This window comes from Acinetobacter sp. CAU_H_S170_2 (assembly GCF_058890445.1).
Genome location: NZ_JBZYAE010000001.1, coordinates 1,093,576 through 1,324,261 on the forward strand (window position 1 = coordinate 1,093,576; position 230,686 = coordinate 1,324,261).

The 230,686-nt window shown below is 41.1% G+C and carries 221 protein-coding genes, 1 other RNA gene and 2 pseudogenes (2 of these 224 running past the window's edge); 132 read left to right on the top strand and 92 right to left on the bottom strand.

The features are described from left to right. The 5 genes in view from AC5EUN_RS05345 to AC5EUN_RS05365 are tightly spaced (at most 47 nt apart) and all read left to right on the top strand, a layout consistent with a single transcriptional unit that may run on beyond the window. On the top strand, positions 1-1,103 hold the 3' portion of the coding sequence (locus AC5EUN_RS05345; RefSeq protein ID WP_010327043.1) for a circularly permuted type 2 ATP-grasp protein. The gene continues 448 nt to the left of window position 1, outside the view; 1,103 of the gene's 1,551 nt are visible here — the last part of the coding sequence; the start codon falls outside the window, past its left edge; its stop codon occupies positions 1,101-1,103. Positions 1,104-1,128: 25 nt separating this feature from the next. After that, positions 1,129-1,731, top strand: coding sequence for an alpha-E domain-containing protein (locus AC5EUN_RS05350; RefSeq protein ID WP_010327042.1), 603 nt, complete (start codon positions 1,129-1,131; stop codon positions 1,729-1,731). Next, a complete protein-coding gene (locus AC5EUN_RS05355) occupies positions 1,728-2,507 on the top strand; it encodes a transglutaminase family protein (protein ID WP_010327041.1) in 780 nt (259 codons plus the stop codon). The genes AC5EUN_RS05350 and AC5EUN_RS05355 overlap by 4 nt, the downstream gene beginning before the upstream one ends. Positions 2,508-2,531: 24 nt before the next feature. Continuing rightward, entirely contained in the window at positions 2,532-3,266 is a 735-nt protein-coding gene (locus AC5EUN_RS05360) for a proteasome-type protease (protein ID WP_004696423.1), read from the top strand. 47 nt (positions 3,267-3,313) lie between these two features. Then, positions 3,314-3,739 carry a BLUF domain-containing protein gene (locus AC5EUN_RS05365; protein WP_010327040.1) on the top strand — a complete coding sequence of 142 codons (426 nt, stop codon included), beginning with the start codon at positions 3,314-3,316 and terminating at the stop codon, positions 3,737-3,739. Positions 3,740-3,771: 32 nt separating this feature from the next. Here AC5EUN_RS05365 and alr read toward each other — a convergent pair whose 3' ends face one another. From alr to ppsA, 14 genes and pseudogenes are all read right to left on the bottom strand, one after another. Next, complete coding sequence (alr, locus tag AC5EUN_RS05370; protein ID WP_010327039.1) at positions 3,772-4,842, bottom strand: alanine racemase; 1,071 nt, start codon at positions 4,840-4,842, stop codon at positions 3,772-3,774. Between the two features lie 47 nt (positions 4,843-4,889). After that, on the bottom strand, positions 4,890-6,335 hold the full coding sequence (dnaB, locus tag AC5EUN_RS05375) for a replicative DNA helicase (RefSeq protein WP_004696432.1): 1,446 nt from the start codon (positions 6,333-6,335) through the stop codon (positions 4,890-4,892). Positions 6,336-6,608: 273 nt separating this feature from the next. Next, positions 6,609-7,055 (bottom strand): 50S ribosomal protein L9, encoded by a 447-nt coding sequence (gene rplI, locus AC5EUN_RS05380; protein WP_004696433.1) that lies wholly within the window; start codon positions 7,053-7,055, stop codon positions 6,609-6,611. A 9-nt stretch (positions 7,056-7,064) separates the two neighbouring features. Continuing rightward, positions 7,065-7,292 carry a 30S ribosomal protein S18 gene (gene rpsR, locus AC5EUN_RS05385; protein WP_004278792.1) on the bottom strand — a complete coding sequence of 76 codons (228 nt, stop codon included), beginning with the start codon at positions 7,290-7,292 and terminating at the stop codon, positions 7,065-7,067. An 11-nt stretch (positions 7,293-7,303) separates the two neighbouring features. Next, positions 7,304-7,690 carry a 30S ribosomal protein S6 gene (gene rpsF / locus AC5EUN_RS05390; RefSeq protein ID WP_004696436.1) on the bottom strand — a complete coding sequence of 129 codons (387 nt, stop codon included), beginning with the start codon at positions 7,688-7,690 and terminating at the stop codon, positions 7,304-7,306. 143 nt (positions 7,691-7,833) lie between these two features. Beyond that, entirely contained in the window at positions 7,834-8,589 is a 756-nt protein-coding gene (locus AC5EUN_RS05395; RefSeq protein WP_029575054.1) for a DUF3142 domain-containing protein, read from the bottom strand. Positions 8,590-8,595: 6 nt separating this feature from the next. Further along, a pseudogene (locus tag AC5EUN_RS05400) lies at positions 8,596-10,710 on the bottom strand (PA5441 family protein). Positions 10,711-10,815: 105 nt separating this feature from the next. Next, positions 10,816-11,694 (bottom strand): heme o synthase, encoded by an 879-nt coding sequence (gene cyoE / locus AC5EUN_RS05405; RefSeq protein ID WP_004982036.1) that lies wholly within the window; start codon positions 11,692-11,694, stop codon positions 10,816-10,818. A gap of 10 nt (positions 11,695-11,704) precedes the next feature. Continuing rightward, complete coding sequence (locus tag AC5EUN_RS05410) at positions 11,705-12,034, bottom strand: cytochrome o ubiquinol oxidase subunit IV (protein WP_026056475.1); 330 nt, start codon at positions 12,032-12,034, stop codon at positions 11,705-11,707. Continuing rightward, entirely contained in the window at positions 12,031-12,651 is a 621-nt protein-coding gene (gene cyoC, locus AC5EUN_RS05415; protein ID WP_004696446.1) for a cytochrome o ubiquinol oxidase subunit III, read from the bottom strand. Before cyoC ends, AC5EUN_RS05410 begins: the two co-directional genes overlap by 4 nt. Before the next feature lie 4 nt (positions 12,652-12,655). Continuing rightward, on the bottom strand, positions 12,656-14,644 hold the full coding sequence (gene cyoB, locus AC5EUN_RS05420; protein ID WP_004982033.1) for a cytochrome o ubiquinol oxidase subunit I: 1,989 nt from the start codon (positions 14,642-14,644) through the stop codon (positions 12,656-12,658). 3 nt (positions 14,645-14,647) lie between these two features. Next, on the bottom strand, positions 14,648-15,721 hold the full coding sequence (gene cyoA / locus AC5EUN_RS05425; protein ID WP_004696450.1) for a ubiquinol oxidase subunit II: 1,074 nt from the start codon (positions 15,719-15,721) through the stop codon (positions 14,648-14,650). A gap of 300 nt (positions 15,722-16,021) precedes the next feature. Continuing rightward, a complete protein-coding gene (locus AC5EUN_RS05430) occupies positions 16,022-16,789 on the bottom strand; it encodes an RDD family protein (protein ID WP_010327034.1) in 768 nt (255 codons plus the stop codon). A gap of 343 nt (positions 16,790-17,132) precedes the next feature. Next, entirely contained in the window at positions 17,133-19,511 is a 2,379-nt protein-coding gene (gene ppsA / locus AC5EUN_RS05435; RefSeq protein WP_004982030.1) for a phosphoenolpyruvate synthase, read from the bottom strand. A 156-nt stretch (positions 19,512-19,667) separates the two neighbouring features. On the opposite strand from ppsA, the gene ppsR reads away from it, so the two are divergent. Further along, positions 19,668-20,504 carry a posphoenolpyruvate synthetase regulatory kinase/phosphorylase PpsR gene (gene ppsR, locus AC5EUN_RS05440; RefSeq protein ID WP_005400687.1) on the top strand — a complete coding sequence of 279 codons (837 nt, stop codon included), beginning with the start codon at positions 19,668-19,670 and terminating at the stop codon, positions 20,502-20,504. 132 nt (positions 20,505-20,636) lie between these two features. Beyond that, positions 20,637-21,311 carry a hypothetical protein gene (locus AC5EUN_RS05445; protein WP_493352186.1) on the top strand — a complete coding sequence of 225 codons (675 nt, stop codon included), beginning with the start codon at positions 20,637-20,639 and terminating at the stop codon, positions 21,309-21,311. 34 nt (positions 21,312-21,345) lie between these two features. Here AC5EUN_RS05445 and AC5EUN_RS05450 read toward each other — a convergent pair whose 3' ends face one another. The 4 genes from AC5EUN_RS05450 to AC5EUN_RS05465 form a co-directional block, all read right to left on the bottom strand. Next, positions 21,346-21,909, bottom strand: coding sequence for an NAD(P)/FAD-dependent oxidoreductase (locus AC5EUN_RS05450; protein WP_010327032.1), 564 nt, complete (start codon positions 21,907-21,909; stop codon positions 21,346-21,348). Between the two features lie 241 nt (positions 21,910-22,150). Next, positions 22,151-23,152: an LLM class flavin-dependent oxidoreductase gene (locus AC5EUN_RS05455; protein ID WP_010327031.1), complete on the bottom strand. Its 1,002-nt coding sequence runs from the start codon at positions 23,150-23,152 to the stop codon at positions 22,151-22,153. A 287-nt stretch (positions 23,153-23,439) separates the two neighbouring features. Then, positions 23,440-23,967 carry a YMGG-like glycine zipper-containing protein gene (locus tag AC5EUN_RS05460; protein ID WP_010327030.1) on the bottom strand — a complete coding sequence of 176 codons (528 nt, stop codon included), beginning with the start codon at positions 23,965-23,967 and terminating at the stop codon, positions 23,440-23,442. A 224-nt stretch (positions 23,968-24,191) separates the two neighbouring features. Beyond that, positions 24,192-24,617, bottom strand: a complete 426-nt coding sequence (locus tag AC5EUN_RS05465; RefSeq protein ID WP_010327029.1) for a glycine zipper domain-containing protein — start codon at positions 24,615-24,617, stop codon at positions 24,192-24,194. Between the two features lie 461 nt (positions 24,618-25,078). On the opposite strand from AC5EUN_RS05465, the gene prfA reads away from it, so the two are divergent. Further along, positions 25,079-26,167, top strand: coding sequence for a peptide chain release factor 1 (gene prfA, locus AC5EUN_RS05470; RefSeq protein ID WP_010327028.1), 1,089 nt, complete (start codon positions 25,079-25,081; stop codon positions 26,165-26,167). After that, complete coding sequence (gene prmC, locus AC5EUN_RS05475; RefSeq protein WP_010327027.1) at positions 26,167-26,985, top strand: peptide chain release factor N(5)-glutamine methyltransferase; 819 nt, start codon at positions 26,167-26,169, stop codon at positions 26,983-26,985. Before prfA ends, prmC begins: the two co-directional genes overlap by 1 nt. 56 nt (positions 26,986-27,041) lie before the next feature. On the opposite strand, the gene AC5EUN_RS05480 is transcribed toward prmC, so the two are convergent. The 6 genes from AC5EUN_RS05480 to AC5EUN_RS05505 form a co-directional block, all read right to left on the bottom strand. Continuing rightward, complete coding sequence (locus AC5EUN_RS05480) at positions 27,042-27,863, bottom strand: ABC transporter permease (protein ID WP_010327026.1); 822 nt, start codon at positions 27,861-27,863, stop codon at positions 27,042-27,044. Continuing rightward, the gene (locus AC5EUN_RS05485; protein WP_094148157.1) at positions 27,863-28,822 is read right to left on the bottom strand and encodes an aliphatic sulfonate ABC transporter substrate-binding protein; all 960 of its coding nucleotides are present in this window, start codon (positions 28,820-28,822) and stop codon (positions 27,863-27,865) included. The genes AC5EUN_RS05480 and AC5EUN_RS05485 overlap by 1 nt, the downstream gene beginning before the upstream one ends. A 288-nt stretch (positions 28,823-29,110) precedes the next feature. Beyond that, complete coding sequence (locus AC5EUN_RS05490; protein ID WP_029575052.1) at positions 29,111-29,464, bottom strand: hypothetical protein; 354 nt, start codon at positions 29,462-29,464, stop codon at positions 29,111-29,113. Positions 29,465-29,941: 477 nt separating this feature from the next. Then, positions 29,942-30,901 carry a hypothetical protein gene (locus AC5EUN_RS05495; protein WP_010327023.1) on the bottom strand — a complete coding sequence of 320 codons (960 nt, stop codon included), beginning with the start codon at positions 30,899-30,901 and terminating at the stop codon, positions 29,942-29,944. Between the two features lie 9 nt (positions 30,902-30,910). Continuing rightward, the gene (locus AC5EUN_RS05500; RefSeq protein ID WP_228127606.1) at positions 30,911-32,233 is read right to left on the bottom strand and encodes a sphingomyelin phosphodiesterase; all 1,323 of its coding nucleotides are present in this window, start codon (positions 32,231-32,233) and stop codon (positions 30,911-30,913) included. A 328-nt stretch (positions 32,234-32,561) separates the two neighbouring features. Next, a complete protein-coding gene (locus tag AC5EUN_RS05505; RefSeq protein ID WP_029575051.1) occupies positions 32,562-33,587 on the bottom strand; it encodes an AraC family transcriptional regulator in 1,026 nt (341 codons plus the stop codon). Between the two features lie 143 nt (positions 33,588-33,730). On the opposite strand from AC5EUN_RS05505, the gene AC5EUN_RS05510 reads away from it, so the two are divergent. The 8 genes from AC5EUN_RS05510 to AC5EUN_RS05545 all read left to right on the top strand — a co-directional run bounded on the left by AC5EUN_RS05510 (position 33,731) and on the right by AC5EUN_RS05545 (position 41,753). Then, complete coding sequence (locus tag AC5EUN_RS05510; protein ID WP_010327020.1) at positions 33,731-34,501, top strand: 3-hydroxyacyl-CoA dehydrogenase; 771 nt, start codon at positions 33,731-33,733, stop codon at positions 34,499-34,501. A 262-nt stretch (positions 34,502-34,763) separates the two neighbouring features. Next, positions 34,764-35,900: an acyl-CoA dehydrogenase family protein gene (locus tag AC5EUN_RS05515; protein ID WP_010327019.1), complete on the top strand. Its 1,137-nt coding sequence runs from the start codon at positions 34,764-34,766 to the stop codon at positions 35,898-35,900. 259 nt (positions 35,901-36,159) lie between these two features. Continuing rightward, complete coding sequence (locus AC5EUN_RS05520) at positions 36,160-37,806, top strand: AMP-binding protein (protein WP_010327018.1); 1,647 nt, start codon at positions 36,160-36,162, stop codon at positions 37,804-37,806. A 295-nt stretch (positions 37,807-38,101) separates the two neighbouring features. After that, entirely contained in the window at positions 38,102-38,872 is a 771-nt protein-coding gene (locus tag AC5EUN_RS05525) for a HesA/MoeB/ThiF family protein (RefSeq protein ID WP_010327017.1), read from the top strand. Between the two features lie 57 nt (positions 38,873-38,929). Then, positions 38,930-40,228 carry an ABC1 kinase family protein gene (locus AC5EUN_RS05530; protein WP_005400705.1) on the top strand — a complete coding sequence of 433 codons (1,299 nt, stop codon included), beginning with the start codon at positions 38,930-38,932 and terminating at the stop codon, positions 40,226-40,228. Between the two features lie 143 nt (positions 40,229-40,371). Further along, complete coding sequence (gene folB, locus AC5EUN_RS05535; protein ID WP_005400706.1) at positions 40,372-40,752, top strand: dihydroneopterin aldolase; 381 nt, start codon at positions 40,372-40,374, stop codon at positions 40,750-40,752. Continuing rightward, positions 40,709-41,152 carry a 2-amino-4-hydroxy-6-hydroxymethyldihydropteridine diphosphokinase gene (locus AC5EUN_RS05540; protein WP_062033036.1) on the top strand — a complete coding sequence of 148 codons (444 nt, stop codon included), beginning with the start codon at positions 40,709-40,711 and terminating at the stop codon, positions 41,150-41,152. Before folB ends, AC5EUN_RS05540 begins: the two co-directional genes overlap by 44 nt. A gap of 73 nt (positions 41,153-41,225) precedes the next feature. Beyond that, the gene (locus tag AC5EUN_RS05545; protein WP_224217060.1) at positions 41,226-41,753 is read left to right on the top strand and encodes a COG3650 family protein; all 528 of its coding nucleotides are present in this window, start codon (positions 41,226-41,228) and stop codon (positions 41,751-41,753) included. Positions 41,754-41,821: 68 nt separating this feature from the next. Here the strand turns inward: AC5EUN_RS05545 and coq7 are convergent, their stop codons facing one another. Together coq7 and AC5EUN_RS05555 are read right to left on the bottom strand one after the other, a co-directional pair. Continuing rightward, positions 41,822-42,457 (bottom strand): 2-polyprenyl-3-methyl-6-methoxy-1,4-benzoquinone monooxygenase, encoded by a 636-nt coding sequence (gene coq7, locus AC5EUN_RS05550; RefSeq protein WP_094148159.1) that lies wholly within the window; start codon positions 42,455-42,457, stop codon positions 41,822-41,824. A 4-nt stretch (positions 42,458-42,461) separates the two neighbouring features. Next, positions 42,462-43,781 carry an MFS transporter gene (locus tag AC5EUN_RS05555; protein WP_493352187.1) on the bottom strand — a complete coding sequence of 440 codons (1,320 nt, stop codon included), beginning with the start codon at positions 43,779-43,781 and terminating at the stop codon, positions 42,462-42,464. Positions 43,782-43,957: 176 nt separating this feature from the next. Here AC5EUN_RS05555 and AC5EUN_RS05560 point away from each other — a divergent pair, with 176 nt between their 5' ends. The 11 genes from AC5EUN_RS05560 (at position 43,958) to gltS (ending at position 61,573) form a co-directional block, all read left to right on the top strand. Further along, positions 43,958-46,711, top strand: coding sequence for an autotransporter assembly complex protein TamA (locus tag AC5EUN_RS05560; protein WP_094148161.1), 2,754 nt, complete (start codon positions 43,958-43,960; stop codon positions 46,709-46,711). 24 nt (positions 46,712-46,735) lie between these two features. Continuing rightward, complete coding sequence (locus tag AC5EUN_RS05565; RefSeq protein ID WP_493352188.1) at positions 46,736-51,253, top strand: translocation/assembly module TamB domain-containing protein; 4,518 nt, start codon at positions 46,736-46,738, stop codon at positions 51,251-51,253. A gap of 208 nt (positions 51,254-51,461) precedes the next feature. Continuing rightward, positions 51,462-51,665, top strand: a complete 204-nt coding sequence (locus AC5EUN_RS05570) for a hypothetical protein (RefSeq protein WP_094148163.1) — start codon at positions 51,462-51,464, stop codon at positions 51,663-51,665. Between the two features lie 145 nt (positions 51,666-51,810). Continuing rightward, positions 51,811-52,245 carry an I78 family peptidase inhibitor gene (locus tag AC5EUN_RS05575; protein WP_094148164.1) on the top strand — a complete coding sequence of 145 codons (435 nt, stop codon included), beginning with the start codon at positions 51,811-51,813 and terminating at the stop codon, positions 52,243-52,245. Between the two features lie 108 nt (positions 52,246-52,353). Next, on the top strand, positions 52,354-52,713 hold the full coding sequence (locus AC5EUN_RS05580; RefSeq protein WP_094148165.1) for a hypothetical protein: 360 nt from the start codon (positions 52,354-52,356) through the stop codon (positions 52,711-52,713). Positions 52,714-52,834: 121 nt separating this feature from the next. Beyond that, on the top strand, positions 52,835-53,104 hold the full coding sequence (locus AC5EUN_RS05585; protein ID WP_004696516.1) for a hypothetical protein: 270 nt from the start codon (positions 52,835-52,837) through the stop codon (positions 53,102-53,104). 294 nt (positions 53,105-53,398) lie between these two features. Then, positions 53,399-56,038 carry a bifunctional aconitate hydratase 2/2-methylisocitrate dehydratase gene (locus AC5EUN_RS05590; protein ID WP_094148166.1) on the top strand — a complete coding sequence of 880 codons (2,640 nt, stop codon included), beginning with the start codon at positions 53,399-53,401 and terminating at the stop codon, positions 56,036-56,038. Between the two features lie 73 nt (positions 56,039-56,111). After that, complete coding sequence (locus AC5EUN_RS05595; RefSeq protein ID WP_094148167.1) at positions 56,112-57,098, top strand: PD-(D/E)XK nuclease family protein; 987 nt, start codon at positions 56,112-56,114, stop codon at positions 57,096-57,098. A gap of 195 nt (positions 57,099-57,293) precedes the next feature. Continuing rightward, positions 57,294-57,509, top strand: a complete 216-nt coding sequence (locus AC5EUN_RS05600) for a hypothetical protein (protein ID WP_094148168.1) — start codon at positions 57,294-57,296, stop codon at positions 57,507-57,509. 416 nt (positions 57,510-57,925) lie between these two features. Then, entirely contained in the window at positions 57,926-60,148 is a 2,223-nt protein-coding gene (locus tag AC5EUN_RS05605; RefSeq protein ID WP_094148169.1) for a TonB-dependent siderophore receptor, read from the top strand. Between the two features lie 201 nt (positions 60,149-60,349). Continuing rightward, on the top strand, positions 60,350-61,573 hold the full coding sequence (gltS, locus tag AC5EUN_RS05610) for a sodium/glutamate symporter (RefSeq protein WP_094148170.1): 1,224 nt from the start codon (positions 60,350-60,352) through the stop codon (positions 61,571-61,573). 232 nt (positions 61,574-61,805) lie between these two features. Here gltS and AC5EUN_RS05615 read toward each other — a convergent pair whose 3' ends face one another. The 3 genes from AC5EUN_RS05615 to AC5EUN_RS05625 all read right to left on the bottom strand — a co-directional run bounded on the left by AC5EUN_RS05615 (position 61,806) and on the right by AC5EUN_RS05625 (position 64,947). Then, positions 61,806-62,291 (bottom strand): Lrp/AsnC family transcriptional regulator, encoded by a 486-nt coding sequence (locus AC5EUN_RS05615; protein WP_004696532.1) that lies wholly within the window; start codon positions 62,289-62,291, stop codon positions 61,806-61,808. Positions 62,292-62,507: 216 nt separating this feature from the next. Further along, a complete protein-coding gene (locus AC5EUN_RS05620; protein WP_010327000.1) occupies positions 62,508-63,872 on the bottom strand; it encodes an amino acid permease in 1,365 nt (454 codons plus the stop codon). 217 nt (positions 63,873-64,089) lie between these two features. Beyond that, positions 64,090-64,947, bottom strand: a complete 858-nt coding sequence (locus AC5EUN_RS05625) for an alpha/beta hydrolase family protein (RefSeq protein WP_010326999.1) — start codon at positions 64,945-64,947, stop codon at positions 64,090-64,092. A gap of 123 nt (positions 64,948-65,070) precedes the next feature. On the opposite strand from AC5EUN_RS05625, the gene AC5EUN_RS05630 reads away from it, so the two are divergent. Further along, positions 65,071-65,529 (top strand): hypothetical protein, encoded by a 459-nt coding sequence (locus tag AC5EUN_RS05630; RefSeq protein WP_010326998.1) that lies wholly within the window; start codon positions 65,071-65,073, stop codon positions 65,527-65,529. A 68-nt stretch (positions 65,530-65,597) separates the two neighbouring features. Here the strand turns inward: AC5EUN_RS05630 and AC5EUN_RS05635 are convergent, their stop codons facing one another. Both AC5EUN_RS05635 and brnQ read right to left on the bottom strand, forming a co-directional pair. After that, on the bottom strand, positions 65,598-65,834 hold the full coding sequence (locus AC5EUN_RS05635) for a hypothetical protein (protein WP_004696541.1): 237 nt from the start codon (positions 65,832-65,834) through the stop codon (positions 65,598-65,600). 491 nt (positions 65,835-66,325) lie between these two features. Further along, on the bottom strand, positions 66,326-67,612 hold the full coding sequence (gene brnQ, locus AC5EUN_RS05640; protein ID WP_058951725.1) for a branched-chain amino acid transport system II carrier protein: 1,287 nt from the start codon (positions 67,610-67,612) through the stop codon (positions 66,326-66,328). A 350-nt stretch (positions 67,613-67,962) separates the two neighbouring features. On the opposite strand from brnQ, the gene map reads away from it, so the two are divergent. Continuing rightward, complete coding sequence (gene map, locus AC5EUN_RS05645; protein WP_094148171.1) at positions 67,963-68,757, top strand: type I methionyl aminopeptidase; 795 nt, start codon at positions 67,963-67,965, stop codon at positions 68,755-68,757. 303 nt (positions 68,758-69,060) lie between these two features. On the opposite strand, the gene AC5EUN_RS05650 is transcribed toward map, so the two are convergent. Together AC5EUN_RS05650 and AC5EUN_RS05655 are read right to left on the bottom strand one after the other, a co-directional pair. Further along, positions 69,061-69,969 (bottom strand): LysR family transcriptional regulator, encoded by a 909-nt coding sequence (locus tag AC5EUN_RS05650; protein ID WP_094148172.1) that lies wholly within the window; start codon positions 69,967-69,969, stop codon positions 69,061-69,063. Positions 69,970-70,080: 111 nt separating this feature from the next. After that, positions 70,081-70,512 (bottom strand): HD domain-containing protein, encoded by a 432-nt coding sequence (locus AC5EUN_RS05655; RefSeq protein WP_094148173.1) that lies wholly within the window; start codon positions 70,510-70,512, stop codon positions 70,081-70,083. 62 nt (positions 70,513-70,574) lie between these two features. On the opposite strand from AC5EUN_RS05655, the gene AC5EUN_RS05660 reads away from it, so the two are divergent. Then, positions 70,575-70,901 (top strand): hypothetical protein, encoded by a 327-nt coding sequence (locus tag AC5EUN_RS05660; RefSeq protein WP_004696551.1) that lies wholly within the window; start codon positions 70,575-70,577, stop codon positions 70,899-70,901. A 60-nt stretch (positions 70,902-70,961) separates the two neighbouring features. Here AC5EUN_RS05660 and glnG read toward each other — a convergent pair whose 3' ends face one another. Further along, positions 70,962-72,443, bottom strand: coding sequence for a nitrogen regulation protein NR(I) (glnG, locus tag AC5EUN_RS05665; RefSeq protein WP_062033089.1), 1,482 nt, complete (start codon positions 72,441-72,443; stop codon positions 70,962-70,964). Next, positions 72,430-73,539, bottom strand: a complete 1,110-nt coding sequence (glnL, locus tag AC5EUN_RS05670; RefSeq protein WP_004696555.1) for a nitrogen regulation protein NR(II) — start codon at positions 73,537-73,539, stop codon at positions 72,430-72,432. Before glnL ends, glnG begins: the two co-directional genes overlap by 14 nt. 351 nt (positions 73,540-73,890) lie before the next feature. On the opposite strand from glnL, the gene rimO reads away from it, so the two are divergent. The 12 genes from rimO to lpxA all read left to right on the top strand — a co-directional run bounded on the left by rimO (position 73,891) and on the right by lpxA (position 86,196). After that, complete coding sequence (gene rimO, locus AC5EUN_RS05675) at positions 73,891-75,234, top strand: 30S ribosomal protein S12 methylthiotransferase RimO (protein ID WP_004696556.1); 1,344 nt, start codon at positions 73,891-73,893, stop codon at positions 75,232-75,234. Between the two features lie 43 nt (positions 75,235-75,277). Beyond that, positions 75,278-76,006, top strand: coding sequence for a UMP kinase (gene pyrH / locus AC5EUN_RS05680; RefSeq protein WP_004696558.1), 729 nt, complete (start codon positions 75,278-75,280; stop codon positions 76,004-76,006). Positions 76,007-76,085: 79 nt separating this feature from the next. After that, positions 76,086-76,640, top strand: a complete 555-nt coding sequence (gene frr, locus AC5EUN_RS05685) for a ribosome recycling factor (protein ID WP_004981941.1) — start codon at positions 76,086-76,088, stop codon at positions 76,638-76,640. A gap of 8 nt (positions 76,641-76,648) precedes the next feature. Beyond that, entirely contained in the window at positions 76,649-77,401 is a 753-nt protein-coding gene (uppS, locus tag AC5EUN_RS05690; protein ID WP_094148174.1) for a polyprenyl diphosphate synthase, read from the top strand. A gap of 3 nt (positions 77,402-77,404) precedes the next feature. Further along, positions 77,405-78,229 (top strand): phosphatidate cytidylyltransferase, encoded by an 825-nt coding sequence (locus AC5EUN_RS05695; RefSeq protein WP_004981939.1) that lies wholly within the window; start codon positions 77,405-77,407, stop codon positions 78,227-78,229. Then, positions 78,230-79,426, top strand: coding sequence for a 1-deoxy-D-xylulose-5-phosphate reductoisomerase (ispC, locus tag AC5EUN_RS05700; protein ID WP_094148175.1), 1,197 nt, complete (start codon positions 78,230-78,232; stop codon positions 79,424-79,426). Positions 79,427-79,428: 2 nt separating this feature from the next. Then, a complete protein-coding gene (rseP, locus tag AC5EUN_RS05705) occupies positions 79,429-80,784 on the top strand; it encodes an RIP metalloprotease RseP (protein ID WP_094148176.1) in 1,356 nt (451 codons plus the stop codon). Between the two features lie 45 nt (positions 80,785-80,829). Beyond that, positions 80,830-83,319, top strand: a complete 2,490-nt coding sequence (gene bamA / locus AC5EUN_RS05710) for an outer membrane protein assembly factor BamA (RefSeq protein WP_094148177.1) — start codon at positions 80,830-80,832, stop codon at positions 83,317-83,319. Positions 83,320-83,352: 33 nt separating this feature from the next. Then, positions 83,353-83,847 carry an OmpH/Skp family outer membrane protein gene (locus tag AC5EUN_RS05715; RefSeq protein ID WP_094148178.1) on the top strand — a complete coding sequence of 165 codons (495 nt, stop codon included), beginning with the start codon at positions 83,353-83,355 and terminating at the stop codon, positions 83,845-83,847. 3 nt (positions 83,848-83,850) lie between these two features. Continuing rightward, entirely contained in the window at positions 83,851-84,918 is a 1,068-nt protein-coding gene (gene lpxD, locus AC5EUN_RS05720) for a UDP-3-O-(3-hydroxymyristoyl)glucosamine N-acyltransferase (protein WP_094148179.1), read from the top strand. Between the two features lie 7 nt (positions 84,919-84,925). Further along, positions 84,926-85,411, top strand: coding sequence for a 3-hydroxyacyl-ACP dehydratase FabZ (fabZ, locus tag AC5EUN_RS05725; RefSeq protein WP_010326983.1), 486 nt, complete (start codon positions 84,926-84,928; stop codon positions 85,409-85,411). Continuing rightward, entirely contained in the window at positions 85,408-86,196 is a 789-nt protein-coding gene (lpxA, locus tag AC5EUN_RS05730) for an acyl-ACP--UDP-N-acetylglucosamine O-acyltransferase (RefSeq protein ID WP_010326982.1), read from the top strand. The genes fabZ and lpxA overlap by 4 nt, the downstream gene beginning before the upstream one ends. 59 nt (positions 86,197-86,255) lie before the next feature. Here lpxA and AC5EUN_RS05735 read toward each other — a convergent pair whose 3' ends face one another. Beyond that, on the bottom strand, positions 86,256-87,101 hold the full coding sequence (locus tag AC5EUN_RS05735) for a YbgF trimerization domain-containing protein (protein ID WP_094148180.1): 846 nt from the start codon (positions 87,099-87,101) through the stop codon (positions 86,256-86,258). A 274-nt stretch (positions 87,102-87,375) separates the two neighbouring features. Here AC5EUN_RS05735 and ffs point away from each other — a divergent pair. Then, an RNA gene (ffs, locus tag AC5EUN_RS05740) (signal recognition particle sRNA small type) lies at positions 87,376-87,472 on the top strand. A 450-nt stretch (positions 87,473-87,922) separates the two neighbouring features. Next, complete coding sequence (locus tag AC5EUN_RS05745) at positions 87,923-88,495, top strand: hypothetical protein (protein WP_228149533.1); 573 nt, start codon at positions 87,923-87,925, stop codon at positions 88,493-88,495. A gap of 325 nt (positions 88,496-88,820) precedes the next feature. Here AC5EUN_RS05745 and AC5EUN_RS05750 read toward each other — a convergent pair whose 3' ends face one another. From AC5EUN_RS05750 to AC5EUN_RS05765, 4 genes are all read right to left on the bottom strand, one after another. Next, positions 88,821-89,426, bottom strand: coding sequence for a regulatory protein RecX (locus AC5EUN_RS05750; protein ID WP_094148181.1), 606 nt, complete (start codon positions 89,424-89,426; stop codon positions 88,821-88,823). 106 nt (positions 89,427-89,532) lie between these two features. Next, positions 89,533-90,576, bottom strand: a complete 1,044-nt coding sequence (gene recA, locus AC5EUN_RS05755) for a recombinase RecA (protein WP_005401034.1) — start codon at positions 90,574-90,576, stop codon at positions 89,533-89,535. Positions 90,577-90,690: 114 nt separating this feature from the next. Next, complete coding sequence (locus tag AC5EUN_RS05760) at positions 90,691-91,134, bottom strand: RNA-binding S4 domain-containing protein (protein WP_094148182.1); 444 nt, start codon at positions 91,132-91,134, stop codon at positions 90,691-90,693. Then, positions 91,127-91,801, bottom strand: a complete 675-nt coding sequence (locus AC5EUN_RS05765; protein ID WP_493352189.1) for an HAD-IA family hydrolase — start codon at positions 91,799-91,801, stop codon at positions 91,127-91,129. The genes AC5EUN_RS05760 and AC5EUN_RS05765 overlap by 8 nt, the downstream gene beginning before the upstream one ends. Before the next feature lie 222 nt (positions 91,802-92,023). Between AC5EUN_RS05765 and AC5EUN_RS05770 the strand changes: the two genes are divergently transcribed. Then, positions 92,024-93,325: a tyrosine-type recombinase/integrase gene (locus tag AC5EUN_RS05770; protein WP_493352190.1), complete on the top strand. Its 1,302-nt coding sequence runs from the start codon at positions 92,024-92,026 to the stop codon at positions 93,323-93,325. Here AC5EUN_RS05770 and AC5EUN_RS05775 read toward each other — a convergent pair. The 9 genes from AC5EUN_RS05775 to AC5EUN_RS05815 all read right to left on the bottom strand — a co-directional run bounded on the left by AC5EUN_RS05775 (position 93,235) and on the right by AC5EUN_RS05815 (position 98,787). Further along, the gene (locus tag AC5EUN_RS05775; protein WP_493352191.1) at positions 93,235-93,456 is read right to left on the bottom strand and encodes a hypothetical protein; all 222 of its coding nucleotides are present in this window, start codon (positions 93,454-93,456) and stop codon (positions 93,235-93,237) included. The genes AC5EUN_RS05770 and AC5EUN_RS05775 overlap by 91 nt on opposite strands. After that, on the bottom strand, positions 93,457-93,666 hold the full coding sequence (locus tag AC5EUN_RS05780; RefSeq protein WP_493352192.1) for a hypothetical protein: 210 nt from the start codon (positions 93,664-93,666) through the stop codon (positions 93,457-93,459). Continuing rightward, positions 93,659-94,024 (bottom strand): DUF551 domain-containing protein, encoded by a 366-nt coding sequence (locus tag AC5EUN_RS05785; RefSeq protein ID WP_493352193.1) that lies wholly within the window; start codon positions 94,022-94,024, stop codon positions 93,659-93,661. The genes AC5EUN_RS05780 and AC5EUN_RS05785 overlap by 8 nt, the downstream gene beginning before the upstream one ends. Before the next feature lie 101 nt (positions 94,025-94,125). Beyond that, positions 94,126-95,793 (bottom strand): hypothetical protein, encoded by a 1,668-nt coding sequence (locus tag AC5EUN_RS05790; RefSeq protein WP_493352194.1) that lies wholly within the window; start codon positions 95,791-95,793, stop codon positions 94,126-94,128. A gap of 15 nt (positions 95,794-95,808) precedes the next feature. Next, positions 95,809-96,687: a PD-(D/E)XK nuclease-like domain-containing protein gene (locus AC5EUN_RS05795; RefSeq protein ID WP_493352195.1), complete on the bottom strand. Its 879-nt coding sequence runs from the start codon at positions 96,685-96,687 to the stop codon at positions 95,809-95,811. Positions 96,688-96,699: 12 nt separating this feature from the next. After that, entirely contained in the window at positions 96,700-96,960 is a 261-nt protein-coding gene (locus AC5EUN_RS05800) for a hypothetical protein (protein ID WP_493352196.1), read from the bottom strand. Positions 96,961-96,963: 3 nt separating this feature from the next. Next, entirely contained in the window at positions 96,964-97,182 is a 219-nt protein-coding gene (locus AC5EUN_RS05805; protein WP_078389725.1) for a hypothetical protein, read from the bottom strand. Positions 97,183-97,375: 193 nt separating this feature from the next. After that, entirely contained in the window at positions 97,376-98,074 is a 699-nt protein-coding gene (locus tag AC5EUN_RS05810; protein WP_493352197.1) for a hypothetical protein, read from the bottom strand. Positions 98,075-98,088: 14 nt separating this feature from the next. After that, positions 98,089-98,787, bottom strand: a complete 699-nt coding sequence (locus AC5EUN_RS05815) for a S24 family peptidase (RefSeq protein WP_493352198.1) — start codon at positions 98,785-98,787, stop codon at positions 98,089-98,091. Between the two features lie 111 nt (positions 98,788-98,898). Here AC5EUN_RS05815 and AC5EUN_RS05820 point away from each other — a divergent pair, with 111 nt between their 5' ends. The 32 genes from AC5EUN_RS05820 (at position 98,899) to AC5EUN_RS05975 (ending at position 126,047) form a co-directional block, all read left to right on the top strand. Then, positions 98,899-99,090, top strand: a complete 192-nt coding sequence (locus tag AC5EUN_RS05820; protein ID WP_493352199.1) for a Cro/CI family transcriptional regulator — start codon at positions 98,899-98,901, stop codon at positions 99,088-99,090. Positions 99,091-99,100: 10 nt separating this feature from the next. Further along, positions 99,101-99,418, top strand: a complete 318-nt coding sequence (locus AC5EUN_RS05825; RefSeq protein WP_120365319.1) for a hypothetical protein — start codon at positions 99,101-99,103, stop codon at positions 99,416-99,418. A 57-nt stretch (positions 99,419-99,475) separates the two neighbouring features. Further along, positions 99,476-100,513 carry a hypothetical protein gene (locus tag AC5EUN_RS05830; protein WP_493352200.1) on the top strand — a complete coding sequence of 346 codons (1,038 nt, stop codon included), beginning with the start codon at positions 99,476-99,478 and terminating at the stop codon, positions 100,511-100,513. Continuing rightward, entirely contained in the window at positions 100,510-100,680 is a 171-nt protein-coding gene (locus AC5EUN_RS05835) for a hypothetical protein (protein WP_493352201.1), read from the top strand. The genes AC5EUN_RS05830 and AC5EUN_RS05835 overlap by 4 nt, the downstream gene beginning before the upstream one ends. A gap of 2 nt (positions 100,681-100,682) precedes the next feature. Continuing rightward, a complete protein-coding gene (locus tag AC5EUN_RS05840) occupies positions 100,683-101,195 on the top strand; it encodes a RusA family crossover junction endodeoxyribonuclease (RefSeq protein WP_493352202.1) in 513 nt (170 codons plus the stop codon). Continuing rightward, on the top strand, positions 101,192-101,605 hold the full coding sequence (locus AC5EUN_RS05845) for a hypothetical protein (RefSeq protein ID WP_493352203.1): 414 nt from the start codon (positions 101,192-101,194) through the stop codon (positions 101,603-101,605). Before AC5EUN_RS05840 ends, AC5EUN_RS05845 begins: the two co-directional genes overlap by 4 nt. Positions 101,606-101,681: 76 nt before the next feature. Then, positions 101,682-102,386, top strand: coding sequence for a hypothetical protein (locus AC5EUN_RS05850; RefSeq protein ID WP_493352204.1), 705 nt, complete (start codon positions 101,682-101,684; stop codon positions 102,384-102,386). Between the two features lie 17 nt (positions 102,387-102,403). Beyond that, on the top strand, positions 102,404-102,958 hold the full coding sequence (locus AC5EUN_RS05855) for a hypothetical protein (protein ID WP_493352205.1): 555 nt from the start codon (positions 102,404-102,406) through the stop codon (positions 102,956-102,958). Positions 102,959-103,036: 78 nt separating this feature from the next. Continuing rightward, positions 103,037-103,483 carry a hypothetical protein gene (locus tag AC5EUN_RS05860; protein ID WP_493352206.1) on the top strand — a complete coding sequence of 149 codons (447 nt, stop codon included), beginning with the start codon at positions 103,037-103,039 and terminating at the stop codon, positions 103,481-103,483. Between the two features lie 2 nt (positions 103,484-103,485). After that, the gene (locus tag AC5EUN_RS05865) at positions 103,486-103,665 is read left to right on the top strand and encodes a hypothetical protein (protein WP_004979902.1); all 180 of its coding nucleotides are present in this window, start codon (positions 103,486-103,488) and stop codon (positions 103,663-103,665) included. Continuing rightward, a complete protein-coding gene (locus AC5EUN_RS05870) occupies positions 103,665-105,308 on the top strand; it encodes a portal protein (RefSeq protein ID WP_493352207.1) in 1,644 nt (547 codons plus the stop codon). The genes AC5EUN_RS05865 and AC5EUN_RS05870 overlap by 1 nt, the downstream gene beginning before the upstream one ends. After that, entirely contained in the window at positions 105,305-105,778 is a 474-nt protein-coding gene (locus tag AC5EUN_RS05875) for a Bbp19 family protein (protein WP_493352208.1), read from the top strand. Before AC5EUN_RS05870 ends, AC5EUN_RS05875 begins: the two co-directional genes overlap by 4 nt. 15 nt (positions 105,779-105,793) lie before the next feature. Beyond that, positions 105,794-106,456 carry a hypothetical protein gene (locus AC5EUN_RS05880; protein WP_493352209.1) on the top strand — a complete coding sequence of 221 codons (663 nt, stop codon included), beginning with the start codon at positions 105,794-105,796 and terminating at the stop codon, positions 106,454-106,456. A 16-nt stretch (positions 106,457-106,472) separates the two neighbouring features. Then, positions 106,473-107,372 carry a phage capsid protein gene (locus tag AC5EUN_RS05885; protein ID WP_493352488.1) on the top strand — a complete coding sequence of 300 codons (900 nt, stop codon included), beginning with the start codon at positions 106,473-106,475 and terminating at the stop codon, positions 107,370-107,372. A gap of 74 nt (positions 107,373-107,446) precedes the next feature. After that, complete coding sequence (locus AC5EUN_RS05890) at positions 107,447-107,815, top strand: Gp49 family protein (RefSeq protein ID WP_493352210.1); 369 nt, start codon at positions 107,447-107,449, stop codon at positions 107,813-107,815. Between the two features lie 71 nt (positions 107,816-107,886). Further along, entirely contained in the window at positions 107,887-108,450 is a 564-nt protein-coding gene (locus AC5EUN_RS05895) for a phage connector family protein (protein ID WP_078390207.1), read from the top strand. After that, complete coding sequence (locus tag AC5EUN_RS05900; RefSeq protein ID WP_493352211.1) at positions 108,450-110,519, top strand: phage tail protein; 2,070 nt, start codon at positions 108,450-108,452, stop codon at positions 110,517-110,519. Before AC5EUN_RS05895 ends, AC5EUN_RS05900 begins: the two co-directional genes overlap by 1 nt. A 2-nt stretch (positions 110,520-110,521) precedes the next feature. Continuing rightward, the gene (locus AC5EUN_RS05905) at positions 110,522-110,971 is read left to right on the top strand and encodes a GNAT family N-acetyltransferase (protein WP_493352212.1); all 450 of its coding nucleotides are present in this window, start codon (positions 110,522-110,524) and stop codon (positions 110,969-110,971) included. Between the two features lie 2 nt (positions 110,972-110,973). Beyond that, positions 110,974-111,459: a hypothetical protein gene (locus tag AC5EUN_RS05910; RefSeq protein WP_493352213.1), complete on the top strand. Its 486-nt coding sequence runs from the start codon at positions 110,974-110,976 to the stop codon at positions 111,457-111,459. Then, positions 111,459-111,929, top strand: coding sequence for a hypothetical protein (locus tag AC5EUN_RS05915; protein ID WP_493352214.1), 471 nt, complete (start codon positions 111,459-111,461; stop codon positions 111,927-111,929). The genes AC5EUN_RS05910 and AC5EUN_RS05915 overlap by 1 nt, the downstream gene beginning before the upstream one ends. Next, positions 111,929-113,998 carry a methyl-coenzyme M reductase gene (locus tag AC5EUN_RS05920; RefSeq protein ID WP_493352215.1) on the top strand — a complete coding sequence of 690 codons (2,070 nt, stop codon included), beginning with the start codon at positions 111,929-111,931 and terminating at the stop codon, positions 113,996-113,998. The genes AC5EUN_RS05915 and AC5EUN_RS05920 overlap by 1 nt, the downstream gene beginning before the upstream one ends. Further along, positions 113,998-116,853 carry a lytic transglycosylase domain-containing protein gene (locus AC5EUN_RS05925; protein WP_493352216.1) on the top strand — a complete coding sequence of 952 codons (2,856 nt, stop codon included), beginning with the start codon at positions 113,998-114,000 and terminating at the stop codon, positions 116,851-116,853. The genes AC5EUN_RS05920 and AC5EUN_RS05925 overlap by 1 nt, the downstream gene beginning before the upstream one ends. 43 nt (positions 116,854-116,896) lie before the next feature. Then, the gene (locus tag AC5EUN_RS05930) at positions 116,897-117,121 is read left to right on the top strand and encodes a hypothetical protein (protein WP_131230427.1); all 225 of its coding nucleotides are present in this window, start codon (positions 116,897-116,899) and stop codon (positions 117,119-117,121) included. Positions 117,122-117,187: 66 nt separating this feature from the next. Next, positions 117,188-119,713, top strand: a complete 2,526-nt coding sequence (locus tag AC5EUN_RS05935) for a hypothetical protein (RefSeq protein WP_493352217.1) — start codon at positions 117,188-117,190, stop codon at positions 119,711-119,713. Continuing rightward, positions 119,710-120,006, top strand: a complete 297-nt coding sequence (locus tag AC5EUN_RS05940) for a hypothetical protein (protein WP_493352218.1) — start codon at positions 119,710-119,712, stop codon at positions 120,004-120,006. The genes AC5EUN_RS05935 and AC5EUN_RS05940 overlap by 4 nt, the downstream gene beginning before the upstream one ends. A gap of 70 nt (positions 120,007-120,076) precedes the next feature. Further along, positions 120,077-120,385, top strand: coding sequence for a hypothetical protein (locus tag AC5EUN_RS05945; RefSeq protein WP_078390216.1), 309 nt, complete (start codon positions 120,077-120,079; stop codon positions 120,383-120,385). Continuing rightward, positions 120,385-122,073: a phage terminase large subunit gene (gene terL, locus AC5EUN_RS05950; protein WP_493352219.1), complete on the top strand. Its 1,689-nt coding sequence runs from the start codon at positions 120,385-120,387 to the stop codon at positions 122,071-122,073. Before AC5EUN_RS05945 ends, terL begins: the two co-directional genes overlap by 1 nt. 9 nt (positions 122,074-122,082) lie before the next feature. Then, positions 122,083-124,374, top strand: a complete 2,292-nt coding sequence (locus tag AC5EUN_RS05955) for a hypothetical protein (RefSeq protein WP_493352220.1) — start codon at positions 122,083-122,085, stop codon at positions 124,372-124,374. Between the two features lie 9 nt (positions 124,375-124,383). Then, the gene (locus tag AC5EUN_RS05960) at positions 124,384-124,731 is read left to right on the top strand and encodes a hypothetical protein (RefSeq protein WP_493352221.1); all 348 of its coding nucleotides are present in this window, start codon (positions 124,384-124,386) and stop codon (positions 124,729-124,731) included. Between the two features lie 139 nt (positions 124,732-124,870). Continuing rightward, positions 124,871-125,152, top strand: a complete 282-nt coding sequence (locus AC5EUN_RS05965) for a phage holin family protein (RefSeq protein WP_493352222.1) — start codon at positions 124,871-124,873, stop codon at positions 125,150-125,152. After that, entirely contained in the window at positions 125,142-125,651 is a 510-nt protein-coding gene (locus AC5EUN_RS05970; RefSeq protein WP_493352223.1) for a lysozyme, read from the top strand. Before AC5EUN_RS05965 ends, AC5EUN_RS05970 begins: the two co-directional genes overlap by 11 nt. Next, positions 125,652-126,047: a hypothetical protein gene (locus AC5EUN_RS05975; RefSeq protein WP_493352224.1), complete on the top strand. Its 396-nt coding sequence runs from the start codon at positions 125,652-125,654 to the stop codon at positions 126,045-126,047. 177 nt (positions 126,048-126,224) lie between these two features. Here AC5EUN_RS05975 and AC5EUN_RS05980 read toward each other — a convergent pair whose 3' ends face one another. Further along, entirely contained in the window at positions 126,225-127,028 is an 804-nt protein-coding gene (locus AC5EUN_RS05980) for a hypothetical protein (RefSeq protein ID WP_493352225.1), read from the bottom strand. Between the two features lie 941 nt (positions 127,029-127,969). On the opposite strand from AC5EUN_RS05980, the gene AC5EUN_RS05985 reads away from it, so the two are divergent. The 4 genes from AC5EUN_RS05985 to AC5EUN_RS06000 all read left to right on the top strand — a co-directional run bounded on the left by AC5EUN_RS05985 (position 127,970) and on the right by AC5EUN_RS06000 (position 130,922). Further along, positions 127,970-128,215: a hypothetical protein gene (locus AC5EUN_RS05985; RefSeq protein ID WP_004696593.1), complete on the top strand. Its 246-nt coding sequence runs from the start codon at positions 127,970-127,972 to the stop codon at positions 128,213-128,215. Positions 128,216-128,534: 319 nt separating this feature from the next. Then, the gene (locus tag AC5EUN_RS05990) at positions 128,535-128,780 is read left to right on the top strand and encodes a hypothetical protein (RefSeq protein WP_094148184.1); all 246 of its coding nucleotides are present in this window, start codon (positions 128,535-128,537) and stop codon (positions 128,778-128,780) included. Between the two features lie 501 nt (positions 128,781-129,281). After that, positions 129,282-130,136 (top strand): 3'(2'),5'-bisphosphate nucleotidase CysQ family protein, encoded by an 855-nt coding sequence (locus AC5EUN_RS05995; protein WP_094148185.1) that lies wholly within the window; start codon positions 129,282-129,284, stop codon positions 130,134-130,136. A 54-nt stretch (positions 130,137-130,190) separates the two neighbouring features. Next, positions 130,191-130,922: a histidine phosphatase family protein gene (locus tag AC5EUN_RS06000; RefSeq protein WP_004696597.1), complete on the top strand. Its 732-nt coding sequence runs from the start codon at positions 130,191-130,193 to the stop codon at positions 130,920-130,922. Between the two features lie 134 nt (positions 130,923-131,056). Here AC5EUN_RS06000 and AC5EUN_RS06005 read toward each other — a convergent pair whose 3' ends face one another. After that, positions 131,057-131,497, bottom strand: a complete 441-nt coding sequence (locus AC5EUN_RS06005; RefSeq protein ID WP_130235144.1) for a hypothetical protein — start codon at positions 131,495-131,497, stop codon at positions 131,057-131,059. A 466-nt stretch (positions 131,498-131,963) separates the two neighbouring features. On the opposite strand from AC5EUN_RS06005, the gene AC5EUN_RS06010 reads away from it, so the two are divergent. Then, positions 131,964-134,588 carry a M66 family metalloprotease gene (locus AC5EUN_RS06010; RefSeq protein WP_130235145.1) on the top strand — a complete coding sequence of 875 codons (2,625 nt, stop codon included), beginning with the start codon at positions 131,964-131,966 and terminating at the stop codon, positions 134,586-134,588. Between the two features lie 234 nt (positions 134,589-134,822). On the opposite strand, the gene rpsT is transcribed toward AC5EUN_RS06010, so the two are convergent. Then, positions 134,823-135,089 (bottom strand): 30S ribosomal protein S20, encoded by a 267-nt coding sequence (rpsT, locus tag AC5EUN_RS06015; RefSeq protein WP_004696602.1) that lies wholly within the window; start codon positions 135,087-135,089, stop codon positions 134,823-134,825. A 213-nt stretch (positions 135,090-135,302) separates the two neighbouring features. Between rpsT and AC5EUN_RS06020 the strand changes: the two genes are divergently transcribed. Genes AC5EUN_RS06020 through AC5EUN_RS06030 form a run of 3 tightly spaced genes read left to right on the top strand, consistent with a single transcriptional unit; the run spans position 135,303 to position 137,318 of the window. Then, positions 135,303-135,968 carry a Rossmann-fold NAD(P)-binding domain-containing protein gene (locus tag AC5EUN_RS06020; RefSeq protein ID WP_130235143.1) on the top strand — a complete coding sequence of 222 codons (666 nt, stop codon included), beginning with the start codon at positions 135,303-135,305 and terminating at the stop codon, positions 135,966-135,968. Further along, positions 135,965-136,489 (top strand): ribonuclease E activity regulator RraA, encoded by a 525-nt coding sequence (gene rraA / locus AC5EUN_RS06025; protein WP_130235142.1) that lies wholly within the window; start codon positions 135,965-135,967, stop codon positions 136,487-136,489. The genes AC5EUN_RS06020 and rraA overlap by 4 nt, the downstream gene beginning before the upstream one ends. 49 nt (positions 136,490-136,538) lie before the next feature. Next, the gene (locus tag AC5EUN_RS06030) at positions 136,539-137,318 is read left to right on the top strand and encodes a glutathione S-transferase N-terminal domain-containing protein (RefSeq protein ID WP_004696607.1); all 780 of its coding nucleotides are present in this window, start codon (positions 136,539-136,541) and stop codon (positions 137,316-137,318) included. A 157-nt stretch (positions 137,319-137,475) separates the two neighbouring features. Here the strand turns inward: AC5EUN_RS06030 and AC5EUN_RS06035 are convergent, their stop codons facing one another. Both AC5EUN_RS06035 and AC5EUN_RS06040 read right to left on the bottom strand, forming a co-directional pair. Beyond that, positions 137,476-138,387, bottom strand: coding sequence for an alpha/beta fold hydrolase (locus AC5EUN_RS06035; protein ID WP_130235141.1), 912 nt, complete (start codon positions 138,385-138,387; stop codon positions 137,476-137,478). 22 nt (positions 138,388-138,409) lie between these two features. Then, a complete protein-coding gene (locus AC5EUN_RS06040) occupies positions 138,410-138,949 on the bottom strand; it encodes a PadR family transcriptional regulator (protein ID WP_130235140.1) in 540 nt (179 codons plus the stop codon). Between the two features lie 169 nt (positions 138,950-139,118). Between AC5EUN_RS06040 and AC5EUN_RS06045 the strand changes: the two genes are divergently transcribed. The 3 genes and pseudogenes from AC5EUN_RS06045 to AC5EUN_RS06055 all read left to right on the top strand — a co-directional run bounded on the left by AC5EUN_RS06045 (position 139,119) and on the right by AC5EUN_RS06055 (position 142,977). Next, positions 139,119-141,143 (top strand): NADPH-dependent 2,4-dienoyl-CoA reductase, encoded by a 2,025-nt coding sequence (locus AC5EUN_RS06045; protein WP_130235139.1) that lies wholly within the window; start codon positions 139,119-139,121, stop codon positions 141,141-141,143. Positions 141,144-141,334: 191 nt separating this feature from the next. Further along, positions 141,335-141,747: pseudogene (locus AC5EUN_RS06050) on the top strand (nuclear transport factor 2 family protein). 81 nt (positions 141,748-141,828) lie between these two features. Further along, on the top strand, positions 141,829-142,977 hold the full coding sequence (locus tag AC5EUN_RS06055; RefSeq protein ID WP_131230409.1) for a YheT family hydrolase: 1,149 nt from the start codon (positions 141,829-141,831) through the stop codon (positions 142,975-142,977). A 4-nt stretch (positions 142,978-142,981) separates the two neighbouring features. Here AC5EUN_RS06055 and AC5EUN_RS06060 read toward each other — a convergent pair whose 3' ends face one another. Continuing rightward, positions 142,982-144,151, bottom strand: a complete 1,170-nt coding sequence (locus AC5EUN_RS06060) for an MFS transporter (RefSeq protein WP_062033128.1) — start codon at positions 144,149-144,151, stop codon at positions 142,982-142,984. Between the two features lie 8 nt (positions 144,152-144,159). Next, complete coding sequence (gene dkgB, locus AC5EUN_RS06065) at positions 144,160-144,966, bottom strand: 2,5-didehydrogluconate reductase DkgB (protein ID WP_130235137.1); 807 nt, start codon at positions 144,964-144,966, stop codon at positions 144,160-144,162. Between the two features lie 110 nt (positions 144,967-145,076). Here dkgB and AC5EUN_RS06070 point away from each other — a divergent pair, with 110 nt between their 5' ends. Beyond that, positions 145,077-145,967: a LysR family transcriptional regulator gene (locus AC5EUN_RS06070; protein WP_094148194.1), complete on the top strand. Its 891-nt coding sequence runs from the start codon at positions 145,077-145,079 to the stop codon at positions 145,965-145,967. A 60-nt stretch (positions 145,968-146,027) separates the two neighbouring features. Here the strand turns inward: AC5EUN_RS06070 and AC5EUN_RS06075 are convergent, their stop codons facing one another. Then, positions 146,028-146,429 carry an internalin gene (locus AC5EUN_RS06075; RefSeq protein ID WP_094148195.1) on the bottom strand — a complete coding sequence of 134 codons (402 nt, stop codon included), beginning with the start codon at positions 146,427-146,429 and terminating at the stop codon, positions 146,028-146,030. A 226-nt stretch (positions 146,430-146,655) separates the two neighbouring features. Between AC5EUN_RS06075 and pyrG the strand changes: the two genes are divergently transcribed. From pyrG to rodA, 6 genes are all read left to right on the top strand, one after another. Next, complete coding sequence (pyrG, locus tag AC5EUN_RS06080) at positions 146,656-148,296, top strand: CTP synthase (protein WP_094148208.1); 1,641 nt, start codon at positions 146,656-146,658, stop codon at positions 148,294-148,296. Between the two features lie 31 nt (positions 148,297-148,327). Continuing rightward, positions 148,328-149,185, top strand: a complete 858-nt coding sequence (gene kdsA / locus AC5EUN_RS06085; protein WP_005401052.1) for a 3-deoxy-8-phosphooctulonate synthase — start codon at positions 148,328-148,330, stop codon at positions 149,183-149,185. A 60-nt stretch (positions 149,186-149,245) separates the two neighbouring features. After that, a complete protein-coding gene (eno, locus tag AC5EUN_RS06090; protein ID WP_004696631.1) occupies positions 149,246-150,535 on the top strand; it encodes a phosphopyruvate hydratase in 1,290 nt (429 codons plus the stop codon). 7 nt (positions 150,536-150,542) lie between these two features. After that, on the top strand, positions 150,543-150,944 hold the full coding sequence (locus AC5EUN_RS06095) for a septum formation initiator family protein (protein WP_010326966.1): 402 nt from the start codon (positions 150,543-150,545) through the stop codon (positions 150,942-150,944). Beyond that, a complete protein-coding gene (gene ispD / locus AC5EUN_RS06100; RefSeq protein WP_094148197.1) occupies positions 150,904-151,623 on the top strand; it encodes a 2-C-methyl-D-erythritol 4-phosphate cytidylyltransferase in 720 nt (239 codons plus the stop codon). The genes AC5EUN_RS06095 and ispD overlap by 41 nt, the downstream gene beginning before the upstream one ends. A 114-nt stretch (positions 151,624-151,737) precedes the next feature. Beyond that, positions 151,738-152,874 carry a rod shape-determining protein RodA gene (rodA, locus tag AC5EUN_RS06105; protein ID WP_004696637.1) on the top strand — a complete coding sequence of 379 codons (1,137 nt, stop codon included), beginning with the start codon at positions 151,738-151,740 and terminating at the stop codon, positions 152,872-152,874. Positions 152,875-152,955: 81 nt separating this feature from the next. Here the strand turns inward: rodA and AC5EUN_RS06110 are convergent, their stop codons facing one another. The 7 genes from AC5EUN_RS06110 to betI all read right to left on the bottom strand — a co-directional run bounded on the left by AC5EUN_RS06110 (position 152,956) and on the right by betI (position 161,938). Beyond that, positions 152,956-153,441 carry a hypothetical protein gene (locus AC5EUN_RS06110; protein ID WP_094148198.1) on the bottom strand — a complete coding sequence of 162 codons (486 nt, stop codon included), beginning with the start codon at positions 153,439-153,441 and terminating at the stop codon, positions 152,956-152,958. Positions 153,442-153,497: 56 nt separating this feature from the next. Beyond that, a complete protein-coding gene (locus AC5EUN_RS06115) occupies positions 153,498-154,772 on the bottom strand; it encodes an MFS transporter (RefSeq protein ID WP_131230407.1) in 1,275 nt (424 codons plus the stop codon). Positions 154,773-154,844: 72 nt separating this feature from the next. Further along, positions 154,845-156,461: a malate dehydrogenase (quinone) gene (gene mqo, locus AC5EUN_RS06120; RefSeq protein WP_131230405.1), complete on the bottom strand. Its 1,617-nt coding sequence runs from the start codon at positions 156,459-156,461 to the stop codon at positions 154,845-154,847. Next, positions 156,454-157,479 carry an IS30-like element ISAba125 family transposase gene (locus AC5EUN_RS06125; RefSeq protein ID WP_004994718.1) on the bottom strand — a complete coding sequence of 342 codons (1,026 nt, stop codon included), beginning with the start codon at positions 157,477-157,479 and terminating at the stop codon, positions 156,454-156,456. The genes mqo and AC5EUN_RS06125 overlap by 8 nt, the downstream gene beginning before the upstream one ends. A gap of 582 nt (positions 157,480-158,061) precedes the next feature. After that, a complete protein-coding gene (gene betA / locus AC5EUN_RS06130; protein ID WP_094148201.1) occupies positions 158,062-159,726 on the bottom strand; it encodes a choline dehydrogenase in 1,665 nt (554 codons plus the stop codon). 120 nt (positions 159,727-159,846) lie between these two features. Continuing rightward, positions 159,847-161,319 carry a betaine-aldehyde dehydrogenase gene (gene betB / locus AC5EUN_RS06135; protein WP_094148202.1) on the bottom strand — a complete coding sequence of 491 codons (1,473 nt, stop codon included), beginning with the start codon at positions 161,317-161,319 and terminating at the stop codon, positions 159,847-159,849. After that, positions 161,312-161,938, bottom strand: a complete 627-nt coding sequence (gene betI, locus AC5EUN_RS06140) for a transcriptional regulator BetI (RefSeq protein WP_094148203.1) — start codon at positions 161,936-161,938, stop codon at positions 161,312-161,314. The genes betB and betI overlap by 8 nt, the downstream gene beginning before the upstream one ends. A gap of 545 nt (positions 161,939-162,483) precedes the next feature. Here betI and AC5EUN_RS06145 point away from each other — a divergent pair. Together AC5EUN_RS06145 and AC5EUN_RS06150 are read left to right on the top strand one after the other, a co-directional pair. After that, positions 162,484-164,544, top strand: coding sequence for a choline transporter (locus AC5EUN_RS06145; protein WP_005401063.1), 2,061 nt, complete (start codon positions 162,484-162,486; stop codon positions 164,542-164,544). A 12-nt stretch (positions 164,545-164,556) separates the two neighbouring features. After that, a complete protein-coding gene (locus AC5EUN_RS06150; protein ID WP_130235101.1) occupies positions 164,557-165,171 on the top strand; it encodes a MarC family protein in 615 nt (204 codons plus the stop codon). 54 nt (positions 165,172-165,225) lie between these two features. On the opposite strand, the gene AC5EUN_RS06155 is transcribed toward AC5EUN_RS06150, so the two are convergent. The 8 genes from AC5EUN_RS06155 to AC5EUN_RS06190 all read right to left on the bottom strand — a co-directional run bounded on the left by AC5EUN_RS06155 (position 165,226) and on the right by AC5EUN_RS06190 (position 171,241). After that, positions 165,226-165,528: a cyd operon YbgE family protein gene (locus AC5EUN_RS06155; protein ID WP_004696655.1), complete on the bottom strand. Its 303-nt coding sequence runs from the start codon at positions 165,526-165,528 to the stop codon at positions 165,226-165,228. Between the two features lie 3 nt (positions 165,529-165,531). Next, positions 165,532-165,633, bottom strand: coding sequence for a cytochrome bd-I oxidase subunit CydX (gene cydX, locus AC5EUN_RS06160; RefSeq protein ID WP_002120988.1), 102 nt, complete (start codon positions 165,631-165,633; stop codon positions 165,532-165,534). Positions 165,634-165,657: 24 nt separating this feature from the next. Continuing rightward, positions 165,658-166,803: a cytochrome d ubiquinol oxidase subunit II gene (cydB, locus tag AC5EUN_RS06165; protein ID WP_004981849.1), complete on the bottom strand. Its 1,146-nt coding sequence runs from the start codon at positions 166,801-166,803 to the stop codon at positions 165,658-165,660. Continuing rightward, positions 166,800-168,380: a cytochrome ubiquinol oxidase subunit I gene (locus AC5EUN_RS06170; protein ID WP_004696658.1), complete on the bottom strand. Its 1,581-nt coding sequence runs from the start codon at positions 168,378-168,380 to the stop codon at positions 166,800-166,802. The genes cydB and AC5EUN_RS06170 overlap by 4 nt, the downstream gene beginning before the upstream one ends. Beyond that, complete coding sequence (gene cydP / locus AC5EUN_RS06175; RefSeq protein ID WP_004696660.1) at positions 168,380-168,571, bottom strand: cytochrome oxidase putative small subunit CydP; 192 nt, start codon at positions 168,569-168,571, stop codon at positions 168,380-168,382. Before cydP ends, AC5EUN_RS06170 begins: the two co-directional genes overlap by 1 nt. A 703-nt stretch (positions 168,572-169,274) precedes the next feature. Beyond that, on the bottom strand, positions 169,275-169,892 hold the full coding sequence (locus tag AC5EUN_RS06180; protein ID WP_058951796.1) for an OB-fold-containig protein: 618 nt from the start codon (positions 169,890-169,892) through the stop codon (positions 169,275-169,277). Positions 169,893-169,910: 18 nt separating this feature from the next. Further along, on the bottom strand, positions 169,911-170,222 hold the full coding sequence (locus tag AC5EUN_RS06185; protein ID WP_493352489.1) for a Rieske (2Fe-2S) protein: 312 nt from the start codon (positions 170,220-170,222) through the stop codon (positions 169,911-169,913). 14 nt (positions 170,223-170,236) lie between these two features. Continuing rightward, positions 170,237-171,241 (bottom strand): adenosine kinase, encoded by a 1,005-nt coding sequence (locus AC5EUN_RS06190; protein WP_130235102.1) that lies wholly within the window; start codon positions 171,239-171,241, stop codon positions 170,237-170,239. Between the two features lie 139 nt (positions 171,242-171,380). On the opposite strand from AC5EUN_RS06190, the gene AC5EUN_RS06195 reads away from it, so the two are divergent. The 3 genes from AC5EUN_RS06195 to AC5EUN_RS06205 all read left to right on the top strand — a co-directional run bounded on the left by AC5EUN_RS06195 (position 171,381) and on the right by AC5EUN_RS06205 (position 176,086). After that, positions 171,381-171,830, top strand: coding sequence for a GNAT family N-acetyltransferase (locus tag AC5EUN_RS06195; protein ID WP_062033171.1), 450 nt, complete (start codon positions 171,381-171,383; stop codon positions 171,828-171,830). Positions 171,831-171,989: 159 nt separating this feature from the next. Further along, positions 171,990-174,929, top strand: a complete 2,940-nt coding sequence (locus AC5EUN_RS06200) for an insulinase family protein (RefSeq protein WP_130235100.1) — start codon at positions 171,990-171,992, stop codon at positions 174,927-174,929. Positions 174,930-174,946: 17 nt separating this feature from the next. Beyond that, positions 174,947-176,086: a phospholipase A gene (locus AC5EUN_RS06205; protein ID WP_130235099.1), complete on the top strand. Its 1,140-nt coding sequence runs from the start codon at positions 174,947-174,949 to the stop codon at positions 176,084-176,086. Positions 176,087-176,147: 61 nt separating this feature from the next. On the opposite strand, the gene AC5EUN_RS06210 is transcribed toward AC5EUN_RS06205, so the two are convergent. Together AC5EUN_RS06210 and AC5EUN_RS06215 are read right to left on the bottom strand one after the other, a co-directional pair. Then, the gene (locus AC5EUN_RS06210) at positions 176,148-177,497 is read right to left on the bottom strand and encodes a TrkH family potassium uptake protein (RefSeq protein ID WP_130235098.1); all 1,350 of its coding nucleotides are present in this window, start codon (positions 177,495-177,497) and stop codon (positions 176,148-176,150) included. After that, positions 177,494-178,147 (bottom strand): potassium channel family protein, encoded by a 654-nt coding sequence (locus AC5EUN_RS06215; protein WP_058951801.1) that lies wholly within the window; start codon positions 178,145-178,147, stop codon positions 177,494-177,496. Before AC5EUN_RS06215 ends, AC5EUN_RS06210 begins: the two co-directional genes overlap by 4 nt. Before the next feature lie 150 nt (positions 178,148-178,297). Between AC5EUN_RS06215 and AC5EUN_RS06220 the strand changes: the two genes are divergently transcribed. Beyond that, positions 178,298-178,792 carry a hypothetical protein gene (locus AC5EUN_RS06220; RefSeq protein WP_058951802.1) on the top strand — a complete coding sequence of 165 codons (495 nt, stop codon included), beginning with the start codon at positions 178,298-178,300 and terminating at the stop codon, positions 178,790-178,792. 40 nt (positions 178,793-178,832) lie between these two features. Here the strand turns inward: AC5EUN_RS06220 and ilvA are convergent, their stop codons facing one another. Then, positions 178,833-180,371 (bottom strand): threonine ammonia-lyase, biosynthetic, encoded by a 1,539-nt coding sequence (gene ilvA / locus AC5EUN_RS06225; RefSeq protein WP_004696682.1) that lies wholly within the window; start codon positions 180,369-180,371, stop codon positions 178,833-178,835. Between the two features lie 107 nt (positions 180,372-180,478). Between ilvA and rpiA the strand changes: the two genes are divergently transcribed. The 8 genes from rpiA (at position 180,479) to AC5EUN_RS06265 (ending at position 188,408) form a co-directional block, all read left to right on the top strand. Further along, complete coding sequence (gene rpiA / locus AC5EUN_RS06230) at positions 180,479-181,150, top strand: ribose-5-phosphate isomerase RpiA (RefSeq protein WP_004696685.1); 672 nt, start codon at positions 180,479-180,481, stop codon at positions 181,148-181,150. A gap of 128 nt (positions 181,151-181,278) precedes the next feature. Next, complete coding sequence (locus AC5EUN_RS06235; protein ID WP_130235097.1) at positions 181,279-181,962, top strand: YgjP family zinc-dependent metalloprotease; 684 nt, start codon at positions 181,279-181,281, stop codon at positions 181,960-181,962. Positions 181,963-182,221: 259 nt separating this feature from the next. Continuing rightward, positions 182,222-183,256, top strand: a complete 1,035-nt coding sequence (locus AC5EUN_RS06240; RefSeq protein ID WP_130235096.1) for a GGDEF domain-containing protein — start codon at positions 182,222-182,224, stop codon at positions 183,254-183,256. A 107-nt stretch (positions 183,257-183,363) separates the two neighbouring features. Continuing rightward, entirely contained in the window at positions 183,364-184,419 is a 1,056-nt protein-coding gene (gene argC / locus AC5EUN_RS06245) for an N-acetyl-gamma-glutamyl-phosphate reductase (RefSeq protein ID WP_171457915.1), read from the top strand. Positions 184,420-184,498: 79 nt separating this feature from the next. Then, the gene (locus tag AC5EUN_RS06250) at positions 184,499-185,245 is read left to right on the top strand and encodes a DUF6776 family protein (RefSeq protein WP_130235094.1); all 747 of its coding nucleotides are present in this window, start codon (positions 184,499-184,501) and stop codon (positions 185,243-185,245) included. 17 nt (positions 185,246-185,262) lie between these two features. After that, entirely contained in the window at positions 185,263-185,679 is a 417-nt protein-coding gene (gene clpS, locus AC5EUN_RS06255; protein WP_004981811.1) for an ATP-dependent Clp protease adapter ClpS, read from the top strand. Positions 185,680-185,689: 10 nt separating this feature from the next. After that, positions 185,690-187,966 carry an ATP-dependent Clp protease ATP-binding subunit ClpA gene (gene clpA / locus AC5EUN_RS06260; RefSeq protein WP_493352226.1) on the top strand — a complete coding sequence of 759 codons (2,277 nt, stop codon included), beginning with the start codon at positions 185,690-185,692 and terminating at the stop codon, positions 187,964-187,966. A gap of 88 nt (positions 187,967-188,054) precedes the next feature. Further along, entirely contained in the window at positions 188,055-188,408 is a 354-nt protein-coding gene (locus AC5EUN_RS06265; RefSeq protein WP_005401079.1) for a YnfA family protein, read from the top strand. Between the two features lie 27 nt (positions 188,409-188,435). Here AC5EUN_RS06265 and AC5EUN_RS06270 read toward each other — a convergent pair whose 3' ends face one another. The 3 genes from AC5EUN_RS06270 to AC5EUN_RS06280 form a co-directional block, all read right to left on the bottom strand. After that, positions 188,436-188,909 carry a hypothetical protein gene (locus tag AC5EUN_RS06270; RefSeq protein ID WP_062033193.1) on the bottom strand — a complete coding sequence of 158 codons (474 nt, stop codon included), beginning with the start codon at positions 188,907-188,909 and terminating at the stop codon, positions 188,436-188,438. 89 nt (positions 188,910-188,998) lie between these two features. Further along, the gene (gene argF, locus AC5EUN_RS06275; protein WP_010326946.1) at positions 188,999-189,919 is read right to left on the bottom strand and encodes an ornithine carbamoyltransferase; all 921 of its coding nucleotides are present in this window, start codon (positions 189,917-189,919) and stop codon (positions 188,999-189,001) included. A gap of 121 nt (positions 189,920-190,040) precedes the next feature. Beyond that, complete coding sequence (locus AC5EUN_RS06280) at positions 190,041-190,691, bottom strand: TetR/AcrR family transcriptional regulator (protein WP_005401081.1); 651 nt, start codon at positions 190,689-190,691, stop codon at positions 190,041-190,043. A 246-nt stretch (positions 190,692-190,937) separates the two neighbouring features. Between AC5EUN_RS06280 and prpB the strand changes: the two genes are divergently transcribed. The 6 genes from prpB (at position 190,938) to AC5EUN_RS06310 (ending at position 195,850) form a co-directional block, all read left to right on the top strand. Next, positions 190,938-191,822 (top strand): methylisocitrate lyase, encoded by an 885-nt coding sequence (gene prpB, locus AC5EUN_RS06285; RefSeq protein ID WP_130235093.1) that lies wholly within the window; start codon positions 190,938-190,940, stop codon positions 191,820-191,822. A 2-nt stretch (positions 191,823-191,824) separates the two neighbouring features. Continuing rightward, the gene (prpC, locus tag AC5EUN_RS06290; RefSeq protein WP_004696709.1) at positions 191,825-192,961 is read left to right on the top strand and encodes a bifunctional 2-methylcitrate synthase/citrate synthase; all 1,137 of its coding nucleotides are present in this window, start codon (positions 191,825-191,827) and stop codon (positions 192,959-192,961) included. Positions 192,962-193,151: 190 nt separating this feature from the next. Then, positions 193,152-193,613, top strand: coding sequence for a DUF2147 domain-containing protein (locus AC5EUN_RS06295; RefSeq protein ID WP_130235092.1), 462 nt, complete (start codon positions 193,152-193,154; stop codon positions 193,611-193,613). Positions 193,614-194,097: 484 nt separating this feature from the next. Next, positions 194,098-195,030, top strand: a complete 933-nt coding sequence (locus tag AC5EUN_RS06300; RefSeq protein ID WP_004637176.1) for an IS5-like element ISAha1 family transposase — start codon at positions 194,098-194,100, stop codon at positions 195,028-195,030. Positions 195,031-195,069: 39 nt separating this feature from the next. Continuing rightward, complete coding sequence (locus AC5EUN_RS06305) at positions 195,070-195,387, top strand: alpha/beta hydrolase (protein ID WP_228275910.1); 318 nt, start codon at positions 195,070-195,072, stop codon at positions 195,385-195,387. Positions 195,388-195,508: 121 nt separating this feature from the next. Then, on the top strand, positions 195,509-195,850 hold the full coding sequence (locus tag AC5EUN_RS06310) for an alpha/beta hydrolase (protein WP_010326942.1): 342 nt from the start codon (positions 195,509-195,511) through the stop codon (positions 195,848-195,850). Positions 195,851-195,917: 67 nt separating this feature from the next. On the opposite strand, the gene AC5EUN_RS06315 is transcribed toward AC5EUN_RS06310, so the two are convergent. Continuing rightward, a complete protein-coding gene (locus AC5EUN_RS06315; protein WP_010326941.1) occupies positions 195,918-197,555 on the bottom strand; it encodes a long-chain-fatty-acid--CoA ligase in 1,638 nt (545 codons plus the stop codon). Between the two features lie 603 nt (positions 197,556-198,158). On the opposite strand from AC5EUN_RS06315, the gene AC5EUN_RS06320 reads away from it, so the two are divergent. Continuing rightward, positions 198,159-198,395, top strand: coding sequence for a hypothetical protein (locus AC5EUN_RS06320; protein WP_029575047.1), 237 nt, complete (start codon positions 198,159-198,161; stop codon positions 198,393-198,395). A 67-nt stretch (positions 198,396-198,462) separates the two neighbouring features. On the opposite strand, the gene bioB is transcribed toward AC5EUN_RS06320, so the two are convergent. Both bioB and queG read right to left on the bottom strand, forming a co-directional pair. Then, positions 198,463-199,452, bottom strand: coding sequence for a biotin synthase BioB (gene bioB, locus AC5EUN_RS06325; RefSeq protein ID WP_004981788.1), 990 nt, complete (start codon positions 199,450-199,452; stop codon positions 198,463-198,465). Between the two features lie 301 nt (positions 199,453-199,753). Beyond that, positions 199,754-200,848 carry a tRNA epoxyqueuosine(34) reductase QueG gene (gene queG / locus AC5EUN_RS06330; protein ID WP_029575046.1) on the bottom strand — a complete coding sequence of 365 codons (1,095 nt, stop codon included), beginning with the start codon at positions 200,846-200,848 and terminating at the stop codon, positions 199,754-199,756. 22 nt (positions 200,849-200,870) lie between these two features. Here queG and AC5EUN_RS06335 point away from each other — a divergent pair, with 22 nt between their 5' ends. Both AC5EUN_RS06335 and AC5EUN_RS06340 read left to right on the top strand, forming a co-directional pair. Further along, the gene (locus AC5EUN_RS06335; RefSeq protein WP_010326937.1) at positions 200,871-202,340 is read left to right on the top strand and encodes a bifunctional ADP-dependent NAD(P)H-hydrate dehydratase/NAD(P)H-hydrate epimerase; all 1,470 of its coding nucleotides are present in this window, start codon (positions 200,871-200,873) and stop codon (positions 202,338-202,340) included. Continuing rightward, positions 202,337-202,615 (top strand): acylphosphatase, encoded by a 279-nt coding sequence (locus AC5EUN_RS06340; RefSeq protein ID WP_010326936.1) that lies wholly within the window; start codon positions 202,337-202,339, stop codon positions 202,613-202,615. The genes AC5EUN_RS06335 and AC5EUN_RS06340 overlap by 4 nt, the downstream gene beginning before the upstream one ends. A 67-nt stretch (positions 202,616-202,682) precedes the next feature. On the opposite strand, the gene slyD is transcribed toward AC5EUN_RS06340, so the two are convergent. The 3 genes from slyD to AC5EUN_RS06355 all read right to left on the bottom strand — a co-directional run bounded on the left by slyD (position 202,683) and on the right by AC5EUN_RS06355 (position 206,041). Continuing rightward, entirely contained in the window at positions 202,683-203,165 is a 483-nt protein-coding gene (slyD, locus tag AC5EUN_RS06345; RefSeq protein ID WP_004696728.1) for a peptidylprolyl isomerase, read from the bottom strand. A gap of 139 nt (positions 203,166-203,304) precedes the next feature. After that, positions 203,305-204,606, bottom strand: coding sequence for an NAD(P)/FAD-dependent oxidoreductase (locus tag AC5EUN_RS06350; RefSeq protein WP_010326935.1), 1,302 nt, complete (start codon positions 204,604-204,606; stop codon positions 203,305-203,307). A gap of 124 nt (positions 204,607-204,730) precedes the next feature. Then, a complete protein-coding gene (locus AC5EUN_RS06355; protein WP_010326934.1) occupies positions 204,731-206,041 on the bottom strand; it encodes a D-alanyl-D-alanine carboxypeptidase PBP6B in 1,311 nt (436 codons plus the stop codon). Between the two features lie 179 nt (positions 206,042-206,220). Between AC5EUN_RS06355 and AC5EUN_RS06360 the strand changes: the two genes are divergently transcribed. Beyond that, on the top strand, positions 206,221-207,924 hold the full coding sequence (locus AC5EUN_RS06360; RefSeq protein WP_010326933.1) for a M61 family metallopeptidase: 1,704 nt from the start codon (positions 206,221-206,223) through the stop codon (positions 207,922-207,924). Positions 207,925-208,006: 82 nt separating this feature from the next. Here the strand turns inward: AC5EUN_RS06360 and uraH are convergent, their stop codons facing one another. Next, entirely contained in the window at positions 208,007-208,405 is a 399-nt protein-coding gene (gene uraH, locus AC5EUN_RS06365; protein WP_010326932.1) for a hydroxyisourate hydrolase, read from the bottom strand. A 494-nt stretch (positions 208,406-208,899) separates the two neighbouring features. Between uraH and AC5EUN_RS06370 the strand changes: the two genes are divergently transcribed. Then, positions 208,900-211,131 (top strand): NADP-dependent isocitrate dehydrogenase, encoded by a 2,232-nt coding sequence (locus AC5EUN_RS06370; protein WP_010326931.1) that lies wholly within the window; start codon positions 208,900-208,902, stop codon positions 211,129-211,131. 126 nt (positions 211,132-211,257) lie between these two features. After that, positions 211,258-211,632: a hypothetical protein gene (locus AC5EUN_RS06375; RefSeq protein WP_010326930.1), complete on the top strand. Its 375-nt coding sequence runs from the start codon at positions 211,258-211,260 to the stop codon at positions 211,630-211,632. 39 nt (positions 211,633-211,671) lie between these two features. On the opposite strand, the gene AC5EUN_RS06380 is transcribed toward AC5EUN_RS06375, so the two are convergent. Then, on the bottom strand, positions 211,672-212,463 hold the full coding sequence (locus AC5EUN_RS06380) for a pseudouridine synthase (protein WP_010326929.1): 792 nt from the start codon (positions 212,461-212,463) through the stop codon (positions 211,672-211,674). 197 nt (positions 212,464-212,660) lie between these two features. Here AC5EUN_RS06380 and icd point away from each other — a divergent pair, with 197 nt between their 5' ends. The 3 genes from icd (at position 212,661) to AC5EUN_RS06395 (ending at position 215,273) form a co-directional block, all read left to right on the top strand. Then, complete coding sequence (gene icd, locus AC5EUN_RS06385) at positions 212,661-213,914, top strand: NADP-dependent isocitrate dehydrogenase (RefSeq protein WP_010326897.1); 1,254 nt, start codon at positions 212,661-212,663, stop codon at positions 213,912-213,914. Between the two features lie 283 nt (positions 213,915-214,197). Continuing rightward, positions 214,198-214,371, top strand: a complete 174-nt coding sequence (locus tag AC5EUN_RS06390; protein ID WP_004696738.1) for a hypothetical protein — start codon at positions 214,198-214,200, stop codon at positions 214,369-214,371. A gap of 350 nt (positions 214,372-214,721) precedes the next feature. Further along, positions 214,722-215,273, top strand: coding sequence for a M23 family metallopeptidase (locus AC5EUN_RS06395; RefSeq protein WP_029575042.1), 552 nt, complete (start codon positions 214,722-214,724; stop codon positions 215,271-215,273). Positions 215,274-215,492: 219 nt separating this feature from the next. Here the strand turns inward: AC5EUN_RS06395 and AC5EUN_RS06400 are convergent, their stop codons facing one another. Both AC5EUN_RS06400 and AC5EUN_RS06405 read right to left on the bottom strand, forming a co-directional pair. Next, positions 215,493-216,695, bottom strand: a complete 1,203-nt coding sequence (locus AC5EUN_RS06400) for a YbfB/YjiJ family MFS transporter (RefSeq protein WP_029575041.1) — start codon at positions 216,693-216,695, stop codon at positions 215,493-215,495. Positions 216,696-216,803: 108 nt separating this feature from the next. Then, positions 216,804-217,409 (bottom strand): flavin reductase family protein, encoded by a 606-nt coding sequence (locus AC5EUN_RS06405; protein WP_010326894.1) that lies wholly within the window; start codon positions 217,407-217,409, stop codon positions 216,804-216,806. A gap of 159 nt (positions 217,410-217,568) precedes the next feature. Between AC5EUN_RS06405 and AC5EUN_RS06410 the strand changes: the two genes are divergently transcribed. From AC5EUN_RS06410 to AC5EUN_RS06420, 3 genes are all read left to right on the top strand, one after another. Further along, positions 217,569-218,957, top strand: coding sequence for an L-cystine transporter (locus AC5EUN_RS06410; protein WP_010326893.1), 1,389 nt, complete (start codon positions 217,569-217,571; stop codon positions 218,955-218,957). A 152-nt stretch (positions 218,958-219,109) separates the two neighbouring features. After that, the gene (locus AC5EUN_RS06415) at positions 219,110-219,937 is read left to right on the top strand and encodes a PhzF family phenazine biosynthesis protein (protein WP_010326892.1); all 828 of its coding nucleotides are present in this window, start codon (positions 219,110-219,112) and stop codon (positions 219,935-219,937) included. Positions 219,938-220,083: 146 nt separating this feature from the next. Beyond that, the gene (locus tag AC5EUN_RS06420; protein WP_005401105.1) at positions 220,084-222,861 is read left to right on the top strand and encodes a M16 family metallopeptidase; all 2,778 of its coding nucleotides are present in this window, start codon (positions 220,084-220,086) and stop codon (positions 222,859-222,861) included. Between the two features lie 91 nt (positions 222,862-222,952). On the opposite strand, the gene AC5EUN_RS06425 is transcribed toward AC5EUN_RS06420, so the two are convergent. Together AC5EUN_RS06425 and AC5EUN_RS06430 are read right to left on the bottom strand one after the other, a co-directional pair. Further along, a complete protein-coding gene (locus tag AC5EUN_RS06425; protein ID WP_010326891.1) occupies positions 222,953-224,017 on the bottom strand; it encodes an amidohydrolase family protein in 1,065 nt (354 codons plus the stop codon). 120 nt (positions 224,018-224,137) lie between these two features. Continuing rightward, on the bottom strand, positions 224,138-224,533 hold the full coding sequence (locus AC5EUN_RS06430; protein ID WP_005401107.1) for a DUF3144 domain-containing protein: 396 nt from the start codon (positions 224,531-224,533) through the stop codon (positions 224,138-224,140). 114 nt (positions 224,534-224,647) lie between these two features. Between AC5EUN_RS06430 and AC5EUN_RS06435 the strand changes: the two genes are divergently transcribed. Next, entirely contained in the window at positions 224,648-225,280 is a 633-nt protein-coding gene (locus AC5EUN_RS06435; RefSeq protein ID WP_005401108.1) for a hypothetical protein, read from the top strand. 68 nt (positions 225,281-225,348) lie between these two features. Here the strand turns inward: AC5EUN_RS06435 and AC5EUN_RS06440 are convergent, their stop codons facing one another. After that, the gene (locus tag AC5EUN_RS06440; RefSeq protein ID WP_010326890.1) at positions 225,349-226,812 is read right to left on the bottom strand and encodes a CYTH and CHAD domain-containing protein; all 1,464 of its coding nucleotides are present in this window, start codon (positions 226,810-226,812) and stop codon (positions 225,349-225,351) included. A gap of 402 nt (positions 226,813-227,214) precedes the next feature. Beyond that, positions 227,215-228,675 (bottom strand): CYTH domain-containing protein, encoded by a 1,461-nt coding sequence (locus AC5EUN_RS06445; RefSeq protein ID WP_010326889.1) that lies wholly within the window; start codon positions 228,673-228,675, stop codon positions 227,215-227,217. A gap of 286 nt (positions 228,676-228,961) precedes the next feature. Between AC5EUN_RS06445 and AC5EUN_RS06450 the strand changes: the two genes are divergently transcribed. The 3 genes from AC5EUN_RS06450 to hemL all read left to right on the top strand — a co-directional run. Further along, the gene (locus AC5EUN_RS06450; protein WP_005401111.1) at positions 228,962-229,345 is read left to right on the top strand and encodes an Mpo1-like protein; all 384 of its coding nucleotides are present in this window, start codon (positions 228,962-228,964) and stop codon (positions 229,343-229,345) included. A 521-nt stretch (positions 229,346-229,866) separates the two neighbouring features. Then, a complete protein-coding gene (gene thiE / locus AC5EUN_RS06455) occupies positions 229,867-230,487 on the top strand; it encodes a thiamine phosphate synthase (RefSeq protein WP_010326888.1) in 621 nt (206 codons plus the stop codon). A gap of 42 nt (positions 230,488-230,529) precedes the next feature. Beyond that, a protein-coding gene (hemL, locus tag AC5EUN_RS06460) for a glutamate-1-semialdehyde 2,1-aminomutase (RefSeq protein WP_005401113.1) crosses the window boundary here: on the top strand, positions 230,530-230,686 show its 5' portion. It continues 1,142 nt past the right edge of the window; 157 of the gene's 1,299 nt are visible here — the first part of the coding sequence; its start codon is at positions 230,530-230,532; the stop codon falls past the right edge of the window.

Sequence of the window (230,686 nt, forward strand, 5' to 3'; positions counted from 1 at the left end):
TTCTCAAAGCGAAAATTATTCCAGAACTGCAAGTGTTGACGCATGAGGCTTATCAACCGCATATGTATGAGCACCGTTTAAAAGGTCAGATTTATAGCCAAATTAGTGGAATTGATATTATCCGTGATGGGCAGGGTGAGTTTTATGTACTCGAAGATAATTTAAGAACGCCATCGGGCGTATCTTATATGCTTGAAAGTCGTAAGATTAGTGAAAAACTTATGCCTGATTTGATGCAGAAGAACCATATTTTAGGCATAGAACAATACCCACAATTACTAAAAGAAATCTTGGCTGAAAATGCTTATGTCGATCAGCCTTTCATCGTGGTGTTGACACCGGGACGTTTTAATAGTGCCTATTATGAACATGCTTTTTTAGCCCGTGAAATGGATGTGCCTTTGGTGACATCACGCGATTTATTTGTAGAACATGATAAGGTCTATGTCAAAACCATTCGTGGCCGTCAACGAGTAGATGTAATTTACCGCCGTTTGGATGATGCATACCTTGACCCGCTGTGCTTTATGCCGAATAGCACTTTAGGTGTCGCAGGGTTGATGTCGGCTTATTTGAGTCATAACGTGGTTATTGCGAATGCACCAGGCACAGGGGTTGCGGATGATAAATCGATTTATCCTTATGTCGATAAAATGATTCAGTTTTATTTAGGTGAAAAACCTATCTTAAAAAATGTTCCGACATATCAATGCCGTAACAAGCAAGATTTGGCTTATGTACTGGAGAACCTTGAGCAGTTAGTGGTCAAAGAGGCGCAAGGTTCGGGTGGGTATGGTATGCTGATTGGACCGCAAGCCTGTAAAAGCCAAATTGAGCAATTTAGAGATAAGCTCATGGCGACGCCGCATTTATATATTGCCCAGCCCACATTAGAACTTTCTGTCAGTCCAACCATGACTGAATCGGGTGTGTCTGAGCGTCATATTGACCTTAGACCGTTTGTGCTCAGTTCACCGTATCGTACCGAAATTGTCCCTGGCGGTTTAACACGTGTTGCGATGAAAGAAGGTTCGTTGGTGGTCAACTCATCCCAAGGAGGAGGAATTAAAGACACTTGGGTCGTGGAAAACTTACATTCATAAAATAAACAAATATGAGGGTAGAACTATGATTTTATTAAGCACCAATGCTGAAAATATTTTTTGGTTAGGGCGTTATTTAACACGTACTCAATATTTGTGTGCTCAGTTTCCTTTTACCCAAGACCAGCCTGCAATGGATTATGCGCATGCATTTTGTTTGCCTGCTTTTGATGCGTGCTCACTGAATGAGCTGATTTTAAACCCAAACAACCCTGCTTCATTTAACCAGCAATTTCAAAGTGCTAAGAGTAATGTACAAGACTTGCGCGGGATTTTATCTGCAAAGGCCTACGCGGAACTGAATCAATTTATCAAAAATGCCACTGAAAACACCGCCTATATTTGTGATGTGGTTGGAGAGTGTCAGGATGTACTTGAGTCTGAAGCCAGTGATGTCTTTTTATTCTTTAGTTTGGGGCAAATGATTGAGCAGCTCGACCGTCAAATCCGCCTGAAACAAGATGCACAAAATACTTTAGTTGAAATAGAAAACATCGTTATGTTGTTAAAAGAAATGGGCTGGCTAAATTTGGCACAAGCTTGGCTAGAGCTCAAATCACAACCTGATGCGATGAGTTTTTATCATTTTAGTGATTATATTCAACAATTGTTTGAGGTTGATGTATGAAACTTATGATCAATCACCAAACGCATTATCAATATAGTGAATTGGCCCTGAACAGCATTCAATATATCAAAATGACACCCACGAATAATTCGCACCAAAAGGTATGTCACTGGCATGTGAGTGTGCCAGGAGAGCGTGAAGAAAAACGGGATGCCTTCCAAAATATTTGGATTACTAGTTCGCAACGTGAAGCCTATCAACAGCTGACCATAATGGCACAGGGCATTGTTGAAATTAATAGCTTGGCAGAACATGGTATACAAGATCGGCTGAATCCCAATTTATTTTTACAGCCGACGCTCAATACCCAGTGCAATGCTGAAATGAAGGCATTTGCACATCAGTATGTGCCTGAGTTGAATCGGGAAAATTTGATGAAACTGTCAGAAGCAGTTTTAGTGCATATTCCTTATGTACCTGCCGAAACTTCGGTGTTAACTTCGGCAATTGATGCATTCAATGGGCAACAAGGTGTATGTCAGGACCATAGTCATGTTTTTATTGCTATGTGCAAGCATCTGGGCTTACCGGTACGTTATGTATCGGGGTATTTGCATGTGCCTGAAACTTCACACCTCGCCAGTCACGCGTGGGCCGAGGTATATATTGATGATGCATGGTATTGTTTTGATACCAGTAATCAATTATTCAAACCACAGTCACATATCTATGTAGCTATTGGGCGCGATTATTGGGATGTGGCTCCCGTTCGTGGCGTACGTGAAAAAGGTGGGGTGGAATCGATGCATTCCATGGTACAAGTTTTAAGTTGTTAAGGTTTAGCTGAAAAAGGATGTTCTATGACCTATTGTTGTGCACTTCGTCTGCAAGATGGTTTGGTTTTTATAAGTGATACACGTACGAACGCAGGTGTAGACCATATATCCGTGTTTAGGAAACTGTATACCTTCGGTGTGGAGGGTGAACGCTTTATTGCGATTCAAACCTCAGGAAATTTAGCAACGACCCAAGCGGTGATTGGACATTTAAAAAATCATCTGGAGTTAAGCCAAGAACCGAATTTATATAGTGTCAATACCATGTTCGAAGCGGCTGAGTTGGTTGGACATACTTTGAAAAAAGTCTTGGCGGATATGGCGCCGGACACGCAGGAACAGAGTAATTACTACTGTAGCTTATTGGTCGGTGGACAAATTAAAGGGGCAGAAATGCAACTTTATAATATTTATCCGCAGGGGAATTTTATTTGTGCGACCAAAGATACGCCGTATTTTCAAATTGGTGAAAGTAAATATGGCAAGCCGATTCTAGATCGTGCATTACGGTATGACATGCCCTTAGACGAAGCGGTGAAGTGTAGTTTGATTTCTTTTGACTCAACTTTACGTTCCAATGTTTCTGTAGGTTTGCCTTTAGATGCTTTGGTGTATACAAGAGATAGTTTACATATTCCAGTGGGTAAGCGGATTGATGAAGAGGATCCGTATTTTTCAAGCATTAGCAAGCAATGGTCAGATACCTTAAGAAAAGGATTGCAAGAATTGGCAAAGCCGACGGATGACTATTTAGTATAAACGTGCTAAATGCTAAAAATAATGAAATCAATAAATTGGGGAAGTCTATGCAGCAAATTTGCTATGCAAGTACTTCAACTTTGGATCATGTACAGCTTCTTCAAGATGTTCGAGACATTTTAAAGGAAGCACGTGATTTTAATGCATTGCATAATATTTCAGGCATTCTTTATTATGCAGATCAGCATTATTTCCAGTGCTTAGAAGGGGGTGAAGAGGTTTTAGAATTATTAATGTCGAAATTATTGAAAGACCCTAGACATAAAGATATCAAAGTCTTTGAGGTGAAAACGATTAACGCGGCACATTTTAGAGCTTGGGGGATGAAGTATGTGCAACGTATGAGTAGCGTACATACCAAAATGCGTGAAATGGGTTTTGCAACATTTGAACCGCAGATCATGAGTCAACAACAAATTGATCAACTATTGCAAGACCTTTATGATGCCCAGTCTGATGAGAGTCTAGGTTGAAAAAAGCCCAAGTATAACTTGGGCTTTTTTGTTTAAATTTGCTTACGTGTAGGGCGATTGCTTAACCGACAAAGTAGCTCATAACCAATAGTTCCATTGGCTTCCGCAACATCGTCAACTAAGCGGTTTTTACCCCAGAGTTCAACCTTTGTACCGAGTTTGGCGTTTAAACCCGTCACATCGATCGCAATCATGTCCATTGCTACTCGGCCCACAACAGCTGCAGCCTGACCATTTATAGCAACATGGTTTTGTTTTGGAAATGCACGTGGGTAGCCATCTCCATAACCAATCGCAACAATCGCCAATTCAGTTTCTTGGTTCGCGACAAAATGCGAACCATAACCCACACCTTCACCTGCTTGAATGGTATTTAATGCAATAATTTCCGCCGTGAAGGTCATAACGGGCTTTAAGTCTAAGTCATGTGCATTTTTATCGGCAAAAGGGGATGCACCGTACAGCATGATACCGGGGCGGACAAAATCAAAATTAAGTTCTGGCCATTTAAATATAGCAGCTGAGTTACAACATGAGGCTAGGATGGGTGAACAGGCTTCTTTGATGTGTAGGAATTGCGCACGTTGCTGCTCATTGAGTGGGTGATCCGCATCGGCGTTGGCAAAGTGCATTGCTAGGACACATGTAAAGCCTTCTGCTTTCAATGTGTTGATGACAGCAATGATTTCAGCAATTTTAAAGCCTAAACGGTTCATACCGCTGTTGAGTTTGACCCACACTTTGAGCTTTTGTGCGATATATGCGGTTTTATGTGCGATCAACCAATCGACTTGCTGTTGCTGATGAATCACGCACTCGATATTTTGCTCAATGACGGTTTGCATTTCATCTGCTGAGAAAACACCTTCAATCAGGGTAATAGGCTGTTTAAAGCCGAGTGCACGAATCTCTAATGCTTCTTCTAAACAGGCGACGCCAAAGGCATCGGTTTCACTTAAGGCTGCTAAACAGTCTTTGACTCCGTGTCCATAAGCATTGGCTTTGACCATGCTGACGATTTTCGCGTTTGGGGCAAGTTGTTTGACACGGTTTAAATTATATTGCAGCGCTTGGCTATCAATATAAACTGTTGCTTGACGCACCCTAATTACTCCTACAGGGTCATGGAAGGGCGACGATGAGTTTTTAATTATTCCTCATCATCGTACTGAGCATAAAACTCAGGGGATAAGTTACTAAAGCGGGTATATTGGCCTTCAAAAGCAAGTCGAACGGTACCAATAGGGCCGTTACGTTGTTTACCAATAATAATTTCGGCAGTGCCTGCTTCTTTGGATTCTTTGTTATAGACTTCATCACGGTAAATAAACATGATCAAGTCGGCGTCCTGCTCGATTGCACCAGATTCACGTAAGTCTGACATCACGGGACGCTTGTTGGGACGGTTCTCGAGGGAACGGTTAAGCTGCGATAGTGCAATCACAGGACACATCATTTCTTTGGCAAGAGCTTTTAAGCTTCGTGAAATTTCCGAAATCTCACCGACACGGTTATCACCCATGCCTGGTACTTTCATTAGCTGTAAGTAATCGACCATGATGCAGCCGAGTTTACCATCGTGCTGTTTGGCAATACGACGTGCGCGAGCACGAACTTCTGTAGGTGGAAGAGCAGAGGAGTCGTCGATATAGAGCTTTTTCTCTTGCAGTTGCAAAATGGTGCCGGTCACTTTTGACCATTCATCACCATCGAGTTTACCTGAACGTAAATGTCCCTGATGGACTTTCCCGTAAGATGAAATTAAACGCATGGCGATGGAGTCGGCTGGCATCTCCATGGAGTAAACCAAGGCAGGTAAGTCATTATTAAACAGCACGCTTTCCACTAAATTCATGGCAAAAGTGGTTTTACCCATCGATGGACGCGCTGCAACAATAATCAAATCACCTGCTTGCATGCCCGAGGTTTTATTGTCGAGTTCAAGAAAGCCTGTAGTTAAGCCTGTAATGCTGCCTTCCATTTGCGACAGCTCATTAAGCTTATCAAATACATCAGCTACAACTGTATTGATGGCTTTAGGCCCTTGAGCTTTGGCATTGTTATTGTGTTGTTCAGCCAAAGAGAAAATATTAGTTTCGGCCAAATCTAAAATTTCACTGACGTTACGACCTTTGGTGTCATAGGCATTTTGTAAAATTTCAGAACTAACCTTGATCATGCTGCGCAAAGTCGAAAATTCTTTGATCTTGGTGGCATAAGTTTCCATGTTATAGAAACTAGACGGGGAGTCTGCCATCAATTGCATCAGGTACTCTTCACCACCAACTGCATCGAGTAGGTTTTGTGTAGTGAGCCAGTCATGCACTAAAACCGCATCATAGGGTGAGCTGTCTTTGGAGAGTTGTGCAATCGCGCGAAAAATATATTTATGGCGCGTCGCATAAAAGTCATTTTCAGTGAGTACATCGCCAACTTGTTCAAAGGATTCAGCAACCGTCATTAAAGCGGCAAGTACGGCTTGTTCCAATGCTAAGTTATGCGGAGGTGTACGGAATTCTTTCAGTTGCCCTGACTCATTCGGTTTATTGTCTTGTTTCGATGAGCTCTTTTGAGCAGTGGCATTCGCCTGTGACATATAACGCCCTGATTTTTAATACAGTAAGAGGGATAACTTAAGATAAATTTCACTGTAAATTTGGGAAAAAATACAGTCATTTAACTCTATGCACTTTATCAAAAAATGCAGCTGCTGTGTGCTGAATTCAAGGCTTATGGATAAAACCCATAATATTCAAATTTGGCATTTTGTGGGGCAGACTGATGAAGTTTTAAGCTGAGCAATGAAACTACTTTTTCATAGAGATAAAAAAAAGAGCATGCAAAAGCATGCTCTTTTTTTTGCAAGAAATTACTCAGATACGATAGTAACGAGAACTTCAGCAACAACATCATGGTGCAATTGGATTGCGATGTTGAATTCGCCAGTGTGACGAAGTGCACCGTTCGGTAAACGAACTTCTGCACGGTCAACTTCAAGACCAGCATTTGTTAACGCGTCAGCGATATCACGAGTACCGATAGAACCGAATAGTTTACCTTCGTCACCAGCTTTCGCAGTGATTACGATGTTAACTTCGTCTAATTGGCTAGCACGTGCTTGAGCAGCAGCTAAAACATCAGCTTCAGCTTTCTCAAGTTCAGCGCGACGAGCTTCAAAAGCAGCAGTGTTAGCTTCAGTAGCAGCTACTGCTTGACCTTGAGGGATAAGGTAGTTGCGGCCGTAACCAGCTTTAACTGAAACTTTATCGCCTAATTTACCAAGGTTTTTAATGCGTTGTAATAAGATAATATCCACAGCTCAACCTCACTTATGATTGTCAGTGTAAGGGATCAAAGACAAGTAGCGAGCTTGTTTAATAGCAAGCGCTAATTGACGTTGGTAACGAGCTTTAGTACCTGTAATACGGCTAGGAACAATCTTGCCGTTTTCAGTGATGTACTGTTTTAAAGTGTCGATATCTTTGTAGTCGATGTACGTAACGTTCTCAGCTGTAAAGCGGCAGAACTTGCGACGACGGTAAAAACGTGCCATTGATGTTCTCCTTATGCTTCAGCAGAGTCTTGAGCTTGTTGTGCTTCTTCACGTTGAGCTTTACGCGCACGTTTTTCTTCAGCACTCTTAGCCAATAGTGACTCTTCAGTGATAGCGTTCTCACGACGGATGATAAGGCTACGAATAATTGCATCGTTGTAACGGAACAATTCTTCTAACTCATCAAGAGTAGTTTGACCACACTCAACATTCATAAGAATGTAGTGAGCTTTGTGGATCTTGTTGATTGGGTAAGCCAATTGACGACGGCCCCAGTCTTCAAGACGGTGAATTTGACCTTCAGCTTCTTTGATGTGAGTTAGGTAGCGTTCTACCATACCAACGACTTGATCGCTTTGATCAGGGTGTACTAAAAGTACGATTTCGTAATGACGCATTGTCAGCTCCTTACGGTTTAAACAGCCCCTAACAAAAAGTTGTTAGAAGCAAGGAGTCACAACCTAGGTTGTGTCGCATTAGATGCGAAGGGGGAATTTTAGAGACTTTGCTCGCCAAATTCAAGAACTTCTCTTAAAAAGCCCTAATTATTTTGAGGTTTTGAGCGTAAAAGGAAGACAACATAGCCTTTAAAGTTCGTATCATTTTCAAGCTTTGGCGGTCTATGCCACTCACCGTATTGAACGATGCCAATTTTATAAGGCAGTTTCAGTGCTGAAACTTTTTTTAGATAAGCTGCATAGTTGGGTATGGTGGTTGAACCTTGATAAGTTTGAATGACCAACTCGTCGATGGTGTTATTCAGGAGGTTTAAAGTCTCCTGATTTGTGACATTGGTCCAGTCCATTAAGCCCGTGATACTGAGTTGATAGTGTTGAGGCAATTGTTTTCTTAATTGACTTAAAAATAGGGCATATTGGTGAATGTGTTTGGTTTTGGCATCGAAATCAATTTGTATGCCTTGAATATGATTCCCTGCATTTTCCCATTGCTGAACGCGTTTTAGAATGTGTGTAAGCTCTTGGCCATTCCAGTTTAAATGATAATTACGAAAAACCAGCCACACCTTTTGCTGAGGAATCGTTAAAACGCTTACACCTTGCGGTATGAGCTTAGAGTGATGTGTTTGGGAATCTAAACGGATCTCACCTTGTAAAACATAAATTTCTTTAGCCGCATTTAGATAAGGGGCAGATGAAATATTGCCCCAAATCCAAAATGCATCATAGTCTTCGGCATTTACCCGACTAGATGTTGAAGCTGACTGACTCGGCTGACAAGATATGATGCTCAGCATACAGATCAGCGTCATAACAACGGAAAAAATCTGCTTCAACATATAGTCTTACCAGTAATACTTTAAAGATTGTGCCCAAGAGGTACTTGGATAGTCGCGTTTAATGTGGTCGAACCATTGTTTCCGGGTGGATTTTTCAACTTCTGCATCCTGACAGTCATTCATCCCGCTTGGTGAATAACACATGATTGAGCGATAAAGAGCATATGCTTTTAAATCTGGTACAGAACTGGATTTGATGATGTCTTTATACACTTGGCCACGGGTAAAAATTGCACCTTGGAAGCTAGCAGTTTCTTTTTCTAAAGTGGTGACATAGCTTATGTTATAACCTTGAGGCGAGCGCGCATATTAACCCAAACAAAGTCGGAGTTTTGAATCTTGAGGTGAATTTTCAAGTTTCTGAGTCAGACTGAATAAGTCAGGGCATTGAATCTGTGACGTAATTTGCGTTCCTGCCCAAATGAAATCACTAAGGGGCGGTTGATTTTTATAGTTTTGATATGTTTCTGAGTCATATTTATACTTTGCGGCATCTTGTGGTAGCAGTACAAAGGCTTGATTAAACAGTTTAAAGTTCTGATGTACCAATGACTTTTGCAAAGTTTTATATAAAGCTAAATTTTTTTGATCTGTACTTGATGCTTTGCTCTGTACAATTTGCATTAAGCTTTTTTCATTGGCTTGATTTTCAATAAAGCTTTTTTGCAATGAAGCTTGTTTGATTTTAGCATTTGAACCGATGAATAGGTTTGCACTTTGCTGCTGAGCATAATGTGGATACAGCATCAGCTCAAATAAGCCACGCTGTTCAATGGATTTTGATTGACTCAGCCAGCCTTCCCAATACTGCTGCGCATTTTGAGTTTGTCTCAGTTTTTCTAAAATACGCCCTTTTAACAATATTTGACTGAGTTGAAGGTAACTATTAATTGAATTAGAGGAATGTTCTGGCAAATATTTTAAAGCTTCAGTTGGTTTGTTCTGTACAAAGAATAAGTGATTGGCTTGTAGGTATTGGAACAGTTCTGGCTGACTCTTAAATAGTGTTTTTTGGTTGTTGAGTTCAGACCAACTTAAGACTTTATCTTCTGCCGATGTTACCTGACGCATTTGCATTAAACCTGAAATGGTCAGAAAGAAGGGATCTTTTAGATTTTTTGCATTGAATGAGCGGCTTTGAAAAACATGGCGATCCATTTCGAAGGCTAGATTATCGAGCTCTAAATTATAGTATTTGGAATCAGGATGATTGATTTGCCATGCGAGTTCGTTGGTCAGGAGTTCGGTATTTCCACTCAGCCAATAACAACGACGTAGTAAACCGCGTGCACTTGCAGCATATTTTCCCTCAGGAAAGCGTTTGAAGTAGGTAGTAATATGCTCATAGGTGTTTTTGAGTAAAGTCTGATCTACTTTATCTATTTTTAAGTCGCCATATTTACCTACACCCGACTGATAGCTTTCATTGAGGCTGCTACGAATCAACATATATTGTGATGTTTCTTTGATCCAAGGCTGATCAACCGTAGTTAATACTGAGTAAATTTTAGTAGCTATGGAAAAGTTACTATTATAAAAGGCAATGGTTGCATTTAAATAAGACGCATACTGACGTGCTTGTATAGACCAGTTCGGATTGACTTGGATGAGGGCAAGATCACGGTCGCAGGCCGAGATATTTTGTCTTTCTTGAATTAGTAAATCTTTTTCCGCTTTGCTGAGATTTTTGTCGGCTTTCACCTGCTGGGTAAATTGATCCGCACCATTGTCTAGGCTACTACAATGTTCTTGGTAAGGCGTCTTTTCATTGTTCGGTTTTAATCGGGCATTCGGTCGTTTATTGGTTACGCCTTCAAACAATGTTTTAGCCGCAAATGGTACGTTGCTATATTCAGTTTCCCAAAGCGGATTATTTGGCTGATTAAAATTCAATTTGGCCAAACCCATGTCGCTCAGAAGTAAGAGCATATTGGTTTGATTGTCATTGGCGGGTGTGAGTGCAGGCAAATTGTCACAGGCTGTATAGGCATTGGTTTGAATGTTGGTCGATGGGTAGCAAGAAACATCGAAACCAGAAAAACTGTGCGTGCTATAAGCAAGAGTGATAGGGAACAGACTAATAAAAATAGATTTTTTAAAAAATTGTGATGGCATTTTCATTGCAGAGCATGAGTTATTATTGTGTCTGCTATGGTAACAACTTAAAGACTAGACTTAAATATTGAATAAGTTGAAATAAAAAAGATAGAGAGAACTCTATCTTTTTTAAAACAGCGGCAAATGTGGAGCAGGTGAGACATAGCTAAAACTAAAACTAAAACTTAATGCAGTAATTAAAATCACTGAATATAAGAAATAGCGTTTTGCCCAAACCTGATCATTTTCAGCTTTAAAACCAATGATTGATAAATATACCCAATAAGCACAGAGTGCGTTAAAGGTGATAAGAAAAAACATATTGGTATAGCCAAAACAATACAAACCATTTAACACCGCAGCAAACAGCAAGACATAAATCAAGCTTTCAACTTTCGTGCGGAAAATTGAACGTGCTACAGGTAAAATTGGAATGCCTGCATTTTTATAGTCATCAAAGCGGTATACCGCAATTCCCCATGAATGAGGCATTTGCCAAAGTGCATATGCTAAGAAAAGCAACAATGCGGCAACATCAAATTCATTGGTCACAGCTGTATAGCCGATCACTGGTGGACTAGCACCAGAAATACTTCCAATCACGGTTTGGTGAATGGATGTGCGTTTGCTCCATAGACTATAAAAAATCACATAAACCACAAAACCAAGTACAGCAAAGCCAAAGGCATAAGCATTAACAAAGAACCAGAGTAGGGCGAAACCTAATATTCCAAGCGCAGCAGAAAATGCCAAAGCTACGGAAGGACTGATGGTTTTTTTAACTAATGCACGGTTCATCGTCCGTTCCATCTTTTGATCAATATCTTGATCAATGACGTTATTGACGACACAGCCAGAAGCAACAACCAGTGTTGTACCGAGTAGAGTGATGAGAAGAAGGAGGAAATCTACAGACCCCTGAGCGGCTAAAAAGAAGCCGCCCAGAGTGGTAACGAAGTTACCAAAGAGAATTCCTGGTTTAGTCAGGAATAAATACTTTTTCAACATGACGATCAGTTTAGATCATCATGTTGTAGTGTAAGTAGTTCATAATCCATACAGAGCCGACTAGAAGTACAGCAATACAAAGTACTGTATAGATAAATGCAATCACGTTCCAACGTTGCTCTGAAGATGAGTTCATGTGCAAGAAGTAAACTAATTGAACTAGAACCTGAGCAACCGCTGTAATTGCGATAACTGCCATAACAATACCGCGACCAAAACCACCAGCCATTACCATACCGAATGGAATTACGGTCAGGATAACTGAAAGGATAAAGCCGATCGTGTATTGCTTGGTGTTACCGTGTGAAGCACCAGCTGAGTTATGATCGTGACTCATTATAGAACTCCCATCAAGTAAACTACGCTGAATACACAGATCCAAACGATGTCAAGGAAGTGCCAGAACAAGCTTAGGCAAGCAAGACGACGAGTGTTTGGAAGAGTCAAACCATTTTTCTTGATCTGAATCATCAAAATGATCATCCATACCAAACCTGAAGTTACGTGAATACCGTGCGTACCTACTAAAGTAAAGAACGACGATAAAAACGCACTTACGCTTGGACCGTGGCCAGCATGAACTAAGTGATTAAACTCATATAGTTCCATGCCGATGAATGAAGCACCGAATAACCAAGTGATCGCTAACCAAGTTAAAACTTGGTTGACGTTCTTTTTGTATGCAGCAAGAACCGCAAAACCAAAAGTTACAGAAGAGATCAAGAGAGCGAAAGTTTCAGTTAAAACGAAACCTAAAGACTCACCGAATAATTCTTTTGCACTTGGTGTGCCCATAGGCACATGGCTACTTAAAACAGCGAATGCAATGAAGAGTGTACCGAATAGAATCAAGTCACTCATCAAATAAGTCCAAAAACCAAAGACGGTGATGTCAGTATCATCGTGGTGATGATGCTCATCGTGTCCGTGGTTTTCGTGATGAAGTACGTCAGCCATTGTCTTAGTCCTTCTTCAAATGTTTTTCAAGAATCGCGTAACGTTCATTTTCAATACGCTCAACTTCAGCAGCAGGAACATAGTAGTCCACTTTCTTCGTAAACGAAGATGCGATGAAGCTGATAATAGCAGCGATGAACATCACAACAACTAACCACCAGATATGCCAGATTAAACCAAAGCCCATAACAGTAATGAACATGGCAATCACAACACCAGCAGCACGATTCGTTGGCATATGAATGTCTTCGTATGAAGTAGGTTTCGCATACGCTACGCCATTCTCTTTGTCATTCCAGAACGTATCAATACCATTGATTGTTGGAAGGTGAGCAAAGTTGTAGAACGGAGCAGGAGACGAAGTCGCCCATTCAAGTGTACGACCATCCCATGGATCGCCTGTAAGGTCGAGGTTGTCGTTGCGTTGTAAGTAACCAACAACAATCTGCATAACGAAACATGCAATACCAATCGCGACTAACACAGAACCGAAGAATGCAATAGCAATGTACGGATCCCATTCAGGGTTGTCATATGTATTCAAACGACGAGTCATACCCATGAAACCAAGGATATAAAGTGGCATGAATGCAAAGTAGAAACCGAAGAACCAGAACCAGAACGCAGCTTTACCCCATGCTTCATTGAGCTTCCAACCAAACATTTTCGGCCAGTAGAAAATGATGCCGGCAAACATACCAAACACCACACCACCGATAATTACGTTATGGAAGTGAGCAATCAAGAACAATGAGTTGTGTACAAGGAAGTCCGCAGGTGGAACCGCCATTAATACACCAGTTAAACCGCCAATACCGAATGTTACAAGGAAGCCAAGCGTCCATAACATAGGAGTAGTGAAGGTGATACGACCCTTATACATTGTGAATAACCAAGAGAAGATTTTCACACCAGTAGGAATCGCAATAACCATGGTCATGATACCGAAGAACGCATTCACGTTCGCACCAGCACCCATGGTGAAGAAGTGGTGAAGCCATACTACGAACGCAAGTACTGTGATCGCAATTGTTGCATACACCATTGATTTGTAACCGAACAACGTTTTACGAGAGAACGTTGATACAACTTCAGAGTAAATACCAAATGCTGGTAATACTAAGATGTAAACTTCTGGGTGACCCCATGTCCAAATCAAGTTTACATACAACATTGGGCTACCACCCATGTCATTTGTAAAGAAGTGGAAACCGAAGTAACGGTCAAGCGTTAACATCGCAATTGTTGCTGTTAACACTGGGAATGACGCAATGATCAATACAGCTGTACACAAAGATGTCCAAGTAAAGATCGGCATGTCCATAAGTGACATACCAGGCGCGCGCATTTTAATGATGGTAACGAAGAAGTTAACACCCGTTAATAGCGTACCTAAACCTGAAATCTGAAGTGCCCAGATATAGTAATCCACCCCCACGCCTGGAGAGTATTCGATACCTGAAAGAGGAGGATAAGCCATCCAACCTGTTGCAGCGAATTCACCAATTGCAAGAGATGCCATCATTAAGCCTGCAGCACCAGCAAATAACCAGAAGCTTAGAGAGTTTAATAATGGGAAGGCAACATCACGTGCACCAATTTGAAGTGGTACAGAGATGTTCATTAAGCCAACAACTAGACCCATTGCTACGAAGAAGATCATGATTACACCGTGTGCGGTGAAGATCTGATCGTAGTGTTCTGGGTGTAAATAACCTTCACCGCCACCTTTTGCAAGGAACAGTTGAAGACGCATCATAATCGCATCGGCGAAACCACGCAAAAGCATGATGATCGATACGAAAAGATACATGATACCAATTTTTTTATGGTCGACTGATGTGAACCATTCGTTCCACAAGTAGCCCCATTTTTTAAAGTAGGTAATACCAGCAACAACTGCGATACCACCTAAGATCATCATTGCAACTGTGACCAGTACAATTGGATCGTGCGGAATAACGTCCGGACCTAACTTACCTAAGAAGCTCATGTCTTATTCCCCTACAACTGATGAAGCAGGTTCAACAGCGGCATGTGCTTCAGATGAAGCAGCCCCGTGAGCACCCGCAGTCGCTGAGTGATCAGCACCGTGATAGTTGCTCATATATTTGCTGATGACTGACTTAAACAAGCCTTCCTCTACAGAAGAGTAGTAAGTCACAGGGTGTGGCTTAGTTGGATAAGGCTTCATTGCCTCAGCAGCAGCCTTCTCTTCAGGAGTTTTTGCTTTTGAAATCAAAACTTCAATTTGGTGTTTACCACGGTTACCGTCACGTAAAGACTCAAATTCAGCTTGATCTAAAATTGTTTTTTGTACAGCTTTAGGATTAATGCTTGTACCGTTACCTGCTTTAACTGCAGCAACCCATTCAGCGAATTGAGCGTCAGTTACAGAGTGAGCACGGAAGCGCATTTGCGAGAAGCCGTAGCCTGAATAGTTCGAAGAGAAACCGCGGTAGCCTTCAGCTGGGCTAGTTCCATCTGCTAACAAATTCAAGTGCGTTTGCATACCTGCCATTGCATAAATTTGACCACCTAACGCAGGGATGAAGAACGAGTTCATCGTGAAGTTAGAGGTAATTTTAAGTGCAACTGGAGTTTTTTCAGGGAAACGAATTTCGTTAACCGTCGCAATGTTAAGATCAGGGTAAATGAAGATCCATTTAAACTGTTCTGCAATGACTTGAATATTTACAGGTGCTTTATCAGATTCGAGCGGGCGGTAAGGGTCATACTTGTGTGAACCCCACCAAGTTAACCAAGCCAGAATACCAATAATAATGACAGGAATACCCCAAACTACAATTTCAATTGCAGTAGAGTGTGCCCATGTAGGTTTATAGTCTGCATCTTTATTCGACGCGCGATATTTCCAACCAAACCATAATGCCATTACGACTGATGGAATAACCACCAATAGCATTAAATAGATCGCAGTCATCATTAAGTCAGATTGACCTTGTGCAACTGGACCTTTTGAGTTTAGAAGTACCATATCACCACCACACCCAGTTAAGAGCGCGGCGATCGCAGATAAAGACAATACAGCTAAAATCGTTTGTCTCATTTTACAACCTCGGTGAAGAGTCCCATTCCCTAATAAAATTGGGATAGCGATTAAAGTGTCGCATGGTTGAAAAGTTTCTTTTTAAGTCTAAAACACTTCTCAATCATAAGACACCGCTACGTTGTAGGGCATTATGCCTCATATCGACAAACTAAGCTATACGTAAAGGTGCTTTAAATAACTGTTATAAAAACCGATTTTTTCACTCGGAATTTTATAAATTATTTAGGGATTTATTTTGAATATCAATAAACTGCAGAAAACTGAGGTGAGCCAAACCTCAGCTTAAATATGCTCAAATTAGTGCTTAATGACCTTAGTTTTCGCCAGCTTATCGTGCAAAGTTTGACGCTTTGCAGTTAAACCAAAGACGTGATCGGCGATGGTAATAAACGGCATGAACAGCATATTGAGTACAATAAAGACAACACTGCGTAATGTGAATACACGTAAAAGGCTGACTTTTTCGTTGGTTTCAACGTCTACAATTTTAATTTTGGTGATTTTTTTACCAATACTTTGACCATTTTTTGCTAAGAAAAAGGCCTGTATACCGAGCATAATCAGCAGGTAAATGCCCATGGTGGTCCATGCTTCAGTTGGAATCAAACTGAACAGTTGTGCTTGCAGTTCACTGGCCTGTGTTGCTGTGGTGGCAGCTTGCATTTTTTGCTGAATTTCAGTGAGTTCACCAAATTTATCTGCTTGTAAAAAGAACGAGGGAATCGCAGCGGCAGGGAGCCAAAGAAGTAAATCAATGACTTTGGCTAAGACACGTGTGCCTATTGATGCCAGTTCAGGTTGAGCAACTTTCGCCGCTGTGTGGTTTGGCTGTGAAAATTGATTTGGCGTATGTATTGGCTCAGGAATAGGGGGCTGAGGTAGATAACCTACAGGTTCATACGCCAGTTTTCCTTGGGTGAGTTCACCTAAAGCTTTCCATTCAGGCATACCCTGATGCCAAACTAAATCCGTCAATAAAACTTGTTGGCTTGCGAGCATCTGATTCAATTGCTCTAAGGTATATGGACCGGCTTGTTGATTATTTCGTGCCAAGTAAATCTGCATATAAACTTAATCTCAAAATATAAATTGGGATATTAAAATAATAAATGTATTTGTTTTTAGATTAAAAACAAATAAAAAATCTATGATAAAACATGCGGATAGTCTAGAGAATTTCAAGCTAAAATTAACCAAAACTACACAAAATGCAGGACAGTGTAGCAAGGATTATGCTGCTTCTTCTAGCTTTATCGCAATGCGATCTCTTCTCAATCAAGATGTTGGTGCATGAATGCCAGACTTAGTCTAAGTTTTTGTATAAAAACGTTTGTTTCAATGCGAATGCGTTGAAAGAGTGGATATAAAAAAAGACCCTTGAAAGGGTCTTTTTTATCGGATCAAAAAGTTAAGCTTTTTGAACTTTCTCTTCAGCAAGGAAGAACCAAGTGTCTAATACTGAGTCAGGGTTAAGTGATACAGATTCGATACCTTGTTCCATCAGCCATTGCGCAAGATCTGGGTGATCTGATGGGCCTTGACCACAGATACCCACATATTTACCTGCTTTACGGCATGCATGAATTGCCATAGAAAGAAGCGCTTTTACTGCTGGATCACGCTCATCAAATAGGTGAGACACAATACCAGAGTCGCGGTCTAGACCAAGTGTTAACTGGGTTAAATCGTTCGAACCGATAGAGAAGCCATCAAAGTGTTCCAGGAACTGTTCAGCCAATAATGCGTTTGTTGGTAACTCACACATCATGATCACTTTCAGACCATTTTCACCACGTTTCAGGCCGTTTAACGCCAATAATTCAATTACACGTTTCGCTTCATGTACAGTACGTACGAAAGGAATCATGATTTGAATATTGGTTAAGCCCATTTCGTCACGTGCTTTTTTCAACGCGCGGCATTCTAATTCGAAGCAGTCACGGAAGTTGTCAGACACATAACGGCTTGCACCACGGAAGCCCAACATTGGGTTTTCTTCTTCAGGTTCGTATAACTTACCACCGATCAAGTTTGCGTATTCATTTGACTTAAAATCAGACATACGAACGATCACAGGTTTGTCTGCAAATGCTGCAGCAAGGGTAGAAATACCTTCAACCAGTTTTTCAACATAGAACTCGATTGGCGATGCATAACCCGCTGTACGTGCCATCACCGCAGCACGAGTTTCACGTGGCAAGCTGTCAATGTTCAACAATGCTTTAGGGTGGACACCGATCATACGGTTAATGATGAACTCAAGACGTGCAAGACCAATCCCTTCATTTGGAATTTGTGCAAAGTCAAATGCGCGGTCAGGGTTACCGACGTTCATCATAACTTTGAACGGAAGCTCTGGCATCGATTCGATAGAGTTGGTTTGAATCTCGAAATCTAAAGAGCCTTCGTAGATGAAACCTGTATCACCTTCTGCACATGAAACAGTCACTTCCTGACCGTCTACTAGAACTTCAGTTGCATTACCGCAACCAACGATTGCTGGAACACCCAATTCACGCGCAATAATCGCTGCGTGACAAGTACGACCACCACGGTTAGTGACAATTGCAGCGGCACGCTTCATTACTGGTTCCCAGTCTGGGTCAGTCATGTCAGATACAAGCACGTCACCATCTTGTACTTTGTCCATTTCTTTAATAGATGTAACAATACGGACTTTACCAGAACCGATACGTTGACCGATTGAACGACCTTCACAAATCACAGTACCTTTTTGTTTTAAAAGGTAGCGTTCCATGGTGCCGACATTTTCACGGCTCTTCACAGTTTCAGGGCGCGCTTGAACGATATAAATTTGACCGTCATCGCCATCTTTTGCCCACTCGATGTCCATTGGAGAACCATAATGGTTTTCAATGATCAGCGCTTGTTTTGCAAGTTCTTGTAGTTCGTGGTCGTTTAATGCGAATTGTTGACGCTCTTGTTTTTCAACATCAACCACAACAACTGATTTACCTGCAGATGCTTCTTCACCATAAATCATTTTTTGGTGTTTAGAACCCAGATTACGGCGGAGTACAGCGTGCTTGCCTGCATTTAAAAGAGGTTTAGAAAGGTAGAATTCGTCAGGGTTTACAGCACCTTGAACAACCATTTCACCCAAACCATAAGATGCAGTGATGAAGACTACGTCACGGAAACCTGATTCAGTGTCGAGTGTAAACATTACACCTGCTGCACCAGTTTCAGAGCGAACCATACGCTGAATACCAGCAGATAAAGCCACAACATCATGCGCAAAGTTTTGGTGTACGCGGTAAGAAATTGCACGGTCGTTATACAGTGATGCAAATACTTCTTTGATCGCGATCAATACGTTGTCGATACCGCGAATGTTTAAGAAGGTTTCTTGTTGCCCTGCAAAAGAAGCATCTGGTAAATCTTCTGCTGTCGCAGAAGAACGAACGGCAACCGCGATGTCTGGGTTGCCGTTTGAAAGCTCTGCAAATGCTTTACGAACTTCTTGTTCGAGTTCTGCCGTAAGTGGAGTATCTACAATCCATTGGCGAATTTTCGCGCCTGTTTCAGCAAGAGCATTTACATCATCAACATTGAGGACTTTTAACTCTGCATTGATTTTAGCGTTTAGGCCACTTTGCTCGAGAAATTCACGATATGCTTGAGCTGTAGTAGCAAAGCCACCTGGTACAGATACACCTGCATTTGATAGGTGGCTGATCATTTCACCTAAAGATGAGTTTTTCCCACCTACAAGTTCAACGTCGTGTTTCCCTAATTTTTCTAGACCAATTACGCGCGCTTCCAAAGTTGTTACTCCACTTTTGCAGTATTTAATCACTATCTTGGCATCAGATTATAACAAATCTACTTAGCTTTTTGATTTTACTAAGCGACAGTCATGTAAGATCGGTTTACTATAAAGATTATATAGCACTAAGACAAATTTTTGAGGAGAATTTTAATGTCAGGAAGTAAACAATTTAAGCGGAGCGTTTTTTTTGTATCTGATGGTACTGCAATTACCGCTGAAACCCTTGGGCACTCGCTATTGGCGCAGTTTCCAAATGTTGACTTTGACATTCATATTATTCCTTATATTAGCTCTGAAGAAGCTGCTACAAATGTGGTTGCTGAGATCAATTTAAGGGCACAACAAGACGGACAAAAGCCACTGGTTTTTGACACTTTAGTTGACCCGTACGTGCGTGACATTATTAATACTGCAAATGCTATAAATCTTGATGTATTTGAAGGGCTTATTAGTAAATTGTCTGAGGAGCTGGGAACACCGCCTACAACTTTAGTCGGACAGACCCATGCGGTGACCGATTCGGAGTCTTATAAAGCACGTATTGATGCGGTGCATTTTGCTTTAGATAACGATGACGGTGCACGTACACGCCACTATGACAAGGCCGATCTGATTCTGATTGGGGTGTCACGTTCGGGTAAAACACCGACGTCAATTTATTTGTCATTACAGTTTGGGATTCGTGTTGCAAACTATCCATTGACTGAAGAAGACTTGGATGACAACCGTTTACCTGCGGTACTTCGCGCGCATAAACAGAAGCTTTTTGGTTTGATGATTGATGCTGAACGTCTTGTTGCTATTCGCTCTGAACGTAAAGCCAATAGCCGTTATGCAAGCTTCAGCCAGTGCCAAATGGAGCTTCGTGCAATTGAAGGGATTTATATCTCTGAAGGGATTAAATACTTAAATGTCTCGGAAATGTCGATTGAAGAAATTTCAACTCGTGTACTCCAAATGACGGGTTTAAAACGTCGCATTGGTTGATATTGTCATTACATTATAAAGCGTCATATTGATGATGCTTTATAATGTTGATCAATATAAAAATACAGATTAGATCAAATGAAAATAATATCAAAATGCCTATTAGGTGTATTTTGTTTTGCTCATTTTAATATGGCTGTATATGCGCAAAATATATCAATTCAGCAGGCTGAGCAGGTGATTGATCAAAAATATGCAGCGCTAGATTTTTATGCAGTGAATCAACAGATCGAAAGTGATGTGGTTGATTTAATCCGTGAAAATGCAGAAAGTTATGCTTATTCTTTCCCCAAATTGACTGAGAATCTTAGACTAAAGATTAATGCCTCACCGGACCAACTGCTTAAATTCTATACCTTTGATGTAGGTGGTGGCGGTACCATGGGTGAATTTTCATCCTATGTGCAGATGAAATCGAGCAATTCCACTAAACTTCAGCCTTTAGAAACAGGCTATATTTTAAAGATTGATCAAGTGAAATGGGGTGCACAGCCGATTTATCTGATTCAAAGTTATTACAATGGCGATAGTTGTCACGGTCTCTATCAAATTCAAGCCTTTAAAATGCATGCCCAAGCTTTGACAGCAACACCAGTTTTTCAGACCAAAAAACAGCAGTTAAGTTCAATTGAAGTAGATTATGACTGTCATTGTGACGAAGAGCAGCGCGGTTCATATATTCGTGTTTCAAAAGACTTAAACAAGCTTGATATCACTTTATTGGATCAAAACAGTCGACCGACTGGAAAGTACTTACGTTATCAGCGTTCAAATACAGGCTATCGGTATACAGGTGTGACGAAATAAACAACGGGTAAGTAGGGAAACTTACCCTATATGGTTAATGGCTATAGGTGGTAATGATCACATCGACGGGATATTCAGCTCCATCTAAACTTTGAATATCATGTTCTCGAATTTTGACGATCGGCCAAGTGATTAGCTTACAGTTGTCGCGCTGTAAGGCATGATAATAATGATCGGACTTAAAAAATTTAAGTTTATCGGCAGCGGAGTTAGGTTTGAGTTGGTGTCTAAGCCATGGGTCTTGAACTTGGGTTTCTAAGAAGCGTAAAGCCAGTAGGCATTTGATACGTGTGTTAAATAGGCGTCGGTTCTTAATAACCAGTGGATGTTGAATTAAGCGCTGAATTCCACGCTCTGTTTTTGGCAAGATAAATTGTGGCGCATTTTGAAAAACATAGACCGATTGAGCGACCTGACAAATCGATTCAAGGGCAGTTACTGTATGCTGGTTGGTACCAATAATTGCGACACGTTGTTCAGTAAAAGCATGTTGTTTAATTTCTGAAGCAGTAATCAATTGCCCTTTAAAATGCTGAAAATATTCGGGATGGTTTTGAAATAAACCAGATACGTTGTCAGTTGAATGCAAATTGACCATGCTTGATCCTTAATTGTTTTTTATCGTCTTTCCTTAATTTATTATTTTTAGTGCTTTTGCTCTAAAAAAGCAAAGTGATAAATTGTCTGAGCAGTCACGCTAACTTTAGTCTAGACATAGCAGCAGTTTTGCAGGGCTTTAAGGATTTTTTAAGTATCGGCTAAGATTTTGGTTATTCATTTATGCACGTCGCCTTATGGGTATGCATTAATACGCATAAGGCGATTCACTTCATTTGTACTTAGTTATTTTTGATCTGCATGAGACGTTCAAAGTTTTCTAAACGCTTGTCCGTGTCATAGATGTCACAGGTGAAAATAAATTCATCGACATCATATTCTAAAAGAAGCTGTTTTAAGCCTTCTTTCACCGTGCCATTGGAACCGATTTGGGCCATGGCATAAAAACTGTCTACTGACATTTTTTCCGCAGGTGACCATAGACCGTCCATACTGGCAATCGGTGCTTTTAACTTTAAACTTTGACCGCGCATGAGACCTAAAACACGTTGGTAGGCACTAGTCGCTAGATATTCAGCTTCAGCATCGGTTTCAGCAACGACCGTCGGGACACCCATAGATACATAAGGTTTCGATAAGTATTCGGAGGGTTCAAAGTTTTCACGATAGAGCTGAATCGCTTGTTTCAGCATACGCGGTGCAAAGTGTGATGCAAAAGAGTAGGGAAGACCGAGTTTTGCAGCCAGTTGTGCACTAAATAAACTTGAACCGAGTAGCCATACAGGCACATGTGTCCCTTGCCCTGGAGTTGCAATGATGCGCTGATTCGGCTCAGCGTCTTTAAAGTAATGCAGAATTTCTAAGACATCTTGTGGGAACTGATCTTCAGTTTCTTGACGGCCACGGCGAAGTGCTCGCATGGTCACTTGGTCTGTACCTGGTGCTCGACCTAAACCTAATTCGATCCGGTTTGGATAGAGTGTCGCAAGCGTACCGAATTGCTCCGCTACGATCAGCGGGGCATGGTTCGGGAGCATGATGCCGCCTGAACCCACTTTTAAGGTTGAGGTATTCGCGAGTAAATAGCCAAGTAGTACCGCAGTTGCAGAGCTGGCAATACCATCCATATTATGATGTTCTGCAAGCCAAAGACGGCTATAGCCTAAATGCTCAGCTTGTTGAGCCAATTTTAAGCTATGTTGTAGAGTGAGTTGTACAGTTTGATCTTCGCGGACAGGAGCTAATTCTAAAATAGAAAATTGAGTCTCGGACAACGTGCGCATTCTAGTTCTCAGTTTCGTTTCATATATCGAAATAATACGATATAACTGCTATTTTGTATATCGATTTTATTCGATATTGTAGTTGTTTTATATAAGGTGTTGATTTAAAAATGAAACTAAATATCTATTCAATATCGTTGAACCGCACTAGCCACATATGCATTTAAAACAAAAAAAGGGGATTACTGTATTTAGCATAACAATGTAGTATTTTTTTGAGTGTAGTTGTCAGATAAATAAAAAGCACCCGAAGGTGCTCTTTTATTTGAAAATGTTTTATGCGGTGCTTAACGTTTCCCGTTTTTGTACCAGCCCAAGTGACGGCCATTGTCACCACGGTAGTTGCGACCATTATATTTATAATTGCTATTACGGTAGCCACGGCTGTCATAACGACGATCATAACGGTCGTCGTAACGGCGGTCATATTCGTCATCATAACGACGGTCTTCAGAGACTTTTTTACCCAGAACTGCACCACCCGCTGAACCTAGACCTGCGCCAATATACCCACCATTGGTACCGCCCATGTTTTTACCTACGGTATAACCACCAGCACCACCGAGTGCTCCACCAATGATTGCACCATTACGGTCACGTTTGTTGGCTGAAGCAGCTGCACCTGCACCACCACCAATGGCAGAACCAATCATCGCGCCTGTTTGTCCACCCATTTGGTTACCAATCGCGGCACCGACAACACCACCTAATGCAGATGTTAGTGCAGTATTGGTTGTATTACCTGCATATGTTGTGGTCATCGTTAATGCTGAAGCTGCAATTACGGTACTCATTAAAATTGATTTAATTTTCATTTTTAAACTCCTAAGAGCATGTCTATTTTGTCTTGATTTCACTTTAGCGAAACAAGTGGGAAGAATAATGAAGAGAAATTTTATCGAAACCGTTGCTTTGGTAAGTGCTGTGTAACGACTCTTCGTATTTTCTACCAGTTTGGCTGATGTGTTGTTGCGTCTAAATCTGTGCCATAAAAAAGCACCCGAAGGTGCTTTCAATGACATCTTTACGATGCAGCTAATTAATGGTGTTTATGTTTTTTCTTCCATTTTTTACCATGGTAAGAGTCATACTGTTTATCTTTTGAGATTTTGTTGCCGAGTGCTGCACCGCCCGCTGCACCTAATGCAGAACCCACGTAGCCACCATTGGTTCCGCCCATGCTTTTACCTACGGTATAGCCCGCACCACCACCGATCGCACCGCCAATAGCAGATTCAGTACGATGACGTTTGTCACTTGCAACTGCTGCACCACCTGCACCACCAAGTGCTGCGCCAATAGTTGCACCAGTTGTGCCGCCCATGTTTTTACCAATTGCTGTCCCTGCAACACTACCTAAAGCACTGGCTGCTGCAACGCGAGTTGTGCTGTCTGCATACGCAGTTGCAGTAAACATAGATGCCGTTGCTAATGTTGCTGAAATTAAGAGTGTATTAAGTTTCATGTGTTTCTCCATGTCCAACATTGGTTGAACTGTCTTACTTTTTTCGATGTGGCTAATGTAACAAAAAGATTCCAGTTAATTGTGGAGAGTTAAAACTAAATTGAAACCCGTTGGTTTCTTGTTTGTATCAGTTTTATTACAAATGTGAATAAGCAGAATGAAATTTATCCAAAACCGTGCAAATGTGGATAAACCTAGGAGTGATGCAGTTCACACTCTGAATTTTGAGCTGAAATGACCTATTTAAAAAATGTATATGAAATAAGCTGTTTTGCATTTTTTAAGCGTTAGTAAGTGCATAAACACGCTTTAAAAGTGTATCAATCTACTGAGGCGTATAAAGTAAACGTCGCTCAGGATTGAATAAAGATGTTCTTTGCGTGATAGAGCCGTTAAACTAAGCGCAAATTTTTTGGTGCTGTGAAACTGTATTGCAGCCTTTATATTGAGATATTTTCCTAATGAAAGAATCGTTACGTTTACGATTAGATCAACTTTCTGACCGTCACGAAGAATTAACAGCATTACTTGCAGATGTAGAAGTCATTTCGGATAACAAACGCTTTCGTCAGTTGTCACGTGAACATAGTGATTTAAGTGAAATCGCAGAAGTGTGGACCAAGTACAAACAAGCAGAAGCTGATATTGAAACGGCTGAAGCGATGCTGTCAGATCCTGATTTTAAGGAAATGGCTGTTGAAGAAATTAAAGAAAATAAAGCTATTATTGCGTCTTTAGAAGCTGATTTAAATATCTTAATGATTCCGAAAGATCCAAATGATGCGAACTCTGCATATTTGGAAATTCGAGCGGGAACAGGTGGTGATGAAGCCGCTATTTTCTCGGGTGACTTATACCGCATGTATAGTAAGTACGCTGAATCACAAGGCTGGCGTATTGAAGTGTTGTCTGAAAATGAAGGCGAACACGGTGGTTATAAAGAAATCATTTGCTTGGTGAATGGTGAAGGCGTTTACGGCCGCTTGAAGTTTGAAAGTGGCGCGCATCGTGTACAACGTGTACCTGCAACAGAGTCTCAAGGTCGTGTGCATACTTCGGCGTGTACCGTTGCGATTTTGCCTGAAATTGATGTCGATACAACGGTCGAGATTAATGCATCAGACTTACGTATTGATACCTACCGTGCCTCAGGTGCGGGTGGTCAGCACATCAACAAAACCGATTCGGCTGTGCGTATTACCCACATTCCAACAGGAACCGTGGTGGAATGTCAGGAAGAACGTTCACAACATAAGAACAAAGCCAAAGCGATGGCTTTACTTGCTTCACGCTTGGAAAGTGCAAAACGTGCAGCAGCTGATGCAGCAACTTCTGAAATGCGCCGTGACTTGGTTGGCTCGGGCGATCGTTCAGAACGTATCCGTACCTATAACTACCCGCAAGGTCGTATGACCGATCACCGTATTAACTTAACTTTATACAAGTTAGACGCAGTTATGGAAGGCGATTTAACTGAACTATTAGATAGCTTACATCGTGAATATCAAGCAGATCAGCTTGCGATGCTTGCACAGCAGAATGGTGGATAATGAATATTGCCCAAGCTTTGGCTTTACGTGGTGAAGCCGAGAGTTACGAACGTCAAGAGAACGCATGGTTGTTGGAACACATTACCAAAATTGATTCTTTCGATTTGGTTATGAAAAAAGATCAAGTGCTGACCGATGAACAAGAGCAAGCATATGTTACTGCTTTGGCACGAATCGAAGCAGGTGAACCTTTGGCCTATGTGACAGGTTCACAGCCGTTTTGGACATTGGATCTGATTGTCACTCCTGACACTTTAGTACCACGTCCAGATACCGAGGTACTGGTAGAAACTGTATTACGTTTAGACTTACCTGAAGATGCCCGAATTGTCGATTTAGGTACGGGGACGGGTGCGGTTGCGCTTTCGTTGGCCTGTGAACGGGACACATGGGACATCACGGCGACCGATATTTATGAGCCAACTTTAGCCGTTGCGCAGCAAAATGCAGAAAAGCATGACTTAAATGATGTGACTTTTGTGTGTGGCAGTTGGTTTGCACCGCTAAATCGAAAGTTTTTTGATGTGATTGTCTCGAACCCGCCGTACATCGATGCCGATGATGCTCACATGCAAGACTTAGCAACTGAGCCTGAACGTGCTCTAGTTGCTGCGGATCATGGTTTGGCTGATTTAAAAGTCATTATCCAGCAAGGCAAAAAGCATTTAACCCTCGATGGTTGGGTGGTGCTTGAGCATGGTTATGATCAAGCTGACGCTGTACAGAAAATCTTTAAAGAGGCGGGCTATAAACAAGTCCGGACTGTGAAAGATTATGGTGGGAATGACCGCGTTACATTAGGGCAGTGGACACAATAATTTCATTGTTCCCTCCAAAATAAAAGCGCATTCGATGCGCTTTTATTTTTTCTACCTTATGTTCCAAATACGTCACGCCAACGCAGGAGCCAAGTCTCAATGGCCTTCATGATGCTATCACTGAGTTTTCCGAGCACGGCTAGAAGAATAATTGCTAAGATCACAATATCGGGGCGTGAAGTTTCTCGGCCATCACTCAGTAAGTAGCCAATGCCTTGTGTTGCTGCAATGAGCTCTGCGGCAATCATAAACATCCATGCCAAACTTAAACTGTTGCGCAGTCCCGTTAAGATCCCCGGAGACGCTGCAGGCAAAATAATCTGTTGTACTTGCTGCCAGTATTTCAGCCGATAGACTTGTGCAACTTCGATGAGCTTACGATCGACACCTTTAATAGCCGCGACCGTGTTGGTATAAGTCGGAAAAAATGCGCCAATCGCAATCAAGGTAATCTTCGATGCTTCATCAATTCCCAGCCACAGTAAAAGTAGAGGAATCCAAGCTAAACTCGGGATGGATTTAATCGCTGAAAAACTGGGTTCTAAAAACGCTTCAACCTGTTTATTGAGTCCCACCAAAATCGCAAATATTAAAGCCAGGGCACTCCCAATAAAAAAGCCTAAAAACACTCTCCATGTACTGGTCCAGACATGCATCCATAAATCTGCCTGCCATAAATCTAGAAAGGTTTGCCATAGACTACTGGGGGCAGGCAATAAATAAGGTTCAATAAAACCTGCACGGACCAGATATTCACAAGCAATCAGTAAGAGCACTGGAAGGGTGATCGCTTTGAGAACACTCTTCAATTTCAACTGAAATGAGGAACTCTTTTTCACTACAATAGGGCTGAAAGAGCTCGCGACTGACTTGGTCATTATTTGCTTACAACCTTTTGTGCATATTGTGGTTTAAACAACTGAGTCACGATTTGATTAACATTGGTGCCTTTACGGACTAAGTCTTCTTCATTTAAAATGCCGCCAGACTTTTGTAATTCGGCAATCTGTTTGGCTGACGGAATGTTTTGATCAAAGTTGGTACGGCTTAATTGTAATTTTGCGACATTCAACGGAAGTTTGGACTCACGTGCCAGTAACTCCGCCAATTTCTCTGGATTAGCTTTGGCCCATTTACGTGCTTGCTCATAAGCTTTAATCACTGCTTCAATGGCTTCGGGACTTTGCTGAGTAAAAGACTCTTTGACACTGAGTACGCTATAGCTGTTAAACCCAATATTTCGATACAACAGTTTTGCGCCAGATTGCACTTGTGCCGATGCCATCAATGGATCTAAGCCTGCCCAAGCATCGACTTGACCACGTTCTAAAGCTGTTTTTCCATCTGGATGTTGTAAATGAACCAGTTGAACATCACGTTTATTTAGACCCACTGTATCCAGCGCTTGTAAGGTAAATAGAAATGGATCTGTGCCTTTGGTTGCGGCAATTTTTTTTCCTTTTAAGTCTTTTAGGCTTTTAATTTGGGAGTTTTTAGCAACCACCAAAGCAGTCCATTCAGGTTGGCTTTGGATATAAACGGTCTTGATTGGACTGCCGTTGGCACGACTGAGTACGGCTGCAAGTCCAGCGGTTGAAGCAAAATCGACACTGCCGCTATTTAAATATTCCAGCGAGCGGTTACTGCCTTGGCTAAACACCCATTTAATTTCAGTTTTAGGTAAGGCTTTTTCTAACAGTTTTTGTTCTTTCACCACAAGGCTGGTTGGTGCGTAGTAGGCATAATCGAGTTTGAGCGTGTTTGGAACAGCGGCATGGGTATAAGTGCCGATCAAACCTAAAATCAGTGAAGTGCTCAGTAGTTTAAAGTTTTTCATTTTGCATCATTTAAATAAGTTCATTTGTGAGTTCTTTTAACCTGATGTATGCGAAAAATAAAAAAAGAAAAATGGATAACAAAATACTAAATTGAAATAAGTAGATAATCTTGATTTAAGTGTCTGAATTTTAATAAGTATGTTGAGCTTTCTGTAGTTTTTGGAGTATAGAATAACTTTAAAAAAGCATAGAATAATTTCTTCTTATATGAAGATTGCATAACTAAATCATTCATTTTGAATGTAAAAAAGCGACTGTAATAGTCGCTTTTTTAAGGGCTTGCAAGTTTACATAGGATAGTCTTGTAAGCTGTCAAACACTTCAACTTGCTCTAAAGCATCTGTTTCAAGTGCAAGACAAAGTGTCACAATTTTCTTTAGATCAGCTAAATATTGTTCATCTTTAAACGATGCACCTAACTGCAGGGCTTGAATACGGTCAGCGCTAATATCCAACGCTTGAGCAGCTTCAATCGCATTAACTTCATTAAAAAATGCAGTAACAGCATGATTTAATTCAAGGTCTGATGCATTGAGAATACCTTGATCCAGTTGCTCTTCAAATTGTGGGGTAGGAGACTGCAAAGCTTGAGTAAAGTTTTGCACCAGACGTTGATCGAGAACATCAATCATTTTAAGCATGTCATAACCTTTAAAAGAAATAAGGTGATTAAACAGGGGGAGTACAGCCAGAAAATAAGCATTAAAGAATGCTTTAAAATTGGTTGAAAAATAATCCATTTTGGAACTTTTTGCAAATAGATTCCGATAAATGAAAGATGGATTTGTTAAGTAAATGAAAAGATTAAATTTATTAAATTGAGAGCATGTTTACATTTTACACTACTGTTGCAATGGTCTCGGATCGATCAAAAGAAGTATTCAATGCGGACTATCGAGGGACTTCAATTGAAAAGTTATTGGAATTATTTTTAAAGTATTGAAAAGTAATAACTTGTTAATATCTTTGTTGCAATGGTCTTTATTTTACGCATCACTGATGCGAACTCAAAACATTGTGGAATTGCAATTTATAAGGACATGCTAAAGCAACATGAGGTATATCACCTTGCTTTAGCTGTCTTTGTTTGATGTGGAGAATGATGAACGTTTAAGCCACTAGTTAAAGTGCTTTTGCCTCAGTTGTTCTAGACGGAGTTGATATTGCTGCTGCCATGCAATTTCAGCTAAGTTTTGTTTTTGCTGGTTCATTTCTTGGTTGAGAGCAGCAAGTTCAGATTGATAACTGGCGATCTGTTGTTGTTGTCGAGCGACTTGTTGTTCGCGTTCAGCCAACTGCGCCGCTTCTTTGCCTGAAAAGTAGCTGTTACGAATTTGTTGGGTAATTTCTTGCTGTTGTATTGGGTCGGTGACGCCAATTAAAGCCAATTTAAGGGCTTTATCATAACTACCACTTTGACCATCAATATTTTTGCTCGGGTTTTTATATTGTTGCTGTAGTTGTGAAAGTTCACTCAGCCGTTGTTGTAAGGTCATGTGTAGTGCGCGGCTCAAGAGCTCACCATAAGCAAACTGATAGCTGGCAAACTCTTTTTCTTCAGCAAAGCCGAGTTGTGTTTCTTGCTTACCTAAAGTCTGTTCGCGTAAGTTCCAAATCTCCTGATAACGCTGTTGCGGTGTCATTTGTGTGGACATGGTTTTAGCTTGCATTTCTTTTTCGTACAGTGGTAGGCGTTCTATCAATTGTTTTAAAGTCTGGGCAAACTGTTGATCTGGATATTCGGCCAGTACCTGTTTTAATAACGCCTGACAGTTGGTATCAGGGCAGTTTTGCTGTAACTGGTTTAAGAATTGTGTGATATTGCCCGGATTTTTTTGAAAATGTTGAATGATTTGTTGGATGGATTCTTGTTGCTGTTGTTGCTGCATTTTTGACTCGTCATTGTTTGCAGCGGCAAGCTTCTCTTGCAAACTGCTGGGTTGAGCAGTCTCTGTAAGGGACGGTGAGGATGCCTGAGTTTGACCCGATGTGGCATATGATGAGCCAAGGCCCAACCATATCACCACACCGATCACCAATACACTCAGCACCAAAGCGATAAGCCCAAAGCGCTTCATTGTTCTTCCTTATGGGTTGTATTGGAATTGACCCATTACTGGGAAGTGGTCAGATAAGTCCCAAGTCATAAATACAGGGTCGGCAGCCGAGCGAAGAATGCGGACATCATTACGTGCTTGCATAGGCTGACGGTGGTTATTGGATGACACCACGTAGTCTAAATACTCTACGGTAGAGCCACCCGTGAGTCCTGCACCTGCGAGTTTATTCACTCGTGGATCGAAGGTCGATGCGGTATATCCTGTGCTGACTGGTACTGTACAATTCAAGTTAATTTGCATTTGCGCATAATCTTGCGGCCACAGGAGTTTGTTGACATTAAAGTCACCGCCCATGAGCACTGCATCAAATGATGGAATATTTTGCTTATCGACCAAAGCGCGGATTTGCTTAAATTGTTGCTGGCGCATATCACGTGCCGCGTCGGTATCAAACGATGCGGTATGTGTGGAGGTCACATGATAGGCTTTGCCATTCTTGAGAATTTCAGCATAAATCACGCCTTTATCGGCAAAACAGTCAATCCCTGTACAGCTCGGGTAAATAAAATGATCCGTTTTTACAATTGGATGGCGACTTGCAACCAATATGCCGCTGTCATAGATATTGAAACCTGAACCGATTGGAATATAGGTTTGGTACGGATATTCCTGCGCTAATTTGGCCAACATGGCGGTACGACCAGAAGCAAAGGTTTCTTGGAATAAGATCGCGTCGTAGCCTTTTAGGTTTTGCGGCAGTTGCTCTAAACGCGAATCAATTTTACTTCCTACTAAAGGAAGCGCATAAATATTGTAGGTTAAAACTTTAAACTCATCAGCACTGCTGGCGACGGGTTCTGGCACGGTATTTTGATGGATAGTGTAGTGGAAGTCGTCATAACCACCAGTGTACTCAGCTTTAAACGCAGTCTGTGCCGTTTTTCCTGCATAATTGGTGTTGAAGCGCTGAATGTTACGGTCGTTAAACCATGGTGCAGAAAAATCACTGCCAGATGCAGAGTGTTTAATATCACTGCCAGACCAAGTGCCGGTCATGGATTGCTTCAGGGTGACGCTTGAACCACCGCCTGTAATCACGGTATCAAAATTATAAGTCTGACCTGACTTTACCCCTGTATAACGGTTAAAACGCAGTACACGTTTGGTTTCATAAGGTGCAATTTGGGTGGCTTCTTGGGCCCATTGACTCCCTTGCGTTAAGGTGCGTGTACCGTGATGGTTAACATTAACGGAGACTGTTTCAGGGGTGGTATTGGTCACATAAACGTATGAGTCGGCTATCACTGGCTGACTGCACAGCAATAATAATAACCATCCGATATTTTTCATTAAGTTTTTATTTAATTGGGTGCTCATGTGTTCCCTCCATGATGTTTTTATTCAATATTGTGTAAAACAATATGACGAGATCACTATGGCAGGTAATTTTTTTAAGTCAGTGACAAAGTGCGACAGCGCCCTGATTTTCCGATGAATGAGCATCAAAAAATCAATTTAATTTATAAGCCCTGTTGACATTTTATTTGGAAAATCAAAACCAAAGCTAGAACAATAGAATGATAAGGTTTTACTTTAACGAGAGAATTTTATGGGTCGGTTATTTGTTATGTAGAAAGAGCAAGAGCGTTTCGTAGTTGCTTATACCAATCGACTGAAGTTAAGTATCCTTATTTTGACGATAAGCGCCAGGGCTGACCCCAGTCCACTTTTTAAAAGCACGATGAAAAGCACTCGGATCATGAAAATTGAGTTCAGTGCTAATGTCTTGTAATGATACTTGGCTGTTACTGAGCAGCTCAATCGCCATATCACGGCGTATATCATTTTTGAGCTGTTGATAACTGAAACCCTCACTTTTCAGTCGACGCTGAATAGTTGCCTCAGACATATTGAAATGATGGGCAATTTCAGACAGTTCAAGCCACTGTATCGGGGGGTCTTGCATTAAATAGCGACGAATTTGGGCACTGGTTGAATGTGGGTTTTTATAACGGGTCAGTAAAATATGTGGGGTTTGCTGAATAAATTGATACCACGATTTACTGTACTGTTTTATGGGCATTTTTAAATAATTGGCATCGAACTGAATATAGTTTTCAGCCATTTGATACTGGATATTTTCACAAAAACGAACTTTGTAGTCGATGTCATCTGTAGGTGCATCACATTTGAGTTGAATTTGATTCAAAATCACCCGTTGACCCACTAGCCAACACATTAGGGCATGAATCAGCATGATGTAAGTTGCGTAACTAAACATACGCTTGGGCTGTTGTCGTTCATAAATCACAATATAGGCATAATGCTCTTGCACCATGAGTTGACTGCTAAAGTCGTCTAGTACCAGATTCATAAACTGCAAAATATGCTGAATGGCTTGGTCCAACTGGGTGGTGTGTAATAGTGATTTAGATAAAAACTGAAAACTGCCACGGCGCATAGCATGGCGATCCATCCCAAAGAACTCATCATTCATCACATTGGCCAGTTCAGTCCAGAGCTGTGCATATTGATTGACTGAGACTCGTGCTTTTGTCGCACTTAACAATTCGCTATTGATGCCTGCATTTTTCAAAATATCAGCAACTGCATATCCCTGCTTTTCAGCTTCAAACAATGCTTCGTGTACCAAAGCAATTGAAATGGAATCTTTCTGGGCGTTTGCATGTTCCGATGCAGTCATAGTGGCTTCCATATTTTTATTGTGCATTTTGAGCATTGTCCAAAACCATCATGGAAGATGCAATATTTGGAAATTGTACTCAAGTGCTTCTGTGTTTACATTTCTTCTTAAGTCGTAGCATTCAATCATACAAGGAAAAATAAATGAAGATTCAAGGGAAGGTTTTTGTCGTCACGGGTGGAGCATCGGGTTTAGGTGCAGCAACAGCACGTCATTTGATTGAACAAGGTGCGAAAGTCATTTTGGTGGATATGAACCAAGCTTTAGGTGAAGAGCTACAGCGTGAGTTGGGTGAAAATGCTCAGTTTAAAAGCCTCGATGTTACTGATGAGCACGCTGTGCAAAGTTTCTTCCAAGAAGTCGAGGCTGAATATGGGCAATTGAATGGTTTGGTGAACTGCGCAGGTGTAGCGCCTTCAGCCAAAGTGTTGGGTCGTGATGGTATTCATGAGCTGGCGTTATTCCAAAAAGTATTAAACATCAATGTCTCAGGTACTTTTAATATGCTGCGTTTTGCTGCGCAGTTAATCGCGAAATATGAACCTCAAGCCGGTGAAGAAGAACGCGGAGTGATTGTGAATACAGCTTCGGTTGCAGCCTATGACGGACAAATTGGCCAGACCGCTTATGCAGCCTCTAAGGGCGCTGTGGTTTCAATGACTTTACCGCTGGCACGTGAACTAGCACGTGAGAAAATTCGAGTGATGACCATTGCTCCAGGCATTATGGAAACGCCAATGTTGAAGGCGATGCCGCAAAATGTACAAGATGCGTTGGGTGAAATGGTGCCATTTCCGAAGCGGTTGGCAAAACCTCAAGAGTTTGCTCAGCTTGTGGGGCATATTTTTGAAAATAGCTATTTGAATGGTGAAGTGATTCGTTTAGATGGCGCGATTCGTATGCAGCCTAAATAATCTATTTTGACTTGTGATCTTTGAGTTTATGACGGAGTCTTTGCTTCGATAAGTAAGGGCTTCTTATAACCTTCGGTTCGACCTACTTTTCTTTCGGGAAAAGTAGGCAAAACCATCTCCATTCGCAAAACCTGTTTTATTAAATTTACAGACTACTTTCTCGCAGAAACATTATCTTTTGAAAGGCTTTCAGGTTGCGAATGGGTCGCCGTGTATCAAATATTTATTAAATTTAATAACCTGAATAGAGAAGGGATACTCCATGCTTTTAAATGAAGAACAAAAAATGGTTCAGGATATGCTGCGTAGTTATTCGCAGGAAAAACTGAAACCAACTGCAGCTGAACGTGACAAAACCGCACAGTTTCCTGCGCAAGAACTTAAAGAGCTGGGTGAGTTAGGTGCTTTGGGTATAACTGTTTCACCTGAGTGGGGTGGTGCAGGCTTAGATTATATTTCACTGGTGGTGGCACTTGAGGAAATTGCAGCAGGTGATGGTGCTATTTCGACCATTGTCAGTGTGCAAAACTCACTGCCGTGTGGCATTACCCAGCGTTATGGAACTGATGAGCAAAAGCAGAAATATTTAAGCAAGCTTGCCACAGGTGAGTGGTTAGGGTGCTTTTGTCTCACTGAACCACAAGCAGGCTCAGATGCTGGAGCGTTGGAATGCAAGGCCGTTCGTGAGGGCGATGAATGGGTGCTGAATGGAACTAAACAATTCATTACCACAGGTAAGCATGCTCAAGTCGCTTTGGTTTTCGCAGTCACAGACAAAGCTGCGGGGAAGAAAGGCATTTCTTGCTTTTTAGTCCCAACCGATACCGAAGGCTATATTGTCTCTCGTATAGAAGAAAAGATGGGGCAGCACTGTTCGGATACGGCAACCATTGTTTTGGAGAACTGCCGCATTCCTGCTGATCATTTGCTAGGTGCTGAAGGCGAAGGTTATAAAATTGCGCTTTCAAATTTGGAGTCGGGACGCATTGGTATTGCTGCGCAATCAGTGGGCATGGCTCGCGCCGCTTTAGATGCTGCGGTTGAATATGCCAATGACCGTAAAGCCTTTGGTGTTGAAATTGTACAACATCAGGCAGTTGCTTTTCGTTTAGCCGATATGGCGACGCAAATTGAAGCTGCACGTCAGTTAATTTTCCATGCAGCCACTTTGAAGGATGCAGGATTGCCGTGTTTAAAAGAAGCCTCTATGGCCAAACTGTTTGCCTCAACCATGGCGGAGCGTGTTTGTTCTGATGCGATTCAAATTCATGGTGGCTATGGCTATGTTTCAGATTTTCCTGTTGAACGAATTTATCGGGACGTCCGTGTGAGCCAGATTTATGAAGGAGCGTCTGATATCCAGCGTCTTGTCATTGCACGTGAAGTCACCAAGGTTTAAGTCGACTTAGTTTTAGACCTTGGTCGATGTTCAAAGCCTGCATTTTCATTGAGGGATTTGGAAATTGTAGGCGCATTTAAAACATGGTTATCTAGGTACAGCGGTTAAGTACAGTCATTAAATAGAGCAACTGAACCGCTCTAAGTTTTCAAATAATATGGGACTGACAATGAGGTCAGTTCAATGCTTAAAACGATAAAGAATATGGACGGCCAAAGTGGATTTGGTCTTAAAAAATGGATAATGCGAGGTTGTCGTGATGAAGACATTAGAACAAGCCCATCAAGAATTTAACTATGATCAACTGGTTCAAGAACAACTGGTAGGCCAACCCAATGCAGTGAATGCTTATATTGAGTGCTGTCAGCGCTATGTCGGGCTGCAAAAAACAGCACTCATTTGGGAAGGAAAAAATGGCGAGTCAGAGCAATGGAGTTTTGAACAGCTCGATGTTGCCTCAGCTCAGTTGGCAAATTATTTTAAAAGTAGTGGGATTCAAGTGGGTGACTGTATCGCAGGGCTGTTACCGCGTACGCCTGAGCTGTTGATTACGATTTTAGCCACATGGCGGATCGGTGCGATTTATCAGCCTTTGTTTACTGCTTTTGAGTCGAAGGCGATTGAACATCGAGTGTTAACTGCAAACACCAAATTGATTGTAACCAATGCAGAGCAACGTCCAAAGCTAAATCATGTTGAAGTCAAACATATCCTGACTGTGAATGCAGGAACAAACTTAACTAGCAATGAAGCTGATTTTTGGCAGGAAGCAGAACAACATTCCGATCAATGTGAAGCTGTTTTACGTAGCTTTGATGATGATTTCCTGATGATGTTTACCTCAGGCACCACCGGTTTGGCGAAATCCGTGCCTGTTCCTTTAAAAGCAGTTTTGGCTTTTAAGGGCTATATGCAACATGCAGTCGATTTAAGAGAAGACGATTCATTTTGGAATTTAGCTGATCCGGGTTGGGCTTATGGGTTGTACTATGGCATTACAGGACCGCTCAGCTTGGGGCATAGCATCATTATGGATGAGCGCGCATTTAGCGTCGATCATGCGGTTGAAGTCATTAAAAAGTATCGCATCAGTAATTTAACAGGTTCGCCTACAGCTTTTCGGATGTTCTTTGGTTTTAAAGAAAAGTTTGATCCTTCCATTAAAACCCACCTACGTGCTGTTAGTAGTGCGGGTGAGCCTTTGACCCCAGAAGTGATTCATTGGTTCAATAATGATCTGAATGTCAACATTTATGACCAATATGGACAAACTGAGTTGGGCATGGTGATTGCCAACCATCATGCACTGGAGCATGAGAAAAAAGTCGGCTCGGCAGGCTTTGCTAACCCCGGACACCGCTTTGCTGTACTTGATGCGAACCACCAAGAAGTGAAGTACGGCGAAATTGGAACGTTGGCGATAGACTTTAGACAGTCACCACTGACATGGTTTAAGGGCTATGGTGGCAATAATCGTAAGTCCTTTGTGGGGCAGTATTATTTAACAGGTGATACGGTCAAGCTGAATGAAATTGGAGGTATCGACTTTATAGGTCGTGCTGACGATGTCATTACAACGTCAGGCTATCGAGTCGGGCCTTTTGATGTCGAAAGTACCTTACTTGAGTGTGCGGAAGTACTCGAGTCAGCTGTGATTGGTAAGCCTGATCCAGAGCGCACTGAAGTGGTGAAAGCTTTTGTGGTACTAAAGCCACAGTACCAAGCCTCTAAAGAGTTGGATAGCAAACTCCAAGCCTATGTGCGTTCACGTTTATCTAAACATGCGTATCCGAAAGAAATTGAGTTTGTTGAAAGCTTGCCAAAAACGTCGAGTGGAAAAATTCAACGTAATTTGCTGAAACAGCAAGAAGTGGCAAAGATGCAAACTTTACAAGCTGCCATTTAATTTACAAATAAAAGGGTCTTAAAGAAAAAGCCAGTCAGTTCTAAATAGACTGGCTTTTTCTTTTAACCGTTTATAGTGGTATGTGATTTGTGGAACACCGCTCGAAATATAGCTAGAGATATAAATAGCCTAAGTAAATTAAAATAGGCAACTAGTATGATTCAATCTCCATTACTTAAAAATGATAAAGTTGAGTCATCTAAAGCACATAGCATTTATTGAATTTGTGCATAGCTAACCTTGGTTTCATGGGTATAATTCGCCATCAACATTTTCTTTAGCAAAAGGCTGAATCATGGACGAGTTAGATGAAAGTCTAGAACTCAGTAATGCTGAAATGCATCTCTATAGCCGCCAAATTTTATTGGACGGATGGGATATAGAGGCACAAGAAAAACTCAAGTTGGCCAACGTCCTCATTGTGGGTTGTGGAGGCATCGGTTGTTTGACTGCGGAGTTACTGGCACGTGCTGGCGTAGGGAAAATCACTCTGATTGATGCAGATACGATCGAAGTAAGCAATCTACAAAGACAGATTGCCTATGTAGAAAACAATGTCGGTTTCTATAAAGCAGAGGTTTTGGCCCAGCGTTTAAAGCAGATCAATCCCTATATTCAAGTCCATACGCATACTGTAAAACTTGATACAGCCAATGCAGCCAGTTTAATTGCAGGTCAAGACTTAGTCCTTGATGGTTGTGATAATTTTACGACACGGTATTTGGTCAATCAGCAGTGTAAAGTGAGCAATGTTCCACTCATCAGTGCATCTGCCATTGGTTTTCAAGGGCAACTGTTTATGGTGGAAGGTGAGTCTGCTTGTTATGAATGTCTGTTCCCGAAAGAAGAACATGCGAATGAAAGCCTACGCTGTGCAGATTCGGGCGTTTTAGCTACCACCCCAAATGTAATGGCCAGTCTTCAAGCGCATCATACACTTTTATATTTGGGTTTAAATGTGACTGCACTCAAACAACGCTTGTTACTTTGGGATGGCTTAAGTATGAAACAACGTTTGCTTGCTTTCGAAAAAGATACAGATTGTCCCGTTTGTCAGGCAAGATAAGCCTACAATTTTTTCATTCTTTGATACACTCAATACAATTTATTTTTGACCGATATTATGAAAAACAATATCTTTTTAGATGGACTGCGTTCTGTTGCCCGCGTTGGGGAAACAGCAGTCATTGCAGCGCGTGCGGGTATTAAGTACGCCACTGAAAAACCAAGTAATGCCAAATTGATGCGTGAAACCTTTGAGTCTCTGGGCTCAACCTATATCAAGTTGGGTCAGTTTATTGCGAGTACACCTTCACTTTTTCCACGTGAATATGTTGAAGAGTTTCAGGGCTGTTTAGACCAAACTCCATCTTTACCGTTTAGTTATGTACAGGGGGTTTTGGCGTCTGAGTTTGAAGGCCGAAACCTGTCTGAGATTTTTGCATCGATTGATGAAACACCTTTAGCTTCAGCGTCTATTGCCCAAGTCCATGCTGCAAAGCTGGTGACGGGTGAAGATGTAGTGATTAAAGTACAAAAGCCGGGTGTAGAAACCATTCTCTATACCGACTTAAATGTTTTGCACTGGGCAACCAAGGTTTTAGAAAAAGCAGTGCCTAAAGTCAAATTTGCATCGCTTGCAGACATTGTGGAAGAAATTAAAACCCGCATGGTTCGAGAAGTCGATTTTATTGAAGAAGCCAGTAATCTGGATGACTTTGTGAACTATCTCAATATCACGCAAAACCATAAGGCGATGGCACCTAAAGTTTATCATCAATATTCGACTCGCCGTGTGCTCACCATGCAGCGTCTTTACGGCGTGCCATTAACTGATTTTGAAGTGGTTAAAAAGCGCTGTAAAGATCCTTCACAAGTCCTGATAACTGCCATGAATACATGGTTTGGTAGTCTAATGATGTGTAATAGCTTCCATGCTGACTTACATGCTGGAAACCTAATGCTGCTTGATGATGGTCGTGTGGGTTTTATTGATTTCGGCATTGTGGGACAGTTGAAACCTGAAGTATGGACAGCTTGTATCGCCTTTATGGATGCCTTACAAAAAACGGATTATGCACTCATGGCGGAAAACATGCTGAAAATGGGCATGACCGCAGTGCAGATTGATACTCAGGTGTTGGCCGCAGATCTTGAGCGTTTATTTAGTGGTGTGTTGTTGGCAGATCCGCAAGAATTGCTGAGTTCAAATCCAGCAGATTTGAATGACATCATGATGGATATGGTTGCAGTAGGTGAGCGTCACGGTATTCGCTTCCCACGTGATTTTGCCCTGTTATTTAAACAGATGCTGTATTTCGATCGTTTCATGCGCATCCTTGCACCGTATACCGACATCTATGCTGACCAGCGTTTGCAAATGGTGCAAACTATGGATCCAAATGTGTTGTTAAAAAACTAAGTTCTTTGGAAGCACACTCACCAAAAAAACCTTTCAGTCCTTCTTTTAAAAGAGGGACTGAAAAACGCTTTCCTGTTTAAGCGGTGAGAAACATGGTTTCGCAAGGCAGGGATTAAAAGTCAAAATCTGTTAAAGGTAATAATGTGGACGCAATTATCATTGAAGGCTTAAAAGTTGAAACAGTGGTTGGCTGTTTTAACTGGGAACGTCAGATTATTCAGCCTTTAATGTTGGATATGATTATTCAAACAGATTTGGAACAAGCTTCAAACTCAGATGACTTAGACCATACCTTAAATTATGCTGAAATTTGTGAAATTGCAGCAAAGGTCATTCAAGATGCTAAGCCTGAGCTGATTGAACATGCGGCAAAATTGGTCATCAACGCACTTTTTTCTACCTTTCATGCGATTGAATCGATTAATATTACCATCCGTAAGCCTGCCATTATCGCGCAAGCAAATTCTGTAGGAATTCGTCTTGAACGCCACCGAAACAATTTTCGCCCTAGCTCTGGCGAGTAATAATAATCCCAAGCAACATTTTTTATATGCCTCTGAGCAACTTGCTAAAATTGGGCAACTACATTTTTCGAATATTTATTTAATTCCATGCCGCGATGGGGTTGGGGCAGATTATTGGAATGCAGCCTGTTTGCTGAAATCGTCTTTGTCGGTTGCCGATATTTCGGTATTGCTGAAAAATATGGAAGCCACATCTGGGCGTATTCGCCCATCGCATCAGATTTCACTAGATGTCGATTTGATTGCATGGGGGAGTGACTTAGAACATATGCAGTTCAATCCCAAAAAATTACCTTTAGCTTTAGACGTTAAAATTCCAATGTTTGATGTGTGGAAGGATGCTGCATTTCAGCATCAAACACATGCATTTCCAACGGTGAGCTGCTTGGAAGCCAAGTAACATATCGAAGTGTGATTGACACTTGAACTGGCTTAACATACTTATAAAATATAATTCGCAGAGAGCTATTTTCATGAAAATACAAATTTTGAGTGCTCTTTCTTTAGCAGTGTTTTTAGCGGGCTGTCATTCAACTCCGTCCAAAACGACAGCGACACCTGCTATGGATATAACGAGTGTATCTCAAACGACTGAAAAACAAGGGTTAAAACTAGCTGTTCATGCCTATACCCAAGATCAATCGGATTATCAAACTAGCCTATATGATTTAAATCAAGATGGTATCGATGATGCCGTGGTGTTGTTAAGTGGGATGGAGTGGTGTGGTTCAGGTGGCTGTACGTTGTTGGTCTTTAAAGGTCTTGCAAATGGAAGTTTTCAACCGCATAGCAAAATGACTGTGTCATCTACACCGATTTATGCCTTAAGTACCCAAACCCAAGGTTGGCGTGATTTGTCGGTTTATACCCGTGGTTTAGGACAGGTCATACTGAAGTACAATGGGAAAAGCTATCCATCTAACCCATCACTGGCGTCAAAATATACGGCGAATTTAAAGCAAGCGGGTAATACCTTATTACTGCCGATAGCAGCGGAATAAGCAAATTGGAGTAAATAAAAAAGCAGTGGTTATTCCACTGCTTTTTTATTGGGCTACATCATGTTTGTTTAAATAAAATAACTGGTCTTGGTCATGAGTTTTGAAATAGCCGTCATGGTGATTTTGACAGGAATCGGTAAATCGACACCGCCAGCATTCAGTGCTGTATCACGGTGGTGTAATTCATCTTCATTCATTTGCACAAGGATATTACGTGAACGGTCATCTTGAGCTGGGAGTTGGCTGATGTGATGCTGTAAATGTAGGCTCACTTGGCGTTCAGTTTCTGCAACAAAACCTAAGCTATATTTATCACCTGCAATGCCTGCAATTGCACCCATACCAAAGGATAAGCCGTACCAAATTGGATTGAGCAGACTGGTATGGCTGTCTAGCTCTTTTAAGCGGTCTTCACACCATGCAAGATGGTCTTGTTCTTCAATCGCAGCTTGTTCCATTTCACGGCGTACATTTGGCAGTTTTGCTGTTAAAGCTTGCCCATGATAAAGCGCTTGCGCGCACACTTCACCACTATGGTTGACCCGCATTAAACCTGCAACATGACGCGCTTCACTCACGGCGAGTCGGGTTTCGACCGCCTTGCCTGGGTTTTCACGTTGAGCAGACGTTGTGCCCGGAACTAAGCTACGCAGGGCTTGATCAAAAGAATTGATAAATTTATCGATGCCAGTGTAATGACGCATAACTTTAGTCCTCTAACTCAGGTTGTACAGTTTTTAGCATGGGTTTGAGTCGATATAACAACCACAGCGTAAAGCCCGCACTTAATACAGCAGTAATGCTGAAAAGTATTTTAATATCAATCTTCAAAACACTTAAAATGATAATCGAAAATATAGCAGAAGACACCATAAACACCGCATTTAATATATTGTTTGCGGCAACCACACGTGCACGGTGTGAACGCGGTGAATAGGCTTGCATCATGGCGTATAGCGGCACAATATAAAAACCGCCACTGATGCCGAGAAAGGTCACCGCAAGCATGACATGGTAGTAAATTGCACCGTGGTTAAACATATCCGCAACATTCATCATCGCGCCTGTACGTTCAGGTACAAAAGCTAGACTCAAAGCCAAGTAAAAGGCAAATAGGGTGAGTCCAATCGCACCGATTGGCACCATTTTAATATTCACTTCAGAGCCACCAATTCTACGACATAGCAGTGAGCCGACCCCAATCCCGACAGAAAAGAACGTGAGTAAAAGACTGACGACATTTTCTGATGCATGTAAGTTTTGTTGAGTCAGCTGTGGAATTTGGGTGAGATAGGTTGCACCGTAAAACCAATACCACGAATTCCCCAGTAAAATCATAAAGATGAGGGGGAGGCTTTTGGCATATTTGAGTGTTTGAAAACTGGTTCTAAAGAAATTCCAATCAATTTTTAAGTCGGGTGAGCTGACTTGCTGTTTTAAGATAAATCGGCTGGAGAGATAACCCAAAATGGCAATGATAACGACAGTCAGGCTGATCCAAATAAGATTGCCTTGAGAAACCGAAATGACTGCGCCACCCAAAATCATCCCGATTAAAATAGCAATGGAGGTACCCGACTGAAATAGTGCATTACCTGACATGAGTTCATTCGGTTTTAGAATCTCAGGTAAAATGGCGTATTTAATGGGGCCAAAGAAGGTGGAGTGTGTGCCCATCATAAATAGAGCCAAGAGCAGTAGCCATAAATTGCCCAACAAGAAACCCGCGGAACCGATGAGCATAATCACAATTTCTAGAACTTTGATGCCACGAATAAGTTGTGAGCGCTCAAACTTATCGGCAATTTGTCCTGCGGTTGCAGAAAAAATGAAGTAAGGCAAAATAAATAACAGTGCGGCTAAATTATTTAAGGTACTTACATCTGCAGCTTGTTGATTAATCCATCCATAAGTAATGACTAAAAGCAAAGCTTGTTTATAGACATTGTCGTTTAAAGCACCAAAAAATTGGGTAATAAACATGGGAAGAAAACGACGGGTACTTAATAGATGTTCATTGTTTTTCATGCTTTTTGCGCTGTATTAAGTTTTATTAAGAAATGTGACTAATTGCTCAAACGTTCAATAAAATCATGTAAGATATTTAAAACCTGAAATTGGGTAAAATAATCAATAGATTTCAGTTCTTTTGTGACAATTCATTAGAGCAAATCCATAACGATTAAATAAATTTAGAGTTTTCTATGCTTGCCAAAACACAATTTAAAAAGTCGACTCTTTCATTGAGTATGAATTCTTTCATACCGTGGCATCATAACAATAAATATTTGTGTCTGAGTATCTTTTTAACGCTTTTGTCACAAGCGGCTTTGGCTGAAACCCCCGTTGCGATTGAACCAAGTAACGTACAAGTCGAGCCACAAAATTCTACAGAATTCACTGAAGACATTAAAAAAGAAGCGATTCGTCAAGGTATGGGTAGCGCGGACGAATTAAAAAAAGTTGAAAATTCTGTAGTTCAGCCCACGGTTCCAGACAGTATGCAAATGTTGCAACAGCAACAGACGGCTTTAAAAAATTTACCTGAATTTGCACCGATTGAGTTTGATGATCTTGAGGACTTGCCAACTGTACAAGTTGATCAAGGCATGGCCAATGATATTTATCAGGTGGCTGAGCAAGCGAAAGCAGAAGCTCAAGCTTACCGAAGTGGTCAAACGACAGAGTTGGTGCTAAGCGATGCAACTCAACAGGAAATGGCGGAAATTAATCAAGCTCCAGTCAATGTTGATCAACTGATGCAAAGCATTCAAGCAGACAGTAAAATTTCAGTAGAAGCCAACACTGAAGGGAATACCTTAGATTTTGGCATGAGTGCTGAAGAGCAAATTGCCAAAGAACCCAATTTCTTTAAGCGCATGCTTTATAAAATTCGACCACCAAGAGCATTAGATACTGCAAAAGTGCCGCGAATCAATGCAGATGTTGAAATCATCAATGCGAAATATGAAGGCGAGATATCCAATAAAGCGTATCAGGCTGCTTTGGTCAATTTAAAAGAAAATATTGAAGGCAAGGTTTCGAGCTTTACTGAAGAATCTTTTGAAGACTTTCCTTCAGCACTGCCACAGTTGCGGACACTTTCCAACCAAGCTGCTCAAGCCGTCGGGTTTTATAATGCTGAGTTTAAGTTTGAAAAAACCAGCAGTAATCGTGTGCGCATTCAAGTGGTACCGAATAACCCTGTGCGGATTGAAGAACAAAACATCGAGTTTAGTGGTGCAGGTCAGTACTTACCGCAGTTCCAAGTGATTAAAGTCTTACCAGAGCAAGATGTCGGTGATGTATTACACCATGGTTTATATGAGTCGACCAAAGCACGAATTAATGAAGCTGCTAGCAATAATGGTTTCTTTGATAGTTACTGGCGTTTACATGATGTGAAAGTTGAACAGCCGCAAAATACGGCAGACATTAACTTACGTTATGAAACAGGTGAACGTTATAAACTCGGCGGTGTTGAGTTTGTGATGAGCGACCCAAGCAAACCACTGCCTATTGATTTAGATGTTTTACAAAGTTTAGTGACTTGGGAGCCTGGGGCGGATTATACTTTTTGGCGTGTTAATGGTTTGGCTAATAATTTGACCAACTCACGTTACTTTAACTACAGCTTGGTAGATGCTGTTCGACCTGATCCTGTAGAAAGGGTTCGTGAGTTACCCCCTGATTTACAGCAGTTGGTCGATGACCAACAACTTTCTCGTCAGGATGTTCTGGTTCAAGAAAAACAGGAAGTTGTTTCAAGCCGTGAAGTGACGCAGTCTGTGGTAAGTGAAGCACAGTTTGCTGGTGTCAATGATGCCGAGCAAAATCAAGCACAATTAGAGCTTCGCAGCGCACAAGAAACCAAAAAAAGTGAAGAAGAACGTTTAAAACTTGAAGCTCGAGAAACAAAAGTGATCCCTGTCAAAGTCACTTTAAACGCGGACCAGTTAAATAGTGTAGAAGTCGGTGCTGGTTATGGTAGTGACTCAGGTGCACGCTTACGTACACAGTATCGCCGTGCGATTGTGAATCAACGTGGTCACTCTTTTGATGCCAACTTAGAACTTTCAGAAATTCGACAGGCTATTGATGGTCGCTATAATATTCCCTATAAGCATCCACTAAATGATTATATCAGTCTCGTAGGTGGCTATGAGCGTGAAGAACGAGATGACATCGGACAAGGCGTAAACTTACTCACGGAGTCTGCTGTTGCCGGGGCTGATCGTGTTATTAAAAACCCAATGGGAAATTGGCAACATACTTATGGTGTACGTTACCGTTTAGATCGATTGACGCAAAAGGGTTCAGCGAATGTAGATGATTTGCCGGATGCATTTATTGCAAATAATGACCCTGAGCAAGAGTCGCTTTTATTGGGTTATGAAATTTCTAGAATCGATAGCGATAAACGTGTAAACCCAAGTAAGGGAATTAAACAAACTTATAAAATTGAACTTGGAAGCGAAAGCCTACTTTCAGATGCAGATATGGCCATCGTAAATGCGGGTTGGCGCTTTATCTATTCATTGGGTGAAAATGACAACCATCAGTTTGTCGGACGTGGTGATCTCGGTTATATCTTTACTGAAGACTTTAATAAAGTTCCTTATAACTTACGTTATTTCACGGGTGGAGACCAAGGCATTCGTGGTTTTGACTACAAGAGTTTGTCACCTGTGGTCGATGGTTTTAAAGTGGGTGGTCAGGCCTTGGCTGTTGGCTCCATGGAATACAATTACCAATTTAAAGAAGGCTGGCGTGCGGCAGTATTCAGCGACTTTGGTAATGCTTATGATACAGATTTTAGCAATGACACCGAATACAGTGTCGGTCTTGGTGTGCGCTGGGCATCGCCGATAGGCCCGATTCGTATAGATGTAGCTTCAGGAATTTCTGATGATAGTCATCCGATACGTGTGCATTTCTTTATTGGCTCATTATTATAAAATTTAACACTTTTTGGGAAGACTATGGCTGAAGTAGAACAGCAGCAAGAACCAACACCACCTACGCCGCTTGCCAAACAGCGACGTATTTTTAGAAGTGTCCTTTTGACGCTGTTGTTGACGCTCATCTTGTTGGTGATATCGCTTGCAGTCATGTTTTCTACCGATAAAGGCAGTAAGTTCTTACTTGACCAAGTTTTACAACGCCAGCAGATTATCCAATATGAATATGAAGGCGGTAATCTGTGGAAAGGCATTATCCTTAAAAATGTGGTGGTCACCTTAAAACCTGTTGATGTCAAAATTGACCGTGCCGATGTGGTTTTAGGCTGGCGCGCCATCTTAGATAAAGAGATTCATCTACGTGAAGCTGATGTGCGCAATTTGCGCATCATTACCAAAGGTGAACCGAGTGATGAACCCTTTAAGTTCAGCGAAATTAAATTACCCTTTGTTTTACGTTTAGATACAGCAGATGTTGATCATTTAAATATCCGTACCGCATCCGATGCCCAAGTAGATTTTTATGATGTGCATTTAAATAATGCCCTCTGGTCGGGGACAGAACTTGAGTTTGAAGACTCTCGTATGGACATGGGCTATTTAGCAGTTCGTAATGCAACTGGGAAAATGAAATTCTCAGGGAAATATCCACTTGAGGCGACTGCTATAGCCAACCTACCGGCACTGCGTGATAGTTTAAATGTGCATGATATTGTTGTACATGCAACAGGAACACTGGACACCATCCAAGCGGGTTTTGCAACGCGGACGCCTGACCTGTTGACAGGTTGGGCCATTTTGCACCCTGTACGTAAGCATGTACCGATGCAAGGTCAGCTTAAATTTAATCATTACAACTTACCACTCCTGACCGATTACAAACTCTATGCTGAAAAAGGCGTTGCTAAATTTTCAGGTGATATCGAACGTTTAAATATTGACTTAAATACAGATCTGAGTGGTAAAGATATTCCAAAAGGTCAATATACTGCTTTGATGCATACCGATTTGGTTCATCAACTTGATATTGATAACCTAAATGCTCAGTTAATGAAAGGTTCGGTCAATCTGGGTGGTGTGGTGAGTTGGGAAGATCATGTCACATGGGATGTACAAGGTCGTTTAGATAAAATCAATCCTAAAGATGATGTACTGCCACAAGTGGTTTCTGACTTTCTACCGCCAAGTTTGGATGCAAAAATTGCATCTAAAGGCACGCTTGAAAAAGGCTTATACTTAACCGCAAATTTAGACTTTGATCGTTATGAAGCATGGCATCTCGCACTAGACCAAAACCCAGAGAAAAATAACAAAGTCCAGCCAATGTTGATGGATGTCTCTTGGAAAAATATTGACCGCGCCATGCCTTATATCGGTTGGTTAAGTAGTGCTTCAGGGGATGTAAAACTGGCGTTGGTTGAAGGTCAGCAAGATATTCATGTTGCTACTGTTGTGAGTAAACACGAAAACGCAACTTTACCTGCGGGTAATTACCTCGCACAGTTAAATTTTAAAAATAATAATTTAAATGTGCCGAGTTTTAGTTATGTAGCAGGTAAGGGAAGCTTAAGTGGTAATGCTGTGGTTGAGCTGCCAGATGAGAAACGTCAACTGAAGTGGAAAGCCGCTTTAAATGCGAAAGATTTTAACCCGCAAATGGTTGCCGAAGCTTCACCAGTTAATCTATTGAATGGAAAGCTCCAAGCAAGTGGCTATGCCAAACCGAATCAGCAAATCATTCAGCTACAGGGCATTGATCTGACTGGAAAACTGGTGGGCAATAATGAAACGGTTCACTTAACTGGTCAGTCAACCGCGGCACTCCTGTTTAATGATGAAAAAGCTGGTGGTGCTTTCAAAGGCTATGCAGTGAACTACGATGGCGCTTTAAAAGCCAGCCAGTTTGAAGCCAGTCAGGGTGCGTTAAACCTAAAACTTTCAGGAACGCCTGAGTTTATTAAAGTAACTGAGCTGAAACACAATGGTGTGGCAGGTCAAATTAATGCCAGTGGTTTGGTACATTTTATTCACGGTATCACTTGGGATGTGAATGCAGCATTCATTCGTTTTAAACCACAATATTTTGCATCTAGTGTTAAAGGCGAATTGTCTGGTGTAGTGAAAACCAAAGGCACATGGTCGGATGCTTTAAAACGCATTAACATTGAAAGCTTAAACCTAGCGGGTACACTGAACAATAAGCCAGTCCGTGGTACAGGTAATTTAGCTTTGGTGCTCAACTCCAGTGAAAAGGGCTTTTTACCGCAACAGTTTGAAGCGAATAACCTACTGTTGGCTTATGCCAAAAACCAAGTGCAAGCAACGGGTAATGCACAAAACCTAAAACTGAATATTAATGCGCCTGCACTGTATGAAATTTATGCGGGCTTACGTGGCCGTGCTTACGGCTATTTAAATATCCAATCTCAACCGCGTTTAAGGGCTACCGCAAACTTAGCAGTGGATAATTTTGGCTTTAAAGATCTGATTGATATGCGTAAATTACGCATTGTCGGGCAATTGCCGACATCGGAAACAACGCCGTCATTATTGACTGCAAAAATGGAAAGCTTAAGAAGTGGTAATCGTGAAATTCAACAAGGTGAAATTTCACTGGCAGGTATTCGTAAAGCCCATTTATTAAAAGTTTCTGCACAAAACGAAAAGTCGAAATTTTATGTGCAATTGGCAGGTGGTTTTAATGCGCAAAATGATTGGTTAGGCCAGATCCAAAAAGGTGATTTTGACTCTTTGCGTGCACGGTTGGTACAGCGCCAAAGTGCAGCCGTGGTCTATAACAGTGCCAAAGCAGATTTGTTGATTGGTGCGCATTGTTGGATGAGTCAACAAAGTCAGTTGTGTTTTGACCAGCCGATTCGAGTCAGTAAAACACGTGGCAATATTTCATTCTTGACTCAAAACCTCGACCTAAACGACTTTGCTGCCTTTATGCCTGAAGGGTTAGCAATTACAGGTAAGTTAAATGGTCATGCTAAAGCGGTTTGGGCACAAGGGTCTAAACCGAAAATTGATGCACGTTTAGTTACTCGAAATGGTGTGATTGGCTTGGCGGCTGATGACCCACAAGACATGGGTTCAACCTTAAAATACGAACAAGTGGCTTTGGTTGCCAAAAGCATCGCAGAAGGGTTACAAATTCGTTTGGATGTCAAAACGCCTGAAATTGGCGTGGGCTATGCCAATGTCGTTATTGATCCGTATCGAGACAACATGCCTATGCGTGGTGAAATTGCATTTGATCAGGTGCAACTCAAAGTCTTTAAACCGTTCATTGCTGATGTACGTTCGATGGGCGGAACACTTTCATATGCAGGTAAAATTAATGGAACGCTAAAAGCACCACTACTTACAGGCGATGTTCGTCTGAAAGACGGTTCAATTAGTATGATCTCACTGCCAGTCAATTTGACCAATATTCAGTTGTATTCCGCTATACGCCAAGACCAAGCCACCATTAATGGTGCTTTTAACAGTGGTCGTGGTGTAGGCACACTTACAGGGGTAGTAGATTGGAAAAATGATCCACGCATTCAGCTTCAGTTGAATGGAGAAAATTTACTGATTCGCCAAGCACCATTAATTACCGCGCTAGTGACACCAAAAATCACACTGGATGTTTTACCATTGAGTAAGAAGTTGACCTTAAACGGTGAAATTCAAGTTCCTCGTGCCTTGATTTCGATGCCTGAAGCATCTGTACCTGTGGTGAATGTATCATCTGATGTACGCGTGGTCAGAGAAGGTCAAAACCAATTAGCGATTTTAAATAGCGCAAAACCTTGGGATATTCGTGCCGATGTGATGGTCGGATTAGGTAATCAAGTTTTCTTCCAAGGGTTTAATAGCCGTATTCCATTGTTAGGGCGTTTATATCTATCGCAGCGTGGTGCTGAAACCGCAATGCGTGCCAATGGTGCAATTGGGGTAAGTCAGAAAGTTAAAATTGAAGCTTATGGACAGAGTTTGGATTTAAACCGTGCCATTGCACGTTTTAACGGTGTGTTGAGCAACCCAACACTGGATGTTGATGCAAATAAAAATGTACAAGGCAGTACGGTGGGTTTCCGTGTAACGGGTACAGCAACATCACCCAATATTCAAGTCTATAACGATGCAGGGCTTTCTGAGCAAGAGGCTTTGAATGCATTAATTACAGGTCGTATTAACGAAGGTACAACGGGTTTAAGTCAAACGGAAGGCTTTAAGTCAGATGTCAACAACACCATTGCTGCCGCAGGGATCAGTTTAGGTTTAGGCGGTACACGCGCTTTTACGAACCAAATTGGACGTACTTTTGGCTTAAGTGGTTTGGCGTTGGATGCGCAAGGTACAGGGGATGACACACAAGTCAGTCTGACGGGGTATATTACACCTGACTTATATATTCGTTATGGTGTGGGTGTCTTTACACCAGTCAATAAACTGACTCTGCGTTATCAAATGAACAAACGTATGTACTTAGAGGCGAGTCAGTCATTAGAGCGTGCCATCGACGTCTTTTATAACTGGAAGTTCTAAAGCCAGCCTCCTGCTAAATAAAGCCTCCATCATGTAGGCTTTATTTTTAGGGGTTAAAAAAAGCTTAATCTGCCATTTGATAAAACTCTTTATTTGATAGATGAAGAAAACCTATGAATAACAGACACTAGATACTTAAAATCAATTAAACCATAATGAAAGTAGGTGTATAGTAAATGGACTTGCTAAATTTAGAGTGATGATCCTTATGCCGATCAATTTTGTAATACGCTTTGCAGCGATTTTATTTTCAGTTTTAATTTTAGTGGCGCTTGCTATTCGGTTCTTCTTTGATCCGCACTATACCGTGGTCTTTTGGATCTTTGCCATGCCGTTTATTTTAGGTACTCCAATTTTAGCATCTGTAGTTTTAGCGAAAAATGAAGAGCTTGATATTCACTCAGTCAATTAAAAATGACGTAAAAATACAGCTTTTCAATATAAAAAAGCCCGTCAAGTGATGGGCTTTTTTATGCAATCTTAAATTTTGCAAAACTCGCACAGTTTTTTAAAAATATATTTGCTATGTTGATCTTTTATTTAAAGAAATATTTTTTATGAAAAAAATCTTAATGCTTGGATTAATGGTTGCTGCTATTTCGGGTTGTAGTACTGTGCAAAAGAATGAAACTGAAAAGCCAACTTTGGGGATGGCTAATCCTGCCAGTACGTACTGTGTTGAACAGGGTGGTAAATTAGAGATTCGAAAAGAGGCCAATGGTGAAGTAGGCTATTGCCATTTACCGAATGGTCAAATCATTGAAGAATGGGCACTTTTCCGTGCTAGTCAAAGCAAATGTGTTGCTGAGCAAGCAACATCCTTGATTGGTCAGTCAAATTTAACTGAAGCACAGATTAAGCAAAAAACCAGTGCGAAGATGGTCCGCTTAGTACAACCAGGGCAGCCTGTGACTATGGATTATCGCGAAGACCGTGTGACAGTAACAGTCGATCCGAAAACCAATAAAGTGGTTCAAGCAAGCTGCGGTTAATTTTTCTAAGAATAAAAGCCCGAATTTGGGCTTTTATTCTATTTAAAGTGGGTAATGGTTCTTCATTTGAAAAAGTTTGATTATGATAGGGCGAATAGGAGAGTTGTAATGAAAAAGTTATTCGCTTTGGCTGCTGTGATTGCACTGGTGGGTTGTGCTGAAAAAAAACCGCTAACACCAGAAGAGCAATGGCATGGCTATTGTAAAAGTATTGGTAATGCGGCACGTTCAATTATGTTAGACCGCCAAAATGCCATTGAAAAAGAGAAAGCGATTGAGCATGCCAATAAAGTTGAAGACGAAATGACCAAGGCATTTGCGTTAGAAATTATTGAAGATGTTTATGCTTTACCTGAGGCTGAAATTAAATCCGATATTGAAGGTGCGCGTGAAAAAATTCGTGTGAAATATACTGAAAAATGTATTGCAACACCGCATACCGAAATGCCAGATTACAAACCGTTCTAAGGAACGGTTTTTTTATTTTTTGGATGGAACTTTTTGTGACAAAACTCTAAATCATATATATAGCAAAGCATATAAAAATAAAGAATAATGAACATAGAATAAAAAATGAGAGGAGCAGAAAATGGAAGTTGTTGGCTATTTAAATCACGCTGATTTACTCTTGGAAGATGAAAATGGTGTGGCCGTAATTGGCGGTGGTCATTATGTCCTTAGCTTGGGTGACCATGTATACTTCAAACACGCACTTGACCATGAACCTACACGAATTTCAGTACAAATTTCTTTTGCAAGCTCTGCACATCAAAATTTGCATGAGGATGAAATTCAGATGAAATTTGAAGGCTGTCGTGAAAGTTTCAAACAATATATTCAAGCCACAACAGTACACTAAGGTTGAATATTGATATTGCGTAAAAAGAGGCAACATAGGTTGCCTTTTTTGTTTTTAAATGGCAGTTCAAAGTTAATGTGAAACAATTCCAAACGATCTGACTATATTGCTGTTTTTATGTCCAATCGATATGAACATCATTTAGTTAGAAAATAATGGGCATCACGAAGAAACACTTGTAGCGCATTAACTTTTAACTGGAATTTTAGTAAAATTAAGCAGTCCATATTATTTACGTAGCTTTATTTAAAGCAGGAATACGTAAATAATTTTTTAAAAAAGAGGAATAACACCGTGCTAGAAGCTTACCGCCAACACGTTGCAGAACGTGCCGCACTCGGAGTCCCACCGAAGCCACTTGACGATGCTCAAACAGCTGCATTAGTTGAATTATTAAAAAACCCACCAGCTGGCGAAGAAGCATTTTTAGTTGATTTACTAGAAAACCGTGTTCCAGCGGGTGTTGACCAAGCTGCATATGTTAAAGCTGCATTCTTAGCTGCTTTGGCTAAAGGCGAGGCGACTTCACCATTAGTTTCTAAAGAACGTGCGGTTTACTTACTAGGCACTATGCTTGGTGGTTATAACGTTGCTCCTTTAGTTGCTCTTCTTGATGATGCTGCACTTGCTGAATTAGCGGCTGAAGCATTGAAGAAAACGCTTCTTGTATTTGATGCGTTCCATGACGTTGCAGATAAAGCAAAAGCGGGTAACGCGAATGCACAAGCGGTTATGCAATCTTGGGCTGATGCTGAATGGTTCACTAGCCGTAAAGATGTTCCAACTGAAATCAAACTGACTGTTTTCAAAGTAACTGGCGAAACCAACACTGATGACTTGTCACCTGCACAAGACGCATGGAGCCGTCCAGACATTCCATTGCACGCAAATGCAATGTTGAAAAACGTACGTGACGGTATCAACCCAGAAGTTCCTGGTGAAGTTGGTCCATTAAACCAAATCAAAGACTTAATCGCGAAAGGCAACCAAGTTGCTTACGTAGGTGACGTTGTTGGTACAGGTTCAAGCCGTAAATCAGCAACTAACTCTGTACTTTGGTTCTTCGGTGACGAAATTGCTCACATCCCGAACAAAAAAGACGGTGGTTACTGCTTAGGTTCTAAAATTGCTCCGATTTTCTTCAACACAATGGAAGATGCTGGCGCGTTGCCAATCGAGATTGATGTTGCAAACATGAACATGGGCGATGAAATCGTTCTTAACATTGATCATGCTGCTGCAAAAGTTACTGCAACTAAAGACGGCGCAGTCATTGCTGAAGCTGAACTTAAAACTCCAGTGCTTCTAGACGAAGTACGTGCGGGTGGTCGTATCAACTTAATCGTTGGTCGTGGTTTGACGACTAAAGCGCGTGAAGCTCTTGGTCTTGCTCCATCGACTTTATTCCGTGCTCCAGTTCAACCTGCTGCTACTGGCAAAGGTTTTACTCAAGCACAGAAAATGGTTGGTCGCGCATGTGGTCTTCCTGAAGGTCAAGGCGTACTTCCAGGTACTTACTGTGAACCTAAAATGACGACTGTTGGTTCGCAAGATACCACTGGTCCAATGACGCGTGACGAATTGAAAGACTTGGCTTGCCTAGGTTTCTCTGCTGACCTTGTTATGCAATCTTTCTGTCACACAGCTGCGTATCCAAAACCAGTTGACGTTCAAATGCAACACTCGCTTCCTGATTTCATCATGAACCGTGGCGGTGTGTCTTTACGTCCAGGTGACGGTATTATTCACTCTTGGTTAAACCGTATGCTTCTTCCAGATACAGTTGGTACTGGTGGTGACTCACATACGCGTTTCCCAATTGGTATTTCATTCCCAGCAGGTTCTGGTCTTGTAGCCTTCGCTGCTGCGACTGGTGTTATGCCATTAGACATGCCTGAATCTGTACTTGTTAAGTTCAAAGGTAAAATGCAACCTGGTATCACACTACGTGACCTTGTACATGCAATTCCTTACGTTGCGATTCAGCAAGGTGACTTAACTGTAGAGAAGAAAGGTAAGAAAAACATCTTCTCTGGTCGTATCCTTGAGATCGACTTAACAGAAATGGAAACAGACCTTACTGTTGAGCAAGCATTCGAACTTTCTGATGCATCTGCTGAACGTTCTGCTGCGGGTTGTTCTATTACGCTTTCTGAAGAGAAAGTTGCTGAATACCTCAAATCAAACATCACAATGTTGAAGTGGATGATTTCTGAAGGTTATGGCGATGCGCGTACTATGGCTCGTCGTGTTGAGAACATGGAAAAATGGTTAGCGAACCCATCACTTCTTAAAGCTGATGCTGATGCTGAATACACGAAAGTGTATGAAATTGACCTTGCGACAATTACTGAACCAGTTCTTTGCTGCCCGAATGACCCAGATGATGCGAAATTGCTTTCTGATGTTCAAGGCGTGAAAATTGACGAAGTATTCGTTGGTTCATGTATGACAAACATCGGTCACTTCCGCGCAACTGGTAAGTTGCTTGAGAAAGTTCCTGGTGGCGTACTTTCAACTCGTTTGTGGATTGCTCCACCTACGCGTATGGACGAACGTCAATTGATGGAAGAAGGTTTCTACAATACTTATGGTAAAGCTGGCGCACGTACTGAAATGCCAGGTTGTTCATTATGTATGGGTAACCAAGCACGTGTAGCTCCGAACACTACTTGTGTATCGACTTCTACTCGTAACTTCCCGAACCGTTTAGGTCAAGGTGCGAACGTTTACTTAGCTTCTGCTGAACTTGCTTCTGTTGCTGCTGTACTTGGTAAATTACCAACTCCAGAAGAATATCAACAGTATGCAGCTCAAATTGATAGCATGTCTGCTGACATCTACCAATACTTAAGCTTCGACAAAATGGGCGACTATACTGACGCTGCTGCGAATGTTGATACCAAGAAAATTGCTGCTGCTCAATTGACTTAATTGATTGATAATTAAGTTTAAATGAGTTAAAAATAAGGGCTGATTTATCAGCCCTTATTTTTTGGATTATAAAATGGATAAACCAAATATTTTTAAATATGCTACAAAAGAATTATCGCAAGATGCTTTTATTTTTTGGCTATTAGATCATGCAAATCCTAAATATGAGAATGTAAATCAAGCTTTAAAAAATTGTGCTTTGAGTTTAATATCAGAATTTTTTAAATTGGAAAATAAAAAAATACCTGAAAAAATTGAACAGTTCAGTCTTTCCAAACAATACAAAAATATTGATATCTTACTTAAAATAAACAATTTTTCTATTATTATTGAAGATAAAACTGGAACCCAATCACATGGAGATCAGCTAACTAGATATCGAAATATTATTGCCTCAGAGGTAGGTGAGGAAAATGTTTTAGCTATATTTTTTAAAACACACGATCAATCTAATTATAAAAAAGAAATAGACGATGGGTTTAAGATTTTTTCTAGAGATAAATTAATTTCAGTTTTAAATATTTATGAGAATGTGCTCAGTGATATTTTTAATGATTTTAAAGACTATATAAATTCAATTGAAAATGAAGTTAACGCATTTGTTCATAAAGAGAAATGGAATCATAAAAATTGGATCGGATTTTTCAAGTATTTGCAAAAAGAGTTGAATCGAGGTAATTGGGGATATGTTCCTAATCAAAATGGTGGGTTCATGGGGTATTGGTGGGCATTTCAAAAAAATGAATTTTGTACACAGTATTTGCAAATTCAAGAAGAAGATCTAGTGTTAAAAATTAATAGTAACAAAGAAGAAAATGACAAAAAATTTAGAAATATTTGTTACAAGCATTATTTAGCTAAAGCTAAGGAGGATGGTTTAAGTTTTGAAAAACCAACCCGATTTGGTAAAGGTGAAACAATGACGATTTTAACAACTAAGTATCTTATTAGAGATGAAAGTTCAGAATTAATAGATATCGAAAGTACTCTTGAGAAACTGAAGAGGTACACTCAATTTATTGAAACTAATTCTTTAAGTCCTGCACAGTTTGTTGATTAAATGAAATAGGCATCTCTTGATATTACAACATGAGGTCATTTGTGTATTGCTTATGACTTCAATCTTTCAGTTGAATATTCACTTTGATAGATTGATATTTCTTTTTATAGATATTGTTTGTTCCACTTTACAGTCCATCTAATAAATCGTTTAATCCACGAATTGTTAAATGATTTAAAAAGTTGAAGTACACAAATGGCTAAACAATCCCGATTTCTCTGTATAGGTGGTTTCCTCAATGGGACACAAGTCAAAGACCAAGGCGATAGCTTTATCTGTGTGGAAAATGGTAAACAAGTGACCTATCGAAAAATGGAAATTTTCCATCAAGACTCGTGGGATCAAGACTACTACGTGTGTGAAACGACAACAGACCAACAAGCCAAAAATTGGGTCTATGACATCGAGTAAGTCGTCGATAAGACCATGAGTTAAAAATAGACCAAAATACACTTGGTCTATTTTTTTGTTGTCATATTTATAATTATAAAAAATTAGAGCATTATAAATAGCGATTGTTTGTTTTTCACTCAGTTTTTCTGTGAAAAGGAACGTATATCGGCAATACAAATATCTTAAATCTAAATTAAAGATGTATTTGCTAATGATAATTAGTATCACTTGCGTTATTTTTTGTTTATAATTTTTCGAAATGGATTGATATGTAATGACTCAAACCACTGAGATGTTCGAAAAGGATTTTACGAATCTTAGTACTTGTGATGCTACAAAGGTGCTTGTTTTACTTAAGCATAGTAGGTAGGTGCGCACTTTAAAATTATCAATTCATTGTCTTATTTTTTCTCATTAGCTGTGAATGTCCTGATATGTTTAAACGTCCTCTGTCTACACAAAAGCCACTCTATTTGGCGATGCAAATCATTTTCCTGTCTTCAACTGCCATGCTGTCTATAACACACGCAAACACCGTGGAAGAGGAGGAGTCAAATACAACGTCTCAGCCAAATGCACAGTTGGCGACCATTACCCTTACAGCCCAAGATAAAACAGCCGTCACAGAAAATACAGGTAGCTATACGACCAGCAGCACAAATACCGCAACCAAGTTAAATTTATCCCTACGTGAAACCCCACAAACAGTCAAAGTCTATACCCGTGAATATTTAGATGACCGTAATATCGAATCTTTTCAAGATTTACTCAATAACATTACTGGTGTTTCTACAGTTCGTACTGATGAGCGTCAAAGTGCATTTGCGCGTGGTTTCCAAATTGATTATTACTTAGTAGATGGTTTACCAAGTACGTTAACTTTGGGTGCGGGGGACCCTGACCTCAGTATTTATGACCGTGTCGAAGTGGTAAAAGGCGCGAACGGGTTAATGACAGGTGCAGGTAACCCAGCCATGGGCTTAAACATGATTCGTAAGCATGCCAATGCCAAAGAATTTACAGGTAAGGTAGATGCTTCTGTTGGCTCATGGGATAGTTATTCAAGCTCGGCAGATTTGTCAGCACCTTTAAACAGTGATGGTTCACTTCGTGGGCGCGTTTTTGTAAAACATTCTGATGAACATTCGTACATGGATTTTTATGAGAAAGAACGTAATGTGGCTTATGGTGCAATCGACTACGACTTAAGTGATAAAACCGCATTATCGTTTGGGGCGACCTATCAAGAATTAAATCGGGATGGTGTACGTTGGGGCGGGTTACCAGCATTTTACACCGATGGCACACGTACCAATTTTGATCGTTCTCTCACGGTGAGTTCTGATTGGACATATTGGGATGTCACCTCTGCTGCATTCTTTGCAAGTTTGAAGCAAAATCTATTTAAGAATGTTGATTTGAATGTAGCTTATTCTTATCGTCGTGATGATACTGATAGCTTTATTTTCTACACTTCAGGACAAGTTGATAAAGCAACCAATACCATCGGTATTGAAAATGCATCAGTTTATAAAGATCATAAACAAAATGATGAAAACAATGTTGATGTGTATATTTCTGCACCTTTTACCGTTGCAGGAAGGAATCAGGAAATTGTCATTGGTGGTTCGTGGAATAAAGCCGAGCTGAAAAAGAATACCTATGGTCAAACCTTTGTTTCAAATAATCCAGCGCTAACTAAACAGAATAATATTGATTTATTAGGACAGGATGTTATTGATTTTAATAACATGAATACCCATTTGGTTGGTTCCTTGGAAATGGATAAGACCAATCCGCTGAATGAAACCACGCAAACTTCGGGTTATATCTCAGGGAAATTCCATATTCTAGACCCATTAAAAGCAGTTGCTGGCTTACGCGTATCGAGTTGGGAATATGAGTCCGAAAATGGTGCAGGTAATCGTAAATTTGAAAATGAGTTAACGCCATATGCAGGTATTATTTTTGACTTTGCTAAAGACTATTCATGGTATGCAAGCTATACCAGTATTTTTAAACCGCAGAGCAGAAAAGAACAATCAGGTGATTATTTAGACCCGATTGAAGGTAAAAGTTACGAGACAGGTTTTAAAGGCGAGCTGTTTGATGGCCGTTTGAATGCTGGATTGGCAATATTCCGTATTGAACAAGATAATGCTGCGGCGCTTTTACTTAATGAAAAAGGTGAAAATATTAAAGTAGATGGCTTAGCTGAAAATGCTTATTACGGTACTGATGGTGTTGTGAGTAAAGGGGTTGAGTTGAATGTTGATGGTGAAATCAATGATAACTGGGGTGTGAGCTTTGGTGTGGCTAATTTTGATGCTGAAGATGCCGAAGGAAATGATTACAACACGACCAGTTCACGGAACACAGCAGATCTATTTGTAAAATATAAAAATGAAGCATGGTATGCAGGTGCAGGTGTAAATTACCTAAGCAAAATTTATACAGGTACTGGTGCAACTCGTATCGACCGCGGTGATTTATATCTTGCCAATGCAATGCTCGGTTATAAGTTTGATAAAAACTTTAGTACGCAAGTTAACGTGAATAATATCTTCGACAAAAAATATTATGAAGGCATTGGTACGAGTGCAATGGCGTGGGGTGCTCCGCGTAATGCAACACTTAGCTTTAATTATAAATTCTAATTTTAAAGTAACGCTGCTATAAAAATAAAAAGACCCAATGGGGTCTTTTTATTTTACGATGATGAATTCCTATAATACTGAGCTCAGTTTTAAAACATCATGTAATCTAAAGCATAGAAATTGTACATTGAGAAACTTTAGCCTGTTCATCACTGACTTATCTGTTTTAGAATTAATGCAATAAGCATCATTGGATATCTCATGAACTATCAATTCGATGCATTTATGACAATTGTTGCAGCAGTTGCTGTGCTATTGGTCGGTTATGTATTTGTGAATAAAGTCAGTATTTTAAAAAAATATAACATTCCCGAACCTGTTGCGGGTGGGTTGGTTGCAGCTGTTATCACTTATATCTTATTTAAAGGTTCAAACATAACTGTCAACTTTGATACCAATATTCAGCAAATTTTTATGCTGATGTTCTTCACCTCTGTGGGGTTAAGTGCAAGCTTAGTTAAGCTCAAAGAAGGTGGGAAGTCGCTGCTTATATTTTTAGTCTGCGTTATTGTATTTGTCCTGTTGCAAAATGTGGTTGGTATTAGTCTTGCCAAAGTTTTAGGTCTAGACCCGCTGATTGGTTTAATTACAGGCTCGGTCACACTCACAGGTGGTCATGGGACAGCAGGTGCATGGGGCACGATATTTGAACAAGAACATGGTGTGCATGGTGCGATTGTGCTGGGTATGGCAAGTGCAACATTTGGTTTAATCATTGGTGGGGTAATAGGTGGACCTATCGCTAAATTTCTGATACGTCGCTACCAGTTGGCTGAAGAAATTCCAGCAGCAACAGGGCGTAATGAAGCGCCACCTTCAGCACAAACGGCTCCATTTGAATTTCCTGAAAAAACACGTCTAATTACGGCAGATGATGCGGTCAAAACCATGGGGATGTTTGCCATTTGCATCAGCTTTGCATACTTCATGACAGGGGTAGCTAAAGGGCAGTGGTTTGAGCTACCAAGTTTTGTTTGGGCGCTAATGTGTGGTGTGGTTTTACGTAATATTTTAGAGCATGGTTTGAAAGTTCAGGTCTTTGACCGCTGCATCGATGTATTTGGCAATGCTTCACTGGCACTGTTTTTAGCCATGGCGTTGATGTCCTTACAGCTTTGGTTGTTGGCAGATTTGGCTGGTCCACTGGTGATTATCCTGATTGTTCAAACTATATTTTTAGCACTTTATTTGTACTTTGTAACTTTCCGTGTAATGGGCAAGAACTATGATGCTGCAGTACTGTGTGCAGGTCAATGTGGTGTCAATTTAGGTGCGACACCGACAGCAATTGCCAATATTCAAGCGGTAACCAATACCTATGGACCATCCCATAAAGCCTTTTTGATCATTCCGCTGACGGGCGCATTCTTTGTCGATATTGTGAATGCTTTTGTGATTCAGCTCTCAATTGGTATTTTGGGTTAATATTTTTAGAGATGATATCGTTAATAAAAAAGCACCTTGGGGTGCTTTTTTATTGGCTACCATTTTGTATTTGAATAATGTGTACTATTTAAAATATCAGTATTCTAAAACGTATAGACATTAAAAAGCCCCATGGTTAGGGGCTAGTCGTATGCACATCTAAGGCACATACTGTAAGAGGCTCATCTCATACTGAGTGTATTAAACCACATTTACACAATATTTGCAGCAATCACTCAATCATAATGAGGTCTGATTTATTTTCGAGCTTCAAAGGGCGTAAGGCAAAAATGGAGCGTGTATGTCGTACACCTTTCATTGAGTATAAGTTCTTACGTAAAAAGCGTTCATAGTGTTCCGCATTTTTCACTGCAACTTTGAGTAAGTAGTCGTAATCGCCAGTCACTAAATGTGCTTCAACCACTTCAGGCATGTAAGCCAGTGCTTCACTAAATTGTTCTAAGATTTCATCATCATGGCGTTCAAGCGTAATTTCAATAAAAAACAGCTCATTAATACCAATGGCTTTTGAATTAATCTTTGCTGTATAGCCTTCAATGATGTTGAGATTTTCTAGGCGTTTTACACGTGTCCAGCAAGGAGAAGAGGACAGCCCAACTTTCTCCGCCAACTGGGTAACGGTCAGACGGCCATCTTGGCGAAGTTCAGACAAAATACGACGGTCAATTTTATCTAAAACGTAGTGAGCGTCATTCATAACGTATTCCTGCGTATAATTTTCTTTATAAACTATTTTATGTGAAAATATTTCTCAATAAATACTCAAAATAAGCAAATAAAAGAGAAACACTCTGCATCGGTCATGACTACAATAAAGTGATTCAATCAAAGTCATTTGGGAGATTGGCTTTGATTTGCAAACAGCGCCCTTAAAGGGAAGGGTGCCTTTTAACGGCGCTGTTTGCTGACTTATTTATTGTACTTTTTGTGTTTTTGATCTTTGTTTAAACCAGTAAGTTAGGGTTAAGCAGCCAATCCAAAGTGGAATCAGCATCACTGCAATTCGCATATCAGGTGTGAGCCACATCACCACTAAAATACCAAGCATAAATACAATACAGATATAGTTGCTGATGGGGTAAATCAAAGTTGGAAACAAGGTTGATTTTTTCAATGCCAGCATACGTTGCTTGAATTTTAAGTGGGTCAATGCCAACATCATCCAGTTAATTACAATGGCTGAAACCACAAGACTCATCAGTAGTTTAAAGGCTTTTTCTGGAAAGATATAATTCAAGACGACACACAGTAGGGTCACCAATGCAGAGCATAAAATGGCTGCATAAGGAATGCCACGCTGGTTAATTTTCTTTAAAAACTGTGGGGCATTGCCTTGTTCTGCCAGACCTAGCAGCATACGACTCGTGCCATAGCTGGTACCGTTATACACCGATATAGCTGCGGTTAAGACCACAAAATTCAGCACAGTTGCAACGCCTTGACTACCTAAGGAGTCAAAAATCAAAACAAAAGGACTACCGCCTTCTGCGATTTGATTCCATGGAAACAATGAGAGCAGAACGATGATCGTAAGCACGTAAAACAGCAACACACGATAGACAATTTGATTGACTGCTTTAGGAATAGTTGTAGTCGGATTTTTGGTTTCCGCAGCAGCAATACCAACGAGTTCAATCCCGCCAAAGGAAAACATAATGATGGCCATCGCCATGATTAGGCCAGAAATCCCGTTGGGAAAGAAACCGCCTAGAGCCCAGAGGTTGGAAATAGAGGCATGTGCACCACCATGACCACTTGCCAGTAACCAAGCGCCATATCCAATCATGCCAATGATCGCGAGAATTTTAATCATGGAGAATAAAAATTCTGTTTCACCAAAGACTTTGACATGTAACAGATTGATGGCATTGATCAGTACAAAGAAACCAAGTGCTGAAATCCATGTGGGAATTTCAGGCCACCAATACTGGACATAGAGGCCTATGGCACTTAGTTCCGCCATGCAGACCAAGACATTGAGCACCCAATAGTTCCAACCCGACATAAAGCCGGCAAAAGGGCTCCAAAACTTATAGGCAAAATAACTAAAAGAGCCACTCACGGGTTCTTCAACCACCATTTCACCCAACTGGCGCATCATGAAAAATGCAATTAAGCCCGCCAGTGCGTAGCCTAAAATAACGGAAGGGCCAGCCAGTTTAATGGTTTGCGAAATGCCTAAAAATAGGCCTGTACCAATAGAGCCGCCTAAAGCAATCAGCTGAATATGACGGTTGCTCAGCCCATGCTTAAGCTGGGGTTGCTGTTGTGCAGACATGATTCATCCATCTCTAGCACATGCGATAGACATCACATGAACTATGACTTAATAAAAATTCGTGGTGGAAATATAATATTTATTTATCGATTAATGAAATTAAATTTATCAATAGCGTTGGTTTTTATCTGAAAGCTGCAATTTTGCGGTGAAAATAAAGCCAGTCAAGCAAGTGCTGCTTAAACTGGCGGATAGGCTTGGCTTGATATGTGCCGCCTTAAGATGAAAGCTGTGCTGCAATTTCAGGCCATATGTTTTGATGGGAACGCTTAAACATCGCCATATGACCAATGGCTTTGTGGCCATAAGCCTGTGGTTTGAGTTCAATTTGATCTGTTTGTGCATTTGGGTAAAGGCTGAGTAAGCTTTTGACATTCACTTGCGTGGCAATTTCATCATCCGAGGCCCAAATGGCTGTGATTGGACAGCGAATATCACGGTGGAAGTCATCTTGTACTGTTTTGCCTAAGGCATTAATTACATAACCTGGTTTGCTGCAAAACTGTGCCCAATCACGCGCCACATCTTTGGGTAGGTTTTCGCCCATGCCAATGGCATTGGTCGGCCCATAACCTAAGGTATAACGTGCAATAGGAAAGATCAGTTTAAACATCACAGGAGCCAAGAGTTTGGTACGACCTTTCAAATCTTTTACGTGGCCTGTTGATCCTGCAACAGCAACGACTTTTGCGACTTTTTCATAGTTTGGGTTAATGCCTAAAAGTTGCCCGCCTGCACTATGACCTAGCAAAATCACTTGTTTCGCTTGGGTCTTATTCAATAATACCTCCATCGCCGCTGGGATATCCAATTGCCCCCATTGCACGATGCTGGCTTTCGACTTTTTCAGTGGTTCATGCAAAGACTCACCAATGCCGCGAAAGTCAAAAACCAAAACGGCATAGCCTTGTTCTGTAAGCCATGATGCAAAATGGTGGTAAAACTGCTGGGTAATACCTGTGGCAGGGCAGATTAAAACAGGTAGGGCTTGTTGTGTACCTTGGGCTGCATAAAAGCGTCCACTGAGTGAATAATGGTCAGAGCAGGTAATAGCTAAAGTTTCGTAATTTTGCATAATCGGTTAAGCATTGAATTTTTTTCTACTCTATCTAAGTTCCAAAAAGAAACTGGTCTAATCTATGACTTTGAAGTCAAGTAGATCTGTATAGAATAGGGTGAAAATAAAAAAGGAAAACACATGCAGTTTGTTGAATTAGATATGTCGGTAAAATTTGCACTTTTATTTAGTGGGATTTTTCTATTTGTTGGGATGCTGACAGGGGTATGGAAATATGCACAAATACGCCATTCACCGCAGTTTCGCGCGCACTATTATGTTGATATCGCCCACCGCAGCAGTTTGTTATATGCACCTGCAAGTTTAATTATTGCGTTAATGGCCGCAATTTCAGTCTGGACAGAGCCTGTGAACATACTGTTTGTGGGAATCAATTTATTCTTTTTTAGCTTCTCTATACTGAGCTATATTGTGCATGGGTTATTGCAAGACACCAATAACCAGTTCCGTAGTCCGCATGTTTTAGGCAAATGGACTTTACCCAAATCAATTATGCTAATGGCAATGATGGCATTGGTTGTGGGGGAAATTGTGGCGACGTTAGGCTTGTTGTGGGGAATGTTTTTAGGTTTATTTTAAGTTGTTCTTATAGTTTTTTTAATTTTTATACTTTTACAAAGGTGGATGACTAATCATCCACCTGTTTGCTAGTCAATTGACTGTGTGGCCTTTCGGAATTTTTGATCGACGACTGCCCATAAATAAAAGGCAAATGATACGACGATAGCGTAAGCAAAATATTCAGCTTTAAGGTTACCTTGAATTAAGCCATGCATGATCATAATGACCATTAGGGCAATGGTGGTACTTAAATACGTCACCATATTCTTGTTTGCCTTCAGAGCGTTAATGAAGACTTGCTTGTTGAAATGTAATGATAACATCTCCATCCCTCCTTGAGTTTTTGACTAAAAACCAATGTGTTTAGTCGGATTAGTTCTTAATGTTGTACTGCTAAAACTTGCGTTGATCAAGAGCAAAAACAACTATTTTCAGAGAAATTATGCTATACCAATCAGAAAATATGTGTGTAGCATTTTTTTAGTGAATAAATAGTATTTCGTTACCGTATAAGGTGACAAATGAATGATGCATGTAAGCTTATACATAGATTGTATAAAGCAATATTGATGCCATGAATGGCTTGCTAGGACAGGCTTTAAAGAATTTTTTATTTTCTAATATTAAATTTATAAGAGATATGAAGGTGTTGATATACGACTTTAGCGGTGTATATGAAATGTGTCAGTATGTACAAAACTGATGTATAAAGAAATGAAACAATATGTGTCCATTTGGATAAAATGTGACAAATATTGATCATGCTTAAAATCAGGTTTGGGTAAAACCAGACTTTAACAACATCAGTTTTTGCTTACTTTTTCACTTTGTCGATTACAACGGCAATTGCAAAAACCACTAATGATGGAATAAGCCATGCAAGGTTTTGTTCTGCAAGAGGTAAGTGAGTCAGTGCATAAGGTAGTTCAAAGTTTGCAACTTTTAAACCGTCTAGAATACCAAAGACCAAAGACACTGCGGTAACAGGTGCAATCACTCGTCGAGGATGATTAAAGAATTTCCAGCCAAAGCTCAGCATAATCACCACAATTGCAGGTGGATAAATTGCACTTAAAACAGGCACTGAAAAGGCGATGAGTTTGGTTAAACCTAAGTTTGAAATAATGAAAGAGAAACCAATCAGAATGAAAACCCAAACTTTATAGCCAATTTTAGTGATCGAACTGAAATATTCAGCACAAGCACAGGTCAGGCCAATCGCAGTGACCATACACGCAATAAAAATCATGGCAGAAAGGAAAATAGAACCTAAGTCACCAAATGCATGTTGAACATATGCATGCAGGATCACTGCACCATTGCTCGCATTTGCTGCGACTTCATGGCTTCCAAGGCCAAGTTTAAATAAGCTGAGATAAACTACAGTTAAACCAATACCAGAAATGATACTCGCAATAACCGCATAACGCGTGATCAGTTTAGGGTTGCTGACACCGCGTGAACGAATGGCTTGAATAATCACAATACCAAAAACCAAAGCGCCTAAAGTGTCCATGGTTAAATAACCATTTACAAAACCTTCAGAAACAGGGCTGTCGACATAATTATTGATGGCTGGCGGAACGAAACCCGTTGGAATCATCATCGCCGCAATGCCAAGGATGGCTAAAGATAAAATCTTCAGTGGCGAGAGTACATAACCAACCGTGTCTAAAATCTTGTTTGGATACAGTGAAATGAGGGTGACTACACTAAAGTAGATTGCACTGTAGATCAGCAAGCTACTGCTTGATGTTCCAAGATAAGATGAAAAACCAATTTCATAAGAAACGGTTGCAGTACGTGGTGTCGCAAAGAGTGGCCCGACAGTTAGGTAACACGTAATGGTTAAAATCAGGCTGGCTATTTTACCCAAAGGTGAACTTAAAATTTGAATCGAACCTTCGACACGTGACAGCGCAATAATGGTGATTACAGGTAAGCCCACAGCAGTGATTAAGAAACCAAAAGCTGCTAGCCATACATGCTCACCCGCTTGTTGAGCCACAATCGGTGGAAAGATAATGTTGCCCGCACCAATGAAGAGTGCGAAAGTCATAAAACCCAAAGCAACAATATCCCGAGTACGCAGACTTGTCATAAAAGGGAGATCGAGTTGAACAAAGGGGACGATTTTAGTGCATAAGTGTTTTTTTGGCTAATTTATTTCATGGGTAGTATTAAATTTTTTTATAAGATGAAAAGTGAATATATCAACTTGTAAAAAATAGGTTGATATATGTGATTGATTATCCATTTTAAAATAGAAAAATTATAAATATTAAAAGCTTGAGGCGCTATTTTTCCTAAATTAAAAGTTGTAGTGCAAATGCTTTAAAATTACACAAATTTTTTAAAGGCCGGTTGTTGGAGGCTACCCTAAGATTTAAGTTTGAACAAAAATATTGAGAAAAGGTCTATACTTGCGACTTCATAATTGAGGATATTTCAATGCGTGGCTTAAATGTGAGCATAAAAACTGAACAAGATGTAGAAAAACTTCGTATATCTGGTCGTTTGGCTGCCGAAGTTTTAGCGATGATTGGTGAACATGTAAGGCCGGGTGTTACGACTGAATATCTGGATGATATTTGTCATGACTTCATTGTAAATACCTTAAAAGTGACGCCTGCCAATATTGGTTATCATGGCTATACCAAAACCACCTGTATTTCTCCAAATGAAGTGGTCTGTCACGGTATTCCATCGCCGAATGTTGTACTCAAAGATGGCGATATTATTAATATTGATGTGGCGATTATTAAAGATGGCTACTTTGGTGATACCAGTCGTATGTATTACGTGGGTACAGTGAAACCAGAAGCCAAAAAGCTAGTCGATACGACTTATGAGGCGATGGTTGCAGGTATTCATGCTGTGAAGCAAGGTGCAACGCTTGGTGATATTGGTTATGCCATTCAAACAGTTGCGCACCGTGAAGGTTATAGTGTGGTACGCGAGTATTGTGGTCATGGTATTGGCAAGGTTTATCACGAACAGCCAAGCGTATTGCACTATGGTCAACCAGGTAAGGGGATGCAGCTTAAAGCGGGCATGGTGTTCACGATTGAACCGATGATTAATATGGGCAAAGCGCATGTCAAAGAACTTAAGGATGGTTGGACAGTCGTGACTGCAGATAAGTCTTTAACTGCGCAATGGGAGCATATGGTACTCGTGACTGAAACAGGTTTTGAGTTACTATCACCTTGGCCTGAAGGTACGGGCAGTTATCCAGAAATTTAAGTTGATGTTTTGTAGGTGATTAAATTTTAGACTTTGGTCTAGTTTTGTGGCTTAAAAACTAAATTAAGTCTTAAAATCAATAACTGATATTTTTGAAACCATTTATTTATCGGGTTTTTGATATTATATGATTAAAACTTATACATGTAAGCTATTGGCCTAGACTTTATTTTGTCACTAAAATTGTTTCCAAGATACTCGCTGTAGTTTCTTATTTTGAAAGTTTATGAGCTTATCCACCTCGGTTAAGCTCTTTTTTTTTGCCTCATGGATTGGCTCAATGTCATTGAGCATGAGTAGGGTTTAAAGTGATTTATTTGAGCTAAGGTGTTCAATTAAATAGTCAATAAACACACGGACAGCAGGCAGTAAACCACGACGTGAAGGATACACAGCATGAAAAATACCGTGTGGTGCTTTCCAGTCGGGTAGGACACGAACCAGCTCACCACTTTTCACCATATCTTGTACGATGCTGTCTGGAAGTAAGGCAATGCCGCAGTTTTTACGGACCAGTTGAGCCAACATGCTCAAATCAGAGCCCATCACTACAGGATTGACGCGTATTTTCTTTTGTTGCTGTGCATCATTATGCACGATGATATGTTGATCTAAATGCTCATCAACCATACTCAGTATATGATGTTGGCTTAAATCTTCAGGTTGTTTCAGTTCGCCAAATTCATTTAAGTAAGCTTGGCTGGCAAATAAATGCTGCTCGATATTTTCAAATTTACGAATTACCAAACTTGGATCATCGTCTAGATTGGAGCGAACCCGCAGCGCGATATCAAAACCTTCGTTAATAATATCCACACGGCGATTGGTCACCATCATTTGCACTTTAATTTCGGGATAGGTTTTTAAGAAGTTAGGTAAAATACGTGCAATTTCGTTTTGTGCAATCGATACAGGCAAGCTGAGTTTAATGACACCACGCGGTTGTAAACTGAGATGATCGACCAAGTCGTGTGCGGCTTGTGCAGCATTCATCATCACTTGCGCATGACGGTAAATGTTCATGCCAATATCGGTCACTGCGAAGTGTCGAGAGCTGCGTTGAATTAGGCGTACACCCAATCGTTCTTCGAGGTTATACACGCGTCGACTGAGCTTGGATTTAGGAATATCTGTTGCGCGTTCGGCTGCGCTAAAACCACCATGTTCAACCACTTGAGCAAAACAATAAAAATCATCTAAATCGCTTAACATTCACCATGTCCATTTGTGCAACGATAGGCTTAATTAAAAAGTGATCGTTGCAGTTTGTCAATTTTGAAATTGTAGAGATTTAATTGAAAATACTCAGTTATTTTAAGGGTTTCACTGAGTTTTCGCTTGTTTGAGTATTTCAAGCACCTCTTTATATTCTTCAAGTCGTGCAAAGTCGCGTGCTGTTGGGTTGTTTATGCGCGAAAGGTTCATATTATCGAGTACATCGACATATTTTACTTGGGTTGCAAGAGGGTTTAATGTAGTGCGCTTAGCTGCTTCCAAACGTGATTCACCTGTTTGTTTGGTCAGTGCTTGTATGGATTTAATGATCTCGGCACTAAAGCCAAGCGCTTCTAAGTCTTCAGCAGTCGTTGCGGTGTCTTCCAAAATGTCATGCAACACCGCAATGATTTGTAGGGTAGGATTGGAAAATTGCAACATGAGGCGTAATGGATGCAAGATGTAAGGTTGTCCGCCCTTATCGAGTTGCCCCGCATGTTGGGTTGCAGCCAGTGCAATGGCTTTTTCTAAAGTCGACATGATTATTCTAGGCACTTTATCCTATGCTAAACTTCGCAGCATCTTTGTTTAAAAGCTAAATTATGACTTATCAATTGATCCCACTAGACTGTGAAGCGACAGATCCTGTAGCGTGCCCACACTGCCAACAACAGGTAATTGATTGGTCTCAGGAACAATACGTTCAGCCTTGTGAACATACCTTATTTATTGCAATGGACATTGGTTTCGAATATATCACAGATGAATTTGAAGCGACCATGCAGCGCAGTGTTGATGATCTCCATGCGCATGATGATCAAGTGATTATGTTTGAAGAGTTAACCCAAGCCAGTTACCCAAAATTTATCATGTTAAAAGCACCACTTGGTGTTGAAGGCTATTCACGTTATTTGGGTTTTACGGCTTAATAAATAAAAGCGCCATTGCGGCGCTTTTAATTTGAGTTGGCTATCACGTAGAATCTGCTTTTAGTTTTCTAAAACTTCTTCTTCACTTTCATCATCCGCTGTATCCATACCTAGTTCTTTGAGTTTACGTGTAAGGGTGTTGCGCCCCCAACCGAGTAACTCAGCCGCATGCCGTTTACGGCCACGGGTTTGTTGCAGCGCAGCAATGATCAATGTACGTTCGAACATTGGGGTGGCGATATCGAGAATTTTCATCTCGCCATTTTTTAGTTTCTGCACAGCCCATTGACCCAACAACTCATCCCAATGGTGGACTGCAATCCGATCTAAGTTTTGCGCGGCTTGCGCATCTTCACCTGAGCGGGTAATTGGAATTTGCTTCAGCTCTGACGGTAGGTCTTCAGGGTAAACTTCACGTCCTGTAATCATGACCGTTAACCAGCGGCAGGTGTTCTCGAGCTGACGTACGTTGCCTTGCCAAGGCAACTGTTGCATATATTCTTGCGTTTCAGGGCGAAGGATTTTAGGGCTGACGCCTAATTCTTTGCCTGCACGTGCCAAGAAGTGTTGCGCTAACATTGGGATGTCTTCGCTACGATGCGCCAGTTTTGGAATGTGAATGCGAATCACGTTCAGACGGTGATATAAGTCTTCACGGAAGCGACCATCATGTACCAATTTTTCTAAGTCTTGGTGCGTTGCCGCGACAATACGTACATCCACTTTTACCGGGATATGCCCACCGACGCGATAGAACTCGCCATCAGCCAGCACACGCAGTAAACGTGTTTGCGTTTCGAAAGGCATATCGCCAATTTCATCTAAAAACAGTGTTCCGCCATTGGCTTGTTCAAAGCGACCTTGGCGTTGGGTATTTGCCCCTGTAAAGGCACCTTTCTCATGACCAAAAAGCTCTGTTTCAATTAGGTCTTTGGGAATCGCGGCCATGTTGAGCGCAATAAAAGGTTTACTGCTCCGTGGTGAGTGGCGGTGTAAAGCATGCGCAACCAACTCTTTACCTGTGCCAGATTCACCATTAATCAGCACTGTAATGTGCGATTGAGACAAACGACCAATTGCGCGGAAGACTTCCTGCATAGCAGGAGACTCGCCAATGATTTCGGTTGATTGAATCGGTGGTACAGTTTTTGCCGATTCTTGCTGCTGCATTTTGGTAATGTGCAAAATCGCACGATTCACTAAAGCTAAGGCTTCATCAATGTCAAAAGGCTTGGGTAAATACTCAAATGCGCCTGTTTGATAACTTGAAACAGCAGACTCTAAGTCGGAGTGGGCCGTCATAATAATGACAGGTAGGTCAGGATAGTTAGCTTTAACTTTTGCTAAGAAAGTTAAGCCATCAATGCCGGGCATACGAATATCAGTCAAAATTACATCGGGTGCATCTAAACTGAGCTGGTCTAAAGCAGATTGAGCTTCTTCAAAACTTGTGACGTCGAAACCTTCTTCTTTGAATGTTTTTTCCAGCACCCAGCGCATGGCGCGATCGTCATCAATTACCCATATTTTATTTCGCGACATGGTTTAACTCCCAAGGTATATATAAGCTAAAAGTTGTTTTTCCGGGAACAGATTGGCATTCAATCATTCCGTTATGTTGATGCATAATATTTTGCGCAATACTTAAACCTAGTCCTGTGCCTTTAGCACGACCCGTGACCAGCGGGTAAAACACAGATTCTAAAATTTCTTCTGGAACGCCTGGACCATTGTCTTCGATATCAATCCGCACTACGGAGCGTTGCAGGACACCATTAATGGTCACTAAACGTTGAATACGGGTACGTAACATTAGCTCAGGTTGATGGTCGACAAAGAACTCTTTATTTTCAGTCATGGCTTGCACTGCATTAACGCTAATGTTCAACATGACTTGGATCAGTTGATCACGATCAGCCATCACTTCAGGTAACGACAAATCATAATCACGGGTGATCTTAATTTTCTTTTTGGTTTGATTGGTAATGAGTGAGCGGACACGCTCTAAAGGTTCATGTACATTGACCAACTCATAACTTGGGAGCTGACGAGAACCAAGCATGGTGTCTGCTAAATTACGTAAGCGATCGACTTCACTGATAATAATGTCGGTGAACTCGCTATATTGCGGATCATTGAGGCTACGCGCTAACAGTTGTGTAGCGCCGCGAATTCCGCCCAACGGATTTTTAATTTCATGTGCAACACCACGAATCAGTTGGCGTGCAACCTGATGTTGTTGTAAGAAGTTTTCTTCCTTGGAAATTTTGAGCATCCGATCAATCGGATTGATCTCAATTAAAAGCAAAGGATGGTAGGGTTTATTTGAATTTAGCTGTGACACGGTATAGTCAACATGAATATCTTTAAAGTTGACCTTAATGATGGCTTCACGGCGGGTGTAGTGTTGTCCCGAGTTTAAAGTATTGAGAAGAGCTTCTTCTGTATTGAACTCATCATTGGGTGCATGGAGTAAATTAAGCGCTGGTTGGCCAGAGGCACGTAAAAGACTGATATCAAATAATGCTTCGCAAGAGGAATTTAAGTAAAAAATATTTAATTTACTGTCGACCAATAAAATCGCAGTGGTCAAATTGTCCACTAAAAGGCGATAGTCGATAGAAATAGGGTGATCCATTAGCGAATGTATCCTGTATTAAAATAGCGCAATGGCATCTTGATAAAGCATTAATCGTTCCAAATAGCGGACTGAATTGATGCAAATAAAGCAAAATGCACGCCAACTTTGATTTTGTATAGTGAAATGAGCACACTTTTTTTGCGGAATGCGCTGTAAATGAACGATTAGCTAAAGATATAGCGGATTCTAAAAATCAAGTAAACTGAAAGTGACTTAAAATGGTGCGTTACGTTGATTCTACTACAGTGTTGGTTTTATTTTGGTGCATTAAACAAAGAGTGTGGAATCGATCTGTTTTTATAAACAGAAAAGACATACAATACGCGCATTCTAGTGGAGCGCAGATTCATGAAATCCCCCAAAGTCGGTTTTGTTTCTTTAGGTTGTCCTAAGGCATTGGTTGATTCCGAACGAATTTTAACTCAGTTGAAGACTGAAGGTTATGATGTAGCATCAGATTATGATGGTGCGGATTTAGTTGTTGTAAATACCTGTGGTTTTATTGAATCTGCAGTGCAAGAGTCTTTAGATGCCATTGGCGAAGCCATGAGTGCGAACGGTCGTGTAATTGTTACGGGCTGCCTAGGTAAAGACGAAGACAAAATTCGCCAAATGCACCCAAATGTCTTAAAAGTGACAGGGGCGGCTGCATATCAAGAAGTGATGGAAGCCGTGCACCAATACGTGCCTGAGCCACCAAAACACAACCCATTTATTGACCTTGTTCCAGAACAAGGGATTCGTTTAACGCCGAAGCATTATGCGTACTTAAAAATCTCAGAAGGGTGCAACCATCGTTGTACCTTCTGCATTATTCCAAGTATGCGTGGTGACTTAGTGTCTCGCCCAGTCGGTTCTGTTTTAGAAGAAGCGGCTGCGCTTAAACGTGCCGGTGTAAAAGAAGTACTCGTTATCTCCCAAGATACTTCTGCTTACGGCCTCGATACCAAATACAAATTAGACTTTTGGAATGGTCAACCTGTTAAGACAAAGTTCTATGACATGTGTGAGGCCTTAGGTCAACTCGGTATTTGGGTACGTTTGCACTATGTCTATCCATATCCACATGTGGATGCAGTGATTGACTTGATGGCACAAGGCAAAATTTTGCCTTATTTGGATATTCCATTCCAACATGCAAGTCCAAAAGTTCTAAAACTGATGAAACGACCTGCGCATAGTGAAAATACACTTGAGCGTTTAAAGCTGTGGCGTGAAAAATGTCCTGACTTAGTAATTCGTTCAACCTTCGTTGTGGGTTTCCCTGGCGAAACTGAAGAAGATTTTGAAATCTTACTTGAGTGGTTGAAAGAAGCACAACTTGATCGCGTAGGCTGCTTCACCTATTCACCTGTTGAAGGTGCAACAGCAAACGACTTGCCAGATCACGTGCCAGAAGAGATTAAGCAACAGCGTTATGAACGCTTTATGGAAGTGCAACAGGCGATTTCTGCTGCAAAACTTCAAAAGCGTGTTGGTCAGAAAATGACGGTGCTGGTCGATGAGCTGGATGAAGAATTTCCAGTTGCGATTGCACGTTCATACGCAGATGCTCCTGAAATTGATGGCAATGTCTTTGTGGAAGATATTGATAAAAGCCAGATTAAATCAGGCGATTTGTTAGAAGTCGAAATTACCGATGCAGATGAATATGATCTGTATGCACAATTGATTTCGATTAAATCGAATTAAGACACAAATAAAATTTTAAAATTTAGATATTGGAGTTATTGCGATGTTGGATTCTAAAAAACCACGTTTTGAACGCATCTTACTGAAACTTTCTGGCGAAGCATTGGCTGGAAATAAAGATATGGGTATTGATGCTCAAGTACTTGATCAAATGTCTTTGGCAATTGCGCACTTGGTGGGTTTGGGTGTGCAAGTCGGGATTGTTGTGGGTGGTGGTAATTTATATCGCGGTAGTCAATTACAAAAAGATGGTTTGGTTGGTCGTGTAACGGGTGATCAAATGGGTATGCTTGCAACCGTGATGAATGGTTTGGCATTACGTGATGCTTTGGTACGTCGTAATATCAAAACCCGTTTGATGTCAGCATTGCCAATTGGTGCTGTGGTTGAATCATACTCAAGTCGTGATGCGATTCGTCACCTAACACAAGGTGAAGTTTGTGTGTTTGTCGCAGGTACAGGTAACCCGTTCTTTACCACAGATACAGCAGCATGCTTACGTGGTATCGAGATTGAAGCCAACCTGATCCTAAAAGCAACGAAAGTTGATGGTGTCTACAACAAAGACCCAAGCAAATACGATGATGCCGTTAAATATGACACCTTAACTTTTGACCAAGTGTTAGATGAGAAATTGGGTGTGATGGATTTAACCGCGATTTGCTTGTGTCGTGACCACAATGTGCCGCTTCAAGTCTTTGACATGAACAAAGCTGGTTCATTGCTTTCAGTGGTTATGGGCGAAAAAGAGGGTACTCACGTAACGAACTAATGTACGTGACCTCGAAAGCTCTTTATACTACACGCTATTTTAGAATTTATATCTTTTCGAATTAAGTAAGGAAGATCACATGATTAACGATCTTAAAAAAGACGCAGAAGACCGTATGAACAAGTCACTTGACTCGTTAGAACACGGTTTTGCCAAGGTTCGTACAGGACGTGCGCATCCATCTATCTTAAACGGGGTAATGGTTCCTTACTATGGCTCAGATGTGCCATTAAACCAAGTGGCAAACGTGGGTGTTGAAGACTCGCGTACATTGTTGATTCAGCCATTTGAGCGCACGATGGTTGCAGCAATTGATAAAGCCATCCGTGAATCAGATTTGGGCTTAAACCCAATTACAGCTGATGCGATTCGTGTTCCAATGGCTGCATTGACGGAAGAAACACGTCGTGACATGCAAAAAGTTGCGCGTAACGAAGCTGAAAATGCAAAAGTTGCAGTACGTAATATTCGCCGTGATGTACTGGGCGACATCAAAGCATTGTTGAAAGAAAAAGAAATTTCTGAAGATGATGAGCGTCGTGCATCTGATGATATTCAAAAAATCACAGATAAGTTTGTTGCTGAAATCGACAAACGTCTTGCGAATAAAGAAGCTGAGTTGTTGAAGGTCTAACTTGTATAATGACCGATTCAGAAGATAAGCTTACTCTTCCAAAACATGTTGCCATCATCATGGATGGCAACAATCGTTTTGCCAAAAAAAATGCAATGCAAAAGGGCGATGGTCACCGTGAAGGAAAAAATGTCCTTGACCCGATTGTAGAGCATTGTCGAAAAAGAAATATTCAAGCATTAACCGTTTTTGCTTTTTCGAGTGAAAATTGGAAGCGCCCTCAAGCTGAAGTTGATTTGCTCATGAAACTGTTGGAAGACACGATTCATGAACAGCTGCCTCGTATGCATCAATATCAAATGTCCTTACGTTTTATTGGTGATCGTTATAAATTATCTCCGCAATTGCGTGACTTAATGTTGCATGCCGAACAAGACACTGCTAATTTCGACAAGATGACTTTGACCATCGCAATTAGTTACGGTGGGATGTGGGATATGGCGAATGCGGCTAAGCAGATTGCACTTGCTGTTCAATCTCACGCGTTAGATCCTGAGCAAATTGATGAACATGTTTTTGGCCAATACGTAAGTTTGAGTGATTTACCCGCTGTAGATCTATTGATTCGTACAGGTGGGGATTTTCGTTTATCGAACTTTATGTTGTGGCAAGCAGCTTATGCAGAGCTTTACTTCACTCCGACTCTTTGGCCAGAGTTTAGTGTAGAAGAGTTTGATGACGCCTTGGCTGTATTTGGTGGGCGTGAACGTCGTTTCGGAAAAACGACGGAACAAATTCTACAAGATAAAATTGAGAACTAATAAATGTTAGAGCGGATTATAACCGCATTGGTTTTGGTGGCCGTTGTACTGAGTTGTATGTTTGCAACCCAGTCACACTATCCAATGTTTGTGCTGATGATTATTGCGGCAGGGGTTGCAGGCTATGAGTGGTTTAAACTCATGCCCCGTACAACAAAAAATGTTAATAAACCTCTAGCATGGGGTTTTGGTTTACTAAGTGCTGGCCTTGCTACACTTGCCTTATACTTTAATGATATTGCACTTCTACTTTGGGCTGCCTCTATTCTATGCTGGTTGCTCAGTCTGTATTGGGTTAAATCCTATCCAAATTATGATGCTTGGTATAATTCAACCCTTAAAGTGGTTGGGATTGTTCTGATATCTTCGGCTGTGACTGCTATTTTTGCACTCTGGAAGATGTCTCCATGGTGGCTGATGTACCTGTTTTTATTGGTATGGGGTGCTGACAGCGGGGCATACTTTGTTGGGCGTAAACTGGGTAAGCGTAAACTTGCACCTGAAGTGAGTCCAAATAAATCGTTGGAAGGTCTCTATGGTGGTGTGATTACGGCCATGATCATTGTGGTCGCTGTTGAAATCCTCTATTTAGACCTAACGTACGCACAGCATTTATTATTTCTTATTTTATCTGTAGTGACTGTATTTAGCTCGGTGCTCGGTGATTTGTTTGAGTCTATGATTAAACGTCGTGCTGGAATTAAAGACTCAGGTCGTATTTTGCCAGGGCATGGTGGGGTATTGGATCGTATTGACTCGCTACTGGCTGCGGCACCTATCTTTGCTGCGGGTGTATATGTGTTAAAACTTATTGGCGTAGATTTGTAAATGTCTCAATCTGTTTGTATTTTGGGTGTTACCGGTTCGATTGGGCAGAGCACCTTAAAAATATTGCAACAACATGCTGAACACTACACTGTGTTTGCTGTTACGGCACATAGTCGGATGCAAGAACTTGTCGATATTTGTCAGCAGTTTCAACCTGAAATTGCAGTTGTACCTCAAGCCAAAGTAGATGAACTGCGCCAGCTTCTAGTCGCAGCTAATTTACAAAACATTGAAATTTTGGCGGATGAGGCAGGCCTCATCGCAGTTGCTGAACATCCAGAAGTGGATGTGGTAATGGCGGCGATTGTTGGTGCGGCAGGTTTAATGCCGACGCTAGCAGCGGTAAAAGCAGGAAAGCGTGTCCTTTTGGCAAATAAAGAAGCGCTGGTGATGTCGGGTGACATCATGATGCAAGCTGCTCATGACCATCAGGCTCTTTTACTTCCTGTAGATTCTGAACATAATGCAATCTTTCAATGCTTGCCCCAGACCTATTTACAAGCTGAGCGTCACGGAAAGCCGAAACTTGGAGTGTCTGGTATCCTTCTGACTGCATCCGGCGGGCCATTTCTAAAACATAGTTTAGATGAATTACACAATGTAACGCCTGCACAGGCGTGCAAACACCCGAATTGGTCCATGGGGCAGAAAATTTCGGTTGATTCGGCGACCCTCATGAACAAAGGGTTAGAGCTAATTGAAGCTTGTCATCTTTTTTCAATCGAAGAACATTTTGTTACAGTAGTTGTGCATCCGCAGAGTATTATTCATTCCATGGTGCAATATGTGGATGGTTCAACATTGGCGCAAATGGGAAATCCTGATATGTGTACGCCGATTGCACATGCGTTGGCATGGCCTGAGCGTATTCAAACCCATGTTCCAGCTTTAGATTTATTTAAAAATCATCAGTTGGATTTTCAAGCGCCAGATACGCATCGATTCCCTGCATTAAGCTTGGCACGTCAAGCGATGAAAACTGGGGGCACAGCCCCAGCGATTTTAAATGCAGCCAATGAAATTGCGGTTGCTGCATTTTTAAATCAACAGGTGGGGTTTATGGGTATTCCTGCTATTGTTGAACACACTTTGAATACCATCCCACATCAAGCAGCAACACAACTTGATGTTATTTTAGAAGCCGATCAAAACGCACGTCATGTTGCTCAGCAATATGTGGTGAATATAGGAATTTAAGCATGAGCGCCTTGTTTATGATTGTTGCGGCAATTTTGCTTTTAGGCCCACTTATTGCAATACATGAGTTTGGGCACTATTTTGTTGCGCGTAAATTGGGCGTAAAAGTTTTAGTTTATTCCATTGGTTTTGGGCCAACGGTTTTAAAGTGGACTTCTAAAAAGTCAGGTATTCAATATCAGCTTTCGGCATTGCCCTTGGGTGGTTATGTCAAAATGCTGGATGAGCGTGAAGGTGATGTTGCTGAAGAGGATGCGCCCAAAGCATTTAATCGTCAGTCACCTTGGAAGCGTATCGCAATTGTTGCAGCCGGCCCATTGATTAACTTGGTATTTGCAATCTTTCTGTTTTGGATTTTGTTTTTGCCTGCACAAGAGCAGTTGAATACACGTGTGGGTAAAGTGCTACCTAATACACCTGCAGCACAAGTTCAAATGCAAGTGGGCGATAAAATTACCGCTGTTGATGGCTTAACGACACCCACTTGGGAAAAGTTGAATTTTGCCTTGGTTGATCGTGTAGGTGAAACGGGATCAATCCAAATTCAGGCCGAACGTGCGGGACAAGTTAAGACATTTAGTTTGCCTATTCAAAACTTCTTGAAAGATCAAACACAGTCTCCGCTTGATGTTCTGGGTTTTACGCCTTATCGACCTAAAATTCCTGCGGTCGTGACTAAGTTGAGCGAAGATGGTGCAGCCATTCGTCAGGGTATGCAACAAGGTGACAAAATTGTCGCGATTGATGGCATTAAGATGAATGATTGGTTTGATGTGGTTCAAGTGGTTCAAGCTTCACCTGAGAAATTGTTAAAAATTGATGTGCTTCGCCAAAATCAATTGGTACAAGTTGAAGTGATGCCACAAGGTAAACGCGACAATATGGGCAAGGTTTCTGGTGTCTTAGGTGTACAAAGTGACCCTGGGAAAATCAGTATTCCTACAGAATATAAACAAACGATACAATATAATCCTGCCGAAGCCTTCATGATGGCGGTAGATAAAACCGGTCAACTGTCGAGTATGATTTTGAACTCGATTGTAAAAATGGTGCGCGGTTTGATTGGTCTAGACAACCTATCAGGACCGATCACGATTGCCAAAGTCGCAGGACAAAGTGCGGAAATGGGTTGGCAAACTTTTATCTCATTTATGGCATTGATGAGTGTAAGTTTAGGGATATTAAATTTATTGCCTATTCCTATGCTTGATGGTGGACATTTGGTCTATTATTTTATAGAACTAATACGTGGTAAACCTGTTTCTGAACAAATACAATTGGTTGGTTTAAAAATTGGTATGGTATTGCTCGGAAGTATGATGCTTTTGGCACTATTCAATGATTTTATGCGTTTGTAAAAAAGCGTAGATACGGAATTAAATTTTACATCGGAAAAAACTGGCATGCAGCACACACATTTATTTATGCCTTTGGCGCTCATCAGTGCTATGGCAACAGTACAACAAGTATATGCAGCAGAAGATTATATAGTACGTGATATTAAGGTTGATGGACTTGTTCGTTTAACGCCAGCAAATGTCTATGGAATGATTCCGTTGAATAGTGGGGATCGTGTGAGCGATGCAGCACTTGCCAATGCCATTCGTAGTTTATATGCAACAGGTTTGTTTGATGACATTAAAACAGAAAAGCAGGGTGATACGCTGGTTTTCAAAGTTGTCGAACGCCCACTGATTTCTAAAGTTGAATTTAAAGGTAATAAACTCATTCCTAAAGAGGCCTTGGAAGAAGGCTTGAAGAAGATGGGGATTACCGAAGGTGAAGTGCTGAAAAAATCAGCGCTACAGACGGTTGAGTCTGAGCTTGAACAACAGTACATGCAGCAAGGTCGTTATGATGCTGATGTAAAAGTTGTGACAACAGCGAAGCCGAATAACCGTGTAGACCTCACTATCGAGTTTGTTGAAGGTAAGGCTGCAAAAGTTGTAGATATCAATATTATTGGTAATACCGTATTTAAAGAAAGCGAAATTGAACAAGCGTTTGCAGTAAAAGAGAGTGGTTGGACGTCCATTATTTCACGTAATGACCGTTATGCACGTGAAAAGATGGCTGCAAGTTTAGAGTCTTTACGTGCACTTTATTTAAACAAAGGCTATATCAACTTTAATATCAATCACTCAAGCTTAAATTTAAGTGAAGATAAAAAGAATATTTTTGTTGAAGTTTCAGTGGATGAAGGCGAACAGTTTAAATTTGGCGAAACCAAATTTTTGGGCGATGCTTTATACACCCCAGCAGAGCTGAAAGCTTTACAAATATATAAAGATGGCGATATCTATTCGCAAGAAAAAGTGAATGCGGTTAAACAGTTGCTTCTACGTAAATACGGTAATGCAGGTTATTACTATGCAGAAGTGAACGTCGTACCTCAGATCGATAAAGAAACTCATCTGGTGGATTTAAATTATTATGTGAATCCAGGTCAGCAAGTAACTGTGCGTCGTATTAACTTTACCGGCAACACGAAAACTGCGGATGAAGTATTACGTCGTGAAATGCGCCAAATGGAGGGTGCACTTGCAAGTAATGAGAAAATTGATTTATCTAAAGTTCGTTTAGAGCGTACAGGCTTCTTTAAGACTGTAGATATCAAGCCTGCACGTGTTCCGAACACAGCCGACCAAGTTGATTTAAATATTAATGTTGAAGAACAGCACTCAGGTACCAGTACTTTAGCAGTTGGTTTCTCGCAAAGCGGCGGTATAACCTTCCAAGCGGGTCTAAGTCAAACTAATTTCATGGGTACAGGTAACTCTGTTGCTATTGATTTATCACGCTCAGAAACACAAGATTACTACAACCTAAGTGTGACCGATCCGTACTTTACGATTGATGGTGTACGTCGTGGTTATAACATGTACTACCGTAAAACCAAGTTGGATGAAGACTATAACGTCAACAACTATGTGACGGATAGTTTTGGTGGTGGTATCAATTTCGGTTATCCAATTGATGAAAACCAAAGCATCAGTGCAGGTTTAAACATTGACCAAACTGAAGTGACTACAGGTCCGTATGTATCGACCTATGTACGTGATTATTTATTGGCAAATGGTGGAAAGGCAACGGGTAGTAAAGGGTCATATTGTCCAGATGCGAATTGGGATGAGACAACTAGTGAGTGTTCTGCAACAGAATCATTTGATAACGAGTTTAAGGGTGATTTCTTAACGTATAACTTAAACTTAGGTTGGTCATATAACACCTTAAACCGTCCAGTATTCCCTACATCTGGTATGTCGCATCGTGTAAATGGTGAAATTGCCTTACCAGGTAGTGATGTTGAATATCAAAAACTGACTTATGATGCTCAGGCGTACTTCCCATTAGGCAAAGACTTCGTACTTCGCGGTTATGGTAAGTTAGGCTATGGTAATGACTTACCATTCTATAAAAACTTCTATGCAGGTGGTTTTGGTTCAGTCCGTGGTTATGACAACAGCACATTAGGTCCAAAGTATCCAGGTGTAACGTACAGTGAATCTGATGATGTTGATTATGACCCTGAAGAAGTCGGTGGTAATGCGCTGATTCAATTTGGTACAGAATTGGCTTTGCCTTTACCATTTAAAGGGGATTGGACACGTCAAGTCCGTCCAGTGCTGTTTGCTGAAGGTGCACAAGTTTTTGATACTCAATGTAATGTATCGAGTTCAACCATTTATGTGAATGGTGCCGATGTAGACTCTAAGCAATATTGTAAAGACAACTTCGGTTTCGATGTTGATAACATGCGTTATAGCGTGGGCGTTGGCTTTACTTGGATTACCATGATTGGTCCATTGTCTCTCAGCTATGCATATCCATTGAATGATAAAGAAGGCGACGAAACAAAGAACATTCAATTTGAAATCGGTCGTACCTTCTAAAGTCGATCTTTTCTCTCCATGAAAGATATAAATATGAAAAAACTTCTTACAGCTTTAACACTTACAGCGCTAACCTCTACAGTGGTGAATGCTGCTGGCTATGGTGTTGTGGATCTTGAGCGTGTTGTTGAAAATAGCATCTATTTAAAACAGCAAAATTCGAGTTTTCAACAGAAAATTCAACCGCAGAGTACGAAGCTTGATCAACTTAGTAAAGAGCTTCAAGACTTACAACAGCGTTTACAAACAGGTGATAAGCTGAGCGCTACGGATAAGCAAAAAATGGTGACTCAGTATCAAACCAAAATGAACGAGTTCAATACTTTGCAGCAAACCATGCAAAGCAGTGTGCAAAGCTCTATTCAGCAAGTACGTAGTGTATTTGATGGTCGAGTGAAGCAAGTTGCTGAACAATTGCGTAAAGAAAATCAATTAGATGTTGTTTTGAATAAAAACTCAGCACTTGCCTATGACGCTAAGTATGATTTAACTGATAAAATGATTCAAAAGGTTAACGCAATTAAGTAATCAATGAATCCTCAACAGTATCGCTTAGAAGATCTTGCTCGTTTAGTCCAAGGTGAGTGTGTAGGTCAAGCTGATTTAATCCTTAAGGGATTAGCAAGTCTAGATTCAGCAGAATCTAGACATCTTGCATTTGTAAATGGTGAAAAGTACTTAGAGCAAGCACAGCAGTCTAAAGCTGGAGCATTTATTGTTACAGCTGATCTGAAGGATCACTTGGTTGAACATCAAAACTTTATTGTTGTTGCCAATCCTTATTTAGCCTTTGCCATTTTAACCCATGCTTTTGAGGTTAAACACACTGAGCAGGGTATAGAAAGCACTGCACAGATACATCCATCAGCAATCATCTCAGATACTGCTTATATTGGTCATTATGTGGTCATCGGTGAAAATTGCGTTGTTGGCGATGACACGATTATCCATTCACATGTCAGCATACATGATGGGGTTGAAATTGGCCGCGGTGGTTTAATTGAATCGCATGTAAATTTGATGTCATGCAAAATTGGTGATCGTGTCCGTATTCATGCCAATACTGTGATTGGTAGTGAGGGTTTTGGTTTTGCCCCTTATCAAGGGAAATGGCATCGAATTGCTCAATTGGGTTCAGTCATCATTGGAAATGATGTACGGATTGGTTCAAATTGTAGTATTGATCGCGGTGCATTGGATGACACAATTTTGGAAGATGGTGTCATTATTGATAACCTTGTGCAAATCGCCCATAACGCTAAAATTGGTGCCAATTCAGCTTTTGCTGCCAATACGGCAATTGCGGGTAGTACAACTATTGGCAAAAATTGCATCGTAGGTGGTGGGTCTGCAATTGCAGGGCACCTAAATATTGTTGATAATGTCACTTTAACTGGAATGTCAATGGTCACAAATAATATTTCTGTGGCTGGAACATATTCTTCAGGAATTGGACTGTTTGAAAATCAAAAGTGGAAACGCACCGTTGTTCGTTTAAGACAATTAGCAGATGTGCCATTGACCCAATTGGTAAAAAAACTTGATCATATGCAGGCTCAAATTGAGTCCCTTGAATCAACAATTAAATTGCGTAAATAGAAATATGATGACTGAGTCGAATTCTACTAGTTTCACGAAACCTGAATTGCCAATGACGATTCAAACTATTCGTGAGTACTTACCACACCGCTATCCTTTTTTATTGGTCGATCGTGTTGTTGATGTGACTGAAAATGGAATTGTGGCGTATAAAAATGTGTCTATTAATGAAGAATTTCTTCAAGGCCATTTCCCTAATTATCCAATTATGCCTGGTGTTTTGATTGTCGAAGCATTAGCGCAAGTTTCAGGTATTCTTGGTTTCATCATGAACAATGAGAAACCAAGTGAAGGTTCTTTGTTCTTGTTCGCAGGGGCAGAGAAAGTTCGCTTTAAAAAGCAAGTCGTTGCAGGTGACCAATTGGTGTTAAAATCAGAATTGGTTATGCAGAAACGTGGTATTTACAAATATAATTGTATTGCCACCGTTGACGGTGTAGTAGCAGCATCTGCGGAAATTATGGTTTCGCATCAGAAAATAGAGCAATCATGAGCAATAACGAATTTATTCACCCAACAGCAATCATCGATGCATCTGCCGTGATTGCAGCAGATGCAAAGATTGGACCGTATTGTATTATTGGTCCAAATGTCACTATTGGTGCAGGTACGCAGTTACATTCGCACGTAGTGGTCGGTGGTTATACGCGTATTGGAGAACACAATGAAATTTTCCAATTCGCAAGCGTGGGAGAGGTCTGCCAAGATCTAAAATATGCAGGTGAAGAAACCTGGTTAGAAATTGGTGACCATAATAAAATTCGTGAACATTGTAGTTTACACCGTGGCACGGTTCAGGATCACGGTATAACCAAGATTGGTAGCCATAATTTATTGATGGTAAATACGCATATTGCGCACGACTGTGTGGTCGGTGATCATAATATTTTTGCAAACAACGTCGGCGTGGCTGGCCATGTTCACGTAGGTGACTATGTGATTGTCGGCGGTAACTCGGGTATACACCAATTCTGTAAGATTGATTCTTATAGCATGATTGGTGGTGCATCATTGATTGTGAAAGATGTACCTGCTTATGTGATGGTTTCTGGTAATCCTGCACATGCTTTTGCGATGAATGTTGAAGGTATGCGTCGTAAAGGTTGGTCTAAAAATGTGATTCAAGGTTTACGTACAGCATTTAAACTGATCTATAAAGAAGGTTTGACGACAGAGCAGGCTTTAGAACGTATCCGTGCAGAAATTTTGCCTGAAGTCGCTGAGGTACAATTGCTCATTGACTCCTTAGAACAGTCAGAGCGTGGCATTGTGCGTTAAGTTTAATCCAAAGATAAAAAAAGACACTTCGCGTGTCTTTTTTTATATCTGTAGGAAAATTATTTTTTAAAGAAAGAGGCTTCTTCAGACTTGGGATATTGCTTAAGAAGTTTGGCTTTGTATTGGTTGGCCTGAGTCGAGTTTTTATCCACTTCTTTGGTAATATTATAGAGTTGATAGACGGCTCGAGGTGCGCGCGAAGAGTTTGGGTATTGGTTTGCCACAATCCCGTAGTTCTTTTTCGCTTCTGCATAGTTGGTAGGTTCAATCGCTAAATTAAATTCCGCTAACCAGAAATATGCATTGCTGATGTAAACACTGTTGGGATTGTTTTTAATAAAATTTTGCATGGGTGCAATCGCTTTCTTCGCACCACCTTGCTTATAGGCATCCAATGCGACAGTATACGCGGCTTTTTCTAGCTCAGATGGCTCTGATGTGTTTTGTGTACTGACCACTACAGGTGCTTTGTTTACTGCGGCTGCGGTTGTGTTACTGCTGGGGTTGGTGATTGTGGTGTTACTGGGAGGAGTATCCTGTTGGTTATCCTCCGTTGTGGTACTCGCTTCAGGGTCTACTTTTTGCTGAAGTAACTCTAAGCGTTGATCTAGGTCAGCGTAACGATTTTCCAACTCATGTTTGAGTTGAGCGATCTCGTTGTCTTGCTCTTCAAGTTTACCGCGTAAGCTACGCAAATCACTTTCTAATTGTTGGTTCTTTTGCATGATTTGCCAATTAATATTGGTTGCTGTTGCACTCGCACCTGTGTCTACTGCGACGCTGGTTGGATTGACACTATTGTTCGTTGCTTGGCTTAAGCCGCGAGATTCAATTGGAATATTGGCGAAAACAGGCGTTGTGCAAAGTAGGGTGAGGGCACATAGGCTATGCTTCTTTAGCATCATAAAATATCCGTGTTATAAGGCTTTGATGGGGGACACATCAAACAAAATTCATTTCCCTCATTAAAAACGGCAACGTTATGAATTGCAATAACCTTTTACATTGTTGTCGTATATTTAGGTAAATGAATGTAGCCTAGTCGTTACCAAAAAATGAGCGATTTTTCTTGATTTTGTTTTATAAATAGTCAATTGAATGAAATACTTATTGAAAAGTCGTTTATAGGCTTGCAACTTAGGGAAAAATCTCTATACTCTGTTCTTGCAATGGTAGCCCTGCCGGTTACTTCGCAATTGTACTCTACGAACCCCGCCAGGACCGGAAGGTAGCAACGGTAGTAGAAATATGATGTGCCGAAGGCTTGCTGGTAGGGTTGCCACCATATTTATAAATATATAAGAATAAAAATGAAAGATTACTATGGCATTGATGCAGGTCTAGTCGTAAGTATTGAATCCTCTGAGAAAGTGAAAAGTATTCTTCTATTTTTTGCAATTACCATTATTTTTATCTATTTCTCAAATCTATATTTTATTTCAAATGGATTCTCAAATTATATTGTCGTAGGTATTTTTCTATCTTGCTTGTGTGTTTTATTCTGTATTTTTTATTTGTTGTTGGAAAGTATAAATACCGAAATTGTTTTTAATGAAGACCATCTTCTCTATCGTAAAGTTTTTTCAGTCAAAAAAGTACTCTATAGTGAAATAAAAGGCTACCAAATCTTACATTTTAAAAAAGAAGTCGTCTATTGTTGGTCGATCAGCATCATCAAGTTGTCAATATTAGTTCAGATTTTGAGTCATATAAAAGAATTTGTAATATGTTTATGGCGCATTTTGAAGATATTGAGGCCGTCAATAAGCGAGAGCAAGAACAAAATTTTATACAAGAACATACAAAAAATATTTCCAGTGAACAGCAACAAAAATATTTAAAATATGCATTAAGAATTAGAAAAATTTTAGATTCATTGACGGTTATTATTTTCTTTTTAGCTACTATATTTGATTGGTCAGATTTTTTATTTCATGGTATGGCATTGGTTTATCTATATCTTAGTTATCCAAAGCATCGTAATTTTTATATTGTTTATATGCAAAAGGCTAAAATCTCTACCGAGATGCTGGCTTTTCTAATTATGCTTGCATGCAATATTTTATTTTTACGGGATATTATCCAGCACCACGATTTAGCTTTTTTATTTTATTCATTGATATGTATGAGCTTTTTGCTATCAGCTCTATATGTTGTATTTAAAAAGAAGTTTGCTCAAAAAATGAAGCGGCAAATGATCATGGTGATCGCACTTGCTCTACCTATTGTCGGTATTTATTCTGTGAGTTTGGTAGGTATTGTGTATAACATAAATGATAACAGTATTTTAAGTTCTTAAGATGTGCAGGTCATAAATAAGGAGAAGAGTGAGAGCGGTACGAGAAGAAATAGATATCCAAGTTATTATTTGGATGTTCGAATGTTTGATGGTGAGGTGCGACGTCTCAAAGTAAGATCTAGTGAATACTATAATACGAGTGTTGATGGTGGTTTTAAGATGACACTACATAAAGGTAACTTAGGCATCCCTTGGTCAGCTTATGAGCTACAGTAAATTAGATTTTAGCATCTAAGATTTAATAGATCATAAGCCTGTTTACGTTTTCTTGATATAGCTAGATGATAGATCAATCATGTGTAGGCTAGTGCAGGTAAATAGCCGTTTAATCTTCCACTTTTCTAGAAATCGCTTTCATAATCGCGTCCATTTCAAAGCCACGATACATTAAAAAACGGATTTGTTTGGCTTTTAGTTTTGGATCTGTTGCGACCTCAGTTCCATACTTTCTAACTTTGAGTTGATAGGCTTGTTCGACCCAATCTGTTTCTTTCAGTTCTTCTAAAATTAAACCAGTGTCAATTTTTTTAGTTTTAAGCGCCAGTTTAATGCGATTAGGGCCTTTGCCTTTACGCTTTTGGCTCGATAAAGTGATCTCAGCCACACGTTGATCACTCTGATAGTTTTGTGCTGAAAGCTCTTCAACCAGTTTAATCACTTCTTCACGGTGCATCGCCCATGTAGCCAATTTTTCAATCAATTCTGCTTTTGAATATTCCTTACGTGTTAATACAGCAAAGGCATAAGAGCGTAGACGGGAACCTGTTAAACCTGTGGGTTTGGGCTGATTCTCTTCATCAAAATCTAAAGCATCATCAGTTTCTTGTGTTACCTGCGTGTGGCCGTATTGAGTAGGAGGGGATTCATCCTCACCAAATTGTTGTTTGAGAGCATCATAGTCAAGAAGTTTGGGGAATTTTGAATTAGGCATAATCGGCTATGAAATAGATCTGAATAAACAAAACGCCCCGTAGGGCGTTTCTTAGTGTAAGCCTAAATGTCGTCTAATAACATTTAATCTTTTTCGATACCTTTAATTAAGCATCTAAAAAGTCTGGCTCTTCTTCATTCTCTTCTACAGGCGCAGCGTTTGCAGTCGTCAGTAGTTTTTCTCGAATGATTTTCTCAATGGTTTCAGCCAACTGAGGGTTTTCTTCAAGGTGACGGATCACATTGTTTTTACCTTGACCAATTTTATCACCTTGGTATGAATACCAAGCACCTGCTTTTTGTACGATTTCTTGTTGAACAGCTAAGTCTACAAGTTCGCCCAAGTGGTTGACGCCTTTACCATATAGGATTTGGAAAAGCGCTTCGCGGAATGGAGGTGCCATTTTGTTTTTGACAACTTTTACTTTGGTTTCAGAACCAACGATTTCATCGCCTTCTTTGACCTGACCTACGCGACGAATGTCTAAACGCACAGACGCATAGAATTTCAACGCATTACCACCAGTCGTGGTTTCAGGGCTACCAAACATTACACCAATTTTCATACGAATTTGGTTAATGAAAATCACCATACAGTTTGAACGTTTTGCATTACCTGTAATTTTACGTAATGCTTGGCTCATTAAACGTGCTTGGAGCCCCATGTGCGAGTCGCCCATTTCACCTTCAATTTCCGCACGTGGTGTCAATGCTGCAACAGAATCGACAACGATGAGGTCAATAGCACCAGAGCGAACCAGCATGTCTGCAATTTCAAGTGCTTGTTCACCATGGTCAGGCTGAGAAACCAAGAGGTTGTCAATATCTACGCCAAGTTTACGCGCATACTGTGGGTCTAAAGCGTGTTCTGCATCGATAAATGCACATGTACCACCTGCTTTTTGACATTCGGCAATCGCTTGTAAAGTCATGGTTGTTTTACCTGAAGATTCAGGACCATAAATCTCAACGATACGACCTTTCGGTAAGCCGCCAATGCCTAGTGCAATATCAAGTGTCAAAGAACCCGTTGATACCGCTTCAACAGCTTGTACGGTGTTATCGCCAAGACGCATTACTGTGTTTTTACCAAACTGCTTTTCAATTTGGCTTAGCGCAGCATTGAGCGCCTTGCTTTTATTATCATCCATCTTACAACCTCAAAACGATGTCACGGATATTTACTGAATATGCTCAGTATAGTGACAGATTTAGTCTGTATCTTCTATAAAAGTCAGATCGTGTGCGACACAATATGACGCATGTCATTCATCATCATTATAAGACCAATATTGGTCAAATTGTTGATCATTTTCTTGTCTAAACTTACTGATATCGCGTCGGTCTTTTTTACTTGGACGATGATCAGGTCGAGCTAGATTATGCAACTTTCTTTGGCTTGCAATCAATTCCCGTCGTGTAATACTGACTTCAGTTTCTTCATATAATTTTTGTGCAACAGGAGCGGGGCCACGCACGTCAGAGAGTTCTTTAATCACTACGGTTTTCTTGTCAATACCTTGTTGTATGGTGAGTTCCATTCCAACCCGAACTTCTCTCGACACTTTGACACGTTCGCCATTGTGGTGAACTTTGCCCCCCTCAATTGCATTTTTAGCAATGGAGCGCGTTTTAAAAAAACGTGCTGCCCATAACCATTTGTCAATGCGCATGCCGACAGTATCTTCCGCTAAAGTGGATTTACGCATATTTGGCCGTGACCTCAGCTTGCTCTAAATACGGAATTAAATCGGTGAGCTGATTTAAGATAGGATAAGGGCTGGATGTCTTGCTTTGACCTAGTGATGAGGGTTGAGCAATGGTAAATAGGTTTTGAATACCATAACTTTCAGCACCCTTTAGTACTTTTTCAGTGTCATCGATAAAGTAACACTGTGTGGTTGCAAAAGGATGGCGTTTATGGAGATGTTGCCAAAACTCAGTAAACTCTTTGGCATGACCGAGGGTTTCGCTGCTAATAATGACATCGAAATATGAGGCTAGTTTCGTGTGTTCGAGTTTGAACTTGAGTCCCTCACAGTCCGCATTGGTGGCAAGCCAGCAAGGGTAGCCGTTACTTTTTAAATAGTCGAGAAGTTCAAGACAGCCTTCACGCAGGCTAACTTTATGCTTAAATTCCTGCTGTAAGGCGAGTGTATCTACGCCGACTTTGGCTGTCCAAAAGCGCGTAGAATACCAATTGAGTGTGTGATTATGGGTTTGATAAAACTGAAATAGCGCTTGAGTACTTTGTTCTAAAGAGCACTGGTGTTGTTCAGCATAACGGATAGGAAGCTGATGATTCCAAATAAAATCATCATAGGCAAGATCCAGTAATGTACCGTCCATATCAAAAATAATAGTTGGTCTTTGCATTCAAAAATCTCCAATGTTTTTCAAAGTTCAACAAGGTTCATAGAAAAACACTCTAACCATTGAAATTACTATGCTTTCGCATTTATTAAAGCATTTTAAGTAATTTCAAAGTTCAACAAAGTTGTTTACCTTTCAAGAAAAATTATGTACATATCTGTGTACATAAATTTTATCTGTACATATCAGCATTAGAGTATAGAACAACTAGGTTGAAAAAAACGAATGGCTTTAAGTGATAGTTGGCTCAAATCGAATAATGGAAAACCTCGAGAAAAGGTTGAAGTGGTGACAGATAGAGACGGTTTATCTATCAGGATTTCGCCTAAGGGTAAGATCGTATTCCAATTTCGTTATCGATTTAATGGCACAGCCAAACGATTAGATCTTGGTACTTATCCTATGCTGGGGCTCAAAGATGCCCGCACACAAGTGCATAAATATAAATCAGAACTAGATCAGGGAAAGGATCCATTACAGTTAAAGCTTAAAGGGGAGAGTGACTATCTCAAGCAACTTACTGTAAGAGATATATGTGACCTTTGGTTTAATACTGTGGCGATAGGCAAGGTCTCTTGTAAGGATGATCTACGTGCATTTGAGATGCATGTATATCCGCGTATAGGAAAAAGGTTCTGTGATGATGTAACTCTGCAGGAGTGGTCTGAACTTCTATTTGATATAGCGGGAGAAGTTAAAACTGTGGCGGTTAAAGTTTTGGGTAATCTCAAAATGATTATGCGCTGGGGATGTATCCACGGAAAGTTAAAGCATCAACCTATCCAGCACCTTAAAGCTGCTGATCTAAATGTAAAAAAGGTAAAACGCTCAAGATATTTAACGGAACAGGAAATTTTTTGGGTTATCCATGCATCACTTAGATCAAATGCCATATCACAGAAGAATAAAGCTATTTTAATTATGCTTCTTTTCTTTGGCTGTCGTGTTTCTGAGTTACGCCTTGCTAAAAAATCTGATTTCGATTTTCAGCAAATGATTTGGACAGTTCCACCTGAGAATCACAAGATGGGGGATCGCACCCATAAACCTATAATTAGGCCAATCATTCCGCAGATTATTCCATTCCTTGAATTTATATTTTCACTCTCTCCAGAGAGTTGTGAATATGCTTTCCCTAGTCTTAAAGGGAAAACTTATACATTGTTGTCGAAAAGCTTTCATACAACAATACCGGGCTTTGTGAATAATAATGTTCAGAAAAGATTTGGTGTGGAAATGAAGCACTGGACCATACACGACCTGAGAAGAACAATGCGAACAAACATATCAGAATTGGCCGCACCACACGTCTGCGAAATTATGTTGGGGCATGGTCTGCCTGCAATTTGGGGGACTTATGATTTACATGAATATATTGATGATCAGGCGCAAGCTTATGAAAAATGGTTTATTAAGCTATGCGCCATATTAGACAATCATGAACGTTTCGATAGTAAAGGTTGTATTTCAAGTGAATCAAGCAGCCCTTTGCTTCTTTCCCAAGCATCAACAGCTTTGATACCGTAACGACTACTTGAACGACCATGTGCTTTGATCACTGGTTCAGGAAAATCCCTGTTATTTCGCCAGTTGATCAAAGTGCCTTTAGTAACGCCGTAACGCTCCAATAATTCAGGGGTTGAGATATATAGTCCCATTTATAACACCTCCTTCTTGATATCAATTAACTCAAACGGTAATTTGGTATCCAAGCCCTTGCATTCATCCTTATATCCAAAACTTACAAGGATGTGATAAAGGACAGAGACTTGCTCCGCCGTGAATGTTTTGGTTGTGCCTGATTGACCTATGACGAGTGGTGCAAATTCTTCGGCAAGTTCTTGGGCGATGTGTTGGAGGTTAGTCATTGGCTGGCTCCTGTGGTGCATCGGGTAATGGCATCCAATGCGTTACGTCAGCTTCTTCAAATTCATCTAAATCCATCACGTTGTAGATATTGAATATATTGCTGCGAGTTTGCGACATTCCCAGCACTAATATATTTGCGGGTGGTAGGTTGTCCTTGACACTAATCCATTTCAGCACCGCTTGGGCTTTGGCTGCTTGCCATAGCTCCCAATCACTTTTAAAATTCCAGCCTGCATACCGATTATTTGGGAATCTTTTCTCGCAATCATCTAAGTCTTTTTTTAATGTTTCATAATCTATGCCTATTTGTTTAGCCTTAAATCTTTCAAACGCTTCTCTTTCTTTCTGAATTTCCATCACACTCTCCTGAGCAAACATCTGCGCAAAATCCTGATTTATGATTGAAATTGCGCAAATAATTGCTCGAAATTGGCCGCACTCAGTACGGCCTTATCTGATTAATTACCGAAAAGCTCTGATTCGCGTTTTTGTGCAGCATTAGTAATGCGTTGCTGGTCAGGATCAGACTGTTCCTCATACATTGGATCGATAAAGATGTTGTTAATTTCATCTTGGTTTTTGGCTGCTTCAATTTCAGCAATCGCTTTATCAGCCCAAGGGGTATCGTCTGTATCAAACATGGATAGCTGATTTTCTAAGAACTGTTTATGTGCTGCATACACGTTAAGGACATCGTTCATATGGTCAGGCGTAAGGTTCGGCTTATTGTCTCGAATGGTCTTTGCAACGGCTTCCAGTTCAGTAATATTTTGGGCATTACCGATTTGGATTTTTAAACCGCCAATGATCTGAGCTGACTTAATCTCGTTTACAGCTGGTGATTCTTTAACTTCTTCCTCAGCAGGTTTGTTAAATTTAGCCTTGTACTGTGTATAGGCATCTTTTAAATAAGCTAGGTGAGGGCCAGTCAAAGCGTCATTAATGATAAATTGTTCATGTAACTGGTTTAGTTCCGCTACGCTTTCAGCTTGATTCATTTTGACCAAGTAGTCTTTTTTCACTTCTGCTGAGGTCGGCTTTTTCACTTGAACCGTTTCTACTGGTGGTGCTTCTTCCTTTTCAGGCTCAGGCTTTTTTGCAGAAACTGTCTTTTCTGCTACATCATTTGATGTTGAATTTTGGTCATTTACTATATTGGCAGCAGGCTGGAACTTATTAGCCTGAGCGCTAATCATTTTTAATAATTCTTCGCGCTTGGCATCGTCAGTTAGCATCAAGACTTTATTTTCAGCTTCATCAAGTGCAGCAGGGGATTTAGCACTTAAAATTTCACGTTTAAGCTTATTAGTATCAGCTTGTTCTGATAAAGACTGATCAGGAGTAACGTCAATGATACGGTCTTGTTCTTCTTCAACAGAACGTAAGCCCATAAGTAACTCAGGCGCATAAACACGACCAAAGAATGAAGCTGCACGGTAACGTAGCATTTGTTCAGGCATGGTTTTCCACTTGCTACCATTCTTTGTATACCAGCCTTCTTTTACAGCCATTTCCATTGAGATTTTTGAAGATTCAACCAGTGGAATGCCATAAGCTTTACAGCATTTGTATACGCCACCGTGCTCTTTTAATTCCTCAAGAGTAAATTCAGGCATACGAGTGCCGGCTTCAAGCGCCCAAGCAACACATGTTTGGTTTTCAACTTTCAAAGTTTTGGTGCTTTGGTTTTTACGGCCATTACTCCAAGAAGTTTCTTGATATTCGACTTCTACTTCGCCAAGGTTCTCAACTTCAAAACGCAAAGGTGAGAAGCGGCCAGAGCTATTAATGGAACCTAAGATGAATTGAGACGACCAAGAAGGGCGACCCTCAATAACATGTAGATTCTGCATAATCATCATGACGTCTGCACCAAGACGATTAGCCATATTTAGGGCAATAACACAGTTTGGCAAACCGTTTGGGTTTGGCTCGTCTCGGAACTGCATGTTTCCGAAGCTGTCTTTACCTGCTTTAACTTTAATAACTGCACGATATTGTTCTGGCACCATGGTTGAATTAGAAAGCATGTTCGCAACACGCTGTGAGAACTCGAAAGATTCAGGATTTAAAAAACCTACAAAGTTTGTTTGTGGTGCAACAGATAATTGAGATTGAGCATTCATTTTTAAAATTCCTAATTAGTTAAAATCGTTTTCTAAAGCTTGTTTAGTCATGTATTGCGGAAGGAATAAATCTTCCATTTCGAGTGAGTAGCCATCCCATTCATTGATAAGAAGAGACTCAGCCAGTAATTCTTTTGCTTTGTTGTAGCGAGTTTCACCAACACTTAAAAATAGGTCTGCGGCCTTGTACTGCTTTACGTTGTGAGGAATTGCACTCTCAGCAACTAACAGGATAAAAGGCGGTTTATCTTCTGTTTGGTAGTACTGCTGGAAGCCTTCACGGTACATAACTGCAGAAAGGTCATAACCAAAGTCAGAACACTTTTTAGAGAAAGCATGTGCACGTGCATCGGTTGTAGTCTTTAAATCCAAGATCAAGCCATTTGGAAAAGCCTTACAGGGTGCAATGTGCCAGTCAGGACGAATACGAAGTTCTAAGCCATAGATTGGATCAGTAAAGAAAATGCTTGCCTCAGGCATGCCGTAGTTGTTCTGCATGTCTGCATAAGAGCTGAGTTTCTGTAGGTTGGCCACAATACGTTTTGCACCTTCAACCTGTTCAGCATCAACTAAAATTTTGCCTTGATTGGCCTGTTCCCAAGCTAAAGCCTCTTCTTTACCAGCCTTTGTACGACGGTCAAACTTAGGCGCGATGATGAACTCATGTTCAAACTGTTCAGGCTCTAAAAACAGGGTGTGCGCCAGTGTTCCAAAGCTCATAGCTGTTTTGGTTTCGCGTTCAACTTCTTTCGCAATGTTATTTGAGTAAAAGTGAGCACTTGAACGCAGCATGTATTTTAACTGGCTAGAGCTAAACTCAGGGCGTGAGTGGTATTCCTCATTGCTCATTTTTTCAATGAGTGATGCAGTCGGCAGTTCTACAAATGCATTCATCTGATTAGCTCCTTAAAACGGCTTGCCAGTTGTGAGTTGGTAAATCAGGTCACGCGCGGGCAAGAAAACTGTAGTTTGTATATCAGGATGTTCTTCCTTAATCGCATCAACTAGCATTTGCTTGATTTGATCTTTAGTTTCGACATCATCCTTTTCACGTTCTGCAATCATTAGATCTGCTATTTTGTAGGCCTCTATTGCTACATCCTTAGCTGGTAAATTTCCCATTAATTTAGGCAAAGCTGCGATTGCAAATTGATCTCTTAAATCCATGATTCAGCCCCCTAAAACCAATGAAACGAATAGTGAAATACCCAACCAACCTAAAAGGACAAGCACAAAGAAGATGAAAGCTTCGATAGCATTCGCCTTGATAATGGCTAAACGTGGGGTACGCATTTCTGCGGGAGTAGGGTGTTGGTAAAGCACAGGCTTTGTATTGCTTTCGTTTTTAACGAAAGTCGGTGTTTGACTATGTGATGCTGTTTGTTTCATACTTATCTCGCTCTTTGAGTAAGCTCGCTAGATTTCCAGTCGCTGCGGGCTTTTTTGTGGGAACTAAGTAAAGCATACTTTACTAATATTTTGTTGTAAAGGGTGCTTTACTAATTATTTTTAAGCACGCTTTACTTATTTGAATTTTAGATACAAAAAAACCGCCATAAGGCGGCTTGTTTATATTGTCATGTTATTTGGTTAAATCTTTTTTAATTACCCATTTTCCATTGTTGGGATCTAGCTCAGGGGACAGAGTTGCCAATACATGGCCTATTGCTGATATATCTGGAAAATCCTTATCTTCAATTTGTTCAACAAACCCCCAATAAATCAAGTTCCCCTTACTTAAATTATTAGAATAATTGTCATTAAAACCACCAACTAGTGTTGTTTTCCCAACATCCGCTAATTGAACCAAGAAGCACTGGCTACCATTTTTAAGCTGGTATTTATCTTGAATAATACCAAGGCTCATTTTATTGGAAATCATTAATGCTTCATAGTTTTCAGACGCATATTTAAATGCGGCAAGATTATTATTAAAATGCAAGTTTTTAAGTTTTGGTTTATTCCTGAATTTTCGGATATTGCTGTCACTCTTTATGCCGATTTCTTCACTCTTGTTTGCACCATTTACAACCCATTTTTTAATTTCAACTAAGATGAAATATCCCCATGACATTAGTAAACCGACTGGAATAAAGTAAAGATATAAATGAAAAATTAAAGAGTCTCGACTTCTTGGAAAGTAAGAAGGGTTAAAAATATCTACAAAATCTAAGTCCGCTACAATTATCCATAAAAAGAATGAAAATAAGCCCATAAAAAGAACAATTACACCAATCCTTTGAATTGCTGTAGACGTACCATATTGCCATAATTTTTTCACGAACTACCCCCTAGTTAGTATTTATAATCTCGCATGTGACGCACCATTACACCGATTATTGTAATGTCATGATCTTTGGATGAAAGGATTGGATAATCTGGATTTAATGGAACAAGTTCGAATTCTTCACGGCCAAATTCATCATAGCCAGTCACTCGAAATTTTTTAAAAGTTGCTTCGTGTGAGCCATTTTGAGCAATAACAAAGCACCCAGGTTTAGCACCTAACGCAGCATCAATAATTAACTTATCTCCAGCTATAAAATCAGGCTCCATGCTTCGACCAGTTACTTGAACGCTAAAAATAGCCTCAGGGTTTGAGCCATTGTAATCAGTATAAGTAAAGCTTAAAGGGATAATTCCATCGTAGTTTGTGGCGTTAAATATTCCAGCTTGCACAAAATCCAAGACAGGAATTTTATTTAACTTCATCTCAAGCGCACGCACATTGTTAAAACCTTGCTCATTTTCACTTTCTCGTATGAGCATTGGGGCGACTTCTCCAGCTAACCATTTGTGGTTTACGCCCAAGAACTCAGCAGCAAGGCTTAAATTAGAACCATCAAGTTCTTTCGTTGGTCCATTAAACCATTGACCAACACTTGCTTTACTTACTTTGCAGTACTCAGCCATTTCTGTGTTTTTTAATTTTTTTCCATGCTGACTTTCATAATGTTGTCTTGCTTGAGCCATTCGGTCTTGTAAATGAGCCATATTCAAACCCTTGAAATAGTAAAGCTAGCTTAACTTTTAGCAAGTAAAGTGTGCTTGATTTTATTTGGTAAAGTATGCTTTACTTATTCTCGATATTTCGAGGACAGTACCATGCAAATTGTTATGAAAAAAAAAGATGCCATTAAAGCATTCAAAAATAGAGTTGGGGTCGCTAAGGCAATTGGCATTACAAAACAAGCTGTAAGCCTTTGGGGTGAGGTTGTGCCTGAAGGATCCGCTTTAAAACTCTTAAGAGTTGATCCTGAAATTCCATACATTCAACAAAATGATAAGTCTGCTTAACGGTGAGCCCATGTCTGAAAAACTCACTGAGAGCATCACTTTCAAATGCACGTATGAAGAAAAGCGCAATTTAGAAGCTATCGCTAAGTCTGAAAACAAAACCTTATCTGAGCATTTAAGGGGTTTAGGCATATCGAATATCTCTGCAATTCGGGAACGATTAAATAATCTCGCATCACTCATGCGTCTGACCACAGATACCGTAGACACGTCTTTTGAGCTCCAAGCTCCACCGCGCTTTATAGATGTCACACCAAAACCACAGGCACAAAAAAAAGCCCAATTGCGCGAACAATTGGACTTTCTTGCCGTTCACTCCGAAAAGTAAACAGCTAGGTTGGAACCCGATGACGAATTTAACACGAAGAGTGGGGGCTGTGAAGATATGAATACTGCACAAGTTATTCCATTTCAAAAGCCACCACAGCCAAAACAAGAGGCTGGAAAAAGCATGTATAGCGATAAGTTTGTACAAGGCTATGTAATGTCTAGCCGATTGTATAGAAAGGAGGTCTGGCCGTTTCTAAGTGATGCGGCTAGAAATGTCTATGCGGAACTCGAAAACCGCATTAATGGACACAACAAAGAATCAGACTTTGTGAGCTACTCTCAATTGCAGGGTGGCGAGCTTGAAGGCTCACGTAAATTAGGGCGTACAACTGTTTCTAATGCACTTCAAGAACTTATAAAGTTAGAAGTCATTACTGTCATTGCTGATGGCAAGAAAGGTTTAAAATCATATCGAATTAATGATATTTCCCTAAAAGATCGGTTCACTAACGGGACTAGTACAGTAACAGGACTAGTTCAGTTACAAGACCAAGATCAGTCCACTAATGAGACTAAAACTAGTCCCGTAACAGGACTCACAATAGATAATAAGAATTTATTAGATATTAAAAAAAGATCTTCCTCTGTGGATAACTCAGAAACAGAAATCTTTAGCGATTCTGTCGAATACCACGAGGACAATAAAAATCTGTACAGCCTGAGAGAGCTTGCAGGTGTCTACACGATTCAAACTGATCTTGCTGACCAAGCAAAACGAATCAATCCAAAACTTGATGATTCAAAAATTCTGAGTGAGTTAAAAAACTTTGCACAGTGGTCTACCAGTCGAGAAAAAACCACGGCGCAAGGTTGGATGAATTATTGGATCTACCGTATTCAAAAACTTTCAGCGCCTAAGGCTAAATCTTCAAAACCGAAAAGCAAAGGCTTGTCAGATGCACAACTGAATTACTTCGCTTCAGAGTTGTGCAATCACCATGACTTCAGATCGAAGCACTCAAACATCGGTGAATCTCAAAAAGCATTCGAAAGCCGAATAAACACGAATATCCGTAAACCTGAATACGCGGATACGTATGGTCCATATCTGCACGAGCTTGGCTTTGTCGTCGATCTAGGGGCAAGCCTATGAACTCTCAAAGCAAACCTGTAGGAGCAACTCACTACGAATCAGACGGCACAGTTTGGAAAAACGAAAAAGGACTTTGGATGTTTTGGCGTGAGGGCTGGGGATGGTGTCAGTACGTTGGTAAGGCCAGTCATGCATTCCTGAACAAATTAATTGAAATCGGGGCTTAATCATGAGAATGAGTGAAAGAGAGCTAGAACTTCATTTAAAACGCCACGAAAAGCGAAAAAATCAAGCATTGCAGCAATCTAAACAGAAAAATGATGCAAAGGTACGTGAAGCAAATCAAAAAGCCTTAGAAGCGATTACAGAGCCAAATATGAAAGGAGAGGGAAAAGTAATTTTAAAGTGTGAAATTCCATCTACACCACCTTCAGTGAATAACTATTGGGTTGGCACTGGACGTACATGCAAAGTTAGCGATCGTGGTCGTGATTTTCATGACCTCGTTGCTATGACTATCCCTCAATTAAACACCACGTCACGTCTAAAACTAGATGTGACTTTTCATTTTCCAAATAAACAACGCCGTGACATAGACAACTTCTTAAAAGCGACGATCGACAGTCTTGTGAAATGCGGCTTGTGCGTAGACGACGAGCAATTCGATGAATTAAGCGTAAAACGTGGGGAAGTTATCAAAGGCGGTCTTATAAAAATTACAGTTCTGGAGCTTCAAAAATGAGTGATTTAGTTGTTGATTCTATAGTGTTTGCACAGTCTCCTCGCGCGCGCACGCGTTTCATCAATCAGCGTACGAAAAAGAAGGTCAAAGAATTTCTAGTCAAGCGCCGTGGCTATAAGCGTCCAGACTTCAACCGAATGATCTTGGATTTAGGCCGTTTGAAATGGACACACGAGAAGATTGCAGACGTGTTGCCAGTATCCAGTGCTTCAACTGTCTCAGAGTGGGCTAGAGGTGGCGTTCCAAACTATGACAATGGGGATGCACTGATTGAATTGTGGCGCTCTGAGACAGGCATTCAGCGCTTTCCACGTGATGGGGAATGGGGGACATACAAATATAAGATCGGGCAGCTAGATATGTTTGAAGATTGGGACGAGTTGGACGGTGTTATTGAGCAGTTGGAGTGAGATAAATGCTTAAAATTAAGGATGAAATAATTTAAAGATTGGCTATAATCTCGGCAAAAATTTACTTGATAAGATTATGCAGCTACCTAAGGATTTTTTGAATAAATTGAATTTGGCAGAAGTTTTAACTGTCCTTTTTATTTTTGGTGTAGGGATATCACTAATATTTAAAGCAGGGTTTTATAATACACTTGGGGTGGATTGGTATTTAAACAACTTGACTGCGCAACAGATTTTTTTATCTGCGGTAGGTATTGTTGTATGCGCTTTATTAGGTGCTGGACTTGGTCTTATTAATAGGTTTGTTCCCAAACGCTATTGGGAAGTACCATTTATATTATTAGTTTTATTCTTCGTTGGCGCAATAGGGATAAAGATTGCTGAAATTCAAGAATTTCAAGTTGAAGCTACTGTTTTTTTAACATCTTTAGTTATTGGAGTTGCTTTATCAGAGGTTAATAGAGATGTTGTTAATAAAGATGCTGTTCTATTATCTGAATTAAAATGGGAAGAACGTACTTTTTTTGAAAAAATTTCAGGTTCAATAATAATTGTAGTTTTCATTTTTTACTTTATTTATATGATTTACGACAGTGGTAAAGATAAGGCAAATTATTTATTGGATGATAAATATGAAAAGACATATGTGAAAATTAAGTCCGATAAAGAGCGATGGATACTTGTTGAAATGAATGGTGATAAAGTTTTCTTAATGTCAAAAGAATCAATTCCAAAATTCAAAATTATTGAATATAAGGAAATTGAGTTTTTTAAAAAATAATTTAAGGTTCTAAATTTATGTGGGATTGTTTAGTTAAGCTTTCAACATGGGCTGAAGGTAACTCGGGACAAATTCAGATTGTTGTCGCAGTAGCCGCACTTTTTTTTGCATATAAGGCTTATTTAGGATTAATGATTCAACTAAAGCATTCAAATGAGCAAGAAAATGTTGCTAATGAACAAAGGTATTTTGAGTTATATATCAAAATCATTTCTGAGTATGGAGAAATTTACTATTTAACAAGAAAAACTGTTACTAAATATCAAGATATTATTGCTGATTATGAGTTATTTCTTAGAGAAATTATAAAAAAAAATAGCAATGATCCCTTAAAATCTAGTGTGCATGAATGGATCAAAACACTAAAAGAGCAAGAAATTAAAGTTAGAAGTATGGAGATAGAAATAAAAGATCTAATGGGGGAATTTAAAGAATCTGAGGGTGGAGATATAGATTCAATACAGCTTATTCTTAAAAGATTAATTCCTCTTAATTCTAATTTAGGTAGAGTCGGGGAAACACCCGATAGAATGAGAATTAATCTTCGTAAACTAAAAGCAAAACTATCTTAAGTTTTGAGTAAATCACCCAACAAACCGATACACGAAACCCCGCACATTAGCCCTATCAACCAATGATGGGGCTTTTTTATGGCTACTACACCACGACGCACCACCCAAACACCAGGTGCAAAAAAAGAAACGACGACCACGGCGCAGACCTCAACAGATGACGTAATGGATGCTGTGTTGGGCAAATCAAAAGAGTCGGATGTTGTTGAAGACACTCAACCAGTAGACCCAGTGCAAACACAGCAATCAGCTGAAGATGTTTTGGCCGATATTCTCAGTGGCGAAGACTTAGGCCAAGAGGAAGCACCTGAAGGTTTCATTTCTTTAGAGCAATTCGATGCTCTTGCTGCACAACTTGCCATTAAAGAAGAAGAACTAAAAGGCGTAACGGCTGAGCTTGTTGCTACACGTAAGCAAGTCGTAAAGCTTACTGGTGGTCAAAATCAACAACCAACAACCCAAGCAGTAGCACCAGTGCGTAAAAAGCCTGTACTTACTGATAAAGGCTGGTTAGTGGAGGGTTAAACATGTGCGGGAAACCAAAAATAGTCCAACAAGACCCTGAAGGTGATGCACTTAAAGCAGCCGAAAAAGCAACTGCTGAAGCAAACGCTAAACGTGCTGGTCGTCGTACTGCAAATACAGACAGCCGAAGTGTTCTTGGTTCCAAAACTGAAAGCAAAACAACTCTAGGCGGTGGTGGCTAATGGAAAATGACGCTCGTATCTATTGTGCTCGCTTAGGTCAGCTTAAATCTGCGCGTGCGTTACATGAATCACATTGGGCAGAATGCTACCGATACGGAGCGCCTGAGCGTCAACAAAGCTTTAGTGGTTCAGATGTGAAGAATCAGCGCGAGACTGAACGTGCTGATCTGTACGATTCAACAGCGGCAGACTCGGTTCAAGTGCTTGTTTCAATGATCATGAACGGCGTAACACCTGCTAACTCTATTTGGTTCAAAGCGCAGCCTGACGGCATTGACGATCTTGCAGAGCTTACAGAGGGTGAACGTTGGCTTGAGGATGTCTGCCAATTTATGTGGCGCAATATCCATGCATCAAACTTTGACAGTGAAAATTTTGACACGCTCACAGACGTTGTAACTGCTGGTTGGGGTGTGATGTATGTCGATATTGACCGTGTGGCGCAGGGCGGTTATGTCTTTGAATCATGGCCTATAGGTTCGTGCTTCATTGGTTCAACACGTGCAGATGGCTTGATTGATACGATTTATCGTGAACATGAAATGACAGCTCAAACTATGGTGAATACATACGGTGAGAGCAATTGTCATCACTCGGTTGTATCAGTTGCAACAGAGAGTCCAGATACGAAGTTCAAGCTATTACACGTCATTCAACCACGTAAACAAACAGGTGCCGGGCAAATTAACAAAGCAATGCCTTTTGCTTCGTATCACATCGATATCAGCAATAAGCAGATGTTGAAGGAATCTGGGTATCACGAGTTTCCGTGTTCAGTCCCACGTTTGCGTAAATTGCCCGGTTCTGTTTATGGCAATGGTCAAATGTCTTTGGCTTTACCTGATGCTAAAACAGCAAATGAACTTGTCAAAAACACTGTGCGAGCTGCTGATCTACAGATCGGTGGATTGTGGATAGCACAAGATGATGGTGTCTTAAATCCTCATACGGTTCGCATTGGTCCACGTAAAGTGATTGTGGCCAATAGTGTTGAGTCAATGAAGCGTTTAGATGATGGAACAAATTTCCAAATTGCAGATTACCTTCTGACCAGTCTACAAGGCGGTATTCGTCGCAAGCTCATGGCTGATCAGTTGCCACCAATCGGCACCACTCAAATGACGGCAACAGAGATTAATACCCGTGTTGAAATGATCCGTCAGTTGTTAGGACCTATGTATGGTCGTCTACAAGCTGAGTATTTGCGCAGTATTTTAGATCGCTGTTTTGGCTTGGCATTGCGTGATAACGCTTTAGGTGATGCACCTGAAGAACTTTGGGGCCGTAATCTTTCATTAAAGTTTGTGTCACCACTGGCACGTAGTCAACGCATGGAAGAAGTCTACGCAACTGAGCAATACATCATGAGTCTTTCAAGCATTGCTCAAGTCGATCAAACCATTCTCGATAACGTCGATTTTGATGCTGTTGCGGTGCTCACAGGAACAGGGCGCGGCGTCCCTCAAACCATTATGCGTACAGCTGATGAAGTTCAACAGCTACGCCAAGCGCGTCAAAAGGCACAGGAAGAACAAGCTCAGGCACAACAACAGGCGGCAATGATGGATAAGGCTGGTGATGCTATAGCAAAGGGTATGGGTAATCAAATGGCGCAACAAATGGGAACGGAGACGATGCAATGATTATTGGTCTAGCCGTGATGCTTGTAGTTGGTCTTATCCTTGCCACTGGTTGGTGGAATGAAGTCAATAAAAATCGAGAGCTTAAACAGCAGCTTATTGATGAACAAGAGGCTAAAGCTAAGCTACTTCCCAAAGATAAGTCTAACGAGCCTGAAATTGAAATAGGCATTCAGGTCAAACGGCGATATTACCGTCCTGTGACAGCGGAAACCTACCGTAATTTATTCGATATCGATGTGAATGGTGTACGTGTCTTAGAACATCTGACATCAATTTTCTGCAAATCAACATATGTGCGTGGCGGTCAAGAAGCTGAGCGCGAGTCTTGCTTTAGAGCAGGCGAACGAAGTGTTGTGGAATTCATTATTAAGCAAATCAATCGTGCGAATGATCCTAACTATAAGGAAGAAACCCAGAGTAACGAATGGGTTGAACAGTTCAACAAACGCACTAACCCAAACAACTACTGACCAAAGGAATAACACATGATTAATCCAGTAGAAGAACCAGCAGTACCAGCAACAGATACAGCACCAAGTGTAATGGGAGCGCCACCAGTTGATCCAAATCCAACTGATTCACCTGAAGAACCAGTTACACCGCCAGCTGGTGCGCCTGAATCAATAGATGGTTATGAGGTGAATGTAGAAGGCTTTAACTATGACGAGTTTAAAGCTATTCCAGAAAACCAAGAGTTCTTAGAGCGTGCGCGTGAAGCTGGTCTAAGTAGTGAGCATTTAGGCTTTCTACTTGGGGAGTATAACCAACTTATTCCAAGCCTTATGGAAGGTAATGCAGCACTAGACAATGAAGCGTGTATTACAGCAATGAAAGAAACGTGGGGTGGGGAAACAGATGCTAATTTTGGATTCGCACGAGCAGCGGCAAACAATGCAATTCAGAATGGCATTTTGACAGCGGAAGAAGTGAATAGCCCTGAGTTTGGCAATAATCCACTTGTTTTGAAAATGGCTGCTTATTTCGGCTCACAGCTTCAGGAAGATACACCCCCTGCTAACACCCAACAAAGCGGTGCATTAGATGTTCAATCATTAATGAAATCGGAAGCCTACTTAAACGTAAATCACCCAGACCATAAACGTGTATTCGCGCAAGTAGAAGGCTTTTATCAGAAGCAATATAAATAAGGGGTAGTCCATGCCAATTGCAAACGAAAATAAAATCACAGCGGCGTTTGTACAGCAGTTCCATGACAATTATGAATTGGCATGTGCGCAAAACGTTTCACGTTTGCTAAAGACTGTAACGAATCGCGGTCGTATTGAAGGTGAGTCATTCACAATCAATGATATGGGACAGGTGGAAATGAAAGCTTCAGGTGCGCGTTATGGCGACACTGAATGGACAATTCCCGATGTAGGGGTGCGTTCAGTCCTAATGAATGATTTTGATTTATTCATTCCGATTGAAAAGCGTGATGAGCCAAAGTTAAAGGCACACCCAGACGATAAATACATGCAGTTATTGCATAACGCCCACAACCGCAAAGTGGACGACATTATTTATCAAGCCCTGATCGGTACGATTGCACGTAAAACTGTAGATGATGCAGGTGTTGCATCAACTACAAACGTAGCTCTGCCTGCTGGTCAAATTGTTGCCCCAACAGGTATGACGCTTAAACAGCAAATTATTTGGGCTAAGTCGTTATTCCGTAAAAACGAATGTGATGAACAGAACGGTGAGCAACTATTCCAGATTTACACCGCTGACATGATGAATGAATTTTTAAATGACACCACATTGACCAATGCGGACCATATGAAAATTCAGATGCTGCAAGACGGTGCTGTAGGTACGAAGTGGCTTGGTGTTGAGTGGGTTGCATACGAAAAAGTTGTTGCTGGTGCAACCGCAGGTTCTAAGCGTGCTCCGATGTATTGTAAATCTGCCGTTCATTACGGTGATGCTGCAATTACTGACTTTGGTATCGGTGTACGTGAAGACAAAAAACGTATCAAGCAAGTCGGTGGTGTTCACTCAATGGCCGCAGGTCGTGGGAATGAGCTAAAAGTTGTTGCTATTGATTATGACGCTTCTTAAGTCGTAGCTTTGGCCTCACGCTTTACGAGCAGGGCGTGAGGTCTTTTTTAATAACTTAGAATGAGAAAATGACCATGAGCAATACAGAGCAGCAAATTGAAAAAGAAATTCAAGACAAAGGATTAAATGCGCCACGTTTAACCCCTGAAATCATTGATTCAAAAATTGTAGGCGTTGAATATATTTTAACTCGTGATGTTTGTAAGCGTGATAATGGTGTTGAAATTTTTGATGCACCTGAACCACTTCAAACTTTAATTTTTTGCATTTTGACTTTAAAGAATGGCTTTACTGTTACAGGTGAGTCGGCATGTGCAAGCCCTGAAAATTTCGATGCTGAAATTGGTAAAAAGATTGCGTACCAAAATGCACGTGAAAAGATTTGGCTGCTTGAAGGTTATTTACTTAAACAGCGTTTAAAAGAACAGTCCGATTCAATTTAAATCGGACTCTAACACCCAACAAACCCACTCTTAAAAGCCCTCAAGATCATTAAAACTTGAGGGCTTTTTCTATGACAACAACATCAATATCCATCTGCAATGAAGCACTGAGCATGATTGGTGCTAAAGCAATCCAATCATTTGAGGACAATACAGAAAACGCACGGCGTTGTGCTTCGATTTATGACTCTACACGCCGTGGTTTATTGCGTATGCATCCTTGGTCATTCGCCAAGAAACGTGCACAGCTTGCACCAGTGAGTACACATCCTGCTTTTGGCTACAGCAATGCATTCCCACTGCCTAAAGATTTTTTGCGTCTATATGATTCAGGCCAGTACGAATACGAAATGGAAGGTCGCCACATTCTGGCCAATACAAATCTAATTAACTTGGTTTATGTACGTGATGAAGACAATGAAGAGCTTTGGGATTCTTTATTTTCGGAGTGCATGGCGCTGTATTTGGTGAGTAAGCTTGCAAAGCCGATCACTGGTAGCAATGCTGAAGCTGATAGCGCATGGCAGAAGCTACAGAACATGCTCAAACAAGCACGTGCTATCAATGGTCAAGAACGTCCAGCACAAGACTTTGCCGCAGATTACACCCCTAATTTGATTGGGGTGCGCTACTAATGAAGCAGGTCATCACTAAAAATAATTTCAGTGCTGGGGAGCTATCGCCAACACTGTATACGCGCACAGATATTCAACAGTATGGCAACGGAGCAAAGGCGCTTAAGAATGTGATTCCACTTGTCGAAGGTGGTGTACGTAAAAGACCAGGCACACTGTTTTTATCGGAACAGTTAAATGCAGTACGACTCATTCCGTTTGTGGTCAATTCAGACAATGCATTTCTAATTGTTTTTAAGCAGAATTTGGTTGAGATTGTTAATCCTAAAACACTTGAAGTGCTTGAAAGTATTGTTTCTCCATACACAGAGACTCAGATACATAACATCCAGTTTGTGCAGTATCGGTATGAAATGTATCTCACACATAGTGAAGTGCCAGTTCACCGCCTTTTATGTGATACAGCCTTTGATAACTGGCAGTTAAATCAGTTTGTTTACACCCATTTGCCGACCGACTCTGAAAATGCACGGTTTCCATTCCGAAAAGGAAAGCCCTCAGGTAAAGACATTGGTGCACTGGTATCTTTCACGCTGAGCTCATATAACAACTGGGTGAGCACACAGGCTTATTTAGCAGCAGATGTAGTTGTTTATGCTGGTAATTACTATCAGGCATTACGTGACAATACAGACAAGCAACCGAATGAAAGTGAACTAGATTGGGCACAGGTTACCGTTAGTGCAGGCGCAACATTTACGGCTGCTGATATTGGCAATTTGATCGAAGTGAATGGAGGGATTATTAAGATCACTCAGTTCATTAATGCTGATCATGTAAACGGAGAAATCCTTAAAAAATTAGATGCTGACATCACAGCAATTGAACGTTCTTGGGCAATTTTGCCGCCAGCATTTAACGCTACGAATGGCTATCCAAGATGTTGCACATTCTTTAAACAGCGCTTAGTCCTATCGAACACGAAAAAAGCACCAAACAAGGTGTGGTTTAGTGCTGTCGGCGGTAATGGTAATTTTCTAGAGACTACAGAAGATGGTGACGCATTCAGCATTGTGTCTGCATCTGGCCTATCAAACAGTATCTTATTCTTAGAAGCTCAGCGCGGGGTAGTGTGTTTAACCTCAGGCGGTGAGTACATGATCGACTCGGACGGCGCATTAACTCCTACAACAGTAAACATCAATGAACACAGCGCATACGGTGCATATCCAGTAACCCGACCTGAACGTGTGGGCAATGAGCTGTTATTTGTGCAGCGTGGTGGTGAGCGTGTCCGAGCTTTAACTTATCGCTATGAAGTAGATGGTTTGGTTTCACCTGAGGTCAGCTCTCTTTCTTCCCACATTGGAGAACAGCACGGCGGGGTCAATGAAATCTCCTACATGCAAGAACCCGAAAGTTTAGTGTGGTTGGTGTTAGGTGATGGCAAAGTGGCCACAATTACTTTTAACCGTGATCAAGAGGTTTTGGCATGGGCACAGCACGACTTTAGCGGTGAAGTGATTAGCATGTGTTCTATCCCTACACAGCTTGGTTCAGACCGTACTTTTATGTTGGTGAAACGCTCGGGTACCACGTGTCTTGAGGAAGTGTCTTTTAGTGCTAATGTGGACTCAGAACGCACATTGGTCGTGGATAGTGGGCAAGTAGTAAAGCCTAATCTACTTGATGAGGTTGTGGCCTATCACCAAGGGGATGATTTTATTTATCAGACCAATTTTGAAGAGGATGGGGCACACTTAGTTGTGGGTGATGAGTTAAACGGTGAAGGGATTAAAGTCGGTCAGCCTATCTACTGCACAGTTGAGCTATTCCCACCTGAATTGAATCAAGCACCGCTGTCTAGCATGTTGCATAAAGCTAAGGTCGATCGTACAGCATTCTTTTTTAACAACAACATTGCACCCGAGCTAAACGGTGAAATGATTGAAATTTTCACCTATGACGATAACCCACTTGCACCACGAAAGCCGCATACAGGCTATCACTTGGAAGAAGGTGGATCATGGGAGGATCTTCATAGAATCCCTTTAGTAATAACACACAACAAACCGCTGCCGTTTCACTTGCAAGCTATCACTATGCAGTTATCAATTAACGAGAAATAACCATGCGAGTGCGTACAGCTAAGCTCTCCGATGTGCCTGCTTTGGTCGCATTAGGGCAAGAATTTATTAAAGAAGCGCCAAACTATCAAAAACGTCCATACATGACTGATAAGGCGGCAGAGCATTTCACTCATTTAATTAATGGCGGTGGTGTGATTTTCATCGTTGAGCAAGATCACGAAATCATGGGCGGTTTTGCTGGGCGTATCGGTGGTGACTGGTTCAACAACACCAAAATTGCTTTTGATGACGTGATGTATGTAAAGCCTGAATTTCGCAAGACACGAGCAGCTTATGTACTCATTCAAACGTTCATTGGTTGGGCGGCTGCTATGGGTGTGAATCGAATCCAGTGCGGTACCACGACTGGTGTTGAATCTCGTGCTTGTATTCGACTCTATGAGCATTTCGGTTTTATGCAATACGGCACTGTTTTGGATATGGAGCTATAAACATGAATGACGTTATTCCACATGAAAATAAAGAGCTGTTAGCTCAAATCCTTGGAGAAGTTCAAAACCGTGCATACATTGACGTTGTACGAGATATTCAACAGCAAATTACGGATCAAGCTGAATTGATTGAAGTGCCAGTGGTTCATCATTTTGCACCAGGTGTGTATATGCGTCAGATGGATGCAAAAGCCGGCACATTGATTGTCAGTAAGATGCATCGAACCGAGCATATGAATGTTTTGCTAAGTGGGTCGCTTACAGTCGCTACCGAAAATGGCATTGAATATTTAAAAGCACCCGCCGTGATTAAGTCTATGCCTGGCACAAAACGCATCGGTTACTTTCATGAAGATACGTCTTGGATGACGGTACACCCAACAGACAGTACTGATTTAGAAGAAATCGAAAAGCAGGTGATTGTTCCTGAAGAAGAGATTGATCAATTCCTTGCATCACTCCAAAGCAAATGTAAGGAGATTGAATAATGTCATGGGCAATGGTTGCGGCTGCGGCCGCTGTAGCAGGTGCAGCAATTTCAGGTTATTCGAGCTACCAAAATAACAAAGCTGCAGGTGAACAAGCCGAAGCCGATGCGAGTGCTGAAAAAGCGCGTGGACGCTTGGAAGCAGACCGTATTCGTAAGGAGAAAGAAAAAACTCAATCTGCTGCGCGTGCTGCTTTGGCTCAGAATGGACTAGATGTGAATGAAGGCACGGCACTGGTCATTAACGATGAAATTGAACAGGCTGCAAATTACGATGCCAATATGGCCGAAGTCACAGGCTATAACTCCTCACAGCGATTGAAAGCACAAGCCAGCCAATTTAAAAACAATGCGAATACGGCAGCAGCAACAGGTGTTTTAAATACGGTTTCAGCGGGTGCTAGTGGCTACAGTGCTCTTACCCAGCAGACAAATAAAACGCAAGGTTCGACAAGTGGGGGGTGGAAATAATGCCGAGAATTCCGATGGGTAATTTTGGTAAAGCAATGCCTGAAGTTCAACGTATTGCTGTACCCCAAAACAACTTAGATCAGCTTGGTTCAGCCATTGCTAACGCTGGAAGTTCCGTACATGGTGCAGCTCAGGAAATCGATAAGCAAAAGCAAGAGGCCGAATTGAGTGCTAAACGCCTTGAACTGTACAACAATGATCTAGCCAAGCAAGAAGCGAAAGTGAAACTTGATGACATCATGACCACTGAAATGAGTGAGCAAGTTACGCTTGTGAAAAATGGTGTGTCGAATGGCGATTACAACGCCAAGGCTGGGCAAGAGGCACTAAACAAATGGTCAGAAGATCGATACAAGCAAATTGAATCAGAGCTACCTGAGTTTGCGCGTCCAGATTTAAACAATTATTGGCGCGATAATGTGAATCGTCAGGCTTCAGGTTTATTGCCGTTGCAACTACGTGCCGATATGCAAAAAGGTGTTGTTCTAGCAGATCGCTATGGCGACATTGCTTCACGTTATGATCGCAAGCAAGGGCGTGCATATTTAGAATCCAATCTTGCTAGCTTGAATCTACCTGCAGCGGATGTACAAGCACGGGTAAATGCCTTTGAATCAGGCCAAGACATTCTTGAAATTGAGGGTGCTATTTCCAGTGCTGTAGAGAATAAAGACACCAATTCACTGCACCAGTTGATTACCAAAATGGATAATGGTGGCTTTGGTTATACCGATGGACAGACATTACAGCAAAAGAAAAATCAGGTTTTAAGCCGTATTGATGCAATTGATACCCAAGTACGAGTTGAAGAAAATAAGCGCAATTCAGAAGCTACCAAGCTTTTGAATGACTATAAAGCCAACGTACTAACAGGCCGCGCCCAAGACTCAGAATATGAGAACAATGTAGGCAAGGCTGTAGCGGGAACGGAAAGCGAAACTGAGTTTAAATTTCTGCAAAAGCAGTCGGTAAATTTTCAGCGTTTTGCCAATAAATCTACATCTGAACAGCAAAGACTGATCAATGAACAAAAGGCAAAAATGAAAAATACACCATCTGCTAATGCTGCAGATGAAGAAAAGATTTTGAATGCATATGAGGATATTTATAAATCCAAGCTACAGACGGCTAAAACCAACCCTAATCAGGTTGTTCGTGAAGCGGGCTTGCAAGTGCATAGCTTAGGTGGAAACACGCTTAAATCGAATCCTAGTGAATGGATTGATGGTGCAGTGGATAACGGTATTAGCCAGTTGTCTTTAAAAGATGCCAATATTACTTTGAGACCAATTTCTGAGGAAGATTTACCCGAAGCGAAGAAAGCGTTTGATGGTATGGGAGTCAATGAAAAACTGAATTTTATTAGTGGTCTAATCTCTAAATCCAAAGGGCATCCAAGAGGGGCAAGCATTTGGGGAGCTGTATTAGGTCAGTTAGGGTCAGGCGATCAAAACTATGTAGCTGCTGGCCTTGCTGATATGAATAAATTTCAAAGCACTGAGGGGCGTAAGCTTTCAACCTCCATCGTCAACGGGACACAAATTCTAAAAAACAAACAGCTCATCATGCCTAAGGATGCAGACTTAAAATCAGCATTTAACAACTATGTGGGCAATACCGTATCAGGTACGAGTGCTAATAATGCTTATAACGTATTCCGTGCAGTGTATGCCGATACCATGGAGGCACGAAATTTACAGCATGACAAAGCAGACGAGCTGCCGAATAAAGAGGTGCTGAAATTTGCTTTAAGTTTTGCAACAGGCGGTGTTCATCAACAGTCAGGAACACTTAAAAATTATATGGGTGGAAAGCTAGAGGACTGGAAAGTAGCTATGCCTTACGGAATGACCGATGACGCTTTTGAAAGTCGTCTCGATGCTGGTTATGCATCATTGGCCAAGCACACAGGCATGACCGAGGCAGAGCTTAAAACCTTACGTTTACGACAATCACCAGTGCGTAGCAAAAAGGGTGAAATTCAATACGATTTACTCAACGAGCGTGGCAATCCATTGCAGATCGATGGTGTTAATTGGCGAATCATGATTAATGGAGCAACCAAGTAATGAATTGGCTCAGTGAAATTGATGATAGCGAACAGCAATCTATCAATCAAATGAATGCAGGCGGCTTGGGTAAAGCTCCACAGCAGTCTAAAAAAGAAGCTGGCTTATTTGATGGTGCTGCAACTGCTATTCCTCGTGGTGTGGCTGCGGGTGCGGTCAAGGTCTATGACACGGCTAAGAAACCTTTTGAACGTGTTGCTGATCATTTGCAGTACTCCATTGATGATGTGCGAAATGGCGGCCTAGATGGGGCATTAGATGTACGTGAAAAATCATTTTCAGATGTACATGAAGAAAAGAATAAAGACCGCCGTGACGCATTGGTGATGCAGGTTGAAGAACTTCAAGATGCGCCGAACTCAGGATTGGTCGGTAATATGCTTTTTGGTATTTCTGATATGGGTACACGTGTTTTGGCAGGTGCTCCACTTGGACCAGTGGGGGCAGCGCTGACAACTGGTGTAACCGAGGTCAATTACAGCCGTGAAGATTTAATTCAAAAAGGTGTTGATGAAGATACCGCAACTACAGCAGCCCTGATCGATGGTGGTGTTGCAGCGGCATCTACCGTACTTCCTTTAAGCTATGGATTTAAAGGCACAGGTGGCGTTATTAAGGACGCAGCTCTATCAGTAGGTGGTGCAACAGCATTATCAACTGCGGGCCAATACGCAAGCGGTCAGGTGCTTGAGTCTGAGGGCTATGATAAACAGGCCAAAAAGTATGAAATCACTGGTGAATCAGTTGCTACCGATGTGGTTTTGAATGCGCTTATGTTTGGTGGTGCACGTGGGGCAAGTCATTATTTAAATCGTACACCTGAGCAAGTGGAAGCTGACACAACGAAGGTGCAATCTGCTTTGGTTGCGAATGAGGTTGAATTTGATAATGCAGCTTCACCTGTTAAGCCATCGAATCCAGTGCAGGCCAATAATCATTTCAAGAATATGGATGAGGCGCAAACCAATTTGCGTTTAGGTCGACCAGTCAACGTACAGCACAGCGTTAAGGGCGAGGAAAAGCAGAAGCCAGTCAATTATGAAACTATGGCTTTGCCAAGCAATGCCAAGTCTATTGCACGTAAAGCGCAGCAGGAAGGTGTTAATCCTTCGGTGGCTCTTACTATCTCCCACATTGAAACAGGTGGAAGATTCAATCATACAGCGAAGAATCCGACATCATCTGCACATGGTTTATTCCAGATCCTGGATAAAACATGGAAAGGACAGGGCGGTGGGGATCGTTACAGTATTGATGAACAGATCAAGCAAGGTCTGAAGCACATCAAGAATGCCAATGCATCCATGCGCAAAAGTCTGGGGCGTGAGCCGGTAGAGCATGAACAGTATTTAGGGCATTTACTTGGACCAGGTGGGGCAGCTGCAGTTTTAAAAGCAGATCCAAATGCCAAACTGATTGATGTTGTCCGAAAATACGATTCAAAGAATGCCAATGACATTGTGAACAATAATGGCATGTCTGGTCTGACCGTTGGACAGGCAATTGGCAAATGGCGTAATAAATGGAATAGCTTAAGCTCTCGTTATGGTGGGAATGGTACAAGTACTGCAATGGGCATGGATGGTTCAAGTTATGACTTCGCGTATGAAATTAAATCATTAGGTGAGTTGATTGCGTCCAATGATGCAGCTTATGGAGTGAATCCGCTTTACCCAGCCGATTTACAACCACGTGACCGAACCCGCGAAGCATCACGCCAACAGATTGAGAATATGGCTGACGATTTAAAGCCTGAATGGTTGGGAGAATCTGCAAAGCTTTCAGACGGTGCACCAATTATCGGAGTGGACAATGTTGTTGAATCGGGCAATGGTCGCACACTAGCAATCAACCGTGCTTATGAAACAGGCAAGGCAGACAACTATCGAGCATATATTGAAAAATATGCCGCTGAAAAAGGTTGGGATATTTCAGGCATTGATCGACCTGTATTAGTCCGTACACGCTTAACAGATACAGACCGTGTGCAATTCACCAAGTTAGCCAATGAAGCCGATGTGGCGCAGTACAGTGCGTCTGAGCGTGCAACCAGTGACGTAGATCGTTTGCCTGATGCTTCATTACTGAAGATCAATAATGACGGTTCTATCAACTTAGATGGTTCGATGGACTTCATTCGCGGATTTGTGAACTCACTCCCGGAGTCTGAAAAGCCAAATATTTTGACCGACGATGGCCGCTTGTCACAGAGCGGGAAACAACGGATTGAATCGGCAATTATGCAGAGTGCGTACGATGATTCTAGTCTTGTAACGAGACTATATGAAAACATAGACGATGATAGTAAAACCGTTTTAAATGCTTTGCTACGTGCAGCTCCACAGTTGGCACAATTGGGTTCTTTGGTGAAACAGGGCGGGAGACATGCAAACACATTAGCAAAGGACCTATCTCAAGCCGCGCAAAAGCTCAGTGATTTAAAGGCTAATGGTCAAACTGTGGATGATTATTTAAACCAAATTCAGCTCATTGATGATGGTTTAAGTAATGGAGCAAAACAATTTTTAAATGTGTTTGATACCAATAAACGTAGTGCTAAAGCCATTTCGGACAACATCCAAGGTGAAATTGATCGCATCGATGGGATGGGCGACCCGCGACAAGGCTTACTCTTTGGTGGTGGTCCAGAAGAATCAGCCGCTTTAGACATCATCATGCAGAATCCAGATCAGCAGATTTCTGTTAGTCGTATGCGTCCAGATGGGGAAATGGAAGAAATCACCATGTCTTTACGTGAACGACTGGATGAGCTGGAAGCAGAAGCACGTCAGGCACAAGAAGATACTTTAGCGGCTCAGACTGCTATTAGTTGTGCTTTACAGTTTGGGGAGTAAATGTTAAATAACTGGTTTTGATATAAATATAGATGTAGGGAATATGTCCAATACAATTTTTTTGGTAGCTTATGTTACAGAAAATAATGAGGTAAAAAGTGCCACAATTTTTACTGATGTAAGTTATTCAGGCACTTTGGGCCCTAGAGCATTTGAACACTATGCGCAAGCCGTAAAAGTTAAGACAGGTGATACTGTTAAATATCTTTTAAACATTCAATCATTAGGTGTATTCAGTGAGCCTGAATCTGTTCAGTATCCATATTAATTTAAGTACACAGCAAACCACGCCTTAATCAATGCTCAGATAACTAAAACTATCTGAGCATTTTTTATGAAAGACCAATGCAAGGCCGCCGTAGCAAAAGCACTCGGCAAGGCAACACTAAACCAGCAAGAAGCAACCGACATTGAAAACCGTATTAAGTCAGCAATGCAGGCATTGGCCAAAAAAGACATTCAGACCTGGCGCAATCTATCCGATGCTGAAAAACTGGTGAAAGCCGGTGAATTTGTGGCACAGGATATTCAGGATCAGCTTAAACGTAAGCACGCCATAGCAGCACGTGACATTCTTACTCAAAGTAAAAACCTTGCCTTACTCGATCATCCAACACTTTCATCCAGTGAAGTTGTAGACCGTCTAGTTGCGCCTCATGGTGATATGTCAGGTGTTCAATCTATCGACTCCAAAGCACGTGCGATTGCATCCGTAAACCGCGGTGAGCTGGTGGACTTCTATACCAATGTTAAAGGCGGTTTAGGTGTGTTTACCGATGCAGAACTAGTTCAGAAGATCGTACGTGAACGATTCAATGACAGTACCGGTGATCCGTTGGCCAAGAAGATTTCAGACAAAATGGGTGAAGTCTTTGAAGGTATGCGTGAACGCTTTAACCGTGCCGGTGGTGATATTGGAAAACTGGATGATTGGGGATTACCGCAGACGCATAGCTTAGAAAAGATTGTATTAGCCGGCAAACAGGCATGGGTGCAGAAAGCAGAAGGCTTAATCGACACTTCAAAATACGTGCATGAGGATGGCACGTACTATTCACAGCAAGAGATCCGCGAACTACTCGAATACTCATTCGATACCTTGAGCAGCAACGGTGCCAATAAAACTGAAATTGGCCGTCAGTCCTTCGGGGGTAATTCAAAGGTCACCAGCCGTCATTCTGAAAGCCGGGTACTGCATTTTAAGGATGCTGAATCATGGATGGAATATCAGTCTGAGTTTGGCGGTATGCCGTTTGTAGACTTAGTGGAAGCACATATTAACGGCTTATCCAAAGATATTGCTATGGTGGAAAATCTTGGTAGTAGTCCTAGAAACTCCATGCGCATATTGATGGACGCAGCAGAGCAGAAAGACTGGCAAAAAGGAGTTGATGCAAACGATACAGGTAAGTCGCGGAAACGTGCACAGACCATGTTTGACGAGTTTTCAGGGCAGAATACACCGCAATCCGAAGTGCTGGCCAATATGGGTTTAGCGTACCGGTCAATGAATGTGGCATCGATGCTGGGCGGCACCACAATTTCATCCGTCACAGATCAGGCCATGATTGCAAAGACTGCATCGATCCATGGCATTGCATATCGTAAAACTTTTGGTGAACTGATTTCACAACTGAATCCGAAAAATAAAGAAGATCGGCAGCTGGCACACAGCTTAGGTCTGGCCACAGAAGAAATGCTCGGCAGTATTGCGCGTTGGTCTGATGATGGATTGACCTCAGTGCATGGCAAGTCACAGAAACTGGCTCGGGTATCCAGTGGTATTGCTTCACAGGTTATGCGCATATCTGGCCTGAATGCACTCACAGCAGCTTCAAAAGTCGGCTTTACCAAGATGCTTATGCATAAATACGGCACTTTAACCCGCTCTAAAGCATGGGCTGATCTGGACGCTATGGATCGTGAGCTGATAGAAAAAACTGGACTAAACGAACGCGCCTGGGAAGTCATGCGCCTAGCTGATCCGGTCGTGGATCGTAAAGGCAACCAGTTAATGTCTGCACGTTCTATCTATGAAATTCCAGATAATCAATTGACTCAATTTGGCGACCCACAAAAGATCCGTGACGAAGTAGCCACACAATTTCAGGCACATTTACTGGATGAACAAGGGATGGCCGTGGTTGAAGCTGGTTTGCGTGAACGCACATGGATGACACCGGGAATGCGAAAAGGTACGGCCATGGGTGAGATTGTGAAATCTATGCTGCAATTCAAGTCGTTCTCAGCAGCATTCCTTATGCGTCATGGTAGCCGAACAATGTCTCAGCAAGGCATACAAGGAAAGGCTGCTTATGCAATTCCATTGGTAGCTATGACAACCATTTTAGGTGGCTTAGTGGTACAGCTTAAAGAATTGGCCAACGGTAATGATCCGGCTACGATGTGGGATAGTGACGATCCGGACAAGACGATTGACTTCATGAAGCGCTCATTTGTTGCTGGAGGTGGTTTGCCGGTACTAGGTGATATTTTAGTTGCAGGAACTGATACCAGTGGGCGTGATGCTGGTGATTTTATTGCAGGCCCATTTGGATCAGATTTTAAATCTTTACTATCGCTGACGGTTGGGAATGCTACACAGCTATCAGACGGCACAGACACCAATGCGGGCAATGAAACCTTTAAATTTCTGAAAGGTAAAATCCCAGCACAAAACTTGTGGTACACCAAAGCTGCAACCAATCGAATGATTTTTGATGAAATGCAGGATATTATCTCACCAGGATACCGTGAAAAATTATTACGTAAAGCGGAACGCCAACACAACCGGACGCGCTTCTGGGGTGATGATATTGGTGATATTCAAGCGCCTGACTTTGAGAGGATTGTAGAGTGAAAATAATTAGTATTGGATTGGTTTTATTGCTTACTGGGTGTGCGACTTTAAACAATGGCTCAATGAATAAAATTCAGATAATTTCATCAAATAGTGAGTTGATCAATGGTTGCAAAAAATTAGGCCCAATTCATGTTGATATTCAGTCTTTGAGTTTTAATAAGATGGCAAATGATGAATTAATAAAACAAGCCTCAAGTTACGGTGCTGACACCATCGCCATTATTAATCGCCAAAATTTAGCACTAGGACATGTGATTATTGATGCCACAGCATTAAAGTGTTACGGCTAAACAAGTAAGATACCCAACAAACCACAATTTACTCCCCTATATATATGGCTTATATACGGGGGAATTTTTTATGCGTGATGACCAGGTAGAACGAATCAAATTACTTTCTGAAGAAATTGCCGATGACATGGTGAAAACTGCTGTCATGGCAATGGGTATTGGTCTTGGCTCAAATCAGGAGCGCGGGAATAAGGGGTTTATGTATAAGATCGTTAAGGATCAGGCGGGTGTCATGGCTACGCTTCAGCGAATCTTAGATATTAAATCAGGAGCAATTCCACCAATCAGCGCCACTCAAGCAACACAGGAAAAGTACGAACAGCAGCTAATTAAGAAAGCAGAAGAAGCAGCAGCTAAAGCCAAACAGCGTATGAGCTAATGACTAAACCGAAGATCAGCTTTTTAGCGTTCTTTCTACTTTGGGCTGAGCTACAAGGGTGGAAAGTTCCTATTTTCCATATTCAGGTCTGTATTTTCCTAGAAGAGTTTTATCTTAATGGGCGTACAGGCTTGCTCATGCTTCCGCGTGGACACTCTAAATCATCCATATTGGACGTATTTAATGCGTGGGTGATCTACTGCTGGCCTAACACTCAAATCTTGCACCAAGGCACTACGGATGCGGATGCTTATAAGTGTTCAAAAGGTACACGTGATGTTCTTGAGAGACATCCTTTATGTATTAGTAATCCTAATGTCGCTATTCGCCAAGGCGAAATTGAACGTTGGTTTGTAGAAGGCACACCAGACGTTCGTTACGGTACTATGCTGGCAAAAGGCATCTTGTCAGGTGTTACAGGACATCGTGCGCATTTCATCCAAAATGATGACGTTGAGACACCACAGACCACAGCAAACCCTGAGCAACGAGAGAAGCTACCTAAAAAGCTATCTGAACAAACACACATTGCTATTCCTGGTGCAAAACGTCTTTGGATTGGTACACCACACACCCATGATTCACTCTATGAAAAAATTAAGAAGCAGCGAAAAGTCAGTAAGCTGATTCTTAAAATGTTTGAAAAAGAAAAACGTGTTGAGGACAGCGTCAAAGGTCAAAAGGTATTACTCGACTTTGAACCGATACATGCATTCTCAGGCATTGGCGTAGGTGCGAAATATCTAAGAAAGGGTGAAAACTACGAATGCAGAAAATTAAATAATGCTTGGGAAGTCACCTTTTTAGAATCAAATTACATTGTCGATTTTTATTCTAAGGGAATTTGGGAAGAACGCTTTACGCCTGAAGAAATGGAATTCCGCCGTGAAGAGTGTAAAACCCTGAATGAATGGGATTCACAGTATCAGATGCATGCCAAGCCAATTGGTGATGTTCGTCTTGATCCTGACAAAATCCTTGCCTATGACTGTGAGCCAGTTTTGAGACGTTCGAATGGTCAATATCTCATGATGCTAGGGGAGCGCCGTATCGTGGGTATGTCAGCGAAATGGGACCCATCTAGCGGCAAGCTTAAATCTGATATTTCATCTGTAGCTTTATTCTTACATGACGATTTAGGTACGAAGTATTGGCATCGATCAATTGCTTTAACTGGTCCCGATATTATTACCAACGATGATGGTGAAATAGTCGGGGGGCAAGTTTGGCAACTTTGTGATCTAGTTGAAAAATACTATGTTCCAAAAATCGTAATTGAAACCAATGGTATTGGTGGCTTTGCTGGATCTTCACTCAAGTCAGCTTTGAAGAAGAGAAAGCTACGTTGTGGTGTGGAAGAACACCATGCAACATTGAATAAAAACAAACGGATTCTTGATGCTCTCGAAGGGCCTTTAATGTCTGGCCTTTTGTGGGCTCATATCTCTGTTTTGGTTACGACTGGTGTGAACGGTGACGAAGAAGATTCGGCAGTTGCTAAGCAAATGAGGGAATGGAATCCTGCGGTTTCAAGTCAACCCGATGACTACTTAGACTCAGCAGCAGGTGCAATTACTGATCAACCTGAACGTGTCGGAAAAATACACAGAACTAATGAAGTGAATGAACGCCCTAATTGGAGAACAGACGGTGGTGTTGCAGAAGCCACCTTAGATTTCAACGATTAGGGGGCAACTATGGCAGTCCAAGAACAAACACCATATGCTGAATTTATTGGGAATGGAGTAACGAGGAGCTTTCATTTAGAGTTTGACGTACTTGAGCAAGACCATTTAATTGTACTAGTGAATGATGTAGAACCATCACACGGTAGCTGGAGTCTTGATGTAATGGCAGACACGGTGACTTTTATTTTACCGCCAGTTACTGGGGCGATAATTAAAATACAGCGTGATACGCCGATGTCACGTTCAACCCAATATCAAAGCTACAATAATTCTTTTCGCCCTGCATCAGTAGATAATGATTTTGATACAATTTGGCGAAAAATGCAGGAATTAGGCGTTTTAAACTGGTTATCTAACAATAATATTAAAAACTTAAATGAATATGTTGATTCGCTAAATGATGAAACAAGATCAGCATTTTTCGCAATGATTGAAAAGCAAGGAGTCTCGTTAACTCAATTAGATAATTATGTTGATCAGCTATATAAAAAACTTGCAAATACAGCAACTGAAAAAGAATGGCTTGCTGAATTTATTGCGTACGGAGATCAAACGCAAAAGGAATTTAATGATGAAATTAATGAAAAATTGCTTAATCAAATGATTAGGTCTGGTCAGACATTAAATCTGGTCTCTGACTTTAATGCGCTTCCGGGGCTTGAGTGTACTATGGCGTTCAGAAGTGCAATTTTAGAAGCATTAAAAACAGGTAAGGCTTTATGTATTCCTGGATCACCTTATGATTATTTCTGTAGGGCACAAGTGTTACGTTTTTATCTAGATGAAGTTCCGTTATCAGCTAATAAATGTTTATTCATTTATGGTGATGGGGAGGCATCATGTTTAAAGCTTATGGACGGTGAAATTAAAGAGAAACACAGCTGGTGGCTTCGCTTTGAGCCTAAAATCAGTATGAAGTCTTTTTATTTCAAAAGCTTTAAGATGGATAATAATGCTCGTGGTAGTGCTCCGCCTCCAGAAGACGACAAATATTTTCATGAGCAATCACATACGATTAGCTTTGCTGGGGGAGTAGGCACGACAATTGATTCCATTACTTATGAAAATATGGTGGTCATTGATCCAGCAGCAGATAGTTTTAACAATTCATACCGTGGTATAGGTGGAACTATTCGCCACATCAATACAATTGAGCGTGGTAGAACAAGAGTTCGTGCATCTATTCAAGAAGGTTTTGGATTTAAAGAAATTATTATTTCAAATCCACTGGTTCACACAATTGAAGCTGAAGCCACAATTTCACCGACTGGTGGTTCTTGCTTTATTCAAATTAATGGCGGAACTGTAAACGTACTGGATACAGCAGCCAAAAGTGAAAATGATAATATTGAACTGGAAGTCAACAACCTACGGGTAAAAGAATTTTCTAATCTTGGTATTTTGAAAAAGCTACGTGTGAATGGTGGCCAGCTGCGGCTAAATAAGGAAAATCCGCGCTATCCATACTTAAAAGATGCGAAGTTTAGTAAGGTTGCTTTTGTATTGCCATATGACTCAGCCACAGGAGATTTAACTCAATTCGCATTTCTTCGTCGGGTGGATGAATTTAGCAAGTCTCTGGTCGAATGTGATGAGTGCGAATTTATTATAGATCATGAAGGTGATTTACCAATTCCTGTAACGAAAGCCTTGGTCACCAATGAAGGTGGAACAGCAATTACTACAGCAAATGTCGGCAATCATGTTTTAAGAATCACACGAAGCAAGTTTGATAAACGTGCTGCACGGTCAGTTTATGCGTATCGTATGGGTGTTGTAGAATTGAAGGATAACCGATATTCGGGCTCAGACTGTGCAATAGATTGGTATTCAACCAGTGGGCATGCAACAGACCTTACTATTGATGGTGGTGATTTCGCTACTGTGTCCGGCACAGCTTTAAAGCTTGGGGGGGTGTCAGAAGGTCATAAGCTAACCTTAAAAGGTGAGTGGAGTGGAAGTAAAGCACCAACTTACAAGCTTTTGAGTGGCGTTATATCAACTTATGCTCCTGCTATCTTTAATCACCGCACAATTTTAGCGAACGTCCTGCCCAATAATGCTTTAGCTGGGGATGTTTTTAAGTTAGGGAGTGCTGATGTTGTTTCAGGGACTGTTATTGAGTATCAATGTACTCTGTCTCACCTAACAGCCCCGAACTTTGTATGTTATAAACAGTTAGGGATTTATGAGGCAACAACTGCATTACTTCCTGTGCTTACCACAAAAGAAAAACTTGCAAGAGCAATTGATACAACCACAAACACTTTTAAAACATGGTCCGGCTCAGCTTGGATATAAGGAGAAGAAATGAAATTAATTGATTTTATTGGATCAGTGGGAATCATAGCGACATCGAGAGTGTATCGACAGGCCCCGGAGGGATCTACAGCTTACCGACCCGAAGATAAAACATACTATAAAGTAGATGGACTACAGACATATTATAATGATGGTGCTTGGGTGGAGCTTAATGAAGCCCTACCAGATGACGCTATTCAATTATCACATATCTTTAGAGTAGTTCAGGCAAGCGATATAGCGAATAGCAGCCACTCGCAGGAATCAATAGATGCCTTGGAGAAAATGAAGCTAAAAGAATTAGAGGTTGTTGAGTATATTGAATACCTACAGAATGCATTAAAAAATACTCTTTAATTAACCAATAAATCCATATAGACCCTGATCTCTAATAAAGATCAGGGTTTTTTACTGTCAACAGAAAACGATACTTAAAAGGCTCTAGTCAATAAAATTTGGTTAGGGCTTTTTTAATGTCAAAAATTGGGGGGGCGAAATGTCAGAAACAACAGGACAAGCAATTGCCGAAGCAAGTGCAGTAGTTACATCTGTTTCAACTAAAGCGGCAGTTGGTGGATCAATAGCGGGGTTGTCGGGGAAGTTTTTAGGATTAGATCCAATTACAGCAATTGGCTTGCTGGTGGCGGTTGCAGGCCTATTAGTGAGCTTTATGAGCTTCTTGATTAACTGGTACTACAAGCGTCAAGAAAACAAACGTGCAGATCAACTCCATCAAATTGCACTACGAAAAGCGAATGGTGAATGCAATGTCGAATAAAACCAAGATAGCTGTAACCATGGCAACCGTGATTAGTTTAGGTGGCCTTGCATGGACGCAAAGCCGAGAAGGGACTGTACTCAAGCCCTATTACGATAGTGTCAAGGTGGCAACTATTGGCACTGGCACAACTGTCTATCCAAATGGCAAAACTGTCAAAATCACTGATCCACCAATTACCAAGAAACAAGCAGCTGAATATCTACAATTCCACATGAATAAGGATGCCAAGATTTTCAATAAAACGCTTTTTGGTATTCCGCTTTCTCAAACTGAGTACGACTTGTACATGGACTTTACTTACCAGTTTGGCACTGGCGCATGGTCGCAGTCTTCCATGCTTCGAAACTTAAAATCACGCAACTATGTGCAGGCTTGTAAGTCGTTATTGAAGTGGAAGTATGCAGCAAAGCGCGATTGTTCAATCCGTTCAAATAACTGTTATGGCGTTTGGACACGACAGCAAGCACGTTATGAAAAATGCATGGGAGAAAACTAAATGCCCTTACTTTATTGGATTTGGAATAACAAGCGCTGGACCATAATCATTGTGCTTCTGATCTATGGTTTTTTTCAAACATGGCAATCCAATTCACTTGTAGGTGATTTGAACAAGGCCAATGCTGATTGTAAAACTAAGGTACAGCAAGAAGTCGATAAGGCGGTTAAGCCTTATAAGGATGCAGAACAAGAAGCGCAAGAACGAGCACAGAAAGCAGGTGAGGACTATGAACAAACCAAAGAAACCGAACGAGTCAAAACAGAAACGATTACACGTGAAGTGCAAAAGATCATTGAGCGTCCTGTTTATCTCAACACTTGTTTCGATGATGCTGGGGTGTCAGCAGTCAATGCCGCTGGTAATACCTCCAAACCTGAAAGCTCGTTGCCCTGATCTTCAAAAGCTTGAATCAGGGCAGGGTAAAGACATTCTACCCATTATGATTGATGACCGTCGCAAGTATGTGGATTGTCAGGGAAAGCACAAGGCAATCGTCTCAATAATAGAAACTACTTTATAAATCAATAATAAAAGTGTCAGATTAATCCATAAGAATTAAGAAGGGCACTTTTATTTAATTCTCTTACAAAGATGGGCTATGTCGGAACAATTATAGACTTTTGGTTCAATAATAGCTGCATCTCTTCTCTCCCATAGAAGTCTGTATTCATCTTGCCATTGATATCTTGGTAACTTCACGAATCCAATTTTGTCAATAGGCTGTCCATGTTGATCAAATTCAATATTACCATACGTTACTTTTTTTCTGCCGATCGGTATAAAACCTAAGCCCCATAAATATTTTCCTAAAATATGGTAAAAACTTTCAATATGTGCAATTTCTACACAGTACTCGCCGAAACTTTTTGCGAATTTTTGATGATCAGGGGTATTTGTAGTGCATAAAACATGAGCATTATTAAGAGTGCTACTAATGGTGACATTCTCCATTGTGAAGCTTTTTACATTCCCAATAATTTCAATTCCTCTTGATTTGAGATGTTCCCGCCAAAGGGGGTCTGAGTTATTAAGATGTTTTATTCTACAGACTTCTTTTCCCTCATCCATGTCGCCTTGATCAATATCTTCATATTCACGACAAGCCTGTAGTGTACTTAATCTAATCTGGCCCTTACAAAAATTATCAGCATGTATCTCTTTGTCAAAGTACCGATACACTTTAGTTATATTTGATGCTATTAAAATTTTATTTAAGTCACCCCACTCACTTTCTGATGAAGGTGAAATTCCCATTTTATTTAAATATTCTAGGTTAATAGTTCCATCACTATTAGTAGCATTATTAATATAATTTCTTTTAATTGCGTGTTCTTTTCTTTCTAAAAAAGAACCTCTTCTTTTTGCTTCGCCCATTCTTAAGTCCTCTGTGAATTATTTAATATACTTTATGTAGTAACTAAGTTTAATAATTTTTCGAAGATTATGATCACCAGACCTAATACTAAAAAACCACTCAATAGAATACTTTTTGCTTATAATGAATCAGGTATGTTTTTGAATGTGTACAGTAGTGTGTACATAAATATTTATAAAATTAAATATTAAATAAAAAAATATATCTAAATTAGGTGTTTACAATCTAAACCGTCCATATCAAAAATGATAATTGGCTTTTCCACTCAAAAAATCTCCAAGGTTTCAAAGTTCAGCAATCGCGATAGAAAACAGTTAGCAACCGATTTAGCAGTTTTGCTTTATGCAAATATGGCGTAATTATAGCGTATAGCTGTATAAGATTACGGGCTTGCATAGCCCATTGTCAAAAATTGAAGAATACGAGATCTCAATTTTTTAAGTAAGAACATATAAGATGTGTTAACTGCACATTGATCCACTGCAATATTGAAATTTCAGCATTAGGAATGATTCACTTTAATGAAGAAGGAAACGCTTTTATAAATATTCGATGAGAACGCTTAGAGCTGCCATTATTCTCCAAAAGCCGCTACTGTTGCTGCTGACCTAAATCAGCCATGGATTACAACGGACTGCATCATTGGTTTTGTCAGCTTTTCAGTACCACTTAGCTATTCGGCTTTCATGTCTATCTAATCTGTTTCATCAAATGTTCATTTTACATCGATACCATTAACACCACCTGAGGGTGATTTTTTATGTTTGAAACTAAATATAAACCACCTCAGCTGACGGAGAAAGATTCGTTGTATCCAGCTCAATAATGCAATAAAAGTAAGTTTTTTGACAAAAATAAAAATAAAGTGGTTTTGCTGGTTATTTACACAAGAATCGGTTAAAAAAGATGTGGCGAATGAGAATAAAATAGAGAGGAATGGATGAGTGAGTTAAATTTAGATTTTTTAGATGAAACCTTAGATAAATATGAAGCAAAAGGTAAGAAAAAGGCCATTAAAAAAATCCGTATTGGTTATATGCTCTATGCAAAATTTATGTCGAATAAAAAATTTGCAGAAAATGTAATGAGTTCATCTTTAGATCCAAATAAGCGGACTTATCGCAATACCAAGATTAAAATTACGCATGATGAATATGAGTTAACCTTTTTACGTAATGATGATTAAGTATTCAATTGTGTTAAAAACCCTAAGGTTTCATTTATTTGAAATATTTGGGCTGTAAAGTGTGCGACATAAAGTAATGAAAATATAATGATTAGATGATGTTTGTGCAGTTAAGCCTGTTTATTTGGAGAGAGGTAAACAGGTTTTTTATTATAATAACTTTCTGGTCTAAGTGATTACAGACAAAAAGCCCGATTTGTTTTGATACTGATCGGGCTTTCATTTTGCTATTGAAATGAAAATAGTGAGAAAGATGATTTCTGACATCTTTTGATCATATTGTTCATGGATAATCTTTTTTATTTTGAGTTGCTTCGATATGTCAATTGTTACTGCAAATGAACTAGACGATATTCTAAAAAAATTAATTTCCAAAAATAAAAAGCCTGAAAAGATTTTGATTGGTTATAAAGCATATAGCGAGCTTATGAATGATCGAAAGTTTTTGCATGAAGTCGCTAGTTCGGCTATGGATCCGAATAAAAGAAAGTATCAAAGGATTAAGATCAAAGTGACGCAGGATGAGTATCAATTAGAAGTGAAGTGTTCAGATAAAAATGAGTAGATGTACCGTAATTTAAAAAAACTGCAGGTATAACGCATTTTTTAATTGATGTATTTAAAATACAGGTTTATACTGTACTCCAAATTAAAGCGCTGTAGCTTTTCTTGTTTTATATCCCACGCTCCCATGCGTGGGATTTTTTTGCGCGATGATTTTTCCTAAAGTAATCAATTGGATGTATAAAGCTGAAAAGAAATTAAGAGTAAGCACAAATTAGAAACGGTCAGCTGGTGACTTTCTCTAGTCTCAATATTTAAGGTGTGGGTAAAGGTAAAGTCAGGTTGATTGGACTACTCAACCCAAAGTCAAAAGAAGAATTGGAATTGAGTGATATTTCCTGAGTGTCTTAGGCGTATAATATTTTTAAGGCAGTGTTGAAAAAGTGTTCGCGTGTTCTCACTCTGAGGTGACTGTATACCGTTGAATACGAGGCGATCAGTAGGCTGCTATCCCAATAGATGAACTTCTCAATCTATAACTTAATGAATAAAAGGCGGTCTCATGTTTAAGCCCACAACTGCACCTCAAGATGCGCTGATATTGCAACTTGTACCGATTGTGACTCAAGCGTGCGAGATTTTACGAGCAGAGTATCAAGCTTATGTTGCAGGTGGTGATTTTACAGTTGAACGAAAATCCGATCATTCACCAGTTACGCAAGCTGACTATCGTGTCAATCAATTTATTACCGATGCTTTAAACAAAGCCTTTCCTCATTTGCCTGTTCTTTCTGAAGAAGGGCAGCATGTGCATAGACAGCAGTGGCAGTCTTTTTGGATGCTTGATCCCTTAGATGGTACGAAAGAATTTTTGCATCAACGTCCAGAATTCACTATCAATCTCAGTCTTATCGAAGGTGCGCATACAACTTTTGCGGTGTTGGCTATTCCATGTGAACAGCAAGTTTACTTCTGTCCACTACACGGTCAGCCGTTAAAATACAATATGGAAAAAGACGTATGGTCTGAATATGTTCCAGTTGAAAACCACAGTGCTGTTCAAGTCGGCTTAAGTCAAAGTAGTCAGAGTAAGCCGCAGTATCAAGTATATTTAGAGCAGTTGGAAAAACTTACGCCTATTCAAGAGTATCGTGCAGGGAGTGCATATAAGTTCTGCATGGTGTTGGAAGACCGAGTCGATATTTACCCACGCTTTCACCCAACGAGTGAGTGGGATACCAGTGCTGGACAGTGTTTATTAGAGCGAATCGGTGGTGGTTTAGTTGATTTTCAGGGACGACCATTCGTATATAACCAAAGATTGAGTTTATTGAATGGCGGTTTTATTGCATATCGAAATAACGATATGAAAAAACTGGCATTACAAGCACTTGAACTAATGCCTTCGTCGGCTTGAGCTAAAAACTGAGCGTGCTATAGTGTTTTTTGAATTATTGAGTTGCTAGTGATTATGGCCTTAGAGTTACTCCCGCCTAGTATGTTGAAGGCAATCGATTTATTGCCAGATGCAAAAACGCCAGTGACGTTATTTACACGTCATTCCATTCGTGAAGTTGTTACGGGTCAGGGGCTTGCAGGCTATGATTTACAGTTGACGCATCAAGGGCGAGATTTGGCGGAGGCGTGGGGTTCCTATCTGATCGATAATACAGATCGAGTGATACAACACTGTATTTCTAGCCCAATTCAACGTTGTATTGATACCGCTGCACTAATGATTCAAGGGGCAGATGGACAAACCCTTGAGCCGAATACCCACCGTATTGAAATTATCGAACAAGGTTTATTGGTTGAGCCAGGCAGTTTTGTTTTGGATATTAAGCAAGCCGGCCCTTATTTTCAGCGTCAAGGTGCTCTAGGATTTATTAATAGCTTTGTGAATAATGCCTTACCCGGTATGAAGCATCCGATTCATGGCGTCGTAGATGTATTGGAGCTTATATATAACACGCATCCGAACAACCCTTATGGTTTGAGCCTTGCGGTCAGTCATGACACGATTTTAGCTGCGATTTTGGCGGTTATTTCAGGGCGCACGATTGTGACCAAAGAAGACTGGCCGAAAATGATGGAAGGTCTTTTTGTGTGGTTTGAGGGAGATGTGTTTTTGGAATCAAAATTGAAATGGATTTGGCGCGGAGAAATGAATGAACTGAATATTCATGAGTTTCAAAATCTGTAAGTGATTTGTTTATTAATAAAAATCAGCTATAAATCTCGTTGCTTCATTTAGACAGTTGTTTGAACGAAAAAAGAATATACGAGATTTATAGATCGATCATTTGTCACCGTTATTGAATGATATACCACATAAGTTTAACTTTTTGCTTTGAGTCGATTGGGAAAATCGAGCAAGTCGATACTTAGGCCTTCATCATTTAAAGGCCATAATGAGGTATTCACTGCTACGCTGTGCTGATGAATACGATTGTATTTATCTGCAGCAATGAGCGTGGCAATCTCATGATTCGAAAGGGTATAAGCATTGACAACATCGGCTGGATATTGAGTACGGTCATAAAACTCAGCTTCCGTTTCCCCTTGGTGCAGTGCAAAAATACGTTCAATTGCAGGTAAATAGACGCCATAGCCTAACCATGCGTCAACGCCCTGAGAGGCCTGAATTTCTGCGGTTCCGCGCATATTTGAGATGACTTTGGCGAGTATGTCTTTTTCACCTTTGGCATGAAAATACTCAATATATTGTTGTTCTGTCGGTTGGAATTTTTCAAGTGTTGGAAGAAATTTATTAATCATGCTATTCCCCAGTAGAACATTCTATGTGGTTTCATTATAAGAAAACAGAATACCATAATTTATTTATGGGATTTTAATCATTTTGGATTTAAAAATTAGAATAAGCTACGTGCTTACAAAGAAAATTAATTGAAATATCTTTTTTTAAAAAATTAACTGACAAATATTGGCACTATATTGGTGCAAATTCAAATGTATAACTCATCATTATTTTTCATAAATTCAAGCCCTGTCACAGAACTTTTATTTTTCGGACATTAGTTTCAAGACCGATAAAAAATATGTCCTGAAGTGACAAATTATGTAAATTGAATATGTATAGAAAATAGTGTTAAATAATTAAGCTTTTGATTTATATGAATTATTAATGATTTTTTAATTTTTATTTGTGACTATTTTGGGGGAAGATGTGAAAAGTGTGAATGAGTTCTTGTATTGCAAGCTAAGTCTTTGCGTTGTAACACTGATGTTAGCTGCGTGTGGTGGAGGTGGTGGAGAAAGTGGAACCGAAAACTCTACAACGCCTGTAGTGAAAACCTATGCGGAGCCTACACAGGATGTGGCTGATGTAAATACATTGGGTTATTTTGATTACGATGCAAACTCAAAAACACGTGTGATACGAAATGACTTAACTGGTAGTTTCGAAGCAATGCTGCAATTTGGTCAGAGTCATGTGGTTGATCCAAATGGTAATGAAAGTAAAAAAATGCCACGTCTGACGATGGAAAAAGAAGCGCTATTGTTAGTTACGCCAACTGATAGCATGGGGAAAGTTGATGGTCTGAGTGCTGATATTTACATGAATAATCAGTTGCTCCGCACAGTTACATTTAACGATCCAACTCAGATTCCTCAGTCTGATCAAACCAATACCGATGAGCGTGCACGTGTGCAATATAGTAAGCGTGCGTGGAGTGCTCAACTCAATTGGGATGAAATACGTCCGGGTTTGCGTATTCAGCTTAAAGATTCTCATGGTCGTCAGGGGCAAATCGCGGAAGATAAAATTGATTTTGCCTCTCCGGGAGAGTTGGTCTTAAACAATATTCGTATCGGTATGTTAACGGCTCCTCCTGTTTCCAATGGTCACTATATGCTGAATGATCCTGTTCGGGCAGGTTCAGATTACTTTCAAACGATTCCAGCTGCTGAAATGACCGTTGCAAAATATGATGATATTCAGTTGGATCGCGTCATGATTGCAGACGGGACGATTTACGATACGGCAAGCACCAGCCAAGGCGGAGTTTATGAGGGTGACATGCGTGAAAACGTGGGTAAGTCGACATTTAGCGTGGGCATTAACCTAGCAAACTGGGGCATTACCAGTGCTTCGATGGCAAGTCAGAATCAACCACAATTAACCCAAACCGTAGTTGCACACCATAGTCGTGGAAAATATGCCAATGGCGAAAGTAATCATGGCTTAAGTGGTGGTAACGGCATGCTGACGTTGTATGATTCGGTTGGAAATGAGTTTAGTCATGAAATTGGACATCACTATGGACTGGGGCATTATCCTGGGCAGGAAGGTGATAACCAGTTTTGGACTTCACATCATGCGGATAGTGGTTGGGGTTATATTCCGTATCGCAATATGATGCGGGGAAATTTGATTTGGAATAATAAGGATTTATGGGCTTCTTCTACAGGAATTGCAAATTTTTTAGCTTTATATCCACATAGCCGAGATGCAATGTCTGGTGGTTATGCATCAAGCTCAGTTTCACGTTATACCCACTATACGGGTTATAGCACTTATTTAAAAATTCAACCGCACTTTAACCGCTATGTGTGGGATAAGACTTCACCTACGGGCTATAAAAAATGGAATGAAGTAACAAGGCAGATGGAAGTGGTTCAGCCGACTATGCCAGATTCTGCTGCACCTGTTTGGTATCAACCAAAGCAAAACTATTTACGCCCACGTGTCTTTGGTGAGCCTGTAGTGACCATTTTGGGTGGCTATGACCCTGTTGCAAAGGTTGGGCTACTATATCCTGCGGCACGTTCAAACTGGGGCAATGTCTATGATTTACCCACTGCAAATACGGCGTTAAATCAGGATGCATGTTGGTTAAATGTACAGTATCCAAATACAGTAACCAATATTGCACTGGCTCCGACACGATTAGGTAGTAATGCCAATAAATTACATGTCAATTTAGCGCTTGCAGATCACCCTCAAAAAGTTGATTTATATTGTAAGCAGGCCAATGCTGCTGCCAAATTATTATCGACTACAGTGATTCCCCAATATACTACGGCTATTACACCTGCTGTTAAGATTGGGAAAGCACAGGGTTATAAAGCCTTACGCGATGTAGAGTTGCCCCTACTTGAGCAAGAGCTACTGAATCAAGCGGCGAACAATCTTATTGTTTTGTCACCAAATGGTTCAATGCTTTATCAGGCTTATAAGTCATATAAAAATGAGATGAGTTTAGCTGCGCAGCAGGTAATTGAGCGTTATGAAGAGCAAGAAACTAGGTGGATGCGTTTAAATCGTTGGGTAAATGTTTATTATGATGATTTAGCCAAAGATGTACCTGCTGCGATTGATGCACTCAATGCTTTTATCAAACAGCTAGGTTTACAACAAGATGACCCACTTGCACAAAGTGGATTGTTGAAAAATAACAAGAATTGCTTGAAAACAGAGCTGGCATCTAACCAAAAAATGGATGTTTACATTAGTGGCCCATCGGCTTGTACTGCTGATGATACTGAGCAGTGGGTTTATGACAGTTTAGGACGTATCCATAGCAAAGCGGCTATGGGGCAGTGTCTAACGGGTAATGGAGGAAGTGCTAAAGTCACCTTGACTGACTGTGTGGCGAATAATGCAGCACAAGTGTGGTCAATGGATGCCACGACGTCTGCCATTAAACAATCAGGACAGTGCTTAGATTTAAACTCGGGTAATTTGGTAAATAACCGTCAAATTGCAATTCGATATAGTTGCTCTGGAAATAATAATCAAAGATGGACAATGCTGAACCAAAATACAAGCTTGATTCTAGCTGGGGCAACATCAAGAAACATTGATATTTTAGTGAAAAACCTGAAAACTCAATCTTTGAATTAAACCACTGCTCATCTGACAAATGCTTTAACATGAAATGAAAACGAGCTCCCTAAAAGGGGGCTTTTTTTGTAGGTAGGTGTTCTCGTAGGTGCTAGAGAGCACTTGCTAGATTTTATTTGGGTTTTAAGCTGTATTGTTAAGGAACAGATGTGCTAAAAAGGTGTGCGCACTGTGAAATTTCAAAAAATAGATACAAAAAAAGCCCTTTAAAAAGGGCTTTTTTTAATGCATAAATTAGTTAGCTAAAGCTTTAACTTGTGCATTTAAACGGCTCTTATGACGAGCAGCTTTGTTCTTATGGATGATGCCTTTATCAGCCATACGGTCGATTACTGGTACAGCAGTTTTGTATGCTTCAGAAGCAACTGCGTAATCACCAGCAGCGATAGCAGCTACTGTACGTTTGATGTAAGTACGAACCATAGAACGTAAGCTTGCGTTGTGTTTGCGTGCTTTAACGTTTTGACGAGCACGTTTTTTAGCTTGAGCAGAGTTTGCCACTCGTGCACTCCTTGAAATAGATTGGTCTGGGCGGGCTGAAATTCAAACTGAAAACCACATCAGAAGAACAATCACCAGCCCGTAAACAAGTGGCATATTTTGATTAATATACGCAGTGAAGTCAAGTCTTGACATGCTTTGACTATATTTAAGATACATAAAAATTCTAAAGAAAAGGTAAGATTAGCCATCTGCATGGGAGTTTGTATAAAAATGAAACAAAATATAGAACAAGCGATTGTGATTGGAGCAACCGGTTTGGTGGGCTTAAACCTGATTCAACAATTACAACAACTGCCAAGTTGTAGCAAAATTTTGGCTGTGGTCAGAAAGCATAATGTGCAGCTCGATCACTATGACAAAGTTCAGCAACTGGAGTTGGATGATTTTTTATTACTCAACCATGAAGATGTTCAGGGCTACAGTCATGCTTTTAGTTGTTTGGGGACGACTTTAAAGAAAGCTGGCTCAAAAGAGCAGTTTTATGCCATCGACTATGTGGTGAATGCACATTTTGCTGAATTGTTTGTTTTGACCAAAACCCATTATGTGTTGATCAGTGCCTTGGGGGCGCAAGCCAATTCAAAAATTTTCTATAATCGCGTCAAAGGTGAGCTTGAAGAGACTATTCGAGGACTCGATTTATATAAGGTTAGTATTCTGCAGCCATCCTTACTGATCGGACAGCGTAATGAAGGTCGCATGTTGGAAGATATTTTCCAAAAGGCTTATACCAAACTATCGCATTTTATACCAAAGCATTTTAAATATAAGCCAGTGACAGCAGAACAAGTGGCTCATACTATGGTCGAGGCTGCCCAAACGCAGACCGAAAAATTTGAAATATATGATAATTTACGCATACAAAAGACAAAATGAGGGGAAGTGTAGTGACGACAGCATTTGTGACATGCGATTTATTGGATGATCATCCTGAACTTGATTTACAAGTGGTCAGCCCATCAATGGATGGTAAGTTCTTTAAGAGCTATGGTGCGCGTAAAACCTTTGGTGGTCAGGTGGTTACGGTTAAATGCTTTGAAGATAACTCTCGGGTGAAAGAGCTGTTAGCAACAGATGGTACGGGTAAAGTATTGGTTGTGGATGGTGGCGCTTCGATGCGCTGTGCCTTGATGGGAGACTTAATTGCAGAGTCAGCAGTCAAAAATCACTGGAATGGTGTGGTGATTTATGGCTGTGTCCGTGATGTAGATGCGATTGCTGAACTAGATTTAGGTGTGCATGCTTTAGCTGCTATTCCACAAAAAAGTAACCGTAAAGGTGTAGGGGAAGTTGATATCAGCTTGCATTTTGGTGGTGTCACCATTCAATCAGGTCATTATCTCTATGCGGATAATAACGGCATTGTCATTGCAAAAGAAAAACTGGTCGATGCATAAGCACCAACCAGACTCATAACAACATCAACAAAAGATATGGACGTGTAATATGGTGAAGCATCAAATTAAAGTGATTCAGGCTCTTTTTTCTGGGCTTGCGCAAGGTGGACGTGGTGTAACAGGAACGCCGCATCCTAAACAACCTGAGCAACCTTTAAAGCTCTATGAGTTTGAAGGCTCGCCATATTGTCGTCGTGTGCGTGAAGTATTGACTTTGTTGAACTTAGATTATGAAGTGTATCCATGTCCTAAGGGTGGAACTAAATATCGCCCTTTGGTGAAACAGTTGGGTGGGAAAACCCAATTTCCTTTTTTACTTGATGAAAATACAGACACCAAGCTGTACGAATCTGAAGATATTATTCACTACTTATTTGAACAGTATGGCCGCAGTGGTAAAACACCGAAAAAGTATGCACATTATCCCAAAACACCTTATGTTGCTTATGTCGGGACATTGGTAAATGGTGCGAGTGGAGTGTGGATCAACAAGAGTATTAAAGATCGCGTAGCGCCAGAACAGCTGTTACAACTTTGGGGATTTGAAGCCAGTCCTTATACTCGGATTGTCCGTGGTTTGCTGACCGAGTTGGAGCTCCCTTTTAAGTTTCATAATGTGCCTAAAGAACGTTGGCAAGATCAAGGCCCAGCAGTACTGCGTTTAAAGCCGGGCAAATATGTACCTTTGGCAGGTGGAAAGCGTGAGCAAGTTATGCAGGTGATGGGGCGTGATATTCAAGTGCCATATTTGGTTGATCCGAACACTGAAACAGCTTTGTTTGAGTCGGCAGATATTGTTGCTTATCTCAAGCAGACCTATGCAGCATAAGAAAAAGGCATCTCTTAGAGATGCCTTTTTTAATTCCTAAGCATTGATGTTTTATCGGACTGATCTGATTTTTTGTCATTACAATGGAATGATTAAGTGTATTTATCTTCAGTTGTTATAAAAATATTCATTATTTGGTTGATAATACGACACACATTCAAACATCCGTAGCGTTGAGGAAACGTGTAATTTCTTGAGAGAATTTGCGCGGTTCACTCAATAAAGGCGTATGCCCAGATTTTTTAAAGATCACCGTTTTCGCATGCGGCACACTTGAAGCAATCAGTTTTTGTCCTTGAGCAGGATAAAGTTTTGAGTCTTCACCAATAAAAAATGTAGCTGGTCGGTCAATCTGACTGAGCGCACTGCGATAGTCTTCTTGATGGTCAAGATAATTTTGAATATACCAAGCCATATAGTCTAAACGCTGGATTGGGAGCATGAATTTTTGCAAGTGTGGCTGTTGAAATGCTTTTTGAAATAAAGCCGCAGTTCGAGATGGTGTGGCTTGCAGTTGAATAAAAGCCAACCACTGGTTAACCAGTTCTGTACGCATAGACGCTGTTAAGTCTGAGACCAAACGGTACTGTGCATTTTGGGCCAATAGGTCTGCAATGTTTTGTAGGATGGCTTTGAAATCGGAATGCTTTTCAGCAAATAAACCATGTGGCCAGTCTGCATCTACGCTAATCTTGGGTGTTTGGTCGATGTGTAAATAGCTGCGGATATGGTTTTGAAAGCGACCATATTGCATGCCATGCATGGCTGTCGTAGCGCCCATAGAATAGGCAATGACATGGAATGCTGTATCAGCATATTGTTTTAGAAAGCAGTTTAAATCTTGCCAGTGGCTGGAAATCGCATCCAGTGTGGGAATTTTGCACTGCGCTGAACCACCAAAACCCCGCCAGTCAGGAATGTAAAAACGGTACTTTTTACGGTGTTGATATAAAAAAGGTAGCCATTGCCAACTTTGCATCCCTAAGCCAGATAAAACCAGTACAGGTGTGCCTTGTCCAAATTCTCGAACATAGAGTTTTTCGCCATCTGGCATTAAATAATGTGACATGGTCAATCCTTTGCGTTGTTTATTATTTTTCGAAGTTTTTAAGAGCTGGAATCATGGTCTCTAGCCACTCAATCCAACCACTTTCTAAATTAATTCCAATTTGTAAAATCATCTTATGAATATATAAGGTACGATCATTTTCTTCAGCATGACCAAAATCTTTGGCAAAAATGCTTTGGTAAATTTGTAGTTTTTCTTTGTGTAGGATGAGATGTCGTTCCAGTTCAGGCAAAACTGTATTGCCACCAAGTTGAGCCTCAACACGCAGTCTCACCATCAGTTCTTCGCGGAGCTGGGCAGGTGGGCTTTGCTTTACGAGCCAGTCTGCAAGTTCTGTACGTCCGAGCTGTTCTGCCTGATAGGTTTTTTTACGCGAGGTTGCACCATCGTCTTCTATCGTTGAAATCCAGCCTTTGCTCTGCATAGCGCTGAGTTCTCTATATATCTGTTGATGTGTTGCATTCCAAAAGAAGCCCATTGAACGGTCAAAACGACGCGCTAACTCAATACCTGTGCTTGGTTTCTCAATCAAACTGGTCAATAAAACATGAGCTAATGACATTTCGGTAATATTTCGCAATTAAAATGGACGTAGAGTCATTATGCAACATGTTGCATAAAAAACAAATCTCGATTATAAAGATAAACATTATGCAACTTGTTGCATTAAATAATTTGATCTAACCTTGTATTTAAAATACCAGCCAGCGAAAGCACGCCAAGGAGTACACATGTCTAATTATCCGCATTTACTTGCGCCTTTAGATTTAGGCTTTACCACATTAAAAAACCGCGTATTAATGGGATCTATGCACGTTGGACTTGAAGAAGTTGAAGGTGGTTATGATCGCATGGCGGCATTTTATGCAGAGCGTGCCGCTGGCGGTGTAGGGCTAATCGTAACAGGTGGTATTTCACCGAATGATCATGGTGTGACTTTTCACGGTGGTTCTAAGTTAGATACTTTAGAAGAAGCGGAAAAGCATAAAGTCATCACACAAGCTGTACATGATGCGGGTGGTAAAATCGCATTACAGATTTTACATACTGGGCGTTATTCTTATCAGGCTGAAAACGTCGCACCATCTGCAATTCAAGCACCGATTAACCCTGTAAAACCCCATGCTTTGACTTCGGCTGAAGTAAATCAGACTATTGCTGATTTTGCCAATTGTGCAAAATTGTCGCAAATCGCTGGCTATGATGGCGTTGAAATCATGGGTTCAGAAGGCTACTTAATCAATGAATTCATCGCGGCACGTACCAATCATCGTGATGATGAATGGGGTGGAAGCTATGAAAACCGTATGCGTTTCCCGATTGAAATCGTAAAACGAACTCGTGCAGAAGTGGGTGAAAACTTTATTATTATTTACCGTCTTTCAATGTTGGATTTGGTTGAAGGTGGTTCGACTTTAGAAGAAGTGATTCAGCTTGCCAAAGAAATTGAAAAGGCGGGTGCAACCATTATCAATACAGGTATTGGTTGGCATGAAGCGCGTATTCCAACGATTGCAACCAAAGTGCCACGTGCTGCATTTACATGGGTGACCAAGAAGCTAAAAGGTTCGGTTCAAATTCCTTTGGTGACGTCTAACCGTATTAATACCCCTGAAATGGCTGAACATGTTTTGGCTCAGGGTGATGCGGATATGGTGTCGATGGCACGCCCAATGCTTGCAGATGCTGAGTTTGTACTCAAAGCAGAACAAGGCCGTAGTGATGAAATCAATACGTGTATTGGTTGTAACCAAGCCTGTTTAGATCAAATTTTCTCCATGCAAATTGCGACGTGTTTAGTCAACCCGCGTGCATGCTATGAAACTGAACTGATTTTTAAAGAAAGTGCGGCTAAGAAAAATATTGCGGTGATTGGTGCTGGGCCTGCAGGTTTGAGTTTTGCGACTTATGCTGCTGACCGTGGACATCAAGTAACTGTTTTTGATGCAGCAAGTCAGATTGGTGGTCAGTTTAATATTGCGAAGACTATTCCTGGTAAAGAAGAGTTTTACGAAACACTGCGTTATTTCAAACGTAAAATTGAATTACAACCGAATATCAAATTGGTGCTGAATCATACCGCAACTTATGAAGAACTGAGCGCTGAAAACTATGATGACATCGTGGTTGCAACAGGCGTTACTCCACGTGAGCTAACTATAGAAGGGATTGATCACCCGAAAGTGTTGAGTTATATCGAAGTTCTACGTGAGCGTAAGCCTGTCGGTAAAAAAGTCGCGATTATTGGTGCGGGTGGTATTGGTTTCGATACAGCAGAATACTTAAGCCATGAAGATGAAAGCGGTAGTTTAAACCCACAAAAATTCTATGATGAGTGGGGAATTGATACCAGCTATGCACATGTCGGTGGCTTAAAACAGCCAGTCTTGGAGCAATCGGATCGTGAAATTTACCTTCTACAGCGTAAAGCGAAGGCAGTCGGTGCAAGCTTAGGTAAAACCACGGGTTGGATTCACCGTACAGGGCTAAAACATCGCGATGTAAAAATGATTGCAGGTGCAAGCTACGACAAAATTGATGATCAAGGTCTCCACATTACAGTGAATGATCAGCCAACGGTTTTAGAGGTAGATCACGTGATTATCTGTGCAGGACAAGAGTCTTATACTGCAATGTACGACCAATTAAAAGCCGATGGTAAAAATGTGCATTTGATTGGTGGTGCGAAAGAAGCAGGTGAGTTGGATGCGAAGCGTGCGATTCGTCAAGGCGCTGAACTGGCTGCGACCATTTAATCGATAACAATAATTTATCAGCTTAAAATTTGTAATAAAGCTCCCTCTCCTATACGGAGAGGGTTTGGGAGAGATATTTTCTAAAATATTATCTTTTCCCTCGTGTAGCCTTTTCCATGAAACGTATGTGGTGTAAGAGAAGGTGCTTTTATTGCAGATTTGAGTGGATTCACTTTCATAAGGACATAAGAATGAGTTTAGCAACAACAAAACAAGCATTGGTACGCTGGCATGATATGGCCACGACTCGTGATATGAGCATCTTAAATGAGCTTTTAGCAGAAGATGTCGTGTTCCGTTCACCTGTGGCATTTAATCCTTATCCGGGTAAGCAAGTGGTTTTTTTATTTTAAGTAATGTGATTCAGGTTTTTGAAAACTTTACCTACCACCGTGAATTTTTTACAGAAGATGGTTTAAGTGTCGTCCTTGAGTTTTCTGCCAATGTCGGCGAAAAGAAACTCAAAGGGATTGACATGATTCGTTTTAATGAGCAAGGTCAAATTGTAGATTTTGAAGTGATGATCCGTCCTAAATCGGGGTTAGAGGCCTTGGCTGTACAAATGGGACAGCGAATGGCAGCTTTTGCACCTCAAGCTGGATGATAAACGTGTGACTTGTTATTTATAGTTAGGCACGAAAATTGATGCATCACCAAGAAAGATAGGAAAAAAGAAGGTACTGATATGAATGCTGTGTTCAGTTTGCTAAACCAATTAAGCCAAACGGCGTGGGATCGAGTGACTGGTGCGGAACAACCGAAGCTCTATATTAATCCGAAAGGGCAAATTCAAGAGACTGTTGGGGCGCTTACACAGCTTCAAGAAAAGTACCGACCAACACCGTGGTTATCCAACACGCATGCCCATCTTTTGTATTTTGATGTGATTCGTAAGCGTCGGATTCAATTGGAATACGATCATTTTGATCAGTTAGAGATGCAAGACGGTGGGGTCACTGGCATTATGTGGTTCGGTTATGACTTGCCTGAAGCGACGCCAACGGTTGTGGTTATGCATACGATTACAGGCTCTCCTGAAAGTATGCGTGAGGTGGTGCGTGACTTAAATCGCTATACGGGTTGGCGTGTTGCACTGTGCTTACGCCGTGGACATGCAGACCTTCCAATGCCTGTACCCAAAATGAATCTTTTCGGTTCAACCGATGATTTACGTGAGCAAATTGCCTTTATTCAAAGCACATTTCCAAGTTCAACGTTGTATGCGGTAGGCTCTTCTGCGGGAACGGGGCTTTTGGTGCGTTACTTAGGCGAAGAAGGAAGTCAAACCCCTTTTAAGGCGGCCTTTGCCCTGTGTCCGGGTTATAACACGGAGTTGGGTTTTGTAAATGTGCATCCCTTTTACAGTAAGGTCATGACCAAGAAACTGTTTAAGAAATTTATTTTTCCTTATCAGCAAACGTGGCAACAAACAGCGTCTGTGTCGCAAGTTTTAATGACCAAAACCTTGGCTGAGTTTGAGTCGAGTTATTATGAAATGGCGGGTTATGTGAACTATGACAGTTATAAACAAGCCACAAACCCAATCTATGTATTTGAAAATGTCACCATTCCATTGCTGATTTTAAATGCAGAGGATGATCCCGTCTGTCATATTAAAAATTTTGAACCGTATAAAGACATGATCCGTCAAATGCCGAATATTGCGGTAGTGACCACCAAAAAAGGCAGCCATTGTGGCTTCTATGAAGGGGTACTCAATACCGAGTCTTGGGCAACCAAGCTGATTGCGGACTTTTTGAAACTGGAACATCAAAAAACACTAAAAAAAGACCTACAGCAGTGTAGGTCTTTTTTGATTGGTTCAGCAGTGTAAAGGCTTAAACGGCTTCACAGGCTTTCTTGCTAAGACCGAACTTCATTTGCAGTAAGACCAAGATCAAGGCCATAAAGCTGAGTGCGGCACCTGCATATGAAACTGCTGCATAGCTGAGTTGCATACTCAGTACCGTTGCACCTGCAAAGGCACCTAAGGCATTACCTAAGTTAAACGCACCAATGTTGACTGAAGAGGCAAGACCAGGCGCATCTGCTGCGACTGACATGACGCGCATTTGCAGTGGTGGTACTACCGCAAATGCTGCCGTACCCCAAATCACTAAGCCAATCGCTGCACCAACGGTTGTTTGCGCTAATACTGGGAAAACAAGCATCATCACCATTAAAAGTATAAGGAAGCCTATCAGGGTTTTCTCTAGGGATAGATCGGCAAACTTTCCACCCAAATGATTACCAATGGAGAAACCAATCCCGATTAAAACCAACATTAAGGTGATGGTTTGCGGTGATGCCTGCATAAATACATGTAGGCTCGGAGCAATGTAGGTATATAACGCAAACATTGCGCCCGCGCTCATGACCGTGGTTAATAAAGCAAGGACGACAGGCGCACGTGTTAAAACACGTAATTCTTTTGCTACATTCGGTTTAACCACATCGTGATCTTGTGGGAGTGCTTTCCATAGTGCCAATATGGTCATAATGCCTAAGATTGAAATCGCAGCAAAAGCCATGCGCCAACTGGTATTTTGACTGAGCCACGTTGCAAGTGGCACACCGCCAATATTGGCAATGGTGAGACCCATAAACATCATGGCGACTGCACTGGCTTGTTTGTCTTTAGGCACAACACTGGCCGCCACCACCGAACCTAAGCCAAAGAATGCACCATGGTTTAAACTTGTAATTAAACGTGCACCCATTAAGCTCATATAATCAGGTGCAACGGTCGCCAACACATTCCCAATCGTGAAAATAGCCATCAATAGGATTAAAGCGGTTTTCTTAGGAAAGCGTGCCAGCCATAAGGTCATGAGCGGAGCCCCAATCATGACACCTACTGCATAGGCACTAATCAGAAGTCCGGCTTGTGGAATTGAAACGGACAAATCGTTGGCAATTTCAGGCAAAAAGCCCATGGGTGAAAACTCGGTGGTTCCAATGGCAAAAGCACCCACTGCAAGTGCCAAAAGTGGAAAATTAATTTTCATAGCGATGCTCAATCCCACATCGGTGCTAATCCCTCAGGACTAACTTCACGTTGATTTCGGTCTAATTGCGTAATTGCCATCATTTCTTCAGTCGACAGTTGAATCTCTTGCGCCTTTAAGTTGGACATCAAGTGTTCACGTTTGGTTGAAGAAGGTATGACTGCAAAACCACGTTGTAATGCCCAAGCCAAGCTAATTTGTGCAGTCGATACTTGATGTTGCTGCGCGATGTGCATTAAAACAGGATCATTCAAAACCTTACCGTAAGCCAGTGTCATATATGAAGTGACATCAATGTTTTGTGCTTGGAGGAAATCAACCAGTTGATGGTTTTGTAGGTAAGGACTGAGTTCAATTTGGTTGGTTGCGATGTTTTCTAGCCCAATACTCTCAATCGCCTGTTGAGTCAGCTCAATATTGAAGTTAGAAATACCAATGTGTTCGGTCAAACCTTGTTGTTTCGCTTGCAATAAGTTCTGCATGAGTTCTGTAATGTTTACATCTGTACTTGGGGCAGGCCAGTGGATCAAGGTTAGATTCACGGTATCGGTTTTTAGTTTATGCAAACTTTCTTTTAAGCTTGGAATCAATTTTTCTGCTGAAAAATTTTCCGTCCAAATTTTTGTGGTGAGAAAAAGATCTTGATGATTGATACCACTGAGTTCAATGGCTTGACCAACTTCGGCTTCATTACCATAGATTTGAGCAGTATCGACCGCACGATAACCGACTTCTAGTGCAGTTTTCACAGACTCAATGACAGTGTCACCTGTTAAACGGAAAGTACCTAGGCCGAATTGAGGAACGATATTCATTTTTTACTCGATAACTTGTTTCATGGAATGAGGCTATTTTGTAGAAAAAAGACTTGCTTAAAAACTGGGTAATTTGCAAAATATTATTGACTATTAATCAATAATTACACATGAAATCAACCATAGAAGAATTAACGGCTTTTGTGAGCATTGTTGATAGTGGCTCTATCGTCAAAGCTGCGCAGCAATTGGATCAAACCACATCGGGTGTCAGCCGAGCCTTGCAACGTCTAGAGTCAAAGTTGAATGTGACTTTGCTAGAGCGAACGACACGGAAGCTCAAGTTGACCTATGAAGGGCAGCAGTTTTTGACAAAGGCACGTAAAATTTTACTCGACCTGACCGAAGCTGAAGAAAGCCTGCAAAATAATGATGCTGAGGCATCTGGTTTAATTCGGATTGATTCAGCAACGCCTTTTGTGCTGCATGTAATAGTGCCGTTGATTGAAGAGTTTATGCAGCGCTACCCAAAAATTGATATAGAAATTACCAATCACGATCAGGTTATAGACTTACTTGAACATAAAACCGATGTCGCGATTCGATTTGGTGAGTTAGCGGATTCCAGCTTACATGCCAAGCTGCTTTGTAAAAGTCGGTTATATATTGTGGCTAGTCCTGTTTATGCGCAAAAACATGGTCTACCTAAAAATGCAGCAGAATTAAGCTCACATACTTTGCTTGGTTTTAGTCAGCCTGCACATTTAAATACGTGGCCTATTCAGTTGGAGGATGAACCTTTAACAATTCAGGCCAAAATTAAATGTTCAAACGGTGAAACGGTTCGTCAGTTGGCATTGCAAGGGGCAGGGATTGCGTGTTTGTCACGTTTTATGGTCGAGCAAGATATTCAAGATGGGCAATTCATTGCTTTGTTGGAAGATCAAATCCAGATCAAAGAGCAGAAAATACATGCGGTCTACTATCAACAAAACTATGTACCAAAGCGTATTCGCTTATTTATTGACTTTCTTGCAGAAAAATTAAAAGCTTATTTATAAGCCGGCAATAAAAAAACCCGATATCAATCGGGTTTTTTTAATCATCTAATATAGCGATGATTAGTTTTCTAAAGCTGGTGTCGCTGCTGCAATGGCTGCTGCAACCGCATCATCTTCAGTTTGCGTATTTGGGTTTGTATTACTTGGGCGTGCTTGCGTTGGTTTTTCTTCAGCTTTTGGTGCTTCTGCTTTTGGTGTAGGCTGAGCTGCTGGAGCAGGTGCTGGCGTTTCACGACGGATCTCAGTAGTTGTATTCGGTGTTTCTTCGCGAATCACTTCAACTTGCGCTGGAATCTCAGGCTCAGATGCTGCTAAAGGTTGAAGTTCAACAGTTTGTTGTTGCTCTGTAGTAACGACTTCAACTTGTTCTTGTTCATCTTCTTTAGGTGCTTCTTTCTTTACACATGCTGTTAATAGTAAGCCTGCTGCAATGGCACCACAAATTAAAAGTTTTTTATTCATAATTACATAAAATCGAGTGTTTGAAGGATCGCGCCATTATAACAGCAAAATGCAAGATGAAAATCCTATGAACTTAGCTTAATTTTATCTGCCAAATGCTGATAGAATATCCAATTGTTTATTGTTCTATGAATTGATGCGGATTGACTTTGCTTTATTGGTACAAGGTAAAGTAAAATTGCGCAACATTGCAGGCCGAATTAGGCTCGATTGTACGAGAAACCCAATGACCCATTTTATTTTCGTGACTGGTGGTGTAGTTTCATCACTAGGTAAAGGTATTTCAGCTGCTTCAGTTGCTGCGCTTTTAGAAGCCCGTGGATTAAAAGTAACCATGGTAAAAATGGATCCATACATTAATGTCGATCCAGGGACTATGAGCCCGTTCCAACATGGTGAAGTTTTTGTCACAGAGGATGGTGCAGAAACCGATTTAGACTTGGGTTATTACGAACGTTTCTTGCGTCGTGCGAAAATGACCAAGTTAAATAACTTTACTTCTGGTCGCGTATACCAAGACGTTTTAAATAAAGAACGCCGTGGTGACTACCTTGGTGGAACTGTTCAAGTTATTCCACATATTACAGACAACATCAAAGAACGTGTACTTCGCGCAGGCGAAGGTTATGACGTTGCGATTGTTGAAATTGGCGGTACAGTAGGTGACATCGAATCTCTCCCATTCATGGAATCTGTACGTCAACTTATGGTTGAACTAGGTCATAAGCGCACTATGCTTATGCACTTAACTTTGCTTCCATATATCAAATCTGCGGCAGAGTTGAAAACTAAACCAACTCAGCACTCGGTAAAAGAATTGTTATCGATTGGTATTCAGCCTGACATTTTAATTTGTCGTACTGAATATGATGTTGATGCAGACACGACCCGTAAAATTGCCTTGTTCACAAACGTTGAAGCACGTGCAGTTGTGGTGTGTAAAGATGCGCGCAGCATTTACCAAATTCCGCGTACATTCTATGAGCAAAATGTTGATGACTTAATCTGTGAACGTTTTGGTTTCAATGACTTGCCTGAAGCTGATTTAACAGATTGGGACAATGTTGTAGAGGCGCTACTAAACCCTGAATACACGGTTCGTGTTGCAATGGTTGGTAAGTATGTTGAACTTCCAGATGCGTATAAGTCTGTGAATGAAGCGCTTTTACATGCGGGCATTCAAAATCGCGTTAAAGTTCAAATTGACTATGTCAATGCTGAAGAACTTGAAATCCAAGATGTCAATGAAGTATTGAAAGATATGGATGCAATCTTGGTACCGGGTGGTTTTGGTGAACGTGGTACTGAAGGGAAAATGCAAGCGATTAAATTCGCACGTGAAAACGGTGTTCCATTCTTGGGTATCTGTTTAGGTATGCAGTTGGCTGTGATCGAATATGCACGTAATGTCGTGGGTATTAGTGACGCGAGTTCGACTGAATTCAACCGTTCGACTAAGTCTCCATTGATTGGTCTAATCACTGAATGGTTAGATGAGCGTGGTGAAGTTCAACAGCGTAATGTTGACTCTGATCTTGGCGGTACGATGCGTCTTGGTGCTCAAAAATCAGAATTGGTTGAAGGGACTAAAACACGTGAAGTGTATGGTTCAGCAGATATTATTGAACGTCACCGTCACCGTTATGAGATGAATAACCGTTTTATTCCAGCGCTTGAAGAAGCTGGCATGAAAATTTCGGGCTATTCACCTGTACAGCACTTAGTAGAAACAGTTGAAATTCCTCAACATCCTTGGTTTATTGCTGTACAATTCCACCCGGAATTTACAAGTTCACCACGTGATGGACACCCATTATTTGCTAGTTTTATTGATGCTGCAAAAGCACAGTACAAAAAAGCGAAGTAATTTGGGTTAAGCAATAAACTAGGAAGTTTAAATGTCACAATTAAAACCACAAGAAATTGTACGTTTAGGCGATATACAAATGGCAAACCACTTGCCATTTGTACTATTCGGCGGCATGAACGTACTTGAGTCTAAAGATTTGGCTTTTGAAATTGCAGAGACCTATGTCGATATCTGCAAGCGTTTGGAGATTCCTTACGTATTTAAAGCCAGTTTTGATAAAGCCAACCGTTCAAGCTTGAACTCGTTTCGAGGGCCAGGCCTAGAAAAAGGGATTGAGTGGTTAGCTGACATTAAAAAACATTTTAATGTACCCATCATTACTGATGTACATGAGCCTTACCAAGCTGCACCTGTAGCGGAAGTTGCGGATATTATTCAACTTCCTGCTTTTCTAAGTCGTCAGACTGATTTGGTTGAAGCGATGGCAAAAACTGATGCCATCATTAACATCAAAAAAGCACAATTCCTTGCACCACATGAAATGCGCCATATTTTGCATAAGTGTTTAGAGGCAGGGAATGACAAGCTCATTATTTGTGAACGTGGTTCGGCATTTGGTTACAACAATTTGGTTGTAGACATGTTGGGCTTTGACATCATGAAAGAAATGAATGTCCCTGTGTTCTTTGATGTGACCCATGCGCTTCAAACTCCGGGTGGTCGTGCGGATTCTGCGGGCGGTCGCCGTGCGCAAATCACGACACTTGCTCGCGCGGGTATGGCAACAGGTCTAGCAGGTCTATTCTTAGAAGCGCATCCAGACCCAGAAAAAGCCAAGTGTGATGGACCATGCGCATTGCGTATGTCTCAACTTGAGCCTTTCTTGGCACAGCTCAAAGAATTGGACACCTTGGTTAAAGGTTTCAAAAAGCTAGATACACACTAAATTATAAACTCATTGATGCCATCTAAAGCATCTCGTTATTAATCAACTGAGGAATTGTTCATGAGCCAAATCGTTGACATCCGTGCACGTGAAATTTTGGACTCTCGTGGTAACCCAACCATCGAAGCAGACGTAATCTTAGCATCTGGCGTAGTTGGCCGTGCATGTGCACCATCTGGTGCTTCAACTGGTTCTCGTGAAGCTTTAGAACTTCGTGATGGCGACAAAGCACGCTATTTAGGTAAAGGTGTTAAAACTGCGGTTAACAACGTAAACACGATTATCCGTGATGCTTTAGTGGGTAAATCAGTATTTGAACAAAAAGACATCGATAACACGATGATCGAACTTGATGGTACTGAAAACAAAGAAAAATTGGGTGCGAATGCAACTTTAGCGGTATCACTAGCTGCTGCACGTGCTGCTGCCGATGAAAAGAAAATTCCTCTTTTTCAATACATCGCAGACTTACGTGGTCAAACTATTTTGACTATGCCTGTACCAATGATGAACATCATCAATGGTGGTTCGCATGCAGACAACAACGTTGATATTCAAGAGTTCATGATCGAGCCTGTAGGTTTCACTTCATTCTCTGAAGCATTACGTGCGGGTGCTGAAATCTTCCATTCTCTAAAATCAGTTTTAAACAAAAAAGGTTTAAACACTGCTGTAGGTGATGAAGGTGGTTTTGCGCCGAACTTACGTTCAAACGAAGAAGCAATCACGGTTATTCTTGAGGCGATTGGTCAAACTGGCTACAAAGCAGGTTCTGATATTATGCTTGCACTTGATTGTGCATCTTCAGAATTTTACAAAAATGGTCAGTACATCCTTGCTGGTGAAGGCAATAAAGCATTTACAAGCAACCAGTTCTCTGACTATTTAGCGGGCCTTGTAAACCAATATCCAATTATCTCAATTGAAGATGGTTTAGATGAGTCGGATTGGGAAGGTTGGTCTTACTTGACGTCTATCCTTGGCGACAAAATCCAGTTGGTGGGTGATGACTTGTTCGTTACAAACCCGAAAATCCTTCAACGTGGTATTAATGAGAAAGTGGGTAACTCTATCTTAATCAAGTACAACCAAATTGGTACGTTGACTGAAACTCTAGATGCAATCTATCTTGCGAAAGAAAATGGTTATTCTACAGTAATTTCACACCGTTCTGGCGAAACTGAAGATTCTACGATTGCGGATCTTGCGGTGGGTACTGCAGCTGGTCAAATTAAGACAGGTTCACTGTGCCGTTCTGACCGTGTAGCGAAATACAACCAATTGCTTCGTATTGAAGAATTGACAAATGCTGCTTACCGCGGTAAAGCTGAGTTTAAAGGTTTAAACTAAGCGACTGATGTCAATGTTCAATGTATTCGACTCGTTGATGAGTAAAGTACTACTAGGCCTTGCGATCATTTTGATCGCAGGGTTTCAGTATTTATACTGGTTTGGTGAGGGTGGTTATCAAGACCATTTACAACTCACACAAAAAATCCAACAACAAACTGAAATTAATAACGACTTAAAAGAACGTAATCGTGTCTTGGCGGCAGAAGTGTATGATTTGAAAAATGGTATTGAAGCCATTGAAGAGCATGCGCGCTTGGACTTGGGTTTAATCAAACCTCGAGAAACGTTTATTCAAATGAGTACTATCAGTACTCAATATAAGCCTGTTTATATTGATCCTAACGCCCAAATTGATTTGCGAACCAATGAAGACGATGAGCCTGAAACCCCTCCAGCTACCCCATAAATTGTGGGCTATTATTCCTGCTGCTGGCTCGGGTAGTCGCTTTTCTAAAACTGAACTAAAACAATATCAAATGATTGGACAAAAGACTGTACTTGAACATACGGTTTTACGTCTTAATCAATTGCCCTTGCAGGGCTATGTTTTGGCGATTGGTTTAGATGATGATGTTGCTCAAAGTTTACCCTTTACCAATATTGAAAAAGCACATTTTTGTGAAGGTGGTGCTGAGCGTGTAGACTCAGTGCTCAATGCGCTCAATTATCTTTCCACAATCGCTGATGCTGACGACTGGGTCTTTGTGCATGATGCAGCACGTCCATGTGTCACGCAGGATTGTTTATTAAAACTGGTTAGTACGGCTATTCAGTCCAATACAGGGGCGATTTTAGCTATTCCTGTTAGAGATACTTTAAAGCGTGTGATCTCAGCGCAAGATATTCAAGAAACGGTTGATCGTTCACAACTTTGGCAGGCGCAAACTCCGCAGATTGCTAAACTGGGGGTGCTGAAAAAAGCAATTGAGCATGCACTAGAGGCACAAGCCTTAATTACAGATGAAGCCAGTGCTTTAGAGTTTGTTGGTGAAAAGGTTCAAGTTGTACAAGGGCGCTCCGATAATATTAAAATTACCTATCCAGATGACCTTGAGCTTGCACGCCTGATTTTGGCGGCACAATAAAAAATTATTTGGATTTATTGAGCTAAAACTACAGAAATATGGGTTTGAATGATGTTATCTAAAACACTTTGAACTTATAATTTGCCCTGTCTTTAGCTCATTCAATTTACGCAAATGATACCATCACAGCAGTATCGTTTTTTACGTCAGTCTTTACGTGACGGTAGAAGCATTAAACATGACTCATCTCGCTGGGCTAAATTGCATTTAGATCCATGGCTTTTATGCTTTCTGATTTTAAATGCCGTGTTGGGATTGTTGGTCATTTATAGTGCTTCAGCGCAAGATATGGGTATGGTGTTTCGCCAAGCCACAAGCTTTGCTGTGGGCTTCATTGTGATGATTATCTGTGCGCAAATCCCACCCAAAGTCTATCAGGCCATTAGTCCTTATTTTTTCATCTTCGCTGTGATTTTAATGGTATTGGTCTTGGTGGTGGGCGAAACCCGCATGGGAGCCAGACGTTGGATTAGTCTACCAGGTATTGGTAGCATGCAGCCTTCTGAGTTTATGAAGTTTGCCATGCCTTTGATGATGGCGTGGTACTTTGCAGGCCGCGCATTCCCGCCTAAGTTTATGCATATTGTGATTTCGTTGGGTATCATGATGTTGCCGTTTTTATTGGCAGCTTTACAGCCCGACTTAAACCTAGGTCTCTTGATTCCTGGTGTGTGCGTCATTTTCCTCAGCGGTATCTCTTGGCGGCTCATTGCTTTGGCCTGTGGAGCATTGGCTGTTGTCGCTCCCTTACTTTGGATGTTCTTTTTGCAAGAGTACCAAAAAAAGCGAGTGCTCACTTTATTTGACCCAGAGTCGGATGCATTGGGTGCCGGTTGGAATATTATCCAATCCAAAATTGCCATTGGTTCAGGTGGTTTAATGGGGAAGGGATTCACGGAAGGCACGCAGTCACATTTAGGGTATTTGCCTGAGCACCATACCGACTTCATTATGTCGACGTATGCGGAAGAGTTTGGCTTTATTGGGGTGTTCTTGCTGTTTAGTTTGTTTGCAGCCATTATCATTCGTTGTTTGATTATTGGTATGAACAGCTTCCATAATTTTGGGCGTTTATACGCGGGTGCTGTGGGCTTAACGTTCTTCTTCTTTGTATTGTTAAACTCGGGGATGGTCAGTGGGATTTTACCTGTAACAGGTGATCCATTACCACTGATGAGTTATGGTGGAACCGCGGTGATTACTATGCTGGCGAGCATGGGTATCGTGATGTCAATTCATACCCATCGCTAAAGTTTAAAAGAATCAAGCCAGCGGTATTGCTGGCTTTTTTGTGTTTAAAATAAGAGGAAAACTCTAACGTTTTTTTGATCTTTATAAAGCACCATATTGTTGCCATGTTTCGCCTGTATGCAGGCTGTCATAATAGTTTTGCAGAGTATTCAAGTCATGGTATTGCGTATAGGCTAATACTAAAAGCCCAAAAATTAAAGCCGCCTTCAATAGATTTAAATGCAAGTGCTGCTGTGAAAAATAGCCTAAGCTAAGTGCGGTGAGTATGACTGAGGGAAGAATGGCAATACTTTCAGGCTGAGAAAGAAGCCTCCAATCATTGAGATAAATCAGAATTAGAATGAGTCCAATCAATCCCATGTAGTTATAGATCTTTTTATTTACAGATGCTTTAAAAACAGTAACTGTTTGAAATATTAAAATCAGACCACTGAAAAGGTACGCACTTTTTCCACCAATAATCACACTATAGATTGCATTGAATAGGCAATAAGCCAACAACACGGATAGTACGAGAGAATAGAGTTTGGCATAGAGTGTGTGTGAAAAGGGGAGAATCTGTTTCATAATTTGCTCTATTGAAAACTCACATCATATTAAAAGAAGATTTGAAGCTTAACATGCTATTCGCTTCTTGCGGCGGTGGCATGTTTTTGTTGTGTTGTAGATGGTTTGAATAAATGTCGCGTACGAGTAGAGCTTAGACCACAGATTATTAAACACAGCATCCCTCCAATAAGTACTGCTGGCACTACCGAAAAATAGCGCGTCATCAGGCTCATGTGTAGGGCACCGAGTTGATTACCTGAAGTCACTAAGATGCCATTTAAAGCGGCTACACGTCCTAATAGTGCTTTTGGGGGGAGTTGCTGTAATAAAGTTTGTCGAATGATCATGCTGATGCTATCAAAGGCGCCAATCAAAACAAGGAAGAAGACTGAGAGCCAAACATGGGGGGATAGTGCAAAGGCCAAAGTGCACAAAGCAATTGCAAAACTACTATAGAGCATGTTTCTCCATGCATTTTTCATCGGAGAATAACAGGTCAACATCAACATCATGATACAGGCGCCAATGGCTGGGGCCGCTCTGAGTATACCTAAGCCTTCAACGCCTAGATGAAGGATATCGTGTGCAAAAATAGGCAGTAAGATAATGACACTACAAAAAAGCATGGCGCTGAGGTCCAGCAACATACTCCAAAACATTAGTGGATGTTTAAAGATAAACAAATAGGCTTCTTTTAAGCTTTTGCTTAAATGTTGTTTATGTGGGCTTGGGAATTGACGAGCGCTTAATCCGAATAAGCAGATGCTACCCACGCAACATAAGAAAAAAGCAATCAAGAGAGTTTTTTTAAGCCCAAGTTGGCCGAGTAAAAGTCCTGCGCATAAGGGCGCCAAAATACCGCCCATTTGCCAAATGAGGGTAGTCCATGTGGCTGCATTGCTATAGGCTGACTCTGGGGTTAGAAAAGGGCGTAATGAATTAAAAGATGGGCTGTAAATGCCTCTAAGTATGCCTAAGCAAAAGATGAGGCTATAAATGCCGCATAAAAGTGTATTTTGTTGAATGTGCTGTTGTTGGTACTGAGAAAAAAGAACAATAAATAATAAGGGAATTAAAGTGCTACAGCTAAAACTCCACTGCACAATTTTTTGTCGGTTATAGCGATCAGCCCAGTCGCCACTGAACAGGGAGAGGCAAATAAAGGGGAGTAACTCAATTAAGGCAATCATGCCAAGGCTGAGTGGATTTTGAGTGAGTTGATAGATACTATAAGCAATGACGACTTCTTGAATCATGATGGTTAGAATTAAGCACAACTGATTGACACTCAGAAGTGAAAAATCACGTGAACGAAAAGCCAAAAAAGCATCGGAATGGAAAAGCGACATACACAGAATAGTTTCAAATATGAATTAAAAAAGGATGGCGAAAAGTCCATCCTTTTTAGGGTTTAAAGCAGATTACTGTGCTTTTGCTACCGCAATAGTTTCGTCATATGCAGCTTTAGCCATAGGTGTATATTTCAAACCAAGGGTTGTGCTGGTGTATTGGCGAACTTGGTCAAGAAGCACAGGATTAGTGCTGAGTTCTTGTTGGTACGATTTTACAATTTCATGTAATTTCGGATTCCATTTACCTGCTACTTGCTGAGGGAATGCTTTTTCAAGCAAGCTCAACATAATATAAGGGGAAGTTGAAGCACCAGGAGACGCACCTAATAGGGCAGTCACAGCACCGTCTTGTGATGCAAAAATCTCGGTACCAAATTGTAAGCTTGCAGGTTTGCCTGGTTCTTTCTTAATGATTTGAACACGTTGACCACCTTGATTCATACGCCAGTCTTCTGGTTTTGCATCAGGGTAGTATTTTTTCAATTCATTAAAACGGTCGGCATCGTTCATCATGACTTGGCTAACTAAGTATTTCACCAAATCAAGATTTTCCATACCCACAGCAGTCATTGGTAAAACGTTGTTCTTCGTGGTTGATTTCAATAAATCAAGCTGAGAACCTTGTTTTAAGAACTTGTTTGAATAAGTCGCAAATGGGCCAAACAATACATATTTTTTACCGTCGATATAGCGTGTATCAATATGTGGAACAGACATTGGAGGCGCGCCTAATTCAGCACGACCATAAACTTTTGCAGTATGACCTTCAGTGACTTTCGGGTTGTCGGTCATTAAGAACACGCCACCTACAGGGAAGCCAGCATATTGCTTCGCTTCTGGTAAGCCTGTCATTTGTAAAAGTTTAACCGCTGCACCGCCTGCACCAATGAAGACAAAGCGCGTTTTCACGTGATCTGTTTTACCGGTAGTGAGGTTTTTAAATGCAACCGTCCAAGTTTTATCATCGTTTTGGCTAATGCCAGTCACTTCAGTTGATGTTTGTAGTTTGAAGTTAGATTGTTTTTTAAGGTGATCGACCAATTGAGTGGTGATCGAACCATAGTTCACATCTGAACCGACATCCATGCGTGTTGCAGCTACTTTTTGTGCAGCATCACGGCCATTCATCACCAATGGTGCCCATTGTTTAATTTCAGCAGGATTCTCAGAGAATTTCATGCCATAAAACATTGGGTTTTTAACCATTGCAGCATAACGTTTTTCGAGGAAATTCACGTTATCGCCCCAAACGAAAGCAATGTGCGGTACAGGGTTGATGAAACTATTTGGTTGCCCCAAAACACCTTCTTTGACTTGATAAGACCAGAACTGTTTTGCAACTTCAAATTGTTCAGCCACTTTTACAGCTTTGGTAATGTCCATTTTCCCATCTTTTTCAGAGGTGTAGTTCATTTCCATAAAGCCAGAGTGACCTGTGCCTGCATTGTTGAAGCCATTAGAGCTTTCTTGTGCAACTTTATCTAGGCGTTCATACATGCGAATTTGCCAGTTTGGCTCAAGTTCACTAAGGTATGTGCCTAGGGTTGCGCTCATGATGCCACCACCAACTAGGACTGCGTCAACAACAGGCTCATTGCTGGTGGTTTGAATTTTTTTAGACGTGATAGGTCTAAATAAGAAAATTACGACTGCAATAATAAGCAGTACGATGGCGAATTCAAACATGAGGTGCGACAGTTTCAAAAGCCATATGATAATCAACAAGCTGAGCAAATTTCTCTAATGGTGTAAGCCAATCTAACGCCTTTCTAGGACGAGTATTCAGTGACATGGCAACTTGATTTAAATAATGCTGATCTGCCTGATTTAAATCAATCCCTTTAGGTAAATATTGCCTAATTAAACCATTCATATTTTCGCATGTGCCTTTTTGCCAAGGTGAATGTGGGTCACAGAAATATACATCTATGCCTAAATCTTCTTCGAGTATTTTATGTTCTGACATCTCGCGTCCACGGTCATAGGTCAACGTTTTACGCAGTTCTGCAGGTAAATATTTCAGAGCTTCAGTTAAAGCCTTGCGCACTGATTCTGCCTTTGCATCAGGTAATGTTGCCAAGATACAGAGCCGTGTATTTCGTTCAATAAGTGTTGCTATCGAACTTTTATTGTCTTTACCTTTAATTAAATCAGCTTCCCAATGACCCGGTATTTTTCTTTCTTGAACTTCGGCTGGGCGCTCATGAATAGTTTTAATATCCTGTAATATAGAATCTTTTTTAGGTTCACCGTTAGCTTTTCGCTTTTTATTTTCATGACGCAGACAGGATAATAAGTCTTTTTTCAACTCACCCTTGGGTAATGCTCGTATCGTTGAATAAATCGTTGTATGGCTTACATTCATTGTTTGATCCAAATCAGGAAATGTCTTTAAACGCTTTGCTATTTGCTGAGGAGACCATAAACAACGGATCGCTTCAACAATAAATTTCCAGAGGATTGAATCGATTTTGAGTTTTCTGTGACCACGTCTACGTCTAGCGAAGGTGTTATCAGAAGCATATCGAGCTTGATAAACGTCATTGATGCTATTTCTTTTAAGCTCACGATAGATCGTACTAGGATGTCTTTTAATGAGTTCAGCAAATTTTCTGGCTGAAAAGCCTTCTTTTCTTGACTCAAGCATTAATGCAGTACGATCTTCAAAGTTAAGATGATGGTATGACAATTTTATATACTCCATAAACCCTTTAAATTAATTAGGTGGTTTATGTCGCACTTCAAGTTTTACTCTGCCGATTAATACCAAAAGGTATTTTAAAAATTTGTTCATGCGATTATGACCTTGGGGAGCAGGTTTTGGATCGCTTTATAGCGAAGAGAAAATAACAATTATGGTGATAGAGGTGCTTGTAAAAAATTAGCTTGGCAGAATTGAAGTAATACTTAAAATCTCAAGTAGCCAAAGCTTAACTTTTTAAGCTATCACGCATCTTGACTTATGGGTATTTTAGACTAAATATGTATTGACTTAGTAATTTTTATTGTAAATGGTTTGGGTTGAATTATAAATATCAGTGATGTTTGTTTTTAGCTCTTGTTTTTATTGAGTTTTATTTAGGTATAATTTCTGTATTTAAAATACAGACGTTGAATATCTATACAAGAGCATAATCTTTTTAACGTTTAAATGTATAAGTTGAGATGGAAAGTAAGTCCTAAAGATAAAGCAAGTTGTGATTATGGTGTTTTAGAAAATATGAATAATTGCCTGACCTAATTATTCTAAAGTTGAATAAAAGGTCAGGTTTTACACCATTAAGAGTTATGTGATTTCGGCGCGGTAAAATGGAGCAGTTGAACGTGGTAAAGCTTGATGACCACGTATTTGATCCGCGATTTTCTCAGCCATCATAATGGTGGTTGCATTTAAGTTACCTGTGATAATCAGCGGCATAATCGATGCATCAACAACACGTAAATTTTGCATGCCATGCACACGACCTTGTCCATCGACTACTGCCATATCATCTTCGCCCATTTTACAACTACAGGATGGATGATAAGCAGTTTCAGCGTGATTTCGCACAAATTCATCTAATTCAGCATCGGTACTCACATCTTTTCCAGGGCTGATTTCTTCGCCTCGATAAGGATCAAGTGCAGGTTGGTTCATAATTTCACGAGTAATCCGGATAGCATCACGAAATTCCTGCCAGTCTTGTTCGGTCGACATGTAGTTAAATAAAATACTTGGATGGTCGAAAGGGTTTTTAGATGTTACCTGTACTCGACCGCGTGAAGGTGAGCGCATCGAACCGACATGGGCTTGGAAGCCATGCTCTTTGACGGCATTACTGCCATTATAGTTAATTGCAACAGGCAAGAAGTGGTATTGAAGATTTGGCCAAGCAAACTCTTTGGAGGATCGAATAAAGCCACCTGCTTCAAACTGGTTGCTTGCTCCAATCCCTGTTCCGTTAAACAACCACTCTGCACCAATTGCAGGTTGATTTTGCCATTTTAAAGCAGGGTAGAGAGAAACAGGTTGCTTACACTTATATTGTAAGTACATTTCTAAATGGTCTTGCAGGTTTTCACCGACACCCGGTAAGTCATGCACCACTGGAATGTCGAGAGATTGAAGTAAGGTGCTTGAACCCACACCCGAACGTTGCAAAATTTGCGGTGATGCAATCGCTCCAGCACAGAGTAGGACTTCTTTATTGGCATAGACCTGAAGCAAGTTGTTTTGATTAGCACCTTGAATATATTCAACACCAATCGCTTGTTTGCCATTGAACAAAATTTGATTGGTCATGGCATGGGTGATAATGGTTAGATTCGCTCGACCTTTGGCCATATCTAAATAGCCACGTGCAGTGCTTGAGCGTCGACCTTTGGGGGTTACGGTTCGATCCATTGGGCCGAAACCTTCTTGTTGATAACCATTTAAATCATCAGTGCGTGGATAGCCTGCTTGCACACCTGCTTCAACCATGGCATGGAATAAAACATTATTGTCTGCTTTAGGCGTGGCGACAGAAACAGGGCCAGCATCGCCATGATAGTCATTGCCACCAATATCACGGGTTTCTGCTTTTTTGTAGTAAGGCAGACAGTCGGCATAGCTCCAATTTTCAAGGCCTTTCAAGCTAGCCCATTGTTCTAAGTCCATGGCATTACCACGGATATAGCACATGCCATTAATGAGGGACGAACCGCCTAAGCCTTTGCCGCGACCACATTCCATGCGGCGGTTATTCATATGAGGTTCTGGGTCGGTTAAATACGCCCAGTTATAACGACGACCTTGTAAAGGATAAGCCAAAGCGGCAGGCATTTGAGTGCGAAAGTCGAGACGATAATCAGGTCCACCTGCTTCGAGTAAGAGCACTGAAACATCGGGGTCTTCGGTTAAACGAGCAGCCAGTACGTTACCCGCAGAACCTGCGCCAATAATAATATAATCGTAGTGTTGAGAATGCATAATGATCCTTTTTCTATGGCAGAGCCACGTTGCATGAGAACGTGGCTACATGTTGAGTTGAGGATGAAAAAAAGAATAAATAAAAAGGAAGTAAGGATTTAGATAATTAAAATTCAGACTTTAAAAAATACTTTGGTATTCGCCCAGTTCAACTTGAACCGATTTGATACGGGTATAGTGTTCAAGTGTGGTGATGCCATTTTCACGTCCGACTCCTGACTGTTTATAACCCCCTACAGGCATTTCAGCAGGGGATTCGCCCCATGTATTGATCCAGCAAATACCTGCCTCAAGCTGATGAATAATGCGATGCGCTTGGGAAATATCTTGTGTTACCACACCCGCAGCTAAACCATAACTGGTGTTGTTGGCACGTTGAATAGCTTCTTCAATACTGTCATAGCTTAAAATGCTCATGACCGGACCAAAGATTTCATCTTGCACAATGTGCATGTCGTCATGACAGTCGGTGAACACGGTCGGTAATACATATGCGCCCTGAGCAAGCGCTGCTTCAGTGGCACGTTGTCCACCAGTCAGTAAGGTCGCACCTTGTTGTTTGCCCGACTCAATATAAGACAAGACTTTTTCCATATGGGGAAAGCTGACTAAAGGTCCAAAGTTGGTTTCAGCCTGCATCGGGTCACCTATGCGGATACGTTTTACACGCTCAATCACTGCTTGTTCAAATGCAGCCTTGAGGGTTTGTGGTACAAACACACGGGTGCCATTGGTACATACTTGACCTGAGCTAAAGAAGTTTGCCATCACCGCAATATCGGCTGCGCGGTCAAGGTTGGCGTCGGCACAAATAATCAGAGGTGATTTGCCACCGAGCTCCATGGTGACTTCTTTGAGACTAGAAGCTGCAGCACTGGCCATGACCTTTTTACCCGTTGCCACACCACCTGTGAACGAAATTTTTTGGATATCTGGGTGTTCAGTCAACCATTGACCCACTTCAGCACCCAAACCTTGTACTACGTTGAAAACCCCAGCAGGTACGCCTGCTTCAGTATAGATCTCTGCTAACTTTAAGGCGGTAAGAGGGGTCACTTCGCTGGGTTTAAAAATCATGGTATTCCCAGTAGCGAGGGCTGGAGCTGATTTCCAAAGTGCAATTTGGATGGGATAATTCCAAGCGCCAATGCCTGCCACCACACCTAAAGGTTCACGGCGCGTGTAGAAAAAACTACTTTCACGTAGTGGCACTTGTTCACCTTGAATGGCAGTTGCAAGTCCTGCGTAGTACTCTAAAACATCTGCACCAGTGACAATATCGACGGTAGAGGTTTCACTGAACGCTTTACCTGTATCCAGTGTTTCTAGGCGTGCTAACTCGTCATTACGAGCGCGTAAAATATCGACGGCACGACGTAAAATACGGACACGTTCGACCGCTGTTTTGGCAGCCCATTCACGCTGCCCTTTTACAGCACTGTGCACGGCTGCATCGACATCAGCTTTAGAGGCTTGTTGAATGGTAGCAATGACTTGACCTGTGGCAGGATTGATACTGTCAAAGGTTTGACCACTGGTGGCATTGACATATTGTCCGTGAATATAAAGCGAGTGAAGCTGTACATCATTCATTTTGTTGTTCCTGCCGTATCTGTTGAATTAAGCGAAGTTGCATATCGACATAGTCGTATGCAATAGAACGTGCCAAATCACGATCAAATGCTTGATGACCACTTAAACTTCCACGTAACCATAATCCATCAATCAGTGCTGCTAGCCCTTTAGCGGCTGGGCTTGCCTGTGACTTCGGCATGAGCTGCAAGAAATGAAACTTCAAATTTGAATAAAGACGTTGGTCATTGATTCGTTGTAGGCGACCTAAGTTGGGTAGGTGCATACTGGCAGACCAAAAATCCAGCCAAACCCGCATAGCAGTGTTGTTGACCTGACTGATGTCAAAGTTGGCATCAATAATGGCTTTGAGCGAATGTTCCGGACTGGGCTGCACCACCTTTGCCTTATAGCTTGCCGTGGTCTCGGCTAAGACATTGAGCATTTGGCGCATGCAACTGTGAATGAGGCCTTGTTTATCACCAAAATAATGACTCACAATGCCCGTAGAAAGCTGTGCTTTTTTCGCAATTTGAGCAATGGTGGTGTTGGATAAGCCCACTTCATAAATGACTGCATAGGCAGCATTAATGATTTCTTCACGGCGCTCATGCTCAGGTTTTACTCTACGTTTATTCATGACAATCCAGAACAATTTGCCTTAAATTTAAAGGCGTTAGATTCAATAACTTACATGGAAAGCATCATAGCATTTTTTTATGATACTTTTTATTGATTGAACGTTCAATCAATAAAAAGTACACTTATGGTTAAATTCAAAGCAAAATACTGCTAAATTGCTTTGAGTATTCGACATAACTTTTTATTTATCAAATGGATGTGCCATAAGGGTTTAATCTCAGGACATCATTCAGAAAAGTGAGCTGATGAGCTATAGGTTACGGTTTTATACTTTTTTCGAGTTGAGAAAGCTCTTATAGTCATTTTGAGGGGAAATATGTGTAGGATTCCTATCAAAATATCAATGAACAAGGGTGGCTCACATTTTAAAAATGTGTAGAAAATGCACCTCATAATTGATTTAGACCTTCGGGTTTAAAGAAGATAGCGTTTTTATTTCTGATAAAAGTACTGTCGTTTTCGTTAGTCGATTTTTAAGCTCTCGACCACGAGAAGTTTAAAAATTGGCTTTTGTCTTTTTTTATTTACTTTCTTGAGGATTGTATGGCAACAGATAATCCAAGAGCAGTTGATGATCAAACATTAGCGCCTAAAGACCGTTTAAATGGTGTGGTCTTTTATATTTCAGCTCTCATTATTTTAATTTTTTCTATTACCACCATTTTGTTTAATGACTTTGCCAATCGAACCTTAAATACAGTCTTGGCGTGGGTGAGTTCTACTTTTAGTTGGTATTACTTACTCGCAGCGACTTTGTATATGGTCTTTGTCATTTTTATTGCCTGTTCTCGCTATGGCAACATCAAATTAGGCCCCAAACATTCCAAGCCAGAATTTAGCCTTTTAAGTTGGTCTGCAATGTTGTTCTCAGCTGGGATCGGCATCGATTTGATGTTCTTCTCGGTGGCGGAACCTTTATCTCACTATATGCATCCACCCGTGGGTGAGGGGCAGACCCTAGAGGCTGCACGTCAAGGCATGGTGTGGACGCTATTTCACTATGGTCTAACTGGATGGTGTATGTATGCCTTGATTGGCATGGCATTGGGATATTTTAGTTATCGCTATAACTTACCACTGACTATTCGCTCTGCCTTATATCCGATTTTTGGCAATAAGATTCATGGGCCGATTGGTCATAGTGTTGATACCGCAGCGGTCATCGGGACGATTTTTGGTATTGCGACAACCTGCGGGATTGGGGTAGTACAGCTGAACTATGGCTTACATGTGTTGTTCGATTTACCTGAAAACCTCTGGATGCAAACCGCATTAATTGTGGTTGCGGTGGTAATGACCATTATTTCAGTGACTTCAGGGGTGAATAAGGGACTGCGAGTTCTCTCTGAGATCAATATTTATGTTTCTGTTGGGTTGATGCTGTTTATTTTGTTTTTAGGCAATACCGAATTTTTACTGAATGCTTTTGTGCAAAATATTGGGGACTACATTAACCGTTTTCCAAGTATGACTTTGGAAAGTTTTGCCTTTCAACAACCCAAAGAATGGATGAACAGTTGGACATTGTTCTTTTGGGCATGGTGGGTGGCTTGGTCACCATTTGTAGGTTTGTTTTTAGCACGGATTTCACGTGGTCGAACCATTCGTGAGTTTGTTAGCGGAACGCTCATTATTCCTTTATTTTTCACACTCACGTGGTTATCAATATTTGGAAATAGTGCACTACATAGTGTGATTTTTGATGGTAATTTAGCCCTCGCACAGAGTGTCATTGCCAACCCAGCACATGGTTTTTATGACTTGCTGGCACAGTATCCGTGGTTTCCGTTTATTGCAGGTGTAGCCACAATTACTGGCTTACTGTTTTATGTGACCTCGGCGGACTCTGGTGCACTGGTATTGGGTAATTTCACCACTCAATTTACCAATGTCGATCATGATGCACCGCGATGGTTGAGTGTATTCTGGGCCATAGCGATTGGTTTATTGACCCTTGCAATGTTGATGGCTAACGGGATTACGGCACTACAAAATGCCACGATTATTATGGGGTTGCCGTTTAGTTTTGTGATGTTCTTGGTGATGGCAGGTTTGTATAAATCACTGCGGTTAGAAGACTACCGACAAGCCAGTAGCAGTTTAAATGCCGCACCCGTGGTGGGCAATGTCGACATCCTCAACTGGAAAAAACGTTTGTCCCGAGTCATGCACCATCCAGGAACAACTGATACTCGGCGTATGCTCGATGACATCTGCCGACCTGCGGTAATGGCCGTTGCAGAGGAAATGCAAAAACGAGGTATCGACATCAGTGTTCAAGAGAGTGCACTAGAAGAAGACCCAAATCTATATCATTTAGATTTGATGATACATTTGGAAGAAGAACAAAACTTTGTCTATCAAATTTGGCCAGTGCGTTATATCGCGCCGACCTTTAGTGAGCGTGGCAAACTGGGTAAACGGTTCTACTACCGTCTTGAAACCTATTTGTATGAAGGTTCTCAAGGCAACGACCTTGTTGGTTATACCAAAGAGCAAGTGATTAATGATGTGCTGGATCGTTATGAACGTCACATGACCTTCTTACATATCAATCGAATCAGTCCAGGGAATCGTCCCTTATTTCCAGACCCTCAAGGATAATTAGGAGGAACCATGTTGACCTCATATTTACATGCTTTTGCTTTGTTTTTCTCATTGCTGAATCCATTTTTAATGAGTATTTATATGATTGGCATGATTCGGAACTCCGAAGCTAAAGTATTTAATAAGGCCTTGGTTCAGGGCTGTCTTATTGCTTTTATAGTATTTATGCTCTTCGCATGGGGCGGAGAAGCGATTTTTAGTAAATATTTAAATGTACGCTTTGAAGCCTTTCAAATATTTGGTGGTCTGATCTTCTTGGTGATTGGTTATCGTTACGTGTTTCAGGGGGCAGATACCATTGGTGAAATGCGTGGTGCGCCTGAGCATTTGGCAGGAACCATCGCCATGCCTTTTATGATTGGTCCAGGAACCATTAGTGCTGCTGTGGTGACAGGTATGGCATTGCCAATCAGCGGCGCAGCGATGATTATTTTCCTGACTTTGGCGTTGACCTGTGGCTTGATGATTTTAATGAAATTCGCGCATGACCATTTGCGTTATAAGCATGCCAAATATATTGACCGCTATGTTGATATTGTCGGGCGACTGTCGGCTTTACTGATTGGAACTATTGCGGTAGATATGATTATTAATGGCATTATTGGTGTCATGGCTGAAATGTAGAATCCACGAATAGCGGACCATAAAAAAGCCCTCAGTCAATGAGGGCTTTTTTATTTAACTGAAGAACCAAGTGTAATAACCCCAGATCATCAGTGGCCACGATAGAAACGGGCTAAATAGCCATTTCCAAATCCAGTGGCGTGGTACAAACCCGACGCCGTGGATAAAGCCACCTGAGATACCAATCATGATATACATCAGTGCACTATGGCTATAGTGACCATTGTCATCCAACATAGCAGCAGGATGCACTAACAACACCGCTGCAAGTGGAAAGGCCAATAGGCAGGAAATTAGCATCGCAAATTTGTTCGGCTTTTTATCTACAGTTTGGTTTTCCATAGCAACGTCTGTCATGGTTTATTCCTCATCAAGGTCTTGATGATGTTCGATATACAGAGCACTGAGTACACCTGCAAAGCAAGCCATCAAAATGCCGAGAATCCATGCAAAATACCACATAATTTGATCTCCTTAGACACAGCCTTAGTAAAGGCTGTGTGAATTCTCTTTAATGTGTGTGTTGGTAATAACACCCCACATTTTGTAGTAACACCAAGTGGTATAGCACAAAATAAGTGGGACAAAGATACATGCCGCAACTGTCATTACAGTTAACGTCGTTTTACTTGAAACTGCATCCCACATGGTCAAGCTTGCAACAGGTTGAATGCTTGATGGCATTAAGAATGGGAACAGCGCAAAACCAGCAGTTAAAATTGCACCCACGACCGCTAAACTCGAACCTAAGAAGCTAAAGCCCGCTTTGTTTTTGCCTGCTGCAAGCACCACAATTAAACCACCTAAGATACCAGCGATAGGCGCAATCATGGTAATTGGGTAAGTCGAGTAGTTGTTCATCCAGCCATGGTTGGCATTGGTCAACACTTCTTTTGCCAATGGGTTAGCAACACCGTTGGTGTCAAATGGAGTGACTAAGGTATAACCTTCGATTCCACCAAAGTACAACCAAGCACCAGCACCTAAGAAACAGATGAGGTAAACAATGCCCATAAGTTTCGTTGCTTGAGCTGAGCGTCTGCGTAAGTCACCATCGGTACGAAGCATGAGCCATGCACCGCCGTGTGCACATAGCATTGATAAGCTAACGAGACCGCAGACTAAAGCAAATGGGTTGAGTAGGGCAAAGAAGCTCCCTGTATAAGTTGAACGGACGGTATCATCTAAGCTAAATGGCACGCCTAAGAACATGTTCCCAAACGCCACACCGAAGACCAGTGCAGGCACAGCACCACCCACGGCTAAACCCCAGTCCCATGACGTACGCCATTTGGTATTTTGTAGTTTAGAGCGGTAGTCAAAACCTACAGGTCTTAAGAATAGAGCAAACAGTACCAACAGTAGCGCCCAATACATGCCTGAGAATGCTGTTGCATAAACCATTGGCCATGCGGCAAACAATGCACCGCCAGCAGTAATGAACCAAACTTGGTTACCGTCCCAGTGCGGAGCAATGGTATTGATGGCTGCACGGCGTTCTTCATCTGTTTTGCCCACAAATGGCATGATCGCCATAGAGCCCATATCGAAGCCATCGGTGAGGGCAAAGCCAATCAGCAAGACGCCGACTAAAACCCACCAAATGATTTTGAGTAATTCATATTCGATCATGCTTGAGTCTCCTCATTACGAGCTGCTTCAAGTTTTTCAAAATGGTATTTACCAGTGTGAAGCGAACTTGGACCAAGACGTGAGAATTTGATCATTAAATACATTTCAATAATCAAAAGAACGGTATAGAACGCAGCTAAGGCAGCGATAGAACCCCATACATCACCTGTGCTTAAGCTTGATGCTGACAAGTGTGTAGGTAGAACTTCACCAATCGTCCACGGCTGACGCCCTACTTCTGCAACATACCAACCTGTTTGTGCAGCAATCCATGGCAGAGGCAAAGCGAAAAGCGCGAACTTCAGTAACCATGGTTTGTTTTCTGCATTGCGTTTTGCCACAGCAAAGGTTGCTAGAGCAAATAACAACAGCATAAGGAAACCAGATACAACCATGGCACGGAATGCCCAGAATAAGCTTGGCACGTGAGGAATCGTGTCTTTTGCAGCAGATTTGATTTGATCTTCAGATGCATCAACTACATTTGGTGTGTATTTCTTCAGCAGTAAGCCATAACCCAAGTCTTTTTGAGTTTCAGCAAAGGCAGCTTTTAGCTCTGGAGAAGTATCACCTGCGCGTAGTTTTTCCAGTTGTGAGTAAGCCACCATACCGTTACGAATACGATCTTCGTGTTGTACGATCAAATCTTTAATACCAGTCACTTCTTTGTCTAAAGAACGTGTTGCAATAAGACCCATCACATATGGAATTTTCACTGCATAATCTGTAGTCATGGTTTCTTTATTTGGAATACCAAACAAAGTAAAGGGTGCAGGTGCAGGGTGAGTATCCCATTCTGCTTCAATGGCCGCGAGTTTAGTTTTTTGAACATCACCCAGTTCATAACCTGACTCATCGCCCAGTAAAATCACTGAAAGTGTTGAAGCTAAACCAAAAATTGCGGCAATGGCAAATGAACGACGTGCAAACGGAATATCGCGTTTTTTCAGTAAGTAGTAGCTTGAAATAGCAAGGACGAAAATAGCGCCTGTCACATAACCCGCAGACACGGTATGTACAAATTTTACCTGCGCAACTGGGTTAAAAATGAGAGCACCAAAATCTACCAGTTCCATGCGCATGGTTTCATAGTTAAATACAGAACCGACAGGGTTTTGCATCCAACCATTTGCAACCAAAATCCATAAGGCAGACATATTAGAACCGAGTGCAACCAGCCATGTCACACATAAGTGCTGTACTTTGGATAAGCGATCCCATCCAAAGAAGAACAGACCGATGAATGTCGATTCTAAGAAGAATGCCATTAATCCTTCAATGGCTAATGGAGCACCGAAAATATCCCCCACATAGTGTGAATAATATGCCCAGTTAGTCCCGAACTGGAACTCCATGGTTAAGCCAGTAGTGACCCCTAAAGCGAAGTTAATACCGAAGAGTTTCCCCCAAAACTTGGTCATGTCTTTATAAATTTCTTTACCTGAAATCACATAGGTGGTTTCCATAATGGCAAGAATAAAGGCAAGCCCCAGTGTAAGTGGAACAAAAATAAAGTGATACATCGCGGTCATAGCGAACTGGAACCGCGAAAGATCGACCACGCTTTCAGATATCATCAACGTGTCTCCTTGATTGGGGATGGATTGCCTGCAATACGCTCAGCAACTTGATTGTCAAAATTTTTAGGAATAGTCGGGGCGTCAAACCAGATGTTCTTAATGACCATTAAAATAATCACCTTAATGATTAAAATGGCCACAATCTCTCTGGTGACTTTTTGATTGAGATTTTTGGGGACTAAGCTCATTTCACAAAGCCTATTTTTTAACTTGCTTTATATTATTAAACAAAAACATACAAAAGATAAATAGTCTTTAAACTTAAATAAAAAATATATTATTAAGTTGTTTAAATACATATACTTAAAATAATGATGTGATGAAAAATAAACTAATATTTTTGTATTTTAAAGTTGACTAAATTACTTGTGTTTATATTTAAATACCTGACTAAAATACTTGTATATATTTATTTTAAATCCGACTAAAATGCTTATATTTAACGTTCATCGTTATTTTATTGATAATTCGTCTTAAGATAATAAAAGTGATAGGGCTTTTAAATGATGGATTTTAACGGATATGAATCATGGATGATTTGATCTGTCGCATACATCACAAGGAAATTAGGCATTGAAAATCGAATTAATATTTAAAAAGTCTTTTATTGTGTCATATGAGCTTGAAGGCAGAGGCGGAGAGTAAAATTCTCATCCTGATCTTATGTTGCGCAAATATTTTTAAATTGTAGAAAGCTGGATTGTGAATGAAAGATTACTTTAAAAAGATTGAGCAAGAAGATGAGGCAAGGGTTCGATTTAAACAGCGCGTTGTAAGGCGTTTGTTGAAGGCTGACGCTATCAATATCTTGGTAGGGTATAGGCCATGGCAAAGGATAAACATGCTTATATAGACGTACAGCGTTGAAACGAGGTCAGATTGAGTGCTTGTTTAGCGCGTATTTTCACCACTAAAAAGTTGATTGGATTTTGAAATTTTCTTTGCTATGTAATGCGACTTTTTTAGACGAATGAGAATAATTTGTGACTGAAATTCAAGTTCACCAAACTCAGGTTCAACTTGCACATAGTGTAGCTGACCATATTCATCGCGAACGCGAGCTTGAGCCGAAAAACCAGGACGTGCATTCCCGCTAGAGATTGTCGCCAGACGCCCCAGTAAGTTGGTTTGCTTTTTATCTGGTCTTGGTTTAATAACTTGATCCAAACAGTGGATCATAAAAACGGTAAAGAAAATTGCAATAATCAGCGCGGGCAATATTAGATAGTAAGCCGAAGTAAACGTTTGTTCTTTGGCATAGATGCAGAACTGAAGGAAATAACCTGCAACACTAAAATTAAGTAAGAGAAAAACCACAATCAGCACTTTAGAAAACTTAACGTCTAGCAGTGGAGATTCAGTCAGTTTTTGCGGGGAGAGCCTTTTGAGGAAATGACTTGGGCGTGATTTAAAAAAGTAGCCTAAGGTTTCCACCATGCTGAGTATGACTAAAGTCAATAAGCTGAAATGAAAGAGCATCAAATCAGGGTGATGTAGCAACTCATACATGGTGAACGTCCAATTTCATTATTCTTCTGTGAGATAAATCCCGCCGTCAGAATGCACGGTAATCGCTACTTTTTCAAGTGCTTCACCTTGGCATGGGCCAGAAATGCATTCACCTGTTTCCACCATAAACAGCGCACCATGGGTCGAACACTCAATAAATTCTTGGTCGCGGTCTAAAAATTGGTTTTCCAAAAATTCAAGTTCAACTTTCAAATGCGGGCAAATGTTTTGGTAAGCAAAGAAGGCACCGTCACGTTGGGTGATAAAAATCGTATCCCCTTTAGGTGTTTCAAAAGAACGCGCTTCGCGTTCTGGGATGTCTTCTGTCATGCAAATTTTTTGCATCATGCACATTCCTTTTGCAGTTGTTGGAGCAATTCGGCGTAATCTGCCACAGCTAAACGAGGGCCAAACTGAGACACCACTTCACTTGAAATCAAAATTGCAAGTTGCGCAGCTGTATGTAAGCCTAAGCCTGCATTCACAGCATAGAGGAAGGCACCAGCAAAGGCATCGCCTGCGCCATTGGCATCGATAGCGTGTACTTTACGACCTTCAACACTAAATGTTTCCTGTGCATTTGAAATAAGTGCACCTTCCGCCGAAAGTGTAATCACCACATGCTGGCTCAGTGTTTTAAGTTTTGCTAAAGCCGCCTCAACTGTTTCAGTTTCAGTGTACATCATGGCTTCTTGTTGGTTACAGAACAATAAGTCCACACCATCTGCAATCATTTCATCTAGACCATAACGCGCATATTGCACCATCGCAGGGTCAGACAGGGTTAATGCAATTTTAACACCATGAGCTTTGGCAATTTCACGGGCCTGCTTAACAGCCAAACGTGCGCTATCGCTGGTTGAAAGATAACCTTCGATATAGAGCCATTTCGCGGTTTTTAAGGGTTCAAAGTCAATCTGTTGTTCAGTTAACTCGGCCGTGATCCCCAAATAGGTATGCATAGTGCGTTCAGAGTCTTCACTGACTAAAACCATACACGTGCCTGTTACGCCTTCACTGATTGATTTTTCAGTGTTTTTAATGCCTGCTTCGTGCAAACCGTTAAGGTAAGTTTGTCCTAGCTCATCATTACCCACGCGGCATGCATAAAATGCTGAACCACCCAAGGCACTAAAGGCAACGGTGGTGTTGGCTGCTGAACCACCTGAAGCTTGACCTTTATAGCTTTGTGTTTCTTTTAATTTTTTGTAAAGATCTGCTTGTGTTTCACCATCAGTTAACTGCATAGTGCCTTTTTGCAAATGTTGTTGAATAAGGAAGTCGTCAGAGACTTTAAATTCCTGGTCGATTAGTGCATTACCAATTGCAAAAAGATCAACAGTTGCCATGTCTTTTTTCGTCACGTATTGAAAATAAAGCGACATTTTACACCAATGCTCAAGATTGCTGTAGTTTGTTGAGGAAAATTCATTTTATTTACGTGGCAAATGTAGTGAAATGGCTTTGCTCATATTCAAGGAAGTTTAGATGGAAATTTTAATTCAAGCGGCAAAACAATTACCTCCTCAAATACAAGCTTTGGCACAACTCGCAGCAAAAGAAGGATATGAACCGTTGACCCGCTTGATCGAAGAATATCAAAGTGGAAAAAATCGTTTTGATCAAAAGGGTGAAGTATTGCTATTGGCTTATGATCAAGACCAATTGATTGCCTGTGGCGGTTTAAATCAGCAATGGGGTGAAAATGAAATCGAAGCGCGAATTGGTCGCGTACGTCGTTTTTATGTACATCCTAAATACCGTAAGAGCGGTGTGGGTCGTCAGTTGTTGGCGCATCTAGAAAAATGTGCGCGTCCAAACTTTTCTGCACTGTGTTTAAATACCGCAGACTTATCCGCAGCCAGTTTTTATCAAAAGCAAAACTATGTTTTTGTGGAAAATCACCCGAACTATAATTATTTTAAATATCTCATCTAGTTTTACTTTCTGAGAACACCTCCCTCAAAAAGACTGAAATTTGGAAAGCAGCGAGATGCTTTTCAAATTTCCAGCAAATTACTCGGGTTTTCAGCGTGAAATCTTTTGACAACTAAAGCTATAATGCAGGCAGTGTATTAATTATTGTTAGGAGATCACATGACTGTAGATGTCACTGAAACCATTTCTCAAACTGTACATCCTGCGTTTCAGTTGGTACGTCAACACCATGTTGAAGCTTTAGACATTTTAGTGTCTGAATATAAACATAAAGTCACTGGGGCAGTGCATTATCACTTGGCCACCAATCATGATGAAAATGTATTCTTGGTTGCATTTCGCACCCAACCTATGGATTCAAAAGGCGAAGCGCATATTTTAGAGCACACAGCACTGTGCGGTTCGGAAAAATTCCCTGTTCGTGATCCGTTTTTTTTAATGATTCGACGTTCATTGAATACTTTTATGAACGCCTTTACTGCGGCGGACTGGACAGCGTATCCATTTGCGACTCAGAATAAAAAAGATTTCCAAAACTTACTTGAAGTATATTTAGATGCGGCTTTTGCAGCCAATTTGAATCCGTTGGATTTTGCCCAAGAAGGGATCCGCATTGAGCTTGAAAACGGAGAGCCTGTTTATAAAGGTGTGGTTTTCAATGAAATGAAAGGGGCAATGAGTTCGCCTTCAGACCAGTTGTATCATCAGTTAGCGCATCACTTATTTCCTGAAACCACTTATCACTACAACTCAGGTGGCGACCCTAAAGATATTCCAGACTTGACTTACCCTGAGTTGGTGGACTTCTACAAGTCACATTATCACCCAAGTAACGCAGTTTTCATGACCTTTGGTAATGAACCTGCTTACAATCTACAAGAGCAGTTTGAAACTTTAGCCTTGGCCAAGTTTTCAAAAGGTGAAACGCTATTCTCTAAAGAAGAGCACCGTTTGACTGCACCGCTAGAAGTGACTGAAACCTATGCGGTAGATGCAGAAGATTTAAAAGACAAAACTTATCACATCATTTCGTGGTTATTGCCTAAAGCCAGCGAGATCAAACTACGCTTAGGTATGCGCCTTGTAGAAGGTGTACTGTTAGAAGACTCGGCTTCTCCATTACGTCATTATTTAGAAACGTGTGGTTATGCACAGTCTACTGGCCCGATTATGGGGGTAGATGATTCAAACTACGAAATGACCTTCTACTGTGGCGTACAAGGTTCTAATCCAGAACATACAGCTGAGTTTAAAGCAGGTGTGTTTAAGGTTTTAGAAGACGTCGCTTCAAAACCTGTCGATCAAAACATGGTGGATGCAATTTTACATCAAATTGAATTACATCAACGCGAAATCAATGGTGATGGCATGCCTTACGGTCTAAGCCTGATTTTAAATGGTTTGGGCAGTGCGATTCACCACAGCGACCCAGTCACTGTATGGGATGTGGACTCAGCCATTGCTGCGGTAAAAGAAGAACTGAAAGATCCAATGTGGTTGTCAAACTTAATCAAAACCTATTTGATTGATAACCCGCACCGTGTACAAATGACTTTGGTGCCTGATGCCAATAAATCTGCAGTGGAAGCGGCGGCAGAAAAAGCACGTTTAGCCGAAATTGGTGCGCAGCTAACAGACGCTGAAAAAGCAGAAATTGAAGCACAAACTGAAGCACTTAAAGTCCGTCAAGATACCCCAGATGACCTTAATCTTTTGCCAAAAGTGGGCTTGGAAGATGTGCCTGCTGAACTGCAAATTGTACAAGGGCAGTTGCGCGAGATTATCTCAAATCGTATCGATTATCCGTTGAATCTTTATCATGCGGGTACGAATGGTATTTACTACAACCAAGTGCTGATCCAGATTCCGCAAGATGTAGTGCAATCGCCATACTTTAACTTGCTGTCCATTTTGATGGGTGAAGTTGGTGCAGGTCAATATGACTATCTAGAACTACAACAACTACAAACTGCGGTGAGTGGTGGTTTAGGTATGGGCGCCTCTTTACGATCTCAAGTAAATGATAAAAATCAAATCAGTGCATGGTTAACGCTGACCACAAAATCGTTGGTGAGTAATTTTGACAGTATTGCATTGTTGAAACTGGCTTTTGAACAACTGCGTTTTGACGAAAAAGATCGCATTGTTGAGTTATTGCAACAACGTAAAACACGTTGGGCATCCCGTCTTTCAGGTTCAGGCCACAGTTATGCCATGCAAATTGCAGGACGTAACCACAGTGCTTTGGCAAAACGTGATTATCACAACACGGGCTTGGGTGCATTAAACTGGTTAGGCGATCTAGTCAGCCGTATTGAAAAAGATGCAGCAGCTTATGATGATTTGATCAATGAATTAAAAGCGATTCACTTAAAACTTTTACAAGCACCAAAACAGTTCTTACTGGTGTGTGAAGAACATCAGTCAGACCGTTTGGTTGAAGAAGTTCAAAACGTGTGGGACAAGTTAGCTATTCCTGAGCAAACTGTGACTTTAAAAGCTACTGAGCAGGTTGATACCGATGCAGATGAGGCATGGTTAATTCAAGCCAATGTTCAATTCTGTTCATCGGCTTATCAAGCCGTTGAGGTGTCACATCCAGATGCTGCCCCGCTGATGGTGCTGGCAGCGTACTTGCGTAATGGTTTCTTACACAGTGCAATTCGTGAAAAAGGTGGGGCTTATGGTGGTGGCGCAAGCTATGACGGCAATGCATGTTCATTCCGTTTCTATAGCTACCGTGACCCGCGTTTGGCTGAAACCTTCAATGACTTTGAAGCCTGTGTGCAATGGTTGCTCAATACTGAGCAAAAGCCACATCAGCTTGAAGAAGCAATTTTAGGTTTGATTGCTGGTATGGACAAACCAGGTTCACCAGCGGGTGAAGCGATTACGGCATGTTATGCACTTTTGCATGCACGTACACCAGCCTTCCGTAAGCAGTTACGTAGCCGTCTTTTGGCTGTGAGTTTAGAGGACTTGCAACGTGTGGCGGTACAATACTTGCTTGAACAAAAACCAACGAAAGCCGTGGTTGCACCTATGGCGAAGCGTGATACTTTAATTGAGTTAGGTTTTAGTATTCAACAAGTTCAGTAAAACAATAAGAGGGTCGTATGGCGTTCAAATCATTTGAGCGTTCAACTTTAGTACTGAGCATGACTGTGCTCAGTACTTTGGGTGTCGCTAAAACACATGCACAAATTTCCGAAGTACCTGCAGCTCCTGCAACAGCCGAGGCATGTGTTGCATTGGCATCGAATGCAGACCGTTTGGCTTGTTATGATGCATTATTTAAAATTCCTGAAGCAGTAAAGCCGCGCATTGTTTCTGAGCAACGTGCAGCTATGGAAATTGCGCCAGAACCCGAAAATATCACGGGGAAGATTACACAAAGTGTGAGCTCTGTTTTCGCTTCTGAAGGTCCTAAAATATCGCCAAATTTATCTTTAATGGATAGTCGTTGGGAGCTTTCACCCGAAAGTAAACTGGGGACTTGGAATATTCGTGCCTACCAACCTGTGTACTTAATGCCTGGTTTTTGGACAACGGATAAAAATGAATATCCACAAAGTCCAAATCCGACCAATACGGTGGATGAAGATCAGAACCTAAAGTCAATGGAAGCGAAATTCCAACTGTCTTTAAAAACCAAAGCTGTTGAAAACCTATTTGGGGACAATGGTGATGTTTGGTTGGGTTATACCCAGTCTTCTCGTTGGCAGCTTTATAATAGTGATGAATCACGTCCGTTCCGTGAAACGAACTATGAGCCTGAAGCCAGTTTGGTTTTCCGCACCAATTATGAATTGTTGGGTTTAAATGGTCGCTTACTGGGATTAACTTTCAACCATCAGTCTAATGGTCGTTCCGATCCGCTATCACGTAGTTGGAACCGTGTCATGTTGAATGTGGGTTTTGAAAGAGACAACTTTGCGCTCATGCTGCGCCCTTGGTACCGTCTAGACGAAGATGCAGGTGATGATAATAACCCTGATATTAAGGATTATGTCGGACGGGGTGACTTAACAGCATTCTACCGTTGGAATGAACATGATTTTTCACTCATGCTTCGCCATAGTTTAAAAGGTGGCGATGATTCACGTGGTGCTGCACAGTTTGACTGGGCTTTCCCTATTTCAGGGAAGTTGCGTGGCCATTTGCAGTTATTTGATGGTTATGGCGAAAGCTTAATTGATTATAACCACCGAGCGACCTACGTAGGCTTGGGCGTGTCCTTAATGAATTGGTACTAATTTAGAGACATAAAAAAACCACGTTTGATACGTGGTTTTTTTATGTCTAAGTTTTAGTGTTTTAACCAATTTGAATATCGGCAGTTGGGTGCTTTAGACGGCTCTTTTTCGGCGTCGCTATCAGGTAGGCCAGCGTTAAAGGGCCTAAACGACCTGCAAACATCAAGAGCATCAGGATAAATAAACTTGCAGGTTGAAGTTCACCGGTGATGCCACGTGACAAACCGACAGTACAAGCAGCGGAAATGGCTTCAAATAACAAATCCATAAACTGATGATTAGGTTCGATTAAAGATAAACTAAAGATGCCTAAGAAAATAAGTGCCGCGGTAATAGAGACAACAGCCATCGCCTTAAAAGAGGTTTTTTGAGAAACGGAGTGATTGAACACGCGAATTTCATCTTCACGTCTAAGGAAGCTAATCACGCTGAGTAAAACAATAATAAATGTACCTACTTTAATCCCGCCTGCGGTACTCATCGAGCCCCCACCAATGAACATCAGTAACATGGTCACGAGGGTCGAGGCATCTTTCATTTGTGCCAAATCGAGGCTGTTAAAACCCGATGAACGAGGCACGGTGGCATGGAACCATGCATTTAAAGCTTGGTCACCTAAGCTCATTGGCGCTAAAGTGAGGGGATTGTTCGATTCAATCGCCCATAAAAGAACAAAAGCAATCAGGTTCAAACCGGCAATGGTGGATAAAATCAGTTTGCTATTGGTACTTAAGCCTTTCCAACGTTTGCTGCGTTTAATGTCCATTAACACCACAAAACCTGTCCCACCAATGATGTATAGCATACTGATGGTAAAGGTAATGAGATACTGACCCGAGAAGCTCATTAGACTGTTGGGAAACAGTGAAAAGCCGCCATTGTTAAATGCGGATACACTATAAAAAGCCGCATAGAACAAAGCTTGATTGAAGTTGTAATCCTCTAACCATGCAATGGTCAAAATAACCGTGCCGATCGCTTCAAAAAATAAGGAATACAGCAGTACCCCTTTAATGGTGAAGGATACTTTGGATAAGCTGGTTTGACCAATGGTCTCTTGCGCCATGATTTGTTGCTTTAAACCCAGTTTAGTTGACAGACTCAGTGCGGCTAAAATTGCAAAAGTCATAAAGCCTAAGCCACCAATTTGAATCAGCAGCATAATGATGACTTTACCAGTTACGGTAAAAGTTTCACCGACATTCACCACAGACAGTCCAGTAATGGTGACTGCTGAGCTGGCGGTGAACAAAGAGTTAATCCAACTCAGTTCACCGTGGTGCGAAATGGGTAACTTTAATAATAGAGTCCCAATAATAATAAAGCTCAAAAAACCCAAAGCCAGCAGGCTGGGCGGGCTTAAATTAATGGTGCTGTTTTTTGGGGTTTGCCATTCTTTGACTTTTTTCATGATTTGAACCGTGCTGAAAGACGACGTAATGTTTCAACTAAACCTTCAACAACTAGAATATCACCCACTTGTAAAATTAAATTGGGATCAATGCTGTACAAAACGTCTTTGCCACGTTTATGGAGTAATGTTTTCACATCAGGTGCTTGATCCATCAATTGGTGGAAGCGAGTCCCTTGTAGTTTTTCATCAATTTCAATTTTGACAATATAGTGATTATCTTCAAGCGCCATATAGCGACTGACCATGGGGTAGCATAAAGACTGCGCAATCCGCACGCCCATGTCTTCTTCAGGGTGAATAATTTTACTAATCCCTAAATGGCTTAAAATCATATGGTGCGACTTTGATTTGGCTTTGACCCAAATTTTTTCAACCCCAATATTTTTGAGGTGCAGTACACACAAAATACTGGCTTCAATATTTTCACCAATTGCGACCACCACGGCATCGCAGTTTTTAATATTTAATTCATCGAGGACATGTTCATCTGTTGCGTCGGCGATGACAGCATGGGTCACCTGCTCAGAAATATTTTCAACATATTTTTTTTCACTATCGATACCAATGACATCATGTCCCAGTTCAATGAGTTGAGTTGCAACTGTGGCTCCAAAGCTTCCTAAACCAATCACTGCAAATTGTGCCATGTCATCTTTCCTTTAAATTTTTTTATACGTCGATTGTTAACGAATGTTGTGCCAAATTTCACAAGATGTCATCTTTATACAGACACGCTATTTTCGATCAACCGCGCTTTGCCTTATACCAATATATCACTCATCCAAAGGAGTATATAAATGCGGAAGACACTGTATGAATCCCTGAGGGTCGCGTTTCCAGAATTGAATGATACCGCAATTCCAGAAGAACAAGATGAGTTCGAGCACTTTGTACGTTGGTTGAATACCTATTATTCAAACATTCAAAAAATAGAACTCGATGATTTTAGACAAAATGGTATTGATGAATGCCATCGCCTCCAACAGCTAGGTATTGACTTAGACGAGCTGAAAAACCAAATCAATGATGACATGGCGTCTTTTTATCAAATGTATGACAGTGAGGCAGAAGAAACCTCAGACATGCATGGTTATGATTTTGAATTTAGTTTTGATGTTATTTTTAATCACATTAAAATTTTTATTGAGCCTTATGAACTCAGTTTACTGGTTATCGAGCGGGAAAACCCTTATTGGCTATTGGTACCGCATAATGATGAACTGATCGACAGGATTATTGTCACGTATAACCACACGTTTGGTGATGAAGAGCCGATGCAGCTCATAGAATAAAACCGCCTCGAAGGGCGGTTTTATGTATGTATTAAATCTTTTATTTTAAGAAACGTTGATAACCTAGGTTATTGGTAATTTCTTCATATGGATACGAAATACTTTCTAAAGTTTCAATCAAACCATCTGGGTTTTGTTTCGCATCACTTGCTTCTAAACCAACAAGGACACGACCTTCCGCCGCACCGTGGTTACGGTAGTGGAATAGGGTAATGTTATGCGTAGGGCCAAGGCGTTCGAGGAACATTAACAGTGCACCTGGGCGTTCAGGGAACTCAACACGGAACAAACGCTCATTTTCAAGGTCTGCATGACCACCAATTAGGTAGCGAATATGCAGTTTTGCTACTTCATCATCAGACAAGTCATCGACATCGAACTGAGTTTTCAGCGCTTCAAAAATATCGTGACGCTCTTTTTCACCGCCTTTTAAGCTAATCCCGACAAAGACTTGCGCTGCACTGGCATCACTCGCACGGTAGTTAAACTCGGTGATATTACGACCTTGTAGTGCTCGGCAGAAATTCAGGAATGAACCTTTTTTCTCTGGAATGGTCACAGCAAAAATAGCTTCTTTGCGTTCACCCAATTCGGTACGTTCTGCAATATAACGTAAACGGTCAAAGTTCATGTTTGCACCACATACAATTGAGACGATGTTTTGCCCAATTAGCTCGTGTGTTTCAACATACTTTTTAATCCCTGCCAAGGCCATCGCACCCGATGGTTCAACGATGCTACGACATTCATCATAGGTGTCTTTAATTGCGGCACAAATTTCATCGGTATTGACTAAAACTACTTCACGCTCAACGAGCGGGCCTGAGTTATCCGACTTTTGTAGTTGAATCACTTCAAATGGTTTTTCACCAATCTGTGCCACAGCCGTACCGTCGGCAAATAAGCCGACTTGAGGCAGTACTACACGTTCACCAGCTTCAAATGCGGCTTTTAAACAAGCAGATTCGTCATATTCAACAGGAATAACTTTGACATGTGGTGCAACATCGCCTAAGTAAGCTGCTACACCAGCAATTAAACCGCCTCCACCAACAGCAACGAAGACATAGTCGACATCGCGCCATTGACGCAAAATTTCATTGCCAATCGTGCCTTGACCTGCCATGACCAGTTCATCGTCATAGGGTGGAATAAAACTCATACCGTCTTCTGCAGCACGTTGAATTGCATATTTGTTGGCAACATCAAAAGAGTCGCCATGGAGAACTACTTCACCGCCTAAGCGTTTGACTGCCTGAACTTTAATATCTGGGGTGGTTTTCGGCATCACAATAATGGCACGAATCCCGAGTTTTTTACCTGACAGTGCTACGCCTTGGGCATGGTTGCCAGCAGATGCAGTAATCACGCCACGTTCAAGTTGAGCTCTAGGGAGTTGGCTAATGCGGTTATAGGCACCGCGCAGCTTAAATGAAAAGACTGGTTGTAAGTCTTCGCGCTTAAAACGAATGTTGTTATTGAGTTTCTCACTAATTCGAGGTGCCGCTTCGAGTGGAGTTTCGATTGCAACATCGTAGACTGTTGCTTGTAATATTTGTCGAACCAAACGAGACAGCATGTTAATTTCCCATTTAACAGTTTAAAATAGAGGATCATTGTAACAAACCCCTGTACATTTGGGCTGTAAAATCAGCAACAAATGTCAAAAAATAGTTGAGCCAAATTATGAGTCTGTATGCTACCCAAGACGAAAAAAAGCAAGCTGCTGCAAAAGCTGCCTTAAAGCACTTACCTAAAGGTGGCATTTTAGGGGTGGGTACAGGCAGCACCGTGAATTTCTTAATTGAGCTTTTGCCCGAGCTTCAGCTTGAGGCGGCTGTGGCAAGTTCAGAAGCAACGGCTGAGCGCTTAAAGAAATTAGGCATTGAAGTGGTTGATATGAACTCTGTCGGCGGTTTAGATGCCTATGTAGATGGTGCAGACGAAATTGACCGTCATATGCATATGATTAAAGGTGGTGGGGCTGCACTGACTCGCGAGAAAATTGTAGCTTCAATTGCGAGAAAATTTGTTTGTATCGTTGATGACTCTAAGTGGGTTGATCAATTGGGGCGTGACTTTCCACTTCCGATTGAAGTGATTCCAATGGCTCGTTCAGCTGTGGCACGTAAAATTGTAGCGCTCGGTGGTGATCCTGCTTACCGTGAAGGCGTGGTGACGGATAACGGTAACGTGATTTTAGACGTCTATAACCTGAACATCTTAAATGCGCTTGAGCTTGAAAAAACCATTAACGACATTCCAGGTGTGGTGTGTAATGGTATTTTTGCAATCAATAAAGCAGATGTGGCAGTTGTTGCAACAGACAGCGGTATTGAAGAACGTACCGCTGTCTAATTTTAAATCTCCTCAAACCTCTCTTTGAAAATAAGAGGCTAAAAGCAAAAGCATTTTTATCTTATGTTTTTCTCCCTCCTTTCAAAAAGGAGGGCTGGGGAGGATGATTCAATAAAAGAATAATATTAATGACCTTAGCAGACCTACCTGAAATTCAAATCACCCATCATGCACGTGCGACCCGCTTACGACTTCGTGTTGAACCGACTCAAATTCGTTTAACCGTGCCTAAATTTTGTAGCAAACGGCAAATTCAGGATTTTTTAAATCAATCTGAACAGTGGATGGTTGAAACTTGGCAGAAGCAGCAAGCCAGTCTGGTACAGATAGATCAAACCCTTCCCACAGAGTTATGGTTATTTAATCGCCAAAATGCTTTAACGGTGAGCTATAAAACACAAAAAAATGCATATATTTTGGATGAGGATAATCACCAGCTTTGGATCAGTGACCGTCAGCCCGAAAGTTATTTAAAATCTTTTGTAATTGCATATGCCAAACAGCACTTGCCTATTTATTTGCAACAGATTAGTCATGAAACTGGTTTAAAATTTGCACAATGTTCAATTCGACAGCCCAAGACCCGCTGGGGGAGTTGTAGTGCCAAACATGACATCATGCTTAACAGTGCTTTAGTGTTGTTTCCTGAAGCCATTACCCGTTATGTCTGTGTGCATGAACTCGCACATACGCAACATTTTGATCATAGCGCACGTTTTTGGGCGGAAGTTGCTAAATATGATGCCGCTTTTCAACAGCATCGAAAAACCTTAAAAACAACCGCATTGCCGTATTGGTGGGCAAGCGTTTAAAGTTAATTTTACGTGCAAAATTTAAAAATAATTTCTTCTGACCGATTGAGCGTTAGTCAAAAAATGCTCTAAACTTCATGATCTAAGGTAAACATTCCTCAATTTCAGTTCAAAGACCTCAAATGTGAATTTTACAGATATCCACTATTTTATATTAATCGTTCCAGCTTGCCTGATTTTAATGGGAAGCTTACTTTTAATATGTCATTTTGCTTTTAGAGCTCCCTCATATTTATTATGGCTCGGGCTTGGATATATTGTGCCTTCGTTTTCTGTGGCGGCACAAAGTTTTATGTCGAATAAGCAGTTGGCTTTGTCGGCACCCATTTTAGGCAGTATGTATTTGTTTGGTGCATGGGCCAGCGCTTATGCCATGGGCTTAAGAAAGAATGCCAATGCACGTCCATATTGGTGTCTTGCCTTGGCCGTGATGGCTTTACTTTCACTCAGTTATTATTCCTACGTAGATGATCAACTGTGGATCAGAATGCTGATTCTGAACATTTCAATTGCATTAGTTGAGTCTTTGGTTTTGTTTTCAATGTTTAAACATTATCAAGGGATTGATTTGCTCAATAAAATAGTCGACTTTTCCTACTTGTTTATTGTGCTGTATACCTTTGTTCGCGGAATCATTATTTTTCTCTTTTTAAGAAATATTGAAGCAGACATGCTGGCAAATTCAGTTTGGTGGCTGATGATGCTTGCTGCGAGCATTATCTTAAGTATGTGGTTTGCAATAGTGCTGCTCGGAACCTTGGTACGCGATATTATCCATCAACTCAATGATGAGCGGCTAAGAGATCCGCTAACACATTTATTCAATCGACGTGGCTTTAACGAAGCCGCTAAACGAAAGTTGCATCAGCTCTCTAAACAGTCTTATTTCTTGCTCATGTGTGATATTGACCATTTTAAGAAAATTAATGACACCTATGGGCATTTGGTGGGTGATCAAATTTTACAACAAGTCGGTGAAATTATTGGGCAAAACGTCCGTGCCCATGACTTGGTAGGGCGTTTTGGCGGAGAGGAGTTCATTGTCTTATTGCAAATTGATGACCCAGCGCTGGCTTATAATATTGCCAATCGTATTCGTTTAGGTATTGCCGATGCACGATTATCCTCAAAAAAAATTGCCGTGACAGCAAGTTTTGGACTGGCTGCAGTACATCATTCCAACTTAAAATATGCCATACAAGCTGCCGATCAATTGTTATATCAGGCGAAACATTCGGGACGAAATCAGATTGGTTTTGAGCCTGCACAGAGTATATTGGATGTGTCTCATTAGGTGTCGATAGCACTAAAAACGCATAAATTCCAAGTAAAACAGTTTAGAAAGCAGAAACTTCCTGTCATACTAGGCAGTTACGAAATGGACAGTTTAAGTTTGAGGTAATACACGTGATTTCAGTTGGTATTGTCGGCGGTACAGGTTATACAGGCGTTGAATTGTTGCGTCTTTTACTACGACACCCAAATGTGCAAGTAAGCGTATTAACATCGCGTACAGAAGACGGTCGCCGTGTAGATGATATGTTCCCAAGCCTACGTGGACATACCGAACTTAAATATTCAGATTTGAATATCGATGAACTGAAAAAATGTGATGTGGTGTTCTTTGCGACACCGCATGGCGTTGCCATGAAACATGCCGAAGAATTGGTGGCTGCCAATACCAAAGTGATTGACCTTGCCGCAGACTTCCGTTTACAAGACTTAGAGCAGTTTGAAAAATGGTATGGCATGCAACATGCGTGTCCTGAACTGTTGAAAGACTCAGTTTATGGTTTGTCAGAATTAAACCGTGAGCAGATTAAACAAGCCAATGTCATTGGTAACCCTGGTTGTTATCCAACAACAGTACAACTGGGTTTAGCGCCATTATTTAAGCAAAACGACACATTAGTTAAACCTGAGAGTATTATTATTGATGCAAAATCGGGTGTGTCTGGTGCAGGCCGTAAAGCCAGCCTTGGGATGATCTATTCTGAAAATGCAGATAATTTCAAAGCTTATGGCGTTGCAGGTCACCGTCATCATCCTGAAATTGTGGAAGCGTTGGAAAATATTTCAGGCTTAAAAGAGGTGTTTAACTACATTTTATTTGTCCCACATTTGGTACCAATGATTCGTGGCATGCTTAGCACGATTTATGTGGACTTAACCGATGCGGGTGAAGCTGCTGATGTGCAAAGTTTATATGAACAGTTTTATGCCAATGAAGCTTTTGTCGATGTGATGCCTGCGGGAAGCTCACCAGAGACACGTTCTGTGCGGGGTGCAAATCAACTACGTATTGCGCTGTATAAACCGCAACCGAAAAAGTTGGTGGTCATTTCTGTACAAGACAATTTGGTTAAAGGAGCAGCAGGTCAGGCCGTTCAAAACATGAACTTAATGTTTGGATTTGCTGAAACTGCGGGCCTAGATGGAATTGGTTTATTACCATAAAAAACGTTTTAAAACTTCACACACATTTAGATTTCGATTTAAATGTGTGTTTTGAATTGAATCAAAATAAGAGATGACGATGCCGAACACTGACACAAATATGACGTCACAACAGCCTGAACCTGCAAAGCCGTTTTTACAGACCAATAAGCCCTTGGCAATTGGTGCTGCAATATTGATGGTTGCAAGTGGGGTATTGGGCTATACCGTCGGACATCGTCAGGGTTTAACGGTGGTAGGTTTTGATGCAGATGCTGAGCAACTGGTCGAAGTGGTACAAAAGCAAAAGACCAGTCTGGATGCTTTAAATAAAAACTACAATGCTGCTGTTCAAGAGCGTGATGTTGCTGTGACCAATTCAAATGAGCTGTATTTGTCATTGCAAAAAGCTTTGGATCAACAAGCGCAATCTGAAAACACAGCTGTGATTTACCGTGAGGTTTTGCGTCAACGCGGTGGTATTCCACTGGCTGTGCAGCATATTGCGATTAAACCTTTGCCTGAGAATGCATTTGAATATCAACTCGACTTGGTTCAAGTTAGTCCATCTAAACGTGCAGCTTCAGGTACCGTTGAACTCCGACTCATTCGTGGTACAGAGGTTTTAGTTGTGCCTCTTGAAGACAAAAACTTTAACTTTGAAAACTATGAGCGTTTAACAGGGCGTTGGACGATGCCTAAAGGCTTTACGCCACAGTTTATCGAAGTCCGTTTAACAGGTAGCACACCAGTGACACGACGCTTTAGTTGGTCACGTGGTGAAGCCGTAGAAAGTCAATCTGCATTTGTCTCTGAAATCCCTCAGGCTGAGGCAAATGCACAATAATTGTGAATTGTAAGTTTATGGGTATCTCTAAGCGTTCAACGTGTTTAAATGAAATCAAGCAGTCTTTTCATGAATCTGGCTATGTCGACTGGCATATCAGCCCGCGCTTGAGCAATGATGAACCGCATGAAGAAGAAAATGGGGATGTCGCTGTCCAAACCGCGCCACCAGAACTTAAGCGTCCTCCACTCTATGCTGTCGTTTTAATGAACGATGACTACACCCCAATGGACTTTGTTATTGAAATTTTACAACAATACTTTGCTTTGAATCTTGACCAAGCCACTCAAGTAATGCTAACTGTACATTATGAAGGAAAAGGTGTTGCAGGCGTTTACCCGAGAGACATCGCGGAAACAAAAGCAAACCAAGTCAATAATTACGCTCGGTCTCAAGGTCATCCTTTACTTTGTCAGATTGAGCCGAAAGATTAAGGGGGGTTCCATGCTCAGTCGTCAATTAGAAGTATCCTTACGTTTGGCTGTTAGTATGGCTCGACAAAAGAGACATGAATTCCTAACCGTTGAACATTTATTATTGGCTTTACTCGATAATGATTCGGCCGTAAATGCATTGAAAGCCTGTGGTGCAGATATTATTGTGCTTCGCAAAGAGCTTGAAGAATATGTAGAGCAGCACACCCCTAAGCTGGGCGAAAACAGTGATCAAGCCCCGCATCCAACCGAAAGTTTTGACCGTATCTTACAACGTGCAATTTTTCATGTGCAATCAAGCGGTGGTGATCGGACGGTTGAAGGCGCAGACATTTTAGTGGCGATGTACTCTGAGCGTGATTCTTTTGCAGTTTACCTCTTAAAACGTCATCAAATTAATCGTTTAACACTGACACAATACTTGGCCCACGGCACACGTAAAGACGAAGTGCAAGTGGAAGAGGAAATTGAAGATCTTGATGGTGAATCTGCTAGTTCAAGCAACGTAGGCCCTTTAGAGCTGTATACAACCAACTTAAATGTTGAGGCACAAAAGGGTAAAACAGATCCTTTAATTGGTCGTGAAAAAGAAATTGAGCGTGCAGCACAAATTCTATGCCGTCGCCGTAAAAATAACCCGTTATTGGTCGGTGATCCTGGCGTCGGTAAAACATCGATTGCTGAAGGTTTAGCTTGGCTCATTGTTAATGGTAAAGCACCGAAACCATTGGCAAATGCTGAAGTGTATAGCTTGGATATTGGTGCTTTGGTGGCAGGAACCAAATACCGTGGTGACTTTGAAAAACGTTTAAAACAGCTTTTGAACGCGTTGAAAAAGAAACCAGAAGCAGTTTTGTTTATTGACGAAATCCACATGATTATTGGTGCAGGCTCAAGTATGGGTAGCACGATGGATGCGTCAAACTTGATTAAACCCGCTTTGGCCAATGGTTCATTGCGCTGCATCGGTTCAACCACATTCCAAGAATACCGCCAAGTCTTTGAAAAAGATCATGCATTGTCACGCCGTTTCCAAAAAATTGATGTCAATGAGCCATCTATTTCAGAAACGATTGATATTCTACGTGGTTTGAAGAGCAAGTTTGAAGATTTCCATCATGTTAAATATGATGACAAAGCTTTAATTTCTGCAGTTGAGCTGTCTGCGAAGTTCATTAATGATCGTTTCTTGCCAGATAAAGCCATTGATGTCATTGATGAAGCAGGGGCACAACGTCGTCTGAAAGCTGAACAAGATGACACCTTGATTACCGTGGAAAATATTGAAGATATCGTGTCGAAAATTGCACGTATTCCACCAAAAACTGTGTCTAAAGATGACAAGACCGTTCTTGAAAATCTTGAACGTGATTTAAAACGTGTGGTCTTTGGTCAAGATGAAGCCATTGAAGCTTTAGGCTCAGCAATTAAGCTGTCGCGTGCAGGCTTAAAATCACCAGATAAGCCTGTGGGTAGTTTTGTTTTTGCAGGCCCAACTGGGGTAGGTAAAACAGAAGTCACTAAGCAGCTTGCGAAATTACTGGGTGTTGAGCTGGTTCGCTTTGATATGTCAGAGTATATGGAGCGCCATGCAGTTTCACGTTTGATTGGTGCGCCTCCAGGTTATGTCGGCTTTGACCAAGGTGGTCTGTTGACCGATGCGATTCATAAAAATCCGCACTGTGTATTATTGCTAGATGAGATTGAAAAAGCGCATCCAGACGTATTCAACTTATTGCTACAAATCATGGATCATGGTTCATTGACCGATAACAATGGTCGTAAATCAGACTTCCGTAATGTGGTGTTGGTCTTGACCACAAATATTGGCGCAGAAAGTATTTCTCGCGTGAGTATTGGCTTCATGGATCAAGACAACAGTAATGATAACCAAGATGCGATGAAGAAAGCGTTTTCTCCAGAGTTCCGTAACCGTTTAGACAGCGTGATTCAGTTTAAAGCTTTACCAACGACAGTAATTGAAAATGTGGTGGATAAGTTCTTAACTGAACTACAAGCGCAACTGGATGAGAAAAAAGTCATTCTAGAAGTGGATCAAAGTGCGCGTGAGTGGATGGCTGAAAATGGCTATGACCGTTTAATGGGCGCTCGCCCAATGCAACGACTCATCCAAGAGCATTTGAAAAAACCACTGGCTGAAATGATTCTATTTGGTGAGCTTGCAGAACATGGTGGTAATGTTGCGGTCTCTGTGAAGAACGAAAATGGTAAAGCGGTGGGTCTAAAACTTGAAGTTTTTGAAGACCAAACGGCTGAGCCTGCTTAAAGATTGCTACATAATTTAAAACCCGTGTTCGCACGGGTTTTTTATTGAAAAAAGTATTTAACAGTTAGAAGTAATAAAAGTAGGTTGCATGGATATTCAATTGACGAAAGTTTTAAGTACATTTGTACTGTTTTTGGTAACCGCTGTGATGGAAATATTAGGCTGTTATTTCCCTTATTTGATTTTAAATCAGGGAAGAAGTCATTGGTTGTGGATTCCTACAGCCTTAGCGCTAGGTGCTTTTGTGTGGTTGTTGACTTTACATCCGGCTGCGTCAGGACGTATTTATGCCGCTTATGGCGGAATTTATATTTTTACCGCATTGCTATGGTTGCGTTATGTCGATCAAGTTTATTTATCCCGTTGGGACATAATGGGTGGGGCAGTGGTGTTGATTGGTGCGGCCATGATTATCTTACAACCGCAAGGATTGGTTCGCTAAAGTAGAGAACCAATCGCTAAAAAGATACTATTTGATACCACAATCTTTTTGCTTTAATTCTAAATCGTAGCTATTTTTCTCAGAACTGAGCTGTAATTTTACAATGTAGGGATTATGGCGTTGATATTGATGCTCGAAGAAAATATTGCAGTTTTGCACAACATTTTTTTTAATCGCTTTTTGAACTTCTTTCGTACCTAAATCCTGTTCAAACTGCGCGAAGTCAGGGGTAATGATCAAGCCTTTAAGCTCGGTACGGTCTGCATATAGATTAAATTGTTCAATGATAGTGTTGTTATCAATTTCAATTGGGAGGGTTCTAGAGTCTTCTGCAGTTAATACAGTTAATATTTCATTCAACGTTTCTGGTTGCTTAATTTTAAAATTTTGATCAATAATTTGTTTGGACTGTAAGTAGTCATCAAATTCTGAGGCTTGAACCTGAAAAAAAGTAGAGCTTAGAATTGTAGCAAGGCACAGGCCAGTTTTTTTGAAATGCATGGAAAGTGTCGCTTATAAAAATTATGTTCCGATTATAGCTTTGCCCGTATAAAAAAGCACCCTTAGGTGCTTTTCGTTGGAAAAATTAATTAATCTTTCTTAGTGTTTTCATTGATTAAAAACTCAACTAATGCTTTTTGTGCATGTAAGCGGTTTTCAGCTTCATCCCAAACCACTGCATTTTTATGGTCGAGCATCTTTTCAGAAATTTCTTCGCCGCGATGCGCAGGTAAACAATGCATAAATAAACAATCAGGATGAGCCAGATCCATAAGACGTTCATTCACTTGATAGTCTGCAAAAGCAGCTTCACGAATTTTTTGCTCTTCTTCTTGGCCCATGCTTGCCCATACATCGGTCACGATAAGGTCTGCGTTTACGGCAGCATCTTCAGCTGAGTTAACCAGTTCTGCACAATGTGCAAATTCACTTAAAAATTCTGCTTTGGGTTCATAACCTTTCGGCGCAGCAATTTTTAACTTGAAGCCCCACATATGTGCAGCTTCAATATATGAATTACACATATTGTTGCCATCACCAATCCAGGCTACCGTTTTGCCAGCAATGGGGCCACGGTGTTCAACAAAAGTTTGAACATCTGCAAGTAGTTGGCAAGGGTGGTGATCATCAGTCAAGGCATTAATCACAGGAACTTTTGAATAAGAGGCAAAACGTTCAACAATGTCATGTCCAAAAGTACGGATCATCACAATATCCAACATGCTTGAAATTACACGTGCTGAATCTTCAATCGGTTCACCACGACCCAATTGGGTGTCTCGTGGTGAGAGGAAAATTGCACTGCCACCAAACTGGCTCATGCCTGCTTCGAACGATACACGGGTACGGGTGCTCGATTTTTCAAAAATCATACCCATGACTTTACCAACAAACGGTTGGAATACTTCGCTGTTGTGCTGTTTACGCTTTAGTTCGATACCGCGTTGCACAACTTGGTTCAGTTCTAAAGTAGATAAATCGCGTAAGGTAAGAAAGTGACGTAGAGCCATTGTTACTCCACAATAATTGCTGAAAACCGAAATAGGTACAGAACAACAATTAGTTGTTGGTTGGTGAAAAGAAAAAAGAGAGTCGATTAATATACTATATGCAAAGGAAATTGCAAAAAAACTAGACTTTTTGATGACCTGCTAAGAAACGATCTACGCAATAATGAACATATTCTAGATTTTCTTGTTCATTTTCTTCAACATAGATGTTCATGAGTACTCGCCACTCTAATTCACGCACAATGCCAAAAAAAAGCTGGGCAGAATAATTCGGGTGTTCACAACGAATAATGCCTATTTCATCTGCTTTGGTTAAAACACAAGCCACGGCATCTTCAATATGTTTAGGTCCTTGTTTGTGAATATGGAAGGCCAACTGCGGATTACGTTGTACTTGTTCCATAATGAGTCTTAAAAAAGAGGCATTTTCTGGAAGCACAAGGTGTGTTTGAATATTTAAAATGGTTTGTATTAAATAAACGCGCAAATTGTCCTTAGTAAAATCAAAAGGCATACAAATATCTTTAAAAAACAGCTCACGACGGTAGTCGCAAATTGCTGTAAAAAGACCGTCTTTATTTCCAAAATATTTGTAAATCGATGCTTTTGAACCACCCGCATGATTAACAATATCATCAAGTGAAACTGCATCGTAGCCATGTTGCAAAAACAACTCGTTTGCACTTAATAAAAATGCAAGACAGCGTTCATGACCTCGTTTTGTGTGAGGTATGTCACGTGTAAGGGGTTCTAGTTGAACTGAGTCGTGCATATAACTAACAACAGCCTAATAAATGTGGATCTCTAGTTGCTATCATAGCAAAAATATGCACACATTGTTGTTTTGGGGCTTATCTGTTTACCACTAAACCCCAATGCATGGAAGAAAATTACACAATAAAAACGTGAACCATGGGACTAAAGTTTTAGAGTGATCATTCTAAAATGTCATAGTCAATTCAGTCATTATGGCTATACTCAAAACTCGAAAATTAAAGTAAATGCCGTGGAAAGGACGATGACAGAACAAAGATCTGCAGGCTTAAGATTTAGACAAGCACTGGAAGTGGAAAAACCATTACAAATTATCGGTACAGTCAATGCTTATGCAGCAATGATGGCGAAACATGTGGGCTACAAGGCCATCTACCTTTCGGGTGCTGGTGTAGCCAACTACTCTTATGGATTGCCTGACTTAGGCATGACCAGTCTGGATAATGTTTTGGAAGATGTACGTCGCATTACCGAACGTGTAGACACTCCGTTACTGGTCGATATTGACACCGGTTGGGGTGGGGCATTTAACATTGCGCGTAGTGTTAAACAAATGATTGCTGCAGGCGCAGCCGCAGTTCACATCGAAGATCAAGTGGCACAAAAACGTTGTGGCCACCGTCCAAATAAAGAAATCGTCACCCAACAAGAAATGGTCGACCGCGTAAAAGCCGCAGTTGATGCCAAAACCGATGCAAACTTTGTGGTGATGGCACGTACCGATGCCCTACAAAAAGAAGGCCTACAAGCGGTAATTGACCGTGCCTGTGCCTGTGTAGAAGCCGGTGCTGATGCGATCTTTGCTGAAGCAATGACTGACATTACCATGTACAAAACCGTCTGTGATGCAGTCGGTGTTCCAGTACTGGCCAACATTACCGAATTTGGCGATACCCCATACTACACCAAAGAACAACTGGCAGAACAAGGCATCTCGATGGTGCTGTATCCACTGTCACCGACCCGTGCCATGCAAAAGGCAGCACTGGAAGTCATGCATGCCATTCGCAATGACGGCAGCCAAGTCAACGTCCTCGACAAAATGCAACAGCGCAAAGAACTCTACGAATTTCTCGATTACCACACCTTTGAAAACACATTAGACAAGCTGTTTAAACAGGAGAATTAAAAATGGCTGAAGGAAAAGTCCTCACAGGCGCAGGATTGCGCGGACAAGTCGCAGGAAAGACAGCACTATCAACCGTAGGCAAAAGCGGAGCAGGTTTGACCTACCGTGGTTATGACGTCCAAGACCTCGCTGAAAACTGCCAGTTTGAAGAAGTGGCCTACCTGATCTTCTTTGGTGAACTACCAACAGCAGCACAGCTCACCGCCTATAAAGCTAAACTCAAATCACTACGCCAACTGCCACAAGCACTCAAAGAAGTACTTGAGCGTATCCCAGCAGATTCACACCCAATGGATGTGATGCGCACGGGCGTATCAATGCTGGGCAACCTCGAAACAGAACAATCTTTTGCAGAACAACAAGATGTTGCAGACCGCATTCTCGCAACCCTTCCAGCAATCATTTGCTATTGGTACCGCTTTAGCCATGATGGCGTACGCATTGAAGAAAACACCGATGACGATTCAATCGGTGCTCAATTCCTACACCTACTACGTGGTGAAAAACCAAATGAACTGCATGAACAAGTGATGAATGTCTCACTGATCCTCTATGCAGAGCATGAATTCAACGCATCGACTTTCACCGCACGTGTATGCGCATCTACTTTATCCGATATGCATTCATGCATCACCGGTGCGATTGGCTCACTACGTGGTCCATTACATGGTGGAGCAAACGAAGCAGCGATGGAAATGATTGAAAACTGGACGTCACCTGAAGAAGCTGAGCGAGAAATGCTGGGCAAATTGGAACGTAAAGAAAAGATCATGGGCTTTGGTCATGCAATCTACAAAGACAATGACCCACGTAATGGCATCATTAAAATCTGGTCAGAGCGCTTAGCGAAAGATGTCGGTGACACGGTCCTGTATCCAGTTTCAGTACGTTGTGAAGAAGTGATGTGGCGTGAGAAGAAATTATTCTGTAACGCAGACTTCTTCCATGCATCGGCATACCACTTCATGGATATTGCGACCAAGTTATTCACCCCAATCTTCGTGATGAGCCGTGTGACAGGTTGGGCAGCACATGTGATGGAACAACGTGCGGACAACCGTATTATTCGTCCAAGTGCGGACTATACGGGGCCTGAGCTGCGTAAAGTAGTGCCAATTGAAGAACGTTCAGCGGCTTAATATATGAAGCTCTGATACATTATTAAAAAAAGCCTCTTCGGAGGCTTTTTTTATATGCAATTTTTTGTTGATTTTTCTCACGGGTTAATTCATATAAATATTTAATTTTAATGAAATAATCGGTAAACAAAAGAATAAAGTTGCTATAATATCGACCGTTTATTTCTTCATTTTTATTGTAATTTACTTTATGAAACATAAGTTTTTGTGTACATCAGCACTGTTTTTGGGGGTGTCTCATTCTGCTTTCGCCATGCCATTTGACCCACTTATTGGAACATGGAAAGTGATTGATGATCGGACGGGGTATTATATTTCAGATATTGTGATTCGTAAGAATTCTAAAACATCACAATATAGCGCAGTGGTGACCAAGTACTATCCTTTGGCTGGAGCGCCTGTGAGTGATGTATGTAGTAAGTGTCAGGGTGGGCTTAAGGATAAACCGATTTTTGGTATGCAAGTGCTGAATGGCTTAATGGGTGATGCAACAGGTCAAAAATTCGCAAAAGGCCAATGGCTGAATCCTCAAGATGGCCGTGTGTATAATATCAATACTGCGCAGTTAAATGCTGGTAAAGATCAGATGAAGGTACAAGCCACAGCAAAAGATGCGAAAGGTTTGAGCAACATGACATGGAAAAAGCTTTAAGTTTTTTGCTTGTATCGATAAAGCCATCGCACGGTCATAATGCGGTGGCTTTTTTATGGATAAAAAAGCTGGAAGGGTATTTTCTAGACTTGTTGAATCCGTATAAAAAGGAAAAATCATCTTTCGGAGTGCGTGGTCAAAGAAAATGTAGTCTATTTAATCGATGAGATGTACGTCATGACAGAGAGAGGATTAAGATTTAATTAATTGATAATGATAACTATTATTATGTGTTAAACTTCAGTATCTCATGGCTGTATATACAAAAAAATGACGCATCTTTATAGAAAGATTTTTACTACTTTGCTTTCGCGAATTTTTAGCTCGTTATTGATTTTGGGTGCCAGCTTAAGTGCTTATGCGAAACCTGAAATAAAACCTTTGCCTGCCAATATTGCAGAAATCGGTTCGGCGTATTACAGTTTTAAAGGGCTTTGTTGCACAAACCTATCTCTAAAGGCTTATTCCACAATATAATTCTCAAATGAATAAGCCCACACCTAAAATCTATCGTACAACCAATTGGTCTTCTTATAACAGTGCATTAATAAATCGAGGAAATCTCTCAATTTGGTTTGATCCCAAGACTCAATGGTACGCTCAACCCAAAGGTAAACATGGTCGAAATCAAACTTATTCAGATACAGCCATCCAATGCTGTTTAATGATCAAATCCTTATTTCGTCTTTCTTTACGCATGGTCACTGGCTTTGTGCAAAGTCTCATTCATCTTTGTAGATTAGATTGGACAGCACCAGACTATTCCACCATCTGCAGAAGACAAAAGCATATTGATATTGCAATTAACTATCAAAAAAGCAGTAATGGTCTCCAGCTACTCGTCGATTCTACTGGCTTAAAGTTTCTAGGCGAAGGTGAATGGAAGCGTAAGAAACACCAACCTGAATATCGTCGCCAATGGCGTAAACTTCATATTGGTATAGATGCTGAAACCCTTCAAATACGCGCTATTCAACTCACTACAAATAATGTGAGTGATTCACAAGTGCTTGGTGATTTACTCGATCAGATTCCACAAGATGAGCAGATTGACTCTGTCTATACTGATGGGGCTTATGACACCAAGCAATGCCGTCAAGTAATTGCAGACCGACAAGCACATGCGGTGATTCCGCCAAGAAAAAATGCGAAACCTTGGAAAGATACAAAGACCAGCTCGCTAGAGCGAAATGAATTACTTCGAACAGTTAAACGTTTAGGAAGAACAATATGGAAAAATTGGTCAGGCTATCATCGCAGAAGTCTGATAGAAACCAAGATGCATTGCATCAAATTATTAGGCGATAAACTCCGTGCGAGAAACTTTCAAAGCCAAGTCAATGAGATTCATGCACGTGTGGCCGTATTAAATAAATTTACAGATTTAGGCCGACCTCACACCCAAGTTGCCACTTAAATTTAGATAACTTGGAAGAAGTTTAGCTTTTGAATGTTTGTGCAACAAAGCCGTTTTAAAGTCAAAGAATTTGCAACTACAGATCAAAATAAAACTTATCGCGTTTGGTTAGGTATTCCAAAGACAGTACAGAAGACGCAGAACGTCTATGCATCGGTCTTTATGCTGGATGGAAACGCTGCGATGTCCCATCTGAATGAAGAAATACTCAAGTCTTTGTATGCAAATGATGCCCCTGTATTGGTTGCCATTGGTTATAAAACCAATTTGCCATTTGCCACAGCTTTTCGTTCACTTGACTATACTCCAGCAGATTTATTAACGGGGAAATCCACCCAAGAAATCCAGAGCGGATGAGCGGGGGAAGTGCTGATTTTAGAAATGTGGTTTTGAAGGATATCGCCCCTTGGGTTGAGCAAAATGTAAAACTGGATGCGCAAAAAAGAGCGTTATGGGGCATTCCTATGGAGGGCTTTTTGTGCTTGATAGCTTGCTCGATGGGCGTTATTTCAACCATTTCTTTGCTGCAAGTCCATCACTTTCTTGGGCTGATGAGCGTATGATGCAAAAAATTAGAACAGTAAAATTAGTCAAAGAGCCACAAAAACATCTATTGTTGATGGAAGGTGATCTTTTAACACATACTGGAGCACAGCAAAGCGCTAATTTTGATGCAAATGGCATCAATAAAAATAGAGAAATTTTGTCTATATTCGATCAGCAGGGCATAGAGTCTAAATTTTTAATCTATCCAAATCTAAAGCATGGTGAGGTGTTTAAAGCGTCTTTATTAGACGTGCTTTCAAATAAATTGTATTGATGGTATTTACACTATCCGAACATGAGAAAAGCCTGATTATAAGATCAGGCTTTTATTCTCAACAACGTTAAACAGGATTTTGTTCCAGTAGGACTTGTCCATATTGGGCGCGGAGTTCACGTTTTAGCATTTTACCCGTACCGCTCAGTGGAATACTGTCGACAAAGATCACACGGTCAGGGATCTGCCATTTCGCAATTTTGTCGGTATAGTAGTCTAAGACACCTTGTTCAGTGACCGTGCTATCAGGTTTCTTCACAGCGATGACAATAGGACGTTCATCCCATTTTGGATGTTCGGCTGCAATAACGGCTGCCATAAGAATGTCTGAATGTCCCATCGCAAGGTTTTCAAGTTCAACTGATGAAATCCATTCGCCGCCAGACTTGATCAGATCTTTAGAGCGGTCACTGATGCATAAGAAGCCATCCTCATCTAAGGTTGCAATATCACCTGTGTCAAACCAGCCATCGGTTGTGAGTGCAGATTCATCTTTACCAAAGTAGCTATCAATAATCCAGTGACCCTTAATTTGTAGATTTCCAATTTGCTCACCATCGCGGGCAATTTCATGGCTGCCTTTTTCTTCATCGGTAAGACGTAAATCCACGCCAAAAGGCGGACGGCCTTGAGAAAGACGTAGCTTGAAACGCTCTTGTTCAGAGAGCTGTTGATGTTTGGCTTTAAGTTGGTTGGCAGAACCGAGTGGACTGGTTTCGGTCATGCCCCATGCATGGATAGTGTCGCAGTTATAGTCATTTTTAAAGGCCGCTAACATGGATGGTGGACATGCAGAACCACCAACAACGTTACGGTTCATACTTGCCAGCTGGCTGCCTGTTTGTTTGGCTGCTACCAGTAAACCTTGCCAAATGGTGGGAACACCCAAAGCCACAGTGACTTTATAGGTGTCAATCATATTCACTAAACTTGGCCCATCTAAGCCTGGCCCAGGCAATACAACTGTACAACCGACCATAGCTGCTGCATAAGGCGTACCCCAAGCATTGACATGGAACATGGGTACTACAGGCAACATAATGTCATTTGCAGACAGATTGAGAGAATCGGGTAGGCTGATGGCAAAACTATGCAAAATGGTGGAGCGGTGGCTATATAGCACGCCTTTTGGATTTCCAGTTGTGCCCGAGGTATAGCACAAAGAGCTTGCAGTTTGCTCATCAAAACTTGGCCATGTGAATTGTTCAGACTCTTTGCTGACCAAGTCATCATAAAATTTTACATCGGCAATTTTTTCTGCAATAGCGTCATCTACGGCATCTAAGCAAATAAAGTGCTCTACATGGGGTAAATGTGCTTTTACCGCAGCAATGAGTGGTGCAAAGGTTTTATCAAATAACACCACACGGTCTTGGGCATCATTGATAATAAAAATCAGTTGTTCTGGAAATAAACGTGGGTTGATGGTATGGCAAATATAGCCACTACCAGAGATCGCATACCAAGATTCTAGGTGACGATGATTGTTCCATGCGATGGTCGCCACGCGGTCACTTTGCGAAAGTCCTAAATCTTTGAGTACATTGGCAAATCGCTTAGAATTGGCTGCGACTTTGGCCCAGTTGGTTTCAGTGATACTTCCGTCTGTATTTTTAGAAATAATGGCTGTATCCGCATGGTAGCGTTCTGCGTGATCAATAAGATTGCTAATTAATAGCGGTTGAAACATCATACGTCCAAGCATGTATAAATATCCTTATCGTTGCTTTTTTATCAAATTCTTTATTGGTTGCTCGATACATCTGTTTTGAGCATTCATTGTATTTTTATCCTAGCTTGATCCAAATTTAAATCAAGCATTGTTTCATTCTCAGCCGCATTTTTAACAGCGATGTAATATAGAACCACAATTAAATGAAAAGCATCATTTAAAAAAGTAAATGACCATTTATCACTTTATGCTGTTATTCGACAAAAGGCACTTGAAATTTATAAAAAGTATGTTTAAAACTGTGTATAGCTCATGAGATATGAGTTGTGGGTATTTCAGGAAGATATACCTATTTTAAGAAGCGAATTTTTAAAAAATCATTTACAGGAGTTAAAAATGCTTCAGTTGTTTAAAAAATTATTTTGCATCCACGTTTATGAATATGAACAAATGACTGAAATAGGGGAGCATATGGAATGCCGAAAGTGCGGTGATTCTAAAACCGACTAATCATCTTAAGGAAAAGTGAGCGTAGGCTCACTTTTTAATGCCTGTATTTTTTTATGGCTTAGTTCGACTGAATTGACGCAGAACGGCTTACAATAGCCGAATAACAGTGTTTAGCGTATTCGGATGATGACCAAAAATTTTCAAGCACAGACTTATATTGTTGATAATAATTTGAGTGATACCTTAAGCTGGCTGTGTCAGCATCAAGAGTGTTTTGATTCTTTTCACTATGACGCGATTCGCCAAACCTTAACTGTACGCCATGCCAATGGTGAAGATGAGATATTCCAAGGCGATTATCTGAATGTCAGTTATGGTATTTTAATTACTGCGCATAATTTTGCTCAGTCATCTGAAGGTTAAATAGATAGACATTAAAAAAGCCCCATACTGAATAAGGGGCTTTTTTGTGCTTAGCAAATCTTGGGAATTAGCTTGCCATGGCATCTAGGCTAAGGTCTGCCACCGTTGGTTTTGGCTTTTCTGCCACTAAACCTAATTTGGTGAACAGTTGACGATCTTTACCTTCGCCTGCATTTGGCGTGGTCAGTAGTTTCTCACCCGAGAACAATGAGTTTGCACCCGCCATAAATGCAAGTGCTTGGTCTGAGTCAGAAAGTGCTTCACGACCTGCAGATAGGCGGATATAGCTGTGCGGCATGATAATTCGCGCAACAGCAATGGTACGAATCCATTCCGTCACATCGAGTTTTTCAACATCTGCCAGTGGCGTGCCTTCAATTGGAACCAACATGTTGATTGGCACAGATTCTGGGTGAATTGGCATCGTTGCAAGCTCTTGCAATAAACCAATACGGTCTTCTTTCTTTTCACCTAGACCAACAATACCACCGCTACACACTTTCATACCTGCTTGACGGACATATTCTAAGGTATTTAAACGGTCGTCAAAGGTACGTGTACTAATAATATGTGAATAATACTCGCGTGAAGTGTCGAGGTTATGGTTGTAATAATCTAAACCTGCATCTTTTAAACGCCCAGCTTGAGACTCATTCAGCATCCCTAAAGTCATGCAAGTCTCTAAACCAAGTGCTTTTACTTCTTTAACCATTTCTAGTACATAAGGCATGTCACGTTCATGTGGATTACGCCAAGCTGCGCCCATACAAAAACGAGATGAGCCTGAGGCTAAAGCTTCTTTGGCTTCTGAAATCACTTTGTCTACAGCAATTCGCTTTTCGGCTTCAAGTTTTGAGTCATAACGTGCTGACTGAGAGCAGTACTTACAGTCTTCAGGACATTTTCCTGTTTTAATCGACAGTAAAGTACTGACTTGAATGGTGTTGGCTTGGAAATGTTGGCGATGTACGGTCTGCGCTTGAAAGACGAGATCAAGAAAAGGCTGATCATACAAAGCTTCGATTTCTTCACGCGTCCAATCATTGCGTAGGTTCATAATGGCGATCCATTTTTAATTCTAACTTGTATACATCATACATTTAACGTGCCAACTTAAAAGGCATTATTGCTCAGTTTTAATAGTATCTCCCGATTATGTTTTTAATTTTATCTTTTTATGAGATTGTAAAAATAGTTGCAAAGTTGAGCACTTTTTGGGAAATTTTGCCGCAAAATTCTATTTATTTAGATTTTGAGTTACACTGAAAATGCAGCTAAATAGATAAAATAAATAAAATTATGCAAGCAAATGGCTATTTGATTGAACTTTTATTGATTGAGTCTGTTTGAAGCAAGTATTACTGCTTTTTCATCAGTTGCTCTTGGATGGCCCAGTCAATATGGACTTGCACAATATCGTTAAGCTCTGGGCGAGAAGCTTGTAATTGCTGCAATATTTCATCTGAAAATGGTGCATTACCTAGACCAATCGCGACGTTACGCATAAAGCTTTGGTAGCCTGTACGACGTAGGGGACTCCCTTCTGTATTTGCCATAAAGGTGTTTTCATCCCATTGCCAAAGGTCAATTAGTTGAATGTCATCCAAACCATGACGTGGGTTAAAATCATCAATTGGTGTGGTTTTGGCAAAGCTATTCCACGGGCAAATGAGCTGGCAGTCATCGCAACCAAACACACGGTTACCAATACCGCGGCGTAGTTCTTCAGGAATAATGCCTTGAAACTCAATAGTTAAATAGGCAATGCATTTACGCGCATCTAATAAATAAGGCTCAACAATGGCTTGGGTCGGGCAAATATCAATACACGCGCTACATGAACCACAGTGTTTGGTGGTGGCTTGGTCAAAAGGTAGCTCTAAAGAGGTAAAGAGCTCACCCAAAACAAAAAATGAGCCTGATGTTTTATGAATGAGTAAGGTGTGTTTACCGACCCATCCCATCCCTGCATTTTCAGCCAATGATTTTTCAAAAATGGGTGCTGAGTCTGCAAAGGGGCGAGATTCAAAATCGCCAACTTTGGCTTTGATTTTCTGAGAAAGGGTCTTTAAACGCCCACGCATGACTTTATGATAGTCACGTCCGCGTGCATAACGCGCAATGATGGCGCTATTTGGTGCAAAAGGCACAAGACGTGGTTCAGGAACGGCAACTAAATAATCCATACGCACACAAATAATGCTTTTGGTGCCCGGAACAAGTAGGGTTGGATCTGCGCGTTTTTCTAAGTTTTCAGCAAGAAAATGCATGTCACCATGATAACCAAGCTCTAAATATTTTTTAAAACGCGGCAATTCAACTTGAGCATCTGGTTTGGCGATGACACAATCAGAAAATCCTAAAGCCAGTGCTTCAGCTTTAATCCAAGCCTTAAGCTGCTCTAGATCATATTGATCTACAGGGATTTTTGAGGAAGATGTGGATGTTGTCATAACCAAGAACAAAGGAAAAATCATGCATCAGCAAGTGTACCACAGCAGCGAGATTCAAGCATGGGAAGGGCGTTGGTTCGCACAGCAAAATAGTGCTTATGGGTTGATGCAACAAGTCGCATGGTCAACAACTGAACATATGCTGCCTAGGCTTAAACAGCAGCAGGTCAAAAGCCTCGCAGTGTGTTGTGGTCAAGGCAACAATGCAGGTGACGGTTACTTGATTGCATCGTATCTAGCCGCGCAAGGTTATGACGTTGAAATTTATGCAGCTGCATTGGGAGAGTCTGTATCACTACAACAAGCACATGCAGCGGCCGTGAAACAGGGAATAATGATTCATACCGGTTTTGCATTTCAACGCCCTTATGATACCTATATTGATGCTTTGTTTGGCATTGGGTTAAACCGTGAACTAAGTTCAGACTGGCAGGCAGTGATTCAGCAGATTAATAGACAAACAGGTTTAAAAATTGCGGTTGATATTCCAAGTGGTTTGCAGGCCAACACGGGGCAAGCTTTACCTTGTGCAGTTGTCGCCGATTATACCTTTACAGCTCTGGGCTTAAAGGCGGGTTTATTTACTGGGCAGGGTAAAGCCTATGCAGGAGTCGTTGAGCTTATTTCGCTACTTCCCGTAGACAGTGCTTTAAAACCTTTAGCTTCGCTTGCTCCACAACATATGCACCTTGTACCGCGTCAAGCATTTGGACATAAAGGAAGCTATGGGCACGTACTGGTGATTGGGGGACATGCACAGATGGGTGGTGCGGTGATGTTAGCCGCTGAAGCTGCCTTTCATGCGGGAGCTGGCAAGGTGACGGTGGTGTGTGATGCAAAACACCATACTGCAATTTTAGCCCGTGCACCGAATATTATGCTGCGCGATATTAACCAAATGTCGCTCCAAGAGCGTGAAGCATTGGTGGCACATGTGGATGCAGTCAGTTTTGGTATGGGCTTGGGAAGAGACTCGTGGGCTCAGCAGCAGTTTGATGCATGGTTTCCACTCATTCAAACCAGTGCTTTTCAGGTGGTATTGGATGCAGATGCTTTATGGTTTTTGGCTGAAAAGCCAGTAAAACTCGGTGAGCAGGTGTACGCAACACCGCATCCTGGGGAGGCCGCGACTTTACTCGGTATCAGTACTTCAGCGGTGGAGTCCGACCGTATTGCAGCTATTTATGCTTTACAAGAAAAATATGCAGGACAATGGGTGCTGAAAGGTTCGGGAAGCTTGATTTTAGATACGCAACTCTGGATTTGTACCGCAGGTAATCCAGGGATGGGGGCAGGTGGAATGGGTGATGTATTGGCAGGCATGATTGCCAGTTTAAAAGCACAGTTGCAAGATGACATTGCGTTACATCAAATTGTGACCTTACATGCCCAAGCAGGCGACCTTTTGGCTCAGCAAGGTGAGCGTGGTTTACAAGCGCAGCAAATGAGTCAGGCTATTTATACGGTCGTGAACCGAGAGCATACAGTATGAAAGCAGTAAAACTGACCATATCGGGAAAAGTTCAGGGTGTTGGATATCGACGCTGGTTTGCACAATATGCTGTTGCTTTAGGTTTAAAGGGTTATGTACAGAATCTGGATTCAGGTGCAGTTGAAGCACTGTTTTTTGGGGATGATGGTATGGTTGCCGAACTGGTGAATCATGCTAAAGTCGGGCCAACTCATGCGGTAGTTACGGATGTGGTCATCGTAGAATTGGCTTCAGAACAGCAAGGATTTACAGATTTTCAAATACGTCGCGAATGAGCAAGTATGCAAAAATAAAAAAAAGGGCGAAAGTTAAACTTTCGCCCTTTTTCTAAGATGTTAAATCTTAGTGGTGGTGACCACCAGCACCGTGCGCATGGCCGTGTTGTAATTCTTCTTCAGTTGCATCGCGGATTTCTACGATTTCAACTTCGAAAGTTAAGTCTTGACCAGCAAGTGGGAAGTTCGCATCAACAATTACGTTTTCGCCTTCAACTGCTTTTACAGTTACGATTTGAACGCCATCATCAGTTTGAGCTTGGAACTGCATACCCGCTTGGATGTTGTCTACGCCTTGGAACATTTGCGCTGGAACTTCTTGAACGAGTTCAGGGTTGTATTCGCCATAACCTTCAGCAGCAGGAACAGTAACAGTGAATTTTTCACCTACAGTTTTGCCTAGCAATGCATTTTCTAAACCTGGGATGATGTTACCTGCGCCGTGCAAATATGCAAGTGGTTCACCTTGTGATTGGTCTAGCGTTTCGCCTTCAGCGTTAGTCAATTTGTAGTTGAAAGAAACCACGTGATCATTTGCGATAGCAGTCATGTTTTTCGTCCATTCATTTAGAATTTAAGGGGTATATCATAAAGTGAAAAGCAGCTTTTGTAGACTAAATTTAGCAAAAAAACTGCATTTTCCACGTTCTTATGGCGTTTTTTTATTAGTGGGGACGCATTTTTAGATTTCAATGCAATTTTATTTTCGGACCGACTTTTTTATTCATCAGGTCTTTTGCGGTCATCAGCCCAGCTTGGGTATAGCCATGTAAGGTGGCCTGATGGAGTCGATATAAAGAAACATACATGGTTTTTGCCAGCACGCCTTGCACATTGACTTGGCCCAGTAGCTCGCCGACAGCTTTATATTGACTGAGGGAAACCAAAGAGCCTTTGTCAGAAAATTTAAACATCGGCAAAGACTGACTACGAATGCGCGCTTTGAGGGCTCGAAGCAAAAAGGCCGCTTGTTGACTGGCCACTTGAGCGCGTGGGCCAAGGACTGGTTCATCGGCTGCGGGCTGGCAGTGAGCGCAATCACCAAAGGCAAAAATGTTGGGGTCGGAACGGGTTTGCAAAGTCGCATAGACTTTAAGACGTCCAATCGCATCTTTTTCAAAGCCTTCAAGCGCATTTAAAACGAAAGGTGCTTTGATGCCTGCCGCCCAAACTTTTAGATCGGCATCGATTTGTGTGCCGTCGGCAAAATAGACATGGTCTTTATCTAACTTGGCAACACGGTGATGGGTGAGGACTTCAATGCCAAGCTTTTCCAATTGGGTATGTGTGTGATTTGCCATTTTGGTGGATAGGGCGGGAAGAATGCGATCCGCTGCCTCAATCAAGGTCACTTTGACTTTGTTTGGGTCAATTTTATTGAGACCGTATTTAAAAAAGGTACTTTTCGCATGGGCCAATTCGGCTGCAAGCTCGACTCCTGTGGCACCTGCACCAATAATCGCAATATTGAGTGCGCGTGTTTCGGGACGGTTTTGTGCATCCAAATACAAATGTAGAAGGTCTTGCTGGAAAATTTCAGCTTGCTGGCGACTGTCGAGGAAGTGGCAGTAATGTTTAGCGCCTTCGGTCGCAAAGTCGTTAGAGGTCGAACCGACTGCCAGGACTAAGGTGTCGTAGTTGAGTTCAAACTGCGTGGTTTCCGTGCTTTGTTTGGCATATTGGCGTGCTTCAAGTTTTACTTGTTTATGTTCTTGGTCTAAGCCGACAAAACGACCTAAAACAAACTCATAGTGATGTTTAGACGCATGTGCAAAATAATTGATTTCTTCAACACTTGGGTTGAGTGTACCTGCCGCAATTTCGTGTAGTAAGGGTTTCCAGATATGGGTGAGGTTTTGATCGACGAGGGTGATTTTCACCCACTTGGATTTTGCGAAGCTGTCACCGAGTTGCGTTGCTAACTCTAGACCACCAGCACCACCGCCAATAATAACAATATGGTGTGGCACTTGTTCTGTTTGTACAGCCATATGAAGCAACCTATTTATTATTAAAAAAAGAAGATGACATTGAATATGCCATCTTCTTGATTTATTGATAATTAGATTGTCTTACAAGTTACATAAAGTATAAAACTCGGGATACTGCTCGAACTTAACCGAGTGTATAGGTTTTTACTTTAGGTTCATCGCTTGATAAAAATGGAAACAAGCTTTTGAACCAAAACATTAGTCGTTGGAAAATATTGGCTTCTTCAATTTGTACATCTTCTTCAATGGTGAACGTTTGAATGAGCTGATTGTTTTGATAGACCTGCACTTTCGCCAGTTGCATCACTTCAGCCAGCGGAGCGGTCAGCTTGTTTTGCAACACTTCAATATTGAAATGCGTTTTTGTAGATTCTAAGGGATCAATGCGTTGTATAGTGCCATTGCCTGTATTGAGCATAATGCGTTGGTTGGTCTGATCAAAGGCATGTAAGTCAATGGCATAGGGTTGATCGTACAATGATGTGGTCACAATTTTCGGTTGCTTACTTTCCACTTTGAACATTTTCAATGTCGATTTGACTACAGGCAGTTCAGCGATAATTTGCTTATCTTTTAGTGCAACTTCATTGCGAGTATAGGTATAAGACAAATTCATGAGGTTGTGTGCAACTTCAGCGCGTTTTGCAGCACTTTCTGTACCCAATACAATCACCACCAAACGACGGTTTGGATTGTTTGGATTCATGGTCGGGCGGTTTGCTGTCAGGGCTAAATTGTATCCCGCTGCTTTGGTATAACCTGTTTTTAAGCCATCTACTGTCGGGTCTTGTTTTAACAGAATATTGGTTGCACGATGAAAGCGTTGGTTATAGCTAAAACTTTGCTGTTTTGAATAGTATAAATAGTCTGGCGTTTCATTCACCAAGGCTTGGCCTAATAGCGCTAAATCATGTGCGGTTGAATAGTGCTCTGGCATGGTGATACCCGCAGGGTTTTGAAAATGCGTTTCAGTCATTCCCAGCGCTTTGGCTTCTTGGTTCATTCGTGCAACAAAGTTTGGAATATCACCTGAGATGCGTTCCGCTAAAGTCACGGCTGCGTCGTTGGCAGACATCACCACTAAACCGGCTAGAAGCTGATCCACAGAAATCTGTTCGCCTTGTTTTAAGTACATTTGGGACTCATCCCACATCACTGTACTGACCACAGGTGTTGCGGTAAGAATTTCGCTCTTATTGAGCTTCCCTGCATTGATTTCTTTGAGTGCAATATACGCCACCATCATTTTGGTGAGCGAAGCGGGTGCACGTTGAACATGACTATTATGCTCTGCAATGACTTGCCCCGATTGGCTGTCAAAAATGGTCCAAGCTTGAGCTTCAACTGTTTCAGGAACAATATTGAGCAATGCCGCTTGAGTGAAACTTGAACATAAGGCGAAGAGTGTAGCGATGAAGTAGATGACAGCTTTCAATGAAATTCCCTAACCAAGCCATTCCGTGACTTTTAAACCTAAAACAGCTGCAAATGCTATGCCTTTTTTTCCTCAATGACCAGTCAAAAATGCAGACAAATGTGACTGTGACGCAAAACTGGCGTAAATAATGCTAAGCTAAGTTATAACTCATTTCATTTTATTTTGTATCGCCCATTATGTTGCATTATCAGATCGAATTTGACGATTATCGTCAGCACCTTATACACGTGACTTTACGTTTTGTAGCAGACCCAACACAGGTACTTTCATTACCGACTTGGATTCCGGGTAGTTACCTCATTCGCGAGTTTTCAAAGCATATAGAGTCGGTTCGTGCTTATGATGAAGAAGGGCGTTTGTTAGAAATTCAAAAATTTGAAAAGAATAAATGGCGTCTTTTTAATACTGACCATGAACTGATTACGGTTGAATATGATGTCTATGCCTATGATCTGTCGGTGCGCGGTGCGTATGTAGATCAAACCCGTTTATATGTAAACCCTGCATGTGCTTGCTTAGGTTTGGAGGGTCAAGAGGACAAAGCAGTTGAAGTTGAACTCTTCCTTCCTGATGAGCTGAAACACTTCCAATTGGCTACTGGTATGGCTTCAAAAAGCCTCGTTAAAGGTCGTTTTACTTTAAAAGCCAAAAACTATGCCGAGCTGATTGATGCACCATTTGAGTTGGCCGAACAGACGCGTTTTGGTTTTGAAGCCAATGGTATTCCGCACGAGTTTGTGGTGTCAGGTAAACATGCCATGAATGCTGCACGTATGCAGCAAGACATTGAAAAAATCTGTGCAACAGAAATCTCAATGTTTGGGTCAGCGCCATTTTCAAACTACACCTTTATGACGATGGCGACAGCAAATAGTTATGGTGGTTTGGAGCATCCAAATTCAACCAGCTTGATTGGTCCACGTGAAGACTTACCAAAAGCTAACGAGCCTGAAGAGCCGTCTGAAGACTACCAACGTTTCTTGGGTTTATGTAGCCATGAATACTTCCACTCATGGTTGGTCAAATTCATTCGTCCTGAAAATTTTGTCAATTATGATCTGAACAAAGAAGGCTATACCTCTTTGCTTTGGATTTTTGAAGGTTTCACGTCTTATTATGATGACCTGATTTTGCTGCGTAGTGGTGTGATTTCCCAAGCCTCATATATCAAACTACTCAAAACTCAGATTGATCGTTATTTGCAAAATCCGGGTCGTTTTGTTCAGTCTGTGTCTGAGTCCAGCTTTGATGCATGGGTGAAATTTTACCGTCAGGATGAAAACTCGAACAATGCAGGCACTAGCTATTACAACAAAGGCTGTTTGGTTGCACTATGCTTAGACTTAGGTTTGCGCTTACGTGGTTCAAGTCTAGACGCGCTTATGCGTAAACTTTATGAGAACGCGCAAAAGGGCATACAAGTACATGAGCGTACGATTGTAGAGTTGTGTAATGAGCTGACGGGTGATAACTGGATTGAGCAAATCAATCACTTAATTAATACCACAGATGAGTTACCGCTGGATCAACTTTTCCCTGAGTTTGGTTTAAGTTATAGCCTGAAAAATGATAAGTCATTACCTTTAGGTTTAAAGCTTGTAGATAAGCCAGAAGGCGTATTGGTGCAAAGCGCACGTCGTGATGGCGCTGCGGCTCAAGCTGGCCTTTCTGCCCATGATGTGATCATTGCGATTGATGGTCTCAAAGCAACGGTGAAACTGGTAGAAAAGTATGCCAAGCAAGAAGGCTCGTATAGCATATTGGCATTCCGCCGTGATGAGTTGATGAGCTTTGACGTAAAAGCTGCTGGCTCAGAGCTGACTGAAGTTGAATTGAAAGTCGAAGATCAAGCGAAAGCAGAGAAGTGGTTCAAGGCTTAGTCCCTAAGCCACTTTATTTGATTCTGTACAGACAAAAAACCGATGCTTAGGCATCGGTTTTTTATGCGCTTATTTATGTGCATTAACTACCACGGTAAGTGGAATAGCCATATGGGCTAATTAATAGAGGAATATGGTAATGATCTAATGAGCCATCAATTACAAACACCACGGGCACTTCAGGAAAGAATGAGCGCTGATTTTTTTGGCGAAACCAATCACCCGTTTTAAAGGTAACTTTGTATACACCTTTTTGTAAGGTCGTATCTTTTGGATATAAATCATTGATTCGACCTTGGTCATCGGTCGTACTTGAGCTGATTTCTGTCCATTTATCATTTTGTTGGGCTTCAAGTGTCACTTTGACATTGGCAGAAGGGAGACCATTTTCCAAATTCAGCACATGAACGCTCAATGGATTTTGAGCAAAACACCAAGAAGAAAAACCAAGTCCAATGAGCGGAAGCAGCATTTTTAGCATTGAATTGACCCTTACCGTTGCAGAAAAAAGATTAAGTTTAACCAACCCTATAAAAATCATAGGTTTAAAAATGTAAAAATGGAGGAGTACGAGTACATGGTTTATGTATCAATATTTAAGCTGTGGCATGATGAATGGTTCTGCCGATCTAAATTTAGTGCTGAAAAAAGTCATTCTGATGCATGTAGGGCTACAAGACTGTATTATGTGAAAAGTATCTGTTGTTGTGGCTTAAATGAGGTAAATAACACATTTCGCTAAAAAATTTGTTTATTTGCTAAGCAAAAGCTAAAGCCTTGTGGAAAGACGTGATTTTGAAAAACGAAGGCTGTAGTGGTATTTTCTGGCGAAATGTCGTTATCACTGGATATTACGTTGACTGTAAAGCCCTGAGGGACGATACTTTCAGGGTTTTATTCAAGCACATCGGTTCGCAGGGGTTGAGCCAGAAGCTCATCACCCTAAAAAACTCAATCTAACGCAAGGGGCTATATATGGCTGGTGGAAAGTCAACCATCATTTACACACTGACCGACGAGGCGCCATTGCTAGCGACTTATTCGCTACTGCCGATCATTGAGACCTTTACTAAACCTGCTGGTGTAGAGATCGTTAAAACTGATATCTCTGTTGCCGCACGTGTTCTCGCAGAATTCTCTGAATACCTAAAAGAAGAGCAAAAAGTCCCAGACAATCTTGCAGAACTAGGTCGTCTTACCCAAGATCCAGATACTAATATCATCAAACTCCCGAATATTAGTGCCTCTGTTGCTCAGTTAACAGCATGTATCAAAGAGCTTCAATCAAAAGGCTACGCGATTCCTGACTATCCTGAAAACCCAACCACTGAAGACGAAAAAGCGCTTAAAGCACGCTATGGCAAATGTCTTGGTTCAGCTGTAAACCCTGTATTGCGTGAAGGTAACTCTGACCGTCGTGCACCAGCTGCAGTGAAAAACTATGCGAAAAAACACCCGCACTCTATGAGCGAGTGGAAGCAATGGTCTCAAACTCACGTTTCTCACATGGATGAAGGCGACTTCTACCACGGTGAAAAGTCGATGACTTTAGACCGTGCACGTAATGTGAAAATGGAACTCATCACCAAGTCTGGTGAAACGATTGTTCTGAAGTCAAAAGTTGCACTTCAAGACGGCGAAATCATCGACTCAATGTTCATGAGCAAGAAAGCGCTTTGCGACTTCTATGAAAAAGAACTTGATGATTGTAAAGAAGCGGGCATTTTGTTCTCTTTACACGTTAAAGCAACCATGATGAAAGTTTCACATCCGATTGTTTTCGGTCACTGTGTGAAAATTTACTACAAAGATGCTTTTGAAAAACACGGTAAATTGTTCGATGAGCTAGGCATTAACGTAAACAACGGTATGGCTGGTCTTTACGAGAAGATCGCAACTTTACCGACGTCTTTACGTGAAGAAATCATCGAAGATTTACATGCTTGCCAAGAACACCGTCCTGCACTTGCAATGGTTGATTCGGCGAAAGGTATCACCAACTTCCACTCACCAAACGATGTAATTGTAGATGCTTCAATGCCTGCAATGATCCGTGGTGGCGGTAAAATGTGGGGTGCTGACGGCAAACCTTACGACTGTAAAGCAGTAATGCCTGAGTCAACTTTCGCACGTATTTACCAAGAAATGATCAATTTCTGTAAGTGGAATGGTAACTTTGACCCACGTACGATGGGTACTGTGCCTAACGTTGGTTTGATGGCGCAAAAAGCTGAAGAATACGGTTCGCACGACAAAACTTTCGAAATGTCTGAAGCGGGTGTTGCAAACATCACTGACCTAGAAACTGGCGAAGTGTTGATGACTCAAAATGTTGAGGAAGGCGACATCTGGCGTATGTGTCAGGTGAAAGATGCACCGATTCAAGATTGGGTAAAACTTGCAGTAAACCGTGCTCGTAACTCGGGTATGCCAGCAATCTTCTGGTTAGACCCATACCGTCCGCACGAAAATGAAGTGATCAAGAAAGTACAAAAATACTTGAAAGACCACGACACTGCTGGTTTAGACATTCAGATCATGTCTCAAGTACGCGCAATGCGTTATACACTTGAACGTGTAGCGCGTGGCCTAGATACGATTTCTGTAACGGGTAACATCCTACGTGACTACCTGACCGACTTGTTCCCAATTATGGAATTGGGTACTTCAGCGAAAATGTTGTCTATCGTTCCGTTAATGGCGGGCGGTGGTATGTACGAAACTGGTGCGGGTGGTTCAGCGCCTAAACACGTACAACAGCTTGTTGAAGAAAACCACTTACGTTGGGATTCTTTAGGTGAGTTCTTGGCGCTTGCTGTTTCTTTAGAAGAGCTAGGTATTAAAGAAGATAACGCTCAAGCGAAACTTCTTGCGAAGACTTTAGACCAAGCGACTGGCAAATTACTTGATAACGACAAGTCTCCATCACGTCGTACTGGCGAGCTAGATAACCGTGGCAGCCACTTCTATTTAGCGAAGTTCTGGGCTGAAGCGCTTACTGCACAAGATGAAGACGCTGAGTTGAAAGCGAAGTTTGCTCCACTTGCGAAAGCACTTGCTGAAAACGAAGACAAGATCATTGCTGAACTTGCTCTAGTTCAAGGTCAAGCTGCTGACATCGGTGGTTACTATGCTGTAGATACAGCTAAAGTAAATGCTGTAATGCGTCCAAGCGAGACTTTGAATGCTGCACTTGAAGCGATCTAAGTCAAAACTAAATCGGTAAATTTACCGATGAAGTGAAAAAAGCCGATGCATATGCGTCGGCTTTTTTTAATAAATATATAATTAATGTAAAACACACTGAGCATGGATTTAAAGAAGAAAAAGTAGATGAAAGTTTATAAATATAGATATGGCTCAAAACGTGATAGCTATCAGTTTGAATATGTAGAAATTGAAGATTTGTTTAAAGATTCACCTAAATATAAAAGTAATATTAAATCTATAGATAAGTCTTTGATTGATTATAATGATTATGGGTGGGGTGTAGAAAAGCAATATTTTGATAAAGTAGCAGAGGTTATTAGATGTGACCCGTATTTTGAAAAATTGGACTCAATATTTATTTCGTCAAGTGAATCAAAAAGTAGGAATGAGCCAATAATTTATGTTGGCTTTTATAGGTCGGGAAATGATTTATTGCCAAATAAGCGGTATTTGACTTTGACACAAATTGATGAGCTATATAAAGAAATAAATTTATAATAAAAAGCCCACTTTCGTGGGCTTTAAAATACTTAATTTTTAACGACCATTATTACGTCCGCGACCACGTGGTGCTTTCGTATTTGGACGAGTAGTACCATTGGTTTTACGCTTTGGTTTCTCACTATCATCCATTTGCCAAATACGCTTTGTACCTGACTTTTTCACAGAACCATCTTTGTTCTTACGAACCATAGGCTTACCACCTGTACCACCCGGTTTTTTCACATAAGAGCGCGAACGGTAAGGTTCTTCCGCAGGAATGTTTTGAAAGTCAGGGTATAAAAGGGGTTCGATTTCTTTAGATTCACCTGGTTGTAAACCCATTTGAACCAAATCAATTGCACCAATTTTAGTACGGATTAAACGTAAAGTAGGAAAACCTACAGCAGCAGTCATGCGACGTACTTGACGGTTACGGCCTTCACAAATTGAAATTTCGACCCAAGAAGTCGGCACAGACGCACGAAAACGTACAGGAGGATCTCGCTCCCATAACCACTCAGGTTGTTCAACTTTAGATGCTTCAGCAGGCAAAGTCATACCATCTTTCAGTTCCACGCCTTTACGCAACTGCTTCAGCGCTTCTTCAGTGACATCACCATCGACCTGAACCAAATACGTTTTAAATTTTTTATTGGCAGGGTTGGTGATGTATTGGTTCAAACCACCATGATCGGTTAAAAATACCAAGCCTTCAGAGTCCATATCCAAACGACCAGCCAAGCGCAAAGTAGAGTCGCTGACAAAGTCAGACATCGTCATATGTGCTTCATCTTTACGGAACTGGGAGAGGACGTCATAGGGCTTATTCAGGATGACGATTTTCATAGTCAATAACTTCTGTAATTACATAAAATAAGAAATATCAAGATTTATTTAATAGAGAAATGTAGTTATTTCTCGTATAAATCTCAAAAACAGCGGAATTCGATTAAGCTATTATGCGATAAGAAGAGTGGAAAGTATTGTCTATCGGCAATTATTTTTTAAATTTGCCAATTATAATAAAAGGGAGCGCCTGCAAAATGGGTTATCAGAAGATCATCGTTCCTGCGGATGGTAGTAAAATTACCGTAAACGCAGATTTATCCTTAAATGTTCCAAATCAACCGATTATTCCTTTTATTGAAGGCGATGGTATTGGTGTCGACATTACACCAGCCATGAAAACTGTAGTAGATGCTGCAGTACAAAAAGCATATGGCGGTAAACGCTCGATTGAGTGGATGGAAGTTTACTGCGGTGAAAAAGCCAATAAAATTTATGGCTCCTATATGCCAGAAGAAACTTTTGATGCGCTACGCGAGTTTGTGGTTTCAATTAAAGGCCCTTTAACCACACCTGTCGGTGGGGGCATTCGTTCTTTGAACGTGGCGCTACGCCAAGAATTAGATTTGTACGTTTGTGTACGTCCTGTACGTTGGTTTGAAGGGGTACCATCACCTGTTCAGCATCCTGAACTGACCGATATGGTTATTTTCCGTGAAAACTCAGAAGATATTTATGCTGGAATTGAGTGGAAAGCCGATTCTCCTGAAGCGAAGAAAGTGATTAAGTTTCTCAAAGAAGAAATGGGCGTGACTAAAATCCGATTTGAAGATAACTGTGGTATTGGGATTAAGCCCGTATCGAAAGAGGGAACGCAGCGTCTTGTGCGTAAAGCGATTCAATTTGCGATTGATAATGATAAGCCGAGTGTGACCTTGGTTCACAAAGGCAATATCATGAAATATACCGAAGGGGCATTTAAAGAGTGGGGCTATGAACTTGCGATGGACCGTTTCGGTGGTAAGCTCATTGATGGCGGGCCATGGGTAAAAATTAAAAACCCAAAAAATGGTAAAGACATCATCATTAAAGATGTGATTGCCGATGCATTCTTGCAGCAGATTTTAATGCGTCCTGCGGACTATTCAGTGATTGCAACTTTAAACCTGAATGGTGACTATATTTCTGATGCATTGGCTGCAGAAGTTGGAGGGATTGGTATTGCGCCGGGTGCGAATATTGGTGGGGCGATTTCTGTTTATGAAGCCACGCACGGAACAGCGCCAAAATATGCCGGTCAAGATAAAGTCAACCCAGGCTCTATTATTCTTTCTGCTGAAATGATGCTACGGGACATGGGCTGGGTAGAGGCGGCAGATTTGATCATTAAGGGGATTTCAGGGGCAATTGAGGCGAAAACAGTCACTTATGATTTTGAGCGATTAATGCCGAATGCAACCTTATTGCGTTGTTCGGAGTTTGGAGAGGCTATCATTGCAAATATGGAATAAGTTTTAAGCTGAATTGGTAGAAGCCCGCACATACTGCGGGTTTTCTTTTGTTGTGTTGAAAATAGCTCTGGAAATAGGTTTGCAATGTAAAACTAGGTTAAAGGATTTGTGCTTTCAGTGAGTATAGGTAAGGTTAAATAAAAAGGAGAGTTGATTCTTAACCACAATTTATATATGTAATTACAATGAAGTACTTTGATACAGCTTATAGCTTGGGTTTTTAGCTGAGTGATGTATGGTGGTCTTTGTCGAATGTTACGGCAGATGATAAAGGAGTAGTCTCATGGCTAATCAACAAAATCAACAGCAGAACAATCAGCAGCAACGTCAACAACAACCAAATCAACCACAAGAACAACCAGACCAGCAACAACAGCAACAACAACCCAAACCAAATCAAGGTCAGCAAAAACAGCCGAATCAAAACCAACCGAACCCAGATCAGCAACAACGCTAGGCGTATTGCTATTTCATGAACGAATGTTAAAGGCATTTCAAGGAAGAATCGATCAAAGGGAGTTGAACCAAAGGAGGACCCTATGTCGAATAATGTTGTGAAAACATTAAAACAGAAGATCAAAGCACGTTTAAAAAAGATCTCTAAGCATCAGTCTAAGCTGAAAGCCTTAGAGAAAAAACTGAAGAAGCGTAAGTAGTTTTACGTGGTTTATTCGAAGCAAAGCCCTCATTTTATATGAGGGCTTTGCCGTTACATATATAAGATATCTTTCAATATATGAGGCATTTAGTATGAAAAGGTAACTTTATCTTATTTTAATATCTAAAAATTAGCTGAGTAGTTGAATCATGTCTCGTTTAGTTCTGAGTGGAGCTATTTTAAGTACAAGTCTGTTGATGAGTGGATGTCAGCCATCCGTTTCGGGTGAAGCAGCAGGTTTGAGTTATCCATATTTATATTGGCAGTTATATAAGACGCCTTTAGAGAAAAACTTAAATGTGCCTGTACAAGGTGTAAGTCATAAGCACATACAGGACACTTGGTGGGCTGCACGTGGTCAGGGCCGAAAACATCAAGGTATTGATATCTTCGCTAAACGTGGTACACCTGTCTTAAGTGCTACATCAGGCATTGTCTTGGATGTCGGCATCAATAGTTTAGGTGGACAAGTGGTATGGGTAATGGGACCAAACTTAAGCCGTCATTACTATGCACATTTAGATGCTTATGCGCCTAATATTCAAACGGGTGATTGGGTTGAAGTGGGAGAAGTATTGGGCTATGTCGGGAACACCGGCAATGCCAAGAATACGCCACCACATTTGCACTATGGAATTTATAGGACTGGGAAAGGAGCTGTGAATCCTTATCCGTATTTAACTTTAAATGCATCGAAATAACCGAGCTTTGATCTACAGATGTAAAAGTTCGAATGCGTGAATTGTATTGGTGATAGAAGGTCCCTCAATTGGGTTCTTTTCTTATACTTGCACAGTACATTTGTATTATTTAGAGGTAAGTTAAAAATATCACAGGTATTTAACATGGACGGCCTTCTATAACGGAACCTACTAACCTAAGTAGGTTACCTCTTTTTCGATTTCCTTCTATGTGAAGGATTAAAAGGCCTCTTTTTTAGTTGTTGGATTGGAGGTGGATGTCCTACGGGTAAAGTAAAATAGTTGCAATGTTCCTAAACCGAGGACTCCCGCAGCAAGCATAAACTGAAAGTGATATGACCAACCCAAATGCTGTAAGGTACTAAAACTTAAACCACCGACCAGTTGTACCGTTGCAAAGCTGAGTGTCGCCATACTCCACAGTTTTTTATAGGCCAAGCCGTAGAGTTGTAAGATGGTGTAGGAGGTGAGAAAGACTACCGCAGGGTTCAGTAGACCTGTGAGAAATGAAGACAGGAGCGTAAATACAGGCGAAAAACTCAGAACCGCAATAAAAACTGCCGCAATATAGACACTGTATAGAATCTTTAAAGCCAGAAAGTTACCAAATTTACGTGCTAAAGCATAAGCTGTCGCTGCACCTAGAGCGCTGCCTAAGCCATATAAAATCCAGTTAAAATTGATCCAATATAAATTCAGCGTTAAAACATGGCTTAAATAATCAATCCAAAACAAAGAATGGGGAATATAGGCAAAGGCGCTGCAGGCATAAACAATGAGTAAGCTATAGTAAGTTTTATTCACTGTATGAGTCTGGGGCTGGCTTGTAGGGATACTGTGCAGTTGCTTTTGGAAAGGACGAACAAGTATCCATAATAACCACGTAATGACAAATGCAAAGCCACAGAGAATGAACCATGCGCTACTGATTGCAATACGGTCTAAATACGGCATAAACAGCGTGGCTGCCAATACACCAATTCCTATTCCACTAAATCCAATCAGATTAATTTTAAAACGGTGCTGTAACTCACTGCACTGTGCCACAATACTGGGTGATAGAATCATCAGCAAACCGCCGCCGATACCTGAAATGATGCGCCACACCAAATACCAAACTTCGTTAAAATGCGAAAATGCACAGGCAAACAGGCTGATTGAACCAAAGAGCGCAGCAAAAATGATATAGATCGGCATTTTTGCATTTTGTGGCAACTTCATCGCCCAAAATGCGCCGATCAGATAACCCAGCAGATTAGCGCTACCGAGTAAGCTGGCGAAATTGTGTGACCATTCATAGGCTTCGCGTGTGGACGGCAGTAGCGCGGTATAAGAAAAACGTAAGATGCCAATTCCCAAGCACATACTCAGGCAGAGAAAGAGACTCAGTTGTACGGTGCTTGAGAACGTCCTGTTCATCATAATTTGACTATTTGTTTAAAAAATACACTTGAACTATAAGATGAAATTTACAATAAAACAATCGGGTGATGTCCACCTTTAGTCGAGCGGAGTAAAGGCGCAGTCAATTTAATCAGTATCTTTGAGTTGATTGATATCCACTGCATCACCAATGGTATAAAAGTGTCCGCCTGCAACATGATGGATGCTTTTCCATTCATCTGCGGCTTCATGGTAGTACCAATGGCCATCTCTAAAAACCCGATCATCTGCATAAGCTGCAATGACTTTGCCAATAAACAAGTCATGCTGTTGCTGATTATGTGGTTCAGGAATGAGTTCACACAGAATCCATGCGCTACAGCCTTCAACCACTGGAATTGGGCTGTGACCAAACTGAAAAAGGTCGACCCCACACTGACGTAACTTTTCAGGAGCATCATATTGACTGATCATGCCTAGTGCGTAGACCATTTTCAGCTGTTTAAGTGTAGGGACTTGCAGCGCAAACAAACCCGATTTTTCAATAATGCTGCGGGTTTTTGTCGATTTATCGAGTACCACCGTCACTTTGGCTGGGCTAAACTCTAGGGCGCATGCCCAAGCCGCGGCCATGACATCGGTGCTTTCATCATCTTGACTGGAAACCAGCACGGTTGGGCCGTGGTTGAGTAGCCGATATGCTTTTTCTAAAGGTACGGGCAGAATGTGAGGATTAAGCAGAGATTGATTCATATAAAAGAACACTTTAACAGCCGTTTAAATGCTTTATACCACATTCTAAAACTGCCAATTCAGTCTAAATTTGTACATTCAGCGTGGAATATGGCGCAAAACAGTAAGCCCGTTTAAATTTTGATTTATAATTATGACAGCATCATTTAGGGAAACAGTATGAATATCCCCTTAATCGTCAATGTCATCATTTTTATTGCATTGCTTTTTTTACTGGGCCGAACCCGTAAAACCGATTGGAGTTTAGCGAAGAAGGTACTGGCAGGTCTCTGTCTCGGTATTGTTTTTGGTCTCGCTTTACATGGGTTTTATGGTACGCATTCGCCTGTACTACAAGAGTCGGTACAGTGGTTTAATTTGGTCGGTAAAGGCTATGTCAAACTACTACAAATGGTGGTGATGCCTTTGGTATTTGTTTCCATTTTAGGCGCTGTGATTAAGCTGCACGATGCGGGTTCATTGGGTAAAATTAGTTTTATCAGTATTGGGACTTTGTTATTTACCACAGCGATTGCTGCATTTGTCGGTGTGGTGGTGACCAATCTGTTTGGCTTAACTGCGGCAGGTTTAGTGCAAGGGACACAAGAAACTGAACGTTTAAATACGATTCAAACTGACTATGTCGGGCAAGTGGCTGACTTGCAAGTGCCTGATTTATTTCTGTCATTTATTCCGAGCAATCCTTTTGCCGAGCTGACTGGGGCACATCCAACCTCCATTATTAGCGTAGTCATTTTTGCAGTGTTTTTAGGCATTGCAGGCTTGAACCTCATGAAAGCGGATGCTGAGAAAGGGCAAAAGCTGTTGTCTGCAATTGACATCTTGCAAGCGTGGGTCATGAAGTTGGTGCGTCTCATTATGATGCTCACTCCTTATGGTGTGTTCGCACTCATGACCAATATTGTGGCCAACTCTAAAATGGTGGACATCTTAAACTTAGGTGGCTTCTTGGTTGCGTCTTATATCGGTTTGGCGATTATGTTTATCGTGCACGCCGTGATTTTGGCGCTCACAGGCGTGAACCCAATTCAGTTCTTTAAAAAGGTTTGGCCTGTGCTGACCTTTGCGTTTACCAGCCGTTCAAGTGCTGCCAGTATTCCTTTAAATATTGAAGCGCAAACACGACGTCTGGGCGTACCTGAGTCGATTGCCAGCTTTTCAGCATCATTTGGTACGACCATTGGGCAAAATGGCTGTGCGGGGCTGTATCCTGCGATGTTGGCTGTTATGGTTGCACCGACAGTGGGTATTAATCCGCTCGATCCAATTTGGATTTTGACTTTAGTTTGTGTCGTGACCTTGAGCTCGATTGGGGTGGCGGGTGTAGGTGGTGGAGCAACATTTGCAGCACTGATTGTCCTGCCGATGCTGGGCTTGCCTGTGACTTTGGTTGCACTGCTTATTTCAATTGAGCCTTTAATTGATATGGGGCGTACGGCTTTGAATGTGAATGGTTCTATGACTGCAGGTGTTGTGACCAGTCAAGTCTTAGGTCAAACGGATAAGCGTATTTTTGAGCAAGACAATGTGGACTTAAAAGAAGTCTAAGCTGAGAAATATATAGCTTATGAACTGAAAAGAAGCCTATCTTCATGATTAGGCTTCTTTTTATTGGGCGTGTATCCATAAATGACTAAAAACTGTATCTACTTTTTTACTCAGTTTTTTGCAAAATAAAGCCTCAATTTAGGAGAAAAACGATGAAAATGTATCAAGTCGATGCCTTTACAACTGAATTATTCAAAGGTAATCCTGCCGCTGTGATTGTGCGTGATGAATGGTTAGCAGTAGATTTGATGCAGAATATTGCCTTGGAAAATAATTTGGCAGAAACGGCTTTTGTGAAAGTGATTGATGCTGAAAACTATGAAATTCGCTGGTTCACTCCTCAGGTTGAAGTGGACTTTTGTGGGCACGCGACTTTAGCCAGTAGTTTCGTCCTATTTCGGGATTATACCGATGCCAAACGTATCCAGTTTCATGTAAAAGACTTGGGTGTTTTTATCATTGATCAAGATGTTGACGGTAAGATTCATATGAATTTTCCAATTCGAGCACCGCAAAAGTTAGAAGACTATCCTGCGGAAATTCATGAATTGGTCGATTGTGAAATTAAAGAAGTCTATTTAAACCCACAGGCTTATATTTTAGTGTGTGAGTCTGAGCAGGCCGTTAAGGATGCCAAACCGAACTTGGACAAAATTCGTCAACTGGCAGAAAAGCATAAAGTCAGTACTGCGATTACCGCTGAAAACTTGGATGTTACCCTGACCTCAACATCTCAAGACTATGACTATATCGCGCGTTATTTCGCACCGCATAAAGGCATCAATGAAGACCCAGTGACAGGCTCCATGCATACAGGTCTTGCACCACTATGGGCGGAGAAGTTGGGTAAAACCTCATTGATTGCCTATCAGGCATCGAGCCGTGGAGGATTGCTTTACTGCGATCTTCAGTCTGAAACACGGATCCAAATCTCAGGCTATGCCAAGTTATATATGACGGCTGAACTTTACTTAGATTAAGTTGTAATTCTTTTAAATTAAAACTGCTGGTGAAAAATAAGCATTGATTAAAATGCTATTTTTCACCAAATTACTATAAAAATAATTTCACTTTCCTCTATGATGTTGAGAATCATTCATATTTTGTCGAATTATTTGGAAAAATAATGTTAATGCGTTTTAAAACATTGAGTTTGTCGGTATTGCTACTTGGCTTTGGGGGCACAGTATGGGCACAACCCGTATTGGTAAAATCGGAACAGAAAATTGAAGAATATAAATTAGATAACGGTTTACGTATTATTCTTGCGCCAAACGATAAAGAAAATAAAGTGTATATGAACATGGTCTATTTGACTGGTTCATTGAACGACCCAAAAGGTAAGGGCGGTTTAGCGCACCTATTGGAACACTTAGCGTTCAAGGGGACTAAAAATGTTCCAGGGGACGAGTTTCAACGCCGTTTAGATCAATACGGTTTAATGAATAATGCCAGCACGGACTATTATTCAACCAAATATATTAATGTGGTTCGTCCTGAACAAAATGCAATTAATGAGCTAATTCATCTTGAAGCAGAGCGTATGGACGGTTTGGTGCTCCAAGAAAAATATGTACCATCTGAAATCGCGATTGTAAAACGCGAGCGTGAAGTCCGTATGGATCAGCCTTTTTCAGTGCTCATGGATCAGATGTGGAAGTCCGCTTATGGTAATCAATATTTAGGGCGTTTACCGATTGGTGATTTAAATGAGTTACAGTCAATCAAAATGGCTGAGCTGAATAAGTTTTATCGTGACTGGTATGCACCGAATAATGCGGTGTTTGTCATTTCGGGCAAGTTTGACCAAGCTGCTGTACTGAAGCAGATAGATGAAAAGTTTAGTGCGATTAAAGCGCGTGCTGTGCCTGCGAAAGTCAAAGTGCCTGTCTTAGATGCCAGTAAGATTAAAGATCGTCAGTTTGTGGTGAAAAAGGGCAGTAACTTAGCCAAATATAATATCTACCTGAATGGTAAAAACGAGAACATTAAGACCGCGTTGGCGGTGTCACCGTATTTATACACCATGCAACCCAGTGGGCATTTGTACCAAAGCATTGTAGAAACGGGAACGGCGACAGCTGTTCAGTCGACCACATGGTTAGACCAAGATTTTAATATGGTGTTTATGGGCGCAGTTTATGCCCCCAACCATGATGTGAAGAAAGTCGAGTCGGCTTTGGTTACTGGTGTAGAAAAAACACCAAGCTTCAATGAGGTTGAGCTCAACCGTGTGAAGAGTATGATTAAAAATGCACAAGAAAGCATGTTCAGCAGTGCAACGGCAGTCGGTGGCATGCTCAGTGACTATGTGGTTTCTGCCAATGGTGATTGGACACAATACTTTAAAGATCAGCAACAATTACAACAGCTCAGCGTTACTGATGTGAACCAACGTTTAGATGACTTTTTAGTGCCTGAGCATCGTATTTCAGGCACTATTTTACCGACCCCAGAAGATCAGAAAAAAGCACTTGAACAAGCGGCAGCAGCGACCCCAGCAAAAACTTTAGACCAACAAGCCGTTGCTGAAGAACCATTGAAAGATGTCAGTGCGTATAAGGCAGAAGTGGCTGGATACGTAAAAAGCTCAAAGCAATATTTAGAAAGTGCTGAAAAACAAATTCAGCGTGGCAAGTTAAAAAATGGTATGCAATATGCGCTGTACCCAAGTACCACGCGTGATGATAAGACTTATGCCACCATTTCGATTGATTTTGGTACTGCAGAAAGTCTGTTTAATAAAGCAGAGTTATTAGATCTTACCTCTTATTTACTGCTCAGAGCTTCAACTCAATATAGTTTGCAAGATATTGCCGATCACTCGATCGATGCGGGTGGTGGAGCAAGTGCCTCAAGTAATGGTAACGGCATCAATATTTCAATCGTGGCAAAGAAAGAAAAGTTTGATGAATTTTTTAACTTCGTGATAGATGTACTTAAAAATCCAACCTTTGAACAAAGCCAGTTTGATTTGATTAAGTCACAAAGCTTAGCAAGTCTAGATCGACCGTATACAGAACCTGAAACTGTAGCAGCTTTAACCATTGCTCGTTTACTTGAAACTTATCCAATAGGGGATATTCGACATCACTTCGAACCTGAATATGTCAAGAAGCAGTATCAGGCCGCAACACAAGCTCAGGTTAAACAGCTGTATCAGCAGTTTTTTGCGATGAATCATGCACAAATTTCGGTAACGGGCGTGATTGATACGAAAAAGATGAAAAAGACTTTAAATCAGGCTTTTGCAAACTGGAATTCGGCAGCGCCTTATCAGCGGATTACTTCTGACTTTACTGCATATAAAGCGCAGCGTGTACATGCACTGTCAGAGCAGCGTGAGTTTGGTAGCTATCAGAGCATTATGACGTTCCCTGTGGGTACATACCACCCAGATGCACCTGCTTTACAGGTACTCGAGCATATTTTAGGTGAGTCGCAGTTATCTTCTCGTTTGGCACAAGAGTTACGTGAAAAGAATGCCTTGGTCTATGGTTTTGGTAGCAGTATTTCGCTGGATGACTGGACGGAGTCAGGAGCGCTGACGATTGATGCGAACTATAGCGCAGGCAAATCGGCTCAAGTGTCTCAGGCGGTCTATAAAGTGTTGAATGAGTTACTGGCAAAAGGCGTTACTGAACAGGAAGTGGAAGCTGCCAAGGCCGATATTTTGAAAAAGCGTGTGACTGCACTTGAAGATAGTCGCAATATCCATCGCATGTTGATTCCTCAAATGAAGCGTAATCGTACTTTACTGGATCGTGAACAACGTGATTTAGCATTGGCAAAAATTGGCAAGGCTGATGTTGATGCAGTGATTCAGAAGTATATTAAGCTGGATCAGTTGGTTGAAGTAATGGCTGACCAATATGGCAAAGCGCAACCAGCGCTGAAAAAGTAAAGATTTCAGTTTTCATCCAAAAAGAACCCCCTCAAAATTGAGGGGTTCTTTTTGTTATAGCTTTTAGGAATTAGTTTTCTTATTTTTTCAATTAAAGCCGATAAAACTGTTTGGCATTGTGATGGAATACGCGCTCTAAAGCATCAGGGTCATAGGCTGCGACGACATCACTAAAGGCATCAATAATATTGATCAATGAGGTACTCACCGAATCCATGGGAAAGTTAGAGGCAAACATCACCCGATAGGTTCCAAAACAGGCGAGAGCATGCGTAATCATGGGGTGTGCAAGGTCAAAGACTTCTTGTTTGGAAGCCAGTCGGCCTTCTTTATGAAAACGATGTCCTAATACAGGCATGAAAAGCCCCGACATTTTGGTATAGACATTTGGATAGCTTGCAAGTTCAGCTAAGTCGTCTTTCCAACGAAAGAAAATATTTTCCCGCGCTGTTTGTGTCATCCCTGTATTTGCACCAATTGGACCAAATAAACCTGCGGGTGTACCTAGATGGTCTAGCACAATGGAAGTTTCAGGGAACTGCTTGGCCAGATAAATCACATCTTCAAGCTGTGTGGAATAAACCCAAGCATCAAAACTCAAGTTGTATTGGGACAGCACTTCGAAGCCTTTGAGAAATTTTTTATTGCGATATAAGTGTGGCTCATCTGTCCACGCATGGATTTGTTTGTCTTCATGAAAAGACGCCATTTTACGAATACCACGAAAGTGTGGTGAAGCTTTATGGTGTAATTTTAGGATCTTTTTAAAGTTACGATCACGTGGATCAGCTGTTGCGACAATGCCACCCAATTTGACCGTATCGGCTCCAAAAGCTAAAGACTCAATAAATTGAGTTTCCTCAACCACACCTTTGCCTTTGCTGTGATGCCAACTGGCTTCTACATGCACTACTTGTTCTACTGTGTATGGGCCAGTATCGCGTTTATAGTCTTGGGGCAAATACGGACGTGTAATATGACGGGTTAGACCGATGGTTTCAATCAGGTCTTTAGGTTTCACTAAACGAACCATTTTGTCCAAAAGCTTAGGATGCTTACCCAATAATTTAACTGCCAAAGCCGCTGCATGTGGCGTGTTATAGGGGTCCCACTGGTGGATGTGTGGATCGATGAGTGCAAAGTCCAAATGCTGCATGTTCTTCCCTAAGTCATATTCCTTAGCGATTACCTTACTGTAAATTGAGGTGTTGCAACATTGTATTTCGTTTCAAATACGACGAAATGAAAAAAGCCTGCAGAAGCAGGCTTTGATTGATCAGTGATCGTGTTTGTGGTCATGCTTGTTGGCATGAAATTCTTCGTTATGACGGAAACGAAGGTAGTTTTCAAACTGTTCACAGTATTCGTCATAGTTGTCTTCAAGCATCATTTGGAACTGCTGCAAAATATAAGACATCACTTGCTCTTTGGCATCACGCATTTCATCGCCATCTTTAAAGTTATTGGCTGCCACCCACGTGTTAAAACGGGCTGTACCAAACAACATCGCAGCACTCACTTGGCCACGTATTTCAGCAGGTTTCACTTGTGAACCTTTTTCAGTGCGACAAAAATCGTTGGCTTGCTTAATAAATTCATCTGCACGTTCAAAAAAAGCAGCATTCAACGCTTCTTCTTCGGTTACATCTGTTGCTTTAATCTTCTGAACCATGAACTTGTCCTAAAATACATAAATAACTCAGACTGCATTATAGGCAAAGCCTTGCAGAAACTAAACCTTTGCCTTAATCTAAAAATAGCCTAAGCAATAAAATAGAGAATATCCATGCAAGACGCGATTGCGGTACAAAGTTTAAAAAGTGATATTGCCTTATTGCGTCAAAACATTTGGCCACCACAAAATTTAACCAATGTTGAAGGCTTACCAATCTATTACGGCACGAAAGCGGAAGTCGAGGACTACTACCGCCAGTGGACGGGTTTGATTGAGCGGGCGCAAGACTTGTTCCAACCCTTTATGGAAGATGAGGTACTGGATGCAATTCATTTACCCAGTCATTTGAACTTACCGCTGTTTTATTTTCACGTCGATCGTATTCGGATTAATAAGACCCGCGCCAAAGAGTCTAAAAGTTTTCGTGGTATTGCAAGTCTAATCGAAAAATGTGGGCAGTTTGAACCAGAACAGGTGCACGCTATGCGCGCTTGGTTGGACAGCGATGATAATGCCGCCTTGGTTGCGCATAGGGAGTTTATTGATCTCAGAACCTACGTCTTTCAACACGGACAGAGTGAATATACCCGTACCCGATTTTATGTAAATGGTATCGTGTTAAGTACTGAAGCACACTTTGAACTGGTCGATGCACGAGACAAACCACGTAAGCAGCGGAGTGATAGCTATAACGACCCCTTAGCAGATAACAATACGTGGAAAGTGTACGGAAAGTATCGTTAACTTAGGTGTAGACAGGGAAATCCTATAGAAGAACTTTTCGCTACTGATGGATATTTTGATTTAAAAAACTATTTCAACGGTTTGGTTTGACTAAACTGCATCATCTGTTGTTCAACCAATTTGAGCATTCTATTTTTTTCCGCGGCGATCCATCCTGTGGCAAAACTATAAGCGGCTTCTGGTTCAGGGGCTTGTTGAAACAAGGCATCTGCAACCACCAAATCATTATAGTGCCCTAGGCTTTCCTGAACTGCTTTGAGTTTTTTTAAATAGGTTTTTAATGCTTTTGCATCGAGTAAAGACGCCACAAACTCAATGCTATAACGCAGTTGTTTGACTTGTTTACGAACGCGGTGTTTTTCCTCATCTTCAAGCTGGCTAAAGTGCTCGGCATGTGCGCATATTTTATGGTGTAAAGACTGTATCACTTTGAGCGCATGTTTTTTCAGTTTGGTTTTTGAAGGCGAATCTAGTTCTTGCTCTGTAAATAAAATTAATTCAAGCCAAAGTTGCGTCGTTTCTGGTTGTCGGAATAGAGCACAGACATCAGTGATAGCCTCTGTACTTGGTGGAAGATAGTCTAATGGATAACCTGCCTCAATTAGCTGAGGAAGTAAATCCTCGTTCAGCGCATCGATATCACGTGTTCCACCTAAGGCTTGAAAAATAGTGGTGAGTTCCGCTTTCCAGTGTGGTTGAATGTCGTCCGACCATGCAGCAAAACTTTTCAGTGCACTACGCAAGCGGCGAATCGCCACGCGGGCTTGGTGTATATGCTCACTGGAGTACTGCTGTCGAGCAATTGAACTGGCATTGGGAAGTAAGTGCTGTAGGCAATTGGCCAGTATGTTTTGTAGAGCCTCAACTTCGCTTGAACTTCTGTTCAATACAAGAGGTGTTTGATACTGCGCAGGAAAGTAACTTTGCTGACGAACGGCCTGAAGGCCATAGTCTGACTTGCTATGTGTGTCGAGACTCAGTTGGTATTTTTGAATCCAAGCTTGTATAAATGCGATCAGATCTTCTATCGATCCTTGTTTTAATTCAAATTCGATTTCGAAAATATCTACACTGCTTTGTTCTTTAAAAATTTTGCCAATATCGAGAGCAATTTCAACTGTAATACTTCCAACATCCTGCAAAACGCGTAAACGTTGGATCTTGGTTTCAAAGAGCAATTCAAGGGTTGGAAGTGGAAGCCCCAAAGCGCGTTTTAATTTTTTGTAGATAGCGGAATAATCTTTTTTATAGTTATCTAAGTCGAGTGTAGTCGTCTCAGGTGGCTCTATATCAAATTCAAGTTCAAAGCGACCCAATGCTTTTGCGGTATCTACTGCTTTGAAGGTTTGTTTCCATTCATCATTTTCCTGCCGACGTCGAATCGCGATGCAATGCTTAGCAAGCGTTTGATCGGCTGTATCAAAGTATTGGGCTGCTAAATGAATCGGCTCAGCCTTGAGCAGTGTAAAAGCTTTTTGCAATGCCTTACGCTTCTTAACTGGAACTTGAAACTTAAACTCAATCTCTTGCATAGCCCTGACTCATGACAACCTACGTTTTACTATATGCTAAATTGAGTAAAAAAAGACCAGCTTTGAATAGGTATAAGCTAAAAGAGCAGAAATAGTGTGCTAGATGTCACTTTTAAAATGAAGATGATGGTTAGAAATATGCAGAGTTAATAAGTACAGATGGTTACATCGAAGTGATAATAAACCTACATTGAGTAGGAATGTATAGGCTTACTTTTTAAGAATAAAAATGAATATAAAGCCTGTATTGTTCTGATAATAGGCCGCTTTGTCATAGATAAATTAGTGGTTTGAAGCGACCGACTACGATTTTTTATCGTGCATGATTTTGGGTCTTGTCAGACCTTATAGAGAGTCGATAGCAGTCATGTATTTAACATGACTGCTATCATATACAGTGCGTTATTTTAAGAATTTACGGCTAACTAAGAACTGTTCTGTCGCTTCTAAAAGTTTATCGGCATAAACTTCAAGCTTTGCCGTGAGCCAGCCCAAAACAAACCAATCACTGGCTTCTAACTCTGTTTGTTGAATGTACGCAGCAGAAGTCGCTAAGATTTGATATTCATGTGCGGCTTGTTGTGCATCGTTTAACGCTTTACTGTATTTCTGCAAATTTTTCACATCATAAATTGACGTTAAAATAGGAAAGCTAAACTTCAGTTCCTTAATTTTCTGCGCCACAACATCTAAACTTTCAAAGTGGCTAATATCGGCAGCATTTAAGCTTTCTTGTAGCTGTCGATATTGGTTTTGTAGGGTGTTGTGTGCATAGGTTTTTAAATCTTGCTTTTGCACTTGATCATGTGAGCTTAAACTAAAGGTCAATAATTCAAGATAATGATGTACGTTCTGCGTCGATTTAACTAAATTTCCAAGCTTTTCTTGAGCATATAAAATGTCTTTGGCAAGATTTTCTGTAGTGGTTGGATTCTGAAGAAAAGCGCCTAGGGTGCTTTGCATATGCTGCAAATGTTGTAAATGATCAAACTGATGTTTGAATGCGGCAAGTTGCATCGCCCATTTATCAGAAATATTGCTATTCCAGTCTTTAAATAAGGCTAGTGTTAGTTGTAGGTGTTCTAAAGCAGTTTGTGCTTGATCAATATGGCTTTGCTCAGCAACACCTGCCGAAATTGCGGCAATATTCGGCAGTAAATGCTGCATTTGCTGACCAATCAATAAACTCAGGTTATGTGCTGCACTTTCTTTTTTCGATAAGACAAACTCTTTTTCAAAACGTGCTGGACTTACGGTTTGCTCAAGTGCCAGTAGATTACCCATTTCGGCTTTGCTGCGGACATCTAACCACAGTTGATACTTCTTCACCCATTCAAAACTAAAAGCCAAAAGCGACTGAGCAGAGCCTGATTTAAGTTCAAACTCTACCTCATGGATGGTATGTTCTCGACCAGATGCACGAACCACACCAACATCCAAACAGACTTCAATTTCAGCATCTTCAAACTCAATGACGCGATAGGTACGTTGGATGTCCGTTTCAAAGGTGAGCTTTAACGCAGCTGCATCTGAGGCTAAAGCTTGGGTTAAAATCTGTTGAGCCTCTGGAATAGCTTCATAAATGCTTAAGTCCAGTTCAGGAGATGACTCTAACTCACCCAAATTATGATTATGTTCAAAACGGTGTAAATGACTTTTACCTGCGGCTTTGAGTGTTTGAATCCAGCAAGTGCCTTCAAGACGCTGACGCAAAGCAGCGCCGTGTTGAGCCAAAAGGCGATCAGGCGTATCAAAATACTTGGCTTGAAGTTGAATCGTTTCAGATTTTTTAGGATCTAAAGCTTTAAGAAGGGCGGTACGTCGTGCTTCGCTAATCTGAAATTTTAATTCAATTTCAACCATGAAAAATTCCTAATTTGAGGGGCTAGGTCAGTGCCAAGCCTTTATGTATTTAGATGCATGATCTGTAGTTTGTTTTTATGTGCGCTAAAGGCACACCAATGGACCACTGGATTGTAGCGAAAAAGAGATAGTATGTAAGACTTGACGACAGAATAAAACAAAGTTGCAGTGCGAGATTGATCAAAAAACAATTCTGTTTTTAGTGGATGCGCGACCAGAGGCGATTGCACTTTGCAGATTGCATATTTTCAGCTATGTTGGTAAAAAACCATCAGGATGATGACAGATGAATGCTCAGGTTGAACCGAAACAGGAACACGATGCTGAACCTAATTTTCAATTGCCGATTAAGGACTATCACCAGTTTTATCGTTTTTATCTAACAGAGCACCGCAACATCATGAGTCGTCGGCTACACGTCGCGGGCAGTTCAATTGGACTGTACTTTTTCTCTAAAGCCATACTTAAACGCAAGCCGCGTTATTTTATATACGGCTTAGTCTCTGGCTATGCCTGTGCGTGGGTAGGTCATTTTGTTTTTGAAAAAAATAAGCCAGCCAGTTTTAAACAGCCTTTGTATAGTTTTATTTCTGACTGGCGCATGTTTTCCGATGTTTTACGTGGAAATTTAAGCTTACAAGATCGTGCTTTGGATAAAATTCCAAGTTAGTGAAGCACTTTGTGACTTCATTATGAAAGTTTTATGAAAAGCTTGAAACTAACAGTTGCAAAGTATGAGTTAATGTTCTAATAATGAGGTCGTTGATTGTATTTTCATCAAATAATATATAAGTGCTTTGAACTTTAAAGTGCTTTTAGTTTTCCAAGCCTAGAGCGACCTTCTCTAGGCTTTTTTTATGTGGATTTTAAATAATAAAATATGCGGCTTTTTAGCTTTTATGATGTTGTTCAAACACCACTGGTTTAAAAAGCTAAAAAGCCGTATCAGATCGCTGAGTGTCTCTTATTCTTGTTATAAAGTTGTTATTTTTATTTTATTCTTGTTGCTTTCTGTATCCATTAAACTGCGAAAGCGGTGGGGCGACTATCACTGAAAATAGGTATTTTTACATAGCCTGAGCTTGGTCGCGGGATTTTTGTGCAAAGCAAAGCATTTTCAGTTCCAATTCATTAAAGCATCAGTCGCCTTTGGCTTTATAATAGAATGACATAACCCAAAGGTAGAGTTAAATGCGCGGTTTATATTTAATTACAAATGATGATCCTTTAGAGCTACTTTTGGCTAAATTAGAAGGTGCAATGGCAACACGTGAAGTTGCCATTTTGCAGTATCGCCGTAAAAAAGTACCCAAAGAAGAACAGGCTTACGAAGTCGAGTATATGAAAGCGATGTGCGCTGAGTATCGTGTTCCTTTTGTGATCAACGATGACTTAGAAATGGCCGTTAAATACGGTGTTGGTGTACATTTAGGGCAAGGTGATGGCGAAGTTGCCGAAGCTGTTGCACGTCTGCCAAAAGATGCGGTGATTGGTCGTACGTGTTTGAACTCGATTGAGCTGGCTGAAAAGGCGATTGCCGAAGGTGCAACATACGTTGCTTTTGGTGCAATTTACGCAACTGAGACCAAGCCAGAAGCTGGCAATATTGGCTTAGAGACTTTAAAAGAAGCCAAAGCCAAATTGAATGTGCCGATTTGTGCGATTGGTGGCTTAACAGTTGAAAATTCAAGTGAAGTGATCGATGCTGGTGCCGACCTTTGCGCAGTGATTAGTGATATATTAGGGCTATCAATGTCTGCGATTCCTGATCGTATAGAACAGTGGGCTGATTTATTTGCATCTAAAGCTTAAGCGTTTTTAGATGTTTTTTTATTTTTTGAGTTGAGTAACTTCATGAGCTTATCTCCAAAGCAAGAACAATTGTTTAAACAAGCAAGCAAACATATTCCGGGTGGTGTGAACTCACCTGTACGTGCATTTAATAGCGTAGGCGGAACGCCTGTCTTTATTGAAAAGGCGCAAGGTGCATACTTGTACGATGTGGATGGTA

Excerpts from the sequence above, each read along its gene's own strand:
- AC5EUN_RS05350 (WP_010327042.1), top strand. The coding sequence starts at position 1,129 with ATGATTTTATTAAGCACCAATGCTGAAAATATTTTTTGGTTAGGGCGT.
- AC5EUN_RS05355 (WP_010327041.1), top strand. The coding sequence starts at position 1,728 with ATGAAACTTATGATCAATCACCAAACGCATTATCAATATAGTGAATTG.
- AC5EUN_RS05360 (WP_004696423.1), top strand. The coding sequence starts at position 2,532 with ATGACCTATTGTTGTGCACTTCGTCTGCAAGATGGTTTGGTTTTTATA.
- AC5EUN_RS05365 (WP_010327040.1), top strand. The coding sequence starts at position 3,314 with ATGCAGCAAATTTGCTATGCAAGTACTTCAACTTTGGATCATGTACAG.
- dnaB (WP_004696432.1), bottom strand. The coding sequence starts at position 6,335 with ATGTCACAGGCGAATGCCACTGCTCAAAAGAGCTCATCGAAACAAGAC.
- rpsR (WP_004278792.1), bottom strand. The coding sequence starts at position 7,292 with ATGGCACGTTTTTACCGTCGTCGCAAGTTCTGCCGCTTTACAGCTGAG.
- rpsF (WP_004696436.1), bottom strand. The coding sequence starts at position 7,690 with ATGCGTCATTACGAAATCGTACTTTTAGTACACCCTGATCAAAGCGAT.
- AC5EUN_RS05395 (WP_029575054.1), bottom strand. The coding sequence starts at position 8,589 with ATGTTGAAGCAGATTTTTTCCGTTGTTATGACGCTGATCTGTATGCTG.
- cyoE (WP_004982036.1), bottom strand. The coding sequence starts at position 11,694 with ATGTTGAAAAAGTATTTATTCCTGACTAAACCAGGAATTCTCTTTGGT.
- cyoC (WP_004696446.1), bottom strand. The coding sequence starts at position 12,651 with ATGGCTGACGTACTTCATCACGAAAACCACGGACACGATGAGCATCAT.
- cyoB (WP_004982033.1), bottom strand. The coding sequence starts at position 14,644 with ATGAGCTTCTTAGGTAAGTTAGGTCCGGACGTTATTCCGCACGATCCA.
- cyoA (WP_004696450.1), bottom strand. The coding sequence starts at position 15,721 with ATGAGACAAACGATTTTAGCTGTATTGTCTTTATCTGCGATCGCCGCG.
- AC5EUN_RS05430 (WP_010327034.1), bottom strand. The coding sequence starts at position 16,789 with ATGCAGATTTACTTGGCACGAAATAATCAACAAGCCGGTCCATATACC.
- ppsR (WP_005400687.1), top strand. The coding sequence starts at position 19,668 with ATGTCAGGAAGTAAACAATTTAAGCGGAGCGTTTTTTTTGTATCTGAT.
- AC5EUN_RS05445 (WP_493352186.1), top strand. The coding sequence starts at position 20,637 with ATGGCTGTATATGCGCAAAATATATCAATTCAGCAGGCTGAGCAGGTG.
- AC5EUN_RS05450 (WP_010327032.1), bottom strand. The coding sequence starts at position 21,909 with ATGGTCAATTTGCATTCAACTGACAACGTATCTGGTTTATTTCAAAAC.
- AC5EUN_RS05455 (WP_010327031.1), bottom strand. The coding sequence starts at position 23,152 with ATGCGCACGTTGTCCGAGACTCAATTTTCTATTTTAGAATTAGCTCCT.
- AC5EUN_RS05460 (WP_010327030.1), bottom strand. The coding sequence starts at position 23,967 with ATGAAAATTAAATCAATTTTAATGAGTACCGTAATTGCAGCTTCAGCA.
- AC5EUN_RS05465 (WP_010327029.1), bottom strand. The coding sequence starts at position 24,617 with ATGAAACTTAATACACTCTTAATTTCAGCAACATTAGCAACGGCATCT.
- prfA (WP_010327028.1), top strand. The coding sequence starts at position 25,079 with ATGAAAGAATCGTTACGTTTACGATTAGATCAACTTTCTGACCGTCAC.
- prmC (WP_010327027.1), top strand. The coding sequence starts at position 26,167 with ATGAATATTGCCCAAGCTTTGGCTTTACGTGGTGAAGCCGAGAGTTAC.
- AC5EUN_RS05480 (WP_010327026.1), bottom strand. The coding sequence starts at position 27,863 with ATGACCAAGTCAGTCGCGAGCTCTTTCAGCCCTATTGTAGTGAAAAAG.
- AC5EUN_RS05485 (WP_094148157.1), bottom strand. The coding sequence starts at position 28,822 with ATGAAAAACTTTAAACTACTGAGCACTTCACTGATTTTAGGTTTGATC.
- AC5EUN_RS05490 (WP_029575052.1), bottom strand. The coding sequence starts at position 29,464 with ATGCTTAAAATGATTGATGTTCTCGATCAACGTCTGGTGCAAAACTTT.
- AC5EUN_RS05495 (WP_010327023.1), bottom strand. The coding sequence starts at position 30,901 with ATGAAGCGCTTTGGGCTTATCGCTTTGGTGCTGAGTGTATTGGTGATC.
- AC5EUN_RS05500 (WP_228127606.1), bottom strand. The coding sequence starts at position 32,233 with ATGAAAAATATCGGATGGTTATTATTATTGCTGTGCAGTCAGCCAGTG.
- AC5EUN_RS05505 (WP_029575051.1), bottom strand. The coding sequence starts at position 33,587 with ATGACTGCATCGGAACATGCAAACGCCCAGAAAGATTCCATTTCAATT.
- AC5EUN_RS05510 (WP_010327020.1), top strand. The coding sequence starts at position 33,731 with ATGAAGATTCAAGGGAAGGTTTTTGTCGTCACGGGTGGAGCATCGGGT.
- AC5EUN_RS05515 (WP_010327019.1), top strand. The coding sequence starts at position 34,764 with ATGCTTTTAAATGAAGAACAAAAAATGGTTCAGGATATGCTGCGTAGT.
- AC5EUN_RS05520 (WP_010327018.1), top strand. The coding sequence starts at position 36,160 with ATGAAGACATTAGAACAAGCCCATCAAGAATTTAACTATGATCAACTG.
- AC5EUN_RS05525 (WP_010327017.1), top strand. The coding sequence starts at position 38,102 with ATGGACGAGTTAGATGAAAGTCTAGAACTCAGTAATGCTGAAATGCAT.
- AC5EUN_RS05530 (WP_005400705.1), top strand. The coding sequence starts at position 38,930 with ATGAAAAACAATATCTTTTTAGATGGACTGCGTTCTGTTGCCCGCGTT.
- AC5EUN_RS05545 (WP_224217060.1), top strand. The coding sequence starts at position 41,226 with ATGAAAATACAAATTTTGAGTGCTCTTTCTTTAGCAGTGTTTTTAGCG.
- coq7 (WP_094148159.1), bottom strand. The coding sequence starts at position 42,457 with ATGCGTCATTACACTGGCATCGATAAATTTATCAATTCTTTTGATCAA.
- AC5EUN_RS05555 (WP_493352187.1), bottom strand. The coding sequence starts at position 43,781 with ATGAAAAACAATGAACATCTATTAAGTACCCGTCGTTTTCTTCCCATG.
- AC5EUN_RS05560 (WP_094148161.1), top strand. The coding sequence starts at position 43,958 with ATGCTTGCCAAAACACAATTTAAAAAGTCGACTCTTTCATTGAGTATG.
- AC5EUN_RS05565 (WP_493352188.1), top strand. The coding sequence starts at position 46,736 with ATGGCTGAAGTAGAACAGCAGCAAGAACCAACACCACCTACGCCGCTT.
- AC5EUN_RS05570 (WP_094148163.1), top strand. The coding sequence starts at position 51,462 with ATGCCGATCAATTTTGTAATACGCTTTGCAGCGATTTTATTTTCAGTT.
- AC5EUN_RS05575 (WP_094148164.1), top strand. The coding sequence starts at position 51,811 with ATGAAAAAAATCTTAATGCTTGGATTAATGGTTGCTGCTATTTCGGGT.
- AC5EUN_RS05580 (WP_094148165.1), top strand. The coding sequence starts at position 52,354 with ATGAAAAAGTTATTCGCTTTGGCTGCTGTGATTGCACTGGTGGGTTGT.
- AC5EUN_RS05585 (WP_004696516.1), top strand. The coding sequence starts at position 52,835 with ATGGAAGTTGTTGGCTATTTAAATCACGCTGATTTACTCTTGGAAGAT.
- AC5EUN_RS05595 (WP_094148167.1), top strand. The coding sequence starts at position 56,112 with ATGGATAAACCAAATATTTTTAAATATGCTACAAAAGAATTATCGCAA.
- AC5EUN_RS05600 (WP_094148168.1), top strand. The coding sequence starts at position 57,294 with ATGGCTAAACAATCCCGATTTCTCTGTATAGGTGGTTTCCTCAATGGG.
- AC5EUN_RS05605 (WP_094148169.1), top strand. The coding sequence starts at position 57,926 with ATGTTTAAACGTCCTCTGTCTACACAAAAGCCACTCTATTTGGCGATG.
- gltS (WP_094148170.1), top strand. The coding sequence starts at position 60,350 with ATGAACTATCAATTCGATGCATTTATGACAATTGTTGCAGCAGTTGCT.
- AC5EUN_RS05615 (WP_004696532.1), bottom strand. The coding sequence starts at position 62,291 with ATGAATGACGCTCACTACGTTTTAGATAAAATTGACCGTCGTATTTTG.
- AC5EUN_RS05620 (WP_010327000.1), bottom strand. The coding sequence starts at position 63,872 with ATGTCTGCACAACAGCAACCCCAGCTTAAGCATGGGCTGAGCAACCGT.
- AC5EUN_RS05625 (WP_010326999.1), bottom strand. The coding sequence starts at position 64,947 with ATGCAAAATTACGAAACTTTAGCTATTACCTGCTCTGACCATTATTCA.
- AC5EUN_RS05630 (WP_010326998.1), top strand. The coding sequence starts at position 65,071 with ATGCAGTTTGTTGAATTAGATATGTCGGTAAAATTTGCACTTTTATTT.
- AC5EUN_RS05635 (WP_004696541.1), bottom strand. The coding sequence starts at position 65,834 with ATGTTATCATTACATTTCAACAAGCAAGTCTTCATTAACGCTCTGAAG.
- brnQ (WP_058951725.1), bottom strand. The coding sequence starts at position 67,612 with ATGACAAGTCTGCGTACTCGGGATATTGTTGCTTTGGGTTTTATGACT.
- map (WP_094148171.1), top strand. The coding sequence starts at position 67,963 with ATGCGTGGCTTAAATGTGAGCATAAAAACTGAACAAGATGTAGAAAAA.
- AC5EUN_RS05650 (WP_094148172.1), bottom strand. The coding sequence starts at position 69,969 with ATGTTAAGCGATTTAGATGATTTTTATTGTTTTGCTCAAGTGGTTGAA.
- AC5EUN_RS05655 (WP_094148173.1), bottom strand. The coding sequence starts at position 70,512 with ATGTCGACTTTAGAAAAAGCCATTGCACTGGCTGCAACCCAACATGCG.
- AC5EUN_RS05660 (WP_004696551.1), top strand. The coding sequence starts at position 70,575 with ATGACTTATCAATTGATCCCACTAGACTGTGAAGCGACAGATCCTGTA.
- glnG (WP_062033089.1), bottom strand. The coding sequence starts at position 72,443 with ATGTCGCGAAATAAAATATGGGTAATTGATGACGATCGCGCCATGCGC.
- glnL (WP_004696555.1), bottom strand. The coding sequence starts at position 73,539 with ATGGATCACCCTATTTCTATCGACTATCGCCTTTTAGTGGACAATTTG.
- rimO (WP_004696556.1), top strand. The coding sequence starts at position 73,891 with ATGAAATCCCCCAAAGTCGGTTTTGTTTCTTTAGGTTGTCCTAAGGCA.
- pyrH (WP_004696558.1), top strand. The coding sequence starts at position 75,278 with ATGTTGGATTCTAAAAAACCACGTTTTGAACGCATCTTACTGAAACTT.
- frr (WP_004981941.1), top strand. The coding sequence starts at position 76,086 with ATGATTAACGATCTTAAAAAAGACGCAGAAGACCGTATGAACAAGTCA.
- uppS (WP_094148174.1), top strand. The coding sequence starts at position 76,649 with ATGACCGATTCAGAAGATAAGCTTACTCTTCCAAAACATGTTGCCATC.
- AC5EUN_RS05695 (WP_004981939.1), top strand. The coding sequence starts at position 77,405 with ATGTTAGAGCGGATTATAACCGCATTGGTTTTGGTGGCCGTTGTACTG.
- ispC (WP_094148175.1), top strand. The coding sequence starts at position 78,230 with ATGTCTCAATCTGTTTGTATTTTGGGTGTTACCGGTTCGATTGGGCAG.
- rseP (WP_094148176.1), top strand. The coding sequence starts at position 79,429 with ATGAGCGCCTTGTTTATGATTGTTGCGGCAATTTTGCTTTTAGGCCCA.
- bamA (WP_094148177.1), top strand. The coding sequence starts at position 80,830 with ATGCAGCACACACATTTATTTATGCCTTTGGCGCTCATCAGTGCTATG.
- AC5EUN_RS05715 (WP_094148178.1), top strand. The coding sequence starts at position 83,353 with ATGAAAAAACTTCTTACAGCTTTAACACTTACAGCGCTAACCTCTACA.
- lpxD (WP_094148179.1), top strand. The coding sequence starts at position 83,851 with ATGAATCCTCAACAGTATCGCTTAGAAGATCTTGCTCGTTTAGTCCAA.
- fabZ (WP_010326983.1), top strand. The coding sequence starts at position 84,926 with ATGACTGAGTCGAATTCTACTAGTTTCACGAAACCTGAATTGCCAATG.
- lpxA (WP_010326982.1), top strand. The coding sequence starts at position 85,408 with ATGAGCAATAACGAATTTATTCACCCAACAGCAATCATCGATGCATCT.
- AC5EUN_RS05735 (WP_094148180.1), bottom strand. The coding sequence starts at position 87,101 with ATGATGCTAAAGAAGCATAGCCTATGTGCCCTCACCCTACTTTGCACA.
- AC5EUN_RS05745 (WP_228149533.1), top strand. The coding sequence starts at position 87,923 with ATGTTTATGGCGCATTTTGAAGATATTGAGGCCGTCAATAAGCGAGAG.
- AC5EUN_RS05750 (WP_094148181.1), bottom strand. The coding sequence starts at position 89,426 with ATGCCTAATTCAAAATTCCCCAAACTTCTTGACTATGATGCTCTCAAA.
- recA (WP_005401034.1), bottom strand. The coding sequence starts at position 90,576 with ATGGATGATAATAAAAGCAAGGCGCTCAATGCTGCGCTAAGCCAAATT.
- AC5EUN_RS05760 (WP_094148182.1), bottom strand. The coding sequence starts at position 91,134 with ATGCGTAAATCCACTTTAGCGGAAGATACTGTCGGCATGCGCATTGAC.
- AC5EUN_RS05765 (WP_493352189.1), bottom strand. The coding sequence starts at position 91,801 with ATGCAAAGACCAACTATTATTTTTGATATGGACGGTACATTACTGGAT.
- AC5EUN_RS05770 (WP_493352190.1), top strand. The coding sequence starts at position 92,024 with ATGGCTTTAAGTGATAGTTGGCTCAAATCGAATAATGGAAAACCTCGA.
- AC5EUN_RS05775 (WP_493352191.1), bottom strand. The coding sequence starts at position 93,456 with ATGGGACTATATATCTCAACCCCTGAATTATTGGAGCGTTACGGCGTT.
- AC5EUN_RS05780 (WP_493352192.1), bottom strand. The coding sequence starts at position 93,666 with ATGACTAACCTCCAACACATCGCCCAAGAACTTGCCGAAGAATTTGCA.
- AC5EUN_RS05785 (WP_493352193.1), bottom strand. The coding sequence starts at position 94,024 with ATGGAAATTCAGAAAGAAAGAGAAGCGTTTGAAAGATTTAAGGCTAAA.
- AC5EUN_RS05790 (WP_493352194.1), bottom strand. The coding sequence starts at position 95,793 with ATGAATGCTCAATCTCAATTATCTGTTGCACCACAAACAAACTTTGTA.
- AC5EUN_RS05795 (WP_493352195.1), bottom strand. The coding sequence starts at position 96,687 with ATGAATGCATTTGTAGAACTGCCGACTGCATCACTCATTGAAAAAATG.
- AC5EUN_RS05800 (WP_493352196.1), bottom strand. The coding sequence starts at position 96,960 with ATGGATTTAAGAGATCAATTTGCAATCGCAGCTTTGCCTAAATTAATG.
- AC5EUN_RS05805 (WP_078389725.1), bottom strand. The coding sequence starts at position 97,182 with ATGAAACAAACAGCATCACATAGTCAAACACCGACTTTCGTTAAAAAC.
- AC5EUN_RS05815 (WP_493352198.1), bottom strand. The coding sequence starts at position 98,787 with ATGGCTCATTTACAAGACCGAATGGCTCAAGCAAGACAACATTATGAA.
- AC5EUN_RS05820 (WP_493352199.1), top strand. The coding sequence starts at position 98,899 with ATGCAAATTGTTATGAAAAAAAAAGATGCCATTAAAGCATTCAAAAAT.
- AC5EUN_RS05825 (WP_120365319.1), top strand. The coding sequence starts at position 99,101 with ATGTCTGAAAAACTCACTGAGAGCATCACTTTCAAATGCACGTATGAA.
- AC5EUN_RS05830 (WP_493352200.1), top strand. The coding sequence starts at position 99,476 with ATGAATACTGCACAAGTTATTCCATTTCAAAAGCCACCACAGCCAAAA.
- AC5EUN_RS05835 (WP_493352201.1), top strand. The coding sequence starts at position 100,510 with ATGAACTCTCAAAGCAAACCTGTAGGAGCAACTCACTACGAATCAGAC.
- AC5EUN_RS05840 (WP_493352202.1), top strand. The coding sequence starts at position 100,683 with ATGAGAATGAGTGAAAGAGAGCTAGAACTTCATTTAAAACGCCACGAA.
- AC5EUN_RS05845 (WP_493352203.1), top strand. The coding sequence starts at position 101,192 with ATGAGTGATTTAGTTGTTGATTCTATAGTGTTTGCACAGTCTCCTCGC.
- AC5EUN_RS05850 (WP_493352204.1), top strand. The coding sequence starts at position 101,682 with ATGCAGCTACCTAAGGATTTTTTGAATAAATTGAATTTGGCAGAAGTT.
- AC5EUN_RS05855 (WP_493352205.1), top strand. The coding sequence starts at position 102,404 with ATGTGGGATTGTTTAGTTAAGCTTTCAACATGGGCTGAAGGTAACTCG.
- AC5EUN_RS05860 (WP_493352206.1), top strand. The coding sequence starts at position 103,037 with ATGGCTACTACACCACGACGCACCACCCAAACACCAGGTGCAAAAAAA.
- AC5EUN_RS05865 (WP_004979902.1), top strand. The coding sequence starts at position 103,486 with ATGTGCGGGAAACCAAAAATAGTCCAACAAGACCCTGAAGGTGATGCA.
- AC5EUN_RS05870 (WP_493352207.1), top strand. The coding sequence starts at position 103,665 with ATGGAAAATGACGCTCGTATCTATTGTGCTCGCTTAGGTCAGCTTAAA.
- AC5EUN_RS05875 (WP_493352208.1), top strand. The coding sequence starts at position 105,305 with ATGATTATTGGTCTAGCCGTGATGCTTGTAGTTGGTCTTATCCTTGCC.
- AC5EUN_RS05880 (WP_493352209.1), top strand. The coding sequence starts at position 105,794 with ATGATTAATCCAGTAGAAGAACCAGCAGTACCAGCAACAGATACAGCA.
- AC5EUN_RS05890 (WP_493352210.1), top strand. The coding sequence starts at position 107,447 with ATGAGCAATACAGAGCAGCAAATTGAAAAAGAAATTCAAGACAAAGGA.
- AC5EUN_RS05895 (WP_078390207.1), top strand. The coding sequence starts at position 107,887 with ATGACAACAACATCAATATCCATCTGCAATGAAGCACTGAGCATGATT.
- AC5EUN_RS05900 (WP_493352211.1), top strand. The coding sequence starts at position 108,450 with ATGAAGCAGGTCATCACTAAAAATAATTTCAGTGCTGGGGAGCTATCG.
- AC5EUN_RS05905 (WP_493352212.1), top strand. The coding sequence starts at position 110,522 with ATGCGAGTGCGTACAGCTAAGCTCTCCGATGTGCCTGCTTTGGTCGCA.
- AC5EUN_RS05910 (WP_493352213.1), top strand. The coding sequence starts at position 110,974 with ATGAATGACGTTATTCCACATGAAAATAAAGAGCTGTTAGCTCAAATC.
- AC5EUN_RS05915 (WP_493352214.1), top strand. The coding sequence starts at position 111,459 with ATGTCATGGGCAATGGTTGCGGCTGCGGCCGCTGTAGCAGGTGCAGCA.
- AC5EUN_RS05920 (WP_493352215.1), top strand. The coding sequence starts at position 111,929 with ATGCCGAGAATTCCGATGGGTAATTTTGGTAAAGCAATGCCTGAAGTT.
- AC5EUN_RS05925 (WP_493352216.1), top strand. The coding sequence starts at position 113,998 with ATGAATTGGCTCAGTGAAATTGATGATAGCGAACAGCAATCTATCAAT.
- AC5EUN_RS05930 (WP_131230427.1), top strand. The coding sequence starts at position 116,897 with ATGTCCAATACAATTTTTTTGGTAGCTTATGTTACAGAAAATAATGAG.
- AC5EUN_RS05935 (WP_493352217.1), top strand. The coding sequence starts at position 117,188 with ATGAAAGACCAATGCAAGGCCGCCGTAGCAAAAGCACTCGGCAAGGCA.
- AC5EUN_RS05945 (WP_078390216.1), top strand. The coding sequence starts at position 120,077 with ATGCGTGATGACCAGGTAGAACGAATCAAATTACTTTCTGAAGAAATT.
- terL (WP_493352219.1), top strand. The coding sequence starts at position 120,385 with ATGACTAAACCGAAGATCAGCTTTTTAGCGTTCTTTCTACTTTGGGCT.
- AC5EUN_RS05955 (WP_493352220.1), top strand. The coding sequence starts at position 122,083 with ATGGCAGTCCAAGAACAAACACCATATGCTGAATTTATTGGGAATGGA.
- AC5EUN_RS05960 (WP_493352221.1), top strand. The coding sequence starts at position 124,384 with ATGAAATTAATTGATTTTATTGGATCAGTGGGAATCATAGCGACATCG.
- AC5EUN_RS05965 (WP_493352222.1), top strand. The coding sequence starts at position 124,871 with ATGTCAGAAACAACAGGACAAGCAATTGCCGAAGCAAGTGCAGTAGTT.
- AC5EUN_RS05970 (WP_493352223.1), top strand. The coding sequence starts at position 125,142 with ATGTCGAATAAAACCAAGATAGCTGTAACCATGGCAACCGTGATTAGT.
- AC5EUN_RS05975 (WP_493352224.1), top strand. The coding sequence starts at position 125,652 with ATGCCCTTACTTTATTGGATTTGGAATAACAAGCGCTGGACCATAATC.
- AC5EUN_RS05980 (WP_493352225.1), bottom strand. The coding sequence starts at position 127,028 with ATGGGCGAAGCAAAAAGAAGAGGTTCTTTTTTAGAAAGAAAAGAACAC.
- AC5EUN_RS05985 (WP_004696593.1), top strand. The coding sequence starts at position 127,970 with ATGAGTGAGTTAAATTTAGATTTTTTAGATGAAACCTTAGATAAATAT.
- AC5EUN_RS05990 (WP_094148184.1), top strand. The coding sequence starts at position 128,535 with ATGTCAATTGTTACTGCAAATGAACTAGACGATATTCTAAAAAAATTA.
- AC5EUN_RS05995 (WP_094148185.1), top strand. The coding sequence starts at position 129,282 with ATGTTTAAGCCCACAACTGCACCTCAAGATGCGCTGATATTGCAACTT.
- AC5EUN_RS06000 (WP_004696597.1), top strand. The coding sequence starts at position 130,191 with ATGGCCTTAGAGTTACTCCCGCCTAGTATGTTGAAGGCAATCGATTTA.
- AC5EUN_RS06005 (WP_130235144.1), bottom strand. The coding sequence starts at position 131,497 with ATGATTAATAAATTTCTTCCAACACTTGAAAAATTCCAACCGACAGAA.
- AC5EUN_RS06010 (WP_130235145.1), top strand. The coding sequence starts at position 131,964 with ATGTTAGCTGCGTGTGGTGGAGGTGGTGGAGAAAGTGGAACCGAAAAC.
- AC5EUN_RS06020 (WP_130235143.1), top strand. The coding sequence starts at position 135,303 with ATGAAACAAAATATAGAACAAGCGATTGTGATTGGAGCAACCGGTTTG.
- rraA (WP_130235142.1), top strand. The coding sequence starts at position 135,965 with ATGAGGGGAAGTGTAGTGACGACAGCATTTGTGACATGCGATTTATTG.
- AC5EUN_RS06030 (WP_004696607.1), top strand. The coding sequence starts at position 136,539 with ATGGTGAAGCATCAAATTAAAGTGATTCAGGCTCTTTTTTCTGGGCTT.
- AC5EUN_RS06035 (WP_130235141.1), bottom strand. The coding sequence starts at position 138,387 with ATGTCACATTATTTAATGCCAGATGGCGAAAAACTCTATGTTCGAGAA.
- AC5EUN_RS06040 (WP_130235140.1), bottom strand. The coding sequence starts at position 138,949 with ATGTCATTAGCTCATGTTTTATTGACCAGTTTGATTGAGAAACCAAGC.
- AC5EUN_RS06045 (WP_130235139.1), top strand. The coding sequence starts at position 139,119 with ATGTCTAATTATCCGCATTTACTTGCGCCTTTAGATTTAGGCTTTACC.
- AC5EUN_RS06055 (WP_131230409.1), top strand. The coding sequence starts at position 141,829 with ATGAATGCTGTGTTCAGTTTGCTAAACCAATTAAGCCAAACGGCGTGG.
- AC5EUN_RS06060 (WP_062033128.1), bottom strand. The coding sequence starts at position 144,151 with ATGAAAATTAATTTTCCACTTTTGGCACTTGCAGTGGGTGCTTTTGCC.
- dkgB (WP_130235137.1), bottom strand. The coding sequence starts at position 144,966 with ATGAATATCGTTCCTCAATTCGGCCTAGGTACTTTCCGTTTAACAGGT.
- AC5EUN_RS06070 (WP_094148194.1), top strand. The coding sequence starts at position 145,077 with ATGAAATCAACCATAGAAGAATTAACGGCTTTTGTGAGCATTGTTGAT.
- AC5EUN_RS06075 (WP_094148195.1), bottom strand. The coding sequence starts at position 146,429 with ATGAATAAAAAACTTTTAATTTGTGGTGCCATTGCAGCAGGCTTACTA.
- pyrG (WP_094148208.1), top strand. The coding sequence starts at position 146,656 with ATGACCCATTTTATTTTCGTGACTGGTGGTGTAGTTTCATCACTAGGT.
- kdsA (WP_005401052.1), top strand. The coding sequence starts at position 148,328 with ATGTCACAATTAAAACCACAAGAAATTGTACGTTTAGGCGATATACAA.
- eno (WP_004696631.1), top strand. The coding sequence starts at position 149,246 with ATGAGCCAAATCGTTGACATCCGTGCACGTGAAATTTTGGACTCTCGT.
- AC5EUN_RS06095 (WP_010326966.1), top strand. The coding sequence starts at position 150,543 with ATGTCAATGTTCAATGTATTCGACTCGTTGATGAGTAAAGTACTACTA.
- ispD (WP_094148197.1), top strand. The coding sequence starts at position 150,904 with ATGAAGACGATGAGCCTGAAACCCCTCCAGCTACCCCATAAATTGTGG.
- rodA (WP_004696637.1), top strand. The coding sequence starts at position 151,738 with ATGATACCATCACAGCAGTATCGTTTTTTACGTCAGTCTTTACGTGAC.
- AC5EUN_RS06110 (WP_094148198.1), bottom strand. The coding sequence starts at position 153,441 with ATGAAACAGATTCTCCCCTTTTCACACACACTCTATGCCAAACTCTAT.
- AC5EUN_RS06115 (WP_131230407.1), bottom strand. The coding sequence starts at position 154,772 with ATGTCGCTTTTCCATTCCGATGCTTTTTTGGCTTTTCGTTCACGTGAT.
- mqo (WP_131230405.1), bottom strand. The coding sequence starts at position 156,461 with ATGTTTGAATTCGCCATCGTACTGCTTATTATTGCAGTCGTAATTTTC.
- AC5EUN_RS06125 (WP_004994718.1), bottom strand. The coding sequence starts at position 157,479 with ATGGAGTATATAAAATTGTCATACCATCATCTTAACTTTGAAGATCGT.
- betA (WP_094148201.1), bottom strand. The coding sequence starts at position 159,726 with ATGCATTCTCAACACTACGATTATATTATTATTGGCGCAGGTTCTGCG.
- betB (WP_094148202.1), bottom strand. The coding sequence starts at position 161,319 with ATGAATGATGTACAGCTTCACTCGCTTTATATTCACGGACAATATGTC.
- betI (WP_094148203.1), bottom strand. The coding sequence starts at position 161,938 with ATGAATAAACGTAGAGTAAAACCTGAGCATGAGCGCCGTGAAGAAATC.
- AC5EUN_RS06145 (WP_005401063.1), top strand. The coding sequence starts at position 162,484 with ATGGCAACAGATAATCCAAGAGCAGTTGATGATCAAACATTAGCGCCT.
- AC5EUN_RS06150 (WP_130235101.1), top strand. The coding sequence starts at position 164,557 with ATGTTGACCTCATATTTACATGCTTTTGCTTTGTTTTTCTCATTGCTG.
- AC5EUN_RS06155 (WP_004696655.1), bottom strand. The coding sequence starts at position 165,528 with ATGACAGACGTTGCTATGGAAAACCAAACTGTAGATAAAAAGCCGAAC.
- cydX (WP_002120988.1), bottom strand. The coding sequence starts at position 165,633 with ATGTGGTATTTTGCATGGATTCTCGGCATTTTGATGGCTTGCTTTGCA.
- cydB (WP_004981849.1), bottom strand. The coding sequence starts at position 166,803 with ATGATCGAATATGAATTACTCAAAATCATTTGGTGGGTTTTAGTCGGC.
- AC5EUN_RS06170 (WP_004696658.1), bottom strand. The coding sequence starts at position 168,380 with ATGATATCTGAAAGCGTGGTCGATCTTTCGCGGTTCCAGTTCGCTATG.
- cydP (WP_004696660.1), bottom strand. The coding sequence starts at position 168,571 with ATGAGCTTAGTCCCCAAAAATCTCAATCAAAAAGTCACCAGAGAGATT.
- AC5EUN_RS06180 (WP_058951796.1), bottom strand. The coding sequence starts at position 169,892 with ATGTATGAGTTGCTACATCACCCTGATTTGATGCTCTTTCATTTCAGC.
- AC5EUN_RS06185 (WP_493352489.1), bottom strand. The coding sequence starts at position 170,222 with ATGACAGAAGACATCCCAGAACGCGAAGCGCGTTCTTTTGAAACACCT.
- AC5EUN_RS06190 (WP_130235102.1), bottom strand. The coding sequence starts at position 171,241 with ATGGCAACTGTTGATCTTTTTGCAATTGGTAATGCACTAATCGACCAG.
- AC5EUN_RS06195 (WP_062033171.1), top strand. The coding sequence starts at position 171,381 with ATGGAAATTTTAATTCAAGCGGCAAAACAATTACCTCCTCAAATACAA.
- AC5EUN_RS06200 (WP_130235100.1), top strand. The coding sequence starts at position 171,990 with ATGACTGTAGATGTCACTGAAACCATTTCTCAAACTGTACATCCTGCG.
- AC5EUN_RS06205 (WP_130235099.1), top strand. The coding sequence starts at position 174,947 with ATGGCGTTCAAATCATTTGAGCGTTCAACTTTAGTACTGAGCATGACT.
- AC5EUN_RS06210 (WP_130235098.1), bottom strand. The coding sequence starts at position 177,497 with ATGAAAAAAGTCAAAGAATGGCAAACCCCAAAAAACAGCACCATTAAT.
- AC5EUN_RS06215 (WP_058951801.1), bottom strand. The coding sequence starts at position 178,147 with ATGGCACAATTTGCAGTGATTGGTTTAGGAAGCTTTGGAGCCACAGTT.
- AC5EUN_RS06220 (WP_058951802.1), top strand. The coding sequence starts at position 178,298 with ATGCGGAAGACACTGTATGAATCCCTGAGGGTCGCGTTTCCAGAATTG.
- ilvA (WP_004696682.1), bottom strand. The coding sequence starts at position 180,371 with ATGCTGTCTCGTTTGGTTCGACAAATATTACAAGCAACAGTCTACGAT.
- rpiA (WP_004696685.1), top strand. The coding sequence starts at position 180,479 with ATGAGTCTGTATGCTACCCAAGACGAAAAAAAGCAAGCTGCTGCAAAA.
- AC5EUN_RS06235 (WP_130235097.1), top strand. The coding sequence starts at position 181,279 with ATGACCTTAGCAGACCTACCTGAAATTCAAATCACCCATCATGCACGT.
- AC5EUN_RS06250 (WP_130235094.1), top strand. The coding sequence starts at position 184,499 with ATGCCGAACACTGACACAAATATGACGTCACAACAGCCTGAACCTGCA.
- clpS (WP_004981811.1), top strand. The coding sequence starts at position 185,263 with ATGGGTATCTCTAAGCGTTCAACGTGTTTAAATGAAATCAAGCAGTCT.
- clpA (WP_493352226.1), top strand. The coding sequence starts at position 185,690 with ATGCTCAGTCGTCAATTAGAAGTATCCTTACGTTTGGCTGTTAGTATG.
- AC5EUN_RS06265 (WP_005401079.1), top strand. The coding sequence starts at position 188,055 with ATGGATATTCAATTGACGAAAGTTTTAAGTACATTTGTACTGTTTTTG.
- AC5EUN_RS06270 (WP_062033193.1), bottom strand. The coding sequence starts at position 188,909 with ATGCATTTCAAAAAAACTGGCCTGTGCCTTGCTACAATTCTAAGCTCT.
- argF (WP_010326946.1), bottom strand. The coding sequence starts at position 189,919 with ATGGCTCTACGTCACTTTCTTACCTTACGCGATTTATCTACTTTAGAA.
- AC5EUN_RS06280 (WP_005401081.1), bottom strand. The coding sequence starts at position 190,691 with ATGCACGACTCAGTTCAACTAGAACCCCTTACACGTGACATACCTCAC.
- prpB (WP_130235093.1), top strand. The coding sequence starts at position 190,938 with ATGACAGAACAAAGATCTGCAGGCTTAAGATTTAGACAAGCACTGGAA.
- prpC (WP_004696709.1), top strand. The coding sequence starts at position 191,825 with ATGGCTGAAGGAAAAGTCCTCACAGGCGCAGGATTGCGCGGACAAGTC.
- AC5EUN_RS06295 (WP_130235092.1), top strand. The coding sequence starts at position 193,152 with ATGAAACATAAGTTTTTGTGTACATCAGCACTGTTTTTGGGGGTGTCT.
- AC5EUN_RS06300 (WP_004637176.1), top strand. The coding sequence starts at position 194,098 with ATGAATAAGCCCACACCTAAAATCTATCGTACAACCAATTGGTCTTCT.
- AC5EUN_RS06315 (WP_010326941.1), bottom strand. The coding sequence starts at position 197,555 with ATGCTTGGACGTATGATGTTTCAACCGCTATTAATTAGCAATCTTATT.
- AC5EUN_RS06320 (WP_029575047.1), top strand. The coding sequence starts at position 198,159 with ATGACCAAAAATTTTCAAGCACAGACTTATATTGTTGATAATAATTTG.
- bioB (WP_004981788.1), bottom strand. The coding sequence starts at position 199,452 with ATGAACCTACGCAATGATTGGACGCGTGAAGAAATCGAAGCTTTGTAT.
- queG (WP_029575046.1), bottom strand. The coding sequence starts at position 200,848 with ATGACAACATCCACATCTTCCTCAAAAATCCCTGTAGATCAATATGAT.
- AC5EUN_RS06335 (WP_010326937.1), top strand. The coding sequence starts at position 200,871 with ATGCATCAGCAAGTGTACCACAGCAGCGAGATTCAAGCATGGGAAGGG.
- AC5EUN_RS06340 (WP_010326936.1), top strand. The coding sequence starts at position 202,337 with ATGAAAGCAGTAAAACTGACCATATCGGGAAAAGTTCAGGGTGTTGGA.
- slyD (WP_004696728.1), bottom strand. The coding sequence starts at position 203,165 with ATGACTGCTATCGCAAATGATCACGTGGTTTCTTTCAACTACAAATTG.
- AC5EUN_RS06350 (WP_010326935.1), bottom strand. The coding sequence starts at position 204,606 with ATGGCTGTACAAACAGAACAAGTGCCACACCATATTGTTATTATTGGC.
- AC5EUN_RS06360 (WP_010326933.1), top strand. The coding sequence starts at position 206,221 with ATGTTGCATTATCAGATCGAATTTGACGATTATCGTCAGCACCTTATA.
- uraH (WP_010326932.1), bottom strand. The coding sequence starts at position 208,405 with ATGCTAAAAATGCTGCTTCCGCTCATTGGACTTGGTTTTTCTTCTTGG.
- AC5EUN_RS06370 (WP_010326931.1), top strand. The coding sequence starts at position 208,900 with ATGGCTGGTGGAAAGTCAACCATCATTTACACACTGACCGACGAGGCG.
- AC5EUN_RS06375 (WP_010326930.1), top strand. The coding sequence starts at position 211,258 with ATGAAAGTTTATAAATATAGATATGGCTCAAAACGTGATAGCTATCAG.
- AC5EUN_RS06380 (WP_010326929.1), bottom strand. The coding sequence starts at position 212,463 with ATGAAAATCGTCATCCTGAATAAGCCCTATGACGTCCTCTCCCAGTTC.
- icd (WP_010326897.1), top strand. The coding sequence starts at position 212,661 with ATGGGTTATCAGAAGATCATCGTTCCTGCGGATGGTAGTAAAATTACC.
- AC5EUN_RS06390 (WP_004696738.1), top strand. The coding sequence starts at position 214,198 with ATGGCTAATCAACAAAATCAACAGCAGAACAATCAGCAGCAACGTCAA.
- AC5EUN_RS06395 (WP_029575042.1), top strand. The coding sequence starts at position 214,722 with ATGTCTCGTTTAGTTCTGAGTGGAGCTATTTTAAGTACAAGTCTGTTG.
- AC5EUN_RS06400 (WP_029575041.1), bottom strand. The coding sequence starts at position 216,695 with ATGATGAACAGGACGTTCTCAAGCACCGTACAACTGAGTCTCTTTCTC.
- AC5EUN_RS06405 (WP_010326894.1), bottom strand. The coding sequence starts at position 217,409 with ATGAATCAATCTCTGCTTAATCCTCACATTCTGCCCGTACCTTTAGAA.
- AC5EUN_RS06410 (WP_010326893.1), top strand. The coding sequence starts at position 217,569 with ATGAATATCCCCTTAATCGTCAATGTCATCATTTTTATTGCATTGCTT.
- AC5EUN_RS06415 (WP_010326892.1), top strand. The coding sequence starts at position 219,110 with ATGAAAATGTATCAAGTCGATGCCTTTACAACTGAATTATTCAAAGGT.
- AC5EUN_RS06420 (WP_005401105.1), top strand. The coding sequence starts at position 220,084 with ATGTTAATGCGTTTTAAAACATTGAGTTTGTCGGTATTGCTACTTGGC.
- AC5EUN_RS06425 (WP_010326891.1), bottom strand. The coding sequence starts at position 224,017 with ATGCAGCATTTGGACTTTGCACTCATCGATCCACACATCCACCAGTGG.
- AC5EUN_RS06430 (WP_005401107.1), bottom strand. The coding sequence starts at position 224,533 with ATGGTTCAGAAGATTAAAGCAACAGATGTAACCGAAGAAGAAGCGTTG.
- AC5EUN_RS06435 (WP_005401108.1), top strand. The coding sequence starts at position 224,648 with ATGCAAGACGCGATTGCGGTACAAAGTTTAAAAAGTGATATTGCCTTA.
- AC5EUN_RS06440 (WP_010326890.1), bottom strand. The coding sequence starts at position 226,812 with ATGCAAGAGATTGAGTTTAAGTTTCAAGTTCCAGTTAAGAAGCGTAAG.
- AC5EUN_RS06445 (WP_010326889.1), bottom strand. The coding sequence starts at position 228,675 with ATGGTTGAAATTGAATTAAAATTTCAGATTAGCGAAGCACGACGTACC.
- AC5EUN_RS06450 (WP_005401111.1), top strand. The coding sequence starts at position 228,962 with ATGAATGCTCAGGTTGAACCGAAACAGGAACACGATGCTGAACCTAAT.
- thiE (WP_010326888.1), top strand. The coding sequence starts at position 229,867 with ATGCGCGGTTTATATTTAATTACAAATGATGATCCTTTAGAGCTACTT.